This window comes from Aeromonas sp. s2 (assembly GCF_040907935.1).
Taxonomy (GTDB): domain Bacteria; phylum Pseudomonadota; class Gammaproteobacteria; order Enterobacterales; family Aeromonadaceae; genus Aeromonas; species Aeromonas dhakensis.
Genome location: NZ_JBFOCR010000014.1, coordinates 1 through 230,686, shown reverse-complemented (window position 1 = coordinate 230,686; position 230,686 = coordinate 1). Strand labels below are relative to the sequence as shown.

The window sequence follows — 230,686 nt, the reverse complement described above, 5'->3', positions numbered from 1 at the left end:
GCTGGTACAGCCATTGCCAAAACGCGTGCCGATGCCCACCAGCAGACCGGCCAGCAGCACCAGCGGCCAGGCGGGCAGCGCGGTGAATGCAGGCATGCTGGCCCAACCCAGCGTCAGTGCCAACCAGGCTCCCGCTCCCAACCCCAGCAGGAAGAGCCGTCGCCACGGCGCCCTGTGTTGCAGCGCACCGGCCAGAATGCCGCTGATCCCGGCCACCCGGCCGTTGCACAGCATCAGGATCAGGGCCGCGAGCCCCACCAGCATGCCGCCCCCCAGGGAGAGCAGCCATTGGCTTTCCATCATCAAGATTCCTTATTTTCTGAGTGACAAAAATGGGTTTGCAACGCCGCCAGCACATCGGCGGCCGCCTCGCTCACCAGCGAGTAGTAGATCTGCTGGGAGACCTTGCGCGAGCGGACAAGACCCTGGCGCTTCAATACCGACAGTTGCTGGGAGAAGGCCGACTGGCCGAGCTGGCTGCGGGCCAGCAGCTCCCCGACTCCCTTCTCCCCCTCCACCAGCTGACAGAGCACCATCAGGCGTTCGGGATGAGCCAGCGCCTTGAGCAGGGAGGCGGCGGCCGTCGCGTGTCTGTTCATCTCGTCGAATTGGCTCATGGGAGTAAATTAGCAATTGCTGATATTTGGTTCTATTGTATAAAGTGACGCTAAATTAGCAATATCTAAATTAAATAAGGAGAAGGTCATGACAGTAGAAAACGGAGTAAGAGTGGTCGCGGGCTGCATGCTGTTGCTGTCGCTGCTGCTCACCGCCTGGGTGCACCCGGGCTTTGTCTGGCTGAGCGTCTTTGTCGGGGTCAACCTGATCCAGAGCGCCTTCACCGGCTTCTGCCCGGCCGCAATGATCCTCAAACGGCTGGGGCTGAAATAGCGGCGCGCCAAGGTAGAGAAAAACCTGCCATCTGGGGCGAAATAAGGAGGGCGGGGCATCTCGCCGCCCTCTTATGGCCATGGAGGTAGCCAGCCGGCCCCGACTATTGACGAACTTGTATCTAAATGTTGCTAAATGGGCGATGAGGCTTTACCCCACCGCTCTGGATGAGTACCATCAGGCCGTCCATCAACAGCGGAGACCATCAGTGGGCAACTCATCAAGTGACAGTTGTAGACCGACCCTCGTCGTCGGTACCCGGGTCGCGAGCTAGCCGCAGGTCATCCTCTGCCGCATGCTCGCAGCCCTGCGAGAAGCGGAAATCCACTCCCCTCTTCTCTTTTTACACTTGACGTCTGGTGACCATTGGCCAAAAGCCATGGCCGCCATGCCTGCATAGTTTCTGCTTCCCACAAGGAGGCTACTATGCGTTTTATTTCAACCCTGTCCGTATCCAACCGGACTCACCCCCTGCTGAGCAGACTGGGGCGCGGCCTGTTGCCGCTCTGGCTGCGTGGCAAGGAGCGCCAGCACCACTACCGGCTGCAGATCCGTTGCGAGGATCGGGCCGACATGGAGCAGGTGCTGGATCTGGTGAACCACACCCTGCAACCGGCGGGCCTGCACCCCTTGCAGTCCCTGCGACCCGGTCGCAGCGGCGGGCGGGAGCTGGTGCTCAATCTGCACTGCACCCCGCCCCAGCGGCGCTATCTGGTGCAGTTCGTGCACCTGGTGGGGGTACATCACCCGGTTCGCTGGGAGCTGCATCCGCGCCGCGACCCCGAACCGGCGCTCAATTGAGCAAGCCATAACCGGGACCAGCCACGCTGGCCCCTTTCAATCCGTTTCGCAGCCCAACCCGCCATCCTGCATGGCCGGGTCGGGCTTTCCGTGCGTTTTTTCGATGAGGTGATGGCCTTCACGCACGGGGATCAGGCAAGGGAACCCTCGCCCGCCTTCAGGAAGGCCATCTGCAACAGAAGGAGTACGCCATGAGAATGTGGCAGCAATTGGACATGATTTCCCTGCTCGACACCCTGGCCAGCCTGCTGCTAGCCTTCGTGCTCGGCAGTCTGGTGGGGCTGGAGCGTCAGTACCGCCAGCGTACCGCGGGCCTGCGCACCAATGTGCTGGTGGCGGTGGGCGCGGCCCTGTTCGTCAACCTGGCCCAACGCATCTATGACCTGCACGGCGGCACCTACGGGGTGGTGCACGTGGTGGCCTACATCGTCTCCGGCATCGGCTTTCTCGGCGCCGGCGTCATCATGCGCGAGTCCGGCAATATCCGCGGCATCAACACCGCCGCCACCCTGTGGGGAGTGGCGGCGGTCGGTGCCGCCAGCGGGGCCGGGCTGGCCATGGAGGCGATCCTCGGCGCCCTGTTCGTGCTGGCTGCCAACACCCTGCTGCGCCCGCTGGTGAACCAGATCAACCGCCGTCCGGTGGACAACACAGACACCGAGGTGACCTATCGGGTGACCGCCCTCACCCAGCGCGAATACCAGAAAGAGGTGCTGCACTGGCTGGAAGAGATGCTGGAGCAGGCCAACTATCCGTTGAGCGAGCTCGACATCGAGCCCTTCGGCGAGCGGGATCTGGAGATATCCGCGGTGCTGCTGGCCACCTCCATCGATGGTGACGAGCTGGACGCCCTGATGGTGAAGCTCGGCATCCACCCTCACATCAAGCAGGTGTTCTGGCGCGCCAGTACCACGGATTGAGGCGAGCCCTCGCCCCACAGCAAAAAGCCCCACACTGGCGGGGCTTTTTCATCTTTCCGGGTTAGCGGCGGCTGCGCCAGCGCACCCTGGGGGGGATGACCTGGGCGGTCTGGGTGGGGGGATTGCCCGCAATAAGCTGTTGCATCAGTTCGAAGGAGGCGTGAGCCAGGGCCGGGCAATCCTGGGCCACCGAGTCGATACGCATGGGGATGCAGTCGAGCAGGTCGTGGTCGTCGAAGGTGCACAGGCGCATCCCAGTTTCCATCAGCCCCGCTTCGTTGAGGTAGCGCAGCACCCCCTCGAGCAGGGTGAAGGAGGCGGTGAAGAGCCCCTTGGGCGGCGCCCCGAGCTCGGCCACCAGCTCGGCCATCAGCTGATAGCCCGAGCTTGGCTGGTAGTCGCGGTGACGAACCCGGTCTGATGTGGCCTCCAGCCCGGCGCGGTGCAACCCCAGCTCGTAACCCGCCAGCCGGTGGCGGCTGGGGGAGAGATCCAGCAGGCCGCCGAAGTAGTAGATCTCCTCTCCGCAGCTGGCCGCCATGTCCTGCACCAGCTCGGCGGTGGCTTTGCAGGCATCCGAGATCACCATGGGCAGGCGCGACTCGCCGATGTGGCGGTCGAGCTGCACCACCGGCAGGCGGTCGTGGATACGGGCATAGATGTCATCACTGTGGCCACTGGAGGCGACGATGAGGCCGTCCACCTGGCGGCTGATAAGGTTGTCCACCACCCGCTGCTCCAGGGTGGGGTCATCCTCGGAGCAGGCGATGAGCAGCTGGATCCCCGCCTCCCGGCAGTGGGCCTCAAGGGCCCGGGCGATGCTGGCGAAACCGAAGTTGGTGAGGTCGGGGATCACCAGTCCCCAGGTGTAACTGCGCGCAGCCCGCAGGGAGCGGGCATGGATGCTCGGCTGGTAGTGGCACTCGTCCGCCACCGCCTGGATCCGCTTGCGAGTGTCGTCGGCGATGCGGTACTCCGCACTCTTGCCGTTGAGCACCAGGCTGGCGGTGGCCTTGGAGACCCCCGCGAGCGTGGCTATCTGGGCAATCGTGATCCGTTTCTTCTTCTCCACCTGACCTCCCGGCAAACTGACACCGGGCTATTGTACAAGGCAGGCTGCCAGCAGCCAGTGATCGAGGCAAATTTTGCTGTCATCACCGTCACAACGTGCGGAAAGTACTGGGTTTTCACCGGGGAAGTAGCGGGTAGACAGGGTCTGGCGACCGCCATCCACGAAACACTCGAGGCTGGAGCTGTCGCACAAGACGGTGATGCTCCCCCCAAGCCAGGGGCAGCCTCGCTCCTCCCACTCCCCGCTCTGCCAGTTCTGCCGGCGCAGGACAAGGCGCCCCGGCTGCCACACCAGCTCGGCCACGGCGCCAAACCCGAGGCGTCCCTCCCCGCTCAAGGCCAGGTCCAGCCAGGCCGAGTCGATGGCCAGGGCAGGCAGCTCGTCCGGCGCTCCCTCGAAGCGGGTCGGAGCCCCCTTGAGGGCCGCGATTTCCGCCACCGGCCGCTGGCAGAGCCAGTCGTCATGCCAGAACAGCTCCCGCGGGCAGCTCATCTGGTGGATCCAGCCATGCTCTAGGGTGGGCTGGCTCATCTCGTTCTCCTCCGGCAGCCCCAGCCAGGCAAACAACAGGCGCCGCCCCTGGCTGTCCTGGGTGGTCTGGGGGGCGTAAAACTCGAAGCCTCGGTCCAGCTCGTGGAAGGCACCGTGCTCGAACTGAGTGCCGTCGAAGTCACCCGCCAGCCAGCCGCACTGGTAGCGGTTGCGATAATCCTCTCCCCGGGGGGCAATCCCCTGCGGGCAGCTGATCAGCACATGGCGATCACCTAGGGGGAAGAGGTCCGGGCACTCCCACATATAGCCGAACTCCCCAAGCCCACCGCGCCCGCTGCCGGCGATGGGGCCGACCAGCGTCCAACCATCCAGCGCGTCGCCGCGATAGAGCAGCACCTCCCCCTTGTCATCCTGGGTGCGGGCCCCCAGCACCATCAGCCACTGCCGGCCGTCGTGCCACACCTTGGGGTCGCGCACGTGACCGCTGTAGCCTTCGGGCAGGTCCAGCACCGGCCCCAGCTTGGCAAAGCCGCCCATGCCGTCGTCCCGCGCCAGACACTGGTAGGCGGTGCGGCTACCGTCCGGGTATTTGACGTTGCCGGTGTAGATGAGAGTCAGGCGCCCCTGTTCGTCGCTCACCGCCGAGCCGGAGTAGCAGCCGCTCTGCTCGTAGGGCTCCACCGGCAGCAGGGCCGGCAGCTCGTGCTGCCAGTGCAGCAGATCGGTGGAGGTGACGTGACCCCAGCCCTTGTTGGCGTGTGCGCAACCCAGCGGGTTCCACTGGTAGAAGAGGTGATAACGCCCGCCGTGCTCGATGAAGCCGTTGGGGTCGTTGAGCAGCCCCACCGGGGCTGCCAGGTGCCAGCGGGGCCGATGGGGATCGGCCGCCGCCTTGAGCTGGCCGGCCAGTAGGGACCGGACAACCTGTTTGAGGAGATGGCTTTCCTTCATCACTCCACCTTGTACTTGAGCAGGTAGGAGGCGGCGAAGGCGGCACCAAAGGCGATCACCAGGCCGATGACGTAGTGGATGAGGCTCATGGGCTGGACGATGGCCATGCCCGGAATGCCGGTCAGACCGACCGCCATCATGCCCACCTTGGCCGCCACCACGTAGGCGCCGCCGCAGGCCCCGCCGAACAGGCCGGCCAAGAAGGGCTTGATGTAGCGCAGGTTGACCCCGAAGATGGCCGCCTCCGTGATGCCGAGCAGGCAGGACATGGCCGCCGGCACCGTGATGGCCTTGATCTTCACGTCGCGGGTCTTGAAGTAGACCGCGAGACAGGCGCCGCCCTGGGCCACGTTGGCCATGGCCCAGATAGGCAGCAGGAAGTTGACGCCGATGGCCGGGTTGGCCAGCAGGCCCGCCTCGATGGCGTGGAAGCTGTGGTGGATGCCGGTGATGACGATAAGCGAATAAGTCCCGCCAAACACCAGACCCGCCAGCCAGCCCGCCTGTTCATAGAGGGCGCTCAGGCCGAACGAGATGCCATCCCCCAGCACCCGCCCGGCGGGGCCGATGAAGAGCAGCGCCACGAAGCCGGTAATGATGACGGTCAGGAACGGAGTGAGGATGAGATCCAGGGCATCGGGGACGCGCCTTCTCAGCTGTTTCTCCAGGTGGGACATGAACCAGACCGCCAAGAGCACCGGGAAGACGGTGCCCTGATAACCGATCATGGCCACGTCCAGTCCGAAGAAGTCCATGGTCTTGAAGCCCCCCGCCACGCCCCAGGCGTTGGTCAGGACCGGGTGGGTGAGGATGCCCCCAAGGGTCGCCCCCAGATAGGGGTTGCCGCCGAATTCCCGCGCCGCGGTGAAGCCGATGAGGATCGGCAGGATGACAAAGGCCGCCGAGCTGAACATGTCCAGCATGATGAAGAGCGCGCTGTCGGCGTTGACCCAGCCATAGGTGCGCACCATGCCGAGCAGCCCCATCAGCAGGCCGGAGGCGACGATGGCCGGAATGATGGGCACGAAGATGTTGGAGAGGGTCCGCGCCAGGCGTTGAGCCACGTTGAGCTTGGCCGCCGCCATGTCGGTCAGCTCCGCCTTGCTGGCGGTGCCGGCACCGGTCAGCGCCACGAACTCCGCATGGACCTTGTTGACCAGGCCGGTGCCGAAGATCACCTGGATCTGGCCAGCGTTGCTGAAGCACCCCTTGACCCCGTCCAGCTTGTCGATGGCGGCCTTGTTCACCTTGCTGTCGTCCGCCAGCACCAGCCGCAGCCGGGTGGCGCAGTGGGCGGCGCTGACGATGTTCTCCTTGCCCCCGAGCAGGGGCACAAGATCCTTGGCTATCGCACTGATATTCATATTCTTCCTCTTATGGCCCGCCGTCGGCAGGCTCATGTCACATGAGAGTAAGGTCTGTCGACCCGCGGTTCTAGCCGCGGATCAACAGCCGCTTGCCCCCGATCGCAAAAAGGTATCCAGTTCGGTGCGACTCGGCAGCGCCGTCATCGCCCCCTTGGCGGTGGTGGCCAGCGCCCCGCAGCCGTGGGCCCGGGCCAGGATGGCAGGCAACTCATCCAGAGCGGGCAGCGAGGTCCGTTCGGCCAGGGCGCTCAGCAGACCGGCAACGAAGGCGTCCCCCGCCCCCGTGGTGTCGATGGGAGTCACTTTGGGCCCCACCCACTCCAGCAGCTCGCCACCGAGGCGAGCCACCACGCCGGCCGCCCCCCGGGTCACCAGCACCAGGGCCGGGCCTGAAATGGTGGCGAGCCCCATCGCCAGATCGTCCAGACCGCTTAGCAGTTGCAGCTCCTCCCCCGAGAGCTTGACCACGTCCGCGAGGGCGATGGCCTCGCGCACCACGGGCAGCATCTCGGCGGGGTTGCCCCACACCTCGGGCCTCAGGTTGGGATCGAAGCAGACCCGCCCCCCGACAGCCTTGATGGCCGCCATGGCTTGCAGGCAGCTGCCACGTACCGGTTCGTTGGCGAGCGCAATGGAGCAGGTGAGCAGCCACTGCCCGGCCAGGAAGACCGGCAGATCGGCGGGAGTCAGGAACTGATCCGCGCTGGGCCTCACCATAAAGGTGAAGCTGCGCTCGCCCTCGGCATCGAGCTCCACCAGCACCGTGCTGGTGCGATGAGCCGGATCCTGGATCAAGTGACGGGTGTCGACCCCTTCGCTGGCCAGGGTATCGGCCATAAAGCGGCCGAAGGGATCCGCGCCGACCCGACCGATAAAGGCCGACTCCCCGCCGAGCCGGGCCACCCCGACCGCCACGTTGGCCGGCGCACCGCCCGGACACCTGAGATAGTGCTGCTCCCCTTCCGGGATCAAGTCCACCACCGCATCACCCATTACCCACACACGATTCGTCACCTTGCTACTCCACTGCTGCATCGGATCGACTGTCAAACCCGGACTCTGTTTTGTTGGCTGGCATTATCAGCTAAACCGTTTTAGCCAACCAACAGATCCCGCCGCCGGCTGCCATTTTTGTGATCGGGATAACGAACTAGAACCAGGTTTCCATCTGCACGCCGAAGTTCCACTCGCCGCCGGCGGTGAAGTTGCTTTGGCCCATGGCATCGGTGCTGGCGTAGTTGTCGAGCTCGGAGGACCAGTCCATCCAGGTGGCGAATACCCGCAACTCGGGCCGCTCGAAGAAGCCGGCGGTCTGCGCCTTGAAGGTGGGGGCGAAGGTGAGCTTGGTGAAGTCGCCGCTCACCGCCTGACGCCCCTTGTAGCCCTTGGGATCGAGATCCATGTACTGCCAGGTGGCCTCGTAGACCAGCTCGACGTTCTGGCTCAGCACCTGGGCCAGCCGGCCATTGAGGGTCACCCAGCGGTACTCGTCCCCCTTCACGTAACGATCCTTGCTCTGCTCCGCCAGCAGGGCCGGGGCGATACGCCAGCGGGGTGCGAGATCGGTGGCGCCAAACACGGCGACCCGCACCGCATCGGCGTCCGCCAGCAGCTCGCTGTCGGAGCCCAGCCCCTTGAGCTCGGCACCCAGGCCGTGGCCATACAGCACGGCCGCCTTGGAGAAGCCGGGGTTGATGCCAAAGAAGCTGTCGGCGTGGTAGGCCAGCAGGGTGTGCGCCCCCTTGTTCGCCGTCTCGCTGCCGGCGCCACCGTCGTTGATGCGCGCCTCGTTGTCCTTGGCCGACAGGCCGTTCAGCATCCACTGCCAGTTGCCGACCCGGTTGTTCATGGTGAAGATGTAGCTCTCGATGTCCGAGAGACCGCTCGCGCTGATGTCGCCGTAGTCGCGTCCGTAGAGAGAGAAGTTCGCCTTCCAGCTGTCGGCCAGCTGCACGTCGTAGACGCCGCCGCCGGTGCCGGCCAGGAACACCACGTCCGAGTCGAGCCAGTGGATGTCGAAGTTGTCCCGATCGAAGCGCTTGCCCGCCCACAGCACAGCATGCTTGAAGGGACCGTCGAAGCTCGCCAGATCGCCGATCTCGGCAAACACCTGGCGGGTATTGAGGCTGGAATCGCTGGCGGTCCAGTCGTTGCTGGTCTCCACCCCGTCCGCCAGCATCAACTTGTAGCGGGCCCAGCTGCCATCGGCGAAGGTCTGGGTCTTCAGCAGGTTGGCCTCCATGTAGGTGTCATCCTCGTTGCCAAGACGACCCACGGCGCCACCCACCGAGCCGGCCGGGGTGATATAGGGGCCGCCGCGACCGCCGTTGCCATTGCCGTTGACCAAGAGGCCCGAGCGGGCATAGCCGTGAAACTCGAAACCCTGGGCCCCGGCGGTCTGCTTGTCCACCTTCTCGCTCTGGGCCTTGGCCACCACGGCCGTCTCGCGGGCTTCGTTTGCCTTGCTCTGGGCCTCGTCGGCCCGCGCTTCGGCGGCGGTGGCGCGCGCCTCGGCCACCTGCACCCGTGCCTCCAGCGCCGCCAGACGGGCCTCGATACCGCCATCCGCCGCCCACAGCGGGCTGCTCATCCCCAATCCCAGCGCCACGGCCAGCGCCAACTTGCTCTTGCACATCGTCATCTTCCTCACCTGTCATCTGTTGCCCGGTCGGGCCTGTTGTTATCGACGACGAGAGCATAGCTAAACCAATTTAGCCAACTCAATACACATGCTAAACCGTTTCAGCTCAAGTGTGAGCGGGATAACATTCGTACAGCAGGAATTGGCGGAAGTTGTGAGGAAGATCCCTCATCGGGATCCACTCAATAAGCGGGGATCTTGCTAAAGCTGGGGCAAAAAAAGAGCCGGCACAGGGCCGGCTCTTGATATCAGGGTCGCGAAGATCAGCTGGTCAGATCGTCGAAGAAGCGTTTCACCCCTTCGAAGAAGCCTTCCGATTTCGGCTTGTGGGTCTTGGCGGCAGCACCGCTGAAGGATTCATCCAGCTGGCGCAGCAGCTCTTTTTGCTGCTCGGTCAGCTTGACCGGGGTCTCCACCACCACCTTGCACATCAGATCCCCCACCTGGCCGGAGCGCACGGACTTGACGCCCTTGCCCCGCATGCGGAACATTTTGCCGGTCTGGGTCTCAGGGGTGACCTTGAGCTTGACCCGGCCATCCAGGGTCGGCACTTCGATCTCGCCGCCGAGGGCTGCCGCGGTGAAGCTGATGGGCACTTCGCAGTAGAGGTTATTGCCATCACGCACGAAGATTTCGTGCTCCTTGACGTGCACCTGTACGTACAGATCGCCCGCCGGTGCGCCGGCTTCCCCCGCTTCCCCTTCGCCGGAGAGGCGGATGCGATCGCCGGTGTCGACGCCAGCCGGGATCTTGACCGACAGGGTCTTGGTCTTCTGGTAACGACCTTCGCCATGGCACTTGCGGCACGGATCCTTGATGATCTTGCCGCGACCGTGACAGTGGGGGCAGGGTTGCTGCACCGCAAAGAAGCCCTGACGCATCTGCACCTGGCCGGAGCCGTGGCAGGTCGGGCAGGTCTGGGCAGAGCTGCCGGTGTGGGCTCCCGAGCCGTTACACACTTCACAGTGGACCAGGGTCGGTACCTTGATCTCCTTGGAGACCCCGCGCACCGCCTCTTCCAGGGTCAGCTCCATGGTGTAGCGCAGGTCGGAGCCACGGGCCGGGCCGCGACGGCCACCACCACGGCTGCCACCGAAAATATCGCCAAACACGTCGCCGAAGATGTCGCCGAAATCGGCGCCACCGCCAAAGCCACCGTGGCCACCGCCACCCTGGCTCTGATCCACGCCGGCGTGGCCGTACTGGTCATAGCGGGCACGCAGGTTGGCATCGGTCAGGATCTCGTAAGCTTCCTTGACCTCTTTGAACTTCTCTTCGGCACCGGCATCGCCCTGGTTGCGATCAGGGTGATACTTCATGGCCAGACGCTTGTACGCCTTCTTGATCTCGCGTTCGTCGGCATCCTTGGATACCCCGAGCACTTCGTAGAAATCGCGCTTCGACATACTTATCCTGTTGCTATATCAGCAGTTACGCAGACGGGCGTTGGTCACCCAACGCCCGTAAATTCATAGAATCAAGCCGATGGGCGAAGCGGACTTCGCCCATCTGGGTCGGGCTTATTTCTTGTCGTCTTTCACTTCTTCGAACTCGGCGTCGACCACGTCGTCGTCAGCCTTGGCAGAAGAGGAGGACTGACCGGCATCAGCACCGGCGGTGCCTTGCGCCTGAGCCTGCTGCTGGGCAATTTCCATCAGCTTCTGGGACGCTTCCAGCAGCGCCTGCTGCTTGGCCTCGATAACGGCCTTGTCGTCACCCTTGATGGCGGCTTCCAGCTCGCTCAGCGCAGCTTCGACCTTGGTCTTGTCGTCGGCAGGCAGGGCTTCACCAGCTTCGGTAACCTGCTTGCGCACGGAGTGGACCAGACCATCAGCCTGGTTGCGGGCCTGCACCAGCTCTTCGAACTTCTTGTCCTCGGCCGCGTTGGCTTCGGCTTCGCGTACCATGCGCTCGATCTCGTCATCAGACAGACCAGAGGAGGCCTGGATGGTGATCTTCTGCTCCTTGTTGGTCTCCTTGTCTTTGGCGGAGACGTGCAGGATGCCGTTGGCGTCGATGTCGAAGGTCACTTCGATCTGCGGCAGACCGCGCGGTGCCGGACGGATGCCTTCCAGGTTGAACTGGCCCAGGGACTTGTTGTCGCTGGCGCGCTTGCGCTCACCCTGCAGCACGTGAATGGTCACGGCAGACTGGTTGTCTTCGGCAGTGGAGAACACCTGGGACTTCTTGGTCGGAATGGTGGTGTTCTTCTCGATCAGCGCAGTCATCACGCTGCCCATGGTTTCGATACCCAGGGAGAGCGGGGTAACGTCCAGCAGCAGTACGTCGGTCTTGTCACCGGACAGCACGGCACCCTGGATGGCAGCACCCATGGCCACGGCTTCGTCCGGGTTGACGTCTTTGCGCGGCTCTTTGCCGAAGAACTCGGCAACTGTCTTCTGAACCAGCGGCATACGGGTCTGACCACCAACCAGGATGACGTCGTCGATCTCGCCAACAGCCAGACCGGAGTCTTTCAGGGCGACGCGAACCGGCTCCAGAGAGTCCTTCACCATGTCTTCCACCAGGGATTCCAGCTTGGCGCGGGTGACCTTGATGTTCATGTGCTTCGGACCGGTGGCATCGGCAGTGATGTACGGCAGGTTGACGTCGGTCTGCTGGGCGGAAGAGAGCTCGATCTTGGCTTTCTCGGCGGCATCTTTCAGACGCTGCAGGGCCAGCTGGTCGTTGCGCAGGTCGATGCCCTGCTCACGCTTGAACTCGTCAACCAGGTAGTTGATGACGCGGTTGTCAAAGTCTTCACCACCCAGGTGGGTGTTACCGTTGGTCGCCAGTACTTCGAAGGTGGTCTCGCCTTCCACTTCGTCGATCTCGATGATGGAGATATCGAAGGTACCGCCCCCTAAGTCATACACGGCAACCTTGCGCTCGCCCTTGACCTTGTTGACGCCGTAGGCGAAAGCCGCGGCAGTCGGTTCGTTGATGATGCGTTTTACATCCAGACCGGCGATGCGACCGGCATCCTTGGTAGCCTGACGCTGGGCGTCGTTGAAGTAGGCCGGTACAGTGATGACGGCTTCGGTGACCGGCTCGCCCAGATAGTCTTCGGCGGTCTTCTTCATCTTTTTCAGCACTTCGGCAGAGATCTGCGGCGGTGCCATTTTCTTGCCTTTCACCTCGACCCAGGCGTCACCGTTGTCGGCCTTGGCGATGGCGTACGGCATGATTTTCAGGTCACGTTGTACTTCGTCATCTTCGAAACGACGGCCGATCAGACGCTTGATGGCGAACAGCGTGTTCTTCGGGTTGGTGATGGCCTGACGCTTGGCCGGCTGACCAACCAGGATTTCGCCGTCATCGGCATAGGCAATGATGGACGGAGTAGTACGGTCGCCTTCCGCGTTCTCGATCACGCGAGCATGGTCGCCATCCAGAATAGCGACGCAGGAGTTGGTAGTACCCAGGTCAATACCGATGATTTTACCCATTTGACGAATCTCCAAATACTTTGAATAAACTGGCGAGGGGCTCGCCTTAATGCGTTAACGGCTAGGTGGGGCCTGCCAATCTGGCTTTCAAGCTCCCGGCATCAAATTTTTTGTGCCGCCGTGGCCTTGCATCCTATATGGGGTCGCAAGTGGCCACTTCAAGCCCCGCCCTGCAAAAACCCCGCCTTTTGTCATGGCCGGGCCATGACGCACCGCAGGGATACACAACAAAAAGCCCGCCAAGCGGCGGGCCTGGGCATCAAGCACCGACTCAGTCGACGGCCTTGGATACCATGACCATGGCCGGACGGATCACGCGACCGTTCAGCTCGTAGCCTTTCTGCATCACGGCGATGACGGTGTTCGGCGCCACGTCGGCACTCGGCACCATGCTCATCGCCTGATGGGCGTTGGGGTCAAACGGCTGGTTGGTCGGATCCAGCGCCGCCAGGCCGAACTTGGCCACGCCGCTCTGCATGGATTTCAGGGTCAGCTCGACCCCTTCGATCATCGGCTTGAGGGCGTCGTTTTCCTTGTCGGCCAGCTCGATGGCGCGTTCCATGTTGTCCAGCACCGGCAAGAGCTCGGCGGCGAACTTCTCCAGCGCGAACTTGTGCGCCTTCTCCACGTCCTGCGCCGCGCGACGACGCAGGTTCTCCATCTCGGCGACGGCACGAATGGCGCGCTCGCGCTCTTCGGCAGAGGCTTGCTGGGCAGCTTCCAGCTGCGCCTCCAGCTCGGCAATGCGGGCCTGCTCGGCTGTCACTTCACTGTCTACATCGGTCGGTTCGACTGGCTGGGCTTCCACTTGCTCCATCGCTTCAACCTTTTGTTCTTCGTGGTTCATGACATCTCCAATTGCGGGTTACTTATGAGGGCCCGCTCTCCGGTTGCGCGACCGGACGGCAACGGGCCGACTATGTTGGCGCTATTATGGGGATGGATCCCCGGCTTTCAAGGGGAAAAGGGCGCCATTATCGCCAAGGAGGTGACGCGACAGGCAATTTACGGTGTTTTCCCGCCCCATGGCGCAAGCGGACACGCCGGCAGCAGACAAATCCCCCCCAAAGCGCGGTATACTCCCCCCAATACTCATCCCAGACCCGACAGACCATGGATTCTCCGTTCAAAACCATCGCCCTGATTGGCAAGCCCCACCACGAAGGGGCCAACCAGACCCTGACCGGCCTGCATCAATACCTGACCACCCGCGGTTTTCGGGTGCTGGTAGAGAGCCGGGTGGCCCACGCCCTCGGCATCATGGACGAGAACGTGATGGATCTGGTGCAACTGGGCCAGCAGGCGGATCTCGCCATCGTGGTCGGTGGTGACGGCAACATGCTGGGGGCCGCGCGGGTACTGTCGCGCTTCGACGTGGCGGTGATCGGGGTAAACCGGGGCAACCTCGGCTTTCTCACCGATCTCTCGCCGCAGGATTACCTGCTGCCGCTGGAGCAGGTGCTGTGCGGCCACTACAAGAGCGAGCACCGCTTCCTGCTGGAGGCGGCGGTCTATCGCCACGGCGAGCGCAAGTCCAACAACCTGGCGGTCAACGAGGCGGTGCTGCACCCGGGCAAGATTGCCCACATGATCGAGTTCGAGGTCTACATCGACGGCAGCTTCATGTACAGCCAGCGCTCGGACGGCATCATAGTGGCCACCCCCACCGGCTCCACCGCCTACTCCCTGTCGGCGGGCGGCGCCATCCTCACCCCCAAGCTCAACGCCATCACGCTGGTGCCCATGTTCCCGCACACCCTGAGCAGCCGCCCCATCGTGCTGGACGCCGACAGCGAGGTGCGGTTGCTGGTCTCACCGGACAATCAGGACGACGCCATACAAGTGAGCTGCGACGGCCAGGTGACGCTGGCGGTCCACCCGGGGGACGAGATCCTCATCAAGAAGAGCAGCCACAAGCTGCATCTGGTGCATCCGCTGGATTACAGCTACTTCCACGTGCTACGCAACAAGCTCGGCTGGGGCAGCAAGCTGTTCTGATCCCCAGCCCTGCACTCCCTGTTCCTCACAATACGGTCCCTGGCGCGGGCCGTTTTGCATTCCGTCCTGCGGCGACACCTTTACTGTATGGAAAACCAGTATATACTGGATGCATACACAGTAATGTTGGCCCATACAGGATGAGACCATGCTGACCCAGCTGACCGTCAACAACTTCGCCATCGTCAAGTTTCTCGAACTCGATCTGCAACCGGGCATGACCTGCATCACGGGTGAGACCGGGGCGGGCAAATCCATCGCCATCGATGCCCTGGGCCTGTGCCTGGGGGAGCGTGCCGAAGCCGGCATGGTGCGACCGGACAGTGACAAGAGCGAGGTCAGCGCCCGCTTCCTGCTGGACGGCAACCCGGCCGCTCGCGCCTGGCTCGCCACCAACGAGCTGGAAAACGAAGGGGAATGCATAGTGCGACGGGTCATCTCCGCCGAGGGGCGCTCGCGCAGCTACATCAACGGCGTGCCCGTGCCCCTCACCCAGCTCAAGAACCTGGGCCAGCTGCTGGTCAACGTCCATGGCCAGCATGCCCACCAGATGCTGCTCAAACCCGACTACCAGCTCGCCCTGCTCGATGGTTACGCCGGCCACCATCTGCTGCTCGATGAGGTACGCCGCCACTACCAGCAGTGGCGCCAGCTGCAGAACGAGCTCAACCGGCTCAAGGCCGAGCAGCAGCAGCGGGAGGCCCGCCGCCAGCTCATCGAATATCAGGTGCAGGAGCTCGATGAATTTGCCCTGCAACCGGGGGAGTTTGAAGAGATTGAAGAGGAGCATCAGCGCCTGGCCAATGGCACCGAGCTGATGCAGGAGTGCGGCGCCTGTCTGGATCTGCTCTATGACAACGAGGAGACCACCATCGCCGGTCTGCTGCAGACCGTCGTCGACCGGGCCGAAGGGCTGGTCGCCATGGACAGCCGGCTGGGCGATGTGCTCGGCATGCTCAACGAGGCCCTCATCGGGGTGCAGGAGAGTCACAGCGAGCTGCGCAGCTACCTGGACCGGCTGGAGCTGGATCCAGAGCGCTTCAACGAGCTGGAGAGCCGCCTCTCCAAGGCCATCAACCTGGCCCGCAAGCACCACGTCAAACCGGCCGAGCTGGCCCTGCACCATCAGGAGCTGGCCGCCGATCTGGCGCGCCTCAACTCCGACGAGGAACGGCTGGAGGGGATGGAAGACGAGCTGGCCGAGGCCCGCCAGGCCTTCGTGCAGGCCGCCGAGGCCCTGAGCCAGAGTCGCCAGCGCTATGCCGAGGAGCTCGGCGCCAAGGTGAGTGCCAGCATGCACGAGCTGGCGATGCCGGACGGCCGCTTCGCCATCGAGGTGCGCCCCGATGCCCAGAGCAGCCTGTCACCGCTCGGCATCGACCGGGTGGAGTTCATGGTCACCACCAACCCGGGCCAGCCGATCCAGCCACTCGGCAAGGTGGCCTCCGGCGGCGAACTGTCGCGCATCAGTCTCGCCATCGTGGTGATCAGCGCCCGCAAGATCTCGACGCCGACCCTGATCTTCGATGAAGTGGACGTGGGGATCAGTGGCCCCACAGCCGCCGTGGTAGGACGCCTGCTGCGCCAGCTGGGGGAATCGACCCAGGTGATGGTGGTCACCCACCTGCCCCAGGTCGCAGGAAAGGGGCACCAGCACATGGTGGTGAGCAAGCACACCGACGGCAAGACCACCGAAACCCAGATGCAGGCGCTGGATCAAAGTGCCCGTCTCAACGAGCTGGCCCGTCTGCTGGGGGGCGATCAGATCACCGACAACACCCTGGCCAATGCTCGCGAACTGCTGGCCTGCTGAGGCAAAGGCCAGCCAGCTGCACGCGGGGCTTACTAATCAGGTTCCCCGCGTAACTCCGCCTGCTGGTGACGGTGGTTTGCGGCTCCACGGCAGGTGCATCATCACCATGCCACCGTTGCCGCATCCTGGAGAGCTCACTCCCGAGAGATCACTTTCTGGCGGTTTGAATGGTCACGGCCTGCCTGGCCGGATCGAAGCCTCATAGCCTCTCGCTCATACCGAGACACGGCCTAATCTCTTTGCTTGCCCATCCCCCTCCACCTCTTGCAGCGTGAACCTTGCTGCCAGGGGAGAGCCCCCGACGCTTGCCACACAGCCATCTCCTTCCTCCTGTCTCCCTGTCCGAGTTTGCCTCCCTGCCCTAATCTGCAACCCAGGTCTGCCTACCTACCCAGCCCCAAGACGATTCAGCAGCAGGAGTGCGCCCCCCTTTTACAACAGGGTCTCGCCCGCCGCAGGACGGCCTGCGCTGGTTGCCATGAGCGGGGACGGCGCATAGAGTGAATCCAGAGCAGGGCAACCCCCTGTTTTCCCGTTTGCCCCGCATACCTGATCTTGCCTCAGGTACGTCATCAACCGCAGGAATGGCACCATGCTCCACGTGTTTGGCCACAAGAATCCCGATAGCGACAGCATCTGTACCGCCCTGGTGGCTGCCGACTGGCTCAATCGCCAGGGCCGCCCTGCCCAGGCCTATGCGCTCGGCGAGCCCATCGCCGAAACCCGCTTCATTCTGGACACCGCCGGCGTTGCCGCTCCTCCCCTGCTGCAGGGCAGCGTGGCCAACAAGCAGGTGTTTCTGGTGGATTTCAGCGAACTGGAGCAGGGGCCGGAGGGACTGGCAGAGGCCGACGTGCAGGGCCTCATCGACCACCACCGCATCGGCACTCTCATTACCCGTGGGCCACTCGATGCCTGGATCCGGGCCGTGGGCTGCAGCGCCACCGTGCTGCTGGAGCTGATGGGTTACCATACCCTCTCCCGCGCCCAGGCTCGCCTGCTGCTCGGGGCCATCATCAGCGATACATTCAGCCTCACCTCCCCCACCACCACGGCGCGCGATCGCGCCGCCGTCCATGCCCTGTTGCCACTGGCGGATCTGGCGCTGGAGCCCTTCGCCCAGACCCTGCTGGAGCGCCGCACCCAGCTCGGTGACGCCCCCATGGCCGAGCTGCTCGCCGCCGACGAGAAGGCCTACCAGATCGCCGGCTACCAGCTCTCCGTCAGCCAGATCTGCGTGATGGACCCGGGTCAGCTGCACCGCCGGCAGGCGGAACTGGAACAAGCCATGCAGCTGCGGCTGGCAGAGGATGGGCTGGATGCCTATGTCCTGATGCTGACCGACCTGGCTCAGGGGGGCAGCCAGCTCCATTTCGCCAGCAACGGCATCCTGCCCGCCCACCCCATCCAGCTCATTGGCGCCGTCAGTCGCAAGAAAGAGGGGCTGCCCTGGCTGACGAGCTATCTGGCGGGCAAGCCACTCTGACGCAGACCCGGCGAGTCCCGCTTCACGCCGGACTCGCCGTTCTGCTCACCCGTCCCGCCCTCTCTCTTGTTATCTTGCCATCTGCCAGCCAACACCCTCCAGCATGGTTCCAGAGAGGGGCCAATCCCTGCTTTGCTCACGCTTTTGACGGCTCGCACGTCATTTGCCCGCCCAGCCCCGCTTTTCCTTCATTTTCCATTCAACTCAGTCTGTTATGATGATGTAAACGAACATGCCCTGGCGCTGCATCAGCGACACCCGGTGACACCGGCAGCCACAGAGACAGGTTCGTGCTATGCGACACATAGCGGGTACACAGTGTTCTGGGACAGGCCATTTGTCCCGAGTGGCCCGCACCATGCCAAGGGAGAACTGCTTATGACCTCAACCAATATCGTGCTGTTGCTGGAAGGCAAGGATTACGAGCAGGAGACGCTGGCCAAAGCGAGTCAATTGGCACAAGGAATGGGGGGCGAGCTCACCCTGCTGCACCTGACCCACAGCAGCAAGATGCGCCGCAACAGCCTGTCGCTGTCGGAAGAGGAGCGCAGCGCCCAGGGTACGCTGGACGCCAAGGCCATCATCAGCGAGCTCATCACCACCCTGCAACACCCGGTGGATTACCAGTGCCTGGTGGTCGATGACGTGGTGCCCGACCTGAAACGCTGGCTGGCCACTCACCCGATGGATCTGCTGCTGGTCGGCAGCCGCCACCACTGGATGGAGGGCTCCCTGGCCCGCCTGCTTATCTACAAGCTGCCGCTCGACATCCAGATCTGCCACGAGCCCTACGCCGAACAACTCAAGGCCGTCGGCTGACGACCGGCCCCCGCCGACTCAGGCCGGGTACCCGAATGACCGCCCGCAGCGGGCTTTTTCGCCCGCTGCCCCCCGCCCCGTCTGCTCGCCAGGAAGCCCAACCAGGGCACGCTAGTGACAAGACTATCTACATGTTTTCTTACATATTCATCACTGTTTTTTGAGCCTCGTTTGCTGCAGGATGTTGCCCTTGCACGCCTTCGTTCGCTTCTTTCAGGTGAAAAATGAACATCACTCCCAAGCAGAGAAAAATTGCCCTGCTCGCCCTCGTGCCCGTGCTCGCCATCGGCTGGCTGGCCTGGCCGAGCAAGGCTCCCGAGCCGGTACTGACCGCCGAGGTGACCCGCCAGGACGTGGAGCAGACCGTACTGGCCAGCGGTGTGCTGCAGGCCATCGAGCAGGTAGACGTCGGTGCCCAGGTCTCGGGCCAGGTCACCTATCTGGCGGTAGAGGCAGGTCAGAAGGTCAAGCAGGGAGACCTGCTGGCCGAGATCGATCCGCTGATCGCCCAGAACAACCTCAAGACCGCCGAGGCGGATCTCGCCAGCCGCCGCGCCCAGCTCAAGATCAAGCAGGCCCAGCTCAAGCAGAACGAGCTGAGCTGGCGTCGCCAGCAGCAGATGTTCAGGCAGGAGGCGAGCTCGCGCGCCGATCTGGAAAGCGCCGAAGCCCAGCTGGCCGTGACCAGAGCCGAGCTGCAGGGGGCATTGGCTGAAGTCGACAATGCCCAGATCAAGGTGGAGCGAGCCAAGACGGAGCTCGGCTACAACCGCATTCAGGCGCCCATGGATGGCACCGTCGTCAGCATAGTGACCCGCCAGGGGCAGACCCTGGCCGCCAGCCAGACGGTGCCGACCCTGCTCAAGCTCGCCAACCTGGAGACCATGACGGTCAAGGCGCAGATCTCCGAAGCGGACGTCACCCGGGTCAAGGCCGGCATGCCGGTCTATTTCACCCTGATGGGGGATCCGGACACCCGCTATCACGGCACCCTGCGCACCGTCGAGCTGGCCCCCACCAACATCAATGAGCAGGCCACCAGCACCACGGCCACCAACAACGCCGCCGTCTACTACTACGCGCTGTTCGACGTGCCCAACCCGGATCACACCCTGCGGGTCGCCATGACCACCCAGGTCACCATAGTGCTCGGCGAGCGCAAGCAGGTGCTGACCATTCCGCAGACCGCCCTTGGCAAGAAGCTCGGGGAGAACGAGTACGAGGTCACCCTGCTCAAGGAGGATGACCAGAAGGAGACTCGCCGCATCAAGACCGGCATGAAGGATGATATCAAGGTGGAGGTGGTCAGCGGCCTGAGCGAACAGGAGAAGGTCACCCTGAACCAGGGTTCGCCGGTCAGTGGCAATGACGTGGAGATCATGCTGTGAGCGAGCCTCTGATCCAGCTCAAGGGGATCGAGCGGCGCTACCAGAGCGGAGAGCAGGAAGTGACCGTGCTCCATCCCCTCGATCTCGCCATCGAGGCGGGAGAGATGATCGCCATCGTCGGCGCCTCCGGCTCCGGCAAGTCGACCCTGATGAACCTGCTCGGCTGCCTCGATCGGCCGAGCAGCGGCCAGTACCTGTTCCGCGGCCAGGACACCGCCACCCTGGACGCCCTCTCCCTCGCCAGACTGCGCTGTCACCACTTCGGCTTCATCTTTCAGCGCTACCACCTCTTGCCGCACCTCAATGCCGCCGCCAACGTGGAGATCCCGGCCGTCTACGCCGGCACGCCACGGGCCGAGCGCCAGGCCCGCTCCCAGGCACTGCTGGCGCGACTGGGGCTCAGCGAGCGCAGCCATCACACCCCGAGCCAGCTCTCCGGCGGACAGCAACAGCGGGTTAGTATCGCCCGGGCGCTGGCCAACGGCGGCGAGGTGATCCTGGCGGACGAACCCACCGGGGCCCTCGACAGCCAGAGCGGCAAGGAGGTGATGGCCATCCTCAGGGAGCTGCACGCCCAGGGCCACACCATCATCCTGGTGACCCACGACATGGAGGTGGCCAGCCACGCCGACCGGATCATCACCCTGAAAGATGGCCGGGTACAGGAGGACAGCGGCCGCAAAGCGGCGGCCGTCCCCGTGACCCCGACCGCCGCCCCCGCCGGCAAGGAAGGGGCAGGCCACGACTGGGATCGCTACCGGGAAGCGGCACGCATGGCGCTGCACGCCATGCTGGCCCACCGCATGCGCACCTTCCTCACCATGCTCGGCATCATCATCGGCATCGCCGCCGTGGTGAGCGTGGTGGCGCTCGGCCAGGGGGCCCGTGCCAAGGTGATCGACCAGATCAATGCCATGGGCACCAACACCATCGACATCTTCCCCGGCAAGGATTGGGGGGACGAGAAGGCCGCCAGCATCCAGACCCTCAACAAGCGGGATCTCGACGCCCTGCTCGGCCAACCCTACCTGGAAGGGGCCAGCCCCCAGATCGCCGCCTCCGGCCAGCTGCGCTATCGCAACAAGACCAACAGCGGCAGCATAGTCGGGGTCGGCAGCGACTTCTTCCGGGTCAAGGGGATGAAGCTCACCAACGGCCGGCTGTTTGACGAGCGCGACATCCAGAATCGGACCGCGGTGGCGGTGGTTGACGGCAAGACCATAGAGAGCCTGCTCGGCAAGCAGGATCCCGTCGGCCAGGTGGTGCTGGTCGGCACCCTGCCGGTACGCATCGTCGGCGTGGTGGAAGAGGAGACCGGGTTTGGCCGCAGCGGCCAGTCGGTGAACGTCTGGCTGCCCTACAGCGCCGTGATGAGCCGCCTCATCTCCCAGAACCACTTCAGCCAGCTCACCATCCGGGTCAAGGATGGGGTGCAACCGGCGCTGGCCGAGCAGGCCGCCATCGAGCTGCTGACCCAGCGCCACGGGGTGAAGGACTTCTTCACCTTCAGCAGCGACAGCATCATCAAGTCGGTGGAGAAGACCACAGCCACCATGACCCTGCTGGTCTCCGCCATCGCGGTGATCTCCCTCATCGTCGGCGGCGTCGGGGTGATGAACATCATGCTGGTGTCGGTGGTGGAGCGCACCCGCGAGATCGGCATCCGCATCGCGGTCGGTGCCCGCCAGTCGGACATACTGCAGCAGTTTCTGATCGAAGCGGTGATGGTTAGCCTGCTGGGGGGCATGCTCGGGGTGGGGGTCTCCCTCTTCATCGGCCTGCTCTTCTCCCTGTTCGTGGAGAGCATCCAGATGCACTTCTCGCTCTTTTCCATCCTGATGGCGTTTGGCTGTTCCTCGCTCATCGGGATCCTGTTTGGCTATCTGCCCGCCCGCAATGCCGCCCGGCTCGATCCGGTCGAGGCGCTGGCGAGGGAATGACGATGTACCACTTATCCAAACTGGGGCTCTGCCTCACCCTGGCGCTCGGCCTCGGCGCCTGCAGCCAGCAGAGCAGCTATCAGCGGCAGGAGCTGGCATTGGCCGACCATTGGCAGCAGCCGGGGGACGGTCTCACCCGCCAGCTGGCCGGCCCCTGGTGGCAAGGCTTCCACGATCCCGAGCTCAATCGGCTGATCGAGGCCGTGCTGGCGGCCAACCCGGACATGCAGGTCGCCGGCCTGCGCCTGCGCAGCGCCCTGCTCAGTGCCGATCTGGCCGACACCAACCTGACCCCCTCGGTCGATGCCAGCCTCGGCGGCAATGGCACCAAGAATCTGAAGAGCGGCAAGAGTGAAGGCAGCATGGGCCCCTCCCTGACCCTCGGCTACGAGGTGGATCTGTGGGGCAGGCTGGCCTCGGTGCGGGATCAAGCGAGCTGGGAGGCCGAGGCGTCCGCCCAGGATCTGGCCGCCACCCGCCTGATGCTGATCGGCAAGGCGCTCGAGCAATATTGGCAGCTGGCCTACCTCGGCTCGGCCATCACCCTGGGCCAGCAGCAGCTCGCCAACTATGAGCGCGCCGAGCAGCTGACCCAGGCCAAGTACCGGGCCGGCGCCGTGACCCGGCTCGATCTGGTGCAGGCCAGCCAGCAGAAGGCCGGCAAGCAGGCGGAGCTCAGCTCGCTCCTGATGCAGCAGGAGCAGGCCCGCAACGCCCTGCGCCTGTTGCTCGGTCGCAGCAGCGGTCCGCTGGCGTTCGAGCCCAAGGCGCTGCCGACGGCCGCCATCCCCACCCTGGCGGTCGGCATTCCGGCCGACGTGCTGGCGCGGCGTCCCGACGTGCGCGCCGCCGAGCTGCGCCTGCGCAAGACCCTGGCGAAGGGGGACGAGATCCGCACCGGTCTCTACCCCACATTGAAGCTGACCGGCGGCGCCAACAGCAGCTCGGACACCCTGACCCAGGTGCTGCAAAACCCGGTGGGCACCCTGGGCGCCACGTTGGCGCTGCCCTTCCTCGAGTACAACAAGACCCGGCTCGCCATCGCCGGCGCCGAGCTCGATTACCAGATAGCCGAAGCGGAGTTTCGCAAGCAGCTCTACGGCGCGCTGGTGGAGGTGGAGGATGGTCTGACCGCCCGCCACCACGGCGAGCAGCGCCTGAGCTACCTGGCCGAGCAGCTGGACTTTGCCAAAGAGGCGGAGCGGCTAGCGAGAGCCCGCTACCAGGCCGGCGCCACCGGGGTACAACCCTGGCTGGATGAACAGAACCGGCTGTGGGACGCCGAGCTCGCCCTGCTCGGCCAGCAGAAGGAGCAGCTCAATACCATGGCCAGGATCTACAAGGCGCTGGGGGGCAGCGATCGCCCCTGAGCCAGAGCCCCCCTCGCCCCATGGCGAGGGGGCTATTTTTCTGCACACCACTGAACTTCCCTTCACTTTCCCCTCTCTGACTCTGTCACACAAACCAATTGATAATAATTTTCATTTAATGAAGAATGGGCGCCATTATCAGTCAGGAGTATGCCCATGTCCCAGTCCGCCCCGGTCAACCGCCCCCGCCTGCTCACGGTCAAGCACATTCAGGATGTGAGCCCGCACCTGCGCCGGATCTGCCTGACCAGCCCGGAGCTCGCTGACTACCCCTTCACCTGTGGCGGCGCCCATATCAAGATCATGCTGCCCCAGCCGGGCCAGGCCCATGCCGTGCTGCCCACGCCCACCCCCCAGGGACCGCGCTGGGAAGACCCGAGCCAGCGTCCCATCATGCGCACCTTCACCATTCGCGCGTTTCGCCGCGAGGCGCTGGAGCTGGATATCGACTTCGCCCTGCACGATGATGGCGGCCCCGCCAGCCGTTTCGCCAGCCAGGCCAAGCCGGGCGATCTGCTGGCCATCTCGGGCCCGGGTGGCCCGGATCCCATGCTGCAACCGGCCAGTTACTACTACATGGTGGGGGATCTCACCGCCCTGCCCGCCATCAGCGCCATGGCTGAGGTGATGCCCGCCGATGCCTGCGGCCACATCGCCCTGCTGGTGCCCTATCAGGAAGATGTGCAGGATCTGTCGCTGCCCGCCGGGGTAAGCCTGCGCTGGTTTGTCGGCACCCCCGAGCAGACGGCGCCGCTGGTGGAGTACTTCACCGCCCTGCCGCTGGAGGAGCAACAGAGCTACTTCTGGTTTGGCGGGGAAGAGGGCTTGGTGGTCCCCATGCGCCGCCACGTACGGCGCACGCTCGAGGTGGATCGCACCCGGGTCTACGCCGTGCCCTACTGGCGCCACGGCAAGGATGAAGAGGCCTATCACCATGCCCGTCACGACGTGATGGACAGCTAAACCAGCTGATTTTGTCCTGAAATATCAAGCCCATGGCCTGCCGGTCATGGGCTTGATTGCCATTGGAGCGGCCTTACCCGCCGGCGCTCTCCCCCCATTCTGGTGTGCCACTCGGTTGTGCTTGCATTTGCGGCCGACAACAAGATAATGATAATCACTCTCAACAATAACAGGTGATGACGCCCCATTGCAGCTCCCGTCCGGGTTCCGGTGTGGAGTGCACGTCACTCACTCCTATGCACAGCAAGGTAATCCAGATGGCAGTTTTAAACTCGGTAATGCGCGCCTTCGCGGTGGAGGCACTCCCCACTCCTGCCGACCTGTTGGCACTTCATCCCTGTCCCGCCGAGCTGGCGACCCGGATCGACCAGCACCGCCAGCAGGCTCGCCGGATCCTGGCAGGAGAGGACGATCGCCTGCTGGTGGTGATTGGCCCCTGCTCCATCCACGATCCCCTCGCCGCCCTCGACTACGCCAGACGGCTGGCCTCGCTGGCCCACGCCTATCAGGATCGGCTGCAGATAGTGATGCGCACCTATTTCGAGAAGCCCCGCACCACTGTGGGCTGGAAGGGGCTGGTGTTCGATCCCCATCTGGATGGCAGCAACGACATCAACCACGGCATGCGGCTCGCGCGCCAGCTGCTGCTCGACATCAACCAGCTGGGGCTGGCCACTGCCACCGAGTTTCTCGATACCACCAGCTTCCTCTACCTGGCCGATCTCATCAGCTGGGGGGCGATCGGTGCCCGCACCACCGAGTCGCAAGTTCACCGACAGCTGGCCTCGGCCCTGCCCTGCCCCGTCGGCTTCAAGAACGGGACGGACGGCAACATCCGGGTGGCCATCGATGCCATTCAGGCCAGCGAAGCCTCCCATCTGTTTACCGCCCCCGGCAGCCAGGGCGGCATGGTGGTGATCAAGAGTGAAGGCAACCCGGCCGGCCACATCATTTTGCGCGGCGGCACCCGCCCCAATTACCACCAGAGCGACGTGGAAGAGGCAGCCGAACGGCTGGCACGGCAGGGGCTCTCCCCCCGGCTGATGGTGGATTGCAGCCATGGCAACAGCCAGAAGCTGCACAAGAACCAGATCCGGGTGGCGGGAGAGCTCTGCCGTCAGCTGGCAGAAGGCAGCGACGCCATCGCCGCCGTCATGGTCGAGAGTTTCCTGCAGGGGGGCAGCCAGAAACCGGCCCCTCTGAGCGAACTGGTCTACGGCCAGTCGGTCACCGATGCCTGCCTGTGCTGGGACGATACCCAGACCCTGCTTGCCATGCTGGCGGATGCCGTCGAGCGGCGCCGCCAATATCCGGGACAGCCCCGGCCGGACCCTGTTCGCTGGCCAGCCCAGCTGGCAAGTTGAATCCATAGGGTGAATAAGGCTCCCGTAACGGGAGCCTTATTATTTCCCCACTTTCCTTTTCCAATCTCCCCGCCATACCACCGATTAAATGCCCAGGGCATCTCTTTCCCATAAAAAGTGCGCAGGTATCCGACGCCTGCCGCAATAAAACAACCGGGGTAATACGCTGTGGTTCGTCCAACCAGGTCGCAGACAGTGAGCAGACCGATTAATGCCATGAACAACAACCAAAGGGGGGAGGCAAAGCGCCAGAAACAGGTGATCTCTTAATGCTGATGGTATCGTCCTGGAATGACCTACCTAATACTTGACGGGCTATATGAGTCCAGCAACAGGAGGAGAAGAAGGCAGCCAGTCACACCATAAAAACGATGTCGGTGATGAAAAAACCAGCCAACTGGAAATTAATCGTTCAATCAGGCGGCAACAAATAGGGGTGACATCATGCGACAAAAACCAGTCGGATAAAACAGCATGGGGAATTGACAGGGGCGGCTTTCAATGAGCACAAATAATAATGCCGCCTCATGGGCGGCATCATTCATGATCGACCGAAGGGATCAGATCAGGAAATCATTCAGATCCTTGCCCAGCGCAACTTGCTCGGCAATGGCCTTGGGCATACGGCCCTGACCGGTCCAGGTCTTCTCCTGGCCATCTTCCTGGTACTTGTACTTGGCAGGACGCGGAGCACGCTTGCTCTTGATCGCGCCAGCAGCGGCAGCCGGGGCGGCAGCGCTGTTCAGCAGTTCACGGGGATCGATACCGGCCTGCTGCAGCATTTCGGTGAACTCGTTCAGCTTGCGCTGACGCTCTTCCTGCTCGGCACGCTCCTGTTCAACAGAATCGGCGCGCTCGTTATATACCAGATCGAACTTCTCTTTTGCTTCTTGCAGCTGTTCAAACGGCAATTCACGGATGGCCGCACGCAGGCTGCGAATGTTCAGCAGAACTTTCAGAAACTCGTTCATTACTTCCTCACAGAATTATTTTTGTTTGTCACAGGGATAACACAGCTTGAGAATAGCACGGCTGTTTGAGAACAACATAATGTTTTTATAACAGCTGTCACTTTCTTAACAAAAAGTTCTGGCTGAATATAGCGACCACTTTATTCAGCCATTACTCATTGGCCCGCCTGCAAGATCGTTTACCATGCAATTCCCCCATGTAACGCATGGCAAATAGATCCGGTACAGCTTGTCATAATTTCCGGCAGGTGATGCCAGCTATTTTTACAATTAGCCACGGCTGTTAATTTTTCCGCCACTCACACGAGACTCTAGGTAGACAATTGACACTATATATTGCCGGCGATGGCTGCCGGCAACCTCCCCAGTGCGAATAGGCAAACGGGGCATGGCAAACCGGCTTATTCCAGGATCAGTCGCCGCCAGGGGCCGGTGATCTCGCAGTGGCCGGTTTCCGCCGTATTCTGCCAACCCAGCCGGTGATAAAATGCCAGCGCCGCCGTGTTGTTGGTGGCCACCTTGAGGGATGCAGGCTTGTTGAAGGGGGCCAGCCCCTGATTCAGCAGGGCCCGTCCCATGCCCTGGCCATGCCAGTCAGCCGAGACATAGAGGTGGTGTACGAAACTCTCATCGCCCCAGATGGAGATGAAGCCGCAGGGTGTTCCCCCCTGTTCGGCCACCCAGATCTGCTCGCCCCGGGTCTGCTCGTCAAAGTCTTCCAGCCGGAACTGGGCGGGGTCGACCCAGTGAAAGGTCTGCCGCCGCCCTTTCAAAAACAGCTGCGCCAACTGGGGAATATCCGTCTCTCGCATGGCTCTGATCATCAAACTGTCCCTGTCATATGAGTACCACCCCACTCTCCACGGAACACGGGGGCCCTGTCAAATCGCCGGCACAGAATAACGCCGCCGCGATGGCAGGGGTGTGACACACCTCTGTCCATTTCATGAGCCATGGGACTATACTGCCTGAGTCCCGTGTATGGATGTTTTGAGGCTCGCTGATTTATGGATAACAAGCAGATAGAAGGCAATATCTTTGTTCCGGCCCATATCGACGACGTCTGGCGTGCCTGGACAACCGAAAGCGGCCTGCGCAGTTTTCTGGCGCCGGAATGCCTGATGGTGCCGGAACCGAATGGTCCCTTCGAAATCTATTTCAGACCCGATGCCCCGCTGGGCGAGCGTGGCAGCGAAGGTTGCCGGGTGATGGCCGTCATGCCCCACGACCTGCTCAGTTTCAGCTGGAATTTCCCCCCCTCCCTGCCCCATATCCGCCAACAGAAGACCCAGGTCTGCCTGCGCTTCGTGCCGGAAGGTCAGGGCACCAGACTCTACTTCCTGCAGACCGGCTGGGCCGACGACCCGGACTGGGATCAGGGCTACGCCTATTTTCGGGATGAGTGGCTGGAGACCAGCCTGCCCCGCCTGCAGTACCGCTTCACCCATGGCCCCATCGACTGGAACAACCCGCCGGACAAGCAGCAGTTGAAATCCCTGGCCCAATAAGCGCCCATAGAAAGCAAAACACCGCCAACTGGCGGTGTTTCTTTTTCTTTGAGAGTGAGCCCGGCACGGGCCGACTCATACCCCCAGCCGATCGCGCAGGGTGTACCAAGCGGCGCCAGCGGCGGTGAAGGGGATCCGGAACAGGCGACCACCCGGGAAGGGGTAGTGCGGCAGTTTGGCGAACGCATCGAAGCGCTCCGCCTGACCACTCAACACCTCGGAGAGCAGCTTTCCCGCCAGATGGGTACAGGTGACGCCATGGCCGCTGTAGCCCTGCATGTAATAGATGTTGTGGCCGATGCGGCCAAACTGCGGCAGCCGCGACAGAGTGAGCAGGAAGTTGCCGGTCCAGGTGTACTCCACCTTGACGTCCGCCAGCTGGGGGAAGGTCTTGAGCATCTTGGGGATGATCAGCCGCTCGATGTCCGCCGGATCCCGCGCCCCATAGACCACGCCACCGCCATAGATCAGCCGGTGATCGCCGGAGGTACGGTAGTAGTCGAGCAGGTAGTTGCAATCTTCCAGGCAGTAGTTTTGCGGCAGCAGCGAGCGGGCCCGCTCCTCCCCCAGCACCTCGGTGGCGATCACCTGGGTGCCGCACGGCATGCTCTTGCCGGCAAGCTCGGGCACCAGATTGCCGAGGTAGGCGTTGCCGGCCACCACCACGTAGCGCGCCTTGACCGCCCCCTTGGCGGTCTTGACCAGGGCAGGCTGACCCGGCGTGATGCTGGTGACGGCAGACTGTTCGAAGATCTTGCCCCCCTGCAAGCGGATGGCCTCCGCCTCCCCCAGCGCCAGGTTGAGGGGGTGAATGTGGCCGCCGCTCTTGTCGAGCAGGGCGCCGACGTAGCGATCGCTCGCTACCACCTCGCGCACACCGTCGGCATCGAGCAGCTCCAGCTTGTCGTTGCCCCACTTCTCCCAGCGCGCTTTCTGCGCCTTGAGCTCGTGCAACTGCTTCTCGGTCTCGGCGGCGAACACCCCGCCCTCCTGCAGATCGCACTGGATGTTGTAGCGCTTGATCCGCTCGCGGATGATCTGGCCCCCCTCAAACAGCATGGAACCGAGCAACCTGGCCTGTTCCGGCGGGCAATTCGCTTCTATGGTGTCGATGTCGCGGCTGTAGGAGTTGACGATCTGGCCGCCGTTGCGCCCGCTGGCGCCAAAACCCACCCGGGCCGCCTCCAGTACCACCACCGAATAGCCCTTTTCCACCAGATGCAGCGCGCTGGAGAGGCCGGTATAACCCGCCCCGATGACGCAGACGTCGCATTCCAGCTGTTCGGTCAGCGTCGGATAGGGCGCGTGTTGGTTGGCACTGGCTGCGTAGTAACTGTTTACATGTTCGGTCATGATCCCTGTTTCCTTACAAGTTCTTTTCCCAAACGAGACGATGTCTCGACACTAGAAGTTGGCCGGGGTGTGGGCACTGACGATGCGGCACACCTGTCCCGACGGATTGCTGAAACTGTGGGGCTCGCCCGTGTCGATCACGTAGCTGTCCCCGGCACTGAGCTGATAGGTCTGGCCCGCCACCGTCAGGATCACCGACCCCTCCAGCACGGTACCCACCTCCTCCCCCAGATGGGTGACCTGGCCGCCGGTGTCGGTGCCGGGGGCGTAGGTCTCCAGCATGAAGCCGAGCTGGCGGCGATTGTTGCCGTTGTGCACCAGCTTCATGGAGACCCCCTGGCTGCCCAGCTCGATCAGCTGCTCGGCCCTGATCACCACGCTCGGCGTGCTCGCCACCTCCTCTTCGGCGAAGAAGCGCGACAGCGGCAGCTCATAGACGCTGAGCAGCTTTTGCAAAGAGGCCACCGACGGGCTCACTTTGTCCTGCTCTATCATGCAGATGGCGCCATGGGTCAGCCCGCTCAGCTCGGCCACCCGCCGCTGGGAGAGCCCCAGCCGGCGGCGAGTGGCGGCCAACCGCTCCCCCATGCTCTGCGCCTGGGTACTCTGCGCCAGCGGGTTGTCGGTCATGGACTGCCAGCGCGTCTCGCCCTGTGGTTGCTGCATTCGGCCACCTCCCTGTGTGCCTGGTAGGAGCCATTGGCGGCCCCGGTTAAAATAGCGAGTCAATCCGACCGACCTGTTTGTTATCCTGCACAGTGCACTCCGTTCATTATTTTGCACACCCTGCACCACAGAAACCGGTAAAATCGCTCCAACAGCTCCATTTCTAGCACGCGAGACACAGTTTACTCAAATATATTTAACACTTGAAAAACATTTCAGCTCAATTTATGGTCTTCCTGTGCTTATTATTCTATACGGTGGCGGCACAGGATGAGCCGGCCCCCTGACCCACAATCGAGGCTTGCTATCTATGTCAGCATCACAACCCGCACTCTCCCTGATCAAATCCCTTGCCTATATAGATGGTCGCTGGTGCGAAGCCAGCGGCGGACGCCGGTTCGAGGTGCACAACCCGGCCACCGGCCAGGTCATCACCCAGGTACCCGACATGGACGAGGGCGACACCCGCCGCGCCATCACCGCCGCCCACGCGGCCCAGCCGGGCTGGGCGGCGCTCACCGCCAAGGAGCGCAGCAACCGGCTCTACGCCTGGTTCGAGCTCATCATGGCCAACCAGGAGGAGCTGGCCCGCATCATGACCTGCGAGCAGGGCAAGCCGCTGGCCGAGGCCAAGGGGGAGGTGGCCTACGGTGCCAGCTTCATCCAGTGGTTCGCGGAAGAGGGCAAACGCGCCTATGGCCGCACCATTCCGGGTTTCTCCAGCGACCGCCGGCTGGCCACCATCAAGCAGCCGGTGGGGGTGGTCGCCGCCATCACTCCCTGGAACTTCCCCATCGCCATGATCACCCGCAAGGCGGGCCCGGCGCTGGCCGCCGGTTGCACCATCGTCATCAAGCCGGCCGCCGAGACCCCGCTCTGCGCCCTGGCGCTGGCGGCACTGGCTGAGCAGGCAGGGATCCCGGCCGGGGTCATCAACATCGTCACCAGCCATCAGGCCGCGGCGGTGGGCAACGAGCTGTGCAACAACAAGACGGTGCGCAAGCTCTCCTTCACCGGCTCTACCCGCATCGGCAAGCTGTTGATGCGCCAGTGCGCCGACACCATGAAGAAGCTGTCGCTGGAGCTCGGCGGCAACGCCCCCTTCATCGTGTTTGACGACGCCGATCTCGACGCCGCCATCGCCGGGGCGCTCGCCTCCAAATACCGCAACGCCGGCCAGACCTGTGTCTGCGCCAACCGTATCCTGGTGCAGGCCGGCATCTACGACGCCTTCGCCGAGAAGCTCACCGCCGCGGTCAAGGCCTTCAAGGTGGGCGACGGCATGAGCGAAGGCACCCAGATAGGCCCGCTCATCAACCCGGCCGCCGCCAGCAAGGTGGCCGAGCTGGTCAAACAGGCCACCGCCGCCGGCGCCGAGCTGCTGCTGGGGGGCGAAGCCCATCCCGCCGGCCCGCTCTTCTACCAGCCCACCATTCTGGGCAAGGTCGATAAAGCCAACCCCATCCTGCAGGAGGAGATCTTCGGCCCGGTGGCGCCGCTGGTGCGCTTCGAGACCGAGGCCGAGGCCATCGCCCTGGCCAACGACACCCCCTATGGTCTGGCTGCCTACTTCTACGGCCGCGACATCGCCCGCGTCTGGCGGGTGGCCGAGCAGCTCGAATACGGCATGGTCGGCATCAACGAGGGGATCATCTCGACCGAGCTGGCCCCCTTTGGTGGCATCAAGGAGTCGGGCCTCGGTCGTGAAGGGGCGGCCGAGGGGCTGGAGGAGTACCTCGAGACCAAATATCTCTGCTTCGGCGGCATCCGCTAGGCAGTCACATCTTGCGCCGGCGGCCGGGCCTGCAACAGGGGCCCGTCCCCCGCCGGCGCAGCCATATCGCTTAACAAGGACGAAGTGAGTGCTCCCAAGGGGCCTCGCCACATTGAGACAGGGGCCCCCGGCCCCTCAGGGAGGAAAGATGAGTCAGTCAGCATCAAACAAGGCGTGGCAAGCGCGCCGCGAAGCCGCCGTGGTCAACGGCGTCGGCACCCTGCTGCCGGTGTTTATCGACCGGGCACAAAACGCCGAGCTGTGGGATGTGGAGGGCAACCGCTACATCGATTTTGCCTCCGGCATCGCCGTGCTCAACACCGGCCACAACCACCCGAAAGTGGTGGCGGCGGTGCGCGCGCAGCTGGAGAAGTTCAGCCACACCTGCTTCCAGGTCACCCCCTACCCCGGCTATATCGAGCTGGCGGAAAAACTGAATGCCCTGGTGCCCGGCCCCACCCCGAAGCGCACCCTGTTTCTCTCCACCGGCGCCGAGGCGGTAGAGAACGCCATCAAGATCGCCCGCGCCCACACCGGCCGCAGCGGCACCATCGCCTTCAAGGGGGGCTTTCACGGCCGCACCATGATGGGGATGGCGCTCACCGGCAAGGTGGTGCCCTACAAGACCGGTTTCGGCCCCTTCCCGGGGGAGGTCTATCACCTGCCCTTCCCGAGCGACTATCTGGGAGTGAGCGAGGCCGATGCGCTGGCTGCGCTGGATCTCTGCTTCAGCTCGGATATCGAACCGACCCGGGTGGCCGCCATCATCATCGAGCCGGTGCAGGGTGAAGGGGGCTTCTACCCCGCCTCCGCCAGCTTCATGCAGCGCCTGCGCCAGCTGTGCAACCAGCACGGCATCCTGCTCATCTGCGACGAGATCCAGAGCGGTTTCTGTCGCACCGGCAAGACCTTCGCCACCGAATACAGCGGCATCGAGCCGGACATCATGACGCTCGCCAAGAGCCTGGCCGGCGGCTTCCCGCTCTCCGCCGTGGTGGGCAAGGAGGAGGTGATGAACGCCGCCAAGCCGGGTGGTCTGGGCGGCACCTACGCCGGCTCCCCCATCGCCTGCGCCGCCGCCCTGGCGGTGCTGGAGGTGATCGAAGAGGAGCGTCTCAACCAGCAGGCTCAGGCCCAGGGCGAGCAGATCAAGGCGCGCCTGCAGCAGCTGGCCGAGCGTTTTGACTGCATCGGCGACATCCGTGGCCCCGGCGCCATGGTGGCCATGGAGCTGGTCAAGCAGCGCGACGCAAACCAGCCGGATGCCGAGCTCACCAAGCGACTGGTGGCCGAGGCGGGCAAACGCGGGCTGGTGCTGCTGGCCTGCGGCGTGCGCGCCAACGTCATCCGCTTCCTGGCGCCGCTGACGGCCTCGCCGGCCATCATCGAGGAGGGGCTGACCCTGCTTGAACAGGCCCTGCAGGCGGCTCACGCCTGATCTGAAACAGAGCATTCGCCCATTAGTGCAAAAAAATGCGTTTTTGCCCCCTTGATATGCTTGTCAAGGGGGCAACACGAATGCACAATGCGCCGCCGCGTAAAAGGACCGACCACTTGCTGAGTCAGGTTCTTTTTTTGCGGCAAACAAATCCACAACGAGGCCGGAACCGACCGGAAAAGATAGCGAGATGGGTTGCCATCTCACGACACCCGCTTCTCTAGTGAGGAACACCATGGGGTATTTCACTGCTTTCCTGCCGGCCCGCGCCGGTCTGCGCCGCCTTGCTGGCGCCCCCTATGCCCAGGTTGATGCCGTCAGCCTGATCCCTTCGGCCCGGATTGAGGGGAAAGCACAATGAATGCCCAACCCGTCGGCCTGAAAAAAAGCCTGAAGCTGTGGCACGTCGTCATCATGGGTCTGGCCTACCTGACCCCCATGGCGGTGTTTGACACCTTCGGCATCGTCACCGAAATCACCGAAGGCCATGTGCCGACCGCCTACCTGTTTGCCCTCATCGGCATGCTGTTCACCGCCATGAGTTACGGCCACCTGGTACGCAAGTTTCCCTCGGCAGGCTCCGCCTACACCTATGCCCAGAAGGTGTTCCACCCTTACGTGGGCTTCATGGTGGGCTGGGTCTCCCTGCTCGACTACATGTTCATGCCGATGATCAACATGCTGCTGGCCAAGATCTACATGGAGGCCCTGTTCCCGAGCGTGGAACCCTGGACCTACATCCTGGGGCTGGCCGCCGTCATGACCTTCCTGAACCTGCGCGGCATCAAGCTGGTGGCCAACTTCAACAGCCTGATCGTCATCATGCAGTTCAGCATCATCGCCGTCTTCATCGGCCTCATCGCCTGGGGTGTCTACCATGGCGAGGGGCTCGGCACGGTGGCGAGCAGCCGTCCCTTCTTCTCCGATCAGATGGCGGTGGCCCCCCTGCTCACCGGCGCCTCCATCCTCTGTCTGTCGTTCCTCGGCTTTGACGCCATCACCACCCTGTCGGAAGAGACGCCGAACGCGGATCGGGTGATCCCCCGCGCCATCGTGCTGACGGCGCTGATCGGCGGCGTGCTGTTCATCTCCGTCTCCTACTTCCTGCAGCTGTTCTTCCCGGACATCTCCCGCTTCCAGCAGCCGGATGCGGTACTGCCGGAGATCGCCCTCTATGTGGGCGGCAAGCTGTTCCAGGCGGTGGTGCTGGTGTGCACCACGGTGGCGGTGCTGGCCTCGGGGCTCGCCTCCCACGCCGGCGTGTCGCGCCTGCTCTACGTGATGGGACGGGATCGCGCCCTGCCGAGCCGCTTCTTCGCCTATATCCACCCGACCTGGCAGACCCCGGCGCTGAACGTGCTGCTGGTGGGGATCCTGGCCCTCTCGGCGGTGTCGTTCGATCTGGAGATGGCGCTGGCACTGATCAACTTCGGCGCCCTGGTGGCCTTCACCTTCGTCAATCTGGCGGTGATTGCCCACTTCTACGTCAAGCTCGGTCACAACAAGACGCTGAGGGATCACCTGATCTTCCTGCTGCTGCCCCTGTGCGGCGCCGCCTGCATCGGCGTGCTCTGGCTCAACCTTGAGCCGGCCTCCTTCGAGCTGGGGCTGATCTGGGCCGCCCTCGGCGCCCTCTATCTGCTGCTGCGCCTCACCGTGTTCCGGGTCCAGCTGCGCCGGCCGGAAACCGACGCCTCCTGAGCCCCCTTTTCATTACTACTGCGCCCGCCTTTCGCGGGCGTTTTTTTACCCCTGTTCACCCGCCGTGACAGTGCCCTTCGCGCCAGAGCGGCTCCGCTCGCGCCCCTGTCAGCACAGGCTGCCAGCCGGGGGCTCAACCCCGACCTGACCCAGGTCAACAAAATCCCCTGACGGGGGCATTTTTGCTTGTGTCCTCCCCCCCCTGAGGGCACAATACGCCGCCCCTGAGAGCCGATGTTTTTTGCAACATCGGTTCTTCGTTTTTAAGGGGTAAACCACATTCACCAAGAGGCCGGACTTTGTACCGGAATTGATACCGAGATTGCCAGGCAATCTCCCGACGTTGTGAGGAAATACATGGGGCATTTCATTGCTTTCCTGCCGGTCCCCGCCGGCGTGCGCCACTTGTCTGTGCCACAGACCGGCGCCCCCTGTGTCCAGCGACGCGCTGCGTCCCTGATCCCGTCCCCCTTCGCCGCCCTGGCGATCACAGAGGAGAAAGCGTGATGGCCGGTGCCAAGCTGCTCAAGACGCTCACCCTCTTCCAGGTAGTGGTGATGGGTCTGGCTTACCTCACACCTATGGCGGTATTCGATACCTTCGCCATCGTCGGTGACATTACCGAAGGCCGCGTCGCCACCGCCTATCTGCTGGCGCTCGGCGGCATTCTGCTGACCGCCATCAGCTACGGCCACCTGGTGCGCAAGTTCCCCTCCGCGGGCTCTGCCTATACCTACGCCCAGAAGGTGTTCAACCCCTACATCGGCTTCATGGTCGGCTGGTCTTCCCTGCTCGACTACATGTTCATGCCGATGATCAACATCCTGCTGGCCAAGATCTACCTGACCGCCATGTTCCCCGGCGTCGAGCCCTGGATCTTCATCTTCGGTCTGGTGACCGTGATGACCTTCCTGAACCTGCGCGGCATCAACCTGGTGGCCAACTTCAACGGCGTCATCGTCTTCATCCAGCTGGCCATCATCACCGTCTTCCTCGGCCTGATGGGCTGGGGCATCTATCAGGGTGAAGGGGCTGCAACCCTGCTGAGCAGCCGTCCGTTCCACTTCGAGTCGGCCGGCATGGTGCCGCTGTTCACCGGCGCGACCATCCTCTGCTTCTCGTTCCTGGGCTTCGACGGCTTGAGCTCGCTCTCCGAAGAGACCCCCAACGCCGGCAAGGTGATCCCGCGCGCCATAGTGCTGACTGCGCTCATCGGCGGCATCATCTTCGTGACCGTCTCCTACTTCCTGCAGCTCTACTTCCCGGATCTGGCCCGCTTCAAGGAGCCGGACGCCGTGCTGCCGGAGATCGCCCTCTACGTCGGCGGCACCCTGTTCCAGAGCGTGGTGCTGGTGTGCACCACAGTAGCCGTGCTGGCCTCCGGCATGGCCGCCCACGCCGGCGTGTCGCGCATCCTCTACGTGATGGGGCGCGATCGCATGATCCCGGAGCGGGTATTCGGCTACATCCACCCGAAATACCGCACCCCGGCCATCAACGTGCTGATGGTGGGTGCCCTGGCCCTCTCCGCGGTGTCGTTCGATCTGGACATGGCGCTGGCGCTGGTGAACTTCGGTGCCCTGGTGGCCTTCACCTTCGTCAACCTGTCGGTCATCGGTCAGTTCTGGGTGCGCGAGAAGCGCAACAAGAGCCTCAAGGAGCACCTGCTGTTCCTGCTGCTGCCGCTGCTGGGTGCCGCCACCATAGGCGCGCTCTGGATCAACCTGGAGCAGAGCTCGCTGGAGCTGGGCCTGATCTGGGCCGGCCTCGGCGTCACCTACCTGTTCCTGCGCCTCGCGGTGTTCCGCATCCCCTTCCGTCAGTACGAAGAGGCGGCCGACTCGCAGTAAGCGGCCAGCGCCAACCAAGCAGAAGGGGAGCCATGGCTCCCCTTCTTCGTGCACGTCATCTGATCACCGCCCTCGCGGTGGCCGGGCTCAGCCCTGGTTGATCACCGCGGTGGCGGCCGCCTTGAGCGGATCCTTGGCCACCGCCTTCACATCCTGCTGGGTCTGCTTTAGCTGCTGACCGGCCTGATCGACCTTCTGCTGGGTCCCCTGCAGCTGGCTCTTGCCCTCCTTGAGGCCGGCGGTTTTCTTCTCCAGCACATCCGTGGTGTGCTTCTTCACCTCGGCCCCGGCCTTCTCTTTCTGCTGGCGCACCAGCTTGTCGGTATCACAGCGCCCCTTGACCCCCAGGGTCGCATTGAGCGCCTCGTTCTTCATTGCCTTGTCGAGGTTGCACTCGGCTTTCAACACGCTCGCCTGGGCACCGACAGACAGCAGACCCAGGGACAGACACAACACCCATGCACGCATAACAACACCACGCTGGTTGAGATAAGAAAGACCGCAGCATAACGCCCTGTCCCCCGGCTGCAAGCCGTCAGACACACTCGCAGCCAAACGGGGCGAGATCCCGGCCCAATCCGACACCTTCTGTCCCATCTTCCCCACCCGGCCATGTCATCAAATCATCACAAAAGTGTCACTTTGTCATATTTCTGTCATGGAGCCCTGCTGTAATGCGCCCGTCCATTTTCAAGCAGACTGTCCCAAGAGGCTTCATGCACAGCACCCCATCTTTTGCACAACAGCAGACCCGTCGTACTGGCCCACTGTTCAACTGGCTCGCTGTGATCACCCTGATCTACCTGATCCTGGTTGCCGTCGGCGCCGTCTCCCACGGCTTCAAGGGCTTCTCCGGCGGCGCCGAGGGCGCGGCCCAGATCTTCGCCTTCGCCAACAACCCCTTCGTCGCACTGCTGCTCGGCATCCTGGCCACCGCCCTGGTGCAATCCTCCAGCACGGTCACCTCGGTGATCGTCGGTCTGGTGGCCGGCGGCCTGCCCATCGGCATGGCCATTCCCATGGTGATGGGCGCCAACCTCGGCACCACCATCACCAACACCATCGTCTCCCTCGGCCATATCCGGGATCGGGGCGAGTTTCGCCGCGCCTTTGCCGCCGCCACCGTGCATGACTTCTTCAACCTGCTGGCGGTGTTCATCTTCCTGCCGCTGGAGCTGATGTTCGGTCTGCTGCAAAAGAGTGCCGAGGCGCTGGCCACCCTGCTGGTAGGCTCCGCCGACATGTCGATGAAGGGGATGGATTTCATGAAGCCCCTCATCTCCCCGGCCCTCAACTTCATCGATGACCTGGTCGCCTTCTTGCCGGGTAAAGGACCGGCCATCGCCACCATCGTCATCGGCATCCTGCTGATCCTCGGCTGCGTCACCTGGCTCGGCAAGGTGCTGCAACGGGTGCTGGTCGGCCGTGCCAAAGAGGTGCTGCACAAGGCGCTGGGCCGCGGCCCGCTGACCGGCATCGCCTCCGGCACCCTGGTTACCGTGATGGTGCAGTCCTCTTCCACCACCACCAGCCTGATGATCCCTCTGGCCGGCGGCGGCGTGTTCAGCACCCGTCAGCTCTACCCCTTCACTCTGGGCGCCAATATCGGCACCACCATCACCGCCCTGCTGGCCGCCACCGCCATCAGTGGTGCCGGGGCCAAGCTGGCGCTGACCATCGCCTTGGTGCACGTGCTGTTCAACCTGTTCGCCGTGGTGCTCATCTACGGGGTGCCCTTCCTGCGCGAGCTGCCGGTCAAGGCGGCCGAGGGGCTGGCCCGGGTCGGCAGCGAGAACAAGCTGCTGGCGCTCGGCTACGTGGCGGGCCTCTTCTTCGCCCTGCCCGCCCTGATGATGGTGGCCGCCAAGTAACGACCGCCCTGACGACGAGGGGGAGGCGCCAGTCGCCTCCCCTTTCTCATTTGCCCGTCCGGTCACATCCTGCCCCGCCCCGGCTCGCCCTGACGCCCCGGCTGGGATAAGATGCCGCACTCACTGCCCTCCCGGCATTTCACGACATAGGGATACCCGATGAAACTCGTTCTGATCGCGCTGCTGGTTGCCGGCGTCGCCTACTACTTCTACTCGAGCAGCAACAACAGGAAGCTGGCGGAAGAGAATGTGCGCAAGGGGGCCGAGTTCCTCGCCGCCAACAAGGAAAAACCCCTGGTGACCACCACCGCCTCCGGCCTGCAGTATGAAGTGCTGACCCCGGGCAGCGGCACCGTTCACCCCACCACCACCAGCAAGGTGAAGGTGCACTACGAGGGCAAGCTGCTGGACGGCACCGTCTTCGACAGCTCGGTCGCCCGCGGCGAGCCCATCGAGTTCGGCCTCAACCAGGTGATCAAGGGCTGGACCGAAGGGGTACAGCTGATGGTGGAAGGGGAGAAGACCCGCTTCTACATCCCCGCCAACCTCGCCTACGGCGATCGCGCCGCCGGCAAGATCCCGCCGGGATCTGTATTGATCTTTGACGTCGAGCTGCTGGGTATTCAGTAAATTGTTGAGGGCAGGCCTGTCGCCTGTCTGCTCCCCCAGGGCCGGCCACTGCGCCGGCCTTGTTATTGGTGATCCCCCCTCCTTCCCACCCAACACTATCAACCAATAGTGAATAGTACTTATCCATCAAGCTGGATTGTTAACTTCATTGTCGGGGCAGATAATGACCATATCGTCAGCGGCATGTCGCCCTGGCCCACCGTTTTCGGTGCCCTGGCACCGGTACAACGCATATGGAGTCTGTCATGTCTATCGCCCCCGTCTGGTTCATCTCCCATGGCGCCCCGGATCTGGTTCTGCGCGACCAGCCGGCGACCCATTTCCTCAAAAATCTGCGCCTTGGCGATCTCAAGGGGCTGGTGGTCATCTCGGCCCACTGGTTTACCCGCAGCGAGCTGCAGATCAACGTCGAGCCCAATCCGGCCCTGATGTACGACTTCTACGGCTTCCCCGAGCCGCTCTACCACATCCGCTGGCCGGCCAGCAGCCCGCTCTGGCTGCAGGAGGCGGTGAGTGACCAGCTGCTGCTGGCGGGCCTGCCCGCCGAGCCGGTGCGCCGCGAGCTGGATCACGGGGTCTGGTCGCCGCTCTCGCTGATGGATCCCGCCAGCAGCGTCCCGCTGGTGCAGCTCTCCATCCCGGCCAGCTTCACCCCGCGCCAGCTGTGGCAACTGGGGGAGGCGCTGCAGCAGCTGCGTGCCCAGGGGATCGGCATCCTGGCCTCCGGCGCCATCACCCACAACCTGCGGGCACTGGGGCCGGAAAACTCGCCGGTGCCGGGCTGGGCCCGCAGTTTCGTCGACTGGCTGGAGCTGACCATGGCTGAGGGCGACAGAGCGGCGCTGGAAGATTACCGCGCCCGCGCGCCGGGGGCGGTGGAATCCCACCCCCACGACGATCACCTGCGCCCGCTGTTCGTGGCGCTTGGCGCCGCCGGTCAGGACAAGCCCGTCAAGCTGCACGACAGCTGGGATGGCGGCAGCCTCTACATGGGCTCCTACCGCTTTGCACAGACGCGGCAGCCATTCAGGCCAAGGTGACGAGCAGGAGAATCGGATACAAACGCCTGCGATTAATGCTAAGTTATGTTGCAACTCATTTGATACCACTTGGGATCGACGCAGAGCGCCCCCCTTCGCGCTCTGCGTTTTGAATGCGGGATATCTGGGTTTACTTTCAATGCATTAACGCGACTCAATCGTCGTATCGGGTGTGTTCTACGTCATCAGCGAGGCAAGGAGGCTTCAGCTTGCGCAATCACCACCCCTTTTTAGGGTTGAACCGCAGTGCAGGCCTGGTATTGCTCATCGGCCTGCTGCTCTCCCTGCTCGGCACCCTCCTCCTCCATTACAGCAATGACAAGCAGGTGCAAGCCAGCATCACGGCGGCCACGGAGCACGTCGCAGATACCGTCAAGGCGCGACTCGATCTGTATCAATACGGTCTCAGAGGGGTACGCGGCGCCATCCTGACCGCCGGCGAACACGCCTTTGACAACGAGGACTTCGTTCGTTACAGCCTGACCAGGGATGTGGACAGTGAATTCCCCGGTGCTCGGGGTTTTGGCTTCATCAGGCGAGTGAAGGATGCCGAGCTCGACGACTTCATCCAGCGTGCCCGACGAGATGGGCGGCCAGGTTTCACCCTTCAGCTGCTCTCGCCCTATCGGGGTGAACATTTCATCATCCAGTTTATCGAGCCGCTATCACGCAACAAGGCGGCCATCGGGCTGGACATCGCCTCGGAGCCCTCGCGCCGTGAGGCCGCCCTCGCCGCAATCCGCAGCGGCGAGGTACGGCTGACGCCCCCCATCACCCTGGTACAGGCCACGGGCAAGCCAAGGCAATCCTTTCTGATGCTGATGCCCATCTACCGCACCGTGACCACCCCTGCCACCCCCGAGGAGCGAGAGGCAGCCGGGTTTGGCTGGAGCTATGCCCCCTTGCTGATGGAAGAGTTGCTGGACGCCCTGCATCTGGAGAGCCCGGCCTTTCACATCAGACTGATCGATGTGACCGACCCCCGGCATATCCAGCCCTTCTATACCAGTGCCATCGACCACGAGTCGCGCAATCCGCACCACATCACCATGTCCAGAGCCGCCGAGCGGGAAATTCATGGCCGCCGCTAGCAGATCAGGCTCGACGCCCACCCCCTGTTCGTGGCGCAGCTCAACCAGACCTCCCCCTATGTGGTGTTGTTCACCGGCGGCCTCTTCACTTTGCTGCTCACCCTGCTCGCGCGCATGCGGGCTCAGGGGCAACAGCAACGTCTGCAACTCATTGAGGAACAGGCCAGACTGGCCGCCATCGTGGCCGGTGCCAGTGACGGCATCATCGCCAAGACCCTGAACGGCGTCATCGTAAGCTGGAACAAGGGGGCCGAAGATCTGTTCGGTTACCCGGCCGGCGAGGCGCTGACCCGTACCGACAGCGCGCTGTTTCAGACGGATCATGACAGCGCCAGCGAGAAGGCGCTGCTCGCCGACCTCAGGCAGGGCGTCCGGATCCCGAGCTTCTCCGCCCGGCGTCGGCACAGGGACGGCCATCTGCTGGATCTCTCCATCTCCATCGCCCCCATCTATGACCATAGGGGCAAGCTGGTCGGCACCTCAGAGACCATCCGGGACATCACTGCCCAGAAACAGGCAGAGGCCAAGATCCTGGAGCTCAACGCCAATCTGGAACATCAGGTGGCAGAGCGCACGGCTGAGCTGAGCAAGATCAACGTGTTATTGAGCAACGTCCTGCGCTCCGCCTCGGCGATCTCCATCATAGCGGCCGATCTGGAGGGCACCATCACCCTGTTCAACGAGGGGGCCGAGCAGCTGCTGGGATACAGCGCCGCCGACGTGGTCGGCAAGGAGACCCCCGGCATCTTCCACACCCGCGACGAGATGCAGGCCCGCAGTGTCGAGCTCAGCGCCCAGTACGGCGAGCAGATCAGCGGCTTCCAGGTATTCGTCTACAAACCGGAACGGGAAGGGGCGGAGAGCCGGGAGTGGACCTATGTGCGCAAGGATGGCAGCCGCTTCCCCGTCACCCTGGTGATCACCGCCATCCGTGATGAACAGGGGATCAGCCGGGGCTACCTTGGCATCGGCCTGGACATCACCGACAGCAAGGCGGCCGAGAAGAAGCTGGCCGAGAGTCTCGAGATCACCCGCGCCATCCTGGACACCGCCGTCAACCCCATCATGACCATGGATCCTGACGGCCGCATTCACTCCCTCAACCCGGCCGGTCAGACCGCCTTTGGCTATCAGGCCGGCGAGATCCAGGGCCGACAGGTGCAGACCCTGTTGCAAAGCAGCGATGAGCACGCGCTGGGTGAGGCTCCCCTCGGTGCCCTCAGCGACAGCCAGCTGGCCGCCCTGATGGAGAGGGAGTTTATCGGGCGGCGGCGCGATGGCAGCGAGTTTCCGCTGCAGATGTCGATCGGCCGGATGCAGGCGGCGGGCTCCAGCATGTTCGTCTGCATCATGACCGACATGACCCAGCAGCTGGCCCAGCGCAACGAGATCCTGTCGACCCGCGATCAGTTGCAGATGGCGGCCGACGTGGCCGAGCTGAGGATCTGGTCATGGGAGCTCGGCAGCAACGCCCTGAGCTGGAACAACCGCATGTTCGAGCTCTACGATCTGCCGCTGACGCTCAGGGAGGAGGGGCTCAACTACCAGCACTGGGCAAACCGGGTGCACCCGGACGATCTGGCGGCCACCACCGCCAGCCTGAACCGCGCCGTGGCCGGCACCGGCATCTACGACCCCGTCTTTCGGGTGATGCAGGACAACGGCGATCACCGGGTGATCCAGGCCGGGGCCAAAGTGGAGCGGGACAGCAGCGGTCAGGCGCTGCGCGTCATCGGCTTCAACCGTGACATCACAGCCCAGACCGAGCTGGAGTCCCGCCTGCTCTATGCCAAGGAGCAGGCAGATGCCGCCAGCCAGACCAAGTCCTCCTTCCTCGCCAACATGAGCCACGAGATCCGCACCCCCCTCAACGCCGTGCTCGGCATGTTGCAGCTGATCCAGTACACCGAGCTCACCGCCCGCCAGCTCGACTATGTGGTCAAGGCGCACTCGGCGGCCAACTCCCTGCTGGGCTTGCTCAACGATATCCTCGACTACTCGAAGATCGAGGCCAGCAAGCTGCAGCTCGATCTGCACCCCTTCGACATCGAGCTGCTGATGCGGGACCTGGCCATCGTACTGGACGGCAACCAGCGCCAGAAAGAGATCGAGGTCATGTTCGATATCGACCCCCACCTGCCCAATCACCTGATCGGTGACAGCATGCGCCTGCAGCAGGTGCTCACCAACCTGGCGGGCAATGCCCTCAAGTTCACCATCAAGGGGCAAGTGGTGATCACCATGGCGCAGCTGGCCCGCCATGAGCAGACGGTCACCATCCGCGTGGCCGTCACCGACAGCGGCATCGGCATCAGCGCCCACCAGCTGGAGCGCATCTTCGAGAGCTTCACCCAGGCCGAGGCCTCCACCACCCGTCGCTTCGGCGGCTCCGGGCTGGGGCTGGTGATCTGCAAACGCCTGCTCAAGCTGATGGGGGCAGAGCTGCGGGTCGAGAGTGAACCTGGCCGTGGCAGCCGCTTCTGGTTCGACATCACCCTGGCACAGGCCGCCCCCCAGTCTCTCAAAGAGGCCTGCCCGGACATGGCACCGCCACCCTACATTCTGGTGGTCGACGACAGCGAGCTGGCGGCAGAGCTGCTGCAACGCACCCTGCTGCAGCTCGGCTGGCAGGCCGAGCTGGTTCACTCGGGGGCCGAGGCCGTCCGCCGGGTCGGCGAGGTCCGTGCTCTGGGCCGTCCCTTCGACATAGTGCTGATGGACTGGAGCATGCCGGGCATGGATGGACTGAACGCCGCCGCCCAGATCCGGCAACAGGCCGGGCAAGACCCAGCCCCCGGAGTCATCATGGTCACCGCCTACGGCCACGAGGTGTTCACCGAGTCGCACCAGTCGGGCGCCACCCCCTTCGTCAGCCTGCTGACCAAACCCGTGACTCCCAAGCAGCTGGCAGAGGCCATCTATCAGGCCCTCCATGGCCAGGACGTCGCGCCCGCTCTCCCTGCCCAGCACACCCGCCGGCTGAGTGGCCTCACCCTGCTGGTGGTGGAGGACAATCTGCTCAACCGCCAGGTCGCCTGCGAGTTGCTGAGCTGCGAAGGGGCCAGGGTGCTGCTGGCCGAATGCGGGCGGGACGGGGTGGCCATGGTATTGCAGCAAGCCCCCTCGTTTGATGCCGTGCTGATCGACATGCAGATGCCGGATATTGACGGGCTGGAGGCCACCCGCCAGATCCGGGCCCACCCGCAGTTTGCCAACCTGCCCATCATCGCCATGACCGCCAATGCCTCGGAAGCGGATCGCCAGCTCTGCCTGGCTGCCGGCATGAATGAGCATGTGGGCAAGCCCATTGCCCTCGAACAGCTGGTCTCCACCTTGCTGGCCCAGCTTGGCAAGGCTGGCCAGCCAGCCCTTGCCCAGCCCCTGTCCCCCGCAGCCAACGAAGCCCTGCTGGAGGCGGAATCCGTCATACGCCAGCGTTTTGACAACGATATCGAACTGCTGCAACGGATCCTGAGCCTGTTCGGCCCCGACATGGCAGAACAGCTGGAGGCCTTGCACCAGGCCATCGTCGCTGGCCAGGTCACGGAGGCCTGTCGCATATTGCACGCCATCAAGGGCAGCGCCAGCACCATGGGGGCCTGCCGACTGGCCACCCTGGCCAAGGCGCAGGAGCAGGCCCTGCTCCACGCCGACCAGCAGCAGGCCGCTGCGCTGCTGGCTGACGCCGGCTGGCTGCAGCTGTTGCAGGAGACGGTGCGGCTCAGCCTGGAGAGCCTCGAAAAAGCCTTCGCCCCGCCCCCCGACACCACCGCGCAGCCGGCCGATGATGCCTTGTCCCTCGCCGAATGGCGGGAGGCCATGCAGCACATCCTGACGCTGCTGGAGGATGGCAATCTGGCGGCGGTCGAGCTGACCGAGGCCCTGGCACCCAAGACGCCGCCGCAGCTGCACACCACCTTTCGCCAGTTTGCCGGCCTGATCGACAACCTGGAGTTCGGCGCCGCCCTCAAGCTGGGACACGCCCTATGCGACAACCAATGATGGAGCCCAAGATGGTCCCCTGGAACCTGCCCACCAACCGTCGCCCCAAACTGCTGATCGTCGATGATCAGGCGATCAACATCAGGCTGCTGCACCAGCTCTTTCGCGAAGAGTGCGAGATCTTCATGGCGACCAGCGGGGAGCAGGCACTTGCCCTCTGCCGCAGCCTGCTGCCCGACCTTGTCTTGCTGGACGTCATCATGGACGGCATGAGTGGCCACGAAGTCTGCCAGCAACTCAAGGCGGATCCCGACACCCGGGACATTCCCGTCATCTTCGTCACGGCCCAGCAGGAGGAGACGGACGAAGAGTACGGCCTGGCCCTCGGCGCGGTGGATTTCATCAGCAAGCCCATCAGTCCCAACATCGTCAGGGCCAGGGTGAAGACCCACATCACCCTCAAGCTGCAGGGGGACTTGCTGCGCAACCTGGCCATGCTCGACGGCCTCACCGGCATACCGAACCGGCGCCAGTTCGATGATGAGCTGATGCGGCAGTGGCGCCAGGGTTGCCGGGACAACACCCCCCTCTCCCTCATCATGCTCGATGTCGATTACTTCAAGCGCTACAACGACCGCTATGGCCATCAGGCCGGCGATCACTGCCTGCAGGCCATCGCCGCCGTGCTGGCCGAGCGGCTGGGCAGGCCGCACGATCTGGTGGCCCGCTACGGCGGCGAGGAGTTTGCCTGCGTGCTGCCCAACACCCCCCTGGCCAGCGCCGTCCATCTCGCCGACAGCATGTGCAGCGCCGTGCGCGAGCTGGCCATCGAGCACCTCGCCTCCGAGGTGGCCAAGGTGGTAACCATCTCCCTTGGCGTGGTCTGTGCCATCCCCAGCCAGACCGGCACGCCGCAACAGCTGCTGGAGGCGGCCGACCGCCAGCTCTACCGGGCCAAAGAGGCAGGACGAGCCAGAGTCGCCGCCGATGGCGAGGGGGGATGAGTCCTCTGCCGTACCTGCCCCAGTCCAAATCAGGAGTAAGAGCGGGCCGCTGGCGAGTCCCGTCCCGCCAGCGGCCTTGCCGTTTGCACTGACAAACTGCTGATTAAAGGTTCATTGTGCGCCGCTCTTCGGTAGAATCGCCGCTTTCGATCACCATCCAACCGGCGGGAGGGGCACAATCTGGCAATGAACCTGATCCGACCCCTGCTGCTGCTCTGCCTGCTGCTGCCCCTCTGCGCCCAGGCGCTCACCCTGCACAGTCGCCCCTACCTGCAAAGCCCCCCGGCGCCCGCCAGCACGGCTGACCAGCCCTGGCTCGCCGAAATGACGGCGCTGCGAGTCGGGGTGCTGCGCCACGACTATCGCCCGTTCGCCATGATCGGGCCCGATGATCACTTCGAGGGGATCGCCGCCGACTACCTCGACATCCTGGCCAGGGCGCTGCAAAAACCGGTGAAACTGCGGGCATTCAACGACTCGCGCAGCGCGCTGGCGGCGCTGCGGGCCGGGGATCTCGACCTCGTCAACCTCGGCAACCTCAACCTCGGCACCTCCGAACAGGCGGGCATCGCCCTCAGCCGGCGCTATTTCAGCAGTGCCCCCGTCTTCTCGGCCCTCGCCGCCGAACAGGGGCCGCTGCTGCTGCCGGGCCAGCGGGTCGCCACCGTGCGAGGCTACGTGAACGAAGCCGCCTTCAAGCGCTACTACCCGGACCTGGTACTGGTCAATTACCCCTCCAACGTGGCAGCCTTCGATGCGGTCTTCTTCGGCCACGAGCCGCTGCTGCTAAGCGACCCCCACTCCCTGCACTACCTCAACAGCGAGCGCTTCGACAAGATCCGCCAGCGCAGCCAGGCGCAGCCCGCCATCGCGGCAGACGGCTTTCGCTTCGCGGTGTCGGCCGCTCACCCCGGCTTGCTGGCCCTGCTCGACCAGACCCTGGAGGGGGTAAGCGACGTCACCCGCAGCCTCATCTTCAACCAGTGGAACGGCCCCATCCGCGACATCATCGAGCGCCCCGGCGATCTCTACAGCCGCGAGGAGCGCGCCTGGCTCGCCAGCGCCGGCCCGGTGAAGGTGTGGCTGATGGACGACCTCTACCCCTACGGGGTGCGCGACTACGACAACCAGCTCACCGGCATGTCGGTGGAGATGCTGGAGAAGATCAGCAAGCGCTCCGGCCTGCGCTTCGAGTTCGTCAGTTACGGCTCGGAGCAGGCGCGCAAGGAGGCCCTGCTCAGGGGGGCGCTGGATCTCATCGGTGCCATCTCCCGCCCGGTGGCCGAGGGTTACCGGCTGCGCCCCTCCCTGCCCTACGCCACCGATGACATCTATGTGCTGGTGGCCCGCAAGGGGGATTCCTTAAGCGGCGATCTGGCACAGCTCGCCGGCAAGCGGGTGGGCAGCACCATCTACAACCCCATCGCCAGAGGGCTTGGCGACAGCCAGGTGAGTTTTCTGGAGAGCGCCGACGAGGCGATGGAGGCGGTCAACGAGGGGCGTCTCGATGCCGCCATCGTGCCGCTCTATTTTGCCCAGCATGCGGTGGAGGGGGGCAGGCTTCAGCAGATCCGCATCGCCGGCCCCGCCGACGACCAGCCCATCCGGATGGGCTTTGCAGGCCTCTCCGCCAACCGGATGCTGATGGACATCATCGACAAGACCATCCTCTCCATCGCTCCCAATGAGCTGGCGATGATGAGCTACCAGTGGCGCAACCGCAAACTGCCGGCCCCCACCTTCATGGAGCGCAACGCCCCCTACTTCTACCTGCTGCTGGCGGGGCTGTGCGCCGTCGCCCTGCTGCTGTTTTACCGCAACCGCATGCTCAACCGGCTGGCCCGCTCGGAGCAGGCCTCCCGCCGCCAGCTGGAGGAGCACGTGCGCTTCATCGAGGCGCTCGGCGAGAGCCTGCCCCACCCCATAGTGGTGCGCGACAAGGGGGGCAAGGTGATCCTCTGCAACAGCAAGTACCTGGCCACCCTCAACGCCCCCATCGAGCGGGTGCTCGGCACCTCGTTTGCCGAGGGGCTCAAGGGGCTGCTCGGCGCCGAGGCCATCGCCGCCCTGGAGCAGGATTTTCAGCAGGTGCTGCGAAGCGGCAGCCCGATACTGTCGGATCGCATCTTCAGCCAGCGCGGTCCGCGCCAGTTCGTCTACCACTGGATGGTGCCCTACTTTGACTACCGCGGCGCCATCAGCGGGGTGATCAACGGCTGGATCGACATCACCGAACGCAAGACCATGGAGGAGGCGCTGCGCCGCGCCAAGGAGCAGGCCGACCGCGCCAGCCGGGCAAAGAGCGACTTTCTGGCCACCATGAGCCACGAGATCCGCACCCCCATGAACGCCATTCTCGGCATGCTGGAGCTGGCGAGCCAGGATCCCGCCCTCGCCCGCCACACCGGCGAGCAGCTGCGCATCGCCTCCGAATCCGCCAACGGCCTGCTCGATCTCATCGGCGACGTGCTGGACATCTCCAGCATCGAATCGGGCCAGCTGACGCTCGCCCCCGAGCCGTGCGAGCTGGCGCCGCTGCTCCACTCGGTGGCCCGCGCCTGCAAGGGGATGGCCCAGCAGAAGGGGCTTGGCTACCGGGTCGAGCTGCCCCCCCTGCCGCGGGTGCTCATCGACCCGCTGCGCCTGCGCCAGATCGTCTTCAACCTGCTCGGCAACGCCATCAAGTTCACCGAGCGGGGGGAGGTGAGCCTGCAGGCCAGCCTCACGGGGAGCGCGGAGCAGCCGCTGCTGCACCTCATCATCCGCGACAGCGGGGTGGGCATCGCCCCCGACAAGCTGCCCGGGCTGTTCAGCCCCTTCTACCGCGCCCACGACCCGTACCAGTTCGCCGGCACGGGGCTTGGCCTCAACATCGCCCGCATGCTGTGCCAGCTGATGGGGGGCAAGATAGCGGTCAGCAGCGAGCTTGGCAGCGGCACCGAGCTCAGGATCCGGCTGCCCCTCACCCCGCTGGCCGCCCCCCATGAGCCCCTCGACGCCGCTTCGCCGCCGGCTGGGCCACTGCTTGTGCCCTCCCCCCGGCCGCTCGCGCCAACCCGGCTGCGGGTGCTGGTGGTGGACGACAACCACGCCAACCAGGTGCTGCTGCGCCAGCAGCTCAAGCACCTGGGCCACGAGGTGTGCGTGCGCGGCAACGGCGCCGAGGCGCTGCAGGCCAGCCAGAGCCAGCCCTTCGATCTCGTCATCACCGACTGCCAGATGCCGCTGATGGATGGCTTCGAGCTGACCCGCCGCCTGCGCGCCCGCGGCCACACCCAGCCTATCTGGGGCTTTACCGCCCACGCCACAGCGCGCGAGCGGGAACTCTGCCTGGCCGCCGGCATGGACGACTGCCTCTACAAGCCCATCGGCCTGGCCCGGCTGCGCACCGCCCTGGCCAGCCTCGAGCAGACCAATGCCGGCGCCCTGAGCCCGGTCTGATTATCTGGGCCGGATGGCGCGGGGCAGTGCTCCAACCTTATCCGCTCCAGCCGTGTCTACCCCAGTCCTGCCAGCCCGATCTCTGTCACACCCTCGCATGCTCACGCCAGCCCTCCGCGCCTTCGGACTGGAGTCTGCCAGCGGCAGGGTGTGTAATAGCCGTTTGTTTTCAGCAGGCGCGCACATCATGCAACTCAAACCCCTTCTCAAGGGGCGCTTTCAGCCCCACTGGCAAGCCGGCCACGATCTCATCGAACAGGTGGTCAGCTCCTGCATCACGGAGAGGCGCCTGATCCCCGAGGGGGAGCCCCTGATGCGTCAGGGGGAGCTATTGCGGGATCTGGTGCTGGTCAAGAGCGGCCGCATCGCCATGGGCCACACCGCCATGAATGGCCGCCGCTTTCAGCTCGGCACCCTGGAGTGCGACCACCAGCTGTTTGGCGAGATGGAGTTCTTCACCGGCTACCGCTGCCAGCTCGACATCATCGCCGAGGAGCCGCTGGAAGTGGCCCGCATCGACGGCGAGCAGCTGGAACAGGCGCTGGTCGCCTACCCCAAGGTGGCACTCTTCTTTGCCACCGCCATTGCCATCGACTATCAGGACACGGTGGATATCTTCACCTGCCGCATGCTCTACCCCATCAGCTACAACATCGCCCTCGACCTCTATCACAGCCACTGCCACCACAACCCGGTGAGCGGCTTTCGCAAGGGGTATCAGGAGGCGGAACGTTTCGGCACCACGGACAGGGTCTACCGGCGGGCGGTGAAAGAGCTGATGGACAAAGGATGGGTGGAGCGCGGTGAGGAGGGGTTGCAGATCCGCGATCTGGCTGGGCTCAAGGCTTTTCTGGAGCAACCATAAGTCGCGGGCATCAGTCGCCGCCTGAACAGCAACAAGTGGAACAGCAACAAAAAAAGGGGCGGTTTATACCGCCCCTCTTGCTGTTTACGCCCCCGCTCAGGCGAGACAGGGCTGCGGCCGGGCCATGCGCAGCGACGCCACCAGCATGGCGAGGATCACACCGTAGATGAGCGGGATGGCGTACATCACCGCCTGCAGGCCGATCACCTGCTCGAACAGGGCGCTGATGGCCGGGCTGAACATGGCCCCCGCGCTGCCGCTGATGAGGATGTAGGAGACGTTCTTGCTCGATGCCTGCCGCACAAACGACACCCCGTAGGCGATAAAGGCGTTGTAGAGGGCCGCGCAGACAAAGCCGTAACCGTAGGTGAGGTAGGGCAACTGGCTCAGGTTGTCGGTGGTGACGATAAGCGCCGTCATCCCCATCGCCAGCGTGATGATCACCAAGAGGAAGGTGCGGATCGCAATGCGGGTCACGATGGCGGTCGAGACCAGCGCACCGAGCAGGGCCGCCGTCCAGTACTGGGTGATGATATTGCCCGCCTCCTCGAAGGGGATGCCGAACTTGTTCTTCACGAACATGGGCGCCCAGGTGAGGAAGGTGTAGAGCGCCAGCATGCCCAGAAAAAGCCCCAACCCGCCGCTGATGATGCCAAGGTTCCACTCCGAGTGCTCGTTGCCGGCGCTCTCGCCGCCCGCCTCGCAACTGCGAAAGTTGGTCAGCACCGCCACCAGCATGGTCGCCAGCGCCACCACGCCCACCGCCAGATAGCTCCAGCTCCACGCCATGGCGTGAGTCAGGGTGTAGGTAGTGATAAGCGGGAAGACCACCCCGGCCACGTTGAAGGTGGCATCCTGCACCACCAGCATGGTGCTCTGCATCCGCGCCTGCCAGACGCTCACCACCAGGGTCCCCGCAATGCAGAGCCCCACCCCGCCGCACAGGCCGATCACCGTCATGGCCGCCATCACCACATAGAGCGAGCCGGTCAGATGGAGCGCGGCCGCCGCCAGCGCGATCAGGCCGTAGCAGATCAGTGTCATCCGCTTGAGCCCCACCTTCTCGATGAGGAAGAAGGCGGCAATGGTCCCCGCCAGCGCCCCGCCGTTGAGCAGGGAGAAGATGGAGGCCACCTGATTGACGTCGGCGCCAAACTTGGCGGCGATGGGATCGATCAGCATGCCGAACTGGGTCGCAAAACCGGCCATCACGAAGTTGGCCAGGAAGCTGATGGCAGTGAGGGAGAGCTTATTGTTCATATTGGATCTCTCATAGGGTCAGGGTGCGTGCAGGGTTGGGCGGGCTGCGGCGCTTACAGCGCGGTGTGCAGCGCCAGCTCGATCATCTGGTTGAAGGAGAGTTGCCGCTCCTCGGCAGTAGTCTCTTCACCGGTCAGGCAGTGGTCGGAGACCGTCAGGATGGCGAGCGCCTCGATCCCCTGCTGATGGGCCAGCCCGTAGAGACCGGCCACCTCCATGTCGATGCCGAGCACGCCAAACTTCTCCAGCGCCGGAATGAGGTTTTCGTCCGGATCGTAATAGAGGTCGCCGGTGAAGATATTGCCCACCTTGACCGGAATGGCCTTCTCCTGCGCCTTGGTAAACGCCTTGTGCAGCAGGGCGAAGTCGGCCGAGGTGGCCATCTGGTAACCGGCGCTGCGCTTGGCGTTGGTCGGGGAGTCGGTGCCCGCCGCCTGTGCCAGAATGACGTCACGCATCTGCACGTGGTGCTGGGTCGCCCCCAAACTGCCGATGCGGATGATCCGCTTGACCCCGAAGTCGTTCACCAGCTCGTGGGCGTAGAGCACCATGGAGGGGATCCCCATGCCGTGGCCCATCACCGAGATGCGCTGGCCGTTGTAGTAGCCGGTATAGCCCAGCATGTTGCGCACATTGGTCACCTCGCGCGCATCGGTCAGAAAGGTCTCGGCGATATAGCGGGCCCGCAGCGGGTCCCCCGGCATGATGACGGTCTCGGCGAAATCGCCCGGGTTGGCATTGATATGAGCGGTCATTGTTGTTGTGCTCCAGTTTGACTCGTGTGGATGAGGGCATCCTAGCCCCCGCCCAGCCGCCCCTTGCAGGACAAAAGTCCTGTTGCCCCGATCGAGATCCCAGTTCCGACAACTTCTCCGAGGCCACCCCAGCTTGCCCCCCTTCACCGCCGCTTATCTGCCTCCGCACAACCCAACCCAGCCCTACCCTGTCCTTGCGTCACCCGTTCAGCGATAACCCCTGCGCCCCAAAATAGCGCGGGGGGCCATCAGGCCCCCCGCAAACACACCCGACAAGAAAACCCCTTACTTGGCGGCGCTATCCTTCACGCACTTCTGGACAAAGCTGTTCTTGGCCGCGCCCGCCAGCTTCTTGTCGGCCGCCGCCTTCTCGCACTTGGCCGCCGGATCCATCGCCGCGCCCGTCTTCACGCACTTCTGGATAAAGCTGTTCTTGGCCGCGCCGGCCAGCTTCTTGTCGGCGGCCGCCTTCTCGCATTCGCCGCTCACAGCGCCGGCGGCATCTTTCACGCACTTGCCGACAAAGCTGGTCTTGGCGGCGCCCGCCAGTTTTTTGGCCGCGGCCTGCGCCTCGCACTGCAACTGAGCAGCGTCGTTGGCAAAGACCGGATTGGCCAGCAACACGCTGCCGCAGAGCAGGCCGAACAGGATGGCAATACGCTTCATATGACGTTCCTTATTGTGATGTGTTGGCATGGTGACCTGTTTGCATGGTGATGGTTTGCAAATAGCTGTGATTGCAACAGCTGATTGTTGCCGCAGATCCCCCGCCTCGCCAGCAAGGGCCACGGAGCACAGGGCACCATTGCCGCACTATAGCGCCGATTGGCTAAGCGAGATTCTCCCCGACCAGCTCCGCCTCAACAGCAAGTCAGCCCCCTCTTCCCCACGACATTCGCCAACACCAATAAAATCAAGGGCCATGGGAATCCAGTACCCGGTCAGTGCGATTTGTTGAGCCAGCGCATAAAACGCAGATATTCCTGATAGTTACGTCAACTTTTGACTGGTGAGACCAGATTCGATTGGCTTAACATAGCCATCCGGTGCCTATTGTTGCGATGGGCTGCTGCCCTCGCTGGTCAATTGAGCATATTGGAAGCTGTAATCCACGGGCGGTAGCATATTTTTGATGGAAGTAGAGCTCGCTCAAAAAGTTATACTACTCAATCCCTACCTAAAAATAAGAATCATATACTTCGATAAACATTATCAATTTCAATTTTAAGCAAGCTTATAAAACAATTACCCCCCCTTATTTATACATCAACAGTATTCAAACAGGAGTTACAATGCTTAATTCAATGAGGCTTAGAAATCTGAGAAGCTTCCCAAATGAACAGGATGTAGATTATATAGATTTAAAACCTATCACTGTCTTGGTAGGTAAGAATAGTAGTGGAAAGAGCAGTTTCATAAGAACACTACCTTTACTTAGGCAGTCTGTTGAAGCAAAAACTACTGGCCCCATTTTATGGTATGGATCATATGTTGACTTTGGTGCTTATTCAGAAGTAATAAAAAACGATTGCCAAGAAGATGTTATATTCTTTGATTTTAAAATTGATTTTAAACCTTCATCAAGAAGACATCGGAATTTATTTGATTATTATCACTACAATATAATAATGAGTGATGAAAGTGTCATTCCGGCTTGTGTTGAGTTAGGAGTTTCACATCTTAAAAATGAAACTGTCGCAAAAAAAGTAAAAATAAAAATTGAAGATCTCGAGTTCAATATTGAATTTGAGGGGAAAGATAAATGCACTTTAACGATAAAAGATGAGGATTCATTAACCTTTGACAAACTCAGTTCATCCATAAATAACAATTTCATCCCGAGACTAGGTTCAATCGAAAAATTCGAGCGAAATGTTGGTGGAACAAATATGAAATTGATGAAGTTCAATGATTCATATATAAGTGAGGTTATTATAAGCACTTATATAAATAAAATAAGAAATTTCTTTCATCGCAACACACAAGACGACACCATAATAAATGGAATACGCAGAATTGGAATATGTAAAAGAAGCGAGATTGAGAGCCGTCTTCTATTTATTTTTTCCGACAACAAAAGATTTAAAGAAAATTTAAAGGATCACCGATACAAACAAAAAATAAGAAATCTTTTTTTTAATGTATCTATGTTCAATTCTCTGAATGAAATAATAGAATGCATAAATTTGGAGCTCGAAAGTTCTTTTAGAAGTGTACGATATATTGCTCCACTTAGAGCAACTGCAGAAAGATACTACCGACATCAAGATCTACAAGTTGATGAAATAGACCATACAGGCTCTAATCTAGCAATGCTATTAAAGTCACTTTCTGACATAGAAAAGAAAAATTTCTCAAATTGGACATTGGAACATTTTGGTTTTTCTGTTAGAGCTGATGAACAAGGCCTTCATTATGCAATAATGATTAAAACAGATAGCGACAATAAAGAATATAATATCAATGATATGGGCTTTGGTTTCTCTCAAATTCTACCAATCGTTGCGTCAATATGGGTGGAAATTTTCAGTAAGAAGACACCTAGAGATTCGAATAAAAATATGGTGTTCGCAATTGAACAACCTGAATTACACTTACACCCAGAGTATCAAGCTAGATTAGCTATTTTGTTTGCAAAAGTCGTCAACTTTGCTTCAAAAAACAAGATAAATATAAAAATAATTTTTGAAACTCATAGCAAAACAATGATTGATGCCTTAGGCGATTGCATAGAAGATGGCATCACGTCACATGAAAATATCAATATTGTAGTTTTCAATAAAGATACTAACAATAATACCAGAGCCCATTTTTCTAATTTTTCAGAAGAGGGATTTCTAGTTTCTTGGCCAACTGGTTTTTTTGCTGGCAGGTAATAAAATGTTGATTGAAATAATTAATTTAGACATTTCAGCCATCAATAAAAATGATGACAAAAAAATATCATCAATAAACCACTTAATGCATTCTCATGGTTATAGGCACCATATAGTTGTTGCATCAAAAAAAACTATGCGAGAGCTTCTAGCCTCTGAATATCTTTATGACTTATCTAGGACCTATGCTTCCGAAATATATGAATCATTAGGTGAATATAGAAGCTATCTTACTAATGTTAAATTTATTTTAAGAGTAGATTTCAGTTATGACGGCGAACCGGTATTCTCCATCTCACCAAGCAATATTAATGTGATGAGTGTTAGTTATACATATTTCTCAGATCACACTAATTTATGTTCAGCAAAGATGTTGGCCGAAGACATGTCTGATTATGAGTTTTATAGCGAAGTCGCTCGTTCCAATATAAATGGAACCATGTTGAACTTGCCATTCAAACTTGATTTTCGACATGGTGGTGGCAGCCAAATAAAAAATAACTTCATATATCTTAAAAATAATAACTCTGTATGCTTATGTATAGTTGATACAGATAAAAAACATCCGAAGGGAAAGGAAGGCTCAACTTCCTCTTCTTTTTCAACAGCAGAAAGAGTTTTTAATTGTTCTGCATATGCAAAAATACTAGATGTTCATGAGATAGAAAGCTTTATCCCTGAATCTATAATGGAAGACGTAATTTCGAAAGAAGCCAACAATCAAGATCGAGTTGATTCATTAGATATGTTAGCAAGACTCAATGAGATTGATAGTAGAGTGAGGCAATACTTCGATCATAAAAATGGTCTCACACTAAAAACAGCCATCAACTTAGACCGTACTCATGGTGATTTTTGGCTTCCAATTTTAGGTAATTTACCCGAATTTGCAGATAAAGAATGTTTAACAAATAAATTATGTACTGAATGTGGCGCCTGTCCAAAAATCTTTGGATATGGCGATAACATCCTTAGCAAGTCTGTCGAGCAGTTAAAAATAATGACCCCAAGAAAGATTGCAGAACATGTATCCCCTCAGTTAAATGAATGCTGGTCAGACATAAAAGATTATGTTATTTCATGGGGGTGTCATCCAATAGGAAGAGTCTCAAGAAGCTAGGAAAAATAAAAAAGTCCCTCAACAGAGGGATTTTTATCCCAAAGCACTCTTCTCCTCCAACATCCTCCAAAATAAGTAAGCAGAAAATAAAGGGGAGATAATTTATGTGTATAGCACTACTTATCACCTACCTCCCCCTTCAACCAATACTCCCTTTCAACCCCCACCCCGGCTACAAAGTCGGGATCGTGGGAGACCAGCAGCAGGGTGCCCGGATAGTCGGCCAACACCTGAATAAGCAGCTGGCGCGAGGGGTGATCCAGATGGTTGTCCGGCTCGTCCAGCAGCAACAGGTCGGGCTGTTGCGCCAGCACCATCAGCAGACCCAGTTTTAGCCGCTCGCCACCGCTCAGCCCATGGCAGGGCGCCAGGGCGCGATCGCCGCGCAGTGCTATGCCCGCCAGCCGGGTTCTTGCGTCACGCTCGCAGAGTGTCGGCGCCGCTGCCAGCAGATTGGCCAGCGGACTGAGGTCTCGCGCGATCAGGCTGAGCCCCTGATCGAGACAGGCCAGCCGGCCATTGATGCGAAAGCTGCCCGCCTCGGGCGCCAGCTCCCCGCGCAGCATCTGCAGCAGGCTCGACTTGCCGCTGCCGTTGCCACCGGCCAAGAGACAGCGAGCCCCCCGTTGCAGCACCAGATCTACCTGCTGATCATGCCAGCGTGTGTGGCGCGCCGCCGTGATCACCAGCGGCTGGGCCGCCCCCTTGCGATCGCTTTTCGCCGGCCACTGCATGACAAGCGGCTGCACCGCCGCCAGCGCGGCTGCCGCTTCCGCGCGCGCCTCCAGCTGGGCACAGTGGCCCCGCTGGTGGCGATCCAGCACCTTGCCAAGGGATTTGCCCGCCTGCTCCGCTTTGAAATCGAGCAGGATCTTGGCCTGGGAGCCGCGCTCGCGCCGCCCCTGACTGGCCCGCCTGGCCGCCTGTTCGCGCACCTTTTGCACGCTGCGCGCCGCCGCCTTTTCACGGCGCTCCGCCTGCGCCAGCCGGGCGCTGCGGGCAGCCTGCAGCTCAGCCTGCTGCGCCAAAAACACCTCAAACGAGAGGCTGGCACTCTGCAGCCCCTGCTCCCCCAGCTCCAGAATCTGGCTCCCCTGATTGAGCAGGCGCCGGTCGTGGCTTACCAGCAGATAGCCACCACTGTGGCTGGCCAATCGCTGGCTCAGCCACGCGATGCCACTGGCATCCAGATGGTTGTCCGGCTCGTCGAGCAGCAGAAAGTGAGCAGATCTCGCAAACAGCGCCAGCAGGCGCAAACGGGTGAGCTGGCCGCCGCTCAGGGTGCTGACCGGGGCATGGGCATCGAGTCTGAGGCCCGCCTCTGCCAGCAGGTCGGCAAGATCGCTGCGCAGGTTCCAGCGATCAGCCAGCTGCTCGAAATCGTCCAGGGCGCAGCTCCCCTGCTCGATGCGCTCAAGGGCTCGCAGCGGCTCGCCCCAGCCGATCACGTCGGCCACATTGGCTCCGTCGTCATGAGCCTGCGCGGGCGCAAACTGGGACAACCAGCTGATGGGGGTCAGCCACTCGATCTTGCCAGAAGCCGCACGGCGCTGGCCCGCCAGCAGTTCGAGCAGCAGGCTCTTGCCGATGCCATTGCGGCCGATCAGGGTGCAGCCCGCAGCGGGCAAAGTGAAGGTAAGGGGCACAGTGCAGGCGCCGAAGGGCAGCTGCAAAGCGTTGATATGACATGCGATATGGGTCATCTGAACTCCTGTGGGCCAATGCGGGAGCCGCAGGCCAAGAGCCAAGCCAAATGACAGGGACACGTGTCCACAAATGGAAAAAAACAGAGGAATCAGCATCAACCTGTCACGGAAAGACGCACCCGATCTCCCTGGTGGGAGAGGAATCAAAAGCGGGGTGCGGACAGGTTAAATGCGCATCGGAGGAAGTACTCGTATATCAAAGGAGCCAAGAGGCTAACCCGACGTATGCGGGCAGGTCAACCGCCATGACCGGGTTCACGCAGCTATGCCGCTGAATTTTCACCCACAAAAAGCCTCGTATGAAAACCAGTCGAGAGAGGCAATTCAATACCCATATGGAGCACAATTGATGACTGACTTGATCTAGACTGTGCGCTCTTTTTTATTCGGGACTCGACAATATGAAACGCGCTTTCTTCGCCGCTCTGACCATGCTGGCTGCACCTGCCATGGCCGAACAGACCATTGCCCACCACTTCGCCACACTGGAATATCAGCAGATCATCGCTGGCTGCCAGATGTATCGCCTCAATACCCCGCAAGGCGCAACACTGCTGTTCGGACACAACTTCAATGACACCGGCGTCAATGCGGAAGGAGGCGTCTCTGCCGGCACCATGGATCTCTACTCCTACATGTATTCGGACCCGAAATATCGCAGCTACTCCCTGCGGGGCACCAATAATCTCTATCAGCCCTCCACCAGCGACTCTTATACCTTTATGACCCTTTCCGTCGGGGCCGGCAGATCACCCGACAACTTCATGTTGTCCCAGCGCAAGAACATCGAACGGGCGACCTCTTACTCCAGCGGCGATACCCAGCTCTCGATGCATTTCTATGACGGACAGGATCAGCCGAAATATGACAAGGCGATGCCGAAATATCTCTCGCTGTGCGGCAGCAATATTGCCTCCTTCGACTCATTGACCAGCCTTAGACTGCGCATCGCCAGCTCCACCATCAAGGTGCAGTACCCAAGATTCAACCAGCCTGCCGGGATCAAGGCCAGCAATGATCTGGTCAGCGAAGTCCAGCTCGCCTGGAGCAATGCCGACAACAGCGCCATCACGACCCGTCAGCTTAAATACACCCGCATCTCCCGCGCCGAGAAACTCGACAAGCCGCAAGATCAGAAATTTGTCGAGCTGGCCAAACTCGGTATCAACGACGACCGCTATATCGACATCAATGGCGACCAGAATCCTCTGATCCCGGGCAAGGAGTATGTCTATCAGGTGCAGTACTGCGACGGTTACGACTTCTGCGAAGCGAGCCCTCAGGTGATTGGCAAAGCCAATTAAGCAGCACGCTATCGAAGCAATAAAAATCCCCCGCGCTCGGGGGATTTTTATTTCCTGTTTATCCTGTTTGGCGAGTCACTATCTGCGCCGGTGCTCGCTATCAGCGGTTCTTGAGCGCCTCTACCCTGGCGATCAGAATGGCCATAAAGCCGGAGATGATGATCAGCCCGATACTGACAGGCAGCACAGAGACGGCGTAAGGAACAACAATTGCGCCACCGACCAGAGAATCCGAGAAGATGCTCAAGGGCAGCGGCAACAAGATTAACAGTGCGATATAAACCAGCACCCTGGCGATGGCCAGAGGGGTTTTAAGGGATTGCGTTACGACTCTTCGGTACGGCCACATGATGGTTTGCTCCCTGATCCGTTATTATCCGGCCATCGGCCGCCAACCCTGAGCAGGGTGCCGACCTTGTTCGTCCATGATGGCTTCATGCAGCACCCTGATTAACAGCCACCGAGCGGCTGGTCAAGGGACTCCCTATCGGCGGCCTTTTCCCACGATTTTTATTCTTCTGTGCGCCGCCACTATGGCGGAGAAAACCTGCAACAAACCGGCGCTGCACCACAGCAACCTCTGACAAGTGTTTCTATATCAGCAGCTTGTTGATTGCCTGCCATTCGGGGGCTTGTAGCAGCCCCCACTCTGGGATAGCCCCTGGGAGCGTTCAGGTAGAAGGCGCGGGATCCGCCGCGGCCAGCAGCGCAGTGCCGTAGGAGTTGTCTATGGTGCAGCGCCACTGCCCCTCGGCTTCTTTGCGAAACACATAGGTGGCGCGGCGGGTTTCCTCAGTCAAGCTCCCCTGGCCATCGGGGTAATTGAGCCGGGTCTCCATGATCACCAGGGCATTGTCGGCCCCCTCGATCACCTCCATAGCGCCCTGCTCCACCTTGAGTTGCCCCTGAAAGTAATCCGAGATGGCAGTGAAGGCGCGGCGGATGGCGGGAATGCCGCGCACCACCATGTCGGGCTTGACCACCAGGGCGGCGTCCTCGGCATAGAAGGCCATCAGGGCGTCGAAATCGCGACGGGAGATGGCGGCGTCGCAGGTCTCGATAAGAGTTCGAAGGGGATGCTGACTCATCTTCACTCCTTATAGGGGGCGGCTTGCCCGCCCTGTCATGGATAGAAAGCAACGGATAGAAAAATCCCCCGAGGTCGGGGGATTGGCAATCAACTTAACCGAGCAGGAAGGCCCTTAGCGGGGCAAACTCCGCCGGCAGATTGTGGGACAAGAGCGGCAGCACGGCATGCTTGGCAAGGGGCCCGGGCAGCGGTACGTCCAGCCTCAGGATCTCGTCCACCGACTCCTTGAACTTGGCCGGATGAGCGGTGCAGAGGAACACCCCCACTTCGTCCTCGGCCAGCTGTTCGCCCAGCAGATCCCAGGCAATGGCGCCGTGGGGCTCGCACAGGTAATCCAGCTGGTGCAGGCGTTTGAGCGCATCACGGGTCTGGGCATCGTCACGCATGCCTGACCCCAGGGTCTCCAGCGCCCAGCCTTTGCGACGGCACAGCTCTTCCACCCTAGGCCAGTTGTTGGGGCGGCTCACGTCCATGGCGTTCGACAGGGTCGCCACTGTCTGGTGTGGATCCCACTGACCGGTTTTCAGGTAGCGCGGCACGGTGTCGTTGGCGTTGGTGGCGGCGATAAAGCGCTTCACCGGCAGCCCCAGCGCTTTGGCGATAAGGCCTGCGGTGAGGTTGCCAAAGTTGCCGGACGGCACGCTGATGACCGCCTTGGCGCGCTGGGCTTTCGGCAGCTGGGCCAGCGCCTCGAAGTAGTAGCAAACCTGGGCCAGCAAGCGGCTGATGTTGATGGAGTTGGCGGAGTTCAGGCCAATGGCCTTTTTCAGCTCTTCGTCATCGAAGGACTGCTTCACCAGCGCCTGGCAGGCATCGAAGTCGCCGTCGATGGCGATGGTGCGGATGTTGCCCCCCAGGGTGCAGAACAGCGCCTCCTGCAGCGGGCTTATCTTGCCCTTGGGGTAGAGGATCACCACCTCGATCCCCTCCAGCCCGTAGAAGGCGTGGGCCACGGCGGCGCCGGTGTCGCCGGAGGTGGCGGTGAGGATAGTGATCTTGTCGTTGGTTCTAAAGGCCGCGAGGCACTGAGCCATAAAGCGGCCGCCGAAGTCCTTGAACGCCAGGGTCGGGCCGTGGAACAGCTCGAGGGCATAGGTACCATCTTTGAGTTTCACCAGCGGCGCCGGGAAGGTGAAGGCGGCCTTGACCAGCTCGTGTACCTGAGGCGCGGCCACCTCGTCCCCCAGCAGGTGGCTGAGGATGCGGGCGGAGCGCTCCACCAGCGGCAGATCCAGCAGGGCATCCACATCGGCCAGCGGCTCGAGCCGCTCGGGGAAAAACAGACCCTGCTCGCGGCCCAGACCCTGACGCACCGCCTGGGCGAAGCTCACCTGTTCACTCTTGTCCTTGATATTGTAAAGATTCATAGCTCGCTTCCTGTTACCCGTGCCCCGGCCATGTCGAGTTTGCAAACCCGGGCAAATCCATCTTCGTTCTGCACGAAATGTGCGTCCATCCAATCTTTCATCCGCTCGGCCTGAGCCAGATCCTTCATCACCACGAACACGCTGGGACCGGAGCCCGAGATGCCGGTGGCCAGCGCCCCGTTCTGGGCGGCCTGGGCCCGCACTTCGGCAAAGCCTTCAATCAGCGCCGCGCGATAAGGCTCGGCAATCACGTCTTTGAGTACGCTCGCCGCCAACCCCTCCTGCCCGGTGTAGCTGGCGTGCACGAAGGCGGCCAGCCGGCGGCCATAGGTGAGGCAATCCTGGCGGCGATACTGGGCCGGCAGAATGGCGCGGGCGGCAGCGGTGGAGACCACTGTGCCCGGGTAGCAGACCACCCAGTACCACTCGTCAAACACCGGAATGCCCTGGCTGATGACGCCGTGCTCTTCCAGCACCAGCTGCATGCCCCCCAGATAGCAGGGGGCGACGTTGTCGTAGTGGACGGAGCCGGAGATCTTGCCTTCCATCTCCCCCATCAGCAGCAGCAGGTCGTGTTCATTGAGGGGGGCGCCGTGAAAGGCGTTGAGGCCTTCGAGTGCCGCCACCACGCTGCAGGCGCTGGAACCCAGGCCCGAGCCCACCGGCAGGTTCTTCTCCAGCACCATTTCGAGCGGCTTGAGACCAAGGCCCCGCTTCTCCAGCGCCTCGCCATAGGCGAGCCAGCAGTCATGGAGGATGTTCTTTTTCGGGTCAGCCGGCAACTTGTGGGCGTAACGGCCCACGGAGGAGAGGGCAAACGGCACATCGGCGGCCTTGACCTGGACGCGATCCCCGAGCAGGGAACCATCCACGGGGGCGAGCGCCGCCCCCAGTACATCGAATCCCACGCTCAGGTTGGCGCTGGAGGCGGGGGCATAGGCCACCACGCTGCTGCTCTGGTACATGTCTGAACTCATGCTTACAACTCCTGCTTCCAGTTCTGGGTGCGCAGCACGTCGGCAAAGACGCCCGCGGCGGTCACTTCGGTGCCGGCGCCATAGCCGCGCAGCACCAGCGGGATCGGCTGGTAGTAGGTAGAGAAGAAGGCGAGCGCGTTCTCCCCGTCTTTGACCTTGAACAGCGGCTCGTCGGCGCCGACCGCCTTGATGGCGACCTTGCACTTGCCACCCTCGATGGAACCCACGTAGCGCAGCACCTTGCCCTGAGCTTGCGCAGCCGCAAACTGGTCGCGGAACCAGCCGTCAGCCTCCGGCAGGCGAGCCATAAAGGCTTCCACGTCGCCACTCACATCAAAGCCGGGTGGCAGCGCCTGCTCCACCTCCACATCGGAGAGCTCCAGCGCCATGCCGGCCTCGCGAGCCAGAATGAGCAGCTTGCGGGCCACGTCCATGCCGTTGAGATCGTCGCGCGGATCCGGCTCGGTAAAGCCGTTGCCACGAGCAATCTTGGTGGCATCGGAGAAGGCCATCCCCTCGTCCAGCTTGCCGAAGATAAAGGAGAGTGAACCGGACAGCACACCGTCGAAGGCGCGCAGCTTGTCGCCGGCCTTGATCAGGTTCTGCAGGTTCTCGATGACCGGCAGGCCGGCGCCCACGTTGGTCTCGTACAGGAACTTGCGACGGGTCTGACGAGCAGTGCGGCGCAGCGCCTTGTAGTAATCGAGCGAGCCGGTGTTGGCCTTCTTGTTCGGGGTGACCACGTGGAAACCGGCGGCGAGGAAGTCGGCGTACTGGACGGCGATGGCCTCGCTGGAGGTGCAATCGACGATCACCGGGTTGATGAGGTGACTCTCTTCCACCAGCTTCTTCACCGCCTCCAGGCTGAAGCTGTCACGGGCTTCCACCAGCTGTTCACGCCAGTTGGCGAGGTTCAGGCCATCCTTGTTGACCGCCATCTGGCGGCTGTTGGCGATGCCCACTACCCGCAGGCCGGTGCCCTGCTCGGCCAATACCGGCTGCTGGCGGGCAATCTGATCCACCAGGGCCGCGCCGACACCTCCGACACCGACCACGAACAAGTCGATGAACTGCTGGCTGCCGAAGAAGTTCTGGTGGCAGGCCTTGATGGCTTCGGCCACCTTGCGATCCCGCACCACCGCCGAGATGGAACGCTCGCTCGAGCCCTGGGCAATGGCGACGATGTTGATGGAGGCCTGAGCCAGCGAGGTGAAGAAGCGGGCCGCCATCCCCTTTGAGGTGCGCATGCCGTCACCGATGAGGGAGATGATGGCGAGATCCTGCATGATCTCGAGCGGATCCAGCAGCTGATTCTTGAATTCCAGCTCGAACTCGCGCTCCAGCACCTTGCGGGTCTTGTCGCAGTCGTAGCTGTGGATACAGAAGCTGACGCTGTACTCGGAGGATGACTGGGTGATGAGGACGATGCTGACCCCGGCGCGGGAGACGGCGGAGAAGATGCGGCCAGCCATGCCCACCATGCCCTTCATGCCGGGGCCGGATACGTTGAACATGCACATGCCGGAGAGATCCGAGATGGCCTTCACCTTCAGGTCGTCATCCCCCTGCTCGACGCCGATGAGGGTGCCCGGCCCTTGCGGGTTGAAGCTGTTCTTGATGAGGCAGGGAATGTGGAACTGGGCCACCGGCGCGATGGTTTTCGGGTGCAGTACCTTGGCACCGAAGTAGGAGAGCTCCATCGCCTCCTTGTAGGAGAGGGTTTTCAGTAAGTAAGCGTCCGGTACCAGGCGCGGGTCGCAGTTGTAGCAGCCCTCGACATCGGTCCAGATCTCGCAGCACTCGGCATCGACGCAGGCGGCCAAGACGGCTGCGCTGTAATCCGACCCGTTACGGCCCAGCAGCACGGTCTCCCCCTTGTCGCTGCCACCGGTAAAGCCCGGCATCAGGTAAAGGCAGTCGCTACGCAACCCCTTGGCGGCGAAGCGCAGGCGGGAGGCTTCGATGTCGACGTGAGCTTCGAGGTAGCCGCCGTCGGTCACCAGCAGCTCTTCTGGCACAATGAGGTCCAGTTCGAGGCCGCGTACCCGCAGCAGTTCGTGCATGAAGGCGATGGAGAGGTTCTCGCCCCGGCTCAGGATGCGGGCCTGCACGTTGTCCGGGCAGAGCCCCAGCAGGCGGATGCCCTGCATCAGCCGCTCCACCTGATCCAGTTCGCTGGTGAGACGGGCCTGCAGCGCCTTGTCATCCAGCGCCGGATAGGCTGCCTTCAAGCCGGCCAGCAGGCGGGAGAAGATACCGTTGATTTCAAACAGGGTGCTGCTGGCATCCATGCCGCGGCTGGTCTGCTCTACCAGGGCCACCAGGTGGTTGGTCACCTTGGCCGGTGCCGACAGCACCAGAGCAACCTGGGATTGGCCGTGGGTATTCACCGCGATATCGGCGACCCGTAAAAAACGCTCTGCATCGGCCAGTGACGACCCGCCAAACTTCAACACTCTCATCGCTATCTCCCTGTATTCCCTGCAAATTGATCCGCTAATCGGTCTGAAAACTGTCTGAAAACAACCCAACAAAAAAGGCCCGTACTGGGTGGGTACGGGCCTTTTTCTGATTTCTGTGCTTGTTCGTCAGCGCATCAACCGGCCCCAGTGCCACCTGTGGTGGTACCGGTAATAATGGTGGTGGTGATGACGCTGGTGAATAACTGCATGACGAACACTCTTGAACGAAGCTGGCTTTTAGCAATACCGCGCCGGGCGCCGGGCTGTCAACCTAAACCTCTTTGCCAAGTTTGCGGGCAAGGTCTTTGCAAAGCAGATGGAGCATGTTCAAATCCCGCTGCGGCAGCATGGGCACCCGGTCCATCACCCACTGATGCAGTTTTTCATCCTGCGAAACACCGAGATCACCAAGAATTTCTGCTGTTTTACTTTTCAGTACCCGAACCTGTCCGACGTTATCAATATTTTCTGCTAGCACCTCGGGCTCATCGAGCAACTGGCTCAGCTCGTAGGCGTACAGCATGATCGCCTGGCCCAGGTTCAGGGACGGGTAGCTCACCTTGAGCGGCAGATAGCTGATGAGATCGACCTGGGCCAGTTGCTCGTTGGAGAGCCCCGACTCCTCGCAACCAAACACGATGGCCACCTTCTCAAGGGAAGGCTTGGCCTTGATCTGGTCACGGATCTCGGCCGGAGTGAGGTAGTGCTGGTAACGGCCGCGCTGGCGGGCAGTGGTGGCCACCACCAGATCCATGTCGGCCAGCGCCTCCTCCAGGGTGTCGAACGCCTCGGCCTGGGTCAGGATCTCCTGCGCTCCATGGGCCACCCAGCTCGCCTCCTCCTCTTCGTGCACCCGGCTGGCCACCAGTCGCATGGCATCAAAGCCCATGGTTTTCATGGCGCGGGCGGCGGCGCCCACGTTGGCAGGGCGGGCGGGGGCCACCAGCACAAAATAGAGTTTCATCGGGTCTTCTCCTGGGCAGGGCCGAACGTGCAAACCACAGCGGAACGTCGGCAAAACAGGGGCGCAATCTACCGTTTTCACCCGAAAATTGCCACTTGAACAGACGTTTGAATGTTGCCATAGTGGCCAGGAATGTGGACAAATTGCAGCCAATCCCAGGCGCCATCGGCCCGACAGATCACAAGGAAGAGAGAGATGCAGCAGCCATTGGAACAGGCCGTCGCCGAGACGATTCTGCAACGCTTCGAGTCGTTTTACAGCCGGTTTCTCGAAATCACCCAGGGCAGCAAGAGCCGTTTTGAAAACAGCGACTGGCTGGGGGTGCAGCTGGCGGGGCGCGAGCGCATCCGCCTCTATGACCACCACGTGGGGGCGACGGCCGGCTCCATCCGCCAGATGATGGGAGAACACCACGCCACCCAGGAGCTGCTCAAGCGGGTCAAGGGGGCCTTCAGCGACCTGCTGCCCAAGTGCGAGAACTTCGAGGTGGCGGAATCCTTCTTCAACTCCGTCTACCGCCGCATCTTTCGCCATCGCAACATCCGCGACGAGAACCTCTACATCCACCCCTTCGTCAGCCGCGGTGACAAGCCCGATCTGAGCGCATTGCTGCGCATCTATCGCACCGATCTCGCCCACCTGCCGCAGACTCTGAGCCAGCTGCTCGGGGATTACAGCTTCACCCTGCCCTATGAGGACAAACAGCGGGATATTGTCGATATCCATCGTCATCTTGCCGAGAACGGCCCGCATATTCTGCACGATGAGCCTTTCGCCATCGAACTATTGAGAGAGGTCTTCTACCGCAACAAGGGGGCCTATCTGGTGGGGCTGATCCGGGCAAGGGAGCAGGTCTTTCCCTTCATCCTGCCCCTGCTCAGCACCGGCCAGAGCATCTATGTGGATACCGTCATCTTCGAGCCGGATCTCGCCTCCATCGTGTTTGGCTTCGCCCGCGCCTATTTCATGGTCTATGCCCCGGTGCCGGCACTGTTCGTCGCCTTCTTGCGCCAGATCATGCCCCACAAGCCGGACTACGAGATCTACAACGCCATCGGCTGCCAGAAGCACGGCAAGACCGAGCTCTATCGCCACTATCAGCACCATCTGGCCCAGAGTCGCGAGCAGTTCGTCATCGCGCCGGGCATCAAGGGAATGGTGATGAGCGTGTTCACCTTCCCCTCCTACGACGTGGTGTTCAAGGTGATAAAAGATGAGTTCACCCCCCCCAAGGACGTGAGCCACGAGCAGGTGAAGGCGAAGTACCGGTTGGTAAAGCAGCACGACCGGGTGGGCCGCATGGCCGATACCCAGGAGTTCACCAACTTCGAGTTTCCCCTCGATCGCATCTCGCCGGAGCTGCTGGCCGAACTCAAGGCGGTGGCCCCCTCGGCGCTCACCATCACCGCCGACAAGCTGGTGATCAAGCACCTCTACACAGAGCGCAAGATGATCCCGCTCAACCTCTATCTGGACAAGGCGGACGAGCAGCAGACCCGGCTCGCGCTGGAGGAGTACGGCAACGCCATCAAGCAGCTGGCGGCGGCCAATATCTTCCCGGGGGACATGCTGTTCAAGAACTTCGGGGTCACCCGCCACGGCCGGGTAGTGTTCTACGACTATGACGAGATCTGCTACATGACGGAGTGCAACTTCCGCCAGATCCCGCCACCGCGCTACCCCGAGGACGAGTGGAGCGCCGAGCCCTGGTATTCGGTCGCCCCCAACGACATCTTCCCCGAAGAGTTCGCCACCTTCCTGCTGCAAAAGCCGCAGGTGCGCGAGATCATGCTGGCGCTGCACAAAGAGATGTTCGACGCCAACTACTGGAAGATGCTGCAGAGCAACATCAAGGAGGGGGTGTTCGAGGATGTCTATCCCTACCGGCGCAAGAAGCGTTTCAAGTTCCAGCGCGGCGGCTAATCGATCCGCGCCCGTTGCAAAAGGGAGTGCAAATAGCAAAAGGGACGCCGTGGCGTCCCTTTCTGCATCCGGCTGCGTGCGCTACGACAGCCTCTGACAAAAACGTCAGTTACTTGGCGACAGGCATGGCATCGAAGGTGAGCAGTGCCGCCTTGTTGGCGTCGCTCAACACCAGCTGCTGGCCGCTGATCTGGAAGCTCGCCACTTTCTCCAGCGTCTGCAGGTAGAGCATCTCCTTGCCGGCCAGCTCGCCCATGCACATCATGCGGGTCGATCCCATGGGGCCCAGCGCCAGCACGCCGTCACCCTGCTGGGTGATGCTGCCGAAATAGCGGTTGCAGCCGCCTTTGCCCGCCACCTTGTCACCGGCCACTTGCAGGGTAAAGGTGTCGCCGCTCGCCCCTTGCAGTTGCCAGGTGGAGGCTTGCAGTTGTGTCAGTTTGGAACCAGTGGCCATGGCGCAGCCCCCCAGGGCCAGCGCGGCCAGCAGAGTCAGTTTCTTGTTCATGGATTCACCTCTCGATATCAGCGAAATAGGGGAAGAAACAGGATGATGGGGGCCTGTGTATCATGAGAGCGGAGCAAATCAAAACTGTTTTATTGTGATCGGGGTTCCCTTTACTAACAGCTGGCATGTGCCATGCTTGTATTCCTGTTCCGGACCCAGGGAGGGGAAAAGAATGGTCAAATCATCCGTCATCGCACTCGTCTCATGCCTCAGCCTCACCGCCCAGGCCGCCGACTGGGATTTCCTCAAGAACGACACCGACAGCCAGCTCTACGTCAAAAGCTACTCAGGCGTGCTGCTCGGCAGTCAGACTCATCACAACGACAGTTTCGATCTCTGGCTCATCAATACCGGCTATCAATATCCGCTGCACGATGGCGTCAGCCTCTACATGGAAGCAGGCCCTGCCATCGGCCCCAGCAGTGAGCAATCCGGTTACAACCTGAGCTCGGGAGTGCGCTATCAGCTCTCCCCCATGCTCAACATCGGCAGCCAGCTCAAACAGCTGGAGGTGAACAAGCCCAGCACCCTGCTGGAGCTCAACACCAGCCTGCTGCTGACCCCGCAACTGGCCATCACCGCCAACTACGGCGTCAGCGCCTTCAACACCGAACAATCCCTCAGCGTCGGGGTCGGCTTCAACTTCTAGCGAGATCAAATAAGCCGGGTGGCACTCACCAGCACGCCGTTGAGATCGGCGTAGACATAGTCACCCGGATGTATGGTCACCCCGGCAAACGACACCACCGCATCCAGCTCACCCAGCCCCCGCTTCTCGGTCTTGACCGGGCAGGGTGCCAGCGCCTTGACCCCCAGCGCCAGCGTCGCCAGCGTGCCCACGTCGCGCACGGCGCCGTAGATCACGATTCCTTCCCAGCCCTGCTCCGCCGCCTTGATCGCCAGCTGATCGCCGAGCAGGGCGCGGCGCAGGGAGCCACCGCCATCGATCACCATCACCCGCCCCTGCCCGGGCCGGTTGACCAGCTCCCGCACCAGGCTGTTGTCCTCGTAACAGGAGAGAGTGACCGCCTGGCCGTGAAACAGCGCCTTGCCACCGAAATTTTGAAACAGCGGCTCCGCCACCTGCAGGGCATCGCCGTACTCGTCACAGAGATCGGGCAGTAGATCCAGCATCATAAGTCTCCTTCCATGGACATGAATTCGCTCATTCTTTCATCAAGCAGAGCCCCTGACAATCCAGTGGGATTCAATTCTGCCCAGATGGTGTGGCTCCCCAGCCAGCAACACCGGCAACAGCCAGAGCTCCCCCTGCTCCACCCAATAGATGGCATTCTGACCAAAGCGGGCCGCCAGCCGGATGGCCTCGCTGCGCGGGCAGGCCAGTAGCAGCGACGACTCCTGCCATGTTTCATCCAGCGAACTGCCCCGGCAGGGCCCCATCACCTGCCCGCCAGGCATGGCTGCAATGGCTCGCCGCAAGGCCCGCTGACGGCGGGTATTGCGACGCATTCCCAGCTGGCGACTGGCCGGATTCCAAGCCGTCACTATGGCGTAGGCAGGCCATTTCGGCGCCGAAAAGGGTGCAATAAAGCAGATTTTTCTGTAGTTTTCCCACAAATTCATGTCAACCACATGTTACATTCCATTACATTTTATAGGGGCGAAAATGGGGGCAACCCCAAGTATCATGCTGTGAACTCAGGGTTTGACCTATATCAAACCAGAGTTAAAAAGTTGCTATCTGACGGCAAAGAGTGTTGTTATGCGCCTGTTAACTGATAAAATGCAGCCACTTTTGTAATGGACTACCTTTCCAGGCTTCTCTCGATCAGACTTATTGAGAGCCTATGTGTGGCACAGGGATGTTTGCCAACGCTGATGCCAAATTCGCGATAATCCGACCTGATATTCATACCCAGGATGACGTAATTAATTTTCAGGACCGGTCGGGTAACGCCAAAGAGTGTTAAAATTTAGATAATTAACTGATAAGAATCTGGGAATACTCATGCAAACACCACACATTCTGATCGTCGAAGACGAACTGGTCACTCGCAATACCCTGAAAAGCATCTTCGAGGCAGAGGGCTATATCGTGCTCGAAGCCAACAATGGCGACGAAATGCATCAGGCCCTGACTGCCCACACCATCAACCTGGTGATCATGGACATCAACCTGCCGGGCAAGAATGGCCTGCTGCTGGCTCGTGAGCTGCGTGAAGACGACAACATCGCCCTGATGTTCCTGACCGGTCGCGACAACGAAGTGGACAAGATCCTGGGTCTGGAAATCGGCGCCGACGATTACATCACCAAGCCGTTCAACCCCCGCGAGTTGACCATCCGTGCCCGCAACCTGCTGAGCCGCACCATGAACGTGGCCGCCGGTGGCGAAGAGAAGAAACTGGTGGAGCGTTACCTGTTCAACGGCTGGGCACTGGACATCAACAGCCGCGCCCTTGTCAGCCCGGCTGGAGACATGTTCAAGCTGCCGCGCTCCGAGTTCCGCGCCATGCTGCACTTCTGCGAAAACCCGGGCCAGATCCAGACCCGTGCCGAGCTGCTCAAGAAGATGACCGGCCGTGAGCTCAAGCCCCACGACCGTACCGTGGATGTCACCATCCGCCGCATCCGCAAGCACTTCGAGAGCGTCAACGACACCCCCGAGATCATCGCCACCATCCACGGCGAAGGCTATCGCTTCTGCGGCGAGCTGGAGCAGGAGTAATCCTCCCTCCCGAGTTGAAAAGGCGCCGATGGCGCCTTTTTCATTGCTGCTTATTTCAGGAGTGCCGGTCAGGCAGTGAGCCTCGCCCAGAAACGGATAACAAAAAGCCCACTCGCAGGAGTGGGCTTTTTGCATCAAGGCTGGAGCGGGCAGCGGGAATCGAACCCGCATCATCAGCTTGGAAGGCTGAGGTAATAGCCATTATACGATGCCCGCCTGGCATCAAAACTTGCTTGGTGTGATGGGGAAACCCCACGACAGACAGCCGTTTCGGCTGAGGTGACAACGGCCTTGGCCATTATCAGGAATTTGGAGCGGGTGATGGGAATCGAACCCACGTATGCAGCTTGGGAAGCTACCGTTCTACCATTGAACTACACCCGCGTCAGGGCCTCTACTATATGCATTTTGCCGCCGAGCGCAATCACCCCGATACGGTTTTTTACCATAAATCAATCTGTTCGACCAACTAATGAGCAGCAAGCCGCTTTTTCCATCAATCGTTTTCACCGGCCGGAATTTACAAGGTTGCCAAGCCTGGGGGGCGAGGATAGTCTTGCGCCACTCGACGCGAGGATGGTGGTAATGGATAAAAAAACGCAAAAACGACTCTATGGCTGGTTGCGCAATCAATCGAGCCACGGCCGGCGCTGGATCGGCCTCTCCATCGGCTTTGGCCTGGGGCAGGGCATCCTGATGGTGGCGCAGGCCTGGCTGCTGGCCACCCTGCTGCACGGCTTCATCATCGAAGACGCCACCCCGGCGGGATCCATTCCCCTCTTCATTACCCTGCTGCTGGTCACCCTTGGCAAAGCGGTGCTGGCCTATGGCCGCGAGGTGGCCAGCTTCAAGGCCGGCAGCGCGGTGCGCCAGGCCATCCGCGAGCTGGTGCTCACCCGCCTCGGCCGGTTGGGACCGGCCTACATCCAGCGTCGACCGGCCGGCAGCTGGGCCAGCCTGCTGCTGGAACAGATTGAAAACATGCAGGACTTCTTCTCCCGCTACCTGCCGCAGATGGCGATTGCCGTGTTCATTCCGGTGGTGATCCTGGTGGCCGTGTTCCCGGTCAACTGGGCCGCTGGTCTCATTCTGCTGGGCACGGCGCCCCTCATTCCGCTGTTCATGATCCTGGTGGGGGTCGGCGCCGCCGATGCCAACCGCCGCAACTTCCAGGCGCTGTCCCGTCTCTCCGGCCACTTCCTCGATCGCCTCAAGGGGCTGCGCACCCTGCAGCTCTTCATGCGCACCCAGGTGGAAGGGGATGCCATTCGCGATGCCTCGGAAGATTTTCGCGAACGCACCATGGAGGTGCTGCGCCTGGCCTTCCTCAGCACCGCCGTACTGGAGTTCTTCGCCGCCCTCTCGGTGGCGCTGGTGGCCGTCTACTTCGGTTTCTCCTATATCGATCACCTGAACTTCGGCCACTATGGCACCAAAGTTACCCTCTTTACCGGCCTGTTCGTGCTGTTTCTCGCTCCCGAGTTCTACGCCCCGCTGCGCGAGCTCGGCGCCCACTACCACGCCAAGGCGCAGGCCATCGGCGCCGCCGAACAGCTGCTGGAGTTCCTCGAGGCCGAGGTGAGTGAACCCGCCTCAGGCAATGCGCCGTTCCATGCAGACTCCCCCATCAGGGTGGAAGCCCGCGCCCTGGAGGTGCTGAGCGCCGAGGGCAAGGTGCTGGTCGGCCCCATCGACTTCACCCTGGAAGCGGGTTCACGCACCGCCCTCATCGGCATCAGCGGCGCCGGCAAGAGCTCGCTGGTCAACGCCCTGCTCGGCTTTGCCCCCTATCGCGGCGAGCTCAAGGTCAACGGCCAGGAGCTGGCCAGCCTAGACATGAGCCAGTGGCGCAGGCAGCTGGGCTGGCTCTCCCAGAACCCGCAGCTGTTCCACGCCTCGCTGCGTGACAATCTGCTGCTGGCCAACCCATCCGCCAATGACGGCGAACTGGAAGAGGCCCTGAAACGGGCCCAGGCATGGGAGTTCGCCATGGAGAAGGGACTCGACTATGCGGTGGGAGATCAGGCCGGCGGCCTCTCGGTCGGCCAGGCCCAGCGCCTGGCACTGGCCCGTACCCTGCTCAAGTCCACCCAGCTGATGGTGCTGGACGAGCCGACCGCCAGCCTGGATCGCCACTCCGAGCGAGCCATCATGACCACGCTGGAGCAGGTCATCGCCAACCAGACCCTGCTGATGATCACCCACCGCCTCGATCAGCTCACCAAGATGGACCAGATCCTGGTGCTGGAGCGTGGCAAGCTGGTGGAGCAAGGCAACTTCCAGCAACTCAGCACCGCGCAGGGGCCGTTTGCCCGCCTGCTCTCCCAACGTAACGAGGGTTCTCTCGATGACTGATCTCTTGCCGTTTCTGCGCCTCTATCGCCAGCACTGGCTCAGCCTCTCCATCGGTCTGCTGCTGGCCCTGGTCACCCTGGCGGCCGGGATGGGACTGCTGTCGCTCTCCGGCTGGTTCCTCTCCGCCGCCGCCGTGGCGGGGCTGACGGCGGCCACCCGCGATCACTTCAACTACATGACGCCGGCCGGCGGGGTGCGCTTCTTCTCCATCATCCGCACTGCCGGCCGCTGGGGTGAGCGAGTGGTGAGCCACGACGCCACCTTCCGGGTACTGACCCGGCTGCGGGTCTGGTTCTGGCAAAAGCTCTCGCCGCTCTCCACTGGCGCCCTGGCAGGCTTTCGCCAGGCGGACCTGCTCAACCGGCTGGTGGCCGACATCGACGCCATGGACCACGTCTACCTGCGGCTGGTCACCCCCATCGGGGCGGCCCTGCTCAGCACTGCCGGTCTGGTGCTCTTTCTCTCCTTCTTTGACAGTGAGCTGGCCCTCACCCTGGGCGCCATCCTGCTGTTTGGCATGATTGCCCTGCCGCTGGTGTTCTATTTCCTCGGTCGCAAGCCCGGACAGGCGCTGATAGCGGAAAAATCGCGCCTGCGTACCCGTCTGGTGGACTATCTGGACGGCCAGGCCGAGCTGCAGATGTTTGCCGCCGCCCCCCGGGCGCGCGACGAGCTGCAGCAGGCCGAGCAGGCGCTGATCCAGGCCCAGGCCCGCATGGCCCGGGTGAGCGGGCTGGCCAACGGCTCGGTGCAACTGCTGAGCGGCTGGACCCTCACCCTGATGCTGTGGCTGGCCGGTCACGGGGTGGCGGGCGCCGCACCTGATCCCATCACGGCGCTGATGGTGTTCGCCACCCTGGCCAGCTTCGAGGCGCTGATGCCGCTGGCCGGTGCCTTCCAGCACCTCTCCACCAGCCTCACCTCGGCCCGCCGCCTCAACGAGATCCTGCAAGAGGCCAAGGCCCCCGAGTGGGGCCACGAAGAGCGCCACGCGCCACAGGGGGCGCTGCAGATAAGCGACCTTTATTTCAGCTACCCGGGCAACCCGCAGCCGGTGCTGCGCGGCTGCACCCTGCAGCTGCAGGCCGGCGAGAAGCTGGCGCTGCTGGGCCAGACCGGCTGTGGCAAGTCCACTCTGATGGGACTGCTGACCCGCGAATGGCACCCGCAGGCTGGCAAGATCCTGCTCGATGACAAGCCGCTCACCGACTACAGCGAAGGGGCGCTGCGCGCCTCCCTCTCGGTGGTGAGCCAGCGGGTGCACCTGTTTGCCGATACCCTGCGCGGCAACCTCAAGCTGGCCGCCCCCCATGCCAGTGACGAGCAGCTGGTGCAGGTGCTGACCCAGGTCGGCCTCGCCAACCTGCTGGAAGATGACAACGGCCACAGCGACAACGGGCTCGATGCCTGGCTGGGGGATGGCGGCCGGCCGCTCTCCGGTGGCGAGCGCCGCCGCATCGGCATCGCCCGCGCCCTGCTGCACGACGCGCCGCTCTGGCTGCTGGATGAGCCGACCGAAGGGCTCGACAGCCAGACCGAGCGGGAGATCATGGAACTGTTGTTCCGGCTGGGGGCGGATCGCACCCTGCTGCTCATATCCCACCGTTTGCTGGGACTGGAGCAGATGGACCGGATCGCCCTGATGGAAGAGGGGCAGATCCGCCTCTGCGCCCCCCATCAGGCGCTGCTGGCGGACGACTACTACCGCAGCCTGCATCAGCGGCTGGCGCCGGCCTGATGAGCAACGAGAGAGGGGCGCCCGGTGCGCCCCTCTCTCATGACAGCAGGCCAGTCATCTTTGCCGGCAGCGTGAAGCCGCACAGGCAACACACAGCCGGCTCCTGGTCACACCCCGTCCATACGGCTAAAAATGGGGCTGGTCGCCACCGTCGACTGGCCCCTATAATGGCCCCTTCGTTATTCCACAAGATGCCGACATGGAGCGCCTGCGCCTTGCTACTGTCCTCATCACCGACACAAGATACGAGACGATGAAACGCCTGATCCTGATGATGCCCCTGATTGCCTCCGGCTGCGCCGACTTTGCCTTCAACAGCAATCTGGACAAAGAGAACTTCGACGAGTACTTCAAGCCGGGCAGCGTTCAGATCTATGAACAGGGCCAGCTGGCCGATCTCAACTACCTCTACCTCGGCACCGTCGAAGGAGAGTCCTGCCAGAGCGATGCCAAGCAGCCGATCCCCAACGCCGGTGAGGCCCGTACCCTGGCCCGCCGCCGCGTGGCCGACATGGGCGGCAACGGCGTCACCTTCGACAAGTGCGCCGAATTCAGCGACACCCCGGGTTGCCTGAAACAGGTGATCTGCTACGGTCAGGCGCTGAAAGTCGCCACCGAGAAATAAGCGTCAACTGCAAGGAGCCTGCATGGCACTAGCCATCGTTCGCCTCGGCACACCCCGCCTGCCCGACGAGGGACTGCGGATCGGCACAGTGCGCCGCCCGCCCCGCGGCGTGCCCAAAACCGAGTTTGCCAGCCAGGATTGGTACGACGTCTGGTTCCCCAATCTCGCCCCCAGCAACGACACCATGAAGCTGGGCCAGGCTGCCGAGACGCCCGCCCAGTGGAGCGCCTTCTGCAAACAGTACAAGGCAGAGCTGGCCACTCCCGCCGCCAGGCACGATCTGGCGCTGCTGGCCGCCCTCTCCCACACCACCAACCTGTCGGTGGGCTGTTACTGCGAGCAGGAGTCCCGCTGTCATCGCGCCATCTTGCGCGAGCAACTGACCGCCGCCGGCGCCGCCATGCGCGCCGAATAACGCCGCTCACATCAGACAGAAAAGGGCATCTTGCGATGCCCTTTTGCTTTGCTGCCGCACTTGTTGGCCTCTAGCGGACCAGCTGACGCAGCCGCGCCTCCTGCTCGGCGGTGATGCCGACGGCCACCACAGCGTCCGGCGCGCCGGCCAGCCACTCGGCCACATCCGCCACCGTCTCCTCCAGCGGCCGAAAATTGAGGCCCTGTACGATGGCCGCCTCGGCGCTGATGAGGCCATAGCCGGCATACTCGGGCTGCGCATTGGGCAACAGGGTCGGGTAGCTCTGCCAAGGCTCCACCCCGGCGGCCAGCAGCGCGGGCCAGGGCGCCCACTCGGGCAGGATCGCAGTGGCGGGGGCCAGCCTGGCGGCCAGGCGATCCACCCAGTCGCTCAGCGCGATACCCGGCTTGACCAGGTTGAAGATGCCGCTCAATTGCTGCTCGGCGGCCCGCAGCACGAATTCGGCGCAGTCGCGCACGTCCAGATATTGCAACCGATCTTCCCCCTGCCCCGGCAGCAGCCAGGGGCCGCCTCGCTGCACCCGCGTGATCCACCAGGTCAGCCGACCGGTGGGATCATGGGGGCCGCACAGGACGCCTGGGCGCAAGATGCAGAGCCGCTCGCCCCAGCGGGCACGATAGGTCGCCTCGCACAGCACCTTGAGGGGACCGTAATCTTCCGGCAGCTCCCCCTCGGCAATCTCGTGCAGCGGCGCCGACTCGTCCTGCCCGGGTTGGGCGAAGTCGCGATAGACGCTGATGGTGGAGATGAAGATCAACCGCTCGCAGCGCCCGAGCAGGGCGGCCGACAGGCTCGCCGCCTGTTCGGGACGATAGCAGCAGGTATCGATGGCCAGATCCCAGCCATCCTGATGGTGATGCAGCGGGGTCAGGTCCTGCTCCCGGTCCCCCTGCAGCTGGGTGAGCTCGCGCCAGTCCGGGTGCTGGCGTCGGCCGCGATTGAACAAGGTCACCTCGTGGCCCCAGTCCAGCGCCAGTGAGGCGAGATGGCGACCCAGAAATCCGGTGCCGCCGATGATCAGCAGTTTCATCCCTGTCTCTCCTGTGCGGCGCGGCCCATCCTCGATGGCCACGCCGGTTGTGCGGGCCCGCCCTGCCGACGGACCTTTCACTCTTCCTGCGCTCACCCTACGCAAGTTGGCGGCATGATACAGCCTTCGGGCGGCCGGGATGGGAGCAAGATCACGGCAAGCGGGCAAGCCTGCGTTTTAAGGGCCGCTGTGCTACATTGCCGGGGTTTTCAGTCAGGATCCGCCATGAAGTTCGAAATCGACACCCTGGGTATCATCCGCTCTCCCTACAAGGAGAAGTTCACCATCCCGCGCCAGCCCGGTCTGGTCAAATCGGCCCGCGCCCGCCTCGAGCTGCTGCCCCCCTACGATCAGCCGGACGTGCTGCGCGGCATCGAGCAGTTCTCCCACCTCTGGCTCAGCTTCGTGTTTCACCAGACCATGGAGCAGGGCTGGCACCCGACGGTGCGCCCGCCGCGCCTGGGCGGCAACGAGCGGGTCGGGGTGTTTGCCACCCGCTCCACCTTTCGTCCCAACCCCCTCGGCCTCTCGGTGGTCGAGCTGCACGGGGTCGGCCGTGCGCGCGGCAAACTCTGGCTCGAACTGGGGGCGGTGGATCTGCTCGATGGCACCCCCATCGTCGACATCAAGCCCTATGTTCCCTATGCCGACAGCCTGCCGGATGCCCGCGGCGGTTTCGCCCCCGACGCCCCCACCCCGCCGCTGGCGGTGAGTTTCAGCCCAGAGGCAGAACTGCAGCTGCAACCCTGGCTCAAGGCCCACCCCGAGCTGCGCCTGCTGGTGAGCGAAGTGCTGGCCCAGGATCCCCGCCCCGCCTACAAGAAGGGCAAGCCGGATGACAAGGAGTACGGCGTCAGGCTGTTTGACTGCAACGTGCGCTTTCGCATCAGCGAGCCCAGTTGTCTGGTGCTCGCCATCGAGCCGGCCCAGTGAGCCAGCCATAAAAAAACCACCCGTTCGGGTGGTTTTTTGTCAGTCGTGATCCTTGTGCCTGAGGGCAATCTGGCGGAATTCCTCCTCGCAGGCGAGGAAGGCGTCGACGATGGCCGGATCGAAATGGCGGCCACGCCCCTCCACTATGATGGTTCTGGCCTGCTCATGGCTGAAGGCGGGCTTGTAGACCCGTTTTGAGATGAGGGCGTCGTAGACATCCGCCAGCGCCATCAGCCGCCCCGACAAGGGGATCGCCTCCCCCGCCAGCCCGGCCGGATAGCCGCTGCCATCCCACTTCTCGTGGTGAGTGAGGGAGATCTCCCGCGCCAGCCGCAGGAAGGAGTTGGAGCCGAGCTGGGCTTCGGCGCTCGCCAGCGCATCGGCGCCAATCTGGGGGTGGCGCTTCATGATGGCGAACTCCTCGTCCGTCAGCTTGCCCGGCTTGAGCAGGATGGCATCGGGAATGCCCACCTTGCCCACGTCGTGCAGCGGCGCCGACTTGAACAGCAGATCGATGGTGGCATCGTCCAGCGGATAGCGCTCCCAGTCGCTGCGGCTCAGTTGCTCCGCCAGCACCTTGACGTAGAACTGGGTGCGGATGATGTGGGCGCCGGTCTCGTTGTCGCGGGTCTCCGCCAGCGAGGCGAGCCCCAGGATGGCCACGTCCCGGGTCAGGTTGAGCTCGTCCTGGCGCGCCTTCAGCTCGCCGATCATCTGGTTGGTGCCGGCAGCAATCAGACCGAACTCATCGTCCCGGATCACCGGCACTCGCGCCTCCAGATCGCCGCACTGCACCTGCGCCATGGCGCGAGTCTGATGCATCAGGGATAGGGTCAGGTTACGGCCATAGCCGCGAATGATGAGCCAGAGATAACCGAAGGTCACCACCATCACGAAGGCGATCTCCAGCAAGATGTAGTGCTGGGCATCGAGCCGCGGCAGGCTCTTGTCCACCGTGACCAGCCACTCCAGATCCTTGTTGAACAGCAGGAAGAACACAGCGCCAAGCAGGGTCAGGGTGGTGAAGGCGAACAGGGAGAACTTGCGGGAAACCGGCATGGCCAGCGGCTGGTTCAGCACCAGACAGGCCTGATGTTCCCGCAGCTTGGCCCGCTGCCAGTCCCGCTGCAGCGACAGATCCGCCGCCACCAGGAAGCCCAGGGTGCTCATCCCCAGCAGGATCTTGAGGTGGCTCTCCAGCGGAAAATCATACCGGATGCCGTTGTAGCCAGAGAGCAGCAAGGCCCCCAGCAGGTAGAAGCCCACCTCCAGCCCGAAGCCTCCCAGCCCCTGACCGGACAGCGTCACCTTGCGCAGCAGCTGATCGCGCAGGACAAACATGATGGCGAAGGTCACCAGCGCGGGCCCCAGCAGTTGGGGCAGCGTCAGGCTCTCCAGGAATGGGCAGACCTGCAGCCCGTAAAGACAAAACAGTGACAGCGTCACCCCGTAGTGAAGGGCAGAGCGCCCCGTGATCCTCTGCATGATTCCACCCAAACCTTATCGTCATGATGGTGGGGAGATGACCCCGCCCCTCACAGGCGCCGCAACAGCAGGCTCCCGATCGAATAGCCGGCGCCAAACGAGCAGAGCACACCGCGGGCCCCCGCGGGAAGGTCGCGATTGTACAGATGGAACGCGATAATGGAACCCGCCGAGCTGGTGTTGCCGTAGCTGTCGAGGATCACCGGCGCCTCCTGCTGGCTGGCGTCATGGCCGAGCAGCTTGCGGGCGATGAACTGGTTCATGGTGAGGTTGGCCTGATGGAGCCAGAGCCGGCTCAGGGAATCCGCCGCCCAGCCCTGCTCATCGAGCTGGCCGGCGATCTGGTCGCACACCAGCGGCAGCACCTCCTTGAACACCTTGCGACCCTGCTGGCGGAACAGCTTGTCATCGCCGTAGCGGGTGCGCGGGCTGAGCCGGTTTAAAAAGCCGAAGTTGTTGCGGATGTTGTTGGAGTACTGGGTCACCAGCTTGCTCGCCACCAGTTGCCAGGGGTTGGCCGCCTGGCAATCGGCCTCCCGCTCCAGCAGCACGGCGGTGCAGGCGTCACCGAAGATGAAGTGGCTGTCCCGATCGCGAAAATTGAGGTGCCCAGAGCAGATCTCCGGATTGACCACCAGCGCGAGTCTGGCAGTGCCGGCCGCCAGCATGTCTGCCGCCGTCTTGATGCCGAAGGTGGCGGAGGAGCAGGCCACGTTCATGTCAAAGGCCATGCCGCTCGCCCCCAGATAGTGCTGCAGCTCGATGGAGAGCGCCGGATAGGGGCGCGGCATGTTGGAGGCAGCCACTATCACCAGATCTATTTCCCCCGGCTCGCGACCGGCGGCAATCAGCGCCTGCTCGGCGGCGGCCACCGCCATCTCCACCATGATGGAGGGCTTGTCATCGGGTCGCTCCGCCATCAATGGTTGCATGATGTCGGGATCCAGCACCCCCTCCTTGCTCACCAGATAACGGCTCTTGATGCCGGAGGCCTTCTCGATGAACTCGCTGCTCGAGTGCTGTTTGGCGGGCAGCTGGCCGGCGTCGATGGCGGAGGCGTTCTCCTCGTTGTAGAGATCCACGTACTGGTTGAAGGCGGCCACCAGCGCTTCGTTGCTGACGGCAAAGGGAGGGGTATAGAGGCCTGAGCCACTGATCACGATAGAGGTCATCTTTGCTCCTCGCCGGGTTCACTCCCGGCTTGTTGGTCTGTTCGGGTAGAGAGAGTCACAGCTGGTCAATGGCCGCAGCCAGACCCGCCAGAGTCAGCGGGTGCATGCGCCCGCCGATCAATTCGTTCATCAACTTGATGGAAGGGTGCCAGAGCCACTCCCGGCGCGGGGTGGGATTGATCCACACCAGCTTGGGAAAATGCTGCTGCAGGCGGGCCAACCACACCTGGCCGGCCTCCTCGTTCCAATATTCGACGCTGCCGCCGGGCCAGGTGATCTCGTAGGGGCCCATGGTGGCATCCCCCACCAGGATCACCTTGTAGTCGCTGCCGTAGGTGCGCAGCAGGCGCAGGGTGTCGAAGCGCTCCTCGTGCCTGCGGGCGTTGTCTCGCCAGACAAAGTCGTAGAGACAGTTGTGAAAATAGAAGTACTCCAGGTGCTTGAACTCGTGGCGCAGAGCAGAAAAGAGCCGCTGCACCTCGGCCACGTGAGCATCCATGGAGCCTCCCACGTCGAAGAAGACCAGCAGCTTGACCCCGTTGTGGCGCTCGGGTCTGAGCTTCACATCGAGCCAGCCCTGTCTGGCCGTGCTCCGGATGGTGTCATCGAGATCCAGCTCGTCGGGGTTGCCCTTGCGCACCCAGCGCCTGAGTTTGCGCAGCGCCAGCTGGATGGCCCGTTGTCCCAGAGGGGAATCGTCGCTGAAGTTGCGATAATGGCGCGCCTCCCACACCTTGACCGCCTTGCCATGCTGGCCCTCTCCCCCCATGCGGATCCCTTCCGGGTGAAAACCGCCGTGGCCGAACGGGCTGCGGCCCCCCGTGCCCACCCACTTGTTGCCGCCGGCGTGACGCTCCTTCTGCTCGTTCAAGCGCTGGTTGAGGGTCGCCAGCAGTTGGTCCAGCCCGCCAAGGGATTGGAGCAACGCCTTCTCCTCGGCGCTCAGCAGCCGTTCGAACTCCTTGCGCAGCCACTCATCGGGCAGGCTCTCCGGCAGCAGGGGGATGGCGGCCAACCCCTCGTAATACTCGGCGAAGGCGCGATCGAAGCGATCGTAGTGAGCCTCGTCTTTTACCAGCAAGCAGCGGGCGAGCTGGTAGAACTCGTCCATGTCGAGACTGGCCAGCCGGGCTGCCAGCGCCCCGTGCAAGTCCAGCAGTTCGCGCAGACTGCAGGGGAGCTGGTGGCGGCGCAGGTAGGTAAAAAAATCGATCAGCATCTAGCTACCACGGCGGGCCAGAAAGGCGAGCTTCTCAAAGAGATGCAGGTCCTGCTCGGTCTTGAGCAGGGCGCCGTAGAGGGCGGGCACCAGCTTGCCCGGCTCGCGGGCGCGCATCGCCTCGGGGGCGATGTCGTCAGCCAACAGCAGCCGGATCCAGTCCAAGAGTTCCGAGGTGGAGGGTTTCTTGCGCAGCCCCTCTACTTCCCGCAGCTCGAAGAAGAGATCCATCGCCTCACCGAGCAGGCTCTCCTTGAGGTCGGGGTAGTGAAGTTTGACGATGGCCTGCATCTCGGCCTTGACGGGGAAGCGGATGTAGTGAAAGAAACAGCGGCGCAGGAAGGCATCCGGCAGCTCTTTTTCATTGTTGGAGGTGATGATGACCACTGGGCGCTGGCGGGCCTTGACCCGCTCGCCGGTCTCGTAGACGTCGAACTCCATCCGATCGAGCTCCTGCAGCAGATCGTTGGGAAACTCGATGTCCGCCTTGTCGATTTCATCGATAAGCAGCACAGGACGCTGGTCGGCAGTGAAAGCCTGCCACAGCTTGCCGCGGCGGATGTAGTGGCTGATCTCTCCCACCCTGGGGTCGCCGAGCTGGGAGTCGCGCAGCCTGGCCACCGCATCGTACTCATATAGCCCCTGCTGAGCCTTGGTGGTGGATTTGATGTGCCAGGCGATAAGCTCGGTGCCCAGATGGCTGGCCACGGCCTCTGCCAACTCGGTCTTGCCTGTGCCGGGTTCACCCTTGATGAGCAGCGGCTTTTCCAGCACGATGGCGGCATTGACCGCCATCTTGAGCGCCTCTGAGGCGAGATAGCGATCGCTTCCTGCAAATCCCATAACGTCCATTCCTTTGACGACGAGAGACCTTTTCGCGAGGGAGGTCTCAATAAGAAAGAATAAGCTCTATATCTTGTAATAACATATTGTTATAACAAATCGTCACTTCTCATTCAGAAACCACAGGGTAATCTTGTTTCATCGCCGTAACAAACAGGGATAGCACCATGAGCAAAATTTTTGAGGACAACAGCCAGACCATAGGTCACACCCCTCTGGTTCGTCTCAACCGTGTTACCAAGGGCCGCGTGCTGGCCAAGATTGAGAGCCGAAACCCGAGCTTCAGCGTCAAGTGCCGTATCGGCGCCAACCTGATCTGGGATGCCGAGAAGCGCGGCGTTCTGACCAAGGGCAAGGAGATCATCGAACCCACCAGCGGCAACACGGGTATTGCTCTGGCCTTCGTGGCCGCCGCCCGTGGCTATCCCATCACATTGACCATGCCGGCCACCATGAGCCTGGAACGCCGCAAGCTGCTCAAGGCACTCGGTGCCAACCTGGTGCTGACCGAAGGGCCGCTCGGCATGAAGGGGGCCATTGCCAAGGCCAACGAGATCCTCGAGTCCGAGCCCGGCAAATACGTGCTGCTGCAACAGTTTGAAAACCCGGCCAACCCGGAAATCCACGAGAAGACCACTGGTCCCGAGATCTGGGATGCCACCGATGGTGACGTGGATGTGTTCGTGGCCGGCGTCGGTACCGGCGGCACCATTACCGGTGTCTCCCGCTACCTGAAACAGACCAAGGGCAAGGCAGTGGTCTCCGTTGCCGTCGAACCGAGCGAATCGCCGGTGATCAGCCAGCGTCTGGCCGGTCTTGAAATCAAACCGGGCCCCCACAAGATCCAGGGTATTGGTGCCGGCTTCATCCCGGGCAACCTGGACCTCACCCTGCTGGATCGTGTCGAGCAGGTAAGCAGCGATGACGCCATTGAAATGGCGCGCCGCCTGATGGAAGAGGAAGGCATTCTGGCCGGCATCAGCTCAGGTGCCGCCGTGGTGGCCGCAGCCCGGCTGGCCGAGCTGCCGGAGTTTGAAGGCAAGACCATAGTGGTCATCCTGCCGAGCGCTGCCGAGCGCTACCTCTCCAGCGCCCTGTTTGCCGGGGTGTTCAGCGAACAAGAGCTGCAGCAATAAGTGATCGGATTATTTCAAAACAACGGCGCTCCCAGGAGCGCCGTTTCTTTATGGGCTAGACTGAGCACTTGGCAGCGCCAGTCGACCCCTTATTTTTCGGGGTAAAATAACAAGCAAACCAGTGACGAAAAAAGCAGACATTCTGTGATAAATCTCATATCCTGTGCCGCGTCACGAGGTGTTTGCCGACTAGGTATCACAAAGTAACAAAGTGTTATTTTTCGTTATAAAATAATTTCAGGCCAGCATTGACGCGGCTTGTAGCGCGATAACGGAAAAGAGTTGAGGCAGACACCGAATACTGCACAGAAAATTGACCTGGATTAAACCATTGCAGGTCTGATTTCGTTACTTTACAACATATCCATACTGACACGGTGCGAGAAGGAAGCGTCAAAAGCATCCCTCACACCAAAAAATATCAATAATATGGGGTGAAACCATGTACGAGAAGTCTGTTGTTATTACTGCTGAAAACGGCCTGCACACCCGTCCGGCAGCTCAGTTTGTGAAAGAAGCCAAAGAATTCCAAAGCGAGATCACTGTGGTCTCCGGTGGCAAATCCGCCAGCGCCAAGAGCCTGTTCAAGCTGCAGACTCTGGGCCTGACCAAAGGCACCAACGTGACCATCCAGGCCGACGGCCCGGACGCTCAGAAAGCCGTTGAGAAGCTGGTTGCCCTGATGGACGAGCTGGAGTAATCCAGCTTTATTCCTCCCCCACAGTCGTTTTAATAGGAAGGATTATGATATCTGGCATTCTTGCGTCCCCCGGTATCGCATTCGGCAAGGCGCTTCTTCTGAAAGAAGATGAAATCGTTATCAATCAGGGCAAAATCGCTGCCGAACAGATTGATGCCGAAATCAACCGCTTCCTCGAAGCCCGCACCAAGTCAGCCGCACAGCTGGAAGCCATCAAAGAGATGGCCGGTCGCACCTTCGGTGAAGAAAAAGAGGCCATCTTCGAAGGCCACATCATGCTGCTCGAAGATGAAGAGCTGGAAGGGGATATCAGATCCTTCATCAAAGACAACAAGGCCACCGCTGACAAGGCCATCTACGAGGTCATCGAGCAGTACGCGAAGATGATGGCCGAGCTGGATGACCCCTATCTGCGCGAGCGCGCCACCGACTTCCGTGACATCGGCACCCGTCTGGTCAAGAACGTACTGGGCATCGCCGTTGTCAACCTGAGCACCATCGACGAAGAGGTGATCCTGGTCGCCAAAGACCTGACCCCGTCCGAAACCGCTCAGATCAACCTGAAATACGTGCTGGGTTTTGTCACCGACATCGGTGGCCGTACTTCCCACACCTCCATCATGGCCCGCTCCCTGGAGCTGCCGGCCATCGTGGGCACCAACGACATCACCGAGCGCGTCAAGAATGGTGACGTGCTGGTGCTGGACGCGATCAACAACCAGATCGTCCTCAACCCGACTGCCGAACAGCTGGCCAAGTTCAAAGAGATCCAGGCCCAGTTCCAGGCCGAAAAAGACGAACTGGCCAAGCTGAAAGATCTGCCTGCCATCACCCTGGATGGCCATCAGGTCGAAGTGTGCGCCAACATAGGTACCGTCAAGGATACCGAGGGTGCCATCCGCAACGGCGCCGAAGGCGTGGGTCTGTACCGTACCGAGTTCCTGTTCATGGACCGTGACGCGCTGCCGACCGAAGACGAGCAGTTCAAAGCCTACAAAGAAGTGGCCGAAGCGATGCCGGATCAGCCGATCATCGTGCGCACCATGGACATCGGCGGCGACAAAGAACTGCCCTACATGAATTTCCCGAAAGAGATGAACCCCTTCCTGGGCTGGCGTGCCGTGCGGATCTTCTTCGATCGCGCCGACATCATGCACGCCCAGCTGCGGGCCATCCTGCGTGCGTCTGCCTTCGGCAAACTGCGCATCATGTTCCCGATGATCATCTCCGTCGAAGAGTTCCGCAGCCTCAAGGCCACCGTAGAGACGCTGAAAGCCGAGCTGCGTGCCGAAGGCAAAGCCTTTGATGAATCCATCGAAGTGGGTATCATGATCGAGACCCCGGCTGCTGCCGTGATGGCTCATCATCTGGCCAAGGAAGTGGATTTCTTCAGTATCGGTACCAACGATTTGACCCAGTACACCCTGGCCGTCGACCGTGGTAACGAGATGATTTCCGCCATGTACAACCCGCTGTCACCCTCCGTCCTGACCCTGATCAAGATGGTTATCGATGCATCCCACGCCGAAGGCAAGTGGACCGGTATGTGTGGTGAACTGGCTGGTGACGAGCGTGCCACCCTGCTGCTGCTGGGTATGGGTCTGGATGAGTTCTCCATGAGCGCCATCTCTGTACCGCGTATCAAGAAGCTTATCCGCAACACCAACTTCGAAGATGTGAAGGCCATGGCTGATCAAGCGCTGAGCTTTGCCACCGCCGCCGAAATCGAAGCCTGTGTAGATAACTTTATTAAGCAGAAGGCAGTCTGCTAAGATCGGCTGCAAACAGCGACAATCATCTCTAGGAGCTTTTACTATGGGTCTGTTTGATAAACTGAAGAAACTGGTTTCCGATGACAGCTCTGATACCGGCGGCATCGAAATTTTTGCCCCGCTGTCAGGCGAAATCGTACCGATCGAAGATGTGCCCGACGTGGTCTTCGCCGAGAAGATCGTCGGTGACGGCATCGCCATCAAGCCGGCCGGCAACAAGATGGTTGCTCCGTGCGACGGCACCATCGGCAAGATCTTCGAGACCAACCACGCGTTCTCGCTGGAATCCGACTCTGGTATCGAGCTGTTCGTTCACTTCGGTATCGACACCGTTGAGCTGAAAGGCGAAGGCTTCAAGCGCATCGCCCAGGAAGGTCAACAGGTCAAGCGCGGTGACACCATCATCGAGTTCGATCTGGCCGTTCTGGAAGCCAAAGCCAAATCTACCCTGACTCCGGTGGTCATCTCCAACATGGACGAGATCAAAGAGCTGGTGAAGATGACGGGTGCCGTGACCGTGGGCGAGACCCCAGTGATCCGCATCAAGAAATAAGGCTGCATGGGCCGAACGCCCATCGCTGCAACAAAAAACCGAAGCCCAGGCTTCGGTTTTTTTATGGGCGCCTTCCAGCTACTCCTTGCCGAAGACCACCTGGTTGCGCCCGTTGCTCTTGGCCTGATAGAGCGCCTTGTCAGCCACCTGCAGCAGGCTGTCGCTGCTCTGGCCCTCGCTTCGGGTGGCACAGCCCAGGCTCATCGTCAGGGAGAAGTTCTGCCCCTCCCACGCGACCACATGGCCGACAAACTGCCGGCGCAACTGCTCGGCCCGCTCAACCACAAGCTCAGCATCCACCCCGGGCAGGATCAGCAAGAACTCCTCTCCGCCCCAGCGGGCCAGGTGCTCACCGGCTCGCAGCTGGCCGGTCATGATGCGGGCCACCTCGCACAGCGCCACATCCCCGGCGGGATGCCCGTAGCGATCATTGATCTGCTTGAAGTGATCGATGTCGCCCAGGATCACCGAGAAGGGTTCTCCCTGCAGCCAGAGCGCCTGCAACTGCTGCCCGGCGGCACGCCGGTTGCCGAGCTCGGTCAGCGGATCGGTGCAGGAAATCCGGCTCACCTCCTCTATCATGCAGTGCAGATCGTGAATGTCGCGCAGGGTCACTATGTGCCAGCCCGGCATGGCATCGGCTTTCAACTGGGCCGTGATGGTAAACCAGCGCTGCTGGCCGTTCTTGCAGTAAAGCAGGGCATTCATCTCGGCCACCGCAGCCCCGCTTGCCAGGCTGCTCATCACCGCCTGGTTCCAACGCGAGATGGCCAGCGCCCGGCTCTCCTCGTCGCGATAGACGGTGGCAAACCAGCTGGCCATGTCGGGCAGATCCGTCAGGTCGTAACCCAGTTGCGTCACGAAAGCCCGGTTCAGGAACCTGTGATGGCGGGCGGGGATCTCCGACAGCCGGGTGGGGATGCTGTCCAGCGTCTCGCTGCAGGCCGATTCCGAGATCAGGATAGGAAACGGGATCACGTCGAAGGAGCGAAACAGGATCTGCTGCAGCTCGGTCAGGATCACGGGATCTGTGATGGTCAAGGTAATTCCCTTCACCTGTTGAGGATTTTATTAAAGGTAAATGAGGAGAGAAGAGGGGTAAAGCCCTCATTGAACTGGGCTGGGTGCCCGGTTCCCGGCCGCAACACACCCTGCTCTGCGGCTTTGCATCAGCCGTTCGCCACCCTGACAGCCTCTCCTGGATGAGCGAAACCAGTTCTTCGACCGGCGCGCTGCCGGCCTGTTACAAATAACATGTTAAAAACACACAGAGATCAAGGTTTTGACACATCTTCGCAGTAACATGGAAAAAGTGGCCCGGAGGCAGGACGCCCACCCGATGAGACCACCCGTGATGCAATGCAAGCCCCGAGAAGGATACGAACATGTTGAAAAATACCGAACAACGTTATGGCAGCCTGAGCATAGGGCTGCACTGGTTGACCCTGCTGCTGATGATCGCCGTCTATGCGCTGATGGAGTTCAGGGACATTTTCCCCAAAGGGTCGGTCGGCCGCGACCTGATGAAGGAGTTTCACTTCATGGTGGGCCTGCTGATCCTGGCGCTGGTGGTGGTGCGTCTGCTGGTGCGTGCGAGCAGCCCCTCACCGCGCATCGTGCCCGAGCTCTCCCCCCTGATGCTCAAGCTGGCCAAGCTCGCCCACCTGGCGCTCTATGGCTTCCTGATCCTCACCCCGCTGCTGGGCTGGCTGCTGCTGAGCGCGGGTGGCAAGCCCATCCCCTTCTTCGGCCTTGAGCTTCCCGCCCTCATCGCCCCCGACGACGGCCTGAAGGGCACCATCAAGGAGCTGCACGAGACGCTGGCCAACATTGGCTATGCCCTGATTGCCCTGCACGCGGCGGCATCCATCTACCACCACCACGTACTCAAGGACAACACCCTGACCAATATGCTGCCCGAGCGCAAATAGCCAGCGAGACGGGTTGCACACCAACAAGAAGGCCCCTTTGACAGGGGCCTTCTTGTTCATGGATGGTGAGGTATGACACACCATCAGCCAGGCAGCACCACCCGGCTTTCGCCGCCGCCGAGAGCCTCCACCCTCACCTGCACGCCGATCCGCTCCACCAGGGTCTGCACGTGGGAAATGACCCCGATCTGGCGGCCGGCCGCCTGCAGGGAGTCCAGGCTTGAGAGCGCCAGATCCAGGCTGTCGGGATCCAGGGTGCCGAAGCCCTCGTCGATAAAGAGCGATTCGACCTGGGTCTGGCGCGACGACAGGCTGGAGAGGGCCAGCGCCAGCGCCAGCGACACCAGGAAGCTCTCGCCGCCGGAGAGGGAGTCCACCGAGCGCACCTCGTCCCCCATGTCGAGATCCACCACCTGCAGTGCCAGATCGGTGCCGGGCACCCGCTCCAGCCGATAGCGGGGGGAGAGCTCGGCAAGCTGGGCGTTGGCCTCCAGCAGCAACCGCTCCAGGGTGAGGCTCTGGGCGAAGGTACGCAGCTTGGCGCCGCTGGCCGAGCCGATAAGATCGGAGAGTCGCTGCCAGTGATCCGCCACCGCCTGCTGGGCGGCCAGCTCCTCCTGCAGGGTGCCTGCCTTGAGGGCAGCCGCCTCGGCCTGGGCCAGCGTGCTCTTGCACTGGAACAGCTGCTCGTCGAGGGCACGGCAGTGCGCCTCCAGCGCCGTCAGCCGGCTGTCGAGCTCCTCTGGCGCCAGCGCTGCCAGCTCGGGGTGATGCTCGCGGTAACGATCCCGCTTGCTCTCCTCCAGCGCCAGCGCCCGCTGCCGCTCGGTCAAACGGGTACGCGCCTCGGCGCGGGCATCCTCCAGCGCCTGCAAGGCGGCGCGGCGCGCCTTGAGCTCATCCGGGCTCATGGCCAGCAGGCGGCGCAGGTCATATTCGGCAATGCCGAGGCTGCTGGCGTGGGCAGCCCAGCGCCCCAGCACCTCCCGCCGCCGCCGGCTGCTCACCTGCTTCTCCTGCTCCAGATGGTTGAGACGGGCCTTGAGCTCGGTCTGGCGCTCACGCAGGGCGCGGGCCGCCCCCTGCATCATCTCCAGCTCGCTGGCCAGCTGCTGCAGCCGCTGCTGCCAGCGGCTCTCGACCAGGGCTATCTCCTCGCCCCCCAGACAGGTGGCGCGGCTGGTGACCAGACCCTGCCGTTGCTGTTCATGCTCCTTGTAGTCGCGCTCGAGCTTGTGCAGCAGCTCGCGCTGGGTCTGCAGGCGCGCCTCCTGGGCGCTCAGGGCCGGGGTCAGGCTGGCAATCTCGCCGGCCAACCGCTCCCACTCGCTCTGGCCATGCAGCCAGGCCTCGCAGGCCCGCTGCCACTCGAGCCACTGCTGGCTGCCGAGCCACTGGCGCCAGGGCTGGCCCCCCATCTGCTCGTCGAGCCGGTTGCCCCCCTGCTCGAGGCGCTGGCGCAGGGTCGCCTCCTGCTCGCTCATCGCCTTCACCTCCCCCTCCAGGGCGATGCGCTGGCGGTCGGCCTCCTGCCACTGCTGCTCGAACTGCTGGTGCTGGCTGGCCAGCTGGCTCAACTGCTGGCGCACCGCCTGCAACTGCTGCTGCCCCTGCTGGGCCTCGCGCAGTTGCTGCTGGCTACGGGCCAGCCCCTGCTCCAGGCTCTGGCCACGGCCCAGCAGGGTATTCATCAATTCATTCCACTCGATTGGGCTCTGACCTAGCGGCAGCGGATGGCCGAGCAGGGTATCGCCCCCCAGCTGTTGCCAGCGCAAGGTCAGCTGCTCGGCGCGCGTCTCCAGCTCAGGCAGATGCTGCTGGCGCACCGCCAGCTGGCGAGCCAGCTCCTGGCGCTCGCTCTCGCACTGGATGTATTGGTGATTGAGCCGCTCCCACTCGAGCTCCAGGCTGCGGGCGCGCTCCGCCAGCTGGCCCAGAATGCCCGCCACCTGCGGCTGGCTCTGGTGATAGGGGTGCTCCTCGGCACCGCACAGCGGGCAAGGTTCACCGTCGCGCAGGATGTGTCGATGCTGCTCGAAGCTGGCGATGGCACGGGACTGCTCCAGCGCGTGGCGTGCCTCGTCCCGCTGCAGGGCGAGCCGCTCACGAGCCGGCGCCAGCTCGTCGCCGAGGATGGCCAGCTTGCCGAGCGCCTGCTCCAGCTGGGCTATCTCTTGCTGCAGGCGACCATGCTGCTCACCGTGATTGCGGCCATAGTCGGCCAGCTCCAGCAGCTGGCGCAGCTGACCCAGCTGTTCGGTCTGCTGCTGCCACTGCTCCTGCGCCTTGGCCAGGCGCCCCTCCCACTGCTGCTCCTGCAGCTCGTGCTGCTGTTGCTGCAGCCGCTCCTGCTCGCGCTGCCAGTAGTCGCGCTCCTGCTGCCCTTGCTCCAGCTGGTGCTGCAACTGCCTGAGGGCGCGCAGCTTGTGCTCACGCAGGGTGAGCAGTTGCTGCAGCCTGCCGGCATCTTCGGCCCAATCCTGCATGGCGGTGAGCAGGGGCTGCCATTGGCGGGCCACCGGCGCCAGCTCCTTGTGCTCCTCAAGCCAGGAGCCCCACTGCTGGTGCTGGGCCTTGAGCTGCTCCACCTGCTGGCGCTGCTGGTGCCAGCCTTGCTCCAGGGTGAGCTGCACCTCCCGCTCCTGCGTTCCCTCCTGCTGGATCTTCTGCAGTTGCTGCTGCTTTTCCCGAATGCGGGTATCGAGCTCCTGCGCCCGCTTGAGCTCGGGCTGCAGGGCGCCCCACTCGCGCTCGGCGGCGATCTTCTCCGCCAGCAGCTGCTGCTCGGTGAGGGCGCTCTGCTGGGTCTGCTCCTCCAGCTTGCCAAGCTCGGGACCGAGCTCGGCCAGCAGTTTCTCCTGCTGCTGCACCTCCAGGGTAAGGCGAGCCAGCTCGTCGTGATCGGCGCGGGCCACCTGGGCCTGCTCGGCGCGGGCGAATTCCTCGCGCTCGGGGGCGGCCGCACCGTGGGCCACCTCTGCGGCGGCAAGGGCCGCCTCCCCCTCCTCACAGGCCTGCAACTGGGCGGCGATGCGGCCGTTGAGGTCGCGCAAATCCTGCATCAGTTGCTGTTGTTGCTGCTCGTGTTTGAGGCTGGTGGCGAGGCTGACCTGCTGGCTCACCCACTGCTCGCGGGTCGCCTCGTCCATCAGCGCCACGTCGCCGAGCCGCTGACTGATGGCGGCGAGCTTCTGCTGCTCCTCCCGCGCCCGCTCATGGGTCTGGACCGAAATGGCGGAATAGAGCTCGGTGCCGGTCATCCGTTCGAGCAGGGCCGAACGCTCGTCGGCGCTCGATTTGAGGAAGGCGGCAAACTCCCCCTGCGGCAGGATGACGGCGCGGCGAAACTGCTCCCAGGAGAGCCCCACCAGCTCGTCGATGCGATCCTGCAGCTCCCGCTTGCTGCCACTGAACACCTGGCCCGACGCCACGTCGGTCAGGCTGCGCTCCTGAGCCTGAAAGCGCCCCTCGGCGCGGTTGCGGGCCCGGCGCACCGCCCAGCGGGCCAGCCAGACCCGGCCGTCGCAGCCGCGAAACTGCACCTCGGCAAAACCGCTGGCGTGACCGCGGCTGAGGATACCGCGCACGTCGTTGGCCTTGAGCTTCTCCTCGTCATCCATGCGGCCCACTTCGGCGACGTTCTTGCGATTGGCGATAAAGCGCGGCATCTCGTCGTAGAGCGCCAGACAGATGGCATCGAGCAGGGTGCTCTTGCCGGCGCCAGTATTGCCGGTGATGGCAAACAGGCCGGCGGACCCCAGGGCACCACCGGCAAAATCGATGGTGAATTGACCGGTCAGGCTGGCCAGATTCTCCCCTGACAGCGACAAGATTTTCATGCATTGGCCTCCTTCACCTGCTCCAGGATCTCTTCAAACGACGCCACCAGCTCGGCCTCCGGCTCTCCGTCAAACTGACGCTGATAGCAGAGGCGGAACACTTCTGTGGGGGAGAGCTCATCGAGCCGGCGCTGGCCGGCACCGTCCGCCAGCCCCTGGCCCGAGCCCTGATAGCTGGTCGTGATGCGGGCCAGGCGCACCGGCTTGTCGCCGATGGCGGCCAGCACGCGCTCGCGGATGCGGGCCTCGGGTTTGGGCAGCAGCAGCCGCACCTCGAGGAAGGGCTGCGCCTGCTGCGGGCAAGCGGGCAGCGCCAGCGCCTCGATGGCCTGGAGCGCCTCGTCGAGGCCGCTCTGGGGCAGCCGGATCATCTCCACCGCGCGGGGCACCGGGATCCGCTCAAGGCGGGCCAGCTTGCCCCCCTCAAACGTCACCTCCAGCACCTGATGGTTGTAGTTCGACTCGGCCAGCGAGAGCGGCAGCGGCGAGCCGCTGTAGTGCACCCCATCGGCCGGACTCTGGGCCAGGTGCAGGTGGCCCAGCGCCGTGTAATCGGCGGCGGCAAACAGCTCGGCAGGCAGGGCGTGCTGGTTGCCACCAAGCACTCGCCGCTCGGAGAGCTCGGAGAGCTGGCCCGCCGCCAGATAGGCGTGGCCCATGGCGATGAGGGCCTGATCCGGATTGCAGCGCGCCCGCCCCTCGCTCAGCACCGCCTCATAGACCTGGCGCACCCCTTCGATGAGTCTGTCCTGCCCCTCGCTGAGCCCGTCCGGGCGCAGATCGCTGCTGCGCAGAAACGGCACGGCGGCGCACCAGGCGGCCACCTCGCCGTTTTTGCCTCGTAGCGGCACCAGCAGGCGCTCGGTCTCGAGGCGCCCCTCGTCGTCCCGGCTGATGCTGCCCACCAGATGCAGGTCGAAAGCGCGCAGCAGCTCGTGGGGAGCATCCAGCTTGGAGGGGGAGTCGTGGTTGCCGCCGATCAGCACCATCTCCAGTGCCGGGTGCTCGGCGCGCAGCCTGGCCAGAAAACGGTAGAGCTGCTGCCAGGCGCTGGCGGGGGGGTTGGCGGTGTCAAACAGATCGCCCGCCACCAGCAGGGCGTCGATGTCACGGCTCTTGATGGTGTCGGCCAGCCAGTCGAGAAAGGCATCGTGTTCAAAACGGCGGTCATGGCCATGGAGTTGGTGGCCAAGGTGCCAGTCGGCGGTATGCAGGATCTTCATGAAAAAACGGCTCGTATGGAGGTGGTGCCAGCAGCACCCGATGCAGACAAGATGAGGATATGCCTCCCTTTTTTCAAGCCGGACCGGGTGCTGGCGTCAGATTCAGGCGGGCTCACAGCACATCTGGTACTGGGGATGACCGGTGAGCGGGTCGGCCAGCTCCCCCTCGATCACGAAACCGTGGCGACGATAGAAGCGCACCGCCTGATCGTTTTCCACGAAGACCCGGGCATGCAGCCTGGCCCCCTTGGACTTGGCCTCCTGCAGCAGGGCATGACCCACCCCCCGCCCCTGGCGGTCGGGGCGCACGAACAGGGCAGCCAGGTAGTCATCCACCAGCGCCATGAAGCCGAGCAGCTCGCCGCGCTCCTCGAACACCCAGATGCGGGCGCGCTCGAGATAGCGGGTGCGCAGATCTTCCTGCGCCTGCCACCAGCAGGAAGCATCGACAAAATCATGGGCCTGCAGGGAGGCCAGCAACCAGATCTCGACGATCTCGTCCATGTCGTCGGACCGACTCGCCCTCAGCATATTGGTATCCTTGTTAACAACCTTAACATCCGCAGTCTAGGGGAGTTTGATGACGGCTTTGGGGACGGATATGACTCCCTGTGAAGTCGATCGCCCTTTATTTAGCAAGAATGATTGGCTGATCACAAAGCGCCTCTCTAGTACAATGCCCGCCGGACAATCTATGAGACCGAGGACGCCATGTGGTTTAAAAACCTGCAGATTTATCGCTTTACCCGCCCCTTCGAGCTGACCGTCGAGCAGCTGGAAACCCAGCTGGAAGCCTGTGCCTTCACCCCGTGCGGCAGCCAGGACATCTCCCGGTTCGGGTGGGTCAAGCCCCTTGGCAAATTCGGCTCCACCCTGACCCACTCCGCCGCCGGCCACATCCTGCTGTGCGCTCGCAAGGAAGAGAAGATGCTGCCCGGCACCGTGGTCAAGGAGATGCTGGCGGAGAAGGTAGAGGCGATCGAGTTCGAACAGGGCCGCGCCCTCAAGAAGAAAGAGAAGGAAGCGCTCAAGGAAGAGATCATGCACACCCTGCTGCCGCGCGCCTTCAGCCGCACCAGCCAGACCTTCGCCTGGATCAACCCGGCCGACAACCTGATGGTGGTCGACGCGGGCTCCGCCAAGAAGGCGGACGATCTGCTGGCTCTGCTGCGCAAGTCCATCGGCACCCTGCCGGTGGTGCCGGTGGCCCTCAAGAACCCGCCCGAGATCACCATGACCGAGTGGCTGAACGAGGGCAACCTGCCCGCCTCCTTCACCCTGGAGGACGAGGCCGAGCTGCGCAGCGCCATGGAGCACGGTGGCATCATCCGCTGCAAGCAGCAGGATCTGATGAGCGACGAGATCAAGAACCACCTGGCCAACGACAAGCTGGTGACCAAACTGGCCCTCAACTGGGGCGAGACCCTGAGCTTCGTGCTAGGGGATGACCTCTCCATCAAGCGCCTCAAATTCAGCGAAGAGCTGCGCGAGCAGAACGACGACGTCACCAGCGAAGATCCGGCCGCCCGTCTGGATGCCGACTTCGCCCTGGTCACCGCCGAGCTGGCCCAGTTCATCCCGGCCCTGTTCGCCGCCCTGGGCGGTGAAGAGCAGTCCATCTAAGCGAAATGGCTCAGCCTGATTGCAAAAAACCGCCTCCGGGCGGTTTTTTTATGGGCGGGCGCCGGTACGACTTGTTGATAGATGAGTAACTTGTTGATCTGATTCGACAACTTGAGTCATTAGCGCCAATCGTGACATAGTCGCCCTTCATGCTCATAAAACAGACAAGGAGAGTGTCATGTTGCGCAAACCGCTGGGGCTGGCCATCGCCCTCGCTCTGCTGGCCGGCTGCGCCGCTCAGCAGAGCCCGCAAACGCCCCCCGCCCACACCCTGATCGCGCCGGAGGCCGCCAGCGGCTGGCAAGAGAAGCAGGGCTGGCAGGGTCACGACTTCATGGTGGCTGCCGCCAACCCGCTGGCGGTGGAGGCGGGCTACCAGATGATCCAGGCCGGCGGCAGTGCGGTGGATGCCGCCATCGCGGTGCAGCTGGTGCTGACCCTGGTGGAGCCGCAATCCTCCGGCATCGGCGGTGGCTCCCTCATGCTGGTGTGGGACGGCAAACAGGTAGCCGCCGTGGATGGTCGCGAGACGGCCCCCACCGCCGCCACCGATCAGCTGTTCATGAAGGATGGCAAGCCGATGGCCTTCTACGACGGCGTGGTGGGCGGGCGCTCGGTGGGCGCCCCCGGCACGGTGCGGGCACTGGCGCTGGCCCACCAGCGTTACGGCAAGCTGCCCTGGGCCAGCTTGTTCGAGCCCGCCATCACCCTCGCGGAGCAGGGATTCGTGATAAGCCCGCGGCTGGCCGCGCTGCTGACCAAGGATCCCTATCTTGCAAAAGACCCGGATGCGCGGGCCTACTTCTATCAGGCCGACGGCAGCCCCAGAGCGGCGGGCAGCCGGCTGACCAACCCGGCCCTGGCCAAGGTGCTGCGTACCCTGGCAAGCGAGGGGCCGGACGCCTTCTATCGCGGCCCGCTGGCCGAGGCCATGGTGGCCAAGGTGCACGCCCACCCGACCAACCCCGGGGTGCTGAGCGCCGTCGATCTGGCCAGCTACCGCGCCAAGCTGCGCGACGGTCTCTGCTTTGACTATCGCCAGAGCCGGGTGTGCGGCTTTCCGTCCCCCTCGTCCGGCACCATTGCCCTTGGCCAGATCTTCGGCATGCTGGAGAGTCGCGACATGGCGGCCCTCAAGCCGGTGCCTGGAGAACAGGGCCAGCCGGCCGCCTCTGCCGAGGCGATCCACCTCTACAGCGAGGCGGCGCGGCTCGCCTTTGCCGACCGCAACCAGTACGTGGCGGACAGCGACTATGTGGCGGTCCCCGTCAGCGGCCTGCTCGACAAGCACTATCTGGCCCGGCGCGGTGCCCTGATCGGCGAGCGCTCCATGGGGCTGGCCAACGCGGGCACCCCGCCGCTGGCGCCGGCTCGCGGCCAGGATGCGACCCCTGAGCTACCCTCCACCAGCCACGTCTCCATCGTCGACAAGGCGGGGATGGCGGTCTCCATGACCAGCTCCATTGAGGACGGCTTCGGCTCGCGGCTGATGGTCAACGGCTACCTGCTCAACAACCAGCTCACCGACTTCTCCTTCACCTCGCTGGACGCCGCCGGGCTGCCGGTGGCCAACCGGGTGGAGCCGGGCAAGCGACCGCGCTCCTCCATGTCCCCCCTGCTGGTGTTCGACAAGAGCAGCGGCGAGCTGGAGATGAGCCTGGGCTCTCCGGGAGGCTCCGCCATCATCAACTACGTGGGCAAGACGCTGTTGGGCACCCAGGATTGGGGGCTCAACCTGCAGCAGGCGATCAATCTGCCCAACTTCGGCAGTCGCAACGGCCCCACCGAGCTGGAGGCGGGCCGCACCCCGACCGCCGTGGTCGAGGCGCTCAAGGCGAAGGGGCACGAGGTGGTGCTGAGCGAGCAGACCTCGGGCCTGCAGGGGGTGCAACGCAACGCCGGCGGCTGGCTGGGCGCCGCCGATCCGCGCCGGGAGGGGATCGCCAAGGGTAAGTGAGCCCAGAGGTATGCACCCAACCCTCAATGCAACGAAGCGGCCGGTCGGCCGCTTTTTTTGTGAGGCCAGGCTGCGCTCGCCCTGGCCACAAAAATCATCACCGATTGATTAATGCTGCCAAGCCAGGTCAATAAAAATAGAGCCCCTCACCTTAAAAGTAACACTTATCCACTTTTAATCTCAAAAATCCCTTTAAATGTGGATAAAGATTGCCTTTACGCCAAAAACGTATTATTTTTCAACAGAAACGGCAACTGTTGTCCCTCAGACACGCCCCGTGCACGGGACCAGCATCTGTCTCTTTCGCCCCCTGCTCATTGACAGCTGCCCTCTTCGCCCGCGCGGTGATCTGGTAGCCCCCTGACTGCCATTAGCGAGGTGACGACATGGACCACTCCCTTCCCCTGATTACCACTCTGGTCGGCGGCTTCGTGCTGGCCTACATCCTCGGCATGCTGGCCCAGCGCCTCAAGATCTCCCCCATGGTGGGCTATCTGGCGGCCGGCGTCATCTCGGGCCCCTTCACCCCGGGGTACGTGGCCGACATGAAGCTGGTGCCCGAGCTGGCAGAGCTGGGGGTGATCCTGCTGATGTTCGGGGTGGGGCTTCACTTCTCCTTTCGCGATCTGATGTCGGTAAAGCGGATCGCCATCCCGGGCGCCATCGCCCAGATCGCGGTCGCCACCCTGCTCGGCATGGGGCTCGCCTCGCTGCTGGGGTGGGATCCGATCGCCGGCCTGATGTTCGGCCTCGCTCTCTCCACCGCCAGTACCGTGGTGCTGCTGCGGGCGCTGGAGAGCCGCCAGAATCTGGAGACCCTGCAGGGGCGCATCGCCATCGGCTGGCTCATCGTCGAGGATCTGGTGATGGTGCTGGCGCTGGTGATGCTGCCCATCATCGCCGACATCCGGTTCGGCGAGCAGGCCATGAGCTGGCAGAGCATAGCGCTGGATCTGGGCTGGACCCTCGGCAAGGTGAGCCTGTTCGTGGCGCTGATGATGGTGGTGGGCAGCCGCTTCATCCCCTGGCTGCTGACCCACACCGCCAGCACCGGCTCGCGCGAGCTGTTCACCCTGGCGGTTCTGACCTGCTCCCTTGGCATCGCCTTCGGCGCGGTCAAGCTGTTCGGCGTCTCCTTCGCCCTTGGCGCCTTCTTCACCGGCATCGTCATGAACCGCTCCGAGCTGAGCCACCGCGCCGCTAACAACACCCTGCCGCTGCAAGACGCCTTCGCCGTGCTGTTCTTCGTCTCGGTGGGCATGCTGTTCAACCCGGCGGTGCTGCTGACCGAACCGCTGGCGGTGCTGGCCACCCTGTTCATCATCATGTTCGGCAAGTCGGCGGCGGCCTACGCCATCGTGCGGCTGTTTCGCTACAGCAAGCGCACCGCCCTCACCATCTCCGCCAGCCTGGCCCAGATCGGCGAGTTCTCCTTCATCCTCATCGGGCTGGCCATAGTGCTGAAACTGGTGCCGGAAGGAGCCCGTGACCTGATCCTGGTGGGTGCCAGTCTCTCCATCATGCTCAACCCTCTGGTGTTCAACGCCGTCGAGCGCTACCTAGAGAAACAGCCGGACGCCGACAACACCCAGGTGCTGGCCGAGTGCACATGCCCGCCGGTGGAGATGAAAGGCCACACCATACTAGCGGGCTATGGCCGGGTCGGCCGCCTGCTGGTGAGCGGCCTGCAGCAGGCCGGGCGCGAGCTGGTGGTGATCGAGCAGGATCCGCACCGGCTGGAGAGCCTGCGCCAGGCCGACATTCCCCACGTCAACGGCAACGTGGCCGATGACGAGGTGCTGTGCCGCGCCGCCATCGCCGACGCCAGCTGGCTGCTGGTGGCCATCCCCAACAGCTTTGAGGCCGGCGAGGCCATCGCCCAGGCCAGGCTCATCAACCCGACCATCCGGGTGATCGCCCGTGCCCACAGCGACGACGAGGTGAGCTTCCTCACCAGGCAGGGGGCGGACAAGGTGATCATGGGGGAGCGGGAGATAGCCCTCGGCATGCTGGCTCAGGCGACCGCCTGAACCCGCATTCAGATGCAGAAGAGGGGCACAGCCCCTCTTTTTTATGCCTCTTTGTATACCCGCGCTTTTGGGCACCCAGGCCCCTCCTCACCCATTCCCGCCGGCGTTTCGCGCCGATATGGCATAGTTTGACTCCCTTTGTCAGCCCCCCAGGTCAGGGCCGAGCGCCGCTGCTGCCGCGAGCACGCTGCGCACATCCCCCTCACCAGCACAAAGCTCCGCCAGCCACCCTCGCCGGCCCGCAGTAGACAGCAGATCCTGCAGCGACCCCTACCGGATTGGGGGTACGCCGCGCCAGATGGGCAAATTCGCCGTTCAGCCTCCTTGGCTAGACTGGGCCAGTCGTCTTATGACACCCATTTGGCACATGTGCCCACAACCAATCTGGAAGGATCCGCCATGAAACCCTTGTTGACTGCCCTCTTGCTCCCCCTGCTGCCTCTCGCCGTACAGGCCGCCGAGCCCGTCTGGATCACGGTCGGTGCCGACAGCGGCGTCGAGCTCAAGCAGGTGAAGGCCAAACTGGCCCCCCTGTTCAGCGCCAGCGGCGCCCCCATCCAGCTGGCCCAGATCGAGGCGAGCGAGCTCGGCACCCTCTCCCACCTGATGCACGAAGGTCACCAGCGCTGCGGCGGCTACGTGGTGCACAGCACCCTGGCCGACGCCCTGCAGAGCATGGCCCAGCCCATCAGTCAGAACCTGTTCAGCGCCCCGCCGCTGACCCAGGGAGCCAGCGTCAACCGGCTGCTGCCCTACCTGGATCAGGGCAACATAGTGGGCACCATCAGTCAGCTCGCCAGCTGGCGCAACCGCTACTACACCACCACCACGGGGGTGCAGTCGGCGGACTGGGTGGCCGGCCAATGGCAGACCCTGAGCGCGACCCTGCCCTGGGCCAGCGTCAGCCGGGTCAAGCACAGCGGCTATCCGCAGCAGTCCGTGGTGCTGACCCTCAAGGGCAGCCGCTACCCGGACGAAGTGGTGGTACTCGGCGGTCATCTCGACTCCACCGCGGGCTCGGCCCCCAACAGCCGTACCCTGGCGCCGGGGGCCGATGACGATGCCTCCGGCATCGCCACCCTGACCGAGGTGCTGCGGGTCATCGCCGAGCAGGGCCGCCAGCCGGAGCGCACCCTGCAGTTCATCGGCTATGCGGCGGAAGAGGTGGGGCTACGCGGCTCCAAGGACATCGCCACCCGCTACAAGGCGGCCAACACCAAGGTGCTGGCGGCGCTGCAGCTGGACATGACCAACTACCAGGGCTCGGCGGAAGATATCGTCTTCATGACCGACTACACCGACCAGGGGCTGACCGGCTATCTGGCCCAGCTGCTGGACGCCTATCTGCCCCAGATCCGCTACGGCTATGACAGCTGCGGTTACGGCTGCTCGGATCACGCCTCCTGGCACAATCAGGGCTACCCGGCCGCCATGCCGTTCGAGTCGCGCTTCAATGACTACAACCCCAACATCCACACCGCCCGGGACACCTTGCAGAACTCGGATCCCTCGGCTGCCCACGCCCTCAAGTTTGCCCAGCTGGCCACCAGCTTCGCCATCGAGATGGGCAAGATAAACTGAGCCGCCAAGGCGCGGTGACGCACCCAACACAAGAGGGGGCTAGGCCTCCCTCTTGTTTTCAAACCTGCCGCTCAGGGCTCTCGATGCCCCCGCCAAACGGGGGATTGGGGCGCGGAAAGCCTTGCTGCGCGTGGGCCGTGGCGGCCTGCGCATGCAGCCTTTCAAGGCGCTCGAACTCGCGCAGCGTGCCATCGCGAGGAGCGGGATCGGCCGGCCAGCAGCTGGCGGGCAGGGCCTGCACACCCAGCAGGGCGACGGACAACAGCAGCAGATAAGGGACCATCTTGCAGCACTCCGGTGGCAGCAGAGTGTCTATTCTTGTCGGGGACCGATGACGGTTTGATGAAGGGACGGGATCGTCATTTTACAACATTTGACGAGGTGGGCCGGCGCAGAGATACATATGGCGACATTTATGCCAAATCTGCGCTGACCAGTTAATTTATGCCCTAAAAAGTAGCCGGGAGGAAAACGTTATCCCTGAAAAGAAAACGTTATCTGGTCAAAACGTTGTTTCTGGATCATAAAAAGTATCCAAAAACTGGTGTATATTGCACGGCGGAAACTCCTTAACCATGAAGACTGACATGAAAAAGACCAAAATCGTCTGCACCATCGGTCCCAAGACCGAATCCAAAGAAATGCTGGCCAAGATGCTGGACGCCGGCATGAACGTCATGCGCCTGAACTTCTCCCACGGCGACTACGCCGAGCACGGTGGTCGCATCAGCAACCTGCGCGCTGTCATGGCCGAAACCGGCAAGCACGCAGCCATCCTGCTGGACACCAAGGGTCCGGAAATCCGTACCATCAAGCTGGAAGGCGGCAACGACGTGGCCCTGGTCGCTGGCCAGACCTTCACCTTCACCACCGACCAGACCGTGGTTGGCAACAAAGACAAAGTCGCCGTGACCTATGCCGGTTTCGCCAACGACCTGCGCGTCGGCAACCGCATCCTGGTTGACGACGGCCTGATCGGTCTGGACGTCATCGAAATCACCGAGCGCGAAGTTGTCTGTAAAGTACTGAACAACGGCGATCTGGGCGAGAACAAAGGCATCAACCTGCCGGGCGTCTCCATCAAGCTGCCGGCCCTGGCCGAGAAAGACAAGCGCGACCTGATCTTCGGTTGCGAGCAAGGCGTTGATTTCGTTGCCGCCTCCTTCATTCGCAAGAAAGAAGACGTGCTGGAAATCCGTGAGCACCTGAAAGCCCACGGTGGCGAGAACATCCAGATCATCTCCAAGATCGAAAACCAGGAAGGCCTGGACAACTTCGACGAAATCCTTGCTGTCTCCGACGGCATCATGGTTGCTCGTGGCGACATGGGTGTCGAAATCCCGGTTGAAGAAGTTATCTTCGCCCAGAAGATGATCATCGAGAAGTGCAACAAAGCCCGCAAAGTGGTCATCACCGCCACCCAGATGCTGGACTCCATGATCAAGAACCCGCGTCCGACCCGCGCCGAAGCCGGCGACGTGGCCAACGCCATCCTGGACGGTACCGACGCAGTCATGCTGTCCGGTGAGTCCGCCAAGGGCAAATACCCGCTGGAAGCCGTGACCATCATGGCCACCATCTGCGAGCGTACCGATGCCGTGATGCCGTCCAACCTGTCTGCTGCCAACGACAGCAACAAGCTGCGCATCACCGAGGCCGTATGTAAAGGCGCGGTAGAGACCTCCGAGAAGCTGGACGCCCCGCTGATCGTGGTTGCCACCGAAGGCGGCAAGTCTGCCAAGGCCATCCGCAAGTACTTCCCGAAAGCCTGGATCCTGGCCATCACCACCAACAAGAAGACCGCAGCCCAGCTGGTACTGACCAAGGGTGTGGTTGCTCACGTGGTTGACAGCATCGCCTCCACCGACGATTTCTATCGCATCGGCAAAGAAGCGGCCCTGGCCAGCGGCATGGGTCTGAAGGGTGACGTGGTTGTCATGGTCTCCGGTGCCCTGGTACCGAGCGGCACCACCAACACCGCTTCTGTTCACGTTCTTTAATCGGAACTGAACAAGCTGAAAACGGCGCCCGCGGGCGCCGTTTTTTTTATCTCGCCCCCCTGCTGCCCCTTTCTGCCCGGTGTTAGAATCCACGCGGATTTAATCCATGTGGGACATCTCCCGAATATCGCGTAATAACCCGGAAGTTTTATGCTCTCAATACCGTTCAAAAGAGCCTCGGCCACCCTGTTGCCGCTGCTCTGCTTACTCGTCAGCCTCTGCGCCCCGCAAGCCATGGCGCAGGACGTGCCCCAACGTACCAGCGTACAACGGGCACTCGACGCCCTCGGCAAGTCGGACACCCTCACCGTCAGCCAGCAGGCCGACCAGAAATTCCTGACCGACACCCTCTCCCTGCTCGACAGCATCGAGAAAGAGAAGAGCAAGGCCAGAAGCCAGAACGAGCGCGTTCGCTCCCTGCCGGCCGAGCTGCGCGACATCAGCGCCAGACTGGATGCCCTGACCCAGGGCAAGAGCGCCGAGCAGATCAAGAGCGAATACGCCAGCATGAGCCTGAGCGAGCTGGAGAGTCGCCAGCCCGACGTCATGGCCAACATGCAGGATGCCCAGGAGGCCCTCGGCACCATCGGCAGTCAGCTCACCAACCTGCAGACCCTGCCGGAGCGGGCCCAGGCCAGCATGAGCCGCGCCTATCAGCGCAGCCAGGAGATCCGTACCCGCCTCAACGCCGGTGACGGGGTGAGCAGCGCCGAGAAGATGAAGCTCAATGCCGAGCTGGCCCTGCTGGATCTGCAGCTGGCCAACCTGCAGAAGGAGCTGGACAACCGCACCAGCATGCAGGATCTGGCGGTCAAACAGCGCGACTACCAGACCGCTCGCCTCGCGAGCGAAGAGCAGAAGCTGCAACTGCTGCAGGAGCAGAGCAGTGCCAAGCGCCTGGGCGACACCGAGAAGACCGCCGAACAGACCGGTGAGCTGGTGGCCGCCGCCGACAGCCCGCTGGTGCAAAAGGAGCAGGAGCTCAACCACCAGCTCAGCCAGCAGCTGGTCAGCGCCACCGCCAGCCTCAACTCGCTGGTGCAGAAGAACCTGCAGGCCAAGAGCTGGCTGGAGCGCGGCACTCAGACCGAACGCAACCTCAACGAACAGGTGCAGATGCTCAAGGGCAACCTGCTGCTGTCGCGCATCCTCTATCAGCTCTACCAGCAGCTGGAGTCCTCCCCCTCCACCTTGGTGAAGAACCTGGAGGAGCAGATCGCCGACCTGCACCTGGCCCAGTTCGAACTGAGCCAGCAGCGTGACCAGCTGTTCCAGAAGACCCAGTATCTGGACAACCTGATCGCCAATAGCAGCGAGCCGGTGAGCGAGGAGGACAGAGCCAGCCTCTCCAAGCTGCTCGACACCCGCATCAGCCTGCTCGACCAGCTCAACCGCCAGCTGGATGCCCAGCTGACCAACGCCATCAGCCTGCAGCTGACCCAGCAGCAGCTGGCGCGGATCTACTCCTCCATCGAGTTCACCCTGCAGCAGCACATCTTCTGGGTGAGCAGCAACAAGCCCATCGACGGCAAGTGGTTCATCAGCTGGCCGGCCCAGGCCTACAAGCAGGCCTCCGACTGGGTGCTGAAACCGGACTGGAGCGGCTGGGGTGAAACCTTGCTGCCCATCACCCTGCTGGCCCTGCCGCTGCTGCTGATAGGTGGCCTGCTGATCTGGAAGCGCCCGACGCTGATCGAGCGGCAGAAGAAGATCACCAAGGATCTGGGGCGCTTTCGCCAGGACAGCCAGTGGCACACCCCGGCAGCCCTCTGCTATACCGTGCTGCAACGCCTGCCGGGCAGCCTGTTCATCCTGGCTGCCGGCCTGCTGCTGACTGACTGCGGTCTGCTCAGTTCCAAGCTGATTTTCCAGATCACCCTCAACCTGGCGCTCGGTTATCTGGTGTTCAGCGTCTATCTGGCGGTGATGCGGCCGGGCGGCATCGCCGAGAGCCACTTCCGCATTCCGAAAGCCGATCTGCAGGCCAAGCGCACCAGCATGCGCTACCTCTGGGTGCCCTTGCTGCCGCTCATCATGCTGTCGACCAAGGCGGTGGTGGAACCCTCCTCCCTTGGCAACGACGTGGTGGGTCAGGCGCTGACCCTGGCCCTGCTGGGGCTGGCCGCCTACCTGGTGTTCCCCATCTCCCGCGCCCGCATCAAGGGCGAGGCGAGCATGCAGCAGTCCATCACCGCCATCGCCCTGGCGCTGGCACCGGTGGCGCTGATCGTGCTGGTCGGACTGGGCTACTACTACACCGCCCTCAAGCTGACCGGCCGGCTGATCGAGTCCTTCTACCTGCTCATCCTCTGGAGCCTGGTCTACCGTACCGCCCTGCGCGGCCTTGAGCTCGCGGCCCGTCGCCTGGCCTATCGCCGTGCGGTGGCCAAACGCGAACACAAGGCCCAGGAGGATGCGGAAGGGGGAGACACCATCGAAGAGCAACCCATGGATCTGGAGGATGTCAGCCAGCAGTCGCTGCGTCTGACCCGTACCGTGTTGCTGCTGATCTTCGGCGTCGCCTTCTACTGGCTCTGGTCCGATCTGGTGGCGGTCTTCTCCTACCTCGACAGCATGGTGCTGTGGCACCGCACTGAAGGGACAGGGGCCAATGCCGTGATGTTCCCGATCAGCCTGAGCGACGTGCTGATAGGCTTCCTGCTGCTGGGCGGCGCCTGGTCGCTGGCCCGCAACCTGCCGGGTCTGCTGGAGGTGCTGGTGCTCTCCAAGCTGAACCTGGCCCAGGGTACGGCCTACGCCATCACCACCATGCTCAACTACGTGCTGATCGGGGTCGGCTCACTGACCGCCCTCTCCATGATGGGGGTGCAGTGGGACAAGCTGCAGTGGGTCGCCGGTGGTCTGTCGGTCGGTATCGGTTTTGGCATGAAGGAGATCCTCTCCAACTTCGTCTCCGGCATCATCATACTGTTCGAGCGTCCGGTGCGGATCGGTGACACCGTCACCATCGGCTCCTTCTCCGGCACCGTCTCGCGGATCCGCATTCGCGCCACCACCCTGACCGACTTCGACCGCAAGGAGGTGATCATCCCCAACCAGCAGCTGATGACCGAGCGGCTCATCAACTGGTCGTTGAGCGATACGGTCACCCGGGTCATCGTACGGGTAGGTGTGGCCTACGGTTCTGACCTGGAGCTGACCCGCACCCTGCTCAAGCAGGCGGCGGACGAGAACAGCCGCGTGCTCAAGGATCCGGCGCCCATCGTCTACTTCCTCACCTTCGGTGCCAGCACTCTGGATCACGAGCTGCGCTTCTTCGTGAGCGAACTCGGCGATCGCAACCCGGCGGTGGACGAGCTGAACCGCAAGATAGACCAGCTGTTCCGCGAAAACGGCATCGAGATCGCGTTCAACCAGATGGATGTCTACATCAAGAACATGAAGGACGAAGAGCAGAAGGTGGAGTCCGACTCTGCCCAGCCTCCCGCCCTGCCGGGCCCCCAGCCCGGTTAAGGCAGCCCCTTATCTCGTTCGAAGGCCCCGCAAGGGGCCTTTTTTGTGTCGGTGGCCCACCGCCTGCGCTGGTTTTGTGACGGGCCGGCCAGAATGGGGCACAGTTTGTCGCTAGCCTGAAACGCTTGCCTCCCCGGATGAGGGGCCTGCCAATCCCGGTCGGCCGCGATACACTGAGGAGCCGATCCCCCACATTTGCCAAGGTGCGCCATGAGTTCCCAACCCTCTCTGCTCTCTTTTCTCGGCTCTCCCCTGCTCGGGGTGGCCGCCACCTATGTCGACCCCGCCAGCAAGGAGACCGGCGTCTACATCTGCGGGGTCGAGATCCAGCCAGACGACGAGCTGCTGCTGACTTTCCCCAAGGGGCACCAGCTGACGGTGGGGGAGAAGATCACCCTGCATCTGGACAACCGCACCGGGGTCGACGAGTACGACGCCTCCTTGAGCGTCTATCGCGTCTCCTACAAGGGGGTGATCGCCCGCACCGCTCCGGACAGGGTGCAGGTCACTCCGCTGCAGTTCGAGCTCTGGTACGGCAACCGGGTGGTCTACGGCTTCGCCCAGCCGGGCTATCAACATCCGGCCGATGAACGTCCCGCTAGCGAGCTGCCCGTCACCCCGCTCACCGACCTGCCGGTGCCTGACTTGCGTGAGGTTGAGAACAAGATCGGGGTGCTGGTGACCCGGGCCCAGTCCCAGCCCCACACCACTGTGCTGGCGTTTCTCTCCTCCGATGAGGACGACATCTTCTTCATCACCTTCCCCGAGACCTTCAAGTCGCAGCTGCTCAAGCGCGACGGCCGCTGCCACTTCGCCATCGACTCGCGGGCGGTGTTCACCTACACCCGCGCCATCGAGTGGAACTACACCATCATCGCCGCCGATGCCTACCAGATCCCGCAGGATCACCCGCTGTTCGAACCCATTCGCGCCGCCTTCGTGCAGAAGAACCCGTGGGAAGTGGGCTTTTTCAGCCACCCGCAGGTGGAGCTCTACCACCTCAAGGCCCGCCAGGTGGTCTGCCCGGGCCGGGCAAAAGAGTAGGCCCAGCCGGGCGCGAAAGAGGATAAGATGGCCTGCGGTTGCCCATGACAAGGAGTGAGAAACAGATGCAGCAGGTCGTTTATGTGGCGAGCCCCGCCAGCCAGCAGATCCACGTATTTGCCCTGGCCGATACTGGGGAGCTCACGCCATTGCAGGTGGTCGACACCCCGGGCCAGGTCCAACCGCTGGTGATCAGCCCGAACGGGCGCTGGCTCCATGCCGCCGTGCGCCCCGATTTCGCCCTGATCAGCTATCGCATCGAGACCGATGGCCGGCTGGAAACGCAGGGAGCGGCGCCGCTGGCGGGCAGCGCCTCCCACACCGCCATCTCGGCCGACGGCCGCTTCCTGCTGGCGGCCTCCTATGCCTTCAATCAGGTTACCGTCTCCGCCATCGGCGCCGACGGCCGGGCAGCGCCCCCCCACCAGCAGCTCGACGGCTTGCAGGCCGCCCATTCGGTCACCCTGCTGCGTGCAAATAAACAGGGTGAGCAGGAGGTGCTGGTCGCCTGCCTCAAGGAGGATTGCATCCGCCGCTTTCTGCTCTGCAAGGAGGGGCGGCTGCGCCCCTATCCGCTGGGGGATCTGGCGACCGCCAGCGGCGCCGGGCCGCGCCATCTGACGCTGCACCCGAGCAATGGAGACCTCTATTGCCTCAACGAGCTCGACTGCACCATCAACCGCTACCGACCCACCGCCGATGGCGGGATCCGGCTCTGTCAGAGCCTCTCCATGCTGCCAGCCGGTTATCAGGGAGAGCGCTGGGGGGCGGATCTGCACGTGACACCCGACGGGCGTTTTCTCTACAGCAGCGAGCGGGCCAGCAGCCTGCTTACCCAGTTCGCCATCGCACCGGATGGCGAGCTCGGCGTGGTCGGCCACTTCCCGACCGAGACCATGCCCCGCGGTTTTGCCATCGATCAGAGCGGCCACTGGCTGCTGGCGGCCGGGCAGGCTTCCCACCAGCTGGCGGTGCATCGCATCGACCCGGTCAGCGGCGCCTTGACCCTGCTGGCACGCTATCACGTGGGGGACGGGGCCATGTGGGTGATCGTACTGGCACGCCATCAGCCATGATCAACAGACAGCAAAAAGCCATGGCAATGCCATGGCTTGCAAACCAGCGCACAGGGTTACTTTGCGGAGATCTCTGCCAGAAAACCGACCAGGCGTTGCCAGGCAAGGGCATCGGCTTCGGCGTGGTACCTGTCTGATCCAAACACACTGAATGCGTGAGGGGCGCCACTGTAACTGGTCGCTTCATGGCTGATGCCGGCCCTCTCCAGCTCGCCGATCAGGGCTGCAAACTGCCCTAGGCTGACCGCCTCGTCAGCACTGCCATGCTGTATCAGCACACGTCCCCTGACCTGTTGGTAGTTCTGACCTGGCGGCGCCTCCAGCCCACCATGCACGCTCACTGTACCGTGCAGATCCGCCCCGCTGCGGGCCAGCTCCAGCACGGCGGCACCTCCGAAACAGTAACCGAGCGCCACGACCTTTTCCGGTTTCCCTCCCAACCTCGTGGCCTCGGCCAGCGCCCCGGCGAGCAGGGCCCGCATGCTCGCCCTGTCCTGGTATAGCGCCCCTGTCAGCCGCTTTTTATCCTCCACCTCAGTGGGTCTCACACCAACACCGAACAGATCGGCGGCAAACACCCGGTAACCCAAGGCCGCCAGCATGTCGGCACGCTTCATTTCATACCCGGTCAACCCATCCCAGTCATGGACCAGCAGCACCAGGGTTGACTGCTGACTGGCCCCCGCCAGATGATAACCTTCGAACATCCGCCCTTCGACCTGATACCTGACGGACCCGGCCTGCAACCCTCCTGCCCACAGAGCCCAGAACAGGACAAGCATCCTGGTTACTCCCATCATCCACTCCTCTGCCTGGACGGCCAGCTCGCTGGCGCCCGGCGATCACACCCTGAACTGTTTGAGCAGACTGTCCAATTGAGCCGACAGCTGGCGCAAATCACTGCTGGCATCGGCTACCTGCCCCACCCGCGCCGCACTGTCGTTGTTGAGCCCGGCGATGCGATTGACGCTGTTGCTGACCTCTTCCGCCACCGAGTGCTGCTCTTCCGAGGCCTGGGCGATATACATGTTCATTTCACGGATAAGGCCGACCTGGGTCTTTATCTTCTCTACCGAGAGCTGCACGTCGGCGGCTTGTGCCCCCGCCTGGGAGGCCTTGTCCTGACTTTGCTGCATACCAGAAACCAGATTGTGGGTCGCCTGCTGCAAGCGCGCGATACTGGCACTGATCTCCTCGGTCGACTGGCGTGTACGGCCGGACAGCGTTCTCACCTCATCGGCCACCACGGCAAATCCGCGCCCCTGATCCCCGGCTCTGGCCGCCTCAATGGCGGCATTGAGGGCCAGCAGGTTGGTCTGTTCGGCAATGCCGTTGATCACTTCGATGATGTTGCCGATGCTGCTGCTCTCGCTCGACAAGGAGCGGATCAGGTTGGCGACCCGCTCCACCTCGCCGACCAGCTGATGAATGGCTTCATTGGCCTGGCCGGCCAGCTTGTAACCCTGCTCCACATAGAGGCTGGCTTCGTCGGTCGCACCGGATGTCTTGACCGCATTGCCCGCCACTTCCTGTACCGCATGACTCATCTGGGTGATGGCGGTCGCAACCTGATCCAGCTCTGACTGCTGTTCGGCGCTGCCGTGCCGGGTATCGGTCGCCAGCGAATCGCACAGCTCCGCCGTCTGCAAGACGCCTGCCGACAGGGTATTAATCTCCGACACTGTCCCCTGCAGCTTGGCAATGAATTGATTGATGTTGCCAGCCAGCGCCCCCATCTCGTCATGCCGGCGGATCTTGAGGCGCTGGGTCAGATCCCCATCTCCCTGGGCCAGATCGAAGACTGCGGAGTTCATCTGCCGCAAGGGGCGCAGCACATTGCGGTGGATCAAGACCATCAGCAACAGGATGATGCCGACGTCCAGCACCACTATCTGCCAGACGGTGGTGATGAGCAGATGGCGCAACTGGATCAAAATGGCCCGATCACTGCTGACCACCAGCAGATTGGCCACCGTCTTGAGCTGGCCGTTGTCGTCGTAGACCAGCTCATGGCTGGCGTGGCTGCCCAGATCGGCGGGCAGCTTTGCCACCGCCTGAATTTCGCCGGCATCATCACGGACAAACCCCGCTACCAGCTTGTCCTTGTTGACCACCAGCAGGCTGCTAAGCGCATCCGTGGCCAGCTCGGATTTGAGGGATGCCTCGACAAAAGCCGATTCGTAATTCCACAACGGACCAGGCAAGGAGAGCTGCAACCGGCTGATGGCCTGCTCGACCATCTCGGCCTGTCGGCGGTAGCTCTCCTCCCTGGCGGCGTTGTAGTTATATCCACCAAACAACACCAGCAGCAGACTCACCGACAGGGAGGTCAGCACGGCAATCCTGAACGTCAGACTATTCCAACCCATGGTTCCCTCCCGATATCGGCAACGACGTCTTGTTACAACTTAATGGTACTTGGCATTGATCTTGTCGATGGTGCCATCCGCCTTCATGGCGGCCAGGATCTCGTTGAGCTTGTTGATGAGCTCATCCGGGGCTTCCTTGTTGAAAGCCAGGCTCATCTGGGTTTCCTTGAACACAAACACTGGCTTGGGACTGGACGTCTTCTCCTGGGCGGCCAGATAGGGGGCCAGGTACTCCCCGGTCGCCCAGAGATCGATGCGACCAGCCTCCAGTTTCTTCACGTTGGCGGTATCGTTGGCCGCCAGCTGCAGCTTGCCAAACCCTTGCGCCTTGAGATATTCGGCAGCGGCATCACCGTTGTAGCCCCCAACCGAATACTGCTTCGCATCTTCCAAGGAGTTGACCGTGATGGTGGAAGACGGATTGGCAAAGAAAACCCAGTTGTTGTTGACCAGCGGCCCGACCCACTTGAAGAGGGTTTCCCGCTCCGGCGTGCGCGTGGTGGAGTACAGGGCGGTATTGGGCGTGCTGAGGGTATCTTCGTAGGCACGCTTCCAGGGCATCATGCTCAGCTTGTATTCGACCCCGGCCCGCTTGAACAGCTCCTCCACCACCTCCGTGGAGAGGCCGACTATCTTGCCACCCTCCCCCTGCATGTTGAACGGCGGATAATCCTCGGTCATCACGTTCAAGGGTGCCGCCTGTACGGCTCCCAGCGCCAGCACCGAAGAGGCCGAGAACAGGGCGCTTTTCCACAACAGTTGATATTTCATTGCAACCTCACTTTGCTCACAGCTCGTCCCTCAATGTCCGCACCAGTCGATGTGCGGACCCTTACGACCCTTATCGGATCGTGCCGGCTTGCACGGTTTGCCGCGCCTTCGTCATGTCGGCGGCAAGCAGATGGGGTGGTTTAACAGGGTGCAACGGCAAGAACAGCATCATAAGAAGAGAGGAAGATGCATCCCATGATGGGGGGCGTAAACGCCTCTTTTTTCATACTGATCCGCACAGCACAGTGTCAAACCTGACCTTTAGCAAAGGTCAGGAACAGGGATCCGTCAAATGGTGCCCTGGCCAGACAGGCTTCAATCAACCCCTCTTTTGAGGCTGGCGGATACTCTCGGACGACAACGCCTGCTGGTGAGCAAGCTATTGACTTTATACGTATTAACGCCTCCACCGACCCAGCGATGTGCCAGATGGCGGAAAAGAGAGAGGCCACCCTGAGGTGGCCTCTGCAAGACAGGGATACGCCGTCCGTTCACTCAATCCTTGGCGCTCTCCATGGCACCCTCTTCGGAGTGCTGGGGCAGGATGAGGTTGAGCAGGATGGCGGCCACCGAGGCCAGACCCACGCCCGCCAGGGCGAAGTCACCGATCTTCATCTCCAGCGCGCCGACACCCACGGTCAGGGTCACGGCCACGATGGCGATGTTGCGCGACAGTCCCAGATCCACCTTGGACTCCACCAAGGTCTTGAGACCAATGGCGGCGATGGATCCGAACAGCAGCAGCATGATGCCGCCCATCACCGGCATCGGGATGGAGGTGAGCAGGGCGTTGAACTTGCCGAAGAAGGCCAGAATGATGGCGAACACCGCGGCCCAGATCATGGTGACCGGGTTGAAGTTGCGAGTGATCATCACGGCGCCGGTCACTTCGGCATAGGTGGTGACGGGAGGGCCACCGATGAAGCCGGCGAAGCAGACACCGATGCCGTCACCGGCCAGGGTACGGTGCAGCCCCGGATTCTTGGTGTAATCCTTGCCAGTCACGCCACCGATGGCCAGCACGCCACCGATGTGTTCGATACAGGGGGCAATGGCTACCGGCAGCATGAACAGCGCCGCAGCCCAGTTGATCTCCGGGGTCACAAAGTGGGGCAGCGCCAGCCAGGGGGCGTTGACCATGCCGTCGAAACTCACCTGACCCATCAGCACGGCAGAGACATAGCCCGCAATCACACCACACAGGATGGGGATGAGCTTGATCCAGCCCTTGCAGAATACCGCCGCAATCAGGGTGACCGCCAGCGAGATGCCGGCCAGGGTCAGCGCCGTCGAGGCAGGCATCACCTGCTCACCGCCGGCACGGCCCATGGCCATGTTGCAGGCCACCTGGGCCACCGACAGACCGATCACCATGATCACCGGGCCGATCACCACAGGCGGCAGCAGTTTGTGCACGAAGCCCATGCCGCGGGCGCGAATGAGCGCGGCCAGGATGAAGTACATGAAACCGGCGGCAAACAGACCGAACATGGTGGAGGGCAGGCCCCAGGTCTGAGTGGCGTAAATGATGGGGGCGATGAAGGCAAAGCTGGAACCGAGGAAAATCGGGACCTGGCGGCGGGTGCAGAGCTGGAACAGCAGGGTGCCTACACCGGCGCCAAGCAGGGCCATGGAGGGGTTCAGTCCGGTGAGCAGGGGCACCAGCACCATGGCACCGAAGGCGACAAACAGGATTTGCAGCCCGGCGACGCTTTGCTTGACTAAGGAAAACATGGATGTCCTTAATTTTTTGATAACTGACAGGGATATTTGACACTTTTCAGTTATCACAAGACTTTTTCAAGGCACTGAATGAGCCATTCGGCGTCATTTGTTGCCTCTTACTGCTTGGGGAGGGCATGAAACTGGCTTTTTAGGCGGGATTCGTTGCTACAAGCATCGAGGAAGCGATTTTACGCACTTTTATGGCCGACGCCAATCGTTTTTCCATGCTGTTTTGTTTGTCAATGGCTCCCCTGCCCCTCCATCAGCCCGCCCTATACTTGATGACGTGAACCCAGCCGGACAAGGAGTCCCCCATGTCACAGCCTACTTTCAAACCCAGCCAGCGCCGACTGCTGGTGGGTTCAGCCATCGCCCTGGCCCTGTTTGCTACCCCGCTGAGCTATGACTTCAGCCACCATCAGTGGCAGGTGAATCAGGCCTATGCCAAGTCCTGCTTCGTGGCCGGTACCCGCATCCTGATGGCCGACGGGGAGGAACGCCCCATCGAGACCCTGCGGATCGGTGAGCGGGTGCGGGATCAATATGGCTGCAACAACCGCATCCTCGCGGTCGAACGGGTACTGCTGGGAGCGCGCCGGCTCTACGGGATCAACCGGCTGGCTCCCTTCTTCACCGCCGAACACCCCTTCCTGACCACCCGCGGCTGGGCGGCCATTGCACCGGCCATGACCCGCACCGAAAACCCGACCCTCGCCGTGCTGCCGCTCTTTACCGGCATGCACCTGCTGGGCTGGTCGGAGCACGGCTGCGCTGGCAACCTGGCGCTGGCTCCGCAGCCCGCCCTGCTGCTGCTGGAGTCCCTCTGCTGGATTGATGCCCCACCCACCACGGCACTGTTCAACCTGATCCTGGATGGCAGCCACAGCTATGTCGCCAATGGGCTGATCGTTCACAACAAGGATGGCGACGGCAATAGCGGTGGGGGTGACAGTGGTGGTGGAAGCAGCAGTGGTGGCGGCGGTAGTAGCAGTGGAGGTGGAAGCAGCAGCGGTGGAGGTGGCAGTGACAGCGACGGCGGCAGCAGCGGTGGAGGTGGCAGTGATAGCGACGGCGGCAGCCATGGCAGTGACGACAACGGTGGTGGGGAGCACGCCGGCGGCGAGCAACATGCCGGAGGGGATCGCCATGCCGGTGGCGAACAGCATGGCGGCGGGGAGCGCCACGCCGGCGGCGATCGTCACGGTGGTGGACGAGGCCTGGGCAATGGCCTCGATGACAACGGAGTGGATGCCGTCGATGCCAACGGCAACGAGATCCGAGGTGACGGCACGGTCGACGACAACGGCATGGATGCCGTCGATGCCAACGGCAACGAGATCCGGGGCGACGGCACGGTCGACGACAACGGCATGGATGCCGTCGATGCTGACGGCAACAAGCTGCGGGGGGACGGTACGGTCGACGATCGCGGCCAGACCCTGACCGATGCACAGGAGCAGGCCCTGATCCAGCAGGGGTTCAACAGCAAGGAGCAACCATGAGCCGTTATCTGTTGATCTGCCTGGCGCTTTGGCTGTCCGCCTGTGCCAGCCAAAGCGCCGCCCCGCTCTACCATCAGATGGACAAGCAGGACGTGGCGCTCGCCAACCAGGCCCTGGCCGAAGCGCTGCAAACCCGCCCCAAGGGTCAGAGCCTCACCTGGTTCAACCCCGCCAGCCGCCACTCGGGCAGCGTCACGCCGCTGCGCACCTTTCGCCATCCCAACGGCCTCTGGTGTCGCGACTATCGCGAGCAGCTCTATATAGGCCAGGCCAACCAGCAGTGGCAGGACACCGCCTGCCGCAGCAAGGCGGGGCACTGGCTGCCGCTGCGCGGCTGACAAGATAGCTGACAGCTCAGGTGACAAAACAAGAGGGGTGGCCATGGCCACCCCTCTTCATTGCAACTATTGCCAGCTTGCGTCCGTCATACCCGGCGATAAGGCAGATAGACCGGCTCCCACATGTGGTTGAGGATGTGCTGCTGCAGATCCTGGCCGATCAGCGGGTGGGAAGGATCCCGCCGCACTATGTCCTTGAGCACCGCCGTCGCCACATGCACCGAGATGCTGCGCAGCTCGCGAATGCGCGGATAGACGGCCCCCTTCGCCAGGTCCACCTCGCTCACGCACTCCGCCAGCGCAAAGGCCGCTGTGGTGAAGATGTCCGGCGTGATCTCGCGGATCTGGCTGACGATGGCCGCCAGCCCCACCCCCGGGAAGATGAAGACGTTGTTGCCCTGGCCGACCCGGAACTCCTGCCCCTCGTAGTGCACATCCTTGAACGGGCTGCCGGTGGCGACGATGGCCTTGCCCTGGCTCCAGCGATAGATGTCCTCCGGCAGCGCCTCGCAGTTGGCGGTCGGGTTGGAGAGCGGGAATACCATGGGGCGCGCACAGTGGTTGAGCATCAGCTGGATATGCTGCTCCTTGAAGGCGCCACCCGCACCGCTGGTGCCCAGCAGTACCGTGATGGGCACGTGGCGCAGCACGTCGGTCAGGTTGGCCTTGCCGGGCACTTCGGTATCCCAGCCCGACAGCAACAGGCCCGGCTTGGCATAGCGGCGCTTGTATTCGTCCAGCCCCTCACGGTTGTCGCACACCAGCCCCTGGGTATCCAGGATGTAGATGCGATCGCGGGCCGCCTGGGGATCCAGCCCTTCGCGGATCATGCCCGCACAGATCTGATCCGCCACCCCGACCCCGCCGGCACCGGCGCCATAGACCAGGTAGTTCTGCTGGCCCAGGGTCTCGCCCTTGACCTTGACCGCCCCTATGATGCCCGCCAGCACCACGGCCCCGGTCCCCTGGATGTCGTCGTTGAACGATGGCAGGGACTGCTGATAACGGGAGAGGTTGTTGAAGGCGTTGGACTTGCTGAAGTCCTCCCACTGCAGCACCGCATTGGGGAAGTGGCGCTTGACCCCGGCCACGAACTTGTCGATGAAGTCGTCGTACTCCTTGCCGCGAATGCGCTTGTGGGGCTGGCCCAGATACATGGGGTCATCCAGCAGCGCCTGGTTGTCGGTGCCCACGTCCAGCGCGATGGGCAGGCAGCAGGCGGGATGGATGCCGGCACCCAGGGTATAAAGGGAGAGCTTGCCGATGGGGATGCCCATGCCGCCCACCCCCTGATCACCGATCCCCAGGATCCCCTGGCTGTCGGTCACGACTATGATGCGCACCGACTTGGCATCGAGATGACGGGCCAGGGAGCCCATGTCCTCGACGTTCTTCGGGGTGATGTAGAGGCCGCGTGGCTTCTGGAAGCGGTGGCTGAACTCCTGACACGCCTTGCCCACGGTCGGGGTATAGATGTAGGGGGTCATCTCCTCCACGTGGCGTGCCAGCAGGGCGTAGAACAGAGTCTCGTTGCGATCCTGCAGGGCCCGCAGGTTCTGGTACTTCTCGATGTCGCTGCAGGCGCTCAAAAAGCCCTGATAAACCCGCTCAAGCTGGGCTTCAAACGTTTGAACCTGAGGAGGCAACAGGCCGTCGAGCTCGAAGTCGGCGCGCTCCTGTTCGGTGAAGGCGGTACCCTTGTTGAGATTGCGATCGTTGAGCAGATCGGTGCCAGTCAGTGCAACGGGGCGAAAATCTTGTCCCTGTGCATCTTTCCACAGCAGATATTGTCCGGTAGCCATAGTCATTCTCTTTGATTTACGTGAAATTGCCGTTCGGCAGGAGAGCAAGACTCATAATGAAATCAATCATATGACGTTTGGTCGTTTCATTTTGTGAGCTTGGGCATACCCTGCGGCCAAAAACCATGGCAGGACGGACCTCGGCCTCATTCAGACCATGCATATCGGTTAAGTTGCGCGCACAACAAAGGGGCGCCGCAGCGCCCCCTCTCTTTCATCTTGATATCTCGGTCAATCTCAGCCGGACTTGCCCGTTTTAGGCTCGTCGAGCTGGTGCTTCACCTCTTCATACCAGAGGTCGTGGTGCTCCCTGGCCCAGGTCTCGTCCACCTCGCCGCTGATCATCCCCTCCAGCGCCCCCTCTAGCTGGAACAGGCCCATGTAGATATGGAAGATGAAGCCGCAGATAAGGATCAGCGCTCCGACTATATGGATGAAGCTGGCCCACTCCATCTGGCGGCGCAGCTGGCCGAAGATGGGGAAGTCCAGAAACAGCCCGGTCGCCACGACGATGCCGCCAAACCAGATCAGCAGCCAGAAGATCGCCTTCTCGCCGCCGTTGGAGAAGCCCGCCGAGGGGTGACTCCCCTTGTGGGGTCCCAGCATGCCGCCCGCCTTCATAAACCACTGCACATCCACCATGTTGACGATGTTGTGACGGAACCACTTGATGAGCACTCCCATCAGGCAGAGGAAGAAGAGCGGCCCCACGTAGTTGTGGAACACCTTGGCGAACCAGATCCAGTTCTCCCACACCCCCATGCTCACCACCGGCTTGATGAAGTGCTTGCCGTAGATGATGGCCAGCCCCGAGCCGGACAGGGTCAGAAACATGGCCGCCGTGGTCCAGTGCAGCGCCCGATCGAGCCGGCTCCAGCGCTTGAGCTTGCGCCCGGTGCGCGGTTTCGAGAGCTTGGTCGGCCCCACCACCCAGTACATCAGGCCGCACATGGCCAAGGATCCAAAGATGGCGATGGCACCGAGCGGCGACACCCACTTGGTCTTCACCTCGAACCAGAGCTGGCCCGGCACCGAGATGAGCACCCCGTGCTCCGGCGAGCGGGAGGTGGTCACCCCCTCCTGCCCATCCTTCACCGCGCGCCAGTAGTCGGCGCCGGCAAAGCCGATCGTCTCCTTCTGGGCATCGGCAAAGCCAGGTGCACTGAACAGCAGCAAGGCTGTCAGCAGCCCTGTCAGCCAGTGTCTCATTGGCCACCCTCCTGCTTGCCAGGCTTGAGCCCCTTGCCTCTGCCATCGCGGGGTTGGCTGGCGTCGTGGAACAGATCCTGCTCATCCCCGCCCCAGCCCGCGTGAGGCGCACCGCGATAGGCGACCCGCTCGCGGAAGATGTCGGAGATGACCTGCGCATCCCCTGCCAGCAGTGCCTTGGTGGAGCAGAGCTCGGCACACATGGGCAGCTTGCCCTCGGCGATGCGGTTGGCTCCGTACTTCTGGCGCTCCGCCTCGCTGTGATCCTCTTCCGGGCCGCCGGCACAGAAGGTGCACTTGTCCATCTTGCCCCGATCGCCGAAGGCGGCGGTCTTCGGGAACTGGGGCGCCCCGAACGGGCAGGCAAACAGGCAGTAACCACAACCGATGCAGAGATCCTTGTTGTGAAGCACTATGCCGTCGTCGGTGTGATAGAAGCAGTCGGCGGGGCAGACCGCCATGCAGGGGGCATCGGTGCAGTGCATGCAGGCGACCGAGATGGAGGTCTCCCCCGGCAGGCCGTCGTTGAGGGTCACCACCCGGCGGCGCTGGATGCCCCACTCGAGAGCATCGTCGTTCTCGTTCTTGCACGCCGTCACACAGCCGTTGCACTCGATGCAGCGCTTGGTGTCACACATGAATTTCATTCTGGCCATGAGATCAGGCTCCTACTTGGCGAAAACGGCACAGGGTGACCTTGGTCTCCTGCATCTGGGTAACCGGGTCATAACCATAGGTGGTGACTATGTTGACCGATTCCCCCAGCACATAGGGGTCTGACCCTTCCGGATATTTGGATCGCAGATCCTGGCCCTCGAAGTGGCCGCCGAAGTGGAACGGCATAAAGGCGAGCCCAGGTTTGACCCGCGGGGTCACCAGCGCCTTCACTTTCACTCTCCCTCCTTCCGGCCCCTCGACCCACACATCCTGACCGTCGCGCACGCCGACGTCGTTGGCATCCGCCGGGTTCATCTCGACGAACATCTCCTGCTGCAGCTCGGCGAGCCAGGGGTTGGAGCGGGTCTCATCGCCGCCCCCCTCGTACTCCACCAGACGGCCGGAGGTGAGGATGATCGGGAACTCCTTGCTGACATCCTTCTCCTGCACCGAGGCGTACTGGGTCGGCAGGCGCCACAGGCTCTTGGCATCGGGCCAGGTGGCGTAGTCGGCCAGCAGATCCCGGCGCGGGGTGTAGAGCGGCTCGCGGTGCTTGGGCACCTGATCCGGGAAGGTCCACACCACGCAGCGCGCCTTGGCGTTGCCATAGGGCACGAAGCCGTGCTTGATGGCCACCCGCTGGATACCGCCGGAGAGGTCGGTCTTCCAGTTGCGCCCCTCGGCTTCTTTCTTCTCGGCCTCGGTCAGCTCATCCCACCAGCCAAGCTGTTTCATCAGGTCGGCGGTGATCTCGGGATAGCCGTCTTCCACCTCGCTCCCCTTGGGCCAGGAGTCTTCGGCGAGCAGGGACACGCCCTGATACTCGATGCCGAAACGGGCACGGAAACCACCGCCCCCTTCCGAGACCGGAATGCTGGTGTCGTAGAGGATGTGGCTGCCGGGATGTTTCATCTCAGGGGTACCCCAGCAGGGCCAGGGCAGACCGTACACTTCGCCGCTGACCGGGCCGCCCTCGGCCTTGAGGTTGGTCTTGTGGAAGGTGTGCCAGTTCTGCTGGTGCGCCTTGAGCCGCTCCGGGCTCTGGCCGGTGTAGCCCACGCTCCACATACCGCGGTTGTATTCACGGGTGATGTCTTCCAGCAGCGGCTCGTTGTTCTCCACCTTGATGTGCTTGAACATCTCATCGGCAAAGCCGAGCTTCTTGCTCAAGAGATACATGATCTCGTGATCGACCTTGGATTCGAACAACGGCTCGACCACCTTGTCGCGCCACTGCATGGAGCGGTTGGTGGCGGTGACGGAGCCATAGGTCTCGAACTGGGTGGTGGCCGGCAGCAGGTAGACGCCGTCGGTACGATCGTTCATCACCGAGGCAACGGTGGGATACGGGTCGACAATCACCATCATGTCGAGCTTTTGCATCGCCTTCTTCATCTCCGGGCCGCGGGTCTGGGAGTTGACCGCATGGCCCCAGTAGAACATGGCGCGGATGTTGGCACCCTGCTCGATGAGATCGGCGTTCTCCAGCACCCCATCCACCCAGCGGGAGACCGGGATGCCGTTGTTGTTCATCGGCAGCTTGCCGTTGTAGGCCTTGTTGTCAAAGCGGGTCTTGATCCACTCGTAATCCACGTCCCACACCCGGGCCCAGTGCTTCCAGGAGCCCTCTTCCAGCCCGTAGTAACCGGGCAAGGAGTCGGAGGTGACGCCAAAGTCGGTAGCACCCTGCACGTTGTCGTGACCACGGAAGATGTTGGTGCCCGCCCCGCTCTTGCCCACGTTGCCGAGGGCCAGTTCGAGGATGCAGTAGGCGCGGGTGTTGTTGTTGCCGGTGGTGTGCTGGGTGCCGCCCATGCACCAGACCACGCAGCCGGGGCGATTGTCAGAAAGCAGCTTGGCGGCGCCATACACCTCTTTTTCATTGAGGCCGGTCACCCGCTCTACTTCGGCCGGAGTCCAGCGCGCCACCTCTTTTTGCACCTCGTCCATGCCGTAGACGCGGGTGCGGATGAACTCCTTGTCTTCCCAGCCGTTCTTGAAGATGTGCCAGAGCATGCCCCAGATAAAGGCGACGTCGGTGCCCGGACGCAGGGAGAGGTACATGTCCGCCTTGGCAGCGGTGCGGGTGCGACGCGGGTCGACCACCAGGATCTTGCAGCCGTTGCGCTCTTTCGCCAGCAGGATGTGCTGCATGGCGACCGGGTGGGCCTCCGCCGGGTTGGAGCCGATGAACATGATCGACTTGCTGTTGTGCATGTCGTTCAGGCTGTTGGTCATGGCGCCGTAGCCCCAGGTGTTGGCGACGCCGGCGACCGTGGTGGAGTGGCAGATACGCGCCTGGTGATCCACGTTGTTGGTGCCCCAAAGCGACGCCATCTTGCGAAACAGGTAGGCCTGCTCGTTGGAGTGCTTGGCGGAGCCGAGCCAGTAGACGCTGTCGGGGCCGGACTCCTTGCGAAGGCGCAGCACCTCGTTGCCCACCTCTTCGATGGCCTGATCCCAGCTGATGCGCTGCCACTTGCCTCCCACCAGCTTCATCGGGTACTTGAGGCGACGCTCACCGTGGCCATGCTCACGCAGGGCCGCCCCCTTGGCGCAGTGACCGCCGAGGTTGAAGGGGTGATCGAAGGCCGGCTCCTGACCGGTCCAGACGCCGTTCTGCACCTCGGCGTAAACGCCGCAGCCCACCGAGCAGTGGGAGCAGATGGTGCGCTTCACCTCGACCGGCACCCCGGCCGCCACGGTCTTGGCCTCGGCCCGCTGCATCATGGCCGGCGCCAGCCAGCCGGCTGCCACGGCGCCACCGGCCACCAGACCGGAATTGACCATAAAGGCGCGACGGGTCAGCCCCTGACCGCGAGCGGCCCCATTATTTTGCAAGCCGCCTTGCAAGCTGCCCTGCTCGCCCGCCTGGGGCTGCTCGGCACGTTTCGTCAGTTTCATGAGTTCTCCTTCACTGAGCCGGCTCAGTCGGTGCCGCGCAGGGTGCGATAAAAGTCGTGAACGTGGGGGGTCTCCCGATAGCCCTTGTCAGGCTCGGTGTCGTGGGTCAGCACCTCCTTGCCCACTACCCGGCCGGTGGCACCGGCCAGCACACCTATGGTGGCGACCACGCCCACCCCCTTGATCAGATTGCGGCGGGACGGGTCTTTCAGCTGTTCATCGCTCATCTTTCTGTGACCTCTGTTGTTATGGTCGGCTGCGGTGAGCCGGTTTTGCTATGAGTGGGTGGCGCAGCGTCATGGCTGCGTTACCACCGGGCTGCCAAAGGGCAGGCGCAGTTCCTGTTCCAGTTTGAAAAAGTCTTCGGCAAGCGCCCCGACCGCCCGGTAGAAGCTGCCCCCTTTCGCCTGTTGCTGATCGCGGCAGCAGGCGAGTACCCAAGGGGCAAGGTGGCGCTCATAGAAGCGGTTGCGATCCGGGTGCTGCTCGCCAATCAGTACCGCCATTACCTCGCAGAGGGCGGCCAGGTGATCTTCCGGCTCGCACACCCCGCTCTGGCGCTCGAAGCCGAGCGACTGCAGATCGGCGCGCAGCACCGCCAGCGGCAGCTCCATCAAGGAGCCGGTGAGATACCAGGAGGCAAACGGCACTATCTCCCCGCGCCCCAGCCCGATAAAGAGATCCTGATACTCCTCGGCAAGCTCGTGCTCGTGGTGGCTGCTGGCCGCCAGTTGCACCAGCCCCAGCCCTCTGGCAAAGGGGCCGGGCATGGCCTGCAACCCTTGCAGCCAGGCGAGCTGTTCGCCACGGGGGGCGGCGCGCCAGAGGCTCGCCAGCAGGGCGTAGAGATCGGCGCTGCTCTGTTCCAGTTCGGTCATGGTCAGTTCGCCAGTCTTTTCGTTATGTTGTTCGCTCATCACTGCCCCCTCACACCTTGAGCTGGGAGACGGGATCCGCCGCCAGCGCCGCAAACACATCCTTGACCCGACAGTCCTCACACATCAGCAGCCGCTGGGCGGCTTCGTTCTGGAAGTGGGAGTGACCGGCCAGTTTTTGCTGGATGCGGCGGATAAGGGAGGCTGGCGCAAACGGCTTGGCGCAGCGAATGCAGCAGGCCGCCTCTTCGGCTTTGAGGCTCTGCACGGCGCGGCGCGCCTCGGGCACCGGTTGCAGGCGGGGCGTGAGCACGATGGCCTGCTCGGGGCACGCCTTTTCGCACATGCCGCACTGGATGCAGTCCTGCTCGATAAAGTTGAGGCCGGGCGTGTGCCCCACCGCATGCAAAGCGCGGCTCGGGCAGACCGCCACGCAGCCCATGCAGAGGGTGCAGTCAGCGTCTTTCAATTCAACGCTGCCGTAAGGGGCGCCGTGGGGCACCGCCAGCGGCTCGCGGCGCCCCTCGTTGGCCTGCCAGAGGGCATCGAAGGAGGCGAACAGGTTCTCCCGTTTGTCTCCTTTCAGCGGCTTGTCCAGCAGGGCTGAGGCTGGCTCACAGGAGACCGGCTTATCTAGTTCGACATCCGGGTTAAACAGGGCGATGCGATCTGCTGTGAGGCCGGCGCCCGCCAAGAGCGCGGCAGCGCTCGCCAGCTCCCGCTCGACCAGCGCGCGAACGCTCTCGGGGGTATCGTCACCCAGTGCGATGCGCACCGCGCTGGCGCCATAAGTGAGGGCGGCGAACCAGCTCTCGATGCCTAAGCTCGCGCTCTCCTCCACCCAGACCGGCAGCCAGTTGGCGGGCAGGCGGGTGAGTTCGGCTTCCACCCATTCGCGCTCGCTTTCACCGGCGATCAACAGTTGCGGCGCGTCGCCCCCCGCCTCCCGGTAGTGCTTGAGCAATCGGAAGAGGTAGTCGCCGCTGGTGTTGGCATCGGGCTGGTGATAGGCAATCGCCCCGGTCGGACAGGCCGAGGCGCAACTGCCGAAGCCCTGACAGAGATGGGGATCGATCTGGATACGACCATTGACGGGCTTGAGGGCATCGGTCGGGCAGACATCGAGGCAGCGGCTGCAACCGGGCACGCCGCGAGCGGTAAAGGCGCAGGCCTCGGGGTCGAGGCGAAAATAGCGTGGCTTGTCGAAGATACCGGTGAGGGCACAGAGCTCGGCGAGCCGTTCGGCCAAGCCCGCGTCATCGGAAAGATGCAGATAACCGACCGGCGGGCGCTCCAGTGCAAACAGCGGGACGCGGCCCAGATCGGCCACCAGATCGAAACGCGGTTCGCGTAGCTGTTCACTGACAGTAGCCGCTTGTTGTGGAAAACAGAGCGCCGCCAGGTTAACCCGCTCACCCTGCCCATTGAGGCCGGTGAGCTGAAACTGACCAAGATACCCTGTCAGGCCCGGCTCGCGCAGGGTCAGGGCGTCCAGGGTGGCGGTAGCCTCGAAGATGGTCTCGAGATCCGCCGCCTCGGCGTCATGCACCGACTCGGTCACCAGCAGGGTCGGCATCACTCCTTGGGGCAGCAGGCTGGCGGCGCGGCGAATGCGGTCTTCCGCGCCGACCAGCAGCAGGCGCCCCTGACTCTGGTAAGAGACGGTGGCCGGGATCAGGTTGTCGGTCTTGACCGTATGCTGCAGGGCATGGGCGCGGGCACGTTCGTTGCGCGCGGCCACGCCATCGGCGGTCAGAGTTGCGACGGATGTTGTTATGGGTTGTTCGATGCTCACATGCACTCCTGTGCGCGCCACCTCGTGGGATGGCGTGCTTGTTGGTCAGTTGGGAGAGCAAGAGCCGAGCCAACTCCCCCAGGAAAAAAGTGACTGACAGGGAGTCAGGATCCCAAATGCTCCATTCCCCCACCCTTGGTTGGGACATTTTGTCCATCGTGGTCAACCAAAATGTCCCGATCGTCGGTGGGGTTTTGAGAATGGTTATCAGCCAACCCTTGCGGCTCGCTGGGTATGGCCGTGGCGGCCACAATCGCCGGTTCGGGTGCGGCAGCGGTTAAGTGAGGCGCTTCGTCATCCGGCGCCGTCGCCTGCTCCACCAGCCAGTTGCGCAGCCCGGCGCTCAGGGCTGCGGGCAGCAATTCGGGCTGGCTGAAATCCTGGGTGTAGTCGTCGAGCCCATCCGGCTTGTGAGTGCGAAACATGGCCCGCAGCGCCTCCTTGTCGGGGAGAGCCGGCTTCTCTGAAGGGGCCGTTTTGGGCTCTGATCCGCGCGGCTTGTCCCCTTCGATGGGGAGCGGAACATCACTCCCCTTGTCAGTGCTGACTACGGGGCTACCCAGCGCAGCATCAGGCACTTCACCTTCACCACTGCCTTCGATGGGGGCTGCAGCCACCTCTGGGGTGGCCTCTTCCCTCGGCTGCAATGCCTGATGCTTGCGCGCCTCACTCTTGCGAGACGACCAGCGCTTGAGGAACTCACTCATGGGCGCTGTTTCCGCTGTGGCGACCATGCTCGCGGCCATCGGGGCCGGTGGCTTTGACGGCACCGCAGCTGGCTTGATCCTGGCTGTCGACACCAAGCTGATCCTGCGCCCGCCCCTTGCCCTTCTTGCCCTTGCGGCGGGCCTCCAGCAGCTCGCCGTGGCGGCCGATAAAGGCCTCCACCCAGGCTTGCAGCGCCTCGGGCAGCGGGCAGGAGAGCACCTGCCGCTCGCCATCCATATAGGCGGCGGCCACGGTCTGGCTCAGGGTCAGGCCATCGGCCACAAAGCCGCTGTCTACGCGGCTTCCGGTGACAAAGAGGCGGGGCGAGCCGGAGCTCAGGTTGAAGCGATAATCCCCCCGCTCATCGCGAAACAAGGTAAGGGGCAAGGCGCCGGCAGCCTCGGGCTCGGCGGGATGGAGCGCCGCTATCTCGAAACGGTGGCTCTGCCAGCGGCCAACCTGGCTGTCGATGGCCTTTAACTCCAGCTGCAGCCAGCGCTGCGGGGAGAGGGGTTTGGTTGTGTCTTGCACTGTCGCGGCTCCCATCAGAAGGTCTCTGCCGGGCCGCCCTCCCCCGTGATCCACCCCGTTCGGGGCGGATCACGGCAGGAGATTCAGGGCGGCCACGGCCATCAATGGGATAAGACTTAGCAAGAGTGGGGCCAAGGCAGGTTTGCTGGTTGATGGGGCGTTGTGCGAGATGTAGGTTGGCGCTGAGCGCAGCGAAACTCAACATGTAAAGCAAAAACCAATTTTCCTACATCCCAATCCAGCTTGGTGTTGGCAATAACCGAATAACTAGATAATTGCCTACATCAACAAGATTACCCGGTAAACGTTGGGCTTCATTTCGTTCAGCACCAACCTACTATTTAGCTCGAAATACGAGATATTAGGAACTGTTATTTACGATTTATCCAAACGAAGAATATACATATCAATATATAACTTTTTCCATTTTCAACTATGACTCAAACGTCCCTGATACTGGTGGATTTGTTCTTGGTGAATACCCAACTTTGCAAATAAGTGTGAGATAACTACAAGTCTAAGAATTTGGCCAATATCAACATAATCGTCAATATTTAATTTCTTCATCATTACTTTCGGGCGCCCAACATGAGCTAATTCATTACGTAAAGAGGCAATTGCACGTCCTAAGTCCGTCTCCCCAGTTTTCTCAAAAAGTTTAACCAATTGAGATTTTAGTTCCGATGATGCATATACATTAAACGGTTTTACATATTTTTCAGATGAGCCACCACCCAAATCAACATTTATAGCTTCTAATTGAGTTGAATAAAGAATTATATCGCTTTGAGCATAATGAAGAGTTCTAAAGCCAGTTTCATATTGATGTGACACAGACAGCACTTGAAAATCATCATAAACATCAAGCCAATTTGAAAGCACGATTTTCATATCAATCTGCTTCCAATTGATAGGGATAAATCTATGATTAATCTCTTTTGTAGCTAACTCAACTGTACGGCCTTCCAATACCAAGCTACTAAGTACATTTAGTGTGTAGTCCTTCCCTGTCAATTTCAACGTTATCTCATCAGGAAATACCGGGCGAGACATTAGAATAGAAAATAAAGAGGATATTTTCGTTATGTCACTTATAAGTCTGTCGGCTGCTTGTTGAATATCTGTTGTGTAACGAACATAATATTTAAGCGTTTTTCTCAAATTAAAGTACGAGGTAGGATGCTCCTCTTTTATTTTATCTAATGCAGCCGCCAGTTTTTCTGTTGCTTCTTCATCTCGAGAATAGATAAGATTTATTATCTGATTACCGACCATAGAGTAAGTAGCAGTATTTTCAACCTTGATATTCCACCCATCACCATCGACTTCTACAATAGGTTCCTCTTGATACTTTAGTTGCGTAACAAATCCTTGTGGATGAATAAACTCCTGCATACCATTAAATGTAAACAGCGCGCATTCAAACGTTTGCCATGAATCAACGAAATCTCCAATTATTAAGTATAAGAATCCATGCACTCCTGATTTTACAAAAACAGAGCCCATGTAGTGCATTCCGCTTTCAAAATCAAAATTTCCTACTAGAGTACATTTCTTACCATTACTTAAAACCCCAAACAATCGGTCGGTCGCACGCACTAGGAAAACTACTATTTGAAATACTGTACTCTAATTGCAAACCATTCTGTGGAGAATATCTTATTTTTGCAGGAAACCTAATGCCCTCCGTATTTTCTTGCATAAAAAACTCACCAAAAAACTCGTAACTTTCGAAAGCACCATATTTTCCACTCATCAAACCCACCTCTATTTTCACTTAAATTTAGGTTGCAAAACCTCAAGTGACATTTAAAGTATTAATTGAATTTTTGGAGCATATATTCTTTCGCTGACCACCATTTGTCCAGCCAATTTACAAGCACGATATCCATATTCTGTTATGTAACACAAAACCTTATTCCCCTATCCAAATAATCTGGAACAAAACTTGCTGTATCCCTCCCCTTAGATCCCGGCAACCGGTCGCGAGGGGCCCATGACACCGACCTTTATCAAAAGCAATGCCGCAGCCCAGCTCACCATGGCCGTCGAGGTGATGGATGAGCAGGGGCAGTTGCAAACCCGCCAAATCGCCTGTGAGCGGCCACTGACGGTCTACCTCAACTGGAAGGAGATCGTCACCCTGATGACGCTGGGGGCCCGCCCCGAGGCGCTGGTGCTGGGTTATCTGAAAAATCAGGGCTTTATCGAGAATATTTCGGCCATCGAGTCGGTGATCGTCGACTGGGAGAGCGAAGCCGCCGCCGTGGTGAGCAGCCAGCAGGCCGCCGATCTCGACAAATCCTTGGAGAAGAAGACGGTCACCTCCGGCTGCGGTCAGGGCACCATGTATGGCAGCGTGATGAAGAAGCTTGAAGGGGTGGTCTTGGCGGCGCCTGAGCTTAAACAGAGCACCCTCTACGCCCTGCTCAAGGCGCTGTCGGCCCATAACGAAACCTACAAGATGGCGGGCGCCGTGCATGGCTGCGCCATCTGCCGCGGCAGCGAAATCCTCTCCTTTGTCGAAGATGTGGGACGCCACAACGCGGTGGATACCTTGGCAGGCGAGCTCTGGATGCGCGGCGAGAGCGGCCACGACAAGATCTTCTACACCACAGGGCGGCTCACCTCGGAGATGGTGATCAAGGTGGCGCAGATGGGCATTCCGGTGCTGCTGTCGCGCTCCGGCGTCACCCAGATGGGGCTGGATCTCGCCCGCCAGCTCGGCATCACCATGATTGCCCGCGCCAAGGGGCGCCACTTCGAGGTATTCAGCGGCCACGACCAGCTGGTGCTGGACGAGAAGCCGCCGGTGCTGGCGCCTGGTTCGGCCGGTCGCGGGATGCGGGACTAAACCATGAACGAGTTGATGAGTGCCCAGCAGATCGCGCTGTATCTCGATCAGACCAGCCAGAGGGCCAAACGCAAGCCATGAACGAGTTTATGAATGTGAAGCAGGTGGCGGAGTACCTCGATCTCAACGAGAAGAAGGTCTACCAGCTCGCCAACGAGGCGCGCATCCCCGCCACCAAGGCGACCGGCAAGTGGCTGTTTCCGCGCTCCCTGCTCGATCGCTGGCTGCTCGGCAGTTGCCACGAGGGGGTGATGAACGACCGGCTGCTGCTGGCAGGCTCAGACGATGTGTTGCTGCACTACGCCAGCAGCCGGCTAGCCCAGCAGCTCGGCACTCAGGCTCTGGTGGGTTACACCCCGTGCGGCACAAGGCAGGGGCTGGCAATGCTGGCGCGCGGCCACGTGGATCTGTGCGCCATCCACTGGGGCCAGGCCGAAGAGGCCCACCTGCGCCACCCGGCGCTGGTGCAGCAGTATCAGGGCCACCGACAATGGGTGATCGTACATGGATTTCGCCGGGTACAGGGGCTGGTGCTGCGCCAGGGGCTGCAACCCAAAGAGGCGAAAGAGGCGCTCGACTGGCGCTGGGCCATGCGCCAGGAGGGGGCCGGCAGCCAGCGCGCCCTGCAGGAGTGGCTGCAAACGCAAGGGGAGTCGCTGACCCGGCTGGAGCGCACTATCGAGGTCAACAGCGAGCGGGAGCTGGCCGCCGCCATCAGCCGCGGCGATGCGGACGTCGGGCCCGGTGCCCAGAGCACTGCCACCGAGTTTGGCCTCGATTTCGTGCCGCTGTCGCAGGAGTGCTTCGATCTGGTGATGCCGCAGGGGGTCTTCTTTCGCACCCTGCTGCAACAGCTGATCGGCTGGCTGCAATCCCCCGAGGGGCGCGAGCTGGCGGCCCGCCTCGGCGGCTATGATCTGACCCAGAGCGGCAAGCTGGTGTGGAGCCCGCAGTAAGTATCCCCTCACCTATCTGTAAAAAAGCCCGCCACTATTGGCGGGCTTTTTTGTGTCTCACTCTGAATTGCGACAGTCCCCCCTCCCCCTTGAGGGCAATGCGCGCCCTTCAAGTTCGGCGGGCTTTTTATGATGTCGTCATGACTGGGGCTCGACGCTTGCCTCACGCCCCTCGGCATTGAGGGCGATGCGCCACCCTTCCAGCCGGGCGCGCTCGCCGCCGCTGGCCAGCCGGGCGTGGCTGCGCAATCGGATGGTAAAGCAGCTGCCCTGGCCCGGGGTGGAATCTACCAACAGCTCACCGCCCCAGCGGCTGATGATGCGGTGGCTCAGGGCCAGCCCCAGCCCGGTGCCGGTGGCGCGGGTGGTGAAGAAGGGGTCGAAGATCTTGTCGATGATGGCCGCCTCGATGCCGCTGCCGTTGTCGATGACCCGCACCTCGGCCCCCTGCAGGGCCCCGGCGTCATCCAGCCAGTCGCGGCTCTCGACCCGGATCACTCCCTGCTCCCCCAGCGCATGGCTGGCGTTGACCAAGAGGTTGATCAGCACCTGCAGCAGCTGCTGGCGATCCGCCTCGATGGGCTGCTGCGCCCTGAGATCGGCCACCAGGTTCACCTGCTGCTGGCGCAGGGCAGAGCGCACCAGGGTCAGGCTCTCCTCGATGATGGGGGTGAGGTGCTGCCACACCGGCGCCGTCTCGTAGTCGCCGGGACGGGAATATTGCAACAGGCTGCGGGTGATGGCGCGAATGCGCTCGATCTGGGCCAGCACCAGCGCCAGCTCCTCGCTGACCGGCGCGGCCGCCTCCCCCAGCTCCAGCTTCATCAACTCCACGTTGCCGAGGATCACCGCGAGCGGGTTGTTGATCTCGTGGGCCACCCCGGCGCAGAGCTCGCCGAGGGCCGCCAGCTTCTCGCTGATCAGCAGCTGCTGGCGGGCCTGGGTCAGCATGTGGATGTGGTGCTCGAGCTCGGCGGTCTTCTGCTCCAGGCTCTGGGTGCGCTCGGCCACCTTCTGCTCCAGCTCGTCGGCGCTGCGGGCCAGCTGCTGGCGGTGCGCCGCCTGGCGATCCAGCATGGCGTCGAACTGGCGGCCGAGCTGGGCCAGCTCGTGATCGGGGTCGAGGTAGAGCTCGCCGATGCGGGCCGGCCTGCCCGCCTGCACCTGGCGCACCACCTTGTGCATCCGCTCGATGGGAGTGAACAAGTCCCGCGCGCCGCGATAGACCAGCAGGCCCGAGAGCAGCAACAGCAGCACCACGCCGGAGCCCAGCTCCAGCAGATTGGTGAGGTAGGTGCGAACGATGGGCCACTCGAGAAAGCCGACGTAGAGCATGCCGATGCGCTCGCCATTGGCGCCCAAGAGCGGCTCGTAGCCCGACACATACCAAGCGTCGTGCACGAAGGCGCGGTCAATCCAGGGCTCGCCGCGGCCCAGCACCTGTTCGCGCACCGGCGCCGAGGCCCGGGTGCCCACCGCCCGCCCCAGCTGCTGGCTGCTGCTGGCGGGCACGTTGGTGCTCACCCGCAGATCGCCGAGAAACAGGGTGACGCTGCCGATGCTGCCGGCCGGCAGGGTGTTCTTGGCAAACACCTGGCCCTTGAGCTCGTCTACCAGCCGGGTGCTGCCGTTGATAAGCTCGCCCCCCTCCAGCACGCCCCAGAGGCTGCCGTCCCGCCCCATCACCGGGGTCAGCGAGAGGCTGATCAGACCGCGAGTCTCCTGCCCTGCGCCCGGCTCCAGCTCTTTGTCCAGCACGGCGCGGCTGGCCAGCGCCGGCGAGAGTGCCAGCAGCTGCTCCCGCGACCAGACCACGAAGTGGCTGACGCTGCGCCCGGCGGCGAGGGCCGCGCGATCCTGCGCTGGCAGCTGATCCAGCTCGCTGCCGCTGCGCAGGCGCAAAAAGTCGAGGCCGTAGTTGGCGGCGAGCGGCATCACCCACTGGCGCAAGCGGGCGGGGGATTCGCGCAGCTGCAGCTGGAAGGCCCAGGCATCGCGCAGGTGCTCTAGGTGTTCGGCCTGGCGCTGCTGCTGCACGCTCACCGCGTGGTGGGCGACGCCAAGGTCGCTGCGCACCGTGGTGAGCAGGTTCTGCCAGCTGTAGGTGAGGGTCCAGTAGAGGGTGAGCCCTATCATGCCGGCCAGGGTCAGCATGATGGGCACCGAGGTGAGCAGCAGCAGACGCCAGCGCACCTTGGTTCTGAGCAACCACGGGATCTGCGCCAGCCTCATGACTCACTCCGGCGGCAAGGGGCGAGCCGGCTCATTCGATGGCCCACTCCTTGAACTTGCGCTCCAGGGTCTTGCGCGCCACCCCGAGCACCCGGGAGGCGGCCGACTTGTTGCCGTCAAAGCTCGCCACCACCTGCAGGATGTGGGCCTTCTCCACCTCGGCCAGCGCCCATTCCAGCGGATAGCCCTCCTCCCCCCGTCCCGACTCGGCCGGCTTGGCGCTCTGCCAGTATTCGGCGGGCGGCTTGCCCAGCAGCAGGCAGCGCTCGATCAGGTTGCGCAGCTCGCGCACGTTGCCGGGCCAGGGGTAGGCCTGCATGGCCACCACGTCTTCATGGGTCCAGTGCAGGGCGCCCATGCCCATCTCGGCGGTGAGCTGGCGGGTGAAGTGGTGCACCAGGGCGGGGATGTCGTCGATCCGCTCACGCAGGGGAGCTACCGGCAGCGCCACTACGTTGAGACGATAGAAGAGATCTTCGCGAAACCGGCCCGCCTCCACCTCCGCCTTCAGGTTGCGGTTGGTGGCGGCGACGATGCGCACGTCCACCGAAAGCTCCCGCTCGGCCCCCACCGGGCGGATGGCCTTCTGCTCCAGCGCCCGCAGCAGGGAGGCCTGCATGGCGAGCGGCATCTCGCCGATCTCGTCCAGAAACAGGGTGCCCTGATGGGCGACCCGGAACAGGCCGTCGCGCCCCTTGCGGGCGCCGGTAAAGGCCCCCTGCACGTGGCCGAACAGCTCGCTCTCCAAAAGCTCGGGGGCGATGGAGGCGCAGTTGAGCGGCACGAAAGCCCCCATCCGGCCGGAGAGCTGGTGCAGGGCGCGGGCCACCAGCTCCTTGCCGGTGCCGGACTCCCCCTCCACCAGCACGGCGGCATTGGAGGGGGCGACCCGGGCGATCAGGGTCTTGAGCTCGCGGGTCCTGGCGCTGTCGCCGATCAGGGTGGGCGGGAACAGCTTGCTCACCTCCCGCCGCAGCAGCAGGTTCTCCCGCTCCATCTGGCGGCGCTCGATGACCCGGTCCACCGCCTGCACCATCTGATCCAGGTTGAAGGGTTTGAGAATGAAGTCGCTGGCGCCGAGCCGCAGCGCCTTGAGAGCGGTCTCCATGTCGCCGAAACCTGTCATGAAGATGATGTCGCTGCGCCGGGTGGCGGGATCGATGGCCTCGTGCCACTCGATGCCGGAGCGCCCCGGCAGGCGGATGTCGGCGATGATGAGATCAAAATGCAGGCGGCAGCGCAGGGCTTCGGCCTCCTCCACGCTGGCGGCCGTCTCTATCTGGGCAAAGCGGCGGGCCAGCGCCTTGGCGAGGAAGCTGCGCATGCCGGGTTCGTCGTCGACGATGAGCAAGGAGAGGGCGGACCAGCGGCTGGCGGGTGCAGTCATGAAAAAAGTACCTCAGATTCGACAAGGTTCCGGGATTGTCCCACCGACCTTATAAACTGTGGGACATTTTGTCGCTAACCGGCCCCAAGTGCCAACTCCGTTTATTAAAAGCGACGGTGCCATCACGCAATTAGGGCGCTTAACCGACTGTTTTCACATTAAAAACCGGGCCGAGCAGGGCATGTGGTCAGCTTGGCACCCTGCTTGCTTAGTCCTGCCCTCTCTCCATCACCGGGTACCCTGACATCATGATCACAGCCACAGTGCGCAAACGCCTCGCCCTTGCCCTCTCCTCCGCCCTGCTGCTGAGCCTGCCGCTCTGGAGCGCTGCCAGCCATGCCGAGACCAAGGCGCCCATCCGCCTCGCCACCACCACCAGCACCGAACAGTCCGGCCTGCTGGGCTGGCTGCTGCCCCAGTTCACCAAGGAGACCGGCTATCCGGTGCAGGTGATGGCGGCCGGTACCGGCCAGAGCCTGAAGATGGGCGAGAACGGCGACGCGGATCTGGTGATGACCCACGCCCCCTCTGCCGAGAAGGCCTTCGTCGAGGCGGGCTTTGGCATCGAGCCGGAGCACCTGATGTACAACGACTTCGTCATCGTCGGCCCGGCGAAAGACCCGGCCGGTCTTGGCAAGCTGCACGACGCCGCCAAGGCGCTGGAGGCCATCAAGGACAAGGGGCAGACCTTTATCTCCCGCGGGGACGAGTCCGGCACCCACATCAAGGAGAAGACCCTGTGGCAGGCGGCTGACGTCAAGCCTGAGTTCGCCGGCTACAAATCCATCGGCCAGGGCATGGGGCCGACCCTGACCATGGCTTCGGAGCTGGGTGCCTACACCCTGACCGACCGCGGCACCTGGCTTGCCTACCAGAGCAAGCTGGATCTCGCCGTGCTGCTGGAGGGGGACAAGCGGTTGTTCAACCCCTATCAGGTGATCCTGGTCAACCCCAAGCGCTACCCGGATCTCAACACCGAAGGGGCCCGCACCCTGAAAAACTGGCTGGTCTCAAAGCACGGCCAGCAGCTTATCGGTGACTTCAAGGTGGCCGGCCAGCCGCTGTTCGTGGCCGACGCCAAGCCGCAGTGATGCCAAGGCCGAGACTGCTCGAGATGCCTCTCGCCACCTTGATTGACGGAGGCGCCCGGTGCCGACCCTGATCGAGACCACACTGGCGGCCCTTTCGCTGCTGTTCAGTGGTGACGCCGAGCTGTGGCAGGTGGTGGGGGTCTCCTTCTCGGTATCGGGCCTCGCGCTCGGGCTGGTGCTACTGCCGGCCCTGCTGCTCGGCTTCGCGCTGGCCTATCTGCCGATTCCGGCGCGCTGGCTCTGGCTCTCCTGCATCAATACCCTGCAGTCGGTGCCGACCGTGGTGATTGGCCTCTTGCTCTACATGCTGCTGTCGCGGGCCGGCCCCTTCGGCGACTGGAAGATGCTGTTCACCCAGCAGGCCATGGTGGTGGGGCAGATGCTGATCGCCTTTCCGGTGATCGCCACCATGGCTCACGCCGCGTTCGTGCAGAGCGACCGGCGTGCCTGGGAGACCGCCCGCACCCTGGGGCTCTCCTGGCCCAGGGCGCTGCTCGGGCTGATGCGCGAGTGCCGCTTCGGCCTGCTGGCGGCGGTGATCGGCGCCTTCAGTCGCATCGTCACCGAGGTGGGCTGCTCCATGATGGTGGGGGGCAACATTTTGCATTTCACCCGCAACATCCCCACCGCCATCGCGCTGGAGACCCAGAAAGGGGCCTTCACCCAGGGGGTGGCCCTTGGCATCGTCTTGTTGAGTCTGGCGCTGCTGCTCAACCTGTTGCTGACCGCGTGTCGTGGTCACAGCTATCTGAAGAACTGACCATGCCCCCACCGTCCATTCACCGGAGTACGCCATGGCCCTGACCGCCCACCAGCTGATGATGCGCTTTGGCGAGCGCGACCTGTTCCAGATTGAGCAGCTCTCCATCGCGGCCGGCGACGCCGTCTGGCTGCGCGGCGCCAACGGGGTAGGCAAGACCACCTTGCTCAAGATCCTGGCCGGCCTGCTCACCCCGACCCGGGGCCACACCAACCTCCCCTCTGGCTGGCGCGGCAAGCTCGGCCAGTGGCTCAAGCGCGATCCGGGGCCGGGCCGGGTCACCTACCTGCACCAGACCCCCTACCTGTTTGATCGCAGTGTGCACGACAACGTGGCCTGGGCCCTCGGCCATCGCGCCGCCGACGAGGTACGGGTGTTCGAGGCGCTGCGCCGGGTCGAACTGGAGAGCCTGGCACGGGAGCACATCAGCATTTTGTCTGGCGGCGAGCGCCAGCGGCTGGCCATGGCCCGCGCCTGGGCGCTGCAGCCCGCTTTTCTGCTGATGGACGAGCCCACCGCCAATCTGGATACACATTCGGTTGCCCTGATGGCCGCCATGGCGCAAGATCTGCGGGAACAGGGCAGCGGCCTGGTCATCATCAGCCACCAGAGCAACGATCTGACCGACCTGTGCGAGCGGCAATGGACCCTCGCCCGGGGCCGGCTGCACGAACCCACTCCTTTGAAAATCATCGAGCGACATGACCTCACACAGCGAACCTCGTACTGACCGCTTTCCCGTCTCCGCCGTGGTGCTGGCCGGCGGCCGCGCCACCCGCATGGGGGGGGCCGACAAGGGCTGGGTCGAGTTGGCGGGCCGCCCGCTCATCGACCACGTGCTTGACCGACTGAAACCCCAGGTGGACGAAATCCTGATCAACGCCAACCGCAGCCAGGCCCGCTACCAGGCGCTGGCCCCGGTCATCGGCGACGACAACCCCGACTATCTCGGCCCGCTGGCGGGCATGCAGGCAGGCCTTGCCGCCGCCCGTCACGACTGGGTGCTGTTCGTGCCCTGCGACGGCCCCGCCCTGCCCCGCGATCTGATGGCGCGCTTTCGCGCCGCCCTCACCCCGCAGACCGAGCTGGTGGTGGCCCATGACGGCGACTGGCTGCAACCCGTGGTGGCCCTGCTGCACAAGTCCTTGCTCCCCTCCCTGTCCACCGCGCTGGCCGAGGGAGAGCGCAAAATCGATATCTGGTTTGCCCGCCATCGGATGGCGGTGGTGAGCTTTGCCGACCAGCCGGATGCCTTCATCAATCTCAACAGCCCGGACGAGCTGGCCGCCTACGAAGCGCGCCTGCCAGACGCCACGACCGGACAAGGAGCCACCTCATGACCCCGGCCCCCACCCTGCCCCTGCTCGGCTTTGCCGCCTGGAGCGGCACCGGCAAGACCACCCTGCTCGAGCAGCTCATCCCCCTGCTGGTGAGCCGCGGTCTGCGCCTCGGGGTACTCAAGCACGCCCACCACGACTTTGACATCGACCAGCCGGGCAAAGACAGTCATCGCCTGCGCCAGGCCGGCGCCAGCCAGATGATGGTGGCCTCCCGCCGCCGTCACGCCCGCATCGTTGAAACCGATCTGGGTGAGGCCGATTTTCGCGAGCTGCTGGCCAGCTTCGATCAGCGCAGCCTCGACCTGCTGCTGGTGGAGGGGTTCAAGCACGAGCACTTCCCGAAAATCGAGCTGCACCGCGCCGCCATCGGCAAGCCGCTGCTGTTCCCGATTGATCGCGACATCATCGCCGTGGCCAGCGATCAGCCCCAGCAAACCGCCCTGCCCCGGCTCGATATCAATGATCTGGAGGCCATCGCCGACTTCGTCTGCCACTGGCTCAAGGAGAGCCAGACGCGGGAGCAGGAGGCTGGCAACGGCTTTCTGTCGGTCGAGGCTGCCCGCAACGCCATTCTTGATACCCTCACCCCAGCCACCGCCTGCCGTGATCTGCCGCTCGCCCGCTGCCACGGCGCCGTGCTGGCCGGGGATCTCGTCAGCCCCATCAATGTGCCGCCCCACGCCAACTCGGCGATGGACGGCATTGGCCTGCGCAGCGACGATCTCGCCGCCGGGCGCTGGCAACTGGTAGGGGAAGTGCTGGCGGGCCAGCCGCGCAGCGAGCCGGTACTGGCCGGACAGGCGGTGCAGATCATGACCGGCGCCCCGCTGCCCCCCGGTGTCGATACCGTGGTGATGCGCGAAGAGACCCGGCTTGACGGTGAATGGGTCAGCGTCAGCGCCCCTGTCAAGGCGGGGCAGAACGTGCGTCAGGCCGGGGAAGATCTCGCCAAAGGTGCGGTCGCCATCCCGGCCGGCACCCGCCTCGGTGCCCCTCAGCTCGGGTTGGCGGCTTCTCTGGGGCAGGCAACCCTGACGGTACGCGCGCCGCTCAAGGTGGCGCTGTTCAGCACCGGCGACGAGGTGCAGGCACCTGGCGAGACGCTCGCCCCCGGCCACATCTTCGACAGCAACCGCTTCACCCTGATGGCGCTCATCGCCGGGGCCGGCTGCGAGGTGATGGACCTTGGCATCATCCCCGATGATCCCGCCATCCTGCGCCGGCAGCTGGCACAGGCCGCGGCCGATGCCGACCTGGTGCTGAGCTCGGGTGGGGTGTCGGTGGGCAATGCCGACTTCATCAAGCAGGTGCTGGCCGAGCTTGGCCAGATCGCCTTCTGGCGCATCCAGATGCGGCCGGGTCGCCCGCTCGCCTTCGGCCAGCTGGGGCAGACTCCCTTCTTCGGCCTGCCCGGCAACCCGGTGGCCGCCATGATCTGCTTCCTGCAGTTCGTCGAGCCCGCCATCGCCCGCCTGCAGGGCCGGGTGTGGCAGCCGCTGCGCCTGTCGGCCCTGGCCGAGCAGCAGATGAAGAGCCGACCCGGGCGCACCGAGTTCCTGCGCGGCATCTTCCATCAGGACGCCAGCGGCGTGCTGCGGGTACGCACCACAGGGCCGCAGGGCTCCGGCATCCTCAGCTCCATGAGTGATGCCAACTGCCTGATTGAAATCGTCCCCGCCCAGCCGGCCATCGCGGTCGGCGAGCGGGTCTGGATCCACCCACTCCAGGGACGAGTGGCCTGATACCGGTCTCCACCCCGCCGGGCGTGGCGGGGTGGCTGCCCCCATGAATCCGAGGCTTGTCCCTTGCGCCTGAATGCCCCCCTCTCCCGACTCGATCTGCTGATCTACGGTCACTACCGCATCGTCCATGGCCTGCGCATCGCGCTCGCCTTCATGCTCACCTTTCTGCTGACCCGCGAGCTCAAGCTGCCGGAAAGCACCTGGCCCCTCATCACCCTGGTGGTGGTGATGGGCCCCATCTCGTTCTGGGGCAATGTGCTGTCGCGCGCCCTGCAGCGGGTGGTCGGCACCATCTTCGGCGCCAGCTGCGGGGTGGTGGCGCTCTATCTCGAGCTCTACTCCCTGCCGCTGATGCTGCTGTGGTGCGGCTGCATCATGTTCCTGTGCGGCTATCTGGCGCTCGGCAAGCGTCCCTACGTGGGGCTGCTCATCGGCATCACCCTCGGCGTCACCATGGGGGCCATGCCCGGCGACATCGAGACCGCCCTGTGGCGCAGTGCCGACGTGATCCTGGGTTCATTGCTGGCACTGCTGTTTTGCAGCATCTATCCCCAGCGCGCCTACAGCCACTGGCGGCTGCAGATGCACGACACCCTTCAGCAGGCCCAGCGGCTCTATCACACCCACCTCTCCCCCAACGTGCTGGAGCGACCTCGGCTCGCCCACAGCCACGCCAGATTGCTCTCCAAGATGGTGAGTCTGCGCCCCCTGCTCACCCCGGCCGTCAAGGAGACCCGCCTTGGCAGCGCCCTGTTCGAAGCGATCCAGACCACCATGCGCAACACCCTCTGCACCCTGGAGATGCTGGCCAACACCTACTGGCGCGATCGCCAGAGCCACTTTCTGATGCAGAGCACCCCGGAGCTGCGCGCCTGCCAGCAGGCGACCGAGGCGCTGATGAGCGAGCTGGCGCTGATGCTCAAGAGCGGCGAGCTGCAGGGCTCGGAGCTGGCCATTGCTCGTCTGCAGGAGGCGGCCGGCCGGGTGCGGATCGACGCCGGCGGCGAGGCCGCCATCAGCGGCTATCTGTGGCTCAACCTGCAGCTCACCGAGCAGCTCACCCACCTGCGCCGGCTGCTGGGTCTGGTGATGCATCCGCCCCGCAGCCAGAGTCGCCCATAGCAAAACGCCCCGCAAAGCGGGGCGTTGTCGTCTCAGGCCAATGACAAATGACTGAAGCCCGATATGGCGCAAATATTAACTGGCGTTTGCCAGCGATTGCTCGAGCGGGAGATAGAGGGAAAAATCCTGGATCCCCGCCTGCAGAGCGGCAAAGCAATCCGGATCAATGGCCGTCCCCAGATTCTCGGCCATCATCTCCAGCGCCTGGGGCACCGGAATGGCTCCACGATAGGGCCGTTTGGCAGTGATGGCATCAAAAATGTCGGCCGTGGTGATGATGCGGGTTTCCAAGGCTATCTCGTCCCCTTTCAATCCTTTGGGGTAACCCTTGCCATCGAGGCGCTCATGGTGGGCACCCGCCACTTGCGCCAGCTCTTCAAACGCACTTATGCGACTCAGGATCTCCTCGGTATAGGCGGCGTGCATCTGCACAGCGGCCCACTCCTGCGCATCAAGTTTGCCCGGTTTGTCGAGAATGGCATTGCTCACCCCCAGCTTGCCCACGTCATGGAGCAGAGCACCGCGCTTGAGCCAGCGTCGTCGCTGCTCGGACAACCCCATCTGAGTGGCAAGAATGTCGGTATAGAGTGCCACTCGGCCGCTATGACCGGCGGTGTAGGGACTTTTGGAGTCCACCACCTGACCGAATGCCGCGGCGATCTCGTCCAGATAATCTTCATCAAGAGCGACCTCACCCTGCCCGGCCGGGTGGACAAACACCCACTCAGCCAGCTTGGGATCCGCCAGTCCTTGCCAAAAATCACCATCCGCCAAGGCTTCAAACTCGCTAACCAATTGAGGGTCAAACCAGCTGCCGCTGCGCTCGCGCAGCTCTTTGAGCACCGCATCAGGGCCTGCGGCGGCGTGAAACACATCCACCACCTGGCAGAGCAGCGCTATGCGAGAGAAGAGCGGGATCGCGTCACCGACCAGTTGCAACGGCCGACCTTTACCGTTCCAGTGTTCGTCCAGAGAGAGGATACCGGTAGCGACCTCTTCACTGAAACGCAGTTGACGAGCGATGTCCGCCCCCCGATGGCAACGGGTCTGGATCAGTTCGTTGGCTATCTGATCGCCGTTGCGAAAGATGTGAAACAGGCTGCGAAAACGCCCAAGCAGATCCGCCTGCAGGCCGGTGTGGCCCAGCACGAAGTTGACCACCTCGGAGAGAGAGCCATCCACCAGCTTGAAGTCGCGTTTGAAGTGAAGATCGTCGGTGAGATAGAGTTCGCAGATACGGGCCGCATTGCTGCTGCACCCCAGATCCTTGAGCAGCAGCATGTAATAGAGGTCATGACGCAGTCGAGCATCCAGCGCCAACCGTTCGGCCAGACGGGAACCTATCCAGCAACAGCGAATACAGTGCCCTCTTGGTTGACCCTCAGTCATGTCGAGCGCATGACTGAGGGAACCAATCAACTCTGCCAACCGCAATCCATTCACCGTCATAGCCTGTATCCCTGGTCATCTTGGCGATCTTGCCTGCTGACTAGGTATACCTTATCCAGAGAGGAATAGATCTGGATTCAGATGAATTTATACCTCGGCGCTACCGGTCCGTGCTTTTTCCTCCAGCTGGGCCGGCGTCAGGGTCGACACCAGCCGGCCGTCGAAGTAGATATCCAGCAGCTCGCCGCGCTTCTCGCCGCGCATCAGGCTGCTGCGCCCATCCAGGTAGTGCACCTCCATCTGGGCGGTGCGCTCGTCCGGGTAGCTCACCTCCACCTCGCGTACCCCTTGCGGCAGCAGGGCCAGCGGCACCTTGTTGAGGGAGGGATCCAGGTGCTGGTTGACCTTGATCAGGGCGTCGAGCTTCTGATCCACCAGCGCCGGCGACTTGCCGGTGATGGGGTTCTTGCCCGACCAGAATTCGATGGTGTTGAACACGAAGAGATCCGCGGTGGCCGCCAGACCGTAGACCGGCGAGAGCAGGATGAAGACCCCGGCCCGGCCGTAACGGTTGTCCACCACGCTGAGGTTGCCCTTGGTCACCATGGAGGAGAGCCCCATCTGCCCCATGCAGCCGCTCAGTCCCACGCTTGCCACCACACCTGCCAGCAGCGCCAGCGCCCTGCCCTCTCTTCTCGTTGCCATCGTCTTTATCTGCTCCAAAAATAATGAGGCGGCAAGCCTAAACAGGCTGCCGCCGACGGGCAATTCACAAGCAGGGAGCGATACAGCAGGGGTTCAGATTGGGATTTCGACTGCTCACATTGCGCACAGGTCGTTGAAATAGTGATCAAGGCGGCCCGCATGAAGAGAGGGCCGCCAGCTGACTAGATGGAGAGGCTGGAGACGGTTGCCGAGACGTTGTTGGCCTCCTGCCGGATCTCCACCATCACTTCGTTGACCTTGTCGATCTGCTGCTTGCCGAGCTCGGCGCTGCCGGCCACCCTGGCCATGTCGTCGGTCACTCTGGCGGTCAGCTCGCGGTTCTTCTGCACCACCTTGGCTATCTCGTCGGTGGAGAGCGACGTGCGGGCCGCCAGCTGGCGCACCTCGTCGGCCACCACCGCAAAACCGCGCCCCTGATCGCCGGCGCGGGCCGCCTCGATGGCCGCATTGAGAGCCAGCAGATTGGTTTGATCGGCGATGCTGCTGATGGTGGAGACGATGGCCTCTATGCTTCTGGACTGCTCGTTGAGCTGGTTGATGAGCAGGATGGTCTTGTCCACCTGCTCGCTGATGAGCGACGAGGTCTCCACCACGGAGCGCAGCAACTCTGCCCCCTGTTCGGCACAGCGCAGGGTCTCCTGCGCCGTGGCGTGAGCCACCTGGGTGGCATCGCGCACTGCGTGGCTCTTGGTGACGCGATCAGTAATGTCGCTGGCAAACTTGATGACCCGACTCACCTTGCCGCTCTCGTCGCGAATGGGGTTGTAGGTAGCCTCCAGCCAGATCGCATCGCCATGGCTGTTGCGCCGCAGGAAGAGCCCGGACTTGAATTGCCCCTGAGCCAGCTCTTCCCAGAAGCGAGGGTTCTCCTCATAGAAGGCGTCATCACACAGGATCCGGTGATTGCGCCCCTTGAGCTCGTTCAGGGTGTAACCGACGCAACTCAGGAAGTTGGCGTTGGCCGAGAGGATGTCGCCGCTCGGGGTGAATTCGATCATCGCAAGCGACCGTTCTAGCGCCTTGGAGACCGCCTCCTGGTTAAGCAGCTGCTGATGCTCGGCGGTAACGTCGCTGGCGATCTTGATCACCTGGGCCACCCTGTCCTGCGACTTTACCGGGAAGTAGCTGGCCTCCAGCCAGACCACCTCGCCCCGCTTGTTGCGGCGCGAGAAGATGCCGGACTTGACCCTGCCTTGCTTGAGCTGGGCCCAGAACTGCTGGTACTCGGCGGAGCGAGCCAGCTCCTGGCTGCAAAACATCCGGTGGTGCTGACCCTGCAGCTCCATGGCGCTGTAACCCATCAGGCTCAGAAATGGCTGATTGGCCTCCAGGATCTCGCCATCCGGGGTGAAGATGATGGTCGCGATCCCGGCCTTGACCGCCTCCACGAAGCCCTGTGATTCGGCGAGCTGTGCCTGGCAGGCCTGCAGTTGCGCCTTCAGCTTGTTGTTGAACATGGGTGTCATACCTCTGTAATGACCTGACAAGGTGGGAACGGGCACAAGACTCGGCGTCAAGGTGAACCGGCACGAGCCTGTTGAGGCTGATCATAGTTGAGCATGGTGACTCGATCAGAATTTGGCCGAGATTTTGCCACAGCCAGGGAGAGGTTCGCAGCGCCCGTATCCCGTTGGCAGGCGTGATACGGGTAGGGCGGCAAGCGGGATCACCCGGGTTGCCACTCCAGATAGGCGGGGTTGCTCACAAACCCCATCCGCTCGTAGAGGGGCCGCCCCTCTTCGCTGGCATGGAGCCAGACCCGGCCCAGCTGCTGCCCCCTCGCATAGTCCGCCATCTGGTCCAGCAGGGCACCGGCCAGTCCCTGCCGGCGATGGGCAGGCAGGGTATACATGTTGAGCAGATAGCCCTCCCTCCCCGTCAGATTGCCGGGATAGGGCGGGCGCACGAAGAGCGCCAGGGTTGCGCTCGCCACCACCTCGCCATCCACCTCCGCCACCCAGGAGCGGGCACTCTCCTCGGCCTGCGCCGTGCTGAAATAGGTGGTGGTGGCCTGCCACAGCGGCAGATCGGCCAACGGCTCGCTCAGCTCCCCCACCTCGCAAAACAGCGCCATGCGCAGGGTCACCAGCGCGGGAATGTCTGCCTGCGTTGCCTGCCGGATGATCATCGCCTCTCCTCCTTGTGATGAAATGAACAGGCACCCCGCAGGGTGCCTGATGAGAGTGCCAGTGTGGCGGCTTCATTCCCGCCTGACAAGGCGCCACTGATCCAGGGCCAGCGGCCCCGCCCCCCACACCGCCAGGGTCAGCAGCATCCAGCCCCACAACTGGTGATCGTAAAAGCCGCCGGCCCAGAGGGCGGGATAGGAGAGCACCGCCATGATGTTGAAGGCAAACAGCAGGGCGGCGACCGGTCGGGTGAAGAGCCCAAGCAGCAGCAGCACCGGCAGCAGCAACTCGGTGGCCGTCCCCAGCCAGGCTGCCCACTGCCAGGGCAGCAGGGGCACCCGATACTCGAACTCGAACAGGTAGAGGGTGCTGTCCCAGGCGCTCAGCTTGAGCCAGCCGGAGCGCAAGAAGACCGCCGCCACCCAGCATCTGGCCAGCAGCAACAGGGCACCGCTCAGCCACCAGGGGGCGGCCGGCCCCCGTTGCTGCATCAGGGGGAACTTGTGGTTTGTCATCGAATTTACTCCAGCGTTGAGGTCACATCGACCAGCAGGCCCAGGGTGACGAGGCGGGTCAGAGACTCTGCAGCCTGCGCATCTTGCGCCAGCAGGGTCGACAGGGCGATGCCCTGGCGGCAGCCATCCAGCAGGCGCCACTCCCCCTCGCTCAGGCGCAGCGGCAATACCCGACAATCGGGCTGTTTCTTGAGGGCGAGCCAGGCGGGGGCCGCCAGATCGTGCACCGCCTCACCCTGGTGCAGAGCCATCTGCCAGAGGGCCTCCACCGGGCGAAGGCTGTCGAACAGAAGCAGATCACAGGCCGGGATCAGCACCAGCGTCTGCCAGGCCGCTGGCGGCAGGGCCGCCACCCGCTCGGCCGGCCAGTGGCGCACCTCGGGGGCCAGCAGGCTGGTGCGCTCCAGTGCCCACTCGAAACGGGCAAGCTCCCCCAGCCAGGGCAGTTCGGCGGTGGTGGGCAGCCCGGCGAGCCAGTCGCCAAAGCCTGCGCCGTAGTGCATCACGCTCCCTTCGCAGAGGGGCTCCGCCAGTACGAAGCCGCGCGCCGCGGCGTCGAAAAACGCCTCCCCCACCATGGCCTTGACCGCCGGGTAACTGCCCGCCAGCACCTCGCCAAGGCTCAGGATGAAGTGGTTGCGATAGACCTGCAGCACGGCATCGGCCGGGAAGAGGCGGGAATGGACGTGGGGCAGAATGGCCTCGCTCTGGCCAAGCAGCCCCTCGGCAAACTGCTGCTGCCGGTGGGCCAGCTCAGACATGGGCGGCCTCCGACGCAAGATGGGCGGCCATGGCGGCATCCAGCAGGGTGCTCGCACGCTCGGCCTCCGCCAACAGCACGGGGAGCGGCGGTATCTCGAGATCCCACTCGATCAGGGTGGGGATGGCGCGCTGGCGGCAGATCTCGGCATAGAGGGCCCAGACCGGCTCGCTCACCGGCGCGCTGTGGGTATCGATATAGAGGTGCCCCTGCGGCAGGGACTTGTCGGTAAAACCGGCCAGGTGGATTTCGCCCACGGTGGCGATGTCGATGGCAGCCAGATAGTCACGGCACGCAAAGCCGTGGTTGAAGGCACTGACGTAGAGGTTGTTGAGATCGAGCAGGATGCCGCACTCGCTGCGCCGTTGCAGCTCGGCCAGAAACTCCCACTCCGGCATCTCTCCCGCCAGTTGCAGGTAAGAAGAGGGGTTCTCGATCAGCAGCCGGCAGCCGAGTGCATCCTGCACCTGCATGATCTTGTCGCTCATGGTGAGCAGGGCCTCCCGGGTATAGGGCACCGGCAGCAGATCGTTGAAGTGGCGCCCCCCGATGCTGCCCCAGCTGAGGTGCTCCGAGATGCGCACCGGCTTGATGGCGCCGGCCAGGGCCGAGAGGCTGGCAAGGTGAGCAAGGTCGAGCCCATCGGCCGACCCCAGGGACATGCCGACCCCGTGCAGACTGACCGGATAGTGCCGGGCCAGCTCGCTCAATACCTGAAAACCCCGGCTGTGCCGTTCGAAGTAATTCTCGCTGTGCACCTCCAGCCAGCCGACGGCCGGCAGGGTACGCAGCATCTCGTCGTAATGGGGGGTTCGCAATCCAATACCAATCAAGGGGTTCATCGCAAAGACTCGCGGCTGGCCATCAAAAGAGAGCCACGGTGCACAACACCGTGGCACCCAGCCTTACTTGGGTTGCAGCGAACCGCCGGCCAGCTTCTCGCACAGCCCCTTGGGCACCACCACGAAGGCGTCGCCCTGGGCATCCATCTTGGCGGTGCCGGCGCAGGAGTTGGTCTTGGTCGCACAGTCGTTCTTGCTCGCCTTCACCACGCCATAGCACTTCTCCTTCTCGTCGGCAGCCATGGCCGGGGCGGCAATGAACTGGGCGCCGAGGGCCAGCAGACCGGTCATGGCGGAGGCGATGGCAGTGCTCTTTTTAACGTTCATTCTCTGTTCCTTCTGATTGTGTGTGGTGTGCCCGATCATTCGCGACCGGATGCCTTCCATAGAACCGGCGCTGCGACGAAATGATTTCAAAAAAAATGCAAAATCGGCACATCTATAAAAAACACAATTAGTAGAATGTTGTTTTAAAAGGAGTTTTCAGGATGTTCTCGGCCCCTTGGCATTGACATCAAGTCGGCGACAGAGACGATGGCATGGCGGTGACGGGGTAACCGGTTCGCCTCCCCGACCATCCCGACGCGGGTTTGCCTGCACATTTTCACCAGCGCGCGGCGGCGAGAGGCGAGCTGGTCGCAAGACAAGATGAATGGAAAGCGCCGAGCGGGCTGGGTCGTCAAAGCGATCCGGCCAGCCGGTTTATCTGCGGGCTGTAGTGGTTGAGGCGCTGGTGCTCAGGGGTGAGCAGTTGCCCGGGCGAGCGCCCGGTAAAGAAGTGGCAGCTCTTGATGAAGTGGGGCTGATCGCAATAGCCCTGTTCCAGCAGGGCATCGAGCGACGGGGCGCCCGACAGCAGCTGGCGCAGCGCCCTTTGAAAGCGGGCGGTACGCAGAAAATAGCGGGCATCCACCCCGAGATGGCTGCGCAATCGCCGCTGAAAGGTGCGTGCGCTCATCCCCAGTTGCAGCTGCAACTCAATCGCCGGCGTGCCGTAATAGAGCCGCTCTATCGCCCGCAGCAGCGCAAGATCCCGCGGCGGACGACTCGCTACCTGCCGGCGCAACCAGGCCCCCAGCGCCCCTGCCCCTTCCTGCATCAACCACTGCGGGTCGGGGCAGACAATCCCCAGCTCATCGAGGGACAGCACCCGATCGCTCAACTGCTCGAGCGGCACGCCAAACAGATCGAAACAGGCCGAAGAGCGCAGCCGCAGCCCCAGCAGATGAGTCTGGCCATGGGCGGCAAAGCGCAGGCGAGCATGGCGCGGGCAGAGCAACACGGCCACCCCCGTGGCCACGGTGACGGTGCGGGGCGCGTCTGCTGACGAGAGGATCGTGATGGTGAGGGGATCCCCCAGATTGAACAGGATCTCGGCCCCGGTGCCGGGGAAGATCTCAGGCATCGGCTGGGGCTGGCCAAGGCGCCACTCCCAGCCTTGCGCCAGCCAGGGCGCCAGATCGGGAGCGGGCTGAAATTTACGGCACTGCATCATGATGGGAGGCGATATTGCTCACTGGCTCGGTTCGGAGGTGGACAGGAAGAGGGTATCACCGCTGACATGGTCGAGACAGGGATGGCGATCGAAGCGCACCACGCCTATCTCCATGCGCCCCGCGGCCGCCTCCACCATGGCGGCGACCCCCAGGTGACCGAACCCGGCACACAGCTCCACCGCCCGGATCCCCTCCCGATATAGCTCGTCGAGCAGTTCACGGCCTCCCTGGTAGTCGGGCACGGCGATCGTCTTCACATGGACTTTCTCCGTCTTGACCCAGCTGGCGTGGCAGGCGGGATCCGCCCCGGTGCAACGAAGATGAAGGCGGCCTTGAAAATATCGGACATATAAAAAGCTCCTCGGATCAATGAGTCGCCACTCTACCCGGGATCCCGCGGGCCGGATTGTACCGCGGCGCCACCCGCCCTCATCATGCAGGACAAAACCTGGCGAAAGGGGCGCCATACAGACCTCATTTCTCCCTGTTGAATGCAATTTGCGCGGCCAGGGGTCATAAATGCAAAAGAGACAGCCGAAGCTGTCTCTTTTGTCATCAAGCCGGGACCTCAGTAGAAGATCCGCTCGCCGCGCTCGCTCATCTTGAGCCATACCGGTTTGGTGCTGGTTTTGCTCCAGATCCGGTGCAGATAGCTGTAGAAACGGGCCCGGTCGCTGCGAAACAGCATCACGGGGAAAGCCAGCATACCCACCAGCAGCACATAGAGGCGACGAAGAATTATCTGAGTAAGGGAATAGGGATGAAACATGATAGCACTCCTCACTGGTAAGACCACTGAGCAAAGATTACTCCACAATTTGTAGGATTACTACACCAGGAATCCCATTTTTTCGCAAAAAACGCCCTGAAAAGCAACAAAGTGAAATTGGGTTACATCCATTAACTTACAGGCAACAAAAGCTGGCAAAGCGGCCGCGTTTGACCAGATTTAATGAGTTGGTAGTCAACATGGAGTCAAGGCGATGAAACCCGCAGAAATGGCGATCATAGGGATCCTGGGCCTGCTGATCTGGTCAGAATGGCAGGACTGGCAGCTCAACCGGGACGACAGCATCACCCTGGCCTACAAGGGGGCCCCCACCGTCAGCCTGTGGCAGTGCGGTCAGTTGAAACAGAAGATGATGGATGTTACCGAACACTCGGCCGAAGTGCAGTTTCAGTACCGGGGACAGGACCTGACACAGGTAAACCGCTATCTGGAGCGGGAGTGGCAACAGCAGGGTTGCGAACAGCTGTTGCTGCAGCAGGGATATTGATAAGACAAAGCGCCGCACGAAACGGTCGATATCGGAAAATTCAGACAGGGAGAAGATGGAGGCACGTTCCGGAGTCGAACCGGACTAAACGGATTTGCAATCCGCTGCATAACCGCTTTGCTAACGCGCCATGCTGACAAGGCATTGCCTTGAAAGTGATATCCATGATTGGTGCCATGGAAAATTGGAGCGGGAAACGAGACTCGAACTCGCGACCCCGACCTTGGCAAGGTCGTGCTCTACCAACTGAGCTATTCCCGCATTACTGCTTGTGTGCCAGTTGCCTGACAACGAGGCGCATTATACGTACCCCGAGCAGAGGCACAACCCTTTTTTCTCACTTTCAGCCCTTTCTCGTGCTGTTTGCTCAGGGTTTAGACGGCTTGCCCAAAAAAAACGCGCCAGGCTGTGACCCAGCAGGCGAATTCAAGATAAAGTCATTGAAATGATTAGCCTTTAATCAGAGACTTGCGGCGGTTAGTAACCGGATTCTCAATTGAAAATCTCCCGATGAAATGGATCTTCAAGCCTCGTGGACTCAGGCCGCAGCTGATGCTGGCATTTTTTATGCTGGCCATGGTGCCCTTCCTGGTTGTCACCCTGTTTTTCCTCTATAGCCACGGCAAGGATCTCACCACCCAGACCTCCAACCATCTGGTTTCCGTTCGCAACATCAAGAAGAGTCAGCTGGAAGATTACTTCGGCAACCTCAAACAGCAGATCATCAACTTTTCCCAGCAGGATTTTGCCGGCAACAGTATCGGTCGCTTCTACGGCTTCACCGGCGCCTTCGAGAAACTCGGCACCACGCCGCAGGAGGCCCGCGCCCGCGCCCAGGCCCGCTATGTGCCGGGCTCCTGGGATCAGTTGCAAAAGCCTGACAACACCCCCGACATCGAGCCCTCCATCAGTGCCCTGATCCTGGCGGACGAGATGTATGGCCGGGTGCATCAGCGCTTTCACCGCGGCTACGCCGACATGGTGCGCAAGTCCAACTACAGCGACATCTTCCTGATCGATCTCAACGGCGACGTGGTCTATTCGGTCACCAAGCGCGCCAACTTCGCCACCAACCTGCTCTCCGGCCCCTACCAATCGAGTGGTCTGGGCCAGACCTTCGCCAAGATCAAGCGGCGCCTCGACGGCGGCCAGAAGCCGCAACAGATCTTCGAGTTCACCGATTTTGGCCGCAACGAGCTGACCGGCCAGGTGGTCGCCTACATGGCCGCCCCCGTGATGCAGTACGACTATGTGCGCGGCGTGGTGATCTTCGAGCTGCTGCCGGACAAGCTCAACCAGATCATGGCGGAGCGGGAGGGGCTCGGTGCAACCGGTGAGACCATTCTCATCGGCCCGGACAAGCGGATGCGCGCCAACGCCTGGCTGGCCCCCGAGTTCAGCGTGGAGAACAGCTTCAGCCCCAACTTCCGGCCGCTGCAGACCCCGCTGGTGGTCAAGGCGCTCTCCGGCGAGCAGGGGGTTGGGCTGTTTCGCTCCTACCACGAGGACGAGGTGCTGGCCGCCTACACCCAGGTGAAGGTGTTCGACACCGAGTGGGCCTTCATCGCCGAGATCTCCACCAGCGAGGCCTATCGCCCCATCCGCCAGCTGGAAACCCTGGTGATCCTGCTGGGGGCCGGCTCATTGCTGCTGCTGATCCTCTTCTCCCGCTGGCTCTCCCACTCCATCACGGCGCCGCTGCGCTCCCTCACCGCCGCCGCCGAGCAGGTGGCCGATGGCGCCCTGGATCACCCCATCGCCATCGCCCGCACCGATGACGACATCGACCGGCTCGCCCAGGCGTTTCGCCACATGCAGCGCTCGGTGAAGGACAAGATCGAGCTCATCGAGCGCCAGACCCAGGAGCTGCAGCAGCAGGTCAAGCTGACCCACAAGCAGAACCTCAGCCTGCAGCAGGCGGACAAGCTCAAGGATGAGCTGCTGGCCAACACCTCCCACGAGCTGCGCACCCCCATCCACGGCATCAAGGGGATGGCCGAGTCCATGCTCGCCAGCCAGCAGGATCTGACCGAAGGGCAGCAGAAACAGCTGGGGCTCATCATCAAGAGTGCCGACGGCCTGGCGCGGCTGGTGGACGATCTGCTCGACTACCACCAGATGCGCTACGGCCAGCTGGAGATCCACCCCCAGCCTGTCTCCTCCAAGGGGGTCATCCGGCTGGTGCTGGATCTCTGCCAGCACCTGGTGCAGGCCAAACCGCTCACCCTGGTGGACAAAACCCCGGCCGAGCTGCCGCCTGTGCTGGCGGACGAGCAGCGGCTCGAACAGGTGCTCTACAACCTGGTGGGCAACGCCATCAAGTACACGCCACAGGGCAAGGTGGTGCTGAGCGCCCTGGTGGAGGGCAACTTCCTGCACATTCGGGTGACCGACACCGGCATCGGCATCGCCAGGGATCACCTGGAGCACATCTTCGAGCCGCTGGTGCAGATGAGCCCGGAGGTGAGCAAGCAGGGGGCCGGCCTCGGCCTCTCCATCACCCGCCAGCTGGTGCACCTGATGGGGGGCGAGCTGTTCGTGGAGAGCGAGCCGAGCGTCGGCTCCACCTTCGCCTTCACCCTGCCGCTCGCCAGCTGCAAGGCCGGCAGCCTGACCCTCGACAGCCGCCAGATAGAGCATCAGCTGGTGCGCCAGCAGCCGCTCGCCCTGCCGGAGTGGGAGAGCGATGACCTCCCCCCGCCGCCCGGGGATGCCCCCCTCATCCTGGTGGTGGACGACGAGCCCATCAATTTGCACATACTGCGCCACCTGCTGCAGCCCTGTGGTTATCGCATCCTGCCCAGCAGCGACGGCCACGACGCGCTGGCCAAGCTGGCCCAGGAGCCGGTCGACCTCATCCTGCTGGACGTGATGATGCCCACCCTCTCCGGCTTCGACGTCTGTCGCCGGTTGCGGGAGCAGCATCCCAAGGAGAAGCTGCCGGTGCTGCTGCTCACCGCCCTCAACCAGCCCAAGGATATCGAGGAGGGTTTCAACGCCGGCGCCAACGACTATCTGGTGAAACCCTTCTGCAAGGAGGAGCTGTTCGCCCGGGTCAGGGCCCTGCTGGAGGCGAGCGCCGGACGCGCCTCTCTGGTGGAGAACCGCTTGCTCAAGCAGGAGATAGAGCACCGGCTGGTGCTGCAGGAGCAGCTGCATCAGGATCAGCAGCGGCTGCTGGCCCTGCTCGGCGAGGGGGCCGATCCCATGGTGTTCATCGATGATCAGGGCACGGTGCTGTTCGCCTCGCGGGTGCTGGCTCGCCTGCTGGGCCAGGAGCCGGAAGCCATGGAGGGGCAGCCGCTGGACGACTGGCTGGCCAGTCCGCTGGCCAGCCAGTGGCCCGGGCTGCAGGCCGGCCAGGAGCAGTCGCTGGCGTTTCTGGTGGCGGGCCAGAGAGACGAGCTCAACGCCCGCGCCCTGCCCATCAGTCTGGGGGGGCAGGCCGCCTATGCACTGGCCCTCAGCACCGAATCGAGGCCCGACGAAAACCGGGTGATGGCGCTGGAGAATGCCCTCAAGAGCCTGTCGCGCCAGGCCATCATCGAGGATGGCCAGCTGCTGGGCGAGCTGAGCCGGCTGGGCGGGGAGTTCCGCTCGCTCGCCGACGACCTCATCCGCCAGCAGGATGACGAGCCATTGCGCCGCGCCTTGGTGGACACCATGCGGCTCACCCTGGATGCCTGGCAGCAGAGCACCGGCAAGGGCAAGATAGTGCTGGCCGAGAAGAGCAAGCTGTGGCGGGTCTACATGGACCGCTCCAGCCCGCAGACCCGCACCCTCGACAAGTACCTGAGCCTGGATACCCTGCCCAAGGCGCCGCGCTGGAAGACGGTGGTCGCCACTGCCGAATACGTGCTCAGCCACGGCCCGCTCAACGAGGCCCAGCGCCAGCAACTGCACCACAGCGCCCAGACCCTGCGCCAGCTCGCCACCCGCAAGAGCTAGCGCATCCCCTCCCCGCCCCCATCTCCAATCTGGGCCCTGGCTCACACTTGGCGGGGCGGTTTTTTTTTGTGCAGAATTAAGCCCGCTCACCACGTCAAAACGAGAGCCGATCCAATTCACACAATTGTCATGAGGGGCAGATTGACGGGGACTTATTACGTCAGAGCAATTAACATAACTTCATGATTTAAATCGAGTTAAAAGCCATTTTGACGAAATTGACGTGATGGCGCCGATTTTTACGATATCGACGATCTGAACAGTTGTTGTTTTCCTGTTAACTCTGCTTTGCTAGGGACGTTGGATGACACAACTACAAGGGTGAAAAACCTGACCAACATTGAGGGCCGACCTCCCCAGCATGCGAAGTCGGTGCTCAAATCCAAACAAGGAATATAAATAAGAAAGGAAATAATATGCTTGCCAAAGTATCCAAAATCTCTACTGCTGTAATGCTGGGCACCATGATGCTTGCCGGCGCTGCCGGCAACGCCATGGCGGCCGACAACAAGACGGTGCTGACCCTGGTCGCACAACAGGAAACCGCGTGGGTCAAGAACTTCAACCCCTTCCTGCAGGCGGGCCTGCTGCACACCACCCGTCACTTCATCTATGAACCCCTGGTGATCTTCAACGATATGCAGGGCGGCAAGCCCGTCTATCGTCTGGCCACCCACTTCGAGTTCAGCAAGGACCTCAAGTCCGTCACCTTCGATCTGCGTGACGGGGTGAAGTGGTCGGACGGTCAGCCCTTTACCGCCGATGACGTCCTCTTCTCCTTCAACCTGGTCAAGGCCAACAAGGCGCTGGACGAGCGCTCAATCTGGACCCAGATCAAGAGCGTCGAGAAGCTGGCTCCCAACAAGATCAAGTTCGACCTGACCGACGTCAACACCAACGTGGTGAACGACCTGGTGCTGGTGCCCATCGTACCGGAGCATCAGTGGAAATCGGTGAAAGACCCGGTCGCCTTCACCAACGACAAGCCGGTCGGCACCGGTCCCTTCACCGAAGTGGACAACTTCTCCGCCCAGCTCTACACCCAGTGCCGCAACCCGCACTACTGGGACAACGCCAACCTCTCCATCGACTGCCTGCGCATGCCGCAGATGGCCACCAACGACCAGGTATTGGCCGCGGTGATGAAGGGTGACGTGGACTGGTTCGGCTCCTTCGTACCGGACATCGAGCGCCTCTACGTCGGCAACGATCCGAAGAACAACAAATACTGGTTCCCGGCCTCCGGCACGGTGGCGTTCAACGTCAACTTCCAGGCCAAGAAACCGGGCAACCACGAAGCCTTCAACGACGTCAACTTCCGCCGCGCCTTCTCCATGGCAATGGACCGCCAGTCCATGGTGGACATCGCGGGCTACGGCTACCCGACCGTCAACGAGTACCCGTCAGGGCTCGGCAAGGCGTTCGACTCCTGGAACAACCCGGAAGTGGACAAGAAGTACGGCAAGTACAACAAGTTCGATCTGGAAGGGGCCAAGGCCCTGCTGAAACAGGCCGGCTACAAGGATTGTGACGGCGACAAGTTCCTCGACACCCCCACCTGCCAGAAGATCGAGTTCAAGGTGCTGGTACCGAACGGCTGGACCGATTGGGTCAACACCGCCCAGATCGGCGTGGAAGGGTTGCAGGCTCTGGGCCTGAACGCCAAGACCGCCACCCCGGAAGCCACCGTCTGGACCGAAAACCTGATCACCGGTGACTTCGACGTCGCCCTGCAGGGTTACTTTGCCGGTGCCAACCCGCACAAGTACTTCGAGACCGCCTTCCACTCCCGCAACATGGGTGAGCGCGGCAACCGCTTTGCGGCGCCCCGCTACAAGGATCCGGCGCTGGACAAGCTGATCGACGACTTCACCCAGACCGCCGATGCCGCCAAGCAGAAGGAGATCATGTTCGAGATCCAGGACAGGGTCGGTGCCAACCAGACCATCATCCCGGTGTTCAACAACCCGACCTGGTACGAATACAGCACCAAGCGTTTCCACGGCTGGTTCAGTGCCGACAATCCGGTCGCCAAGCCGCAGGTTCACCCGGACACCCCGGAGCGTCTGCTGCACGTGTTGTCACTCAAGCCGAACAGCTAATCAATCCCGGCCCCCTGCGGGGGGCCCTCTTCCCCGCCCATTCCCCTTATCTCCCGGCTCTGCCGGGGTTGGGGTAACTATGCCCGGCGCGGGGCGGACCAGCAGTAAAAGGTATCATCATGGGATTCATACTGAGACGCTTTTCCTTCTATCTGGTCGCCTTTCTGGTGGCCGCCACCATCAACTTCCTGCTGCCCAGAGCCATGCCGGGAGACCCCGTCTCCGTCATGTTTGCCCGGGCCGGCGCCATGATGGAACCCGCCGCGCTGGAGGCCCTCAAGGCCACCTTCGGTTTCGTGGACGGCCCCATCGGCACCCAGTTTCTCACCTATGTGAAGAGCGTCTTCACCTGGGATCTCGGCACCTCGGTGCGCTACTACCCCCAACCGGTCGCCGACGTGCTCGGCCGCGCCATCGGCTGGACCCTGTTTCTGGTGGGCACCTCCACCATTCTGAGCTTCTCCATCGGTTCCATCGTCGGCATCTTCGCCGCCTGGCACCGGGGCGGACGCCTCGACAGCATCCTCTCCCCGCTCACTCTGGTGATGCAGGCCATTCCGCCTGTGGTCATCTCGCTGCTGGCGCTCTTCCTGTTCGGGGTGAGCCTGGAGTGGCTGCCCATCGGCTACGCCTACAGCCCGGAGATCACCCCCGACTGGGGCTGGGAGCACATCAAGAGCATCCTGACCCACGCCATCATGCCGGTGGGCACCCTGGCCATGGTGCAGGTGGGGGGCTTTCTCATCACCATGCGCAACAACATGATCAACCTGCTGGGCGAGGACTACATCACCATGGCCAAGGCCAAGGGGCTCTCCAGCAACCGGGTGATCTTCAACTACGGCGCCCGCAACGCCATCCTGCCGAGCGTCACCGCCCTCTCCATGGCGCTCGGTTTCGTCATCGGCGGATCCCTCATCACCGAGGTGATCTTCAACTATCCCGGCCTGGGCCTGACCCTCTATCAGGGCATTCTGGCCCGCGACTACCCGCTCATTCAGGGGCAGCTGCTCATCATGACCATCACCATGCTCAGCTTCAACTTCCTGGCCGACGTGCTCTACGTCTTCCTGGATCCCCGTCTGCGTACCGGAGGCAAATAAGATGCGCATGCCGACTATTCTGAAAATCCTGCTGGGCAACAAGAAGGCCGCCTGCGGCCTCTTCATCGTGGTCAGCTTCGTGCTGATGGCCCTGTTCGCCCCCATTCTGGCCGGCAACGAACCGACCAAGCGGGTGGCCCGCCCCCACCAGCCCCCCAGCACCGAGTTCGTGATGGGCACCACCCGCATGGGCCACGACATCTGGGCCCAGTTCACCAACGGCGCCCGCATCTCCCTGATGGTGGGCTTCAGCGCGGGCCTGCTGGTGTGCGCCCTCGCCGTCGCCATCGGCATCACCGCCGGCTACTTCGGCGGCCTGGTGGACGAGTGCCTCACCTTCCTGATGAACGTGGTGCTGGTGATCCCCAACCTCCCTCTATTGCTGGTGCTGGCCAGCTTCATCGGGGAGGCGTCACCGGCGGTCATCGCCCTCATCATAGGCTTTACCTCCTGGGCCTATGGCGCGCGGGTCATCCGTGCCCAGACCCTGGCCCTGCGCGAGAAAGAGTTCGTCATCGCCGCCGAGGTGCTGGGGGAGCCGGCCTGGCGCATCATTCTGGTGGAGATATTGCCGAACCTCATCTCCATCATCGGCGTGAGCTTCATCGGCTCCATCATCTACGCCATCGTCACCGAGGCGACCCTGGAGTTCCTGGGCCTCGGCGACCCCACTGTGGTGAGCTGGGGCATCATGCTCTACAACGCCCAGACCTCCAGCGCCATCCTGGTCGGCGCCTGGTGGGAGATCCTGGCCCCCTGCTTCGCCATCGCAACGCTCGGTGCCGGCCTGGCCCTGCTCAACTTTGCCATCGACGAAATCGCCAACCCGCAGCTGCGCTCCCACAAGGGGCTCAATCGCTGGAAGAAACTCGCCGCCCCCGTCACCACGCCGGTGCCGGCCGTACAGGAGAAGACAGCATGAGATCGCAACAACCCCTGCTGTCGGTACGCAACCTCTGCGTCGACTACATCACCGAGAACGGCGACGTGCGCGCCGTCAACTCGGTCAGCTTCGACATCGCCCCCGGTGAAGTGTTTGGCCTGGCCGGCGAGTCGGGCTGCGGCAAGTCCACCGTCGCCTTCTCGGTGGCGCGGCTGCACAAGCCGCCCGCCTACATCAGCGGCGGCGAGATCCTGTTCAAGGGGGAGAACATCCTCCACTACGGCGATGAGCGGCTGCGCAGCTACCGCTGGCAGCAGGTGTCGGTGGTGTTCCAGTCCGCCATGAACGCGCTCAACCCCGTGCTGCGCATGGAGGAGCAGTTCTGCGACGTGCTGCTGGCCCACAACCCGGGGCTGACCCGCTATGAGGCGATCAAGCGCGCCCAGGAGCTGCTCGCCATCGTCGACATCCACCCGAGCCGGCTCAAGGACTACCCGCACCAGTTCTCCGGCGGCATGCGCCAGCGGCTGGTGATCGCCATCGCCATGGCGCTCAATCCCGAGCTCCTGATCATGGACGAGCCGACCACGGCGCTCGACGTGGTGGTGCAGCGGGAGATCCTGCAGAAGGTCTATGCGCTCAAAGAGAAGTTCAACTTCTCCATCCTCTTCATCACCCACGACCTCTCGCTGATGGTCGAGTTCTGCGATCGCATCGGCATCATGTACGCCGGTGAACTGGTGGAGGTGGCGCCGGCCAAGGCGATCCTGACCGCGCCGCTGCACCCCTATACCAGGGGGCTCGGCAACTCCTTCCCGCCCCTGCACGGGCCGAAGAAGGTGCTGGAGGGGATCCCGGGCACGCCGCTCAACCTGCTGGAGGTGCCGGTCGGCTGCCGCTTTCAGGCCCGCTGCGCCAGGGTGCACGAGCGCTGCCGTCAGGAGTACACCCGGCTGGCCGAGATCCGCCCCGGCCAACAAACCGCCTGCCACCTCTATGAGGCGCAGGATGAGCAACAAGATCCCCTGATCTATCTGGACAAGGCCGCTGGCTGTTAAGGATGTCTGTCATGCAAATCGCCAAAACCGACGCCCCCATTATCGAAGTCCAGCACCTCTACAAGGACTTCCCCGTCAACTCCAATGCCATCAAGAGCGGCAAGATGCGGGCCCTCTCGGACATCACCTTCAACCTGCACCGGGGCCGCGCTCTGGCAGTGGTGGGAGAGTCCGGCTCCGGCAAGAGCACCATCGCCAAGATCATCGCCAAGATGTACAAGCTCTCCGGTGGCCGCATCCTCTATCGCGGCCGCGACCTCGAGGAGTTCAACAAGGGCACCGCCCTGCTGGACTATCGCCAGAGCGTACAGATGGTGTGGCAAGATCCGTTCGGTTCGCTGAACCCGACCCACACCATCTACCACCACATCGCCCGCCCCCTGCTGCTGCACAGCAAGGTGATCGACAAGAAAGATCTGCCCGACATGGTCTATGGCCTGCTGGAGAAGGTGGGGCTCACCCCTGCCAAGGCCACCGCGGCCAAGTACCCGCACCAGCTCTCCGGCGGCCAGCGCCAGCGGGTCAACATCGCCCGCAACCTGGCGGTGGAGGCGGAAGTGGTGCTGGCGGACGAGCCCACCTCCATGCTCGACGTCTCCATTCGCATCGGCATCCTCAACCTGATGGAGCAGATGAAGGACGAACTCGGCGTCTCCATGCTCTACATCACCCACGACATCGCCACCGCCCGCTACGTGGCCGAAGATCTGGCGGTGATGTACGTCGGGCACATGGTGGAGTGGGGCGAGGTGGACGAGATCCTGCACCACCCCCAGCACCCCTACACCCAGCTGCTCATCTCGGCGGTGCCCGACCCCGAGAAGAGCATCCACGCCGAACTGGAGGGCGGCCGCAAGGGGGAGATCCCGCTCTGGACGCCGGAGTCCTGCGGTTGCCCCTTCGCCGGGCGCTGCAATCAGGTGATGCCGCGCTGCAAGGAGACCCTGCCCCCTGTCAGCAAGCTTGCCGACAACCACTTCGTGCGCTGCTACCTCTACGAGTGAGGGTGAGCCTTGAACCGGCCGGACAGCACTGTCCGGCCATGCCTCGATACGGGGCTGCCATAGCCCCGTGATGTGCCTCACCGCCTGTCGGTGAACCACAGGAGTAATACCTCGATGGAACTCTTGATCAATCAGGTGGGTTACCCGTGCGACGGGGAGAAGATCGCCCTGCTGCAAGCCACCCCCGCCCATGATCTCGGCGGCTATGTCAGGCTGCAACGCCAGGGTGATGGCCAGATCCTGTTTGAAACCCCGCTGCAAGCGGCCGGCAGCGTCCCCGGCTGGCAGGGCCGTGCTTACTGGCGCGCCGACTTCTCGGCATTCCAAGAGCCAGGCCACTATCGGCTGGAGGCGATCACCGCCCATGGCATTGTCCGCTCTACCCGCTTTGCCATCGGCCCCGATCTGCTGGCGAGCCGCTGCCTCTCCGACGTCATCCACTACTTCAAGGGACAGCGCGCCAGCGGCGCCTTCGATCGGGCCGACCGCAGCGCCCGTCTGTTTGGCACCGACCAGCACAAAGATGTGCACGGCGGCTGGTTCGATGCCAGCGGCGACATGAGCAAATACCTGAGCCACCTCTCCTACGCCAACTACCTCAACCCCCAGCAGACCCCCATGGTGGTCTGGGCCCTGCTCAAATGCCGGGAGCTCTTGGCCCCGCGCCGCGACATCGACGGGGTGAACCTCTGCAAGCGGCTCAACGACGAGGCGCTGCACGGCGCGGATTTTCTCTGCCGGATGCAGGATGAGTCGGGCTTCTTCTACATGACCCTGTTCGACAAGTGGAGCAAGGATCCCGAGCAGCGCGAGCTGTGCGCCTACGCCACCCAGCAGGGGCTCAAGTCCGCCCACTGGCAGGCAGGTTTTCGACAAGGGGGCGGCATGGCCATCGCGGCGCTCGCCCGCGCCGCCCGCGAGAGCGTCAGCGGCGACTTTGATGCCAGCCGTTACGCCGAGGCGGCCCGCCATGGCTACCTGCACCTGCGTGAGCACAACCTCGCCTATCTGGATGACGGGGTCGAGAACATCATCGACGACTACTGCGCCCTGCTGGCGGCGGTCGAGCTGACCCGCACCCTGGGCCCCGAGTGGCTGACAGAGGCCAGAGTGCGGGCCGGCAAGCTCTGTGCCCGCCAGCGCCCTCACCCTGAGCTCGGCCACTACTGGTCAGCCAACGACGATGGCGCGCGCCCCTACTACCACGCCGCCGAGGCGGGCCTGCCGGTGCTGGCCCTGCTGGAGTATCTCGCCATCGAGCCGGATCCGGCGCGCCAGGGGGCAGCCCAGCGCGTCATCGAGCAGGCGCTGGCCGCCGAGCTGGCGCTTTGCGCCAGGCCCGGCAACCCGTTCGCCCTCGCCCGCCAGTATGTGAAAGGGGTCGATGAGGCGCCCCGGGTGAGCTTCTTTATGCCCCATCACAACGAGTCGGGTTACTGGTGGCAGGGGGAGAACGCCCGGCTGGCGTCGCTGGCGGCCATGGCGTTTGCCGCTGCGGCCCAGCTGCCGCGCCAGCGCAAGCCGCTGCTCACCTTCGGCCAGCACCAGCTCGACTGGATCCTGGGGCAAAACCCCTTCAACGCCTGCATGCTGGCGGGTCATGGCAGCAACAACCCCGCCTACACCGCCGGTTATCCCAACGCGCTGGGGGGGATCTGCAACGGCATTACCGCCGGCTTCGATGACGAGGCGGAGATCGCATTCATTCCAGAGGCGTACAAGGATCGGCTGGATCAGAACTGGCGCTGGGGGGAGCAGTGGATCCCCCACGCCGCCTGGTTCGCCCTGGCCATCACCTGGCAGAGCGCGCAGGGAGGCCGTCATGATTGAGTACTGGGTCGGGGTGGATGGCGGCGGCACCCACACCCGCGCCCGCATTCGGGATCGGGCCGGCAAGCTGCTCGGCGAGGGACGCGCCGCCGGCTCCAACTTGGAGCTCGGCATCGAGATCGCCCATGGCAACGTGCTGGCCGCCATCGAGCAGGCCCGTCTCGAGGCCGGACTGACGGAGGATGCCCAGCAACGGATGGGGGTCGGGCTGGCGCTCGCCTCCGCCGAGCTGGCCGACTGCTATCACGCCATGCTGACCATGCCCTTCCCCTTTGCGAGCGTGCGGCTCACCTCCGACGCCTTCGGTGCCTGTCTGGGCGCCTTTGGCGGCGAGGAGGGGGCCATTCTCATCGCCGGCACCGGCTCGGCCGGGCTCATCTATCGCCACGGCCAGCTGCACACCTGCTCCGGCCGCGGCTTTCCCATCTCGGATCTGGGCAGTGGCGCCTGGCTGGGGCTGCGCGCCATCCAGCAATCCCTGCTCTGCCACGACGGCATCCTGCCCCCCAGCACCCTGGCCATCCGCTTGCTCGATCACTTCAAGCGGGATCAGGCCGAGGTGGTGCGCTGGGCCACCCGCGCCATCCCCGCCGACTACGGCCGCTTCGCCCCCTGGGTGTTCGATGCCGCCAGCGACGGCGACGAGCTCGCCTGCCAGTTGCTGGAGGAGACCTGCCAGCAGCTGGCCACCCTGCTGGAGGGGATGCGCCAGCTGGGCGCCGACCGGATTGCCCTGCTCGGCGGCATCGGCATGCGCCTCGCCCCCCGTCTGGCGCACCTGCCGCTGGTCAGCCCCGCTGCCGACGCGCTGGAAGGGGCCATCCTGTTTGCCAAGACGGAGGCGCTGCCATGCCTGCACTCCTGAACCGGGCGTACCGGGCCAGCACCGGCACCCCCTCCCCTCAACCATCGCCAGCTGCCTTCACCAGGGCGGCCGGCCCCCTGCTCGTGCAACCGAAGGAGTTTTCATGTCCGCACCCCTGATCCACACCCAGGTCGACCGACGCGATGGTGACGACGTCTGGTTTCGTTTCAGCCTGAGCCAGCTGCCAGATGCCCCCTGGAAGCTCCACTTCTGCCTGGCACGTCACATCGACCCAGGCTCGGTAGAGGGCGGGGAGCTGGAGCGCCAGAGCGGCAGCTACAAGGTCTTGCTCCCGCAAACGGGGGCCAGCGAGCTGCGCTTCTGCTGTCGTAGCACCCCCATCAAGCGCCTCTCCGACATGCCGCGCGGCTTCTTCCTGAGCCTGCCCCGGGCCAGCAGCGGCCCCCAGCTGATGCCGGTGGAGCTGACCGGCGAGGAGCTGGGCCTGCCACAATCCGCCACTGCGGCGCCGGATCTGCCCGAGGTGGAGCCCCTCGCCGGCATCGTGCCACAGCCAGATCGCTTGTTGCTGCTGGAGGGCAACTTCCGGCTGGCGGAGCGCGCCCACGTCAGCGGCCCGAGCCCCCTGCTCGGCCCGCTGCTGGCCCACTTCAACGAGCTGACCGGGCTCGCGCTGGCGCAGGATCACGACGCCGAGATCCGGCTGGTTGAAAGCGGCCTGGGCCCGGAGGCCTACCGGCTGACCATCACCCCGGAGGAGATAGTGATTGCCGCCGGCGGCGAGGCAGGTTGGCGCCATGGCCTCGTCAGCCTGGCCCAGTGGTATCTGCAGCACGGCGAGAGCCTGCCCTGCATCGAGCTCAGCGACGCGCCGCGCTTTGGCTTTCGCGGCATCTTTCTCGACTGTGCCCGCCACTTTCACTCCCTCGCCACCCTCAAGCGCCTGCTCAAGCTGATGAGCCTCTACAAGTTCAATCGCTTCCACTGGCACCTGACCGATGACGAGGGGTGGCGCCTCGAGATCAAGGCCTTCCCCCAGCTGACCGAACTGGCCGCCTGGCGCGGCCACGGCCTGGCCGTCGGGCCCCAGCTGAGCGGCGGCCCCGAGCCCTATGGCGGCTACTACACCCAGAGCGAGGTGCGCGAACTGGTGGCCTATGCTGCCGGACTTGGCATCACCATCATTCCGGAAATTGACATCCCGGGTCACTGCCACGCCGCCATCAAGGCGCTGCCCGAGCTGCTGGTGGAGGAGGCCGACCGCTCCCGCTACCTGTCGGTGCAATATTTTGACGACAACGTGCTCAACCCGGCCCTGCCCGGCACCTATCAATTCCTGGAAGCCGTGATGGACGAGGTGTGCGAGCTGTTCCCGGGGCCGCTGGTGCACATGGGGGGGGACGAGGTGCCCAGCGGGGTCTGGACCGACAGCCCCGCCTGCCAGCAGCTGATGAAGCAGCAGGGCTATCAGGATTGTCGCGAGCTGCAGGGCCACCTGCTGCGTCATTGCCAGCAGTACCTGGCCGGCAAGGGCAAGCGGATGCTGGGCTGGGAGGAGATTTTGCACGGCGACAAGGTGAGCCGGGACGCCACCATCTTCGCCTGGACCAGCTTCCAGGCCGGGCTCGACGCGGCCGCTGCGGGTTATCCGGTGGTAATGGCGCCGGCCCAGCACCTCTATCTGGACCTTGCCTGGAGTCAGGACATCCATGAACCCGGCCTCTACTGGGCGGGCACCCTCAATCTGGCGCAGGTCTACGCGTGCGACCCGGCCCCAGCCGATTTCCATGCCAACGATAACATCCTGGGGGTGCTGAGCCCCTTATGGTCGGAACTGATCACCTCTCGCGATCGTCTCGACTATATGTTGTTCCCGCGCATGCTGGCGACCGCCGAGGTGGCCTGGAGCGCCCCCGCCCGCAAGGGGTGGGAGCACTTCGCCGCCCGTCTGCCGGGCCAGCTGCAGATCCTCGACCAGCTCCAGGTGCGTTACCGGGTACCGCAGAGGTAGTGTTATCTTTTTTCCTTGGCGGCCTGATGGCCGCCTTTTTTTTACGATTAACCAACAAAACATCAACTTGCCCCTACCATTCATCCGCCATTGTTGGCAAAATTCAGCCCCCTATGAAGCCGGTCTGCCGCCTGCTGGCGCGAGCCTGCAGCCATCTCCAGATCTGCCACAATAACAACGACAAAGTTATCAACAAGAACATCGGAGCGTATTCCTATGGCCCGCAGAGACGTCCATACCCTGGACAGCGAAGTGGAGTTTCCTGCCGACGAACAACTGGTCTCCACCACGGATCTGCGCGGGGTGATCACCTACGCCAACCCCGCCTTCTGCCGCATCGCCGGCTACTCGGTCGACGAGCTGGTCGGCCACAACCACAACCTGGTGCGCCACCCAGACATGCCCAAGGCGGCCTTCGCCGATCTCTGGGCCCGCCTCAAGGAGGGCAAGCCCTGGCGTGGCATGGTGAAGAACCGCTGCAAGGATGGCCGCTACTACTGGGTCGATGCCTATGTGACCCCCATCTACGAGGGCAACCGGATCAGCGGCTACCAGTCGGTGCGCTGCAAGCCGGATCCCCAGCTCAAGCGCATCGCCGGCCAGGCCTACCAGGCCCTGCTCAAGGCCGAGCGCGGTACCGGCAGCCGCCTCCCCTCTCTTGCCCGGGTGCGCGCACCGGCCATCGCCCTGCTGCTGCTCGGCCTGGTGGGCTGGGCCGCCAGCAGCCAGGGTCCGACGACAGCCCTGCTGATGCTGCTGCCCCTGCTGCTCATCGGCGGCGCCTACTGGCGCGAGCTCTTCGCCCTGCCGCTCTATCTGCAGCAGCTCGGCCGCGAATACGACAGCCTGACCCGGCTGGTCTACTCAGGTGACGGCCCCGGCGCCATCGCCGATTTTCACATCAAGATGCTGCAAGCCCGCATCCGCACCGTGCTGGGCCGGGTCAACGATGCGACCAACCCGCTGCAGGCCCTGGCCAGCAACCTGAAACAGGCCTCCCATCAGGCCTGCCTCGACATCAACGAGCAGGATGCCCAGACCCAGCAGATGGCCGCCGCCATGACCCAGATGGCCAGCACGGCCCACGAGATTGCCCGCAACATCCAGGACTCCAACGGTCAGGTGAGCGAGGCCCGCAGCCGCTGCCAGCACACGGACAAGCAGCTGGCCCAGACCGAGCAGCGCATCGAACAGCTCGCCAGACAGGCGGAGCTGGCCTTCAACTCGGCGGTGGAGCTGGCCAGCGAGTCGGAGCGGATCGGCAGCGTGATGGGGGAGATCCAGGGCATCGCCGACCAGACCAACCTGCTGGCGCTCAACGCCGCCATCGAGGCGGCCCGGGCTGGCGAACAGGGGCGCGGCTTTGCAGTGGTGGCGGACGAGGTGCGTACCCTGTCGACCCGCACCCACAAGGCGACCGAGCAGATCCAGGGCAGCATCCAGCAGATCCAGCACACCCTGAGCCGCTGGAAGGGAATGATGCAGGAGAACCTGCAGCAGACCCGCGAGTGCGCCGAGATGACCCGTCAGGGCTCCAGCAGCCTGCATACCGTGCTGCAGGAGATCGAGCTGGTGACCGAGTTCTCCACCCAGATCGCCGCCGCCGCCGAGCAGCAGCAGACGGTGGTGGAGGATATCAGCCGCAGCATCCACCAGATCTCCGAGTACTCCCACGCCAACAGCCAGAAGATGCAGGAGGTCGACGACTCCAGTCAGGAGCTGCTGGAGCGGGCCAGGCAGCTCAAGGGGCTCAGCCAGACCTTCGGCTGACACATTTGCCAGTCACCCGACAGAAGCGCCACAATGGCGCTTCTGTTGTTTTTGACGAGTCAACTTCATGAGAACGGAATCGACCCCAACCCCGCTGAACAAGGTGGCCCGCATCGAGGCGATCCTGGCCCTGATCCCGGCCGGTCGCGTGGTGAGCTATGGCCAGGTGGCGGATCTGGCGGGGCTGCCAGGCCGGGCCAGGCTGGTGGGCAAGGTGCTGAGGGAGACCGACAAGGTGCTGCCCTGGCACAGGGTGCTGGGCGCGGCGGGCACCATTTCGCTGCCCAAGGGGTCGGCAGGCTTTGACAGACTGGCGGGATTGCTGCAGGAGGAGGGGGTGCCCGTGATTGGCGGACGGGTCAGGATGAAGGAGTGGCAGTGGCAGCCCGACCTCGCCGAGCTGCTGTTTCTCCTGCCCTTCTGACGATGGCGGCCCGCCTCACCGGGTGATGGGGGCCAGGATCTCGTCGCTGCGCACCTGCACCGGGATGGTTTCGTACTCCCGTTGCAACAGCACCAGCAGACTCTGCTTGTCCACTTCCAGCACATAGGCGGTTCCTTCCCGGGTCAGACAGGTCATTCCCGGCCGGATCTCGTTAATCTCCATCACAACCTCCGTGTCCAGCGCTGCCATCCTTGCAGCGGTTTCAGTATACCGCCATCTGAAAACAAAAAGGCCCCTGCAAGGGGCCTCTTTCATCAGAGTGTGCGCGCTGCGCAATCACGCCTTCTTCGACTTGGCCAGGCTCTCCTGCCACTTGCCGTTGTCGTAGTGCGCCGTCCAGCCGGTCGCCTTGCCGTTGACCTCGGTCATCACGTACTGCTCCTTGGTCTTGCGACTGAAGCGCACGATGGAGGCGTTACCGTCAGGATCTGACGCCGGGGCATCGGCCAGGTACTGGTGCTTGGGCGACAGGCGCTCCTTGAAGCGCTTGAGCTCTTCCACCAGCGGCGCACGAGTCTCGCGGGATTTCGGGAAGTTGCTGGCGGCCAGGAACAGGCCGGCGGCCCCGTCACGCAGCACGAAGTGAGCGTCGGACTGAGTGCATTTCAGCTCCGGCAGCGGTACCGGATCTTCCTTCGGCGGCGCGATATCACCGTTTTTCAGGATCTTGCGGGTGTTCTTGCAGGTGTCGTTGGTGCACCCCATGTACTTGCCGAAGCGGCCGTTCTTGAGCTGCATCTCGGATCCACAGCGGTCACACTCGATGCTCGGCCCTTCGTAGCCCTTGAGCTTGAACTGGCCTTTCTCAATTTCGTAGCCGTCGCAATCCGGGTTGCGACCGCAGACGTGCAGCTTGCGGCTGTCGTCGATGATGTAGGCATCCATGGCGGTGCCGCACACGCCGCAGCGGTGCTTGGCACGCAGGGCCTCGGTTTCCGCCTCGTCACCGTCGGTGGCGGAGACGAACTCGTCGGCGGAGACCAGGTTGATGGTCTTCTTGCAGCGCTCTTTGGGCGGCAATGCGTAACCGGAGCAGCCGAGGAAGACCCCGGTGGTGGCGGTACGGATGCCCATCTTGCGGCCGCAATCCGGGCAGTCGATGTCGGTCAGCACCATCTGGTTGGCACGCATGCCCCCCTCTTCCACCGGCAGATCCGCTTTTTCCAGCTCCTGGGTGAACTCGGCGTAGAAGGCGTCCAGCACCTTCTTCCACTCCAGGCTCCCCTCGGCGATGCCGTCAAGCTTGTCTTCCATCTTGGCGGTGAACTCGTAGTTCATCAGCTCGACGAAGTTCTCCACCAGCCGGTCGGTGACGATCTCACCCATCTTCTCGGCGAAGAAACGGCGGCTCTCGACCCGCACATAACCGCGGTCGACGATGGTGGAGATGATGGAGGCGTAGGTGGACGGACGGCCAATGCCGCGTTTTTCCAGCTCGCGCACCAGCGCCGCTTCGGTGAAGCGGGCGGGCGGCTTGGTGAAGTGCTGGCGCGGATCCAGCTTGACGAGTTTCAGCACCTCACCGACGGTCACCGCCGGCAGCTGGCTGTCTTCACCCTTGCGGCCCATGGGCGGCAGCGCCTTGGTCCAACCTGCGAAGCGCAGGGTGCGACCGCGCGCCTTGAGCTCGAACTCGCCCGCCTTGACGGTCAGGGTGGAGGAGTCGTACTGGGCCGGCGTCATCTGGCAGGCGACAAACTGACGCCAGATGAGGTCATAGAGCCGCATAGCGTCCGGCTCCATCCCTTCCAGCATCTCGGCCGTCACCAGCACGCTGGAGGGGCGGATCGCCTCGTGGGCCTCCTGGGCATTGGCCTTGGCGCCGTACAGGTTCGGATCGCTCGGCAGGTAGGCGGCGCCATACTGCTCGCCGATGTATTCCCGCACCGCCTCGACCGCCTCTTTGCTGAGGTTGGTGGAGTCGGTACGCATATAGGTGATGTAACCCGCTTCATAGAGGCGCTGGGCCATCATCATGGTCTTCTTGACCCCGAAGCTCAGCCGGGTAGAGGCTGCCTGCTGCAGGGTGGAGGTGATGAAGGGAGCGGACGGCTTGGAGCCGGTCGGCTTGTCTTCCCGGTTCACCACCTTGTAGTCGACCCCTTCCAGGGCGGCCACGGCGGCGAAGGTCTCGGCCTGGGTCACCGGCTTGAAGTCGGCGCCGTTGCGGCTGACCACTTCCATCCGCAGATCGCTCTTGTCGGCGGTCAGCAGATCGGCGTTGAGATCCCAGAACTCGACCGGCACGAACGCCTTGATCTCGCGCTCTTTATCGACGATGAGACGCACCGCGACGGACTGTACCCGACCGGCGGAGAGGCCGCGGGCCAGCTTCTTCCAGAGCAGCGGGGAGACCATGTAGCCCACCACCCGGTCGAGGAAACGACGGGCCTGCTGGGCGTTGACGCGGTGAATGTTCAGCTCGGATGGCTGAGCAAACGCCTCCTGGATGGCGGTCTTGGTGATCTCGTTGAACACCACGCGCTTGTAGCGGCTGTCGTCGCCGCCGATGATCTCGCGCAGGTGCCAGGCGATCGCTTCCCCCTCTCTATCCAAGTCGGTTGCGAGATAGATGGTGTCGGCCTTCTCGGCCAGACTCTGCAACTCGCTGACCACTTTTTCCTTGCCGGGCAAAATCTGGTAGTTGGCCTGCCAGCCTGCGGTCGGATTGATCCCCATCCGTGAGAACAGGGCATTGCGCTCCTTGGCAGCCTTTTCTGATTCGCTCAGCTTGATGCCGCGAATGACAGGTTTTTTGGGCTCGTTGCTGGCGCTGCCGCTGGTCGGCAGATCGCGCACGTGACCAACGCTGGATTTCACCACGTAGTCCTTGCCCAAATATTTGTTGATGGTCTTGGCCTTGGCCGGAGACTCCACTATGACCAGTGATTTGCCCATGCTGTAACTATTATCCTCATTGCACCCGACGGGGTTGGTGTGCGGTTTTGTGGGGCTGTATAAGAGATTTGACGGGAAAAAGCAATCTTGTGAGCAAATTTGCCCAGCAGCCCGAACCACCTTGCTTCTTTATTTATTAATGCGAAGCCAAGCCGCGGGAAGCAACCGCTTTTTTATTTTTATGCTATATCCCTCCTCTTTTTATATTGGAAACGACATAACCAACCGCTCTTGTAACATAACAAACCAGTTTCGTTATCAGCTTGTTACAAAAGACAAAATCTCCTTATAATGGCTGCATCCCGCAGCATTGTGCGCGGAAGGAACCGCTACCCATATAAAAATCGAAAGGATGTACTCAATGAAGCACTTCGAGGTCAACTTCGACGGCCTGGTCGGCCCGACCCACAACTATGCCGGCTTGTCCTATGGCAACGTCGCCTCCCAGAACAATGCCAAGGAAGCGTCCAATCCGAAGGAGGCCGCCAAGCAGGGTCTGCGCAAGATGAAGGCCTTGACCGACCTCGGCATGGTGCAGGGGGTACTGGCCCCGCAGGAACGGCCGGATCTCGCCACCCTGCGTCGCCTCGGCTTCACCGGCAACGATGCAAGCGTGCTGGCCCAGGCAGCCAAACAGGCGCCCGCCGTGCTGGCCGCCTGCTATTCGGCCTCCAGCATGTGGACCGCCAACGCCGCCACCGTCTCCCCCAGTGCCGATACTCAGGATGGCCGCATCCACTTCACCCCCGCCAACCTGACCAACAAGTTTCACCGCTCCCTCGAGCCCGAGGTGACCGGCCGCATCCTGCGCGCCGTGTTCAACAACGACCGCCACTTCTATCACCATCAACACCTGCCGGAGAACGACCACTTCGGTGACGAGGGGGCCGCCAACCACACCCGGCTGTGCCGCGCCTATGGCGAGTCCGGGGTCGAGCTGTTCGTCTATGGCCGCAGCGCCTTCGACGTCTCCCAGCCCGCCCCCAAACGCTACCCGGCCCGCCAGACCCTGGAAGCGAGCCAGGCCATCGCCCGCCTGCACGGCCTGGGGGACGAGAGCGCAGTCTTCATCCAGCAGAACCCGGACGTGATCGATCAGGGGGTGTTCCACAACGATGTGATCGCGGTGGGCAACCAGAACGTGCTGTTCTTCCACCAGCAGGCGTTCCTCAACACCGCCTCGGCGCTGGCCGAGGTGCGCACCAAGTTCGGTGACGGCGAGCTGCACTTTATCGAGGTGCCCACTGCCGAGGTGTCGGTGCAGGATGCGGTGAAGTCCTATCTGTTCAACACCCAGATCCTGACCTTGCCGTCCGGCGAGATGGCGATCATCGCCCCCACCGAGTGCCGCGACAACCCGGCGGTGTCGGCCTATCTGGCCAAGCTGGTGACCCTGGGGACCCCGATCAAGGGGGTACACTACATGGACGTGAAGCAGAGCATGAAAAACGGCGGCGGCCCCGCCTGTCTGCGACTGCGAGTCGCCATGAACGACACCGAGCTCGCCGCAGTCAACCCGGCCTGCCTCATCAACGACGGCCAGTTTGCCCGCCTGGACGCCTGGGTGGAGAAACACTACCGCGACAGCCTGGCGCTGGACGACCTGCGCGACCCGGCGCTGGTCATGGAGTCCCGCACCGCGCTGGATGAGCTGACCCAGATCCTGAAACTGGGCTCCGTCTACCCGTTCCAGCGCTAAGGCGCGCCAACCCTATAAAAAAGAGAGCCGGGCAAGTGCCCGGCTTTTTGTTGCTCTTTGAACGGCTTCCTAGAACCTGTTTTCGAACTGTCGCGAGAGGTCGTCAGCAAGGTGAAGAGCAGCGCAGGAACCGGAGCGTATAGACATACGTGAGCCTCCTGATTACAAACAAGCGAGCAGCACATGAGCCTTGATCACGACCTCGCAGTAAGGTCGGAACAGGTTCTTAGCGCCACGGTCCTTGCTGCCACAGCCGACCAAGACCGGACTCCAGCGCCACGGCAGCCTGCTGGCCGAGCTTCTGGGTCAGGCTCTTGGGCTTGCTGTAGCGAATGCCGACCACCTTGTGCTGGCTGGCCTGGGCCAGCAGATAGTCATCGCTGGTGCAGAGGCTGTCCACCAGCCCGAGCTGCTTGGCCTGGCTCGCCAGCCAGTGCTCGCCTGTGGTGACCTTGTCGATGTCGAGGTTGGGTCTGTGCTCGGCCACGAATGCCTTGAAGCGCTCGTGGATGGCGCCCAGCTCCTCGCGAAACTTCTCGCGCCCCAGGTCGTCGTTCTCGCCGAACATGGTGATGGTGCGCTTGTACTGGCCGGCGGTGTGCATCTCGAACTCGATGTCGTGCTTTTTCAGCAGCTTGTTGAAGTTCGGCAGCTGGGCGATCACCCCGATGGAGCCGACGATGGCGAACGGCGCCGCCAGGATCTGATCAGCCACGCAGGCCATCATGTAGCCGCCGCTCGCCGCCACCTTGTCGATGGCCACGGTCAGCTTGATGTCACGATCCCGCAGCCGCTGCAGCTGGGAGGCTGCCAGACCGTAGCCGTGCACCACGCCGCCGCCGGATTCGAGCCGCAGCAGCACTTCGTCGCCCGGCTGGGCTACGCCTATCACGGCGCTCACCTCTTCGCGCAGGGAGGCCACCTCCCTGGCATCCATGCTGCCGTGAAAATCGATGACGAACAGCCGACTGCGGGCATCTTCGCTCTTGGCTCGCGCCTTGTGCTCTGCCTTGCGCGCCTTCTCCAGCTGTTTGCGCTCCGCCTTGCCGACCAATGCACTCTGCAACTGGTGACGCCCCTGCTCCAGCTCGCTGGAGAGATCGGTGACCACCAGCTCCCCCTTGCGAGATTTGGGCTGACGGCTGCTTACCACCATCAGGATGACGGCGCCGATGGCGAGCAGTAGGGTAATGGTCTTGGCCAGGAACAGGCCGTATTCGGTCAAAAATGCCACTTGATGCTCCACTGGTGTGCCCCCGGGGGGGGGACGATTTTTTCACATTCTAGGGAGTTTGCCCGGTGCGCGCAAAAACTCTGCGTCAACCCGTCAGAAATGCCAATCGACAATCACAACCCCTCTGATTTATTCACATTTTTGCCATCTCATACTGGTCAAACGCCGTGCGGGATCAGTACACTTGCCCCTCTATTTGCCGCGCGCATCTGCCACGAATTGTTAACAGGAGTTGTCATGTTCAACTATCAGGCCCCCCGGGATCTGCTCAAGGACAAGGTCATTCTGGTCACGGGTGCCGGTGACGGCATCGGCCGCGAAGCGGCGCTCACCTATGCGGCCCACGGCGCCACAGTGATCCTGCTCGGCCGCACCAGCGCCAAGCTGGAGGCGGTCTACGACCAGATCGAGGCCGCTGGCCACCCGCTGCCCGCCATCGTGCCGGTGGATCTGAAGGGGGCGACCAAGAGCCACTACCTTGGCATGGCCGAGACCTTCGCCCAGCAGTTCGGCCGCCTCGACGGCGTGCTGTTCAACGCCGGCCTGCTCGGCACCCTGTCACCGTTCGAACACATCCAGGAGCAGGAGTGGGACGAGGTGATGCAGGTCAACGTCAAATCGGAATTCCTGCTGACCCAGGCGCTGCTGCCGCTCATCCGTCAGACCGCCAAGGAGCAGGGCGATGCCTCCATCGTCTACACCTCCTCCAGCGTGGGCCGCAAGGGCCGCGCCTACTGGGGCACCTATGCCATCTCCAAGTTCGCCATCGAAGGCATGATGGAAGTGCTGGCGGACGAACTGGAAAATACCGGTGTGCGGGTCAATACCCTCAACCCGGGCGGCACCCGCACCAAGATGCGGGCCAGCGCCTTCCCGGCCGAAGATCCGATGAACCTCAAGACCCCGGCCGACCTGATGCCGCTCTATCTCTATCTGATGGGCGCGGACAGCCGGGGCAAAACCGGCCAGACCTTTGTGGCCCAGCCCAAATAAATCAACAAAATAACCGCAACCCTGCGCCGCATAGGGTTACATTCAATAGGGTGCCGTCGGCACCCTGTTGCAACATCCGCTCCCTTATCAGGTTGAGATATGTTTCGTCCCAAGAGCACGTTTGAGCAATGGCGGATCTTTCAGGCCGTGGTGGACTGTGGCGGCTACGCCCAGGCCGCCGAGGCGCTGAACAAGAGCCAATCCTCTCTCAATCATGCGGTCGCCAAGCTGCAGCAGAGTCTGGGTGTGGCTCTGCTGGAGGTGAGAGGGCGCAAGGCGGTATTGACGCCGGCGGGGGAGATCTTCCTCAAGCGGGCCCGTCAGCTCAGCCAGCAGGTGGAAGAGTTGGAGAACCTGGCCAACAACCTGGAGCGGCAGTGGGAGCCGCAGATCAACCTCTATGTGTCGGTGTTGCAGCCGCGCGAGCGACTCTATCGGGCACTGGCCCACTTCTATCCCCGCAGCCGGGGCTGCCGGGTCAATCTGCACGAGCGCATTCACTGCCACTTCAACGCCCTGCAGGTAGGGGATCTGATGCTCTCCGAGCACCTGCCCCACGATCGCACCGGCCTGCCGCTGGACGAGGTGTGCCTGCTGCCACTCTGCTCGGCCGAGCACCCGCTCGCCACCCAGGGCGGAGCCATCGCCGCCGAGGAGCTGGCCAGCCACAACCAGATCAGCCTGCATCCCCCCATTCACCGCTCGGTGGACTGGAACGACGCGGACGACACCGGCTGGAAGGCGACCCACTACCACGAGGTGATCGCCATGCTCAAACTCGGCCTCGGCTATGCCTGGCTGCCGCGCCACCTGGTGCAGGAAGAGCTGGCCAACGGCGTCTTGGTGCCGCTGGATCTGGCGAGCGGCAACGAGCGCCACCTCTATACCTATCTGCTGACCCCGTCGGCCGACGCCCTGGGCCCGGCCACCGAGCTGCTGCTGCGCTGCCTGCGCAACGAATACCAGAACGACAACGACCGCTAGAGCGCCTCCCCGCCGCCATCAGACAGTGAGGCGGGCCGACCCGCTCGCCCCCTCAACCCCTCCGCTTTCAGACGTTCGGCACCCGCCAGCAGGCGGCCAGCGCCAGCAGCGCCAAGCCCATGGCCACCATGAAGACCCCGTGGAAGCTCCAGATCTCCGCCACAGTCCCCGCTATCGCCCCCGCCATGATGGAGCCGGTACGGATGCTGTTGGCGAACAGGGTGGTCGCCACCCCGGCGCGACCCGGCATCAGATCCTGGAAGTAGGACATGCCGATGCCGGCGACGATGCCGATGAAGATGGCGTTGAGCAGTTGCAGCGCAATGAGGGCATGCTGGCTCGACAGGGTCACCAGCCCCACGTAGAAGCCGACCCCGGCCAGCACCGCCAGCAGCATCATGGGGCGTTTGCCAAAACGCTGGGTGTAGTGGCCCGCCAGCAGCATGAAGGGGATCTCGAGGGCCGCCGCCGTGCCCATCAGCACCCCGGCCAGCTTCTCCTCCAACCCCAGTTCGCGGGTGATGTAAAGCGGCATGTTGATGAGGTACATGCTGTTGCAGGTCCACATCAGGGTGGAGGCGATGAAGAGCGCCCGCACCGACGGATCCCGCCAGCTGCTGACCCGCTCCACCTCGCTGTCCATCACCGGCAGCGGCAACGAGGGCAACCAGCGCCACACCACGAAGGCGCAGAGCAGATAGGCCACTGCGGAGGCGAGGTACATCACCTCGAAGCCGTAGCCGATGGCCAGCGCGAAGGCGATGGGGGGCCCTATCACCCAGGCCAAGGAGAACTGGGCCCGCAGCACCGAGCTGAACATGTCGGCCCGCTTGTTGCGGCTGTCGGCGTATTCCCGCGCCAGCGCGAACAGCTGGGGACTGGCGGTGGCGGCCAGGCTCGCCAGCAAAACTCCCAGGCTCACCAGCAGCCAGTACTGCCGGTTCCAGGCAAACAGCAGGGAGAGCACCACGCCGGCGAAGCAGCAGCGCAGGATCAGCCGCTTGCGATCCCCCTTGTTGTCGGAACGATGGCCGAGCCACTGGCTGATGAGGATGCCGATCACCGCGTTGACGGTATAGAAGAGCCCTACCAGGAAGGGGCGCACCTGCACCTCCTCGGCCAGAAACAGGCTCAAGGTGGGCACCTGCAGTGCCACCGCCACCCCGGTCATAAAGGTCACGGCCAGAAAAGAGAGAGAGACGGGATCCGTCCTGTTGCGAGCGGCGGTCAGCAAGCGCATAGAATTACCACTGATTGGAGGGAAGAAAACTGGCCAAAATTCGGCAAGTGCATGAAATGGCGTCGCTTATTTTATGTCATTATCAAGAGCCACCTCAAGGCTTGCGACCCCGTCCCCGACCCCGTACAGTGAAAGCCCACTGGCCAGCATAAGGATTTCACATGTTTGATTTTGACCGGGAAATAGATCGCAGCGGCACCATGAGCCTGAAATGGGACAAGTACAAGGGACAGGACGTGCTGCCCATGTGGGTCGCCGACACCGACTTCGTCTCCCCCCCTGCCGTCATCGAGGCCCTCACGGCGCGGGTCGCCCACGGCATCTTCGGCTACTCGCGCCCCTCTCCCCGTCTGATCGAACTCATCATCGCGCGGCTGGCCAGCCGCTATGGCTGGACCATCCAGCCCGAGTGGATCGTCTTCCTGCCCGGGGTGGTGCCGGGTCTCAACCTCGCCTGCAAGGCCTGGAGCCAGCACGGCCGTGGCATCATCACCCCCAAGCCGGTCTACTACCCCTTCCTGCAGGCGCCGGGCTTCAACGACCGGCCGCTGCTCACCGTGCCCATGGTGGAAGAGGCCGGTCGCTGGGTACTGGATATCGAGGAGCTGGAGCGCCAGGCACCGGCGGCGGATCTGCTGCTGCTGTGCAACCCGCACAACCCGGGCGGCACCGTGTTCACCCGTGAGGAGCTGCTGGCCATCGACGCCATCGCCGAGCGCCACAACCTGGTGATCTGCTCCGATGAAATTCACTGCGACCTGCTGCTGGACAAGGATGCCCGCCACATCCCCTACGGCGCCATCAGCCCGGCGGCGGCCGAGCGCTCGGCGGTGATGATGGCCCCGAGCAAGACCTTCAACATCGCCGGGCTCTGCTGCTCCTTCGCGGTGGTGCCCAATGCCCGTCTGCGCCTCAAGCTGCAGCAGGCGATGCGCGGCATCAGTGCCGACGTCAACCTGCTGGGCTTCGTGGCGGCAGAGGCGGCCTACGAAGGCGGTGAGCAGTGGCTCAGCGAACAACTCGACTACCTGGCCGCCAACCTGGCCCTGATCGAGCAGGCGGTCGCCCGCTGGCCCGGCATCAAGCTGGCGCGCCACCAGGCCACCTACCTCGCCTGGATCGACATGAGCGCACTCGGGCTGGACGACCCCATCGCCTTCTTCGAGCAGGCCGGGGTGGGGCTCTCCCCCGGCGCCCAGTTTGGTGACGGCCAGTTCGTGCGGCTCAACTTCGGCTGCACCCGGGCTCGCCTCGTCGAGGCGCTGGCCCGCATGGAGAAGGCCATCCTGGCTCGCCGCTGAGCCCCTGCGGGGCGGCGCCAGCCGACCCCGCAATATAATCTGTCCGACCCGATCCGTATCCGCACGCAATAGGGTATATTTTGGCGACGCCCCACCCCGGCCATCCCGGGGCGCCAGGGGCCACCCAACACGGCACCGGCCGCCCTCTTGCGGGTAACGGCCCGATGCCAACCGGGATGGGGCTGACCCATCCTTTTTATCAGCCAATGATCCGGTTCACTATGTTCCAACGCGTCTTGCACCTTCTGCCCATCCGGCTGCGCCGAGCCCTGCCCTGGCTGGCAGCAACCCTGGCCCTGCCCCTGCAGGCCGCCACCTATCTCACCATCGGTACGGGGCCGCTGAACGGCGTCTACTACCCGACCGGCGGCGCCATCTGCCGGCTGCTCAATGAAGAGAGCGGCAGCCACGGCCTGCACTGCTCGGTGCAGAGTACCTCAGGTTCCCTCGCCAACCTGAAGGCGCTGGCGCAGGGCAACATCCAGCTGGCGCTGGTGCAGTCGGACGTGCTGCATCACGCCGCTCACGGCACGGGCCCCTTCCAGGGCCAGCCCCCCGCCGATCAGCTGCGCAGCCTCTACCGCCTCCATCAGGAGTCGCTGACCCTGCTTGCCAGCGCCAACAGCAACATCAACACCCTGGCCGACATCGAAGGCAAGCGGGTCGATCTCGGCAACCCGGGCTCCGGGGAGCGGGTCACCAGCCAGGCTCTGCTGGACGCCATGGGCTGGCAGGCCAAGAGCTTTGCCCCCCTCATCCCAGCCGCGGCCAACAACCGGCTGGAGGGGCTCTGTGACGGTACCCTGGACGCCGCCTTCGTGGTGGCGGGCCACCCCAATCAGGCCATCGGCGATCTCACCGGCCGCTGCAAGGCGCGCCTCATCCCCATCGAGGGGGAACAGATAGACAGGCTGCTCAAGCAGCACCCTTACTATCAGCGCGGCCGCATCGGCGCCAACCTCTATCCGGGCCAGACCAGCGGGATCAACACCTTCGCCGTCACCGCCGAGCTGGTGGCACTGGCCAGCCTGCCGGATAGCGAGGTGCGCACCGTGCGCGACGTGTTGAGCGGCCGCCTCAAGCAGTTCACCCGCCTCCACCCGGCACTGACCCAGCTCACCCTGGAGGGGATGCTGGGTGAGGCGGAAGTGCCGCGCCACGCCGGCATGGCGGATGCCCCGCCCACCCTGCTGCCAGAGACCCTGAGCCCGGCTCCGGCGACCTCGGAGGCCCTGGCAACCTCAGCGGCGCAGCCCACCGAGGTGGCACGCCCCGCCGGTGAGGACGCGAAGCAAGCTGCCGGCACGACGGGCGCCCCCTCCCCGGAAGGCACGCCCGCCACCTCCTCCGAGCTGACCCCTGGCGCCCTGCTGCCGACCCCCTCGGCAGCCGCGGCCACCGAGCCGGGCGCGAGTAACGTGCTCGAAGGGGCCGCCGTGGAACAGGGCGGCACGCTGACCGGCACGGCCGCGCCAAGCCCCTCTGCCGTGGTGAGCGGGGCACAACCCGCCTCGCCGGCGCCCGCCGAACCGGCATCGACAGCACCGGCCGCACCGAGCACCGCCTCACCGACCCAGCACAGCGCACCAGCCCAGTAAGAGCGCCAAACAGCCACAACGACAGAGGCCACCCAAGGGTGGCCTCTTTTTGTTTCGATATTGGGTGGGCTCACGCCCTGGCGTCCGGCAACGGTGCCGGGCGCTGGATCTCCTGCTCCACCCAGTGCAGCAGCTGCTTGATGGCGCGCGACAGCACCTGGTTCTGGCGCACCACGTACCCCAAGCTGGTGCCGGGAAAGTCGGTGAGCCGGGTCACCGGGGCGGTCAGCTTGAGCCGCGGGTGAATGGAGAAGTCCGGCACTATGGCCACCCCGAACCCCGCCTCGGCCCAGTCTAACTGGGCATCCACGCTGCCCACTTCCATGATGCGACAGCTGGGCAGACCGAGCAGCGGCAAAGAGGGGTCGATGAGCGCCCGGGTACGGGTGTCGTGCCCCAGCAGGATCAGGGTCGGCTCGTCGAGGGGATCGCTCTCCCCCGCCTTCGCCCGCGCCTGCCAGCGGGCGAGGCCGTGGCCCAGCGCGCACCAGGTCACCTGTTGCAACTCGGTGTAGAAGAGCGGCTCGCTGCGCTTTTGCGCCATCACGAAGCCCAGATCCGCCTTGCCCGCCTTGACCAGCTCAGCCGCCTGATCCGAGGTGGTATTGAACAGGGTGAGGTCGATGCCGGGGAACTCCTGCTTGAAGCGCTGAAAGGGCTGAATGAGCAGCAGGCGCGAGATGATGTCGCTGGCGGCGATGGCGAGCGTCCCCTGGCTCAGCTGGTTGAGGGCGTTGAGATCGGACTGGCAGAGCTGCAGCTCGGCGATGGCGCGCTCGGCGCTTTGCAGCAGCCGCTCGCCAGCCTGAGTCAGCCGAAACGGGCTGCGCTCGATGAGCTTGACCCGGGTGGCCTGCTCCAGATTCTTGAGGTGAAGGCTCACATTGGGCTGGGTCATGTGCAGTTCGGTGGCGGTCTGGCCGAAGTGCTGCAGCCGAGCCAGGGTGACGAAGGTGTGCAGCCAGTGGATGTCCAGCATGGGGATCCTCTTGTGCCGCCACGGCCGCACAGGCCCCTGACGGGGATGCCGGTACGGCAGAGGGGGCAGTTTGCCGATAAATTCGCCGCAATTATATGACTCTCTTATCGGAATTATAAAGATAATTAATTTTTCTAATCCGCCCCGGCCTCCTAGGATGATCGCCTAACGTCTTAGGAGAAAGAGTCATGTCGTCTATCGTAGTCGTAGGTGCCAACTGGGGTGATGAAGGCAAAGGCCGCATCGTGGATTATCTGGCAGGCCAAGCCGGCGCCAGCATTCGCTTCCAGGGCGGCAACAACGCCGGCCATACCGTCGTCAACGACCTTGGCACCTTCAAGCTGCACCAGGTTCCGAGCGGTGTGTTCAACCCGGATTGCCTGGTCGTGCTCGGCCCGGGCATGGTGATCAGCCCCGAGAAACTGACCGTCGAGCTGGACGAAGTGAAAGCCTCCGGCGTCACTCCCAAGCTGGCCATCTCTGATCGCGCCACCCTCTGCCTGCCGCTGCACGCCATGGAAGATACCCTGGAAGAGCAGCGCCTGGGCGACGGCGCCTACGGTTCCACCCGTCAGGGCATCGCTCCCGCCTATGGCGATCGCGTCATGAAGAAAGCGATCCTGGTGGGCTGGCTGAAGCAGCCGGAAGTACTGGTCGAGCGCATTCAATTCTTCCTCGACTGGAAACTGCCGCAGCTCAAGGCCCTCTATCCGACCTTCGAATTCAACCAGACCGCCCAGGAGATGGCCGACTGGCTGCTGGAAGTGTCCGCACCCTGGATCGACTCTGTCTGCAACGTCAGCATGCCGCTCAAAGCGCTGCAGGCCGAAGGCAAGACCCTGCTGTTCGAAGCCCAGCTGGGTGCCGGTCGTGACCTGATCTACGGCGAATACCCCTGGGTGACCTCCTCCCACGTTTCCGGCGCCTATGCCGGCATCGGTGGCGGCCTGCCGGGTCTGCGTCCGGAGCGCGTCATCGCCGTCGCCAAGGCGTTCAGCACCTCCGTCGGTACCGGCACCCTGCTGACCGCCATGGAGAACCAGGACGAGTTCCGCAAGATCGCCAACGAGTTCGGCGCCACCACCGGTCGTCCCCGTGACGTCGGCTACTTCGACGCCGTTGCCACCAAGAATGGTGTCGAGCTGCAGGCTGCCAACGAAGTGGCGCTGACCAAGCTGGACTGCCTGACCGGTCTGCCGGATCTGAAGATCTGCGTCGCCTACGAAGGTGCCCACACCGAGAACCCGATCTGGCCGCAAACTGCCGGTCTGAAGCCGGTTTACGAAGTGATGGAAAGCTGGAGCGAAGACATCACCGGCTGCCGCACCTTCGCCGAGCTGCCCAAGGCGGCTCAGCAGTACGTACTGCGCATCGAAGAGCTGCTGGGCGTACCGGTGCCGATGGTCTCCGTCGGCCCGGGCCGTGACGAGATGATCCTGCGCTAAGCCGCGCGATCAGCTGTCAGCACAGTAAAAAACCGGCATCCATGATGCCGGTTTTTTTATGCCAGGACGTGCCACCACTCTTTCGCAGCGCTCACCAAAAATCAACACAACGACTCATATCATGGCAGCAAGTAGGTCACTTTGAGCAGTTGGGTCACTCACCTCCTCCCCCTCTTCGCTAGACTGATCCCATCATCCACCGAGGAGCCTCACCATGAAGATTGCCAAGCGTACCACCCTGCTCTCCCTGCTGTGCGTGGCGGCCCTGCCCGCCAGTGCCATGACCCTGAAGAGCAGCGACATCCACGAAGGCCAGCTGATGGACAAGGCCTTCAGCTTCAACGGCTTTGGCTGCAGCGGCGACAACCGCTCGCCCCAGCTGAACTGGCAGGATCTGCCAGCCGGCACCAAGAGCATCGCCATCACCGCCTATGACCCGGACGCGCCCACCGGCAGCGGCTGGTGGCACTGGCTGGTGGTGAACCTGCCGGCCAGTCAGAGCGAGCTGCCGAGCAACGCTTCCGGCAAGCTCAAGCAGGGGCTGGAGCTTAAGACCGACTTCGGCAGCCAGGGCTACGGCGGCCCCTGCCCGCCCGCCGGCCACGGCATGCACCGCTACCAGTTTACCGCCTGGGCCCTGCCCCAGCCCCTGGAGGTGAAGGCAGACTCCCCGCCCGCCATGTTAGGCTACATGCTCAACAGCATGGCCCTTGGCAAGGCCACCCTGACCGCCACCTTCGTCACCCCCTAGGAGTCCGCCGGATGAGCACGCCGCTGCTGCAACTGCACCACTATCTCGGGATCCGCCAGCAGCCGCTGCACCGGGTGCTCATCTACGCCCCCACCATCATCTGGGTGGAGCAGGGTCACAAGCAGTTGTGGTGGCAGGAGAAGCGCCTGGCGTTCGATCAGGCGAGCTGGCTGCTGATCCCGGCCGGTCACCAGCTCACCTTCGTCAACCAGCCGGAGCAGGGCAAGTTTCGCTCCCGCGCGCTGACCCTGTTGACCACGCCCCCCGTCGACTGGCTCAGCACCGCCCAGACCGGCCCGCTCAGGGAGCCGCGCCTCGCGGTCAGTCCGGCGCTGGCTTTCTGTTTCGAGCTGGTCTGCTCCATGGCGGATCGGCGGCTCCATGAGGCCACCCAGGCCCAGCTGCTGCAGGGCTTCTATGCCGAGCTGCAGGCCGCCGGCGGGCTCGACCTGCTGTTTCCCGCCCACACCATGACCCTCGGCGAGCGGCTGGCCCGCTACCTCGGGGTGGAGCCGGGCGTCGACCACACCCTGGAGGGGGTGGCACCGCACTTCGCCATGAGCCGCGCCTCCATGGCGCGCAAGCTGGCCGCCGAGGGGCGCAGCTTTCGCCAGCTGCTGACCCAGGTGCGCATGAGCCACGCCCTCACCCTGCTACAGCAGGGGATCACCCCGCTGGAGACGGCCCTCGCCTGTGGCTACGACTCCCCCAGCCGCTTTGCCGCCCGCTTCAAGCAGGAGTTCGGCCTGACCCCCTATCAATACCTGCGCACCTGCCCCTCCTCTCTCTCGCTGGCTGCCGCCAGATAAGTAAATAGTTACTAAAACATCAAGCTATGTAACCTCGTGTAACCGGGTGATCCGGCTCACACCAGCCCCTCCGGCACTGTGACGCAGCGCCAATAATCCCCTCAAAATCACCCTATAATGGCTCTCGCAAACGCTTTCACTAAAACAAACACTAAAAAACACCTTCCTTAACCTACAAAAACTGTCATTGGAGCGAGATATGTTTCGTAAAAATTTACTATCCGTCACCCTGAGCGTCGCCCTGTTCGGCCTCACAGCCTGCAACGGCAATGACTCCAGCAGCCCGGCCGCCCCCAGCGCCACCCTGGCGAACCAGTATCAGAACGTGATCGACCGCAGCGGCACCCCGCGCCAGTTCCGTGACTTTGACAGCTACTCCAACCTCAAATACAACCCGCTGCTCGATCTCGGCGCCTGGCACGGCTTCCTGTTGCCCGCCAGCGACAGCGAGTGGGGCGGCTTTACCGGCCCCATGGTCATCGCCGAGGAGTACAGCCTGTTCTTCGCAAGCGAATTGGACAAGTTGACCCTGAGCGACGAGAGCGGCCGCGCCTTCCCGCTCACCAGCGCCAGCAAGCAGGCGCTGTACGCCATCCCAGGGGCCCTGGTGCAGCGCTTCGAATTTGACCCCTTCACCCTGGAGCTGGAGCTGCGCTACGGCGACGCCCGCACTGCGCTGGTTCGTACCCGCCTCATCAACCACACCGATGCCCCCCTCACCCTCAAGCTCAACTGGCAGGGGGAGCTGCTCAACCAGTGGGATGCCAACAAGACGGTCGCCGAGCAGTACCCCGCCTGGACCCGCTCCATCAGCCAGACCGAGCGCGGCGTGGCATTCCAGTTCGGCAAACTGCGCAGCACCTGGAACATCATGCAAAGCGGCAGCGCCAGCTACCGCATCGATCGCACCCTGCCCAGCCGCACCACCCTCGATGAGCAGGTGCTCGGCTACGTGAGCGAGGCCAGCCTCACCCTGGCCGCCAAGGGCCAGCAGGATATCTACACCCTGCAGAGCTATGTCCACAGCAGTGCTGACGCGAGTCGCTTCGAGCAGAGCCGCCAGGCGCTGCTGGCCGACCCCGCCAGCCATTTCGACGACTCCACCCGCCGCTGGGAGGATTACCTGGCGCGCGGCCTCTCCAATCAGGGGATCCCGGAATCGGAGCGACGCATCGCGGTCAAGGCGATGGAGACCCTCAACGGCAACTGGCGTTCCCCAGCCGGCGCCATCCTGCACGACGGGGTGACCCCCTCCAATACCGCCCGCTGGTTCGACGGGGTCTGGGCCTGGGACAGCTGGAAGCACGCCTACGCTATGGCCCATTTCAACCCGGAAGTAGCCAAGAACAACGTGCGCGCCATGTATGACTACCAGATCCAGGCTGATGACCCGGTCCGGCCGCAGGATGCCGGCATGGTGATCGACGCCGTCTTCTACAACAAGCTCGCCGATCGTGGCGGCGACGGCGGCAACTGGAACGAACGGGACACCAAGCCGCCCCTCTCCGCCTGGGCCATCTGGGAGATCTACAGCGCCACCAAGGACAAGGCCTTCATCGCCGAGATGTATCCGAAGATCCAGGCCTATCACGACTGGTGGTATCGGGCGCGGGACAACAACCGCAACGGCATCATCGAATATGGCGCCACCCGTCACGTCGAGCACAACGACGAGTTCGGCAACATCACCTTCAAGGTGCAGTACCCGACGGGGGCACCGGCCGGGCTGGATCTGTCGAGCTGTACCGATGAGGGAGATGGCTGGTATGGCTGCGCCGGCATGGCGCTCTATCAGCAGGTATTGAGCGTTGGCGGCTACGCCGACATGGATATCGGCGCCCAGCACGGCGCCGGCTGGGAGTCCGGCATGGACAACGCCGCCCGCTTCGGCTTTATCGAGCCGGAGCAGCTCAAGCGCTATGCCGACAAGACCTATGGCGGCGACCTGGCCAGGGCGCGCCAGGACTGGAACGTCTTCTTCTTCGAAAACCATCAGGACGATGGCAACCTCATCGGCTTCTCCATCGATCAGGAGTCGGTGGAGCTCAACGCCTTCCTCGCCAAGGAGAAACGCATCCTGGCCGACATGGCCGAGCTGCTCGGCAAGCCGGACGAGGCGAGCCGCTATCGCGAAGGGGCGACCCAGCTGGCCGGCTACATCAACAGCTGCCTGTTCGATGAGGCCTCCGGCTTCTATTACGACCGCCAGATAGCCCAGGGGGATCTGCCCGACGCCAACGGCTGCGTCGGCAAGCTGTTGACCGCCCGTGGCCGCGGCCCGGAAGGGTGGAGCCCGCTCTGGGCCGAGGTGGCGGACAAAGAAAAAGCGGCGCGGGTACGCGAGGTGATGCTCAATGCTCAGGAGTTCAACACCAAGGTGCCGCTCGGCACGGCGGCGCTGACCAACCCGGCCTACGACCCCGATATCTACTGGCGCGGCCGGGTCTGGCTGGATCAGTTCTACTTCGGGGTGAAGGGGCTGGAGAACTACGGCTATCGCAGCGATGCCCAACAGCTCGTCAACAAGCTGTTTGCCAACGCCGAGGGGCTGGCAGGCAGCGGCCCCATCCGGGAGAACTACAACCCGGAGACCGGCGCCATGCAGGGGGCCAGCAACTTCAGCTGGAGCTCGGCCCACCTCTACATGCTCTATCGCAACTTCCTGAAAACCGAGGGTTGATCCCTCTTTGCAGGAATGAGCAAACAAAAAGGCCTCCGCAAGGGAGGCCTTTCTTATGGCGGCGCCGGTGGTGGCGACTTACTTGACGGTCACCCGGGCAAACTTGCGCTTGCCGACCTGGTAGACGGCGGTACCGGCACCGATGAGTGCCTTGCCATCGTCCAGCTTCTCGCCATCAACCTTGACCGCGCCCTGCTTGATCATCCGCAGCGCTTCGGAGGTGGTGGCCACCAGATCGGCATCTTTGAGCAGGTTGGCGATGGCCAGCCCTTCGCCTTCCAGTGCCAGCTCGACTTCCGGCATTTCGTCCGGAATGGCGTTCTTGGAGAAGCGCTGGGTGAAATCTTCATGGGCCGCTTCGGCCGCCGCCTCGTCGTGATAACGGGCGATGATCTCCTTGGCCAGCCAGATCTTCACGTCACGCGGGTTGAGAGTACCGGCGGCAATGCCTGCCTTGAACTCTTCAATTTCAGCCAGCGGACGGAAGGAGAGCAGCTCGTAGTAGTTCCACATCAGATCGTCGGTGATGGACATGATCTTGCCGAACATCTCGCCCGGGGCGTCGTGCACGCCGATGTAGTTGGCAGCGGACTTGGACATCTTCTTGACGCCGTCCAGGCCTACCAGCAGCGGCATCATCAGCACGCACTGGGTCGCCATGCCGGCATCTTTTTGCAGCTCGCGGCCCATCAGCAGGTTGAACTTCTGATCGGTACCGCCGAGCTCGACGTCCGCCTTCAGCGCGACCGAGTCATAGCCTTGCAGCAGCGGATAGAGGAATTCGTGAATGGCGATGGACTGGCCGTTGCTGTAGCGCTTCTTGAAGTCGTCACGCTCCATCATGCGGGCCACGGTCTGCTTGGCCGCCAGCTTGATCATGCCGGTCGCGCCCAGCTCGCTCAGCCAGGTCGAGTTGTACTCGATGCGGGTCTTGGCGGGATCGAGGATCTTGAACGCCTGCTCGGCATAGGTGAGGGCGTTGTGCTTGATGGCCTCTTCGGAGAGCGGCGGACGGGTGGCGTTCTTGCCGGAGGGATCACCCACCATGGCGGTGAAGTCGCCGATCAGCAGGATCACTTCATGGCCCAGATCCTGGAAGGTCTTCAGCTTGTTGAGGATCACGGTATGACCCAGATGAATGTCGGGAGCCGTCGGGTCCATCCCCAACTTGATGCGCAGCGGGCGCCCTTCCTTCAACTTGGCGACCAGTTCTTCTTCCACCAGAATTTCTTCCGCTCCGCGCTTGATCTCGGCTAGCGCCACCTCGAGCTGGGACATTTTTTGACTCTCCAATCACGATTCCACAGGGCCAGACATATTACTGGAATGGCGGGCCAATTGGAAAGGCGGTAAACTCCGACATTCTTCCCGGCTCAACTTCGTCTGCTTCTCATGGTCATTTGGCACGCCTTCAACTCTCTCCCTCACTGGCACCGCAAGATGGTGCTGATCCTGAGCATCATGGTGATGATGCTGGCGGCCTGGCCCAGCGAACAGGCAGTCGCCACAAGGGTCGATGACAACGGCAACGAGCTGGCCATCGAGCAGCAGGTCGACGAGGAGGCGCTGCTGGCCGAAGCCAAGCCCGTCGCCCCCCCCAAGCCGAGCTACATCACCAAGCAGGTGAAGGTACGCAGCGGCGACAACATGGGGGTCATCTTCCAGCGCCTTGGCCTCAGCACCACGGATCTGCACCTCATCGATCAGCTGAACGGCACCGACACCCTGCGCCTGCTCAAGCCAGGCCAGGAGCTCACCTTCAAGCTCACCAAGGGCGGCGAGCTGCACAGCCTCTACTATCCCCACAGCCTGGAGCAGGCGCTCAAGGTGAGCCGCAAGGATGAAGGGTTTGTCGCCCGGGCGGTCAAGCTCGAGCTCGACACCCGCGAACAGGTGGCCAAGGGGGAGATCCGCTCCAGCTTCTGGGGCGCCGCCGTCGACGCCGGCATGACCGAGGATCAGATCATGGATCTCGCCGCCATCTTCGGCTGGGATATCGACTTTGCCCAGGACCTGCAACCGGGGGACAGCTTCCGGGTGGTCTACGAGGAGAAATTCCAGGATGACGAGCGGGTTGCTTCCGGCGACATCCTGGCCGCCGAGTTCGTCAACCAGGGCGCCGTGTATCGCGCCGTGCTGAACGAGGATGGCAACTACTACACCCCGGATGGCAAGGCGATGCGCAAGAGCTTCCTGCGTGCGCCGGTCAACTTCAAATACATCAGCTCCAACTTCAATCCGCGCCGTCTGCACCCGGTCACCGGCAAGGTACGCCCCCACAACGGCATCGACTACGTGGCACCGGTTGGCACCCCCATCATGGCGGCGGGTGGCGGCAGCGTGGTGGCCGCCGGCTACAACCAGTTCAACGGCAACTACGTCTTCATCAAGCACGCCGGCAACTACGTGACCAAGTACCTGCACCTCTCCAAGCGCACCGTCAACAAGGGGCAGCGGGTGAAGCAGGGCCAGACCATAGGCCTGCTCGGCGGCACCGGCCGGGTCACCGGGCCGCACCTGCACTATGAATTCGTGGTGGGCGGCGTGCACAAGAACCCGCGCACCCTCAACCTGCCGCAGGCGGAGTCTCTCAGCGGGCGGGCGCTGGCCAGCTTCAAGGCACAGGCCATGCCCCAGCTGGCCAAGCTGGACAGCCCCGAACTGCAGCTGGCCCAGAACAAGCGGGCCAACGGCGGCAACTGACCTACAAGGAACAGTCATGAGCGAGCGCTATATAGGCCTGATGTCCGGTACCAGAATACGGCATGGGATCGAGGCCGCACCCTCTCTCACGTACTTTTTCCCGACCTGCAAGTAAGGAAGGCTGATGACTGAACGCTATATAGGCTTGATGTCCGGTACCAGCATGGATGGCATCGATGCCGTGCTGGTCGTGATCGAGGGGGATCAACTGCGGGTCGAGGCGGCCGTCAGCCACCCCTGGCCCACCGCCCACGAGCTGCACGCCCTCTGTACCCCGGGCGACAACGAGATCGACCGCATGGGGGTGGCCGACAACCTGGTCGCCCGCGAATTTGCCGCCGCCACCCACGCCCTGCTGGCCAAGGCGGGGCTGGCTCCCAAAGATATTCGCGCCCTCGGCAGCCACGGCCAGACCATCCGCCACCGCCCCCAGCTCGGCTTTACCCTGCAGATCGGCAACGCGGCCCTGCTGGCGGCGCTGACCGGCATCGATGTGGTGGCCGATTTTCGCACCATGGACATGGCCCTCGGCGGTCAAGGGGCGCCACTGGTGCCCGCCTTCCATCAGGCCTTCTTTGCCCACCCCGGCGCTCTGCGGGTGGTGCTCAACCTCGGCGGCATCGCCAATATCTCGGTGCTGCCGGGCCAGGCCGACAGTGTCTATGGCTTCGATACCGGCCCAGCCAACACCCTGCTCGACGGCTGGTATCGCCGCCATCACCCCAAGGGGGCCGGTTACGATGCCGGCGGCCAGTGGGCGGCCAGCGGCCAGCTTATCCCTGCACTGCTGGAGCGGCTGCTGGCCCACCCCTACTTCGCCGCCCCCCACCCCAAGAGCACAGGGCGGGAGATGTTCACCCTCGACTGGCTCGATGGCGAGCTCGCCGGCCACCCCCATGCCCCGGCGGATGTACAGCGCACCCTGCAGGCGCTTACCTGCCACAGCGTCGCCCGTCAGTTGCCCGCACTGGCTGATGCACAGAGCAGGTCCGAGCTCTATGTCTGTGGCGGCGGCGCTCATAACGCCCCGCTGCTGGCGGAGCTGGCCAGCCTGCTGCCCGGCTGGCGCATCGCCAACACGGCCGAGCTGGGGATTGCCCCCGACTGGATGGAGGGCGCGGCGTTTGCCTGGCTGGCACAGCGCTTTATCCACCGCCAACCCGGCAACCTGCCCGCCGTCACCGGCGCCAGCCGCCCCGCCGTGCTGGGTGCCCTCTATCCCGCCTGAGCCAGGACTAACCCAAGGCGCCGCCTGAACAAGGAGGGCAACCTGCCCTCCCATACGCCTGTGCCAGCCGCCCCGCGATACTGGGTGCCCTCTATCCCGCCTGAGCCAGGACTAGCCCAAGGCGCCGCCTGAACAAGGCTCCTGCAACCCAGGCGGCCGACCTCTCAAACACCAGACCCAGTCGCGCCGACCATGGGGCGATACCGGTTTTTTCCGCCAGAACAGGGCAACGCGGCAGCGCTATCTTGTCCGGGCTCCAGGCACAAGGTTTACACCCGCTGAACCAGCCTGCCCCCCCTGTTGCATCCTTCGCCCGATATCGGCTGGGCTGGAACATCCGTCCTGATATTTGCCCCTGATGGCGCTTGTCCCACGCTGCAATTTCATTGCATAAACCTGACGGGTGCCATCTGGAAAATAACGGCAGCCAATATCTGGAAAATAACGGCTGCCCGCGGCGAGCTTTGCCTGCAAATAAGCCGACAACTATGCAAGATCGCTGAATGATATGTCAGGAGCCGACGAATGGGCACAATAACCGCCCCCAGCTAGCATATTTTCCATGCATATGACAGCCCCTTTCAACGCAATGAAATGCATAGCCATGCATAGTTTTTTGCATTAACAGCGAAATAGTGCCAATCATTAACGCTTTATTCACAGGGCCGATCGCTGAGCATGATGGCGGGAAGCCGCGCCATTCGGCCTTCACCACCATAACGCACTATATGAAGCCATTTACCCCGTCATTTATCGTGCATTGAATGCCATTCTGGCTATATTTCAGAGCGTTGAGCCACCTCATAGAAATGCGATCCCGGTTTGCATCCCCTGAATACCCTTCATAGAATCCTCTCGTCTGAGATAACCAACCCAATCCATACCTCTGTTATCCGATCGCCTGCACAGGCGACCTTGACTCAATATGCGAGGCGATGTTTGCCACCCGTCATTATTTGGCGGGAATGGCCGGCTATTGCCGAAATAAAGAGGAGAGCCCGCTCGTTGGCGAGCCGAGGCGGCCATCAGAAGATGAGGGAGGGTGACCCGTACCTACACCAATAATGATTGAAAAAGGAGTATCGCCATGAGTGATACCATCATCAAGTCAGCCAGAAATACCGCCAATGCACCGCAGGATCTGAGCCCCTGCACCCAGAGCGTGGCGTTCTCCCACTACAACAATATCTCCGCCCAGCTGCCGGTCGACCCGAAAACGGGCGCGCTGGTCGCAGGGGATATCAAGGCGCAGGCCAGACAGTGCCTCACCAACATCAAGGCCATCGTCGAGAGCATCGATCATGTGATGGATGACGTGGTCAAGATCACGGTATTTCTCAAAGAGATTGCCGATCTCGACGCGGTCAACGCCGTCTATGGCGAATTCTTCCCGCGTCTGCTGCCGACCCGCACCGTGCTGGCGGTGGCCGGTCTGCCGCTCGGCGCCGCCGTGCAGATGGACGCGCTCATCTCCAACGGTGAAGGCACCTTCCCGCAGGCCCCCTGCCCGTTGCTGAAGCTCTCCCGCAACAGCGACAAGGCGCCGCAGGATCCGCTCTCGACCCACACCGTCGCCTTCTCCCACTACAACAATATCGGTGCCCAGCTGCCGGTCGATGCCGCGTCGGGCCAGCTGGTCGCCGGCGGTATCCAGCAGCAGGCGGAGCAGTGCCTGCGCAATATCAAGCACGTGCTGGAGAGCATCGATGTGCCGTTTGACGATATCGTCAAGGTCACCGTCTATCTGACCAGACTGGCCGATCTGGACGCCGTCAACGAGGTCTACACCACCTTCTTCCCGGACTCTGCCATTGCCCGTGCCGTCGCCTACCTGCCGGCCCGCAGCGTGATCGTGGCCGCCGCCCTGCCGCTGGGCGCCCGGGTGCAGATGGATGCGGTCATCTCCCACGGTGACGGCACCCCGCCACAGCTGGTGGAAGACAGACACAATCTGGTGATCCGCGCCCGCAACACCGACAAGGCACCGCGCAGCCCCCTGCACACCCAGACCGTCGCCTTCTCCCACTACAACCATATCGCCGGCCAGCTGCCGCTCGATCTGGCCACCGGCAAGATCCTGACCGGTTGCGTCAAGGAGCAAACCGCCCAGTGCCTCGGCCATATCAAGACCATCGTGGAGAGCATCGGCCACGTGATGGACGATATCGTCAAGGTCAATATCCAGCTGAAGAACATCGCGGATCTGGCGGAGGTGGATGCCATCTACACCAAATACTTCCCGGCCTACCTGCCGGCCCGCACCGTGATTGGCGTGAGCGAGCTGCCCGGTGGCGCCCTGGTGCAGATTGATGCCGTGATGTCCAACGCCGAAAGCACCCCGCCGCAGGCATAAGGTTTGTTGAAATAAAAAGAGACCGGCTATATGCCGGTCTCTTTTTTGGTAACACGAAGGGATATTTTTTATGGCATCGACGCAGATGCGCGAATGTCCGATGATGCTCCGCTAATCGAACCTACGAGCTCACCCACCTTTATGTATAATACTGTTCATAATTATCATTAAGAATGAGAATGCTTCATTTAGAAAGAAGAGAACTATCGCAACTACAATGCCACCCACAATTGTTTGCATTAACCAATGAAGCGTTTCTTTATCTTCCCGATAGAACTTTAAATTTGGAAACAAACTATTCAAACCCCATAAAATGGCTTGATTAATATACCCCCATAGATTTGAAAATATTAATATTAAAAACAGAAAAGATAGTACAAAAGGGTTTTCCATTTCTATCTGACGGGAAATAATATTCGCCCCCCATAAACTCAATATAAAACCGAGACTAACACCAATTATTTGAATACAGAGCTGCGTCCATACAGACCTTACCCATGCATTTTTGTTTTTATATTTACTCAAAGCATCGTGTATGGCAGAGAATGATGCATCGACTAAGTCTTTATCATCAGAAGTTACTGTGAGAAAACAGTTTGCCTGATCTCGATTATCTAAGCGTAACTCTAAATATGTTCCTATTTGCCTGTTGGAACTTAGACTCTCTCCTGTATCGATGGTTAACAATATACGTTCAACATCCTTGCCAAGTTGAAAGTAATTCAATAAATCTTCAATACTAAAAACTCTATAACCCTTGTTATCAAACCTGATAATACACGTAAATATAGCCTTTTTCCCATCAGTATTATTCCCGACAGCATTATTTATAGCCATTGTTCGCTCTAGAAAAACACCTCCTAATTGAGAAAGACAATCTGCATCAATTGTAATATTAGAAATACGCTCATCTCTGAGATAACATTCCATTGCGCCCCCTATTATTAAAACCGTGTTATACATCAGGCCTATAACACCATCAATTTACATCACCACTTGCAAACTCAATTTAAGTGTATATATCATACGCATAAATAATATAACTAAAAATATTCCAAGTTGATTGTTTATATTAAAAATATCTCTTAAAAAATCTAAAAAAATACCCCCTATCTTGCGATGGGGGGCATTTTCTTATTCCGGATATTGGGCCAAAGTGGCCCAATAGTCAGCGATTACAGGGATTCAGCGGTCGCAACCACGTTTTCCACGGTAAAGCCAAATTCCTTGAACAGCAGCTCGGCCGGCGCGGACTCACCGAAGGAGCGCATGCCGATGATCTTGCCGCTAAAGCCCACGTACTTGTACCAGTAGTCGGCGATGCCGGCTTCGATGGCCACACGCTTGGTGACGGAGGACGGCAGCACGGACTCCTTGTACTCGGCGGACTGGGCGTCGAACACGTCGGTAGACGGCAGAGAGACCACGCGCACGGCACGGCCCTTGGCAGTCAGCTGCTCATAGGCGGCCACGGCCAGTTCCACTTCGGAACCGGTGGCGATCAGGATCAGCTCCGGCGTACCGGCGCAATCCTTCAGCACGTAGCCACCCTTGGCGGTGTCGGCCAACTGCTGGGCAGTGCGGTCCATCTGGGCCAGGTTCTGACGAGAGAAGATCAGAGAGGTCGGGCCGTCGGTACGCTCGATGGCGTGTTTCCAGGCGATGGCGGATTCAACCTGGTCACACGGACGCCAGGTGCTCATGTTCGGGGTCAGACGCAAGGAGGCGATCTGCTCGACCGGCTGGTGAGTCGGGCCATCTTCACCCAGACCGATGGAGTCGTGGGTGTAAACGAAGATGGAACGCTGCTTCATCAGGGCGGCCATGCGCAGGGCGTTGCGGGCGTACTCCATGAACATCAGGAAGGTGGCGCCGTAGGGGATGAAACCACCGTGCAGGGCGATGCCGTTCATGATGGCGGACATGCCGAACTCGCGTACACCGTAGTGGATGTAGTTGCCGGAGGCATCGTCGTTGGTCAGGGACTTGGAGCCGGACCACATGGTCAGGTTGGACGGAGCCAGGTCGGCAGAACCACCCATGAATTCCGGCAGCAGCTTGCCGAAGGCTTCCAGTGCGTTCTGGGACGCTTTACGGGTGGCGATCTTGGCCGGGTTGGCCTGCAGGTTTTCGATGATCTTGGCGGAGTCGGCAGCCCAGTTGGCCGGCAAGTCGCCTGCGGTGCGGCGCTTGAACTCGGCAGCCAGTGCCGGGTGAGCGGCTTCATAGGCGGCGAACTTGGCAGCCCAGTCGGATTCCAGCTTGGCGCCCTTCTCCTGACCGTTCCACTCGGCAGCGATGTCGGCCGGGATAACGAACGGGGCGTGGTCCCACTTCAGGAAGGCACGAGCGGCGGCGATCTCGTCGTTGCCCAGCGGTGAGCCGTGGCAGTCGTGGGAGCCGGACTTGTTCGGGGAACCGTAACCGATGATGGTGCGGCAGCAGATCAGGGTCGGCTTGCCGGTCTCTGCCTTGGCGGCTTCGATGGCAGCGTTGATCGCTTCCGGGCTGTGACCGTCAACGGCCGGGATGACGTGCCAGCCGTAGGCTTCGAAGCGCTTGACGGTGTCGTCGGTGAACCAGCCTTCCACGTGACCGTCGATGGAGATGCCGTTGTCATCCCAGAACGCGATCAGCTTGCCCAGTTGCAGGGTACCGGCCAGGGAGCAAGCCTCGTGGGAGATACCTTCCATCAGGCAGCCGTCGCCCATGAAGGCGTAGGTGTAGTGGTCAACGATGTCGTGACCCGGCTGGTTGAACTGCTCGGCCATGGCCTTCTCGGCGATCGCCATGCCCACGGCGTTGGTGATGCCCTGGCCCAGCGGACCGGTAGTGGTCTCGACGCCCGGCGCGTAACCGTACTCCGGGTGACCCGGGGTGCGAGAGTGCAGCTGGCGGAAGTTTTTCAGATCGTCGATGGAGAGGTCATAACCGGAGAGGTGCAGCAGGGAGTACAGCAGCATGGAGCCGTGGCCGTTGGAGAGGATGAAACGGTCGCGGTCGGCCCACTTGGGGTTGTTCGGGTTATGTTTCAGGTGGCTGCGCCACAATACTTCGGCGATATCCGCCATTCCCATGGGGGCGCCCGGGTGACCGGAGTTGGCTTTTTGAACGGCATCCATACTCAATGCGCGAATGGCATTGGCAAGCTCTTTACGAGAAGGCATCTGTATCTCCTGCGATTGCTTCATTTGATGGCCAAGATTAAGGCGCGTCATTGTCCCAGCAGGGGGCGCGGCGTGCAAATATTATCTGGGCGAATAAAGCCGCTTTGGGAGCTCAATCGCTTTTCTTGACGGGGCAAACGATTGAGTCATGACCACTATCTACCCCAAATGGGGTGAAGAACGGATCTTGTTCGGCCAGGGGGCGGCAAAACCAAAATAGTGCTGGCAATCGAGGGGGTCGCTAACTAAAATGGACGTCCAGATGTAGATACCTCTACAATCATCCTATCATCACCCGGTTATTGCTGCGGCGATAACCCCAGACAAGCTGAGAATCCCATCATGGCAAAGCTGTTTACTTCCGAGTCGGTCTCCGAAGGCCATCCCGACAAGATTGCGGATCAGATCTCCGATGCGGTCCTGGACGCCATCCTCAAGCAAGACACCAAGGCACGCGTTGCCTGCGAGACCCTGGTCAAGACCGGCATGGTCATGGTGGCCGGTGAAGTAACCACCACCGCCTGGGTAGACATCGAGCAGATCGTGCGCGACACAGTGCGCGAGATCGGCTACACCCACTCCGACATGGGCTTCGATGCCGACTCCTGCGCCGTGCTGAACGCCATCGGCAAGCAGTCCCCGGACATCAACCAGGGCGTTGACCGCAGCGATCCGCTGGAGCAGGGCGCGGGCGACCAGGGCCTGATGTTCGGCTACGCCACCAACGAAACCGACGTGCTGATGCCGGCCCCCATCACCTACTCCCACCTGCTGGTGAAGCGTCAGGCCGAAGTGCGCAAGAACGGCACCCTGCCGTGGCTGCGTCCGGATGCCAAGAGCCAGCTGACCTTCGCCTACGACGACGCCGGCAAGATCATCGGTGTGGATGCCGTGGTGCTCTCTACCCAGCACGCCGAATCCATCAGCCACAAAGACCTGGTTGAAGCGGTGCGCGAAGAGATCATCAAGCCGGTGCTGCCGGCCGAGTGGATCAACAAGGACACCAAATACTTCATCAACCCGACCGGCCGTTTCGTTATCGGCGGCCCCATGGGTGACTGCGGTCTGACCGGTCGCAAGATCATCGTCGACACCTACGGCGGCATGGCCCGTCACGGTGGTGGCGCCTTCTCCGGCAAGGATCCGTCCAAGGTTGACCGCTCCGCTGCCTACGCCGCCCGCTACGTGGCCAAGAACATCGTCGCCGCCGGTCTGGCCGATCGCTGCGAAGTACAGGTCTCCTACGCCATCGGCGTGGCCGAGCCGACCTCCATCAGCGTCGAAACCTTCGGCACTGCCAAGGTAGCCGAAGATCTGCTGGTCAAGCTGGTGCGCGAGCACTTCGAACTGCGTCCGTACGGCCTGATCCAGATGCTGGATCTCAAGCGTCCGATCTACCAGGCTACCGCCGCCTACGGTCACTTCGGTCGCAACGAGTTCCCGTGGGAGCAGACCGACAAGGCCGAACTGCTGCGTTCCGCCGCCGGTCTGTAAGCCTCACGCTTGTGGTATAAAGGGGAGCCTGGCTCCCCTTTTGCTTGTCCGCCATTTGCCGAGAACCCGATGTCCGTCACAACTACCCGCCTCGATCCCGCCCTGCACGAGCAGCTGCTCACCCGCGTCGACGCCTGTTTTGTGCAGGCCGAAGCACGCCTTGGCCGCCCCTTTCCCCGCCCGCAGGTGCACTGCAACATGCGCGGTCGGGCGGCAGGTTCGGCGCGGCTGCAGACCTGGGAGCTTCGCTTCAACCCGGCCCTCTATCAGGCCAACCAGCAGGCGTTTCTGGCCGAAGTGGTGCCCCACGAGGTGGCCCACCTGCTGGTTTATGCCCTGTGGGGCGAAGGGCGCGGCAAATCGCGGGTGCTGCCCCACGGCCGCCAGTGGCAATCTGTGATGCGGGAGCTGTTCGGCCTTGAGCCCAGAACCACCCACAGCTTCGATCTGGCGGTACTGGCGCAGCCAACCATCCCCTATCGCTGCCTCTGCCAGCAGCATCAGCTGTCGGTGCGCCGCCACAACAAGGTGGTGCGCGGCGAGGCCCGTTACCACTGCCGTCGCTGTCGGCAGCCGCTGGAACGGGTCGTCACCTCGCAGTAAGCCAGCCGGTGTCGCGCCCTTGTGGTAGGGTGCCCGCCATCGTTCGTCAATCATCCCGTTTGCAAGGAATCCCATGCGTCTCATCTCTTCCCTCGCCCTGACCCTGCTGGCCGGTTTGCCGCTGCTCAGCGCGCCCCTGCATGCCCAGACCTTTCGCGAAGCCAAGCAGGATCTGGTGAAGCTCTACCAGAGCCAGCCCGCTGTCACCACCATCTACTGCGGCTGCAACATCGACTATCAGGGCAAGAAAATGAGCCCGGATCTGGCCAGTTGCGGCTATGAGCCGCGCAAGCAGCCCAAGCGCGCCGCCCGCATCGAGTGGGAACACGTAGTCCCCGCCTGGGAGTTCGGCCACCAGCTGCAGTGCTGGCAGCAGGGTGGTCGCAAGAACTGCGAAAAAGCGAGCCCCGAGTTCAATAAGATGGAGGGGGACATGCACAACCTCTTCCCCGCCATCGGCGAAGTGAACGGCGATCGGGCCAACTTCCGCTTCTCCGACTGGAATGGCACCCCGGATCAGTACGGCCAGTGCCGGATGCTGGTGGACTTCAAAAATCGCCAGGTGCAGCCGCCCAAGGGGCCGGTACGGGGCCAGATCGCCCGCGCCTACCTCTATATGAGCCAGCAGTATGGGCTGCGTCTGGCGGCGCAACAGCGTAAACTGTTCGAAGCCTGGGACAGGCAGTACCCGGCCGACGGCTGGGAGTGCGAGCGCAACCGCCGCATCGGCAAGCTGCAGGGCAATACCAACCCCTTTATTGAAAAGCAGTGCCAATAACCCCATCTATGGACACAAGGGATTTAAACCCCCTCTTCTTGAACCAGAGACTGACACTGAGCCATGCGCATTCCACGTATCTATGAACCGGCCGCCCTGCAGGTGGGCCAGACCCTCGCCCTGTCGGAAGACGGTGCCAACCACATCGGCCGGGTGCTGCGCATGCAGCCGGGTCAGCAGCTCGAGCTGTTCAACGGCGACGGCAACCAGTACCCCGCCACCATCGCCAACGTCGGCAAGAAGTCGGTGGAAGTGACCATCGACAGCTGCGACACCCGCTCGGTGGAATCCCCGCTGGCCATCCACCTCGGTCAGGTGATCAGCCGCGGCGACAAGATGGACTTCACCATCCAGAAATCGGTGGAGCTGGGCGTCACCTGCATCACCCCGCTCTTCTCCGAACGCTGCGGCGTCAAGCTGCCGGCCGATCGGCTGGAGAAAAAACGCGAGCAGTGGCAGAAGGTGGTGATCAGCGCCTGCGAGCAGTGCGGCCGCAATACCGTGCCCGAAGTGCGCATGCCGATGGAGCTCGACGCCTGGCTGGCGGAAGAGACCAACGAACTCAAGCTCAACCTGCACCCGCGCGCCCCTTACAGCATCAACACCCTGCCAATCCCTGAGCACGGCGTGCGGCTGCTGATCGGCCCGGAAGGGGGCTTGTCGAGCGACGAGATCGCCCGTACCGTGCAGGAAGATTTCAAAGAGATGCTGCTGGGGCCGCGGGTGCTGCGCACCGAAACCGCAGCCCTCACCGCGATTACTGCGCTGCAGTGCCGCTTCGGCGATCTGGCCTAACTCCCGGAGCCTGCCAAGGCGGGCTCCTCTACAGAAGGAACAGCGGATGACCATTAAACTCGGCATCGTGATGGACCCCATCTCGGCCATCAACATCAAGAAGGACTCCAGCTTCGCCATGCTCGAAGAGGCGCAAAAGCGCGGCTACGAGCTGTTCTATCTGGAGATGAAGGATCTCTACATGGAGGCCGGTCGTGCCTTCGGCACCATGCGTCCGCTCACCGTCAAATATGACTATGCCGACTGGTATAGCCTCGGCGAGGTGGTGGATCAGCCGCTCTCCAGCCTGGACGTGATCCTGATGCGCAAGGATCCCCCCTTCGACACCGAGTTCATCTACGCCACCTACATGCTGGAGCGGGCCGAGGATGAGGGCTGCCTCATCGTCAACAAGCCCCAGAGCCTGCGCGACGCCAACGAGAAGCTCTACACCGCCTGGTTTGCCGAACACACCCCGACCACGCTCGTCACTCGCAGAGCCGACAAGCTGCGCGCCTTCCACGCCCAGCACAAGGACGTGATCCTCAAACCGCTGGACGGCATGGGTGGCGCCTCCATCTTCCGCATGAAGGAGGATGACGCCAACGTCGGCGTCATCATCGAGACCCTCACCGAGCATGGCAGCCAGTACTGCATGGCGCAGACCTATCTGCCCGCCATCAAGGATGGCGACAAGCGGGTGCTGGTGGTGGACGGTGAGCCGGTACCCTACTGCCTGGCCCGCATCCCGGCGCAAGGGGAGACCCGTGGCAACCTGGCGGCCGGTGGCCGTGGTGAAGCGCGTCCCTTGAGCGAGGCCGACTGGGCCATCGCCCGCGCAGTCGGCCCGACTCTAAAAGAGAAGGGGCTCATCTTCGTCGGCCTCGACATCATCGGCGATCGGCTGACCGAGATTAACGTCACCAGCCCCACCTGCATCCGCGAGATTGAAGCGGCCTTCGACGTGCACATCACCGGCATGTTGATGGATGCCATCGAGCGCCGGCTGGCCAAGGCTTAACCACGACAACAGGCGATAAACAACAGAGGCGGCCCCGGGGCCGCCTCTTTTCTATCCATCCATCAATCCATCTATCCAGCGTCAGTCCCCTCAGCAGCGGAATTGCCCCACCTTCTCCTTGAGATCCCCCGACAACTGCTCCAGCTCGTGACAGTTCTGGTTGAGCTGGGTGGCCGCCCCGGTAGACTCGGTCGCGATATGGGCGATGTTGACCACGTTGCGGGTGATCTCCTCGGCCACCTTGCTCTGCTCCTCCGCCGCCGTGGCAATCTGGGTATTCATCTCGTTGATCACGTTGACCGAGCTGACGATCTCGCCGAGCGCCTGACCACAGGCCAGCACGGTTCGGTTGGACTCCTCCACCTGTTCCAGCCCCTGCTCCATGCTGCTGGCCGCCTGATTGGCCCCCTGCTGCAACTTGACGATGGTCTTGCCGATCTCTTCGGTGGAGCGCTGGGTACGCTGGGCCAGGGTGCGCACCTCGTCGGCCACCACCGCAAAGCCACGCCCCTGATCCCCTGCCCGCGCCGCCTCGATGGCGGCGTTGAGTGCCAGCAGGTTGGTCTGCTCGGCGATGCCGCGAATGGCGTCCATCACGCTGCCGATGTCCCGGCTGTCATCCGCCAGCTGGGTGATCATGGCCGCCGTGTTCTGGATCTGGGAGGAGAGGTGTGACATGCGCGCAATGGCATCCTCCACTATCTGATGGCCGTGCCGTGCGCTGTCGTCGGCATGACGGGCCGCATCGGCCGCCTGGTTGGAGCTGTTGGCCACCTCGGCTACCGTGCTGCTCATCTGGTTCATGGCGGTCGCGGTCTGATCCGTCTCCGCCTGCTGCTGGGCAAACCGCTGGCGGCTCTCGACCCCGATATGGGCCAGCTGGGCCGAGGCCCTGGCAAGCTGCTCGGCAGTCTCGTTGATTTGGGCGATGAGGCCGCGAAAATGGCGGATCACCTCGTTGAGGGAGTGCGCCAGGCTGCCCATCTCATCCTTGCGCAGCACGGGGGCCAGCCGGCTCAAGTCGAGATCCGTCTGCATGCCGCGCAGGATCTGCCCCATGGCCGCCAGCGGCTGGCTGACGCTGCGCCCGGCCCAAACCCCGATAAACAGCACACAGCCCCCCACCACCACAAACAGCGCGACAAACAGCTGGGTCAGCTGCTGCCTGAGCTGGTTGAGCTCGGCCACGTTCTCTTCCGCCTCTTTTAGCTGGAACGCCACCTGATCGCTCACCGCATCGCTGACCGGGTCGATCACCTGATAGAGCGGCATGATGGCGGCGGCAAGCGCCGCGTTGTGTTCGCCCGGCGAGCCCTCCAGCAGCCCCATCACCTTTTCTATCTCCCGGTTGGCGGCGGCAAACAGCGCCTCCACCTTGTCCGCCCGCCTGCGCTCCTCGTCACTCATGTCGTGGCTGCGATACTGGCGCCAGATGGTGGCGATCTCCTGCTGGGCGGCGCTCATGTCGGCCTTGGAGCGGGCCGGTTCGAAGCCCCCGACGTTGGCCTTGTTGGCGGCATCGATCACCTTGACCGCATAGAGATCGGCGATCTGCTTGAGCTCCTTGAGCTGGACCACCTCCCCCTGATACATGGCGTTGATGCCGGTCATCAGCCGGGACATCGCCTGGGTTGCTCCTATGACCAGCAGCAACAGCGCCAGCAGGGGAACCACACAGCCCAGGATCAACTTCTGCCTGATTGAAATACCTTCCATGGCTTTCTCTCCACTGAAACAGATTGACTGGTCTGAGCCAGCCGCCCAAAAAGCGGTTTTGCCAGACGAAGCGAGCTGCCATAATTGACTGCAAATACCTTTGCAATATTTGGCCCATATGCAAACACTGCAAAATCACTTCCTGCTCGCCATGCCGAGCCTCACCGACCCCTATTTCGAGCGCTCGCTGGTCTATCTGTGCGAACACAACGAAGAGGGCGCCATGGGGCTGGTGGTCAATATTCCGGTGGACATGTCGCTGGAGACCATGCTGGATCAGCTCAAGCTGGCACCGCCCGCCAACCCGGAACTCAAACAGCCGGTGCTGCAGGGGGGGCCGGTTCACGCCGATCGCGGCTTCGTGCTGCACAGCTTCCGCCCCGGTTTCAACTCCACCCTGCAGGTGGGGGACGAGCTGATGGTCACCACCTCCAAGGACATACTGGAGACCCTGGGTACCGAGGAGGCACCGGCGCACTGGCTGGTGGCGCTCGGTTACGCCGGCTGGAGCGCGGGGCAACTGGAACAGGAGCTGGTGGACGGCGCCTGGCTGGTGATCCCCCCCAATCCGGATCTGGTGTTCAAGACCCCCATCCACCAGCGCTGGCAACGCGCCGCCGCCAGCATCGGGGTCAATCCCGTTCACCTGTCCAGCGACATCGGCCACGGCTGATGCAATCTGCTGTGCAATTTGCGACGCATTCTGAGGAAATTACCCAATGTCATCACGCAGTATCATGGGCTTTGACTACGGCACCAAGAGCATAGGGGTCGCCATAGGTCAGGAGCTCACCGGCACGGCCCGCCCGCTGCGCGCCCTCAAGGCCAACGACGGCATCCCCAACTGGGACGAAATAGACAAGCTGCTCAAGGAGTGGCAACCGGACCTGCTGGTGGTGGGTCTGCCGCTCAACATGGACGGCACCGAGCAGGAAATCACGGTGCGCGCCCGCAAGTTCGGCAACCGCCTGCACGGCCGCTTCGGCAAGCAGGTAGAGTTCAAGGACGAGCGGCTCACCACCACCGATGCCCGCGCCCGCCTGTTCGAACAGGGTGGCTATCGGGCGCTGGAAAAGGGGAGCGTGGATGGCGTCTCCGCCCAGCTCATCCTGGAAGCCTGGATGGAAGAGCAATACGACTGATCTGCCGGGGTGAGGCGCTCGTGCCCTCACCCCTTCTGCCACTCTCAGGCCTTGGCCTGCGACAGTTCCTCCTCCTCGCCATGGCGCTCACCGGACTGCATCATGCGGTTGAGCCAGGGCACCATCAGCCCCATCACCCCCGCCACCAGCAGGGTCACCAGACCAATCTTGCCGAACACGTCCGTGTAGATGAGCAGGGTCTGCAGCGGATCCGTCACCCCCTGCGGCACCGCGGTAAAGGTCGCCACATAGCCCCCGAGCAGGGAGGCCATCGCCTGGGTCAGGAACCACATGCCGAGGATGAAGCCCATCAGCCGCTGCGGTACCAGCGCCGCCACCATGGCCAACCCCAGGGCGCTGATCATCAGCTCCCCCAGACTCTGGAACAGATAGATGAGCACCATGAACCAGGGTGAGGTGAGCCCCTGCGCATCGGCAAACCAGATACCGGACGCCGCCGCGGTGAGAAAACCGAGGGAGCAGAACAGCATGCCCAGGGTGAACTTGAGCGGCATGGTGAGATCCCGCCCCTGGCTGCCCAGCCGGGTATAGATCATCGCCAGCACCGGGCTACCCAGCACCACCCAGAAGGGGTTGAGCGCCTGGAAGCTGACCGGGTTGACGGTCACCCCCAGCATTTCATGGTGCATGTTGTTGATGGCAAAAAAGTTGAGCGAAGTCGGCATCTGGGCATAGAGCACGTAGAACACCACCGCCTCCAGCATCAGCACGAAAGCCACGTACATCTTGTTGCGCCCGACACTGTCGAGCTTGAAGGCCTCGCGAAAGAAGAAGACCACCACGGCCAGGGTCACCGTCATCAGCACCATGTTGGCGATCACCACGTGGTGCATCAGCCAGGCGCAGAAGAAGACCAGGGCGACCGAGCCCAACAGCACCAGCAGCAGCTTGCCGTAGTCGAGCGGCAGGTGGTCGGGGGCCGAGCCTATTCCCATGACCATGCGGCGGCAGGCGAAGAAGGTGAGCAGGGCGATCACCAGGCCGACCCCGCACAGGTTGTAGGTCACTGTGTAGCCGTAGTGATCGGCCACCACGGGAGCCAGCGACAGGGAGATGAGCGAGCCGACGTTGATCGACATGTAGAACAGGGTGAAGGCGCCATCCAGTCGGGGATCACCGGGCTCGTAGCACTTGGCGAGCAGGCTGGCGGGGTTGGCCTTGAACAGGCAGTTGCCGACGGCGATGGTGCCCAGTGCATAGAAGATGAGGTCAGGGTTGTAGATGGACATGCCGGTCATGAAGTAGCCGATGACCAGTACGATGGCCCCCAGCACCATGGTGCGCTTGGTCCCCAGAATATGGTCACCCACGTAACCGCCCACCGAGATGAGGCCGTATACCAGCGCCGAGAAGGCACCGAAGGTGATGAAGGACTGCTCCTGGGAAAAGCCCAGCTGCTGGACGAAAAACACCGCCAGCAGGCCCTGGACGCCGTAATAGCCGAAGCGCTCCCAGAGCTCGACGAAGAAGATCATGAAAAAGGGTTTGGGTTGTTGCAACAACCCGGTCGGGGTGGATGGACGCATGCTAACCTACCTGTCTGTATGTATTTTCTTATTCATGTGAGCGGCCCCGCAGCCGGGTTGGCCAGGGGTCGCAAGCTTGCTGGCGCGATGCAGACGAAGGGGGGAACAGGCCGACTGGCCCGGATGGGGTGATGCTGAGGGGGCGATGGTTTTCGCCATGCCATGAACCTCCCTGCTCGGGTCATCGACCCCTTGCTGGCTGCAGACCGAATATCGGCGGGCAACCCAAAATGGGGATCGAACGGGCCTTCCTCTCCTGCCGCGACTCGCTTCCAGTCAAGATGGCCCGGCATTCACCGCATAACGTTAAAACATCGAGCAATCATCACTATTTATGATAATTAACTGCATATGAAGTAAGTAAGCCGCAGATCACACTTGTAACTATGCTATTAGTGAAGTTTTCTAATATGGCGGGATTAGTTTTGTTAATCTCAAACGGGTCTTTATTTTACTGCTGCCCCCAGACCAGATGACAACGCCGGGCAAAGCCCGGCGTTTTTCAGAACAGGTGGGTCGCGGCAAATGGCACCGTGACCCGTGGCCAGTGCCCGCTCAGGGAGCCAGCTTGCTCAGGATGGCGTGGGCCGCCTTTACCCTCTCCTGGATAGGGTAGTTGCGGTTGGCCAGCATGACGATGCCCACTCCCTTGGCCGGCACGAAGGCCACATAGGCGCCAAAGCCGTTGGTCGAGCCGGTCTTGTTGAAGAGCCGCTGGCTCCCCATCTCCTTCGGCGCGGCCGTCGTCGGATTGGCCTTCATGATCACCTGGGCCGAGTTGCCCGTCAGCAGCGTCTGCTCGCTGACCGGATAGGGGTAACTCTCCCAGCCCAGCCCCTGGGTCATCTCGCCTACCGAGTAGCGCCCCTGGTGGGTCAAAGCGATGGCCTGCTGCAATCCCTTGTCATCCACCCCGTTGATGTTGGCCTTCACAAAGGCGAGCAGATCCGCCGAGCTGGTCTTGATGCCGTAGGCCTCGTCCGCCAGCACCCCTGGCGTGACCCTGATGGGCTTGTCCTCTTTCGAATAGCCATAGGCGTAGCTCGCCATCGCCTGCTTCGGCACATTGATATAGGTGTGATGCAGGCCGAGCCCTGGCAGCAGGGTCTGCTCCATCAACTGGGCAAACGGCTGCTGCAGACTGCTCGCCGCCAGATAGCCGAACAGGCCGATACTGGGGTTGGAGTACTGGCGATGGCTGCCTGGTTGATAGGCCGGCGTCCACTGGCGATAGTAAGCCTGCATCTGCTCGAGCGATTCCACCTCGTCGGGGAATTGCAGCGGCAGGCCCCCGGCACTGTAAGTGGCAAGCTCGGCCATGGTAATGCCATCAAAGGCGGAGCCCTTGAGCCAGGGAGCGTGTCGGCTCACCTTGTCATCCAGCCCAATGCTCCCCTTGACCACGGCGTAGGCCCCCAGAGTCGCGGTCAGGGTCTTGCTGACCGAGCCAATCTCGAACAGGGTCTGCTCGCTGACCTTCTTCCCCGTCGCCAGCTCGGCAACCCCGTAGTTGAAGTAGTGGGGCTGCCCCTCTTTGAACACGGCTACCGCCATGCCCGGGATCCTGTGCTCTTTCACCAGCGGACGAATGACATCATCCACTACCCCGACCAGCGGATCGGCGGGAGCGGCCTGGGTGAGGGGCGACAGCAGCAGGGCGCTCAGCGCCAGCAACGACAAGGGTGAGGTTTGCTTCATGACGATAGATCTCGTGAGGTTGGAAAGCCGCCAGCATAGCGGGCCAATATGTGGCGAACATGAGCACAGGTGAAGTCTGTGTGAAGTCGCGCCTCAAATCATCCGGATTCAATGGGTTATCTGCAACTTATCCTCTTGCCACCGAACTGGCGTATTAAGCTGTAGGGGCAACGACACCGAGGAGAGGCACCCGTGCAGACACAACCACAGATAACCCGGCTGCTGACGGCGCTGGAGCAGGTGATCCTGGGCAAGCCGCTGCAGCTCAAGATTGCCCTGGTGACCCTGCTGGCCCGCGGCCACCTGCTGATCGAGGATCTGCCCGGCATGGGCAAGACCACCCTGGCCCACGCCCTGGCGCAAGTGCTGGGGCTCGACTGCCGGCGGGTGCAGTTCACCGCCGATCTGCTGCCGGCCGACCTGCTGGGGCTGCAGATCTTTGACCCCCAGCAGCAGCAGTTTCGCTTTCACCCCGGCCCCGTCTTTGCCCAGGTGTTGCTGGCGGACGAGATCAACCGCGCCAGCCCCAAGGTGCAGAGCGCCCTGCTGGAGGCCATGGCCGAGGGCAAGGTGAGCATCGAGGGGCAGAGCCACCCGCTCCCCTCCCCCTTCTTCGTCATCGCCACCCAGAACCCGGCGGATCAATCGGGCACCTACCCCCTGCCGGAATCCCAGCTCGATCGCTTCGCGGTGCGCCTCTCTCTGGGCTTTCCGACCCCGGAGGCGGAGCGGCGGTTGCTGCGTGGGGCCAGCCAGAGCGCCCCCCTCGCGCGCCAGCTCGATGCCGCAGATCTCGCCGCCCTGCAGGCAGAGGCGGCGCAGATCCACCTCGCCGACGCCACCCTCGACTACCTGCTGGCACTGGTGCAGCAGAGCCGCTTCGACGCCGAGCTGCCGCAGCCGCTCTCACCCCGCGCCGCCCAGACCCTGCTGGCGGTGAGCCGGGCCTGGGCGCTGGTGGCGGGCCGCCGCTTCGTCAGCGTGGAGGATGTGCAGGCGGTCTTCCCCTACGTGGCCGAGCACAGGCTCAGGGGGAGCTTTGGGGTGCAGCGCGGTGAAGCCTGCCCGCTCAGCCAGCGCCTGCTGGCCCGGGTCGATCCGGATCGCCCCTGATGAACTGGCGCCAGCGCAGAGCCAGGTGGCAGCAAGGCTGGCTGGCCAGGCGCATCCCGCCGGCCCGCCAGCTCACCCTGCAGGGGCGCTGTCTGTTCATTCTGCCCACCCGGCTCGGCCTCTGCTATCTGCTGGTGATGCTGGCCATCTATCTGCTCGGCACCAACTACCAGAACAACCTGGTGTTGCTGCTGGCCTACGGCCTCGGCAGCCTGTTCATGGTCACCATGTGGCTCACCCACCGCAACCTGCTGGGACTAGCCCTGCTGGGGGGGCCTGCCGTGCTGGGAGAGGTGGGCAGCCCCTTGCCCATGCGCATCACGGTACGCAGCGAACGGCCGCTGCAGGCACTGCAGTTTTCCCTCAATGAAGGGCGGTTCTGGCTGGCGCAGGTGGATGCGGTGCCCCAACCTCTGCTCCTGCCGGTGCTGGGTACCCGGCGCGGGCGACTGCCGCTGGAGAGGCTGCGAGTGGAGAGCCGCTACCCCCTCGGCCTGTTTCGCTGCTGGTCGCTGCTGGATTTGCAACTGGAGGGCTGGCTCGCCCCGGCCCCGGCGTACGGCCCATTGCGCGGGGAGGCCGCAACCGACGCGGCGGGCAACCGGGGACAATCCACCCCGGCCTCGATGGGAGATTTCGACATGCTGCGGGCCCATCAGAGCGGGGAGCCGCTCAGCCGGGTGGCCTGGAAACAGCTCGCCCAGGGGCGCGGCCTGCTGGTGAAGCAGTTCTGCGAGCCGGGACAGGATGATACCCACCTCTCCCTCTCCCGGGTTGGCGGCCAGGATCTCGAAGCGAGGCTGGCGGTGCTCGCCTGGTGGTGTGGCGACTATGCCAAACGGGGCATTCCCTTCAGCCTGACCCTGGCGGGCCGGACGCTCGGGCCGGACAGCGGCCCCGCCTTTTTGCAGCGCTGCCAACTGGCACTGGCCCGCCTCGACGCCCGGGAGCCGATGCAGGAGACAGACCTCGATGCTGCTCGATAACCGGCGCCTGCTGCCGCTGCTCGCCCTGCTGCAGTTGCTGCTGATCCCGGCCCTCTGGCCCCAGCTGCAGCTCTGGGTGATGGCCGTCTCGCTGCTTGCCCTTGGCGTGCGGGCCATGATGCTGTGGCGGGGCTGGCGCCCGCCGCCCGCCGCAATGCTGGCACTGCTGGCCATACTGGGCGTGGCGCTGCTGGGCTGGCAGTGGCGCCAGCTCGGCACCCTGCCGGCCCTCATCAACCTGCTCTGGCTCGGCTACGGCCTCAAGCTCATCGAGGTACGGCGGGAGCGGGATGTGGAGCAGGTGCTGCTGCTCGCCTTCTTTCTGGTCGCGCTGGCACTGGTGCAACGGCAAAGCATGGGGTGGGCCCTGGCGATGGCGGGGGCGCTCTGGCTGGCAGTCACCACCCTGCTGGCGGCGGTGCAGCCCCTCGGCCGACGGCTGTGGCTGCGCGCCGGCGTCACCCTGCTGCTGGCCGCGCCCCTGCTGCTCACCCTGTTCCTGCTGCTGCCAAGGCTACCGCCGCTCTGGCAGATGCCAAGCAGCAACCGCGCCCTCTCCGGCCTCTCGGAGGAGGTGGCCCCCGGCGACATCAGCGAGCTGGTCAACTCCTCCGAGCTGGCTTTTCGCATCAGCTTCGCCTCAGCGCCCCCCCTGCCCCAGGAGCGCTACTTCCCGCTGATGCGCCAGGAGCTGTTCGATGGCCGCCGCTGGTTGTTAAGCGATGAGGTGCGCCGCTGGCAACAGTCCCAATCCGTGCAGACGCAGCCGGCGGCAAACTCGACCACCCCGCTGCCTGCCGGCGGCTATCAGGTGATCGCCGAGCCCCAGCGCCACCGCTGGACCCTGGCCCTGACCGATCCCGAGGTGCTGAGCGGCCCGGTCACCTTGAGCCCCCTCGCCACCCTCTATCGTCGCGATCGGGGGGATGGCCGCATCAGCTACCAGGTCAGCACGGCCGCCACGGCGCCGCCAGCCAGCCAGGCGACCCGCCAGCTCAACCTGCAGTTGCCCACCATCGGCAACCCCAAGGCTCGGGCCCACGCCCTGATGCTCAAGGCCCGCCATCCGACGCCGGAGGCGCTCGCCGCCGCCCTGCTGGGCGAGTTTCGTCAGGGCGACTTCTACTACACCCTGCAGCCGCCACGACTGGGGCAGGACGGGGTGGATGATTTTCTGTTCGAGAGCCGGCGCGGCTTTTGCGGCCACTACGCCATGGCCACCGCCTTCGTGCTGCGGGCGGCCGGCATCCCGGCCCGGCTGGTGACCGGCTACCTTGGCGGCGAGTGGAATCCGAGGGGCAACTATCTGGAGGTACACCAGTTCGATGCCCACGCCTGGGTGGAGTATCTGGATGAGCAGAACCGCTGGCAGCGGCTCGATCCCACCGCCGCGGTGGCACCCCAGCGCATCGAGGGGGGCGTGCCGGCGGCCCTGGCTGGCGAGTTCGCCGCCGCTGACCCGCTCTCTTTGCAGCGCTATCGCAACTGGGCCCTGCTCAACCAGCTGCGCTGGTGGGGGGCCAACCTCGATTACCAATGGACCCGCTGGGTACTCAACTATGATGCGGCCAACCTGTGGCAACAGCTGGGGCAACGCTGGCCGGCGCTCTCAGGCCATACCCACTGGCTTATTCTGGCCGCCCTGTCGGGGGTGGCGACTCTGGTGGGCGGGCTGCTGCTCTGGCGTGGCCCGACCCCGGCGAGGCTGCGGCTATGGCAGCCCCTGCGCCGGCGCGCCGCCCGCCACGGCTGGCAGCCCTTGGCCGGGGAAAGCCTGGCCAGCTGGTGCGAGCGCCTCGCCGACCTCAGACCCTTGCTGGCGCGGCCGCTGCGACAGGGGGCCTGGCTCTACCGGCGCTGGCGTTATGCTCCGCTGTCGCCCACGCAGCGCCAACGCACTCTGCGCCAGTTGCGGCGTCGGCTACGTCAGATCTGCCGGTGCTGGGATGCCCACAGCTGACGGCAGTGTAGCGTCAACACACCTTGTACAAGGTACGGCGACGACTGCGCCAAATCTGCCAGCGCTGGGATGCACACGGCTGACGGCCAAGCAGCGTCAACGTACCTTGTGCCAGATGCAGCGCCGGCTGCGTCAGATCTGCCGGCGCTGGGATGCCCAAAGGTGACGACGATGAAACGGCGCCCAAACAAAAGGGGAGCCCATGGCTCCCCTTGTTATCAGACAACGACGACTGCGAGGCTTATGCCTGCTTGCTGTTTTGCGCCGGATTGTCCCAGATACCCTCTTCCAGCTGGCTGCGGATCTCGGGGTACTTGTTGGCATCGAAGGTGGGCAGCTTGCCCAGCTTGAGCTGGTCGTTGTAATCCTTGGCCAGCTTGATGGCCACCCCGGAGAGCAGCAGGATGGCCACCAGGTTGACGATGGCCATCAGTCCCATGGAGACATCCGCCATTGCCCACACGGTCGGCAGCTCGCCCACCGAACCGAACATCACCATGCCCAGCACGAACAAGCGGAACAGCATCAGGCCGCCCTTGTGGTTGTGCTCGAGGAACACCAGGTTAGTCTCGGCGTAGGAGTAGTTCGCCACGATGGAGGTGAAGGCGAAGAAGAAGATGGCCGCCGCGATGAAGATGTTGCCACCGCCACCGATCTGGGAAGAGAGCGCCCGCTGGGTCAGCTCAACACCTGTGATGCCTGAGCCAGGCTCAAACTGGCCGGACATCAGGATGATGGCGGCAGTACAGGTACAGATGACGATGGTGTCGAGGAACACCCCCAGCATCTGCACATAGCCCTGGGAGGCCGGGTGCGGCGGATAGGGGGTCGCGGTCGCGGCGGCGTTGGGGGCGGAGCCCATACCGGCTTCGTTGGAGAAGAGGCCGCGCTTGATGCCGTTGATCATCGCCTGGGAGATGGCGTAACCCAGCGCACCCGAGCCTGCCTGCTCAAGGCCGAGAGCGGACTTGATGATGAGGCTGAACACACCCGGCAGCTCGTGAATGTTGACCAGCACCACGAACAGCGCCATCAGGATGTAGGCCAGTGCCATGAAGGGCACCACCAGCTCGGCGAAGCGGGCGATGCCGCGGATGCCGCCGAAGATGATGAGGCCGGAGAGCACCACCAGAGCCAGACCGCTGACCCAGTCGGGGATGCCGAAGGCCACGTTCATCGCCAGGCTGATGGAGTTGGCTTGCACCGCGTTGAACACCAGACCGAACGCCAGGATCAGGCAGAGCGAGAACAGCACCCCCATCCAGCGCATGCCGAGCCCCTTCTCCATGTAGTAGGCGGGGCCGCCACGGTAGTTGCCATCCTCATCCTTGACCTTGTAGAGCTGGGCCAGGGTGCTTTCGACGAAGGCGGTCGCCATGCCGATGAAGGCGATCAGCCACATCCAGAAGATGGCGCCCGGGCCACCCAGATAGATGGCCACCGCCACACCGGCCAGGTTGCCGGTGCCGACGCGGGCGGCGAGGCTGGTACAGAGGGCCTGGAAGGAGGAGATACCGGCCTTGTCTGATTTGCGGCTGTTGCGCAAAACGGAAAACATGTGGCCGAAGTGGCGGACCTGGATAAAACCCAGACGGAAGGTAAAGAAGATGCCGACGCCGATGAGCAGGTAGATGAGCACGGCTCCCCACATCAGGTCGTTAATCATTGCGATCAAGGTGTCCATATTTCTCTCGTTGTTATCACATCCATGGTCAGTCTGCGCTGACCCCTTGCTGTCGATTTCTGAATTTGCGGTTCACTAAAGGGGCGGAATCTAGCATAGCGAAGGAGTTCAGAATAGTGATCGGGTTCACTACGGAAACAAAAAACGAGCGTTTTAGCGCAATAAAGCTTCATTTAACTCGCAAAATTTCAACAAAACTGAGAATCCAATCAATCGGCCAACAAATTAGACCCATAAGAAAACCTTTTGGCAATTATCTACATAGAGGTAGAAGCGGGAAAAAGGAGGCAAACCATTACGCAAGCGTTTACCCATCCGGGCAGCCAAAACGGCCCGCTTTCGCCAAACGTTTTACACGTAATAAAATTTCAAGTAGCTGACCTCACAATTTATGTGATCGAGGGCACAAAACAGATAATCAACTAAAAAAGTTGTTTTTGACGAAGGATAATTTCAACGACTAAAAACAGATAAAAGTCGTTTTTTATCAAACACTTTTATCCACTCCTTCCCGCCTGCGCCAGGGAGTGGCTGATAAGCATACAGCCCCCCCTATTGCAGGATGCGCCACATCCGTATTAATTAGGCAGGCAATGACGATGGGACCTGCCCATCGCGCTTTTCTGAGCCTGAGTCGCCGGGATTTTGTAATTTTATTTCAGAACTGTCGTCTCACGCCCGCCACCCCCGAGCCTGCGTCCTCACCAAGAGAGTGCGCCCTCATAAAGAGATGATATTTGCCATGGCCGATAAATTAACCCAGCTGAAAGCCCTGACCACAGTTGTCGCCGACACCGGCGATATCGAAGCCATCAAGCGCTACCAGCCCATCGATGCCACCACCAACCCCTCTCTGGTGTTGAAGGCATCCGAGATCCCCGAGTACGCGGCGCTGATCGAAGATGCCGTCACCTGGGCCAAGGCCCAGAGCCAGGACAAGGCACAGCAAATCATCGACGCGGGCGACAAGCTGGCGGTCAACATCGGTCTGGAAGTGCTGAAGATCGTCCCGGGCCGCATCTCCACCGAAGTGGACGCTCGCCTCTCCTTCGACACCGAGGCCAGCATCGCCAAGGCCCGCAAACTGATCCGTCTCTACAACGACGCCGGTATCAGCAACGATCGCATCCTGATCAAGCTGGCCTCCACCTGGGAGGGGATCCGTGCCGCCGAGGTACTGGAGAAAGAGGGTATCCAGTGCAACCTGACCCTGCTGTTCTCCTTCGCCCAGGCCCGTGCCTGTGCCGAAGCCGGCGCCTTCCTGATCTCCCCGTTCGTGGGCCGCATCCTCGACTGGTACAAGGCCAAGAACGGCCGTGACTACACCGCCAGCGAAGATCCGGGCGTGGTCTCCGTCACCTCCATCTACAACTACTACAAGCAGCACGACTACCCGACCGTGGTCATGGGTGCCAGCTTCCGCAATACCGGCGAGATCCTGGAACTGGCCGGCTGCGACCGTCTGACCATTGGCCCGGCCCTGCTGGAAGAGCTGAGCAAGGCTGAAGGTGCCGTGGTACGCAAACTGGACTACACCAGCGAGCGCAAGGCCAAACCGACCCCGATGACCGAAGCCGAATTCCGCTGGGAACTGAACCAGGACGCCATGGCTCACGAGAAACTGGGCGAAGGCATCCGCATGTTTGCCATCGACCAGAGCAAGCTGGAAACCATGCTGGCCAGCCGCCTCTGATCACTGCGCCATCTGCCGACAAAAACCGGGTTCCCGCAAGGGCACCCGGTTTTTTTATGGGCGCAGGATCCGCTGTCATGGGTTCGTCACGAAAACGTTTTATTTTCAATGCCGGTATGTTATACGGATGGTGAAAACGAGAATAACCAAGGAGGGAGCCATGGAAATGTTCAACTTCGATTATGAAGATGTAGTTGAGCTCGGTTCACGTAGCCGCGGGACAACGGGAAAAAAACGTAAATGGCGTGAGATAGAGGCGTTGAAAGACAAGCATCGCCTGCAGAAGGAGCTGCAATCCATCGACATCGCCTACGAAGGTCTCTCAGACGAGATCGAGTTGTAAAAACAAGGCCCCGGTTAACCGGGGCCTTGTTTTTCAAGAGAGAGTTACCCCTCAGGAAGAGATCGGCAGCGACAGGCGCCTGGCCAGATCCTGAAAGTGCTGGCTGATCTCGGGCCCGAACAGGGGATCCCCGATGGCGCGGTTCTGCCAGACCTGCTCGAGATGACGCCAGTCATCCTCGGTCAGCGAGTCGCGCAGATGGGGGAAGATGACCCCCTCTTCGTAGTTCATGTGCGCCTCCTGCAGCGCCACGAACTGCTCCAGCTTGGCGGTGAACTGATCGAGCGGAATGACCGCATCCATCAGGATCATCTCCACCATCTCCCTGAGCTCGGCACCGGCCTCCACCAGCTTGGCATGCTCCAGTTGCAGCCGGTTGGCCACATCCCCTTCCACTACCCGGTACTTGAGGTAGTAGTCATAGATGATGTCTTCCTTCGGATGGTGATACTTGTCCGATACCTCCCGCAGGTAATCCACCACGTCGCGGATCAGGAAATAGCTGACCCTTTCTTCGCTGCGAATGGCCGCCAGCTTCTGCTTGAGCAGACCCAGCAGCCGGGCGATGTTGAGATGATCCTTGTGCAGACTCGCTAACATAGGCACTCCTTGCGCTGAAATGAAACGATTCTGATCCGAGTATACGGCCATTTATCGCGCCGACTTTGCACTCAATCAAGTCAGCTGCAGACAAAACGGCCAGTGGCGCATGCTGCTCCACCCTCCCGACCGAGCAAATCACGGCTGTCTGCCCCGCGTTATTCGCAGACCGAGTGCCAGTTGATGGGGCTCATCCCCTGCTGGCTCAGCAAGCGGTTGGTCTCGGAGAAGTGGCCGCAGCCGATGAAGCCGCGATGGGCCGAGAGCGGGCTCGGGTGGGGGGCGCTCAGCACGTGGTGGCGGCTCCGGTCGATGAAACGCCCCTTCTTCTGGGCGTGGGCGCCCCACAGCAGGAAGACCACCCCCTGACAGCTGGCGTTGATCTGCTCGATGACCCGGTCGGTGAAGGTCTCCCAACCCAGATGGGCATGGGAATGGGCCTGGCCCGCCTGCACCGTCAGCACGGTATTGAGCAGCAATACCCCCTGGGTGGCCCAGGACTCCAGAAAACCGTGATTGGGTGTGACAAAACCCGGCAGATCCCGCTGCATCTCCTTGTAAATGTTCACCAGCGAGGGGGGCGTGCGCACGCCGGGCAGAACGGAGAAGCAGAGGCCATGGGCCTGGTTCGGGCCGTGATAGGGATCCTGGCCCAGGATCACCACCTTGACCTGATCCAGCTCAGTCAGCTTGAAGGCGTTGAACACGTCGGTGGCCGGCGGGTAGATCACCTTGCCCGCCTCCCGCTCGCTCCTGACGGTCGCCAGGGTTGCCTTGAAATAGTCCTGCTCCTTCTCGGAGCCAATCACATCAGTCCAGGTCAGCACCCCAATCTCCTCATTGAATCTGTCGGGGGAGGCGCTTATTTCGACCCGGCCGCTCGTGCGTGCAGGTCGGTGCGCCTCTCTCCTCGATCTACAGGGCCGGATGGATGGCCTGCGCCCTGCTCACCCACACGGGCACAGCACAGCACGCCACCATCCTCGATGAATACGGCAGGCCCAGGGTCACCTTGCTTTTTACGCAGGCCAATCGGCCAGCACGCGCCCCCTGCCCCCATTAATGCAGCAAGGGGCTCAGGATAGGGGGCCAGCCCCCAAGACGCAACCAGGATGCCCCTGCGGATTCCTTCTCCCGGCCAAGCCGTGGCCACCGTGCTCACCTTTCGGTCGCCGCCGGCCATCTTCGGATGAGCAAGAGGTCGGCACTGAACTCCCACGCGACTCCCCATGGCCTCGTCTGGCGATGGCTGGGCCACTCTCCCGCTCGCCTGTCGACCCCCATCGCCCTCTTTTTCCTTGGTTAAGCCTCTCCTTCACCTTTTTGGCGTATCCCCATCATTGGCTTATCCCCTTCGCCTACTGTATGGCGAATCCAGCTGCGAGCGAGCTGGAACATGAAAAGATGTAGTTAAATTACTAGATTTAATTAATGAAAGATGCATAATTTGGATATCTTTCATAATCAGAAAAATGACCTATTTTTGATTAATCTCAATAAGTTAATCCCTTCACATCCATACGGATCGCGTATTTTTTGATTTAGATCAATTTTCGTAATATTACCATCGTGGTATATATGACCCAACAAAGTAAAGGTGTAAGGCAAGGGCCCTTTAAATCATCCCGGTGGTTTAAATACATCAGGGTAATGTCCTTACAGTTGAATCCGCTTTCCTATGAGGAGTCATACCATGATCAAGGGCATCCAAATCACCCAGTCTGCCAACGCCGCTCTGCTGAACTCGTTCTGGCTGCTGGACGAAGAGAAGCAACAGGCTCGCTGCATCTGCGCCAAGGGTGATGCCTTTGCCGCCGATCAGGAAGTCAGCCTCTCCGACCTGGGCCAGTTCGAATACCGTGAACTGCCGGTACAGGCCGAGCCGGCCGTCGAAGGTGGCCAGCACCTGAACGTCAACGTCCTGCGTCGCGAGACCCTGGAAGACGCCATCGCCAACCCGGAGAAGTACCCGCAGCTGACCATCCGTGTCTCCGGCTACGCCGTGCGCTTCAACGCACTGACCCCGGAACAGCAGCGTGACGTGGTGACCCGCACCTTCACCCAGAGCCTGTAAGTCGCTCTGCACCAACCGGTATCATGAAAAACGGCCCAAACGGGCCGTTTTTTTATGGCTNCCCCCCCCGTTGGCTGCCCGTGCTCGACAGGCTGGCAGCGCACGGTGCAGGTATCGGTGGTTCAATGCTGATCCACCTTGACGGCTTGCGTCGGGTTGCTCAGCGCCTCGTGCATCTGCTGCTCGTCGAGCTGATCGCAGTAACGGGCCACCACCAGGGTGGCCACCCCGTTGCCGATGAGGTTGGTCAGGGCGCGGGCCTCCGACATGAAGCGATCGATGCCGAGGATCAACGCCAGCCCGGCCAGCGGCAGGTGGCCTACCGCCGAGATGGTGGCCGCCAGCACGATGAAGCCGCTGCCGGTCACCCCGGCCGCCCCCTTCGAGGAGATGAGCAGCACCACCAGCAGGGTGATCTGCTGGAACAGATCGAGCGGGGTATTGGTGGCCTGAGCGATGAAGATGGCCGCCATGGTCAGATAGATGGAGGTACCGTCCAGGTTGAAGGAGTAACCGGTCGGGATCACCAGCCCCACCACCGACTTCTTGCAACCGAGCGCCTCCATCTTGACCAGCATGCGCGGCAATACAGATTCAGAAGAGGATGTACCAAGCACGATCAGCAGCTCTTCCCGAATATAGGAAATAAAACGCAGGATGCTGAAACCATTCGCTCTGGCAATAGAGCCCAGTACCAGGAAAATAAACAACAGGCAGGTCATGTAGAAGCAGGCGATTAATTACCCGAGCTGAACCAGCGAGCCGATACCATATTTACCGATGGTAAATGCCATGGCACCAAATGCACCCACCGGTGCCAGCCGCATGATCATATTGATGATCCCGAAAATAACCTGGGAGAAGCTGTCGATGACATTGAATATCACTTTTCCCTTCTCGCCGATATGGTGCAGGGAGAAGCCGAACAGCACCGCAAATAACAGCACCTGCAGAATATTGCCGCTGGCGAAGGCGCCGATCACGCTGCCCGGGATCACGTCCAGCAGGAAGGGGATGATGCCCTGTGCCTTGGCCTGTTCGGCGTAGGCAGAGATGGCGCTGGCGTCGAGCGTGGCGGGGTCGACGTTCATGCCCGCCCCCGGTTGCAGCAGGTTGACCACGCACAGCCCGATGATGAGGGCGATGGTGCTGACCACTTCAAAATAGAGCAGCGCGATGGCGCCGGTTTTGCCCACCGCTTTCATGCTCTCCATGCCGGCAATGCCGGTCACCACGGTGCAGAATATAACCGGGGCGATGATCATTTTGATTAATTTGACGAAACCATCTCCAAGCGGTTTCATGTCCGCTCCGAGGTCGGGATATATATGCCCCAGGATGACTCCGAGGGTGATCGCTAACAACACCTGAAAATACAGGCTGCTGACTATTTTTTTCTGCATTCTTAACGTCCTGTCAGTTTAATGAGATGTGTCATGGCAGAAATACGCATGCAGCAAGCCGTGACGAAATATGAATTATCTCGCCCGGTTCGTGCCGTTCCCTCATCACAACAGGGGCTACTTTCACATGTTGAAAGAAGCAATTAATAGACATCAATCACACAACAGATTTAACAACATTAACACCATGGCAACCCAGATGTATTTATTCCGTGATTGATTTATGCTGGCCCAGGAAATAAAAACAGCGCGAAAACAAAAATGCCCCGCAGTGCGGGGCATTTTTATGGGGCCAGCGTGGGCCAGGTTCAGATGGAAGTATCGAGCGGCTCGAAGCCCTTGACCAGATCGTCGATGGCCTTCATCTGCTTGAGGAAGCCTTCCAGCTTCTCCAGCGGCAACGCGCTCGGGCCGTCGCAACGAGCCACCTTGGGGTCCGGGTGGGATTCGATGAACAGACCGGCCAGACCGACCGCCATGCCGGCACGGGCCAGCTCGGCCACCTGCTCGCGACGACCGCCGGAGGCGGCGCCCATGGGGTCACGGCACTGCAGGGAGTGGGTCACGTCGAAGATGACCGGGTAGCCGCCGGTGCTCTTCTTCATCACCCCCAGCCCCAGCATGTCCACCACCAGGTTGTCATAACCGAAGTTGACGCCGCGCTCGCACAGGATCAGACGGTCGTTGCCGCACTCCTCGAACTTGTCGGTGATGTTCTTCATCTGGCTTGGGCTGAGGAACTGCGGCTTCTTGATGTTGATGACGTTGCCGGTGCGGGCCATGGCCTCCACCAGATCGGTCTGGCGCGCCAGGAAGGCGGGCAGCTGGATGACGTCGACCACCTCGGCCACCGGTTTGGCCTGATGGGGCTCGTGCAGATCAGAGATCACCGGCATGCCGAAGGTCGCTTTCAGCTCCTGGAAGATCTTCATCCCCTCTTCCAGACCCGGACCGCGGTAGGAGTGGATGGAGGAGCGGTTGGCCTTGTCCCAGCTCGCCTTGAACACGAACGGGATACCCAGTTTGGAGGTCACTTCCACGTACTTCTCGCACACGGCCATCGCCATGTCGCGCGATTCCAGCACGTTCATGCCACCGAACAACACGAACGGTTTGTCGTTGGCGACGTCGATGCCATTGACCTTGATATTCTTCTGTTCCATCTCAGGCTTCCTTAGGTAAAAGGGCTTGCAGGGCTTGAATCCACATCCGGCCGCACTGCCCAGGGCAGCATGGCCTCGATACTCGTCTGTTGCATCTCCCAGGCCTTGCATGCAGCGGCATGGGACTCTCAATTCGGCCAGGGCCTCGCATGCAGCGAGGCCGTTGCCCGCCCCTCAGTGGAGGGGCTTGGGGCTCAGATCCAGGGCGGCCAGCTGGGCTTTCAGCACGTCGGCCACCGGATCGTCCGGGCACTGTTCAATAAAGTACTCAAAATCGTCGGCGGCGAAGCGCGGGCAGTCGAGCTGCTCGTAGATGAAGCCGCGATCCCGCGTCTCCAGCGGGTCACCGGGCTTCATCCGCAGCAGCAGTTCGCTGCAGCGCAGCGCCTCGGTCATCCGGTCTTCCCGCAGCAGGGCGCCCTTGCTCACGTTGAGCAGCCGCTCGATGATCTCCCACTGACCGGCAGGTTGCAGGTGATCCGAGCTGAGGGTGGCCAGGTTGCCGAGGGCCCCGCGCAGCAGCAGCTCGATGTGGTGCAGGCTCAGCTCGTCGCCGGTGAAGGGGTCTACATAAACCTCTCCCTCGCTGCCGGCGAAGCTCACCAGGAAGTGCCCGGGGAAGCAGATCCCCTCCACATCCAGCCCAAGCTTGCGCCCCAGCTGAATGATGAGGATGCCAAGGCTGACCGGAATGCCCTGCTTGCGGGCCAGAACCTGAGCCAGATCGCAGTTAGCCACCGAGAAGTAGTCCTGCCAGTCGCCGTGAAACCCTAAGGTCTGGTAGAAGCCCTGCAGCAGCTGGCGGCGCACCTGGTCGCAATCCCCCTCCTCGATGGCCTCGTCCAGCCAAGCGTCGAGGCGGGCCAGCTCCGCCGTCCCGCGGCCGCTGATGCCATGGATCTCGTCGCTCACCGACAGCGCCAGCTCGGCGATGTCATGGGCTTCGAAATCGGTCCATTCGTCTACGCGTATCATCGTCATCATCCTTAACCGAACAGGCTGGCCTGCTTGTAGACGGCCAGCTTGGCGATGAAGAAGAGCCAGCCGAGGGCTCCCAGAAACGCAAACCAGCGGATGCCGTTACTGCGGGCCAGGCGCAGTGCCATCATGGCCAGAAAAGCCACCACCAGGATGGCGGTCAGCTTCTCGCTGAGCCAGGGGGTGGCGTTGTTGAGCGGATTGAGATCCAGCACCATGCACAGCAGCACGCCGGAGAGCACCACCAGGCCGTTGAGCCAGCCGCTCAACCGAAGGGTACGGGCGCTGGCGGCGCGGCTCGAGCCGGTCTGCAGCCAATAGAAGCGCAACATGAACATCAGCACGGCCAGGCCAATCAGCAGCAGGTGCAGATGTTTGATAGCAAAATACATAACGTGTCCTTGAACAGAGGCAGGCCCGGCCCGCCCGTCATCATCACTGAGCCAGCCGCCCCAGGGTCACCCGCTCGTTATCGCCGTAATCGCGCACGGTTTCCACCTGAAGGTAGCCCTGTTGCAGCAGGAGTTGACGCACCGCCTCCCCCTGCTGCCAGCCATGCTCCAGCAACAGCCAGCCGCCCGGCAGCAGATGGGCCGGCGCGCCCGCCACGATCAGCCGGATATCCGCCAGCCCCTGCTCGTCCGCCACCAGGGCGGAGCGGGGCTCGAAGCGCACGTCCCCCTCGTCGAGGTGCGGATCTGCCCCGTCGATGTAGGGCGGGTTGGAGACGATCATCGCAAAGCGCGGCGCCTGGCTTGGCGAGGGCTCGACCAGCGGTTCGAACCAGCTGCCGTCGCGCACCTCGATGGGCAGACCAAGGGCGGCGCTGTTGGCACGGGCCAGGGCTGCCGCTGCCGGCATTCTGTCTACCGCCCATACATCGGCATCCGGTCGCTCCGACTTGAGCGCCAGTGCGATGGCGCCGGTGCCGGTGCCCAGATCCAGCACGGCGCAGGGGCCTGCTGGCAGCCGCGCCAGCGCCTGCTCGACCAGCACCTCGGTGTCGGGGCGCGGGATCAGGGTGGCGGGGCTCACCTTGAGCGGCAGCGACCAGAACTCCCGCTCGCCAATCAGGTGGGCGATGGGTTCGCCATAGAGACGGCGTTCGAGCCAGCCCTGCAGGGTCGCCTGCTGGGCGGCATTTAGCTCGCGCTCCGGCCAGGTCATCAGGTAGCTGCGCCGGCACTCCAGCAGATGGCAGAGCAACGCATCGGCATCGGCGCGGGGGGATTCCCCCCCTGCCAGGGTCGCCATGATGTGGGCGCGAGCCTGCTGGATCTGCATCAGTTGCTCTCGGCCAGGGAGGCGAGCTGATCGGCCTGGTACTCCTGGATCATCGGGTTGATGACGCAGTCCAGGTCCCCTTCCATGATCTCGCCGAGGCGGTAGAGGGTGAGGTTGATGCGGTGCTCGGAGAGGCGCCCCTGCGGGTAGTTGTAGGTGCGGATACGCTCGGAGCGATCCCCCGACCCTACCAGGTTGCGGCGGGTGCTCTGCTCGGCGGCGCGGTGGCGCTCATCCTCGGCCGCCTGCAGACGGGCGGAGAGTACCGACATCGCCTTGGCGCGGTTCTTGTGCTGGGAGCGCTCGTCCTGACACTCCACCACCAGGCCGGTGGGCAGGTGGGTGATGCGGATGGCGGAGTCGGTCTTGTTGACGTGCTGGCCACCGGCCCCGGAGGCGCGGAAGGTGTCGATCTTCAGATCCGAGGGGTTGATCTCGATCTGCTCGGCTTCCGGCACTTCCGGCAGCACGGCGACGGTACAGGCGGAGGTGTGCACCCGGCCCTGGGATTCGGTTTCCGGCACCCGCTGTACCCGGTGACCACCGGATTCAAACTTGAGGCGGCCGTAGACGTGCTCGCCCTCCACCTTGGCGATCACCTCCTTGTAGCCGCCATGCTCGCCGTCGTTGCAGCTGACGATGGAGACGCGCCAGCCCTGGCGCTCGGCGTAGCGCGAATACATGCGAAACAGATCGCCCGCAAAGATCGCCGCCTCGTCACCACCGGCGCCGGCGCGGATCTCCAGATAGCAGTTGTTGTCATCCTTGGGGTCGCGCGGCAACAGCATTACCTGCAGCGCCTGCTGCTGCTCCTCGAAGGTCGCCTTGGCCAGCGGCAGCTCCTCCTGCGCCATCTCGCGCAGGTCGGCATCCTCCTCTTCCAGCATCTGGCGGGTGGCGTCCAGGTTCTCTTCGGCCTGGCGGAATTGCTGGAAAGCGTGAACGATATCTTCCAGCTGGGCATATTCCCGGGTCAGGGCGCGATAGCGATCCTGATCCGCGGCCACGTCCGGCTCGCCGAGCATGGCCTGTACTTCTTCGTGGCGCTCGATGAGGCCTTCCAGCTTTCTGATCAGTGACGGGTTCATAAATCTTGTGTTCTCGATGGAGGACGGGACGACCGGGTGATCGCCCCCAAACTATGACTCTTGTGACAACCCCAACACCTGGCGCAACTGGGCCAGCTGGTGGTGATCCCCCTGGGCGGCGGCCTGGCGCAGGGCCTGGGTCGGTGCGTGGATCAACTTGTTGGTGAGGCGGTGGGCCAGCGCCTTGAGCGCCTGCTCGGCAGGCTCGCCCTGCTGCAGAGCCAGCAGGGCGCGCTGCAGCTCTTCATCGGCCACCTGCTGGGACTGGTGGCGGTAATCGCGGATGAGATCCACCGAGTGGAGGCTGCGATACCAGCCCATGAAGTCATCGCGCTCTTCCTGCACGATGAGCTCAGCCTCGGCGGCGGCCCGTTTGCGGGTCTCGAGGTTCTGCTCGATGATGCCCTGCAGGTCGTCCACCGTGTAGAGATAGGCGTCCGAGAGCTCGTCCACCTCCGCCTCGATGTCGCGGGGCACGGCGATGTCCACCAGGAACATGGGCCTGAAGCGGCGAGCCTTGAGCGCCCGCTCCACCATGCCCTTGCCGATGATGGGCAAGGGGCTCGCGGTGGAGCTGATGACGATGTCCGCCTCGTGCAGGTAATCGGGGATCTCTTCGAGCGTCATCACCTGGGCGCCGAACTCCTCGGCCAACAGCTGGGCCCGCTGCAGGGTGCGGTTGGCCACCATCATCTGGGTGACGTTCTGCTCGCGCAGGTGGCGGGCCACCAGTTCGATGGTCTCGCCGGCGCCGACCAGCAGCACCTTGGTCTGGGAGAGATCGGAGAAGATCCGCCGCCCCAGGCTCACCGCGGCAAAGGCCACCGACACGGCGCTGGCGCCGATCTCGGTATCGGTGCGCACCCGCTTGGCCACCGAGAAGGATTTCTGGAACAAACGCTCCAGCGCCCCCTTCACCGCCTCGGATTGCTGGGCATGGGCATAGGATTGCTTGATCTGCCCCAGGATCTGCGGCTCTCCCAGCACCAGGGAGTCGAGCCCGCAGGCCACCCGCATCAAATGGCGGACCGCCTCCTCGTCCTGATGCCGATAGATGGCGGAGACCACCTCGGCCGCATCCAGGTCGTGAAACCGCTGCAGCCACTGCAACACCTGCTCGCCCTGCCCCTGCTCCAGGCTGCAGTAAAGCTCGGTGCGGTTGCAGGTCGAGACGATCACCGCCTCGCTTACACCGGGTTGGGCGACCAGCTCACGCAAGGCGCGATCGATGCAGTCCGGGCCGAAGGCGACCCGCTCCCGCAAGGCGACACTGGCGGTGTTGTGGTTGATTCCGAGGGCAAGCAAACTCATGAGTGGGCGTGGATCGTATCTGTGCGCAGGGAGTAAAGGCTGCCAATTGTACGAGAAAGGGTAAGTCTTTAAAAGCGATACGGCCCCCCCGTATACTGTGCCAAATCACCTTTTCCGGAGCATGACCTTGTTGTTGCGTCTTTTCACCCTTGGCTGCCTGCTGTTGCTGGCCGGTTGCGCCACTACCCAACCCCAGCGCGATCAGGTCAACTGGCAGCAGGAGCGTACCCGGCTCGAGCAACTGACCCATTGGCAGCTGTCTGGCAAGATGGCCATCATCACCGCCCAGCAGAAGGGCAGCGCCCGGGTCAACTGGCAGCAGGATGGCGACGACTATCGCCTCAACCTCACCAGCCTGATCGGCACCCACATCCTGGAGCTCTCCCGCAGCAAGGGCGAGATCACCCTGATCGACAACGAGGGCAACCCGCACCAGAGCCAGGATGCCGAGGCGCTCGTCTATCAGCTCACCGGCTGGAACATTCCGGTGGCCGGACTGCCGGCGTGGATCAAGGGCTTGCCGGGCGAGGCCGAGTTCGAACTCAACCCCGACCGCAGTCTGGCCAGCGTGCGTGACGGTCAGTGGCAGATCGTCTATGGCGACTACCGGGATCAGGACGGCTATCGCCTGCCGCACCTGCTCACCATGACCGGCCAGGGCAGCCGCCTCAAGCTGCAGATCAACCAGTGGACCATCACCCGCTGATGGCGGCCATCGACAAGGACTCCCCCATGAGCGCCATGCGCTGGCCGGCTCCGGCCAAACTCAATCTCTTTTTGCACGTCAACAGCCGTCGCCCGGACGGCTACCACGAGCTGCAGACCCTGTTCATCTTCCTCAACCACGGCGACTGGCTCGAGTTCGAGGTGATCCCGGCCAGCGACAGGCTCACCCTGAGCCCGGCCATTCCCGGCGTGCCCGATGAACAGAACCTCATCATCCGCGCCGCCCGCCTGCTGCAGGCAAAACTGCCGAGCCCACAGGGCGCGCATATCCGGCTGGAAAAAGTCTTACCCATGGGCGGCGGCATCGGCGGTGGTTCATCGGACGCCGCCACCACGTTAGTGGCCCTCAACCACCTCTGGCAGGCCGGCCTGAGCGAAGACGAGCTGGCCGAGCTCGGCGTGCAGCTGGGCGCCGACGTGCCGGTGTTCGTGCGCGGCAAGGCCGCCTTTGCCGAGGGGGTCGGTGAGCGGCTGCAGCCGGTCGAGTTGCCGAGCGCCTGGTATCTGGTGCTCAAGCCCGATTGCCATGTAGCGACCGCCGCCGTGTTCCAGGATCCGGACCTGCCCAGAGATACCCCGAAAATGGCATTGCACAATCTGCTGGAAGGGGAGTGGAAAAACGATTGCGAATTGCTGGTGAAAAAGCGCCACCCCGAGGTTGCCAATGCGCTCGGCTGGTTGCTAGAATACGCGCCGTCAAGAATGACGGGCACAGGAGCCTGCGTCTTTGCTCAGTTTGAAGACGAAGTGGCTGCTCGGGAAGTGTTGGCAAAAGTGCCGAGAGAGTGGGATGGATTTGTCGCCAAGGGCGAGAACATATCACCACTCTTCGCTACATTGCAACAAGTCAGTGATTGGGGTATCGCCAAGCGGTAAGGCAGCGGGTTTTGATCTCGCCATTCCTAGGTTCGAATCCTAGTACCCCAGCCATCTCCTGAACATCGAACAGGGTATATCGATTCACCTGCCGCAGCAGTCTTGCCGGGAGTGCACACTCCCCCTCGCCGGTTGCAGCACCCATCGTTACCCTGTCGTCTTCGGGAAGGTCACTGGTCATCATGGATGACGGGGGGTCGACCAGCACGACGCTCAACCGGCTTGCCGCATGTAACGTGGGCACCTGACCTGAAAGCAGCCTATAGTGGTCTGACCCGTCAACTTGATAAATCGTTTGCCCCCAAACGATAAGGGTCTAATCAGACTCCCCACATACTGGATGCAACCCCGAGGTTTCAAACCGTGCCTGACATGAAGCTGTTTGCTGGTAACGCAACGCCGGAACTAGCCCAGAAGATCGCAGATCGCCTGTTTATCAAACTCGGCAATGCTGCCGTAGGTCGCTTTAGCGACGGCGAGATCAGCGTACAGATCAACGAGAATGTACGTGGTGGCGATATCTTCATCATTCAATCCACCTGTGCCCCGACCAACGACAATTTGATGGAATTGATCGTGATGGTGGATGCTCTGCGTCGTGCTTCAGCTGGCCGTATCACTGCCGTAATTCCCTACTTTGGCTATGCCCGTCAGGACCGCCGCGTCCGCTCCGCCCGTGTTCCCATCACCGCCAAGGTCGTCGCCGACTTCCTCTCCAGCGTCGGTGTGGATCGCGTGCTGACCGTTGACCTGCATGCCGAGCAAATCCAGGGCTTCTTCGACGTCCCGGTCGACAACGTGTTCGGCAGCCCGGTGCTGCTGGAAGACATGAAGTCCAAGAACCTCGAATCCCCCGTGGTCGTGTCGCCGGACATCGGCGGCGTGGTACGTGCCCGTGCCATCGCCAAGCTGCTGGACGATACCGACATCGCCATCATCGACAAGCGTCGTCCCCGCCCGAACGTCTCCCAGGTCATGCACCTGATCGGTGACGTGGCCGGCCGCGACTGCATCATCGTCGACGACATGATCGACACCGGCGGCACCCTGTGCAAAGCCGCAGAAGCCCTGAAAGAGCGCGGCGCCAAGCGTGTATTCGCCTACGCCACTCACCCGGTCTTCTCCGGTTCCGCCGTGGAGAACATCAAGAACTCCGTGATCGACGAGCTGATCATCACCGACTCCATCCCGCTCACCGCGGAGATGAAGGCGGTCGACAAGGTCAAGCAGCTGACGCTCTCTTCCGTGCTGGCCGAAGCCATTCGCCGCATCAGCAACGAAGAGTCCATCTCTGCCATGTTTGAGCATTGATAGACCCTGTTGTGACAAAAACCGCCAGCTGGCGGTTTTTGTCTTTCTAGTCCCAGTTACACCCGGTATTGCCCTGCCCCGTCGCAGATTAAGGATTGTTCCATGAATCGCTTGCGCCCGCTGCTGCTCCTCGCCTTCTGCAGCTTCCTGTTCGCCTGTCAGCCCAACAATGAAAACCAGCCTTTCGTGCTGACTCTGGCTCATATGAACGACACCCACTCCCAGTTTGACCCGGTCAACGCCGATCTGAAGGGGCCTCTCTTTGGCGAGCAGGGGGAAACCGACACCCTCTACACCCGCTTCGGCGGCTATCCGCGCCTGCTCACCATGGCGAAATCCTTCCAGGCCGACGCGCTGGCCAAGAACCAGCCGCTCCTGCTGCTGCACGGCGGCGATGCCTGGCAGGGCAGCGGCTACTTCAAGCTCAACGAGGGGATGGCCAACGCCGAGCTGCTGAGCCAGTTCGGCCTCGACGCCATGGCGCTGGGCAACCACGAATTCGATCTCGACAACCAGAAGCTGGCCCGCTTCATCAAGGGGGTCAACTTCCCGGTGCTGGCCGCCAACCTGGATACCCGCGACGACCCGGATCTGCGCCACGCCGCCAACCTCAAGCCGTTCGTCATCTACGCCTTCGACGGCAACCAGAAGAGCCCGGTCACCGACATCAACAACCTGCCCCAGGGCAAGCAGCTGGTCGCCGTGATGGGGCTGGTGCTGGAGGACATGGCCAACATCTCCCCCAACGTCGGCAAGCTGCGGTTCGGCAATGAAGTCACCTCGGCCCAGGCCACGGTGGATCTGCTGCGCCAGCACGGCATCGACCACATAGTGGCGCTCACCCACATCGGCAACCAGCGGGATCTGGCGCTGGCGGCCAAGGTGAACGGCATCGACGCCATCGTCGGCGGTCACTCCCACAGCCTGCTCGGCGATTTTCGCAACATCGGCTGGGGCAACACCGGCGAGTACGCGGCGCTTGTCACCAACCCGGACGGGGTCGGCATGACCTGCGTGGTACAGGCCGGCTCCTATGCCCAGGCCATCGGGCTGGCCCGGGTCAGTTTCGACGCCCAGGGCAGGGTCATCGCCTGTCAGGGTCAGAACCAGCTGCTGGCCAGCCGCGACTTCTTCGCCGATCCCGCCCGCAAGCAGGCACTGGATGAGACCCGCAGCAAGCAGGCCGGCAAGTTCATCGACGCTCAGCCCAACCTGGTGACCGTGGATGAAGACCCGCGCCTGCGCGGCATCATCGACAGCCACTACAAGCCCGCTCTGGAGCAGGCGTTCGGCCCCGTCATCGCCACCATCCCGGCCGCCCTGCAAAATGCCCGCCGCCCCGGCGACAACGGCAGCGACAGCCACGGCTCCGACGTCGCCCCCCTGGTGGCCGAAGGGCAGTACTACTGGGCCAATACCCCGGCGGTGCAGGCGCTGACCGGCGGTCCGGTCCACTTCGCCCTGCTGGCGGTGGGCGGCGTGCGCGCCGATCTGCCGGCCGGCGAGCTGCGCGAAGGGGATGCCGCGCTCACCCTGCTGCCGTTCAAGAACCAGCTCTCGGTGCTGACCCTGACCGGCGCCGACGTGCGCGCCCTCTTGACCGAGACCATCACCGCCACCCTGCCCGCCAGCGCCCACGCCGGCAAGTTCCCCTACGGCGGCCACCTGCGCTACACCTTCACCGAGACCACCCCGGGCAAGGGCGGCGCCCTGACCCAGTTGCAGTGGCAGAATGCCGACGGCCAGTGGCAGGATCTGGTGGACAGCCAGCGCTATCGGGTGGTGATGAATGCCTACAGCGCCAACGGCAACGATGGCTGGCAGGCGCTGGCCCGCGCCCAGGCGCAGCAAGCCGAGCGGCTGGATCTCGCCTGGCAGGATGGCAAGCTGACCGGCTTCCCGGTCGAGCGGGTGGAGCAGCGCGGCGATCAGCTCAGCGCCCGCTATGCCGCCGGCCATCAGCTTGACTGCAAGGCGAGCGGCGTGGATTGCGGCACCGACGCCGCCTCCTTCGTGCAATATGTACGCGAACAGCGCCCGACCCTGACCGCCCTGGACGAAGAGACGGTCACCCTGGTGCGTGCCGCGCAGTAACCCGGCCCCCGCCGGCAAGCCACAAAACGGGCCCCGCACTGGGGCCCGTTTTGCTGCCGTTGGCCACCGGTTCCCCGCTTTTCCCCGGCACTGGCCGAGCTTTGGTTGAGTGATCGCCAGTCGGCGGCTAGAATATTGCGTCCCATTGCCCTGGGCAGTCGGCCCATTGCAAGCAGCGAGTGAAGAAATCAAGCGTGACAAGCCAAATCAAACTGATCGTGGGGCTGGGCAATCCCGGCCCGGAATATGCCAAGACTCGCCACAACGCGGGCGCCTGGTATGTGGAGCAACTGGCACGCTGGCACAATGTCAGCCTGCGCGAAGAGCCCAAGTTCTTCGGCCACACCGCCCGCATCCAGGTAGATGGCCAGGATGTGCGCCTGCTCATCCCGAACACCTACATGAACCTCTCCGGCAAGGCGGTGGCCGCGCTGGCCCGCTTCTACCAGATCGAGCCGGAAGCCATGCTGGTGGCCCACGATGAGCTGGACCTGCCCCCCGGCATCGCCAAATTCAAGCAGGGCGGTGGGCACGGCGGCCACAACGGCCTCAAGGACATCATTGCCAAGATGGGCAACAACAACAATTTCTTCCGGCTGCGGCTGGGGATAGGTCACCCGGGCGCCAAGGAGCTGGTCGCCGGTTTCGTGCTGACCAAGGCGCCCAGCAGCGAGCAGAGCCTGATCGACGCCGCGCTGGACGAATCCCTGCGCGCCACCGACATTCTGTTCAAGCAGGACATGACCAAGGCCATGAACCGCCTGCACAGCTTCAAGGCCGAGAAAGTCTGAATAGAGATGCCTGACACGCGTCAGGCTCGCACAATATGACAGGGTCGCCCAAGAACCTGTCCACGCACTGTGACGAGAGGTCGTCAGCAAGGTGAAGCGCAGCGCAGGAACCGGAGCGTATAGTCATACGTGAGGATTCCGAGCAGCACATGAGCCTTGATCACGGCCTCGCAGTAAGAGCATGGACAGGTTCTGCGGCCCTCACACAGCATCCATCACGTAAGGTAACAATCCATGGGTTTTAAATGCGGTATCGTGGGCCTGCCCAATGTAGGCAAATCCACCCTGTTCAACGCGCTGACCAAGGCCGGCATCGAAGCCGCCAACTTCCCGTTCTGCACCATCGAGCCGAACACCGGCGTGGTACCGATGCCGGATCCCCGCCTCGACCAGCTGGCGGCCATCATCAATCCGCAGCGCGTTGTGCCGACCACCATGGAATTCGTGGACATCGCCGGCCTGGTGGCCGGTGCCTCCAAGGGCGAGGGCCTCGGCAACCAGTTCCTGGCCAACATCCGTGAAACCGAGGCCATCGGTCACGTGGTGCGCTGCTTCGAGGACGAGAACATCGTTCACGTGGCAGGCAAGGTCTCCCCGGCTGACGACATCGAGGTGATCAACACCGAGCTGGCCCTCTCCGATCTGGATGCCTGCGAGCGCGCCATCAACCGCCAGTCCAAGCGCGCCAAGGGCGGCGACAAGGATGCCAAGCTGGAAGTGGAAGTGCTGGAGAAGATCAAGGTGGCACTGGAAGACGGCCAGATGATCCGCGGCATGAAGCTGGACAAGGACGAGCTGGCCGCCGTCAGCCACCTCAACTTCCTGACCCTCAAGCCCACCATGTACATCGCCAACGTGGCGGAAGATGGCTTCGAGAACAACCCCTACCTGGATCAGGTGCGTGAAATCGCCGCCGCCGAGAACGCCGTCGTGGTGGTGGTCTGCTGCGCCATCGAAGCGGACATCGCCGAGCTGGATGACGAAGATCGCGCCGAGTTCATGGCGGATCTGGGCATCGAAGAGCCGGGCCTGAACCGGGTGATCCGCTCCGGTTACGAGCTGCTCAAGCTGCAGACCTACTTCACCGCCGGCGTGAAGGAAGTGCGTGCCTGGACCATTCCGGTGGGCGCCACCGCCCCGCAGGCCGCGGGCAAGATCCACACCGACTTCGAAAAAGGCTTTATTCGTGCCCAAACCATCGCCTTCGAAGACTTTATCGCCTACAAGGGTGAGCAAGGCGCCAAGGAAGCGGGCAAGATGCGCGCCGAAGGGAAGGATTACATCGTCAAGGATGGCGATATCATGAACTTCCTGTTCAACGTCTAATCCCATGAGAGGCCAGCATTTGCTGGCCTCTTTTTTTATCTGGCCCAAGCACCTATCTGCCGGATATGTCGTAAAAAAAACCAGATTGTTGGGCTTTTGCGCGACAGCGACCAATAACTCGCCAAACGCACTCAGATTCGTTTTTTCAGACAAAAAAAGGGTTGACGCCCCAGAGCCAGATACGCATAATTCGGCCCGCACAGTGACGAGGCAACGAGGCACTGGAAGCAAGGTTGGCTATGTAGCTCAGTTGGTTAGAGCATCGCACTCATAATGCGGGGGTCACAGGTTCGAATCCCGTCATAGCCACCATCTCTAGTTGGGGTATCGCCAAGCGGTAAGGCAGCGGGTTTTGATCTCGCCATTCCTAGGTTCGAATCCTAGTACCCCAGCCATTATTTCAGTTATCGGTATCAAGGTGCCGGTGACAGGTCAAGGGAAGCAGTGATGGGTGTTGAACTCGTCAATGTGTCCAGGTTCAAATCCTGGTATCCCGGCCATTGTTAAAAGATGTTTGATAGACTCTGTCAGACATTGCTGTTGGGGTATCGCCAAGCGGTAAGGCAGCGGGTTTTGATCTCGCCATCCCTAGGTTCGAATCCTAGTACCCCAGCCAT

General features: G+C 62.6%; 190 protein-coding genes, 8 tRNA genes, 1 pseudogene and 1 other annotated feature (1 of these 200 cut by a window edge). Of the genes and pseudogenes, 109 read left to right on the top strand and 90 right to left on the bottom strand.

The features are described 5' to 3' along the window. Both AB5Y81_RS11865 and AB5Y81_RS11860 read right to left on the bottom strand, forming a co-directional pair. Positions 1-303, bottom strand: partial view of a YeeE/YedE thiosulfate transporter family protein gene (locus AB5Y81_RS11865; RefSeq protein ID WP_279485507.1) — the 5' portion only. The gene continues 111 nt to the left of window position 1, outside the view; 303 of the gene's 414 nt are visible here — the first part of the coding sequence; the start codon lies at positions 301-303; the stop codon falls past the left edge of the window. Next, positions 303-617 carry a helix-turn-helix transcriptional regulator gene (locus AB5Y81_RS11860; protein WP_010633372.1) on the bottom strand — a complete coding sequence of 105 codons (315 nt, stop codon included), beginning with the start codon at positions 615-617 and terminating at the stop codon, positions 303-305. The genes AB5Y81_RS11865 and AB5Y81_RS11860 overlap by 1 nt, the downstream gene beginning before the upstream one ends. 88 nt (positions 618-705) lie before the next feature. Here AB5Y81_RS11860 and AB5Y81_RS11855 point away from each other — a divergent pair, with 88 nt between their 5' ends. From AB5Y81_RS11855 to AB5Y81_RS11845, 3 genes are all read left to right on the top strand, one after another. Then, entirely contained in the window at positions 706-891 is a 186-nt protein-coding gene (locus AB5Y81_RS11855; protein WP_005302992.1) for a DUF2892 domain-containing protein, read from the top strand. Positions 892-1,317: 426 nt separating this feature from the next. After that, positions 1,318-1,692, top strand: coding sequence for a hypothetical protein (locus AB5Y81_RS11850; RefSeq protein WP_279485506.1), 375 nt, complete (start codon positions 1,318-1,320; stop codon positions 1,690-1,692). 191 nt (positions 1,693-1,883) lie between these two features. Next, positions 1,884-2,612 carry an MgtC/SapB family protein gene (locus AB5Y81_RS11845; RefSeq protein WP_005302996.1) on the top strand — a complete coding sequence of 243 codons (729 nt, stop codon included), beginning with the start codon at positions 1,884-1,886 and terminating at the stop codon, positions 2,610-2,612. A gap of 61 nt (positions 2,613-2,673) precedes the next feature. On the opposite strand, the gene AB5Y81_RS11840 is transcribed toward AB5Y81_RS11845, so the two are convergent. From AB5Y81_RS11840 to grpE, 8 genes are all read right to left on the bottom strand, one after another. Further along, positions 2,674-3,684, bottom strand: coding sequence for a LacI family DNA-binding transcriptional regulator (locus AB5Y81_RS11840; protein WP_279485505.1), 1,011 nt, complete (start codon positions 3,682-3,684; stop codon positions 2,674-2,676). A 27-nt stretch (positions 3,685-3,711) separates the two neighbouring features. Further along, on the bottom strand, positions 3,712-5,127 hold the full coding sequence (locus AB5Y81_RS11835; RefSeq protein WP_279485504.1) for a sucrose-6-phosphate hydrolase: 1,416 nt from the start codon (positions 5,125-5,127) through the stop codon (positions 3,712-3,714). Beyond that, positions 5,127-6,491, bottom strand: coding sequence for a sucrose-specific PTS transporter subunit IIBC (locus AB5Y81_RS11830; protein ID WP_279485503.1), 1,365 nt, complete (start codon positions 6,489-6,491; stop codon positions 5,127-5,129). The genes AB5Y81_RS11835 and AB5Y81_RS11830 overlap by 1 nt, the downstream gene beginning before the upstream one ends. Positions 6,492-6,572: 81 nt before the next feature. After that, positions 6,573-7,529 carry an aminoimidazole riboside kinase gene (locus tag AB5Y81_RS11825; protein WP_279485530.1) on the bottom strand — a complete coding sequence of 319 codons (957 nt, stop codon included), beginning with the start codon at positions 7,527-7,529 and terminating at the stop codon, positions 6,573-6,575. 115 nt (positions 7,530-7,644) lie between these two features. Beyond that, positions 7,645-9,135, bottom strand: a complete 1,491-nt coding sequence (locus AB5Y81_RS11820; protein ID WP_279485502.1) for a carbohydrate porin — start codon at positions 9,133-9,135, stop codon at positions 7,645-7,647. Between the two features lie 263 nt (positions 9,136-9,398). Continuing rightward, positions 9,399-10,541: a molecular chaperone DnaJ gene (dnaJ, locus tag AB5Y81_RS11815; protein WP_005303007.1), complete on the bottom strand. Its 1,143-nt coding sequence runs from the start codon at positions 10,539-10,541 to the stop codon at positions 9,399-9,401. Between the two features lie 114 nt (positions 10,542-10,655). Continuing rightward, entirely contained in the window at positions 10,656-12,584 is a 1,929-nt protein-coding gene (dnaK, locus tag AB5Y81_RS11810) for a molecular chaperone DnaK (protein WP_054544421.1), read from the bottom strand. A gap of 271 nt (positions 12,585-12,855) precedes the next feature. Further along, positions 12,856-13,431, bottom strand: coding sequence for a nucleotide exchange factor GrpE (gene grpE, locus AB5Y81_RS11805; RefSeq protein ID WP_005303011.1), 576 nt, complete (start codon positions 13,429-13,431; stop codon positions 12,856-12,858). Between the two features lie 266 nt (positions 13,432-13,697). Here grpE and nadK point away from each other — a divergent pair, with 266 nt between their 5' ends. The 10 genes from nadK (at position 13,698) to AB5Y81_RS11755 (ending at position 26,230) form a co-directional block, all read left to right on the top strand. Beyond that, on the top strand, positions 13,698-14,582 hold the full coding sequence (gene nadK / locus AB5Y81_RS11800; protein WP_026141466.1) for an NAD(+) kinase: 885 nt from the start codon (positions 13,698-13,700) through the stop codon (positions 14,580-14,582). Positions 14,583-14,730: 148 nt separating this feature from the next. Continuing rightward, a complete protein-coding gene (gene recN, locus AB5Y81_RS11795; protein WP_005303015.1) occupies positions 14,731-16,395 on the top strand; it encodes a DNA repair protein RecN in 1,665 nt (554 codons plus the stop codon). Between the two features lie 592 nt (positions 16,396-16,987). Beyond that, entirely contained in the window at positions 16,988-17,881 is an 894-nt protein-coding gene (locus AB5Y81_RS11790; protein WP_279485501.1) for a DHHA2 domain-containing protein, read from the top strand. 378 nt (positions 17,882-18,259) lie between these two features. Then, positions 18,260-18,700: a universal stress protein gene (locus AB5Y81_RS11785; protein WP_005303019.1), complete on the top strand. Its 441-nt coding sequence runs from the start codon at positions 18,260-18,262 to the stop codon at positions 18,698-18,700. A gap of 224 nt (positions 18,701-18,924) precedes the next feature. After that, positions 18,925-20,088, top strand: coding sequence for a macrolide transporter subunit MacA (gene macA / locus AB5Y81_RS11780; RefSeq protein WP_017780716.1), 1,164 nt, complete (start codon positions 18,925-18,927; stop codon positions 20,086-20,088). Further along, positions 20,085-22,028 carry a MacB family efflux pump subunit gene (locus AB5Y81_RS11775; RefSeq protein WP_279485500.1) on the top strand — a complete coding sequence of 648 codons (1,944 nt, stop codon included), beginning with the start codon at positions 20,085-20,087 and terminating at the stop codon, positions 22,026-22,028. Before macA ends, AB5Y81_RS11775 begins: the two co-directional genes overlap by 4 nt. Continuing rightward, positions 22,025-23,398: an efflux transporter outer membrane subunit gene (locus AB5Y81_RS11770; RefSeq protein WP_279485499.1), complete on the top strand. Its 1,374-nt coding sequence runs from the start codon at positions 22,025-22,027 to the stop codon at positions 23,396-23,398. The genes AB5Y81_RS11775 and AB5Y81_RS11770 overlap by 4 nt, the downstream gene beginning before the upstream one ends. 156 nt (positions 23,399-23,554) lie before the next feature. Continuing rightward, positions 23,555-24,361: a siderophore-interacting protein gene (locus AB5Y81_RS11765; RefSeq protein WP_279485498.1), complete on the top strand. Its 807-nt coding sequence runs from the start codon at positions 23,555-23,557 to the stop codon at positions 24,359-24,361. A gap of 257 nt (positions 24,362-24,618) precedes the next feature. Further along, positions 24,619-25,725, top strand: coding sequence for a 3-deoxy-7-phosphoheptulonate synthase (locus AB5Y81_RS11760; protein ID WP_026141467.1), 1,107 nt, complete (start codon positions 24,619-24,621; stop codon positions 25,723-25,725). A gap of 319 nt (positions 25,726-26,044) precedes the next feature. Next, positions 26,045-26,230, top strand: coding sequence for a hypothetical protein (locus tag AB5Y81_RS11755; protein WP_139398470.1), 186 nt, complete (start codon positions 26,045-26,047; stop codon positions 26,228-26,230). Between the two features lie 55 nt (positions 26,231-26,285). Here the strand turns inward: AB5Y81_RS11755 and AB5Y81_RS11750 are convergent, their stop codons facing one another. Both AB5Y81_RS11750 and AB5Y81_RS11745 read right to left on the bottom strand, forming a co-directional pair. Then, complete coding sequence (locus AB5Y81_RS11750; RefSeq protein ID WP_279485497.1) at positions 26,286-26,696, bottom strand: H-NS family nucleoid-associated regulatory protein; 411 nt, start codon at positions 26,694-26,696, stop codon at positions 26,286-26,288. 401 nt (positions 26,697-27,097) lie between these two features. Next, positions 27,098-27,520: a GNAT family N-acetyltransferase gene (locus tag AB5Y81_RS11745; RefSeq protein ID WP_005303034.1), complete on the bottom strand. Its 423-nt coding sequence runs from the start codon at positions 27,518-27,520 to the stop codon at positions 27,098-27,100. Positions 27,521-27,703: 183 nt separating this feature from the next. Here AB5Y81_RS11745 and AB5Y81_RS11740 point away from each other — a divergent pair, with 183 nt between their 5' ends. Further along, positions 27,704-28,204, top strand: coding sequence for an SRPBCC domain-containing protein (locus tag AB5Y81_RS11740; RefSeq protein ID WP_139753676.1), 501 nt, complete (start codon positions 27,704-27,706; stop codon positions 28,202-28,204). Positions 28,205-28,279: 75 nt separating this feature from the next. Here the strand turns inward: AB5Y81_RS11740 and AB5Y81_RS11735 are convergent, their stop codons facing one another. After that, positions 28,280-29,557, bottom strand: a complete 1,278-nt coding sequence (locus AB5Y81_RS11735; RefSeq protein WP_019840188.1) for an FAD-binding oxidoreductase — start codon at positions 29,555-29,557, stop codon at positions 28,280-28,282. Between the two features lie 51 nt (positions 29,558-29,608). After that, the gene (gene puuR / locus AB5Y81_RS11730; protein ID WP_017765712.1) at positions 29,609-30,223 is read right to left on the bottom strand and encodes an HTH-type transcriptional regulator PuuR; all 615 of its coding nucleotides are present in this window, start codon (positions 30,221-30,223) and stop codon (positions 29,609-29,611) included. 310 nt (positions 30,224-30,533) lie between these two features. On the opposite strand from puuR, the gene AB5Y81_RS11725 reads away from it, so the two are divergent. From AB5Y81_RS11725 to AB5Y81_RS11700, 6 genes are all read left to right on the top strand, one after another. Further along, entirely contained in the window at positions 30,534-31,997 is a 1,464-nt protein-coding gene (locus AB5Y81_RS11725; protein WP_279485496.1) for an NAD-dependent succinate-semialdehyde dehydrogenase, read from the top strand. 148 nt (positions 31,998-32,145) lie between these two features. After that, entirely contained in the window at positions 32,146-33,435 is a 1,290-nt protein-coding gene (gabT, locus tag AB5Y81_RS11720; RefSeq protein WP_139753674.1) for a 4-aminobutyrate--2-oxoglutarate transaminase, read from the top strand. Positions 33,436-33,670: 235 nt separating this feature from the next. Then, positions 33,671-33,796, top strand: coding sequence for a hypothetical protein (locus AB5Y81_RS11715; protein ID WP_005303046.1), 126 nt, complete (start codon positions 33,671-33,673; stop codon positions 33,794-33,796). Beyond that, positions 33,793-35,136, top strand: coding sequence for an APC family permease (locus AB5Y81_RS11710; protein WP_005303048.1), 1,344 nt, complete (start codon positions 33,793-33,795; stop codon positions 35,134-35,136). Before AB5Y81_RS11715 ends, AB5Y81_RS11710 begins: the two co-directional genes overlap by 4 nt. Positions 35,137-35,493: 357 nt before the next feature. After that, positions 35,494-35,643: a hypothetical protein gene (locus AB5Y81_RS11705; protein WP_017765716.1), complete on the top strand. Its 150-nt coding sequence runs from the start codon at positions 35,494-35,496 to the stop codon at positions 35,641-35,643. Next, on the top strand, positions 35,643-36,986 hold the full coding sequence (locus AB5Y81_RS11700) for an APC family permease (RefSeq protein ID WP_005303054.1): 1,344 nt from the start codon (positions 35,643-35,645) through the stop codon (positions 36,984-36,986). Before AB5Y81_RS11705 ends, AB5Y81_RS11700 begins: the two co-directional genes overlap by 1 nt. A gap of 87 nt (positions 36,987-37,073) precedes the next feature. Here the strand turns inward: AB5Y81_RS11700 and AB5Y81_RS11695 are convergent, their stop codons facing one another. Further along, positions 37,074-37,454 (bottom strand): hypothetical protein, encoded by a 381-nt coding sequence (locus AB5Y81_RS11695; protein ID WP_026140957.1) that lies wholly within the window; start codon positions 37,452-37,454, stop codon positions 37,074-37,076. Positions 37,455-37,702: 248 nt separating this feature from the next. Here AB5Y81_RS11695 and AB5Y81_RS11690 point away from each other — a divergent pair, with 248 nt between their 5' ends. From AB5Y81_RS11690 to AB5Y81_RS11655, 8 genes are all read left to right on the top strand, one after another. Beyond that, positions 37,703-38,857, top strand: a complete 1,155-nt coding sequence (locus tag AB5Y81_RS11690; RefSeq protein ID WP_010633351.1) for a sodium dependent phosphate pump — start codon at positions 37,703-37,705, stop codon at positions 38,855-38,857. A gap of 159 nt (positions 38,858-39,016) precedes the next feature. Further along, on the top strand, positions 39,017-39,487 hold the full coding sequence (locus AB5Y81_RS11685) for an FKBP-type peptidyl-prolyl cis-trans isomerase (RefSeq protein WP_279485495.1): 471 nt from the start codon (positions 39,017-39,019) through the stop codon (positions 39,485-39,487). 245 nt (positions 39,488-39,732) lie between these two features. Continuing rightward, complete coding sequence (locus AB5Y81_RS11680; protein WP_279485494.1) at positions 39,733-40,527, top strand: class III extradiol ring-cleavage dioxygenase; 795 nt, start codon at positions 39,733-39,735, stop codon at positions 40,525-40,527. Positions 40,528-40,736: 209 nt separating this feature from the next. Next, the gene (locus AB5Y81_RS11675) at positions 40,737-41,618 is read left to right on the top strand and encodes a CHASE domain-containing protein (protein WP_279485493.1); all 882 of its coding nucleotides are present in this window, start codon (positions 40,737-40,739) and stop codon (positions 41,616-41,618) included. Positions 41,619-41,648: 30 nt separating this feature from the next. After that, the gene (locus AB5Y81_RS11670; RefSeq protein WP_279485492.1) at positions 41,649-45,620 is read left to right on the top strand and encodes a PAS domain S-box protein; all 3,972 of its coding nucleotides are present in this window, start codon (positions 41,649-41,651) and stop codon (positions 45,618-45,620) included. An 11-nt stretch (positions 45,621-45,631) separates the two neighbouring features. After that, complete coding sequence (locus tag AB5Y81_RS11665; RefSeq protein WP_017784817.1) at positions 45,632-46,564, top strand: diguanylate cyclase; 933 nt, start codon at positions 45,632-45,634, stop codon at positions 46,562-46,564. 186 nt (positions 46,565-46,750) lie between these two features. After that, a complete protein-coding gene (locus AB5Y81_RS11660) occupies positions 46,751-50,005 on the top strand; it encodes a transporter substrate-binding domain-containing protein (RefSeq protein ID WP_279485491.1) in 3,255 nt (1,084 codons plus the stop codon). 187 nt (positions 50,006-50,192) lie between these two features. Beyond that, positions 50,193-50,870, top strand: a complete 678-nt coding sequence (locus AB5Y81_RS11655) for a Crp/Fnr family transcriptional regulator (protein WP_279485490.1) — start codon at positions 50,193-50,195, stop codon at positions 50,868-50,870. 96 nt (positions 50,871-50,966) lie between these two features. On the opposite strand, the gene tsgA is transcribed toward AB5Y81_RS11655, so the two are convergent. The 3 genes from tsgA to AB5Y81_RS11640 form a co-directional block, all read right to left on the bottom strand. Further along, positions 50,967-52,130, bottom strand: a complete 1,164-nt coding sequence (gene tsgA, locus AB5Y81_RS11650; protein ID WP_042051188.1) for an MFS transporter TsgA — start codon at positions 52,128-52,130, stop codon at positions 50,967-50,969. A 53-nt stretch (positions 52,131-52,183) separates the two neighbouring features. Then, a complete protein-coding gene (deoD, locus tag AB5Y81_RS11645; protein ID WP_279485489.1) occupies positions 52,184-52,885 on the bottom strand; it encodes a purine-nucleoside phosphorylase in 702 nt (233 codons plus the stop codon). Positions 52,886-53,170: 285 nt separating this feature from the next. Next, on the bottom strand, positions 53,171-53,551 hold the full coding sequence (locus AB5Y81_RS11640; protein ID WP_065016927.1) for a hypothetical protein: 381 nt from the start codon (positions 53,549-53,551) through the stop codon (positions 53,171-53,173). A gap of 626 nt (positions 53,552-54,177) precedes the next feature. Between AB5Y81_RS11640 and AB5Y81_RS11635 the strand changes: the two genes are divergently transcribed. Both AB5Y81_RS11635 and AB5Y81_RS11630 read left to right on the top strand, forming a co-directional pair. After that, complete coding sequence (locus AB5Y81_RS11635) at positions 54,178-55,761, top strand: AAA family ATPase (protein ID WP_368146670.1); 1,584 nt, start codon at positions 54,178-54,180, stop codon at positions 55,759-55,761. A 4-nt stretch (positions 55,762-55,765) separates the two neighbouring features. Continuing rightward, positions 55,766-56,881 (top strand): hypothetical protein, encoded by a 1,116-nt coding sequence (locus AB5Y81_RS11630; RefSeq protein WP_368146668.1) that lies wholly within the window; start codon positions 55,766-55,768, stop codon positions 56,879-56,881. A gap of 116 nt (positions 56,882-56,997) precedes the next feature. Here AB5Y81_RS11630 and AB5Y81_RS11625 read toward each other — a convergent pair whose 3' ends face one another. Continuing rightward, entirely contained in the window at positions 56,998-58,584 is a 1,587-nt protein-coding gene (locus tag AB5Y81_RS11625; RefSeq protein WP_279485485.1) for an ATP-binding cassette domain-containing protein, read from the bottom strand. A gap of 404 nt (positions 58,585-58,988) precedes the next feature. Here AB5Y81_RS11625 and AB5Y81_RS11620 point away from each other — a divergent pair, with 404 nt between their 5' ends. Continuing rightward, entirely contained in the window at positions 58,989-59,891 is a 903-nt protein-coding gene (locus tag AB5Y81_RS11620; protein ID WP_279485484.1) for a hypothetical protein, read from the top strand. A 100-nt stretch (positions 59,892-59,991) separates the two neighbouring features. On the opposite strand, the gene AB5Y81_RS11615 is transcribed toward AB5Y81_RS11620, so the two are convergent. From AB5Y81_RS11615 to AB5Y81_RS11590, 6 genes are all read right to left on the bottom strand, one after another. Beyond that, complete coding sequence (locus AB5Y81_RS11615) at positions 59,992-60,240, bottom strand: hypothetical protein (RefSeq protein WP_126881392.1); 249 nt, start codon at positions 60,238-60,240, stop codon at positions 59,992-59,994. 322 nt (positions 60,241-60,562) lie between these two features. Continuing rightward, positions 60,563-60,979: a nuclear transport factor 2 family protein gene (locus AB5Y81_RS11610; protein WP_279485483.1), complete on the bottom strand. Its 417-nt coding sequence runs from the start codon at positions 60,977-60,979 to the stop codon at positions 60,563-60,565. A gap of 94 nt (positions 60,980-61,073) precedes the next feature. Next, on the bottom strand, positions 61,074-62,348 hold the full coding sequence (gene thrC, locus AB5Y81_RS11605; protein WP_279485482.1) for a threonine synthase: 1,275 nt from the start codon (positions 62,346-62,348) through the stop codon (positions 61,074-61,076). Continuing rightward, complete coding sequence (gene thrB / locus AB5Y81_RS11600) at positions 62,345-63,325, bottom strand: homoserine kinase (protein ID WP_005303083.1); 981 nt, start codon at positions 63,323-63,325, stop codon at positions 62,345-62,347. The genes thrC and thrB overlap by 4 nt, the downstream gene beginning before the upstream one ends. 2 nt (positions 63,326-63,327) lie before the next feature. Continuing rightward, the gene (gene thrA, locus AB5Y81_RS11595; RefSeq protein ID WP_065016921.1) at positions 63,328-65,787 is read right to left on the bottom strand and encodes a bifunctional aspartate kinase/homoserine dehydrogenase I; all 2,460 of its coding nucleotides are present in this window, start codon (positions 65,785-65,787) and stop codon (positions 63,328-63,330) included. A gap of 68 nt (positions 65,788-65,855) precedes the next feature. After that, positions 65,856-65,986, bottom strand: a sequence feature (Thr leader region). Between the two features lie 72 nt (positions 65,987-66,058). Beyond that, entirely contained in the window at positions 66,059-66,751 is a 693-nt protein-coding gene (locus tag AB5Y81_RS11590) for a tRNA/rRNA methyltransferase (RefSeq protein WP_017765731.1), read from the bottom strand. A gap of 195 nt (positions 66,752-66,946) precedes the next feature. On the opposite strand from AB5Y81_RS11590, the gene aceK reads away from it, so the two are divergent. Continuing rightward, positions 66,947-68,674, top strand: a complete 1,728-nt coding sequence (aceK, locus tag AB5Y81_RS11585) for a bifunctional isocitrate dehydrogenase kinase/phosphatase (protein WP_279485481.1) — start codon at positions 66,947-66,949, stop codon at positions 68,672-68,674. 109 nt (positions 68,675-68,783) lie between these two features. Here the strand turns inward: aceK and AB5Y81_RS11580 are convergent, their stop codons facing one another. Beyond that, the gene (locus AB5Y81_RS11580) at positions 68,784-69,182 is read right to left on the bottom strand and encodes an META domain-containing protein (protein ID WP_139753136.1); all 399 of its coding nucleotides are present in this window, start codon (positions 69,180-69,182) and stop codon (positions 68,784-68,786) included. 172 nt (positions 69,183-69,354) lie between these two features. Between AB5Y81_RS11580 and AB5Y81_RS11575 the strand changes: the two genes are divergently transcribed. Further along, entirely contained in the window at positions 69,355-69,831 is a 477-nt protein-coding gene (locus AB5Y81_RS11575; protein WP_195878900.1) for a hypothetical protein, read from the top strand. Positions 69,832-69,836: 5 nt separating this feature from the next. Here the strand turns inward: AB5Y81_RS11575 and AB5Y81_RS11570 are convergent, their stop codons facing one another. Together AB5Y81_RS11570 and AB5Y81_RS11565 are read right to left on the bottom strand one after the other, a co-directional pair. Beyond that, on the bottom strand, positions 69,837-70,316 hold the full coding sequence (locus AB5Y81_RS11570) for a putative 4-hydroxy-4-methyl-2-oxoglutarate aldolase (RefSeq protein WP_010633331.1): 480 nt from the start codon (positions 70,314-70,316) through the stop codon (positions 69,837-69,839). A gap of 42 nt (positions 70,317-70,358) precedes the next feature. Beyond that, positions 70,359-70,775 carry a DUF3293 domain-containing protein gene (locus AB5Y81_RS11565; protein ID WP_279485480.1) on the bottom strand — a complete coding sequence of 139 codons (417 nt, stop codon included), beginning with the start codon at positions 70,773-70,775 and terminating at the stop codon, positions 70,359-70,361. Positions 70,776-71,151: 376 nt separating this feature from the next. Here AB5Y81_RS11565 and arcA point away from each other — a divergent pair, with 376 nt between their 5' ends. After that, positions 71,152-71,871 carry a two-component system response regulator ArcA gene (gene arcA / locus AB5Y81_RS11560; protein WP_010633329.1) on the top strand — a complete coding sequence of 240 codons (720 nt, stop codon included), beginning with the start codon at positions 71,152-71,154 and terminating at the stop codon, positions 71,869-71,871. A gap of 141 nt (positions 71,872-72,012) precedes the next feature. Here arcA and AB5Y81_RS11555 read toward each other — a convergent pair. Beyond that, positions 72,013-72,087: transfer RNA gene (locus AB5Y81_RS11555), tRNA-Gly, on the bottom strand. A gap of 94 nt (positions 72,088-72,181) precedes the next feature. Beyond that, a tRNA-Gly gene (locus tag AB5Y81_RS11550) sits at positions 72,182-72,255 on the bottom strand. A gap of 201 nt (positions 72,256-72,456) precedes the next feature. On the opposite strand from AB5Y81_RS11550, the gene cydD reads away from it, so the two are divergent. The 4 genes from cydD (at position 72,457) to AB5Y81_RS11530 (ending at position 77,004) form a co-directional block, all read left to right on the top strand. Next, positions 72,457-74,226 (top strand): cysteine/glutathione ABC transporter permease/ATP-binding protein CydD, encoded by a 1,770-nt coding sequence (gene cydD / locus AB5Y81_RS11545; protein ID WP_279485479.1) that lies wholly within the window; start codon positions 72,457-72,459, stop codon positions 74,224-74,226. Beyond that, on the top strand, positions 74,219-75,964 hold the full coding sequence (gene cydC, locus AB5Y81_RS11540; protein WP_279485478.1) for a cysteine/glutathione ABC transporter ATP-binding protein/permease CydC: 1,746 nt from the start codon (positions 74,219-74,221) through the stop codon (positions 75,962-75,964). Before cydD ends, cydC begins: the two co-directional genes overlap by 8 nt. 253 nt (positions 75,965-76,217) lie before the next feature. Next, positions 76,218-76,589: an Rcs stress response system protein RcsF gene (gene rcsF, locus AB5Y81_RS11535; RefSeq protein WP_010633326.1), complete on the top strand. Its 372-nt coding sequence runs from the start codon at positions 76,218-76,220 to the stop codon at positions 76,587-76,589. Between the two features lie 22 nt (positions 76,590-76,611). Next, the gene (locus AB5Y81_RS11530; protein WP_005303108.1) at positions 76,612-77,004 is read left to right on the top strand and encodes a DUF488 domain-containing protein; all 393 of its coding nucleotides are present in this window, start codon (positions 76,612-76,614) and stop codon (positions 77,002-77,004) included. 70 nt (positions 77,005-77,074) lie between these two features. Here AB5Y81_RS11530 and AB5Y81_RS11525 read toward each other — a convergent pair whose 3' ends face one another. Then, positions 77,075-78,055 carry an NAD-dependent epimerase/dehydratase family protein gene (locus AB5Y81_RS11525; RefSeq protein WP_017786367.1) on the bottom strand — a complete coding sequence of 327 codons (981 nt, stop codon included), beginning with the start codon at positions 78,053-78,055 and terminating at the stop codon, positions 77,075-77,077. 225 nt (positions 78,056-78,280) lie between these two features. On the opposite strand from AB5Y81_RS11525, the gene tsaA reads away from it, so the two are divergent. Then, positions 78,281-78,988 (top strand): tRNA (N6-threonylcarbamoyladenosine(37)-N6)-methyltransferase TrmO, encoded by a 708-nt coding sequence (gene tsaA / locus AB5Y81_RS11520; RefSeq protein WP_279485477.1) that lies wholly within the window; start codon positions 78,281-78,283, stop codon positions 78,986-78,988. Positions 78,989-79,027: 39 nt separating this feature from the next. Here tsaA and AB5Y81_RS11515 read toward each other — a convergent pair whose 3' ends face one another. From AB5Y81_RS11515 to AB5Y81_RS11500, 4 genes are read right to left on the bottom strand one after another with little or no spacing between them, the layout of a single operon-like run. Further along, positions 79,028-80,473, bottom strand: coding sequence for an HD domain-containing phosphohydrolase (locus AB5Y81_RS11515; protein WP_279485476.1), 1,446 nt, complete (start codon positions 80,471-80,473; stop codon positions 79,028-79,030). A 50-nt stretch (positions 80,474-80,523) separates the two neighbouring features. After that, a complete protein-coding gene (locus AB5Y81_RS11510; protein ID WP_126881379.1) occupies positions 80,524-81,645 on the bottom strand; it encodes a beta-ketoacyl-ACP synthase III in 1,122 nt (373 codons plus the stop codon). A gap of 55 nt (positions 81,646-81,700) precedes the next feature. Continuing rightward, positions 81,701-82,864 carry a VWA domain-containing protein gene (locus tag AB5Y81_RS11505; protein WP_279485475.1) on the bottom strand — a complete coding sequence of 388 codons (1,164 nt, stop codon included), beginning with the start codon at positions 82,862-82,864 and terminating at the stop codon, positions 81,701-81,703. Further along, positions 82,865-83,707, bottom strand: coding sequence for a MoxR family ATPase (locus AB5Y81_RS11500; RefSeq protein WP_017765111.1), 843 nt, complete (start codon positions 83,705-83,707; stop codon positions 82,865-82,867). Positions 83,708-83,874: 167 nt separating this feature from the next. On the opposite strand from AB5Y81_RS11500, the gene cysK reads away from it, so the two are divergent. From cysK to crr, 4 genes are all read left to right on the top strand, one after another. Continuing rightward, on the top strand, positions 83,875-84,843 hold the full coding sequence (gene cysK / locus AB5Y81_RS11495) for a cysteine synthase A (protein WP_005303122.1): 969 nt from the start codon (positions 83,875-83,877) through the stop codon (positions 84,841-84,843). A gap of 442 nt (positions 84,844-85,285) precedes the next feature. After that, the gene (locus AB5Y81_RS11490; protein ID WP_005303128.1) at positions 85,286-85,543 is read left to right on the top strand and encodes an HPr family phosphocarrier protein; all 258 of its coding nucleotides are present in this window, start codon (positions 85,286-85,288) and stop codon (positions 85,541-85,543) included. A gap of 44 nt (positions 85,544-85,587) precedes the next feature. Then, complete coding sequence (gene ptsI, locus AB5Y81_RS11485; RefSeq protein WP_005303130.1) at positions 85,588-87,315, top strand: phosphoenolpyruvate-protein phosphotransferase PtsI; 1,728 nt, start codon at positions 85,588-85,590, stop codon at positions 87,313-87,315. Between the two features lie 43 nt (positions 87,316-87,358). Beyond that, the gene (gene crr, locus AB5Y81_RS11480) at positions 87,359-87,868 is read left to right on the top strand and encodes a PTS glucose transporter subunit IIA (RefSeq protein WP_005303134.1); all 510 of its coding nucleotides are present in this window, start codon (positions 87,359-87,361) and stop codon (positions 87,866-87,868) included. Positions 87,869-87,946: 78 nt separating this feature from the next. Here crr and AB5Y81_RS11475 read toward each other — a convergent pair whose 3' ends face one another. Next, positions 87,947-88,909 carry a GGDEF domain-containing protein gene (locus tag AB5Y81_RS11475; RefSeq protein ID WP_279485474.1) on the bottom strand — a complete coding sequence of 321 codons (963 nt, stop codon included), beginning with the start codon at positions 88,907-88,909 and terminating at the stop codon, positions 87,947-87,949. Between the two features lie 344 nt (positions 88,910-89,253). Here AB5Y81_RS11475 and AB5Y81_RS11470 point away from each other — a divergent pair, with 344 nt between their 5' ends. Continuing rightward, the gene (locus tag AB5Y81_RS11470) at positions 89,254-89,799 is read left to right on the top strand and encodes a cytochrome b (protein ID WP_019839760.1); all 546 of its coding nucleotides are present in this window, start codon (positions 89,254-89,256) and stop codon (positions 89,797-89,799) included. Between the two features lie 83 nt (positions 89,800-89,882). Here AB5Y81_RS11470 and AB5Y81_RS11465 read toward each other — a convergent pair whose 3' ends face one another. The 3 genes from AB5Y81_RS11465 to AB5Y81_RS11455 form a co-directional block, all read right to left on the bottom strand. Beyond that, entirely contained in the window at positions 89,883-93,638 is a 3,756-nt protein-coding gene (locus AB5Y81_RS11465; RefSeq protein ID WP_279485473.1) for an AAA family ATPase, read from the bottom strand. Further along, on the bottom strand, positions 93,635-94,861 hold the full coding sequence (locus AB5Y81_RS11460) for an exonuclease SbcCD subunit D C-terminal domain-containing protein (RefSeq protein WP_279485471.1): 1,227 nt from the start codon (positions 94,859-94,861) through the stop codon (positions 93,635-93,637). The genes AB5Y81_RS11465 and AB5Y81_RS11460 overlap by 4 nt, the downstream gene beginning before the upstream one ends. A gap of 102 nt (positions 94,862-94,963) precedes the next feature. Next, positions 94,964-95,392, bottom strand: a complete 429-nt coding sequence (locus AB5Y81_RS11455) for a GNAT family N-acetyltransferase (RefSeq protein ID WP_005303147.1) — start codon at positions 95,390-95,392, stop codon at positions 94,964-94,966. A 180-nt stretch (positions 95,393-95,572) separates the two neighbouring features. Between AB5Y81_RS11455 and rdgC the strand changes: the two genes are divergently transcribed. The 4 genes from rdgC to AB5Y81_RS11435 all read left to right on the top strand — a co-directional run bounded on the left by rdgC (position 95,573) and on the right by AB5Y81_RS11435 (position 102,052). Beyond that, positions 95,573-96,484, top strand: coding sequence for a recombination-associated protein RdgC (rdgC, locus tag AB5Y81_RS11450; RefSeq protein ID WP_005303149.1), 912 nt, complete (start codon positions 95,573-95,575; stop codon positions 96,482-96,484). 178 nt (positions 96,485-96,662) lie between these two features. Beyond that, positions 96,663-98,441, top strand: coding sequence for a gamma-glutamyltransferase (ggt, locus tag AB5Y81_RS11445; RefSeq protein WP_279485470.1), 1,779 nt, complete (start codon positions 96,663-96,665; stop codon positions 98,439-98,441). Between the two features lie 386 nt (positions 98,442-98,827). Further along, a complete protein-coding gene (gene ybaL / locus AB5Y81_RS11440) occupies positions 98,828-100,471 on the top strand; it encodes a YbaL family putative K(+) efflux transporter (RefSeq protein ID WP_010633310.1) in 1,644 nt (547 codons plus the stop codon). A gap of 399 nt (positions 100,472-100,870) precedes the next feature. Continuing rightward, entirely contained in the window at positions 100,871-102,052 is a 1,182-nt protein-coding gene (locus AB5Y81_RS11435; protein ID WP_213343820.1) for a M28 family metallopeptidase, read from the top strand. A 58-nt stretch (positions 102,053-102,110) separates the two neighbouring features. Here the strand turns inward: AB5Y81_RS11435 and AB5Y81_RS11430 are convergent, their stop codons facing one another. Continuing rightward, the gene (locus AB5Y81_RS11430) at positions 102,111-102,335 is read right to left on the bottom strand and encodes a hypothetical protein (RefSeq protein ID WP_368146666.1); all 225 of its coding nucleotides are present in this window, start codon (positions 102,333-102,335) and stop codon (positions 102,111-102,113) included. 304 nt (positions 102,336-102,639) lie between these two features. Between AB5Y81_RS11430 and pykF the strand changes: the two genes are divergently transcribed. The 4 genes from pykF to AB5Y81_RS11410 all read left to right on the top strand — a co-directional run bounded on the left by pykF (position 102,640) and on the right by AB5Y81_RS11410 (position 109,646). Continuing rightward, positions 102,640-104,052: a pyruvate kinase PykF gene (gene pykF, locus AB5Y81_RS11425; RefSeq protein WP_019839755.1), complete on the top strand. Its 1,413-nt coding sequence runs from the start codon at positions 102,640-102,642 to the stop codon at positions 104,050-104,052. 150 nt (positions 104,053-104,202) lie between these two features. Beyond that, on the top strand, positions 104,203-107,526 hold the full coding sequence (gene mscK, locus AB5Y81_RS11420; protein ID WP_201882494.1) for a mechanosensitive channel MscK: 3,324 nt from the start codon (positions 104,203-104,205) through the stop codon (positions 107,524-107,526). A gap of 210 nt (positions 107,527-107,736) precedes the next feature. After that, positions 107,737-108,570 carry a hypothetical protein gene (locus AB5Y81_RS11415; RefSeq protein WP_201988837.1) on the top strand — a complete coding sequence of 278 codons (834 nt, stop codon included), beginning with the start codon at positions 107,737-107,739 and terminating at the stop codon, positions 108,568-108,570. Between the two features lie 65 nt (positions 108,571-108,635). Beyond that, complete coding sequence (locus AB5Y81_RS11410) at positions 108,636-109,646, top strand: beta-propeller fold lactonase family protein (RefSeq protein ID WP_279485468.1); 1,011 nt, start codon at positions 108,636-108,638, stop codon at positions 109,644-109,646. A gap of 56 nt (positions 109,647-109,702) precedes the next feature. Here AB5Y81_RS11410 and AB5Y81_RS11405 read toward each other — a convergent pair whose 3' ends face one another. The 4 genes from AB5Y81_RS11405 to AB5Y81_RS11390 form a co-directional block, all read right to left on the bottom strand. Continuing rightward, the gene (locus AB5Y81_RS11405) at positions 109,703-110,443 is read right to left on the bottom strand and encodes a dienelactone hydrolase family protein (protein WP_341536325.1); all 741 of its coding nucleotides are present in this window, start codon (positions 110,441-110,443) and stop codon (positions 109,703-109,705) included. A gap of 45 nt (positions 110,444-110,488) precedes the next feature. Beyond that, positions 110,489-112,015 (bottom strand): methyl-accepting chemotaxis protein, encoded by a 1,527-nt coding sequence (locus tag AB5Y81_RS11400; RefSeq protein ID WP_054544375.1) that lies wholly within the window; start codon positions 112,013-112,015, stop codon positions 110,489-110,491. Positions 112,016-112,054: 39 nt separating this feature from the next. Further along, positions 112,055-112,786: an ABC transporter substrate-binding protein gene (locus AB5Y81_RS11395; protein WP_005303172.1), complete on the bottom strand. Its 732-nt coding sequence runs from the start codon at positions 112,784-112,786 to the stop codon at positions 112,055-112,057. A gap of 495 nt (positions 112,787-113,281) precedes the next feature. Continuing rightward, complete coding sequence (locus AB5Y81_RS11390; protein ID WP_279485466.1) at positions 113,282-114,520, bottom strand: uracil-xanthine permease family protein; 1,239 nt, start codon at positions 114,518-114,520, stop codon at positions 113,282-113,284. A 305-nt stretch (positions 114,521-114,825) separates the two neighbouring features. Here AB5Y81_RS11390 and AB5Y81_RS11385 point away from each other — a divergent pair, with 305 nt between their 5' ends. Continuing rightward, complete coding sequence (locus AB5Y81_RS11385) at positions 114,826-116,013, top strand: hypothetical protein (protein ID WP_368146664.1); 1,188 nt, start codon at positions 114,826-114,828, stop codon at positions 116,011-116,013. Then, complete coding sequence (locus tag AB5Y81_RS11380) at positions 116,010-116,351, top strand: RT0821/Lpp0805 family surface protein (RefSeq protein ID WP_279485464.1); 342 nt, start codon at positions 116,010-116,012, stop codon at positions 116,349-116,351. Before AB5Y81_RS11385 ends, AB5Y81_RS11380 begins: the two co-directional genes overlap by 4 nt. An 86-nt stretch (positions 116,352-116,437) precedes the next feature. Here AB5Y81_RS11380 and AB5Y81_RS11375 read toward each other — a convergent pair whose 3' ends face one another. From AB5Y81_RS11375 to AB5Y81_RS11330, 10 genes are all read right to left on the bottom strand, one after another. Continuing rightward, entirely contained in the window at positions 116,438-118,153 is a 1,716-nt protein-coding gene (locus tag AB5Y81_RS11375) for an NAD-dependent malic enzyme (RefSeq protein ID WP_010633297.1), read from the bottom strand. Positions 118,154-118,390: 237 nt separating this feature from the next. After that, positions 118,391-119,362, bottom strand: coding sequence for a formate dehydrogenase subunit gamma (locus tag AB5Y81_RS11370; protein WP_279485463.1), 972 nt, complete (start codon positions 119,360-119,362; stop codon positions 118,391-118,393). Next, positions 119,359-120,018 (bottom strand): formate dehydrogenase FDH3 subunit beta, encoded by a 660-nt coding sequence (fdh3B, locus tag AB5Y81_RS11365; RefSeq protein ID WP_005303185.1) that lies wholly within the window; start codon positions 120,016-120,018, stop codon positions 119,359-119,361. The genes AB5Y81_RS11370 and fdh3B overlap by 4 nt, the downstream gene beginning before the upstream one ends. A 4-nt stretch (positions 120,019-120,022) precedes the next feature. Beyond that, a complete protein-coding gene (locus AB5Y81_RS11360) occupies positions 120,023-122,923 on the bottom strand; it encodes a formate dehydrogenase subunit alpha (RefSeq protein ID WP_368146662.1) in 2,901 nt (966 codons plus the stop codon). A 23-nt stretch (positions 122,924-122,946) separates the two neighbouring features. Next, the gene (locus tag AB5Y81_RS11355) at positions 122,947-123,150 is read right to left on the bottom strand and encodes a transcriptional initiation protein Tat (RefSeq protein ID WP_005303194.1); all 204 of its coding nucleotides are present in this window, start codon (positions 123,148-123,150) and stop codon (positions 122,947-122,949) included. A 69-nt stretch (positions 123,151-123,219) separates the two neighbouring features. Further along, entirely contained in the window at positions 123,220-123,840 is a 621-nt protein-coding gene (locus AB5Y81_RS11350) for a molecular chaperone (protein WP_279485462.1), read from the bottom strand. A gap of 10 nt (positions 123,841-123,850) precedes the next feature. Continuing rightward, positions 123,851-125,593, bottom strand: a complete 1,743-nt coding sequence (locus AB5Y81_RS11345) for a 4Fe-4S dicluster domain-containing protein (RefSeq protein WP_279485461.1) — start codon at positions 125,591-125,593, stop codon at positions 123,851-123,853. 104 nt (positions 125,594-125,697) lie between these two features. Then, positions 125,698-126,300, bottom strand: a complete 603-nt coding sequence (locus tag AB5Y81_RS11340) for a DUF3306 domain-containing protein (protein ID WP_279485460.1) — start codon at positions 126,298-126,300, stop codon at positions 125,698-125,700. Beyond that, positions 126,293-126,847 carry a DUF3305 domain-containing protein gene (locus tag AB5Y81_RS11335; RefSeq protein WP_279485459.1) on the bottom strand — a complete coding sequence of 185 codons (555 nt, stop codon included), beginning with the start codon at positions 126,845-126,847 and terminating at the stop codon, positions 126,293-126,295. Before AB5Y81_RS11335 ends, AB5Y81_RS11340 begins: the two co-directional genes overlap by 8 nt. Before the next feature lie 414 nt (positions 126,848-127,261). Then, the gene (locus AB5Y81_RS11330) at positions 127,262-128,431 is read right to left on the bottom strand and encodes a HEPN domain-containing protein (RefSeq protein ID WP_279485458.1); all 1,170 of its coding nucleotides are present in this window, start codon (positions 128,429-128,431) and stop codon (positions 127,262-127,264) included. Between the two features lie 397 nt (positions 128,432-128,828). Here AB5Y81_RS11330 and AB5Y81_RS11325 point away from each other — a divergent pair, with 397 nt between their 5' ends. Then, positions 128,829-129,686, top strand: coding sequence for a formate dehydrogenase accessory sulfurtransferase FdhD (locus AB5Y81_RS11325; protein WP_279485457.1), 858 nt, complete (start codon positions 128,829-128,831; stop codon positions 129,684-129,686). An 89-nt stretch (positions 129,687-129,775) separates the two neighbouring features. Next, positions 129,776-130,642 carry a helix-turn-helix transcriptional regulator gene (locus tag AB5Y81_RS11320; RefSeq protein ID WP_017778423.1) on the top strand — a complete coding sequence of 289 codons (867 nt, stop codon included), beginning with the start codon at positions 129,776-129,778 and terminating at the stop codon, positions 130,640-130,642. A 138-nt stretch (positions 130,643-130,780) separates the two neighbouring features. Here AB5Y81_RS11320 and AB5Y81_RS11315 read toward each other — a convergent pair whose 3' ends face one another. Then, the gene (locus tag AB5Y81_RS11315) at positions 130,781-132,874 is read right to left on the bottom strand and encodes a cache domain-containing protein (RefSeq protein ID WP_279485456.1); all 2,094 of its coding nucleotides are present in this window, start codon (positions 132,872-132,874) and stop codon (positions 130,781-130,783) included. A gap of 31 nt (positions 132,875-132,905) precedes the next feature. Continuing rightward, positions 132,906-134,261: a sigma-54 dependent transcriptional regulator gene (locus tag AB5Y81_RS11310; RefSeq protein ID WP_010633286.1), complete on the bottom strand. Its 1,356-nt coding sequence runs from the start codon at positions 134,259-134,261 to the stop codon at positions 132,906-132,908. Positions 134,262-134,509: 248 nt separating this feature from the next. On the opposite strand from AB5Y81_RS11310, the gene AB5Y81_RS11305 reads away from it, so the two are divergent. The 6 genes from AB5Y81_RS11305 (at position 134,510) to AB5Y81_RS11280 (ending at position 140,316) form a co-directional block, all read left to right on the top strand. Then, positions 134,510-135,352 carry a substrate-binding domain-containing protein gene (locus AB5Y81_RS11305; RefSeq protein WP_124253148.1) on the top strand — a complete coding sequence of 281 codons (843 nt, stop codon included), beginning with the start codon at positions 134,510-134,512 and terminating at the stop codon, positions 135,350-135,352. 58 nt (positions 135,353-135,410) lie between these two features. After that, positions 135,411-136,112, top strand: coding sequence for an ABC transporter permease (locus AB5Y81_RS11300; RefSeq protein ID WP_005303218.1), 702 nt, complete (start codon positions 135,411-135,413; stop codon positions 136,110-136,112). Between the two features lie 34 nt (positions 136,113-136,146). Continuing rightward, on the top strand, positions 136,147-136,842 hold the full coding sequence (locus AB5Y81_RS11295) for an energy-coupling factor ABC transporter ATP-binding protein (RefSeq protein WP_065016889.1): 696 nt from the start codon (positions 136,147-136,149) through the stop codon (positions 136,840-136,842). Further along, positions 136,814-137,452, top strand: coding sequence for a molybdenum cofactor guanylyltransferase MobA (mobA, locus tag AB5Y81_RS11290; protein WP_279485455.1), 639 nt, complete (start codon positions 136,814-136,816; stop codon positions 137,450-137,452). Before AB5Y81_RS11295 ends, mobA begins: the two co-directional genes overlap by 29 nt. Further along, complete coding sequence (locus AB5Y81_RS11285; RefSeq protein ID WP_279485454.1) at positions 137,449-139,194, top strand: bifunctional molybdopterin-guanine dinucleotide biosynthesis adaptor protein MobB/molybdopterin molybdotransferase MoeA; 1,746 nt, start codon at positions 137,449-137,451, stop codon at positions 139,192-139,194. Before mobA ends, AB5Y81_RS11285 begins: the two co-directional genes overlap by 4 nt. Before the next feature lie 63 nt (positions 139,195-139,257). Continuing rightward, positions 139,258-140,316: an FUSC family protein gene (locus tag AB5Y81_RS11280; protein WP_005303226.1), complete on the top strand. Its 1,059-nt coding sequence runs from the start codon at positions 139,258-139,260 to the stop codon at positions 140,314-140,316. Positions 140,317-140,391: 75 nt separating this feature from the next. On the opposite strand, the gene AB5Y81_RS11275 is transcribed toward AB5Y81_RS11280, so the two are convergent. The 11 genes from AB5Y81_RS11275 to AB5Y81_RS11225 form a co-directional block, all read right to left on the bottom strand. Continuing rightward, complete coding sequence (locus tag AB5Y81_RS11275) at positions 140,392-141,765, bottom strand: HD-GYP domain-containing protein (RefSeq protein WP_279485453.1); 1,374 nt, start codon at positions 141,763-141,765, stop codon at positions 140,392-140,394. Between the two features lie 87 nt (positions 141,766-141,852). Then, entirely contained in the window at positions 141,853-142,473 is a 621-nt protein-coding gene (locus AB5Y81_RS11270; RefSeq protein WP_025201343.1) for a DUF3332 domain-containing protein, read from the bottom strand. A 119-nt stretch (positions 142,474-142,592) separates the two neighbouring features. Next, positions 142,593-143,888: a PAS domain-containing methyl-accepting chemotaxis protein gene (locus AB5Y81_RS11265; protein WP_279485452.1), complete on the bottom strand. Its 1,296-nt coding sequence runs from the start codon at positions 143,886-143,888 to the stop codon at positions 142,593-142,595. A gap of 209 nt (positions 143,889-144,097) precedes the next feature. Then, positions 144,098-144,559: a GNAT family N-acetyltransferase gene (locus tag AB5Y81_RS11260; protein WP_017781951.1), complete on the bottom strand. Its 462-nt coding sequence runs from the start codon at positions 144,557-144,559 to the stop codon at positions 144,098-144,100. A gap of 72 nt (positions 144,560-144,631) precedes the next feature. Further along, positions 144,632-145,075, bottom strand: coding sequence for a DoxX family protein (locus AB5Y81_RS11255; protein ID WP_279485451.1), 444 nt, complete (start codon positions 145,073-145,075; stop codon positions 144,632-144,634). 5 nt (positions 145,076-145,080) lie between these two features. Next, the gene (locus tag AB5Y81_RS11250) at positions 145,081-145,836 is read right to left on the bottom strand and encodes a DNA-binding domain-containing protein (protein ID WP_017781949.1); all 756 of its coding nucleotides are present in this window, start codon (positions 145,834-145,836) and stop codon (positions 145,081-145,083) included. After that, on the bottom strand, positions 145,829-146,677 hold the full coding sequence (locus tag AB5Y81_RS11245) for a DUF692 domain-containing protein (RefSeq protein WP_017781948.1): 849 nt from the start codon (positions 146,675-146,677) through the stop codon (positions 145,829-145,831). The genes AB5Y81_RS11250 and AB5Y81_RS11245 overlap by 8 nt, the downstream gene beginning before the upstream one ends. 63 nt (positions 146,678-146,740) lie before the next feature. After that, complete coding sequence (locus AB5Y81_RS11240) at positions 146,741-147,004, bottom strand: DUF2282 domain-containing protein (protein ID WP_005303242.1); 264 nt, start codon at positions 147,002-147,004, stop codon at positions 146,741-146,743. Between the two features lie 352 nt (positions 147,005-147,356). Further along, positions 147,357-148,172, bottom strand: a complete 816-nt coding sequence (locus AB5Y81_RS11235; RefSeq protein ID WP_017781947.1) for a helix-turn-helix domain-containing protein — start codon at positions 148,170-148,172, stop codon at positions 147,357-147,359. A gap of 18 nt (positions 148,173-148,190) precedes the next feature. After that, the gene (locus tag AB5Y81_RS11230) at positions 148,191-148,430 is read right to left on the bottom strand and encodes a DUF6506 family protein (protein ID WP_336289252.1); all 240 of its coding nucleotides are present in this window, start codon (positions 148,428-148,430) and stop codon (positions 148,191-148,193) included. A gap of 311 nt (positions 148,431-148,741) precedes the next feature. Continuing rightward, entirely contained in the window at positions 148,742-148,942 is a 201-nt protein-coding gene (locus AB5Y81_RS11225) for a YbfA family protein (RefSeq protein WP_005303249.1), read from the bottom strand. Positions 148,943-149,156: 214 nt separating this feature from the next. On the opposite strand from AB5Y81_RS11225, the gene AB5Y81_RS11220 reads away from it, so the two are divergent. Further along, positions 149,157-149,450, top strand: coding sequence for a hypothetical protein (locus AB5Y81_RS11220; RefSeq protein WP_010633270.1), 294 nt, complete (start codon positions 149,157-149,159; stop codon positions 149,448-149,450). A gap of 56 nt (positions 149,451-149,506) precedes the next feature. Here the strand turns inward: AB5Y81_RS11220 and AB5Y81_RS11215 are convergent. Beyond that, positions 149,507-149,580 (bottom strand) — tRNA-Cys (locus tag AB5Y81_RS11215). Positions 149,581-149,635: 55 nt separating this feature from the next. Further along, positions 149,636-149,711 (bottom strand) — tRNA-Gly (locus AB5Y81_RS11210). A 249-nt stretch (positions 149,712-149,960) separates the two neighbouring features. On the opposite strand from AB5Y81_RS11210, the gene AB5Y81_RS11205 reads away from it, so the two are divergent. The 11 genes from AB5Y81_RS11205 to AB5Y81_RS11155 all read left to right on the top strand — a co-directional run bounded on the left by AB5Y81_RS11205 (position 149,961) and on the right by AB5Y81_RS11155 (position 166,409). Then, complete coding sequence (locus AB5Y81_RS11205) at positions 149,961-153,398, top strand: ATP-binding protein (RefSeq protein WP_279485450.1); 3,438 nt, start codon at positions 149,961-149,963, stop codon at positions 153,396-153,398. Positions 153,399-153,814: 416 nt separating this feature from the next. After that, complete coding sequence (locus AB5Y81_RS11200) at positions 153,815-155,500, top strand: ABC transporter substrate-binding protein (RefSeq protein WP_005303255.1); 1,686 nt, start codon at positions 153,815-153,817, stop codon at positions 155,498-155,500. 119 nt (positions 155,501-155,619) lie between these two features. Continuing rightward, a complete protein-coding gene (locus AB5Y81_RS11195; RefSeq protein WP_005303257.1) occupies positions 155,620-156,603 on the top strand; it encodes an ABC transporter permease in 984 nt (327 codons plus the stop codon). 1 nt (position 156,604) lies between these two features. Beyond that, positions 156,605-157,525: an ABC transporter permease gene (locus AB5Y81_RS11190; RefSeq protein WP_017778439.1), complete on the top strand. Its 921-nt coding sequence runs from the start codon at positions 156,605-156,607 to the stop codon at positions 157,523-157,525. Next, positions 157,522-158,544: an ABC transporter ATP-binding protein gene (locus tag AB5Y81_RS11185; protein ID WP_260753305.1), complete on the top strand. Its 1,023-nt coding sequence runs from the start codon at positions 157,522-157,524 to the stop codon at positions 158,542-158,544. Before AB5Y81_RS11190 ends, AB5Y81_RS11185 begins: the two co-directional genes overlap by 4 nt. 11 nt (positions 158,545-158,555) lie before the next feature. Continuing rightward, on the top strand, positions 158,556-159,548 hold the full coding sequence (locus tag AB5Y81_RS11180) for an ABC transporter ATP-binding protein (protein WP_260753304.1): 993 nt from the start codon (positions 158,556-158,558) through the stop codon (positions 159,546-159,548). Between the two features lie 114 nt (positions 159,549-159,662). Then, a complete protein-coding gene (locus tag AB5Y81_RS11175) occupies positions 159,663-161,378 on the top strand; it encodes a glycoside hydrolase family 9 protein (RefSeq protein ID WP_279485449.1) in 1,716 nt (571 codons plus the stop codon). Continuing rightward, positions 161,371-162,243 carry a BadF/BadG/BcrA/BcrD ATPase family protein gene (locus AB5Y81_RS11170; protein ID WP_005303267.1) on the top strand — a complete coding sequence of 291 codons (873 nt, stop codon included), beginning with the start codon at positions 161,371-161,373 and terminating at the stop codon, positions 162,241-162,243. Before AB5Y81_RS11175 ends, AB5Y81_RS11170 begins: the two co-directional genes overlap by 8 nt. A gap of 103 nt (positions 162,244-162,346) precedes the next feature. Beyond that, positions 162,347-164,215, top strand: a complete 1,869-nt coding sequence (locus tag AB5Y81_RS11165; protein WP_206866619.1) for a beta-N-acetylhexosaminidase — start codon at positions 162,347-162,349, stop codon at positions 164,213-164,215. A gap of 216 nt (positions 164,216-164,431) precedes the next feature. Then, entirely contained in the window at positions 164,432-165,985 is a 1,554-nt protein-coding gene (locus AB5Y81_RS11160) for a PAS domain-containing methyl-accepting chemotaxis protein (RefSeq protein WP_279485448.1), read from the top strand. 67 nt (positions 165,986-166,052) lie between these two features. Continuing rightward, complete coding sequence (locus AB5Y81_RS11155) at positions 166,053-166,409, top strand: MGMT family protein (protein ID WP_279485447.1); 357 nt, start codon at positions 166,053-166,055, stop codon at positions 166,407-166,409. 15 nt (positions 166,410-166,424) lie between these two features. Here AB5Y81_RS11155 and AB5Y81_RS11150 read toward each other — a convergent pair whose 3' ends face one another. Further along, positions 166,425-166,592: a hypothetical protein gene (locus AB5Y81_RS11150; protein ID WP_005303277.1), complete on the bottom strand. Its 168-nt coding sequence runs from the start codon at positions 166,590-166,592 to the stop codon at positions 166,425-166,427. A 114-nt stretch (positions 166,593-166,706) separates the two neighbouring features. Continuing rightward, a complete protein-coding gene (gene topA, locus AB5Y81_RS11145; RefSeq protein WP_279485446.1) occupies positions 166,707-169,328 on the bottom strand; it encodes a type I DNA topoisomerase in 2,622 nt (873 codons plus the stop codon). Between the two features lie 361 nt (positions 169,329-169,689). On the opposite strand from topA, the gene astB reads away from it, so the two are divergent. Continuing rightward, a complete protein-coding gene (gene astB, locus AB5Y81_RS11140; RefSeq protein WP_005303281.1) occupies positions 169,690-171,027 on the top strand; it encodes an N-succinylarginine dihydrolase in 1,338 nt (445 codons plus the stop codon). A gap of 226 nt (positions 171,028-171,253) precedes the next feature. Here the strand turns inward: astB and sohB are convergent, their stop codons facing one another. Further along, on the bottom strand, positions 171,254-172,261 hold the full coding sequence (sohB, locus tag AB5Y81_RS11135; RefSeq protein ID WP_279485445.1) for a protease SohB: 1,008 nt from the start codon (positions 172,259-172,261) through the stop codon (positions 171,254-171,256). 237 nt (positions 172,262-172,498) lie between these two features. On the opposite strand from sohB, the gene AB5Y81_RS11130 reads away from it, so the two are divergent. Together AB5Y81_RS11130 and AB5Y81_RS11125 are read left to right on the top strand one after the other, a co-directional pair. Further along, positions 172,499-173,254 (top strand): YciK family oxidoreductase, encoded by a 756-nt coding sequence (locus tag AB5Y81_RS11130; protein ID WP_016351568.1) that lies wholly within the window; start codon positions 172,499-172,501, stop codon positions 173,252-173,254. Positions 173,255-173,353: 99 nt separating this feature from the next. Next, positions 173,354-174,238: a LysR family transcriptional regulator gene (locus AB5Y81_RS11125; RefSeq protein ID WP_219253621.1), complete on the top strand. Its 885-nt coding sequence runs from the start codon at positions 173,354-173,356 to the stop codon at positions 174,236-174,238. Positions 174,239-174,305: 67 nt separating this feature from the next. Here the strand turns inward: AB5Y81_RS11125 and AB5Y81_RS11120 are convergent, their stop codons facing one another. Next, positions 174,306-175,478 (bottom strand): MFS transporter, encoded by a 1,173-nt coding sequence (locus AB5Y81_RS11120; RefSeq protein ID WP_005303290.1) that lies wholly within the window; start codon positions 175,476-175,478, stop codon positions 174,306-174,308. Positions 175,479-175,639: 161 nt separating this feature from the next. Here AB5Y81_RS11120 and AB5Y81_RS11115 point away from each other — a divergent pair, with 161 nt between their 5' ends. Further along, positions 175,640-176,779: a PatB family C-S lyase gene (locus AB5Y81_RS11115; RefSeq protein WP_279485444.1), complete on the top strand. Its 1,140-nt coding sequence runs from the start codon at positions 175,640-175,642 to the stop codon at positions 176,777-176,779. A gap of 221 nt (positions 176,780-177,000) precedes the next feature. Continuing rightward, the gene (locus tag AB5Y81_RS11110) at positions 177,001-178,377 is read left to right on the top strand and encodes a TAXI family TRAP transporter solute-binding subunit (protein WP_279485443.1); all 1,377 of its coding nucleotides are present in this window, start codon (positions 177,001-177,003) and stop codon (positions 178,375-178,377) included. Between the two features lie 70 nt (positions 178,378-178,447). Here the strand turns inward: AB5Y81_RS11110 and AB5Y81_RS11105 are convergent, their stop codons facing one another. Continuing rightward, complete coding sequence (locus AB5Y81_RS11105; protein ID WP_017765052.1) at positions 178,448-179,356, bottom strand: LysR family transcriptional regulator; 909 nt, start codon at positions 179,354-179,356, stop codon at positions 178,448-178,450. Between the two features lie 188 nt (positions 179,357-179,544). On the opposite strand from AB5Y81_RS11105, the gene AB5Y81_RS11100 reads away from it, so the two are divergent. From AB5Y81_RS11100 to ygjK, 4 genes are all read left to right on the top strand, one after another. Next, on the top strand, positions 179,545-180,801 hold the full coding sequence (locus AB5Y81_RS11100) for an adenylosuccinate synthetase (RefSeq protein WP_005303296.1): 1,257 nt from the start codon (positions 179,545-179,547) through the stop codon (positions 180,799-180,801). Positions 180,802-181,015: 214 nt separating this feature from the next. Further along, a complete protein-coding gene (locus tag AB5Y81_RS11095; RefSeq protein WP_279485442.1) occupies positions 181,016-181,552 on the top strand; it encodes a YbhB/YbcL family Raf kinase inhibitor-like protein in 537 nt (178 codons plus the stop codon). Positions 181,553-181,563: 11 nt separating this feature from the next. Then, a complete protein-coding gene (locus tag AB5Y81_RS11090) occupies positions 181,564-182,361 on the top strand; it encodes a helix-turn-helix transcriptional regulator (protein WP_201891826.1) in 798 nt (265 codons plus the stop codon). Between the two features lie 199 nt (positions 182,362-182,560). Continuing rightward, the gene (gene ygjK, locus AB5Y81_RS11085) at positions 182,561-185,041 is read left to right on the top strand and encodes an alpha-glucosidase (protein ID WP_368146659.1); all 2,481 of its coding nucleotides are present in this window, start codon (positions 182,561-182,563) and stop codon (positions 185,039-185,041) included. 78 nt (positions 185,042-185,119) lie between these two features. Here ygjK and tyrS read toward each other — a convergent pair whose 3' ends face one another. Beyond that, entirely contained in the window at positions 185,120-186,319 is a 1,200-nt protein-coding gene (gene tyrS, locus AB5Y81_RS11080; protein ID WP_005303305.1) for a tyrosine--tRNA ligase, read from the bottom strand. Positions 186,320-186,433: 114 nt separating this feature from the next. Here tyrS and AB5Y81_RS11075 point away from each other — a divergent pair, with 114 nt between their 5' ends. From AB5Y81_RS11075 to AB5Y81_RS11065, 3 genes are all read left to right on the top strand, one after another. Beyond that, a complete protein-coding gene (locus AB5Y81_RS11075) occupies positions 186,434-187,744 on the top strand; it encodes a peptidoglycan DD-metalloendopeptidase family protein (RefSeq protein WP_215269937.1) in 1,311 nt (436 codons plus the stop codon). A gap of 124 nt (positions 187,745-187,868) precedes the next feature. Then, positions 187,869-188,972 (top strand): anhydro-N-acetylmuramic acid kinase, encoded by a 1,104-nt coding sequence (locus AB5Y81_RS11070; protein ID WP_279485441.1) that lies wholly within the window; start codon positions 187,869-187,871, stop codon positions 188,970-188,972. A gap of 1,087 nt (positions 188,973-190,059) precedes the next feature. Next, positions 190,060-191,325, top strand: coding sequence for a RidA family protein (locus tag AB5Y81_RS11065; RefSeq protein WP_279485440.1), 1,266 nt, complete (start codon positions 190,060-190,062; stop codon positions 191,323-191,325). Between the two features lie 129 nt (positions 191,326-191,454). Here the strand turns inward: AB5Y81_RS11065 and AB5Y81_RS11060 are convergent, their stop codons facing one another. Further along, positions 191,455-192,255, bottom strand: a complete 801-nt coding sequence (locus tag AB5Y81_RS11060) for a hypothetical protein (protein ID WP_368146656.1) — start codon at positions 192,253-192,255, stop codon at positions 191,455-191,457. Positions 192,256-192,500: 245 nt separating this feature from the next. Continuing rightward, on the bottom strand, positions 192,501-194,492 hold the full coding sequence (gene tkt, locus AB5Y81_RS11055; RefSeq protein WP_279485438.1) for a transketolase: 1,992 nt from the start codon (positions 194,490-194,492) through the stop codon (positions 192,501-192,503). A gap of 342 nt (positions 194,493-194,834) precedes the next feature. On the opposite strand from tkt, the gene metK reads away from it, so the two are divergent. The 5 genes from metK (at position 194,835) to gshB (ending at position 199,162) form a co-directional block, all read left to right on the top strand. Further along, on the top strand, positions 194,835-195,986 hold the full coding sequence (gene metK / locus AB5Y81_RS11050; RefSeq protein WP_005303314.1) for a methionine adenosyltransferase: 1,152 nt from the start codon (positions 194,835-194,837) through the stop codon (positions 195,984-195,986). 69 nt (positions 195,987-196,055) lie between these two features. Next, positions 196,056-196,589, top strand: a complete 534-nt coding sequence (locus tag AB5Y81_RS11045) for a SprT family zinc-dependent metalloprotease (RefSeq protein WP_279485437.1) — start codon at positions 196,056-196,058, stop codon at positions 196,587-196,589. 73 nt (positions 196,590-196,662) lie between these two features. Beyond that, positions 196,663-197,367, top strand: a complete 705-nt coding sequence (locus tag AB5Y81_RS11040; RefSeq protein WP_368146654.1) for an endonuclease — start codon at positions 196,663-196,665, stop codon at positions 197,365-197,367. 63 nt (positions 197,368-197,430) lie between these two features. Next, a complete protein-coding gene (gene rsmE, locus AB5Y81_RS11035; protein WP_041216407.1) occupies positions 197,431-198,162 on the top strand; it encodes a 16S rRNA (uracil(1498)-N(3))-methyltransferase in 732 nt (243 codons plus the stop codon). Positions 198,163-198,208: 46 nt separating this feature from the next. Next, entirely contained in the window at positions 198,209-199,162 is a 954-nt protein-coding gene (gene gshB / locus AB5Y81_RS11030) for a glutathione synthase (RefSeq protein ID WP_279485436.1), read from the top strand. Between the two features lie 90 nt (positions 199,163-199,252). On the opposite strand, the gene AB5Y81_RS11025 is transcribed toward gshB, so the two are convergent. Next, positions 199,253-200,878 carry a methyl-accepting chemotaxis protein gene (locus AB5Y81_RS11025; protein ID WP_026141201.1) on the bottom strand — a complete coding sequence of 542 codons (1,626 nt, stop codon included), beginning with the start codon at positions 200,876-200,878 and terminating at the stop codon, positions 199,253-199,255. A 118-nt stretch (positions 200,879-200,996) separates the two neighbouring features. Between AB5Y81_RS11025 and AB5Y81_RS11020 the strand changes: the two genes are divergently transcribed. Both AB5Y81_RS11020 and ruvX read left to right on the top strand, forming a co-directional pair. Further along, on the top strand, positions 200,997-201,551 hold the full coding sequence (locus AB5Y81_RS11020; RefSeq protein ID WP_005303325.1) for a YqgE/AlgH family protein: 555 nt from the start codon (positions 200,997-200,999) through the stop codon (positions 201,549-201,551). Positions 201,552-201,597: 46 nt separating this feature from the next. Further along, positions 201,598-202,020, top strand: coding sequence for a Holliday junction resolvase RuvX (ruvX, locus tag AB5Y81_RS11015; protein WP_005303327.1), 423 nt, complete (start codon positions 201,598-201,600; stop codon positions 202,018-202,020). A 44-nt stretch (positions 202,021-202,064) separates the two neighbouring features. On the opposite strand, the gene dtpB is transcribed toward ruvX, so the two are convergent. Together dtpB and blaAQU are read right to left on the bottom strand one after the other, a co-directional pair. Beyond that, positions 202,065-203,567, bottom strand: coding sequence for a dipeptide/tripeptide permease DtpB (gene dtpB, locus AB5Y81_RS11010; RefSeq protein ID WP_279485435.1), 1,503 nt, complete (start codon positions 203,565-203,567; stop codon positions 202,065-202,067). Between the two features lie 555 nt (positions 203,568-204,122). After that, positions 204,123-205,265, bottom strand: a complete 1,143-nt coding sequence (gene blaAQU / locus AB5Y81_RS11005) for an AQU family class C beta-lactamase (protein WP_279485434.1) — start codon at positions 205,263-205,265, stop codon at positions 204,123-204,125. Positions 205,266-205,457: 192 nt separating this feature from the next. Between blaAQU and AB5Y81_RS11000 the strand changes: the two genes are divergently transcribed. The 3 genes from AB5Y81_RS11000 to AB5Y81_RS10990 are packed head-to-tail and all read left to right on the top strand — an operon-like array spanning position 205,458 to position 209,324. Continuing rightward, positions 205,458-206,378: an AAA family ATPase gene (locus tag AB5Y81_RS11000; RefSeq protein ID WP_279485433.1), complete on the top strand. Its 921-nt coding sequence runs from the start codon at positions 205,458-205,460 to the stop codon at positions 206,376-206,378. Beyond that, the gene (locus AB5Y81_RS10995; RefSeq protein ID WP_126882341.1) at positions 206,378-207,364 is read left to right on the top strand and encodes a DUF58 domain-containing protein; all 987 of its coding nucleotides are present in this window, start codon (positions 206,378-206,380) and stop codon (positions 207,362-207,364) included. The genes AB5Y81_RS11000 and AB5Y81_RS10995 overlap by 1 nt, the downstream gene beginning before the upstream one ends. Further along, a complete protein-coding gene (locus tag AB5Y81_RS10990; RefSeq protein WP_279485432.1) occupies positions 207,351-209,324 on the top strand; it encodes a DUF3488 and transglutaminase-like domain-containing protein in 1,974 nt (657 codons plus the stop codon). The genes AB5Y81_RS10995 and AB5Y81_RS10990 overlap by 14 nt, the downstream gene beginning before the upstream one ends. A 241-nt stretch (positions 209,325-209,565) precedes the next feature. Here AB5Y81_RS10990 and AB5Y81_RS10985 read toward each other — a convergent pair whose 3' ends face one another. Further along, positions 209,566-211,008 carry a sodium:alanine symporter family protein gene (locus tag AB5Y81_RS10985; RefSeq protein ID WP_005298492.1) on the bottom strand — a complete coding sequence of 481 codons (1,443 nt, stop codon included), beginning with the start codon at positions 211,006-211,008 and terminating at the stop codon, positions 209,566-209,568. 742 nt (positions 211,009-211,750) lie between these two features. Here AB5Y81_RS10985 and tal point away from each other — a divergent pair. Both tal and AB5Y81_RS10975 read left to right on the top strand, forming a co-directional pair. Continuing rightward, positions 211,751-212,701 carry a transaldolase gene (gene tal / locus AB5Y81_RS10980; RefSeq protein ID WP_279485431.1) on the top strand — a complete coding sequence of 317 codons (951 nt, stop codon included), beginning with the start codon at positions 211,751-211,753 and terminating at the stop codon, positions 212,699-212,701. A gap of 160 nt (positions 212,702-212,861) precedes the next feature. Beyond that, entirely contained in the window at positions 212,862-213,044 is a 183-nt protein-coding gene (locus AB5Y81_RS10975; RefSeq protein WP_005298488.1) for a DUF3545 family protein, read from the top strand. Between the two features lie 51 nt (positions 213,045-213,095). Here AB5Y81_RS10975 and AB5Y81_RS10970 read toward each other — a convergent pair whose 3' ends face one another. After that, positions 213,096-213,644: a hemerythrin domain-containing protein gene (locus AB5Y81_RS10970; RefSeq protein WP_017765030.1), complete on the bottom strand. Its 549-nt coding sequence runs from the start codon at positions 213,642-213,644 to the stop codon at positions 213,096-213,098. A 158-nt stretch (positions 213,645-213,802) separates the two neighbouring features. Beyond that, positions 213,803-214,471, bottom strand: a complete 669-nt coding sequence (ung, locus tag AB5Y81_RS10965; RefSeq protein ID WP_017765029.1) for a uracil-DNA glycosylase — start codon at positions 214,469-214,471, stop codon at positions 213,803-213,805. Positions 214,472-215,337: 866 nt separating this feature from the next. Here ung and grcA point away from each other — a divergent pair. Continuing rightward, positions 215,338-215,718 (top strand): autonomous glycyl radical cofactor GrcA, encoded by a 381-nt coding sequence (gene grcA, locus AB5Y81_RS10960; RefSeq protein ID WP_005298483.1) that lies wholly within the window; start codon positions 215,338-215,340, stop codon positions 215,716-215,718. A 122-nt stretch (positions 215,719-215,840) separates the two neighbouring features. On the opposite strand, the pseudogene AB5Y81_RS10955 reads toward grcA, so the two are convergent. The 7 genes and pseudogenes from AB5Y81_RS10955 to hemA all read right to left on the bottom strand — a co-directional run bounded on the left by AB5Y81_RS10955 (position 215,841) and on the right by hemA (position 222,945). Beyond that, a pseudogene (locus AB5Y81_RS10955) lies at positions 215,841-217,121 on the bottom strand (dicarboxylate/amino acid:cation symporter). Positions 217,122-217,429: 308 nt separating this feature from the next. After that, positions 217,430-218,284: a 3-deoxy-8-phosphooctulonate synthase gene (gene kdsA / locus AB5Y81_RS10950; protein WP_005298479.1), complete on the bottom strand. Its 855-nt coding sequence runs from the start codon at positions 218,282-218,284 to the stop codon at positions 217,430-217,432. Between the two features lie 174 nt (positions 218,285-218,458). Continuing rightward, entirely contained in the window at positions 218,459-219,259 is an 801-nt protein-coding gene (locus AB5Y81_RS10945; protein ID WP_010633228.1) for a SirB1 family protein, read from the bottom strand. An 11-nt stretch (positions 219,260-219,270) separates the two neighbouring features. Next, positions 219,271-219,654 (bottom strand): SirB2 family protein, encoded by a 384-nt coding sequence (locus AB5Y81_RS10940; RefSeq protein ID WP_010633227.1) that lies wholly within the window; start codon positions 219,652-219,654, stop codon positions 219,271-219,273. Between the two features lie 43 nt (positions 219,655-219,697). Continuing rightward, positions 219,698-220,546 (bottom strand): peptide chain release factor N(5)-glutamine methyltransferase, encoded by an 849-nt coding sequence (prmC, locus tag AB5Y81_RS10935; RefSeq protein ID WP_201885163.1) that lies wholly within the window; start codon positions 220,544-220,546, stop codon positions 219,698-219,700. Beyond that, complete coding sequence (prfA, locus tag AB5Y81_RS10930; RefSeq protein WP_201885162.1) at positions 220,546-221,634, bottom strand: peptide chain release factor 1; 1,089 nt, start codon at positions 221,632-221,634, stop codon at positions 220,546-220,548. Before prfA ends, prmC begins: the two co-directional genes overlap by 1 nt. A gap of 51 nt (positions 221,635-221,685) precedes the next feature. Then, positions 221,686-222,945, bottom strand: coding sequence for a glutamyl-tRNA reductase (gene hemA, locus AB5Y81_RS10925; protein ID WP_005298470.1), 1,260 nt, complete (start codon positions 222,943-222,945; stop codon positions 221,686-221,688). A gap of 121 nt (positions 222,946-223,066) precedes the next feature. On the opposite strand from hemA, the gene lolB reads away from it, so the two are divergent. From lolB to AB5Y81_RS10875, 10 genes are all read left to right on the top strand, one after another. Further along, positions 223,067-223,651, top strand: a complete 585-nt coding sequence (lolB, locus tag AB5Y81_RS10920; RefSeq protein ID WP_010633224.1) for a lipoprotein insertase outer membrane protein LolB — start codon at positions 223,067-223,069, stop codon at positions 223,649-223,651. Between the two features lie 26 nt (positions 223,652-223,677). Further along, positions 223,678-224,547 (top strand): 4-(cytidine 5'-diphospho)-2-C-methyl-D-erythritol kinase, encoded by an 870-nt coding sequence (ispE, locus tag AB5Y81_RS10915; protein ID WP_201889469.1) that lies wholly within the window; start codon positions 223,678-223,680, stop codon positions 224,545-224,547. Next, a tRNA-Gln gene (locus AB5Y81_RS10910) sits at positions 224,527-224,601 on the top strand. Before ispE ends, AB5Y81_RS10910 begins: the two co-directional genes overlap by 21 nt. Before the next feature lie 309 nt (positions 224,602-224,910). Further along, entirely contained in the window at positions 224,911-225,858 is a 948-nt protein-coding gene (locus AB5Y81_RS10905; protein WP_005298464.1) for a ribose-phosphate pyrophosphokinase, read from the top strand. A gap of 102 nt (positions 225,859-225,960) precedes the next feature. Then, the gene (locus AB5Y81_RS10900) at positions 225,961-227,952 is read left to right on the top strand and encodes a bifunctional UDP-sugar hydrolase/5'-nucleotidase (protein ID WP_201881689.1); all 1,992 of its coding nucleotides are present in this window, start codon (positions 225,961-225,963) and stop codon (positions 227,950-227,952) included. Positions 227,953-228,146: 194 nt separating this feature from the next. Beyond that, positions 228,147-228,743, top strand: a complete 597-nt coding sequence (gene pth, locus AB5Y81_RS10895) for an aminoacyl-tRNA hydrolase (protein WP_017765021.1) — start codon at positions 228,147-228,149, stop codon at positions 228,741-228,743. Between the two features lie 234 nt (positions 228,744-228,977). After that, a complete protein-coding gene (gene ychF / locus AB5Y81_RS10890) occupies positions 228,978-230,069 on the top strand; it encodes a redox-regulated ATPase YchF (RefSeq protein WP_005298458.1) in 1,092 nt (363 codons plus the stop codon). A gap of 235 nt (positions 230,070-230,304) precedes the next feature. Then, positions 230,305-230,381: transfer RNA gene (locus AB5Y81_RS10885), tRNA-Met, on the top strand. Positions 230,382-230,389: 8 nt separating this feature from the next. Further along, positions 230,390-230,464: transfer RNA gene (locus tag AB5Y81_RS10880), tRNA-Gln, on the top strand. Between the two features lie 146 nt (positions 230,465-230,610). Continuing rightward, positions 230,611-230,685: transfer RNA gene (locus AB5Y81_RS10875), tRNA-Gln, on the top strand. Position 230,686: the final 1 nt, after the last annotated feature.

Bases quoted from the DNA above. Each gene is read 5' to 3' on its own strand.
- AB5Y81_RS11860 (WP_010633372.1), bottom strand. From the start codon at position 617: ATGAGCCAATTCGACGAGATGAACAGACACGCGACGGCCGCCGCCTCC.
- AB5Y81_RS11855 (WP_005302992.1), top strand. From the start codon at position 706: ATGACAGTAGAAAACGGAGTAAGAGTGGTCGCGGGCTGCATGCTGTTG.
- AB5Y81_RS11850 (WP_279485506.1), top strand. From the start codon at position 1,318: ATGCGTTTTATTTCAACCCTGTCCGTATCCAACCGGACTCACCCCCTG.
- AB5Y81_RS11845 (WP_005302996.1), top strand. From the start codon at position 1,884: ATGAGAATGTGGCAGCAATTGGACATGATTTCCCTGCTCGACACCCTG.
- AB5Y81_RS11835 (WP_279485504.1), bottom strand. From the start codon at position 5,127: ATGAAGGAAAGCCATCTCCTCAAACAGGTTGTCCGGTCCCTACTGGCC.
- AB5Y81_RS11830 (WP_279485503.1), bottom strand. From the start codon at position 6,491: ATGAATATCAGTGCGATAGCCAAGGATCTTGTGCCCCTGCTCGGGGGC.
- AB5Y81_RS11825 (WP_279485530.1), bottom strand. From the start codon at position 7,529: ATGCAGCAGTGGAGTAGCAAGGTGACGAATCGTGTGTGGGTAATGGGT.
- AB5Y81_RS11820 (WP_279485502.1), bottom strand. From the start codon at position 9,135: ATGACGATGTGCAAGAGCAAGTTGGCGCTGGCCGTGGCGCTGGGATTG.
- dnaJ (WP_005303007.1), bottom strand. From the start codon at position 10,541: ATGTCGAAGCGCGATTTCTACGAAGTGCTCGGGGTATCCAAGGATGCC.
- dnaK (WP_054544421.1), bottom strand. From the start codon at position 12,584: ATGGGTAAAATCATCGGTATTGACCTGGGTACTACCAACTCCTGCGTC.
- grpE (WP_005303011.1), bottom strand. From the start codon at position 13,431: ATGAACCACGAAGAACAAAAGGTTGAAGCGATGGAGCAAGTGGAAGCC.
- nadK (WP_026141466.1), top strand. From the start codon at position 13,698: ATGGATTCTCCGTTCAAAACCATCGCCCTGATTGGCAAGCCCCACCAC.
- recN (WP_005303015.1), top strand. From the start codon at position 14,731: ATGCTGACCCAGCTGACCGTCAACAACTTCGCCATCGTCAAGTTTCTC.
- AB5Y81_RS11790 (WP_279485501.1), top strand. From the start codon at position 16,988: ATGCTCCACGTGTTTGGCCACAAGAATCCCGATAGCGACAGCATCTGT.
- AB5Y81_RS11785 (WP_005303019.1), top strand. From the start codon at position 18,260: ATGACCTCAACCAATATCGTGCTGTTGCTGGAAGGCAAGGATTACGAG.
- macA (WP_017780716.1), top strand. From the start codon at position 18,925: ATGAACATCACTCCCAAGCAGAGAAAAATTGCCCTGCTCGCCCTCGTG.
- AB5Y81_RS11770 (WP_279485499.1), top strand. From the start codon at position 22,025: ATGACGATGTACCACTTATCCAAACTGGGGCTCTGCCTCACCCTGGCG.
- AB5Y81_RS11765 (WP_279485498.1), top strand. From the start codon at position 23,555: ATGTCCCAGTCCGCCCCGGTCAACCGCCCCCGCCTGCTCACGGTCAAG.
- AB5Y81_RS11760 (WP_026141467.1), top strand. From the start codon at position 24,619: ATGGCAGTTTTAAACTCGGTAATGCGCGCCTTCGCGGTGGAGGCACTC.
- AB5Y81_RS11755 (WP_139398470.1), top strand. From the start codon at position 26,045: ATGAGTCCAGCAACAGGAGGAGAAGAAGGCAGCCAGTCACACCATAAA.
- AB5Y81_RS11750 (WP_279485497.1), bottom strand. From the start codon at position 26,696: ATGAACGAGTTTCTGAAAGTTCTGCTGAACATTCGCAGCCTGCGTGCG.
- AB5Y81_RS11745 (WP_005303034.1), bottom strand. From the start codon at position 27,520: ATGATCAGAGCCATGCGAGAGACGGATATTCCCCAGTTGGCGCAGCTG.
- AB5Y81_RS11740 (WP_139753676.1), top strand. From the start codon at position 27,704: ATGGATAACAAGCAGATAGAAGGCAATATCTTTGTTCCGGCCCATATC.
- AB5Y81_RS11735 (WP_019840188.1), bottom strand. From the start codon at position 29,557: ATGACCGAACATGTAAACAGTTACTACGCAGCCAGTGCCAACCAACAC.
- puuR (WP_017765712.1), bottom strand. From the start codon at position 30,223: ATGCAGCAACCACAGGGCGAGACGCGCTGGCAGTCCATGACCGACAAC.
- AB5Y81_RS11725 (WP_279485496.1), top strand. From the start codon at position 30,534: ATGTCAGCATCACAACCCGCACTCTCCCTGATCAAATCCCTTGCCTAT.
- gabT (WP_139753674.1), top strand. From the start codon at position 32,146: ATGAGTCAGTCAGCATCAAACAAGGCGTGGCAAGCGCGCCGCGAAGCC.
- AB5Y81_RS11715 (WP_005303046.1), top strand. From the start codon at position 33,671: ATGGGGTATTTCACTGCTTTCCTGCCGGCCCGCGCCGGTCTGCGCCGC.
- AB5Y81_RS11710 (WP_005303048.1), top strand. From the start codon at position 33,793: ATGAATGCCCAACCCGTCGGCCTGAAAAAAAGCCTGAAGCTGTGGCAC.
- AB5Y81_RS11705 (WP_017765716.1), top strand. From the start codon at position 35,494: ATGGGGCATTTCATTGCTTTCCTGCCGGTCCCCGCCGGCGTGCGCCAC.
- AB5Y81_RS11700 (WP_005303054.1), top strand. From the start codon at position 35,643: ATGGCCGGTGCCAAGCTGCTCAAGACGCTCACCCTCTTCCAGGTAGTG.
- AB5Y81_RS11695 (WP_026140957.1), bottom strand. From the start codon at position 37,454: ATGCGTGCATGGGTGTTGTGTCTGTCCCTGGGTCTGCTGTCTGTCGGT.
- AB5Y81_RS11690 (WP_010633351.1), top strand. From the start codon at position 37,703: ATGCACAGCACCCCATCTTTTGCACAACAGCAGACCCGTCGTACTGGC.
- AB5Y81_RS11685 (WP_279485495.1), top strand. From the start codon at position 39,017: ATGAAACTCGTTCTGATCGCGCTGCTGGTTGCCGGCGTCGCCTACTAC.
- AB5Y81_RS11680 (WP_279485494.1), top strand. From the start codon at position 39,733: ATGTCTATCGCCCCCGTCTGGTTCATCTCCCATGGCGCCCCGGATCTG.
- AB5Y81_RS11665 (WP_017784817.1), top strand. From the start codon at position 45,632: ATGGTCCCCTGGAACCTGCCCACCAACCGTCGCCCCAAACTGCTGATC.
- AB5Y81_RS11660 (WP_279485491.1), top strand. From the start codon at position 46,751: ATGAACCTGATCCGACCCCTGCTGCTGCTCTGCCTGCTGCTGCCCCTC.
- AB5Y81_RS11655 (WP_279485490.1), top strand. From the start codon at position 50,193: ATGCAACTCAAACCCCTTCTCAAGGGGCGCTTTCAGCCCCACTGGCAA.
- tsgA (WP_042051188.1), bottom strand. From the start codon at position 52,130: ATGAACAATAAGCTCTCCCTCACTGCCATCAGCTTCCTGGCCAACTTC.
- deoD (WP_279485489.1), bottom strand. From the start codon at position 52,885: ATGACCGCTCATATCAATGCCAACCCGGGCGATTTCGCCGAGACCGTC.
- AB5Y81_RS11640 (WP_065016927.1), bottom strand. From the start codon at position 53,551: ATGAAGCGTATTGCCATCCTGTTCGGCCTGCTCTGCGGCAGCGTGTTG.
- AB5Y81_RS11635 (WP_368146670.1), top strand. From the start codon at position 54,178: ATGCTTAATTCAATGAGGCTTAGAAATCTGAGAAGCTTCCCAAATGAA.
- AB5Y81_RS11630 (WP_368146668.1), top strand. From the start codon at position 55,766: ATGTTGATTGAAATAATTAATTTAGACATTTCAGCCATCAATAAAAAT.
- AB5Y81_RS11625 (WP_279485485.1), bottom strand. From the start codon at position 58,584: ATGACCCATATCGCATGTCATATCAACGCTTTGCAGCTGCCCTTCGGC.
- AB5Y81_RS11620 (WP_279485484.1), top strand. From the start codon at position 58,989: ATGAAACGCGCTTTCTTCGCCGCTCTGACCATGCTGGCTGCACCTGCC.
- AB5Y81_RS11615 (WP_126881392.1), bottom strand. From the start codon at position 60,240: ATGTGGCCGTACCGAAGAGTCGTAACGCAATCCCTTAAAACCCCTCTG.
- AB5Y81_RS11610 (WP_279485483.1), bottom strand. From the start codon at position 60,979: ATGAGTCAGCATCCCCTTCGAACTCTTATCGAGACCTGCGACGCCGCC.
- thrC (WP_279485482.1), bottom strand. From the start codon at position 62,348: ATGAATCTTTACAATATCAAGGACAAGAGTGAACAGGTGAGCTTCGCC.
- thrB (WP_005303083.1), bottom strand. From the start codon at position 63,325: ATGAGTTCAGACATGTACCAGAGCAGCAGCGTGGTGGCCTATGCCCCC.
- thrA (WP_065016921.1), bottom strand. From the start codon at position 65,787: ATGAGAGTGTTGAAGTTTGGCGGGTCGTCACTGGCCGATGCAGAGCGT.
- AB5Y81_RS11590 (WP_017765731.1), bottom strand. From the start codon at position 66,751: ATGAAACTCTATTTTGTGCTGGTGGCCCCCGCCCGCCCTGCCAACGTG.
- aceK (WP_279485481.1), top strand. From the start codon at position 66,947: ATGCAGCAGCCATTGGAACAGGCCGTCGCCGAGACGATTCTGCAACGC.
- AB5Y81_RS11580 (WP_139753136.1), bottom strand. From the start codon at position 69,182: ATGAACAAGAAACTGACTCTGCTGGCCGCGCTGGCCCTGGGGGGCTGC.
- AB5Y81_RS11575 (WP_195878900.1), top strand. From the start codon at position 69,355: ATGGTCAAATCATCCGTCATCGCACTCGTCTCATGCCTCAGCCTCACC.
- AB5Y81_RS11570 (WP_010633331.1), bottom strand. From the start codon at position 70,316: ATGCTGGATCTACTGCCCGATCTCTGTGACGAGTACGGCGATGCCCTG.
- arcA (WP_010633329.1), top strand. From the start codon at position 71,152: ATGCAAACACCACACATTCTGATCGTCGAAGACGAACTGGTCACTCGC.
- cydD (WP_279485479.1), top strand. From the start codon at position 72,457: ATGGATAAAAAAACGCAAAAACGACTCTATGGCTGGTTGCGCAATCAA.
- cydC (WP_279485478.1), top strand. From the start codon at position 74,219: ATGACTGATCTCTTGCCGTTTCTGCGCCTCTATCGCCAGCACTGGCTC.
- rcsF (WP_010633326.1), top strand. From the start codon at position 76,218: ATGAAACGCCTGATCCTGATGATGCCCCTGATTGCCTCCGGCTGCGCC.
- AB5Y81_RS11530 (WP_005303108.1), top strand. From the start codon at position 76,612: ATGGCACTAGCCATCGTTCGCCTCGGCACACCCCGCCTGCCCGACGAG.
- AB5Y81_RS11525 (WP_017786367.1), bottom strand. From the start codon at position 78,055: ATGAAACTGCTGATCATCGGCGGCACCGGATTTCTGGGTCGCCATCTC.
- tsaA (WP_279485477.1), top strand. From the start codon at position 78,281: ATGAAGTTCGAAATCGACACCCTGGGTATCATCCGCTCTCCCTACAAG.
- AB5Y81_RS11515 (WP_279485476.1), bottom strand. From the start codon at position 80,473: ATGCAGAGGATCACGGGGCGCTCTGCCCTTCACTACGGGGTGACGCTG.
- AB5Y81_RS11510 (WP_126881379.1), bottom strand. From the start codon at position 81,645: ATGACCTCTATCGTGATCAGTGGCTCAGGCCTCTATACCCCTCCCTTT.
- AB5Y81_RS11505 (WP_279485475.1), bottom strand. From the start codon at position 82,864: ATGCTGATCGATTTTTTTACCTACCTGCGCCGCCACCAGCTCCCCTGC.
- AB5Y81_RS11500 (WP_017765111.1), bottom strand. From the start codon at position 83,707: ATGGGATTTGCAGGAAGCGATCGCTATCTCGCCTCAGAGGCGCTCAAG.
- cysK (WP_005303122.1), top strand. From the start codon at position 83,875: ATGAGCAAAATTTTTGAGGACAACAGCCAGACCATAGGTCACACCCCT.
- AB5Y81_RS11490 (WP_005303128.1), top strand. From the start codon at position 85,286: ATGTACGAGAAGTCTGTTGTTATTACTGCTGAAAACGGCCTGCACACC.
- ptsI (WP_005303130.1), top strand. From the start codon at position 85,588: ATGATATCTGGCATTCTTGCGTCCCCCGGTATCGCATTCGGCAAGGCG.
- crr (WP_005303134.1), top strand. From the start codon at position 87,359: ATGGGTCTGTTTGATAAACTGAAGAAACTGGTTTCCGATGACAGCTCT.
- AB5Y81_RS11470 (WP_019839760.1), top strand. From the start codon at position 89,254: ATGTTGAAAAATACCGAACAACGTTATGGCAGCCTGAGCATAGGGCTG.
- AB5Y81_RS11465 (WP_279485473.1), bottom strand. From the start codon at position 93,638: ATGAAAATCTTGTCGCTGTCAGGGGAGAATCTGGCCAGCCTGACCGGT.
- AB5Y81_RS11460 (WP_279485471.1), bottom strand. From the start codon at position 94,861: ATGAAGATCCTGCATACCGCCGACTGGCACCTTGGCCACCAACTCCAT.
- AB5Y81_RS11455 (WP_005303147.1), bottom strand. From the start codon at position 95,392: ATGCTGAGGGCGAGTCGGTCCGACGACATGGACGAGATCGTCGAGATC.
- rdgC (WP_005303149.1), top strand. From the start codon at position 95,573: ATGTGGTTTAAAAACCTGCAGATTTATCGCTTTACCCGCCCCTTCGAG.
- ggt (WP_279485470.1), top strand. From the start codon at position 96,663: ATGTTGCGCAAACCGCTGGGGCTGGCCATCGCCCTCGCTCTGCTGGCC.
- ybaL (WP_010633310.1), top strand. From the start codon at position 98,828: ATGGACCACTCCCTTCCCCTGATTACCACTCTGGTCGGCGGCTTCGTG.
- AB5Y81_RS11435 (WP_213343820.1), top strand. From the start codon at position 100,871: ATGAAACCCTTGTTGACTGCCCTCTTGCTCCCCCTGCTGCCTCTCGCC.
- AB5Y81_RS11430 (WP_368146666.1), bottom strand. From the start codon at position 102,335: ATGGTCCCTTATCTGCTGCTGTTGTCCGTCGCCCTGCTGGGTGTGCAG.
- pykF (WP_019839755.1), top strand. From the start codon at position 102,640: ATGAAAAAGACCAAAATCGTCTGCACCATCGGTCCCAAGACCGAATCC.
- mscK (WP_201882494.1), top strand. From the start codon at position 104,203: ATGCTCTCAATACCGTTCAAAAGAGCCTCGGCCACCCTGTTGCCGCTG.
- AB5Y81_RS11415 (WP_201988837.1), top strand. From the start codon at position 107,737: ATGAGTTCCCAACCCTCTCTGCTCTCTTTTCTCGGCTCTCCCCTGCTC.
- AB5Y81_RS11410 (WP_279485468.1), top strand. From the start codon at position 108,636: ATGCAGCAGGTCGTTTATGTGGCGAGCCCCGCCAGCCAGCAGATCCAC.
- AB5Y81_RS11405 (WP_341536325.1), bottom strand. From the start codon at position 110,443: ATGGGAGTAACCAGGATGCTTGTCCTGTTCTGGGCTCTGTGGGCAGGA.
- AB5Y81_RS11400 (WP_054544375.1), bottom strand. From the start codon at position 112,015: ATGGGTTGGAATAGTCTGACGTTCAGGATTGCCGTGCTGACCTCCCTG.
- AB5Y81_RS11395 (WP_005303172.1), bottom strand. From the start codon at position 112,786: ATGAAATATCAACTGTTGTGGAAAAGCGCCCTGTTCTCGGCCTCTTCG.
- AB5Y81_RS11390 (WP_279485466.1), bottom strand. From the start codon at position 114,520: ATGTTTTCCTTAGTCAAGCAAAGCGTCGCCGGGCTGCAAATCCTGTTT.
- AB5Y81_RS11385 (WP_368146664.1), top strand. From the start codon at position 114,826: ATGTCACAGCCTACTTTCAAACCCAGCCAGCGCCGACTGCTGGTGGGT.
- AB5Y81_RS11380 (WP_279485464.1), top strand. From the start codon at position 116,010: ATGAGCCGTTATCTGTTGATCTGCCTGGCGCTTTGGCTGTCCGCCTGT.
- AB5Y81_RS11375 (WP_010633297.1), bottom strand. From the start codon at position 118,153: ATGGCTACCGGACAATATCTGCTGTGGAAAGATGCACAGGGACAAGAT.
- AB5Y81_RS11370 (WP_279485463.1), bottom strand. From the start codon at position 119,362: ATGAGACACTGGCTGACAGGGCTGCTGACAGCCTTGCTGCTGTTCAGT.
- fdh3B (WP_005303185.1), bottom strand. From the start codon at position 120,018: ATGGCCAGAATGAAATTCATGTGTGACACCAAGCGCTGCATCGAGTGC.
- AB5Y81_RS11360 (WP_368146662.1), bottom strand. From the start codon at position 122,923: ATGAAACTGACGAAACGTGCCGAGCAGCCCCAGGCGGGCGAGCAGGGC.
- AB5Y81_RS11355 (WP_005303194.1), bottom strand. From the start codon at position 123,150: ATGAGCGATGAACAGCTGAAAGACCCGTCCCGCCGCAATCTGATCAAG.
- AB5Y81_RS11350 (WP_279485462.1), bottom strand. From the start codon at position 123,840: ATGAGCGAACAACATAACGAAAAGACTGGCGAACTGACCATGACCGAA.
- AB5Y81_RS11340 (WP_279485460.1), bottom strand. From the start codon at position 126,300: ATGAGTGAGTTCCTCAAGCGCTGGTCGTCTCGCAAGAGTGAGGCGCGC.
- AB5Y81_RS11335 (WP_279485459.1), bottom strand. From the start codon at position 126,847: ATGGGAGCCGCGACAGTGCAAGACACAACCAAACCCCTCTCCCCGCAG.
- AB5Y81_RS11325 (WP_279485457.1), top strand. From the start codon at position 128,829: ATGACACCGACCTTTATCAAAAGCAATGCCGCAGCCCAGCTCACCATG.
- AB5Y81_RS11320 (WP_017778423.1), top strand. From the start codon at position 129,776: ATGAATGTGAAGCAGGTGGCGGAGTACCTCGATCTCAACGAGAAGAAG.
- AB5Y81_RS11315 (WP_279485456.1), bottom strand. From the start codon at position 132,874: ATGAGGCTGGCGCAGATCCCGTGGTTGCTCAGAACCAAGGTGCGCTGG.
- AB5Y81_RS11310 (WP_010633286.1), bottom strand. From the start codon at position 134,261: ATGACTGCACCCGCCAGCCGCTGGTCCGCCCTCTCCTTGCTCATCGTC.
- AB5Y81_RS11305 (WP_124253148.1), top strand. From the start codon at position 134,510: ATGATCACAGCCACAGTGCGCAAACGCCTCGCCCTTGCCCTCTCCTCC.
- AB5Y81_RS11295 (WP_065016889.1), top strand. From the start codon at position 136,147: ATGGCCCTGACCGCCCACCAGCTGATGATGCGCTTTGGCGAGCGCGAC.
- mobA (WP_279485455.1), top strand. From the start codon at position 136,814: ATGACCTCACACAGCGAACCTCGTACTGACCGCTTTCCCGTCTCCGCC.
- AB5Y81_RS11285 (WP_279485454.1), top strand. From the start codon at position 137,449: ATGACCCCGGCCCCCACCCTGCCCCTGCTCGGCTTTGCCGCCTGGAGC.
- AB5Y81_RS11275 (WP_279485453.1), bottom strand. From the start codon at position 141,765: ATGACGGTGAATGGATTGCGGTTGGCAGAGTTGATTGGTTCCCTCAGT.
- AB5Y81_RS11265 (WP_279485452.1), bottom strand. From the start codon at position 143,888: ATGTTCAACAACAAGCTGAAGGCGCAACTGCAGGCCTGCCAGGCACAG.
- AB5Y81_RS11260 (WP_017781951.1), bottom strand. From the start codon at position 144,559: ATGATCATCCGGCAGGCAACGCAGGCAGACATTCCCGCGCTGGTGACC.
- AB5Y81_RS11255 (WP_279485451.1), bottom strand. From the start codon at position 145,075: ATGACAAACCACAAGTTCCCCCTGATGCAGCAACGGGGGCCGGCCGCC.
- AB5Y81_RS11250 (WP_017781949.1), bottom strand. From the start codon at position 145,836: ATGTCTGAGCTGGCCCACCGGCAGCAGCAGTTTGCCGAGGGGCTGCTT.
- AB5Y81_RS11245 (WP_017781948.1), bottom strand. From the start codon at position 146,677: ATGAACCCCTTGATTGGTATTGGATTGCGAACCCCCCATTACGACGAG.
- AB5Y81_RS11240 (WP_005303242.1), bottom strand. From the start codon at position 147,004: ATGAACGTTAAAAAGAGCACTGCCATCGCCTCCGCCATGACCGGTCTG.
- AB5Y81_RS11235 (WP_017781947.1), bottom strand. From the start codon at position 148,172: ATGATGCAGTGCCGTAAATTTCAGCCCGCTCCCGATCTGGCGCCCTGG.
- AB5Y81_RS11225 (WP_005303249.1), bottom strand. From the start codon at position 148,942: ATGTTTCATCCCTATTCCCTTACTCAGATAATTCTTCGTCGCCTCTAT.
- AB5Y81_RS11220 (WP_010633270.1), top strand. From the start codon at position 149,157: ATGAAACCCGCAGAAATGGCGATCATAGGGATCCTGGGCCTGCTGATC.
- AB5Y81_RS11205 (WP_279485450.1), top strand. From the start codon at position 149,961: ATGAAATGGATCTTCAAGCCTCGTGGACTCAGGCCGCAGCTGATGCTG.
- AB5Y81_RS11200 (WP_005303255.1), top strand. From the start codon at position 153,815: ATGCTTGCCAAAGTATCCAAAATCTCTACTGCTGTAATGCTGGGCACC.
- AB5Y81_RS11195 (WP_005303257.1), top strand. From the start codon at position 155,620: ATGGGATTCATACTGAGACGCTTTTCCTTCTATCTGGTCGCCTTTCTG.
- AB5Y81_RS11190 (WP_017778439.1), top strand. From the start codon at position 156,605: ATGCGCATGCCGACTATTCTGAAAATCCTGCTGGGCAACAAGAAGGCC.
- AB5Y81_RS11185 (WP_260753305.1), top strand. From the start codon at position 157,522: ATGAGATCGCAACAACCCCTGCTGTCGGTACGCAACCTCTGCGTCGAC.
- AB5Y81_RS11180 (WP_260753304.1), top strand. From the start codon at position 158,556: ATGCAAATCGCCAAAACCGACGCCCCCATTATCGAAGTCCAGCACCTC.
- AB5Y81_RS11175 (WP_279485449.1), top strand. From the start codon at position 159,663: ATGGAACTCTTGATCAATCAGGTGGGTTACCCGTGCGACGGGGAGAAG.
- AB5Y81_RS11170 (WP_005303267.1), top strand. From the start codon at position 161,371: ATGATTGAGTACTGGGTCGGGGTGGATGGCGGCGGCACCCACACCCGC.
- AB5Y81_RS11165 (WP_206866619.1), top strand. From the start codon at position 162,347: ATGTCCGCACCCCTGATCCACACCCAGGTCGACCGACGCGATGGTGAC.
- AB5Y81_RS11160 (WP_279485448.1), top strand. From the start codon at position 164,432: ATGGCCCGCAGAGACGTCCATACCCTGGACAGCGAAGTGGAGTTTCCT.
- AB5Y81_RS11155 (WP_279485447.1), top strand. From the start codon at position 166,053: ATGAGAACGGAATCGACCCCAACCCCGCTGAACAAGGTGGCCCGCATC.
- AB5Y81_RS11150 (WP_005303277.1), bottom strand. From the start codon at position 166,592: ATGGAGATTAACGAGATCCGGCCGGGAATGACCTGTCTGACCCGGGAA.
- topA (WP_279485446.1), bottom strand. From the start codon at position 169,328: ATGGGCAAATCACTGGTCATAGTGGAGTCTCCGGCCAAGGCCAAGACC.
- astB (WP_005303281.1), top strand. From the start codon at position 169,690: ATGAAGCACTTCGAGGTCAACTTCGACGGCCTGGTCGGCCCGACCCAC.
- AB5Y81_RS11130 (WP_016351568.1), top strand. From the start codon at position 172,499: ATGTTCAACTATCAGGCCCCCCGGGATCTGCTCAAGGACAAGGTCATT.
- AB5Y81_RS11125 (WP_219253621.1), top strand. From the start codon at position 173,354: ATGTTTCGTCCCAAGAGCACGTTTGAGCAATGGCGGATCTTTCAGGCC.
- AB5Y81_RS11120 (WP_005303290.1), bottom strand. From the start codon at position 175,478: ATGCGCTTGCTGACCGCCGCTCGCAACAGGACGGATCCCGTCTCTCTC.
- AB5Y81_RS11115 (WP_279485444.1), top strand. From the start codon at position 175,640: ATGTTTGATTTTGACCGGGAAATAGATCGCAGCGGCACCATGAGCCTG.
- AB5Y81_RS11110 (WP_279485443.1), top strand. From the start codon at position 177,001: ATGTTCCAACGCGTCTTGCACCTTCTGCCCATCCGGCTGCGCCGAGCC.
- AB5Y81_RS11105 (WP_017765052.1), bottom strand. From the start codon at position 179,356: ATGCTGGACATCCACTGGCTGCACACCTTCGTCACCCTGGCTCGGCTG.
- AB5Y81_RS11100 (WP_005303296.1), top strand. From the start codon at position 179,545: ATGTCGTCTATCGTAGTCGTAGGTGCCAACTGGGGTGATGAAGGCAAA.
- AB5Y81_RS11095 (WP_279485442.1), top strand. From the start codon at position 181,016: ATGAAGATTGCCAAGCGTACCACCCTGCTCTCCCTGCTGTGCGTGGCG.
- AB5Y81_RS11090 (WP_201891826.1), top strand. From the start codon at position 181,564: ATGAGCACGCCGCTGCTGCAACTGCACCACTATCTCGGGATCCGCCAG.
- ygjK (WP_368146659.1), top strand. From the start codon at position 182,561: ATGTTTCGTAAAAATTTACTATCCGTCACCCTGAGCGTCGCCCTGTTC.
- tyrS (WP_005303305.1), bottom strand. From the start codon at position 186,319: ATGTCCCAGCTCGAGGTGGCGCTAGCCGAGATCAAGCGCGGAGCGGAA.
- AB5Y81_RS11075 (WP_215269937.1), top strand. From the start codon at position 186,434: ATGGTCATTTGGCACGCCTTCAACTCTCTCCCTCACTGGCACCGCAAG.
- AB5Y81_RS11070 (WP_279485441.1), top strand. From the start codon at position 187,869: ATGACTGAACGCTATATAGGCTTGATGTCCGGTACCAGCATGGATGGC.
- AB5Y81_RS11065 (WP_279485440.1), top strand. From the start codon at position 190,060: ATGAGTGATACCATCATCAAGTCAGCCAGAAATACCGCCAATGCACCG.
- AB5Y81_RS11060 (WP_368146656.1), bottom strand. From the start codon at position 192,255: ATGGAATGTTATCTCAGAGATGAGCGTATTTCTAATATTACAATTGAT.
- tkt (WP_279485438.1), bottom strand. From the start codon at position 194,492: ATGCCTTCTCGTAAAGAGCTTGCCAATGCCATTCGCGCATTGAGTATG.
- metK (WP_005303314.1), top strand. From the start codon at position 194,835: ATGGCAAAGCTGTTTACTTCCGAGTCGGTCTCCGAAGGCCATCCCGAC.
- AB5Y81_RS11045 (WP_279485437.1), top strand. From the start codon at position 196,056: ATGTCCGTCACAACTACCCGCCTCGATCCCGCCCTGCACGAGCAGCTG.
- AB5Y81_RS11040 (WP_368146654.1), top strand. From the start codon at position 196,663: ATGCGTCTCATCTCTTCCCTCGCCCTGACCCTGCTGGCCGGTTTGCCG.
- rsmE (WP_041216407.1), top strand. From the start codon at position 197,431: ATGCGCATTCCACGTATCTATGAACCGGCCGCCCTGCAGGTGGGCCAG.
- gshB (WP_279485436.1), top strand. From the start codon at position 198,209: ATGACCATTAAACTCGGCATCGTGATGGACCCCATCTCGGCCATCAAC.
- AB5Y81_RS11025 (WP_026141201.1), bottom strand. From the start codon at position 200,878: ATGGAAGGTATTTCAATCAGGCAGAAGTTGATCCTGGGCTGTGTGGTT.
- AB5Y81_RS11020 (WP_005303325.1), top strand. From the start codon at position 200,997: ATGCAAACACTGCAAAATCACTTCCTGCTCGCCATGCCGAGCCTCACC.
- ruvX (WP_005303327.1), top strand. From the start codon at position 201,598: ATGTCATCACGCAGTATCATGGGCTTTGACTACGGCACCAAGAGCATA.
- dtpB (WP_279485435.1), bottom strand. From the start codon at position 203,567: ATGCGTCCATCCACCCCGACCGGGTTGTTGCAACAACCCAAACCCTTT.
- blaAQU (WP_279485434.1), bottom strand. From the start codon at position 205,265: ATGAAGCAAACCTCACCCTTGTCGTTGCTGGCGCTGAGCGCCCTGCTG.
- AB5Y81_RS10995 (WP_126882341.1), top strand. From the start codon at position 206,378: ATGAACTGGCGCCAGCGCAGAGCCAGGTGGCAGCAAGGCTGGCTGGCC.
- AB5Y81_RS10990 (WP_279485432.1), top strand. From the start codon at position 207,351: ATGCTGCTCGATAACCGGCGCCTGCTGCCGCTGCTCGCCCTGCTGCAG.
- AB5Y81_RS10985 (WP_005298492.1), bottom strand. From the start codon at position 211,008: ATGGACACCTTGATCGCAATGATTAACGACCTGATGTGGGGAGCCGTG.
- tal (WP_279485431.1), top strand. From the start codon at position 211,751: ATGGCCGATAAATTAACCCAGCTGAAAGCCCTGACCACAGTTGTCGCC.
- AB5Y81_RS10975 (WP_005298488.1), top strand. From the start codon at position 212,862: ATGGAAATGTTCAACTTCGATTATGAAGATGTAGTTGAGCTCGGTTCA.
- AB5Y81_RS10970 (WP_017765030.1), bottom strand. From the start codon at position 213,644: ATGTTAGCGAGTCTGCACAAGGATCATCTCAACATCGCCCGGCTGCTG.
- grcA (WP_005298483.1), top strand. From the start codon at position 215,338: ATGATCAAGGGCATCCAAATCACCCAGTCTGCCAACGCCGCTCTGCTG.
- kdsA (WP_005298479.1), bottom strand. From the start codon at position 218,284: ATGGAACAGAAGAATATCAAGGTCAATGGCATCGACGTCGCCAACGAC.
- AB5Y81_RS10945 (WP_010633228.1), bottom strand. From the start codon at position 219,259: ATGATACGCGTAGACGAATGGACCGATTTCGAAGCCCATGACATCGCC.
- AB5Y81_RS10940 (WP_010633227.1), bottom strand. From the start codon at position 219,654: ATGTATTTTGCTATCAAACATCTGCACCTGCTGCTGATTGGCCTGGCC.
- prmC (WP_201885163.1), bottom strand. From the start codon at position 220,546: ATGCAGATCCAGCAGGCTCGCGCCCACATCATGGCGACCCTGGCAGGG.
- prfA (WP_201885162.1), bottom strand. From the start codon at position 221,634: ATGAACCCGTCACTGATCAGAAAGCTGGAAGGCCTCATCGAGCGCCAC.
- hemA (WP_005298470.1), bottom strand. From the start codon at position 222,945: ATGAGTTTGCTTGCCCTCGGAATCAACCACAACACCGCCAGTGTCGCC.
- lolB (WP_010633224.1), top strand. From the start codon at position 223,067: ATGACCTTGTTGTTGCGTCTTTTCACCCTTGGCTGCCTGCTGTTGCTG.
- ispE (WP_201889469.1), top strand. From the start codon at position 223,678: ATGAGCGCCATGCGCTGGCCGGCTCCGGCCAAACTCAATCTCTTTTTG.
- AB5Y81_RS10900 (WP_201881689.1), top strand. From the start codon at position 225,961: ATGAATCGCTTGCGCCCGCTGCTGCTCCTCGCCTTCTGCAGCTTCCTG.
- ychF (WP_005298458.1), top strand. From the start codon at position 228,978: ATGGGTTTTAAATGCGGTATCGTGGGCCTGCCCAATGTAGGCAAATCC.